The organism is Pseudoblastomonas marina (genome assembly GCF_034374265.1).
In the GTDB taxonomy this organism is placed as follows: Bacteria; Pseudomonadota; Alphaproteobacteria; order Sphingomonadales; family Sphingomonadaceae; genus Alteriqipengyuania_A; species Alteriqipengyuania_A marina.
The window spans coordinates 2,338,310-2,557,379 of sequence record NZ_CP139718.1 but is presented as its reverse complement, the minus strand read 5'-3'; the positions used below and the strand labels follow the sequence as shown (position 1 = coordinate 2,557,379).

Annotated in this window: 233 protein-coding genes, 1 tRNA gene and 1 pseudogene (2 of these 235 cut by a window edge); 120 read left to right on the top strand and 115 right to left on the bottom strand. The window is 65.9% G+C overall.

The window, feature by feature from the left end; all coding sequences use genetic code 11:
* On the bottom strand, positions 1-269 hold the 5' portion of the coding sequence (locus tag T8S45_RS12785; RefSeq protein ID WP_322294001.1) for a M28 family metallopeptidase. 1,450 nt of this gene lie to the left of the window's left edge; the window shows 269 of its 1,719 coding nt (coding positions 1-269); its start codon is at positions 267-269; the stop codon falls past the left edge of the window.
* Between the two features lie 87 nt (positions 270-356).
* Between T8S45_RS12785 and T8S45_RS12780 the strand changes: the two genes are divergently transcribed.
* The 4 genes from T8S45_RS12780 to T8S45_RS12765 all read left to right on the top strand — a co-directional run bounded on the left by T8S45_RS12780 (position 357) and on the right by T8S45_RS12765 (position 6,241).
* Positions 357-3,074 (top strand): bifunctional [glutamine synthetase] adenylyltransferase/[glutamine synthetase]-adenylyl-L-tyrosine phosphorylase, encoded by a 2,718-nt coding sequence (locus T8S45_RS12780; RefSeq protein WP_322294000.1) that lies wholly within the window; start codon positions 357-359, stop codon positions 3,072-3,074.
* Positions 3,071-3,538, top strand: a complete 468-nt coding sequence (locus T8S45_RS12775; protein WP_322293999.1) for a peroxiredoxin — start codon at positions 3,071-3,073, stop codon at positions 3,536-3,538. Before T8S45_RS12780 ends, T8S45_RS12775 begins: the two co-directional genes overlap by 4 nt.
* Positions 3,539-3,913: 375 nt before the next feature.
* Positions 3,914-4,573 carry a M23 family metallopeptidase gene (locus tag T8S45_RS12770; protein WP_229658016.1) on the top strand — a complete coding sequence of 220 codons (660 nt, stop codon included), beginning with the start codon at positions 3,914-3,916 and terminating at the stop codon, positions 4,571-4,573.
* Positions 4,574-4,708: 135 nt separating this feature from the next.
* Positions 4,709-6,241: an acyl-CoA synthetase gene (locus T8S45_RS12765; RefSeq protein ID WP_322293998.1), complete on the top strand. Its 1,533-nt coding sequence runs from the start codon at positions 4,709-4,711 to the stop codon at positions 6,239-6,241.
* Here T8S45_RS12765 and T8S45_RS12760 read toward each other — a convergent pair whose 3' ends face one another.
* The 3 genes from T8S45_RS12760 to T8S45_RS12750 all read right to left on the bottom strand — a co-directional run bounded on the left by T8S45_RS12760 (position 6,242) and on the right by T8S45_RS12750 (position 8,377).
* The gene (locus T8S45_RS12760) at positions 6,242-6,874 is read right to left on the bottom strand and encodes an NrsF family protein (RefSeq protein ID WP_322293997.1); all 633 of its coding nucleotides are present in this window, start codon (positions 6,872-6,874) and stop codon (positions 6,242-6,244) included. It abuts the gene before it with no gap.
* A gap of 6 nt (positions 6,875-6,880) precedes the next feature.
* Positions 6,881-7,405, bottom strand: coding sequence for a sigma-70 family RNA polymerase sigma factor (locus tag T8S45_RS12755; protein WP_322293996.1), 525 nt, complete (start codon positions 7,403-7,405; stop codon positions 6,881-6,883).
* An 87-nt stretch (positions 7,406-7,492) separates the two neighbouring features.
* Positions 7,493-8,377, bottom strand: a complete 885-nt coding sequence (locus T8S45_RS12750) for a UTP--glucose-1-phosphate uridylyltransferase (protein WP_322293995.1) — start codon at positions 8,375-8,377, stop codon at positions 7,493-7,495.
* A 110-nt stretch (positions 8,378-8,487) separates the two neighbouring features.
* Between T8S45_RS12750 and murA the strand changes: the two genes are divergently transcribed.
* Both murA and T8S45_RS12740 read left to right on the top strand, forming a co-directional pair.
* Positions 8,488-9,768, top strand: a complete 1,281-nt coding sequence (gene murA / locus T8S45_RS12745) for a UDP-N-acetylglucosamine 1-carboxyvinyltransferase (protein WP_322293994.1) — start codon at positions 8,488-8,490, stop codon at positions 9,766-9,768.
* A 58-nt stretch (positions 9,769-9,826) separates the two neighbouring features.
* Positions 9,827-10,063: a hypothetical protein gene (locus tag T8S45_RS12740; protein ID WP_308419690.1), complete on the top strand. Its 237-nt coding sequence runs from the start codon at positions 9,827-9,829 to the stop codon at positions 10,061-10,063.
* A 17-nt stretch (positions 10,064-10,080) separates the two neighbouring features.
* Here T8S45_RS12740 and T8S45_RS12735 read toward each other — a convergent pair whose 3' ends face one another.
* Entirely contained in the window at positions 10,081-10,344 is a 264-nt protein-coding gene (locus tag T8S45_RS12735) for a ribbon-helix-helix domain-containing protein (RefSeq protein WP_188640825.1), read from the bottom strand.
* Between the two features lie 110 nt (positions 10,345-10,454).
* Between T8S45_RS12735 and T8S45_RS12730 the strand changes: the two genes are divergently transcribed.
* Positions 10,455-11,354, top strand: a complete 900-nt coding sequence (locus T8S45_RS12730; protein ID WP_322293993.1) for a cation diffusion facilitator family transporter — start codon at positions 10,455-10,457, stop codon at positions 11,352-11,354.
* A 72-nt stretch (positions 11,355-11,426) separates the two neighbouring features.
* Positions 11,427-12,815, top strand: coding sequence for a M24 family metallopeptidase (locus T8S45_RS12725; RefSeq protein ID WP_322293992.1), 1,389 nt, complete (start codon positions 11,427-11,429; stop codon positions 12,813-12,815).
* Between the two features lie 37 nt (positions 12,816-12,852).
* Here the strand turns inward: T8S45_RS12725 and phbB are convergent, their stop codons facing one another.
* Positions 12,853-13,575, bottom strand: a complete 723-nt coding sequence (gene phbB, locus T8S45_RS12720; protein WP_322293991.1) for an acetoacetyl-CoA reductase — start codon at positions 13,573-13,575, stop codon at positions 12,853-12,855.
* 152 nt (positions 13,576-13,727) lie between these two features.
* A complete protein-coding gene (locus T8S45_RS12715) occupies positions 13,728-14,486 on the bottom strand; it encodes a hypothetical protein (RefSeq protein WP_188640821.1) in 759 nt (252 codons plus the stop codon).
* 230 nt (positions 14,487-14,716) lie between these two features.
* Here T8S45_RS12715 and T8S45_RS12710 point away from each other — a divergent pair, with 230 nt between their 5' ends.
* From T8S45_RS12710 to holA, 4 genes are read left to right on the top strand one after another with little or no spacing between them, the layout of a single operon-like run.
* Positions 14,717-15,166 carry a DUF3576 domain-containing protein gene (locus T8S45_RS12710; protein WP_188640820.1) on the top strand — a complete coding sequence of 150 codons (450 nt, stop codon included), beginning with the start codon at positions 14,717-14,719 and terminating at the stop codon, positions 15,164-15,166.
* Between the two features lie 26 nt (positions 15,167-15,192).
* Positions 15,193-17,721: a leucine--tRNA ligase gene (gene leuS, locus T8S45_RS12705; protein ID WP_322293990.1), complete on the top strand. Its 2,529-nt coding sequence runs from the start codon at positions 15,193-15,195 to the stop codon at positions 17,719-17,721.
* A complete protein-coding gene (gene lptE, locus T8S45_RS12700) occupies positions 17,721-18,206 on the top strand; it encodes an LPS assembly lipoprotein LptE (protein WP_322293989.1) in 486 nt (161 codons plus the stop codon). Before leuS ends, lptE begins: the two co-directional genes overlap by 1 nt.
* Positions 18,203-19,234, top strand: coding sequence for a DNA polymerase III subunit delta (gene holA, locus T8S45_RS12695; RefSeq protein ID WP_322293988.1), 1,032 nt, complete (start codon positions 18,203-18,205; stop codon positions 19,232-19,234). The genes lptE and holA overlap by 4 nt, the downstream gene beginning before the upstream one ends.
* A gap of 55 nt (positions 19,235-19,289) precedes the next feature.
* On the opposite strand, the gene T8S45_RS12690 is transcribed toward holA, so the two are convergent.
* Genes T8S45_RS12690 through T8S45_RS12680 form a run of 3 tightly spaced genes read right to left on the bottom strand, consistent with a single transcriptional unit; the run spans position 19,290 to position 21,148 of the window.
* The gene (locus T8S45_RS12690; protein WP_322293987.1) at positions 19,290-19,850 is read right to left on the bottom strand and encodes an LptA/OstA family protein; all 561 of its coding nucleotides are present in this window, start codon (positions 19,848-19,850) and stop codon (positions 19,290-19,292) included.
* Positions 19,847-20,512 (bottom strand): LPS export ABC transporter periplasmic protein LptC, encoded by a 666-nt coding sequence (locus tag T8S45_RS12685; protein ID WP_322293986.1) that lies wholly within the window; start codon positions 20,510-20,512, stop codon positions 19,847-19,849. The genes T8S45_RS12690 and T8S45_RS12685 overlap by 4 nt, the downstream gene beginning before the upstream one ends.
* 15 nt (positions 20,513-20,527) lie before the next feature.
* Positions 20,528-21,148: a ribonuclease D gene (locus tag T8S45_RS12680; protein ID WP_188640814.1), complete on the bottom strand. Its 621-nt coding sequence runs from the start codon at positions 21,146-21,148 to the stop codon at positions 20,528-20,530.
* Positions 21,149-21,237: 89 nt separating this feature from the next.
* Between T8S45_RS12680 and T8S45_RS12675 the strand changes: the two genes are divergently transcribed.
* Positions 21,238-21,927, top strand: coding sequence for a uracil-DNA glycosylase (locus T8S45_RS12675; RefSeq protein WP_188640813.1), 690 nt, complete (start codon positions 21,238-21,240; stop codon positions 21,925-21,927).
* A gap of 65 nt (positions 21,928-21,992) precedes the next feature.
* Here T8S45_RS12675 and T8S45_RS12670 read toward each other — a convergent pair whose 3' ends face one another.
* Complete coding sequence (locus tag T8S45_RS12670; protein ID WP_322293985.1) at positions 21,993-23,105, bottom strand: hypothetical protein; 1,113 nt, start codon at positions 23,103-23,105, stop codon at positions 21,993-21,995.
* A 68-nt stretch (positions 23,106-23,173) separates the two neighbouring features.
* Positions 23,174-24,382 (bottom strand): TIGR04063 family PEP-CTERM/XrtA system glycosyltransferase, encoded by a 1,209-nt coding sequence (locus T8S45_RS12665; RefSeq protein ID WP_188640811.1) that lies wholly within the window; start codon positions 24,380-24,382, stop codon positions 23,174-23,176.
* A 100-nt stretch (positions 24,383-24,482) separates the two neighbouring features.
* Here T8S45_RS12665 and T8S45_RS12660 point away from each other — a divergent pair, with 100 nt between their 5' ends.
* From T8S45_RS12660 to T8S45_RS12640, 5 genes are all read left to right on the top strand, one after another.
* Positions 24,483-24,614, top strand: coding sequence for a hypothetical protein (locus T8S45_RS12660; protein WP_268235606.1), 132 nt, complete (start codon positions 24,483-24,485; stop codon positions 24,612-24,614).
* Positions 24,607-26,004, top strand: coding sequence for a putative O-glycosylation ligase, exosortase A system-associated (locus T8S45_RS12655; RefSeq protein WP_322293984.1), 1,398 nt, complete (start codon positions 24,607-24,609; stop codon positions 26,002-26,004). Before T8S45_RS12660 ends, T8S45_RS12655 begins: the two co-directional genes overlap by 8 nt.
* Before the next feature lie 69 nt (positions 26,005-26,073).
* Entirely contained in the window at positions 26,074-26,523 is a 450-nt protein-coding gene (locus tag T8S45_RS12650; RefSeq protein WP_322293983.1) for a MaoC family dehydratase, read from the top strand.
* A gap of 69 nt (positions 26,524-26,592) precedes the next feature.
* A complete protein-coding gene (locus T8S45_RS12645; protein WP_322293982.1) occupies positions 26,593-27,771 on the top strand; it encodes an acetyl-CoA C-acyltransferase in 1,179 nt (392 codons plus the stop codon).
* A gap of 7 nt (positions 27,772-27,778) precedes the next feature.
* Positions 27,779-28,204, top strand: coding sequence for a hypothetical protein (locus tag T8S45_RS12640; protein ID WP_322293981.1), 426 nt, complete (start codon positions 27,779-27,781; stop codon positions 28,202-28,204).
* A 9-nt stretch (positions 28,205-28,213) separates the two neighbouring features.
* Here the strand turns inward: T8S45_RS12640 and T8S45_RS12635 are convergent, their stop codons facing one another.
* The gene (locus T8S45_RS12635; RefSeq protein ID WP_322293980.1) at positions 28,214-29,437 is read right to left on the bottom strand and encodes a polyhydroxyalkanoate depolymerase; all 1,224 of its coding nucleotides are present in this window, start codon (positions 29,435-29,437) and stop codon (positions 28,214-28,216) included.
* A gap of 164 nt (positions 29,438-29,601) precedes the next feature.
* On the opposite strand from T8S45_RS12635, the gene T8S45_RS12630 reads away from it, so the two are divergent.
* The 6 genes from T8S45_RS12630 (at position 29,602) to T8S45_RS12605 (ending at position 35,697) form a co-directional block, all read left to right on the top strand.
* The gene (locus T8S45_RS12630; RefSeq protein ID WP_322293979.1) at positions 29,602-31,407 is read left to right on the top strand and encodes an ABC transporter transmembrane domain-containing protein; all 1,806 of its coding nucleotides are present in this window, start codon (positions 29,602-29,604) and stop codon (positions 31,405-31,407) included.
* Between the two features lie 75 nt (positions 31,408-31,482).
* Positions 31,483-33,660 carry a M13 family metallopeptidase gene (locus tag T8S45_RS12625; RefSeq protein ID WP_322293978.1) on the top strand — a complete coding sequence of 726 codons (2,178 nt, stop codon included), beginning with the start codon at positions 31,483-31,485 and terminating at the stop codon, positions 33,658-33,660.
* Positions 33,661-33,759: 99 nt separating this feature from the next.
* Positions 33,760-34,572 carry an undecaprenyl-diphosphate phosphatase gene (locus tag T8S45_RS12620; RefSeq protein WP_322293977.1) on the top strand — a complete coding sequence of 271 codons (813 nt, stop codon included), beginning with the start codon at positions 33,760-33,762 and terminating at the stop codon, positions 34,570-34,572.
* A gap of 84 nt (positions 34,573-34,656) precedes the next feature.
* A complete protein-coding gene (locus T8S45_RS12615; RefSeq protein ID WP_322293976.1) occupies positions 34,657-34,914 on the top strand; it encodes a GlsB/YeaQ/YmgE family stress response membrane protein in 258 nt (85 codons plus the stop codon).
* A gap of 76 nt (positions 34,915-34,990) precedes the next feature.
* The gene (locus tag T8S45_RS12610) at positions 34,991-35,239 is read left to right on the top strand and encodes a hypothetical protein (protein ID WP_188640801.1); all 249 of its coding nucleotides are present in this window, start codon (positions 34,991-34,993) and stop codon (positions 35,237-35,239) included.
* Between the two features lie 197 nt (positions 35,240-35,436).
* The gene (locus T8S45_RS12605; RefSeq protein ID WP_188640800.1) at positions 35,437-35,697 is read left to right on the top strand and encodes a hypothetical protein; all 261 of its coding nucleotides are present in this window, start codon (positions 35,437-35,439) and stop codon (positions 35,695-35,697) included.
* A gap of 80 nt (positions 35,698-35,777) precedes the next feature.
* On the opposite strand, the gene phhA is transcribed toward T8S45_RS12605, so the two are convergent.
* On the bottom strand, positions 35,778-36,716 hold the full coding sequence (gene phhA / locus T8S45_RS12600; protein ID WP_188640799.1) for a phenylalanine 4-monooxygenase: 939 nt from the start codon (positions 36,714-36,716) through the stop codon (positions 35,778-35,780).
* Positions 36,717-36,794: 78 nt separating this feature from the next.
* On the opposite strand from phhA, the gene ppk2 reads away from it, so the two are divergent.
* From ppk2 to T8S45_RS12570, 6 genes are all read left to right on the top strand, one after another.
* Positions 36,795-37,586, top strand: a complete 792-nt coding sequence (gene ppk2, locus T8S45_RS12595; RefSeq protein ID WP_322293975.1) for a polyphosphate kinase 2 — start codon at positions 36,795-36,797, stop codon at positions 37,584-37,586.
* Between the two features lie 120 nt (positions 37,587-37,706).
* A complete protein-coding gene (rpmG, locus tag T8S45_RS12590) occupies positions 37,707-37,874 on the top strand; it encodes a 50S ribosomal protein L33 (protein ID WP_160617284.1) in 168 nt (55 codons plus the stop codon).
* A gap of 95 nt (positions 37,875-37,969) precedes the next feature.
* Entirely contained in the window at positions 37,970-38,581 is a 612-nt protein-coding gene (locus tag T8S45_RS12585; protein ID WP_188640797.1) for a LolA family protein, read from the top strand.
* Positions 38,582-38,870: 289 nt separating this feature from the next.
* The gene (gene xth, locus T8S45_RS12580) at positions 38,871-39,668 is read left to right on the top strand and encodes an exodeoxyribonuclease III (RefSeq protein WP_322293974.1); all 798 of its coding nucleotides are present in this window, start codon (positions 38,871-38,873) and stop codon (positions 39,666-39,668) included.
* Positions 39,669-39,754: 86 nt separating this feature from the next.
* Entirely contained in the window at positions 39,755-40,744 is a 990-nt protein-coding gene (gene ribA / locus T8S45_RS12575; RefSeq protein WP_322293973.1) for a GTP cyclohydrolase II, read from the top strand.
* Positions 40,741-41,262 carry a GNAT family N-acetyltransferase gene (locus T8S45_RS12570; RefSeq protein WP_322293972.1) on the top strand — a complete coding sequence of 174 codons (522 nt, stop codon included), beginning with the start codon at positions 40,741-40,743 and terminating at the stop codon, positions 41,260-41,262. The genes ribA and T8S45_RS12570 overlap by 4 nt, the downstream gene beginning before the upstream one ends.
* Here T8S45_RS12570 and T8S45_RS12565 read toward each other — a convergent pair whose 3' ends face one another.
* The 9 genes from T8S45_RS12565 to T8S45_RS12525 all read right to left on the bottom strand — a co-directional run bounded on the left by T8S45_RS12565 (position 41,263) and on the right by T8S45_RS12525 (position 51,474).
* Positions 41,263-42,201 (bottom strand): right-handed parallel beta-helix repeat-containing protein, encoded by a 939-nt coding sequence (locus T8S45_RS12565; RefSeq protein WP_322293971.1) that lies wholly within the window; start codon positions 42,199-42,201, stop codon positions 41,263-41,265.
* 58 nt (positions 42,202-42,259) lie between these two features.
* Positions 42,260-42,472, bottom strand: a complete 213-nt coding sequence (locus tag T8S45_RS12560) for a type II toxin-antitoxin system antitoxin (protein ID WP_322293970.1) — start codon at positions 42,470-42,472, stop codon at positions 42,260-42,262.
* Between the two features lie 3 nt (positions 42,473-42,475).
* Positions 42,476-43,387: an SPFH domain-containing protein gene (locus T8S45_RS12555; RefSeq protein ID WP_322293969.1), complete on the bottom strand. Its 912-nt coding sequence runs from the start codon at positions 43,385-43,387 to the stop codon at positions 42,476-42,478.
* 52 nt (positions 43,388-43,439) lie between these two features.
* Positions 43,440-45,218, bottom strand: a complete 1,779-nt coding sequence (recQ, locus tag T8S45_RS12550) for a DNA helicase RecQ (RefSeq protein ID WP_322293968.1) — start codon at positions 45,216-45,218, stop codon at positions 43,440-43,442.
* A 154-nt stretch (positions 45,219-45,372) separates the two neighbouring features.
* On the bottom strand, positions 45,373-45,885 hold the full coding sequence (locus tag T8S45_RS12545) for a GNAT family N-acetyltransferase (protein ID WP_322293967.1): 513 nt from the start codon (positions 45,883-45,885) through the stop codon (positions 45,373-45,375).
* A 4-nt stretch (positions 45,886-45,889) separates the two neighbouring features.
* Positions 45,890-48,517 carry a methionine synthase gene (metH, locus tag T8S45_RS12540; RefSeq protein WP_322293966.1) on the bottom strand — a complete coding sequence of 876 codons (2,628 nt, stop codon included), beginning with the start codon at positions 48,515-48,517 and terminating at the stop codon, positions 45,890-45,892.
* Complete coding sequence (locus T8S45_RS12535) at positions 48,517-49,557, bottom strand: homocysteine S-methyltransferase family protein (RefSeq protein WP_322293965.1); 1,041 nt, start codon at positions 49,555-49,557, stop codon at positions 48,517-48,519. Before T8S45_RS12535 ends, metH begins: the two co-directional genes overlap by 1 nt.
* Positions 49,550-50,479, bottom strand: a complete 930-nt coding sequence (gene metF / locus T8S45_RS12530; RefSeq protein WP_322293964.1) for a methylenetetrahydrofolate reductase [NAD(P)H] — start codon at positions 50,477-50,479, stop codon at positions 49,550-49,552. Before metF ends, T8S45_RS12535 begins: the two co-directional genes overlap by 8 nt.
* Positions 50,476-51,474, bottom strand: a complete 999-nt coding sequence (locus T8S45_RS12525; protein ID WP_322293963.1) for an ArsR/SmtB family transcription factor — start codon at positions 51,472-51,474, stop codon at positions 50,476-50,478. The genes metF and T8S45_RS12525 overlap by 4 nt, the downstream gene beginning before the upstream one ends.
* A gap of 105 nt (positions 51,475-51,579) precedes the next feature.
* Between T8S45_RS12525 and T8S45_RS12520 the strand changes: the two genes are divergently transcribed.
* The 7 genes from T8S45_RS12520 to T8S45_RS12490 all read left to right on the top strand — a co-directional run bounded on the left by T8S45_RS12520 (position 51,580) and on the right by T8S45_RS12490 (position 57,772).
* A complete protein-coding gene (locus T8S45_RS12520; protein WP_188640787.1) occupies positions 51,580-51,906 on the top strand; it encodes a hypothetical protein in 327 nt (108 codons plus the stop codon).
* Positions 51,890-52,171 (top strand): hypothetical protein, encoded by a 282-nt coding sequence (locus tag T8S45_RS12515; RefSeq protein ID WP_322293962.1) that lies wholly within the window; start codon positions 51,890-51,892, stop codon positions 52,169-52,171. Before T8S45_RS12520 ends, T8S45_RS12515 begins: the two co-directional genes overlap by 17 nt.
* 99 nt (positions 52,172-52,270) lie before the next feature.
* Positions 52,271-53,185, top strand: coding sequence for an SDR family NAD(P)-dependent oxidoreductase (locus tag T8S45_RS12510; RefSeq protein ID WP_322293961.1), 915 nt, complete (start codon positions 52,271-52,273; stop codon positions 53,183-53,185).
* Positions 53,186-53,196: 11 nt separating this feature from the next.
* Complete coding sequence (locus T8S45_RS12505) at positions 53,197-54,378, top strand: acyl-CoA dehydrogenase family protein (RefSeq protein ID WP_322293960.1); 1,182 nt, start codon at positions 53,197-53,199, stop codon at positions 54,376-54,378.
* A gap of 93 nt (positions 54,379-54,471) precedes the next feature.
* On the top strand, positions 54,472-55,704 hold the full coding sequence (locus tag T8S45_RS12500; RefSeq protein WP_322293959.1) for a CoA transferase: 1,233 nt from the start codon (positions 54,472-54,474) through the stop codon (positions 55,702-55,704).
* The gene (locus T8S45_RS12495) at positions 55,701-56,924 is read left to right on the top strand and encodes an acetyl-CoA C-acetyltransferase (RefSeq protein ID WP_322293958.1); all 1,224 of its coding nucleotides are present in this window, start codon (positions 55,701-55,703) and stop codon (positions 56,922-56,924) included. The genes T8S45_RS12500 and T8S45_RS12495 overlap by 4 nt, the downstream gene beginning before the upstream one ends.
* A complete protein-coding gene (locus T8S45_RS12490; protein ID WP_322293957.1) occupies positions 56,921-57,772 on the top strand; it encodes an HTD2 family dehydratase in 852 nt (283 codons plus the stop codon). The genes T8S45_RS12495 and T8S45_RS12490 overlap by 4 nt, the downstream gene beginning before the upstream one ends.
* Here the strand turns inward: T8S45_RS12490 and arfB are convergent.
* From arfB to pabB, 3 genes are read right to left on the bottom strand one after another with little or no spacing between them, the layout of a single operon-like run.
* Entirely contained in the window at positions 57,769-58,206 is a 438-nt protein-coding gene (gene arfB, locus T8S45_RS12485; protein ID WP_229658008.1) for an alternative ribosome rescue aminoacyl-tRNA hydrolase ArfB, read from the bottom strand. The two genes, T8S45_RS12490 and arfB, sit on opposite strands and share 4 nt — an antisense overlap.
* Complete coding sequence (locus tag T8S45_RS12480; protein ID WP_322293956.1) at positions 58,193-58,837, bottom strand: RluA family pseudouridine synthase; 645 nt, start codon at positions 58,835-58,837, stop codon at positions 58,193-58,195. Before T8S45_RS12480 ends, arfB begins: the two co-directional genes overlap by 14 nt.
* Complete coding sequence (gene pabB, locus T8S45_RS12475) at positions 58,834-60,645, bottom strand: aminodeoxychorismate synthase component I (RefSeq protein ID WP_322293955.1); 1,812 nt, start codon at positions 60,643-60,645, stop codon at positions 58,834-58,836. Before pabB ends, T8S45_RS12480 begins: the two co-directional genes overlap by 4 nt.
* Before the next feature lie 86 nt (positions 60,646-60,731).
* On the opposite strand from pabB, the gene T8S45_RS12470 reads away from it, so the two are divergent.
* Positions 60,732-62,306, top strand: coding sequence for a helicase HerA-like domain-containing protein (locus T8S45_RS12470; RefSeq protein ID WP_322293954.1), 1,575 nt, complete (start codon positions 60,732-60,734; stop codon positions 62,304-62,306).
* Between the two features lie 29 nt (positions 62,307-62,335).
* Here the strand turns inward: T8S45_RS12470 and T8S45_RS12465 are convergent, their stop codons facing one another.
* From T8S45_RS12465 to T8S45_RS12445, 5 genes are all read right to left on the bottom strand, one after another.
* Positions 62,336-63,724, bottom strand: a complete 1,389-nt coding sequence (locus tag T8S45_RS12465) for a sensor histidine kinase (RefSeq protein ID WP_322293953.1) — start codon at positions 63,722-63,724, stop codon at positions 62,336-62,338.
* Positions 63,721-64,452: a response regulator gene (locus T8S45_RS12460; protein WP_188640778.1), complete on the bottom strand. Its 732-nt coding sequence runs from the start codon at positions 64,450-64,452 to the stop codon at positions 63,721-63,723. Before T8S45_RS12460 ends, T8S45_RS12465 begins: the two co-directional genes overlap by 4 nt.
* Positions 64,453-64,488: 36 nt before the next feature.
* The gene (locus T8S45_RS12455) at positions 64,489-65,142 is read right to left on the bottom strand and encodes an EF-hand domain-containing protein (protein ID WP_188640777.1); all 654 of its coding nucleotides are present in this window, start codon (positions 65,140-65,142) and stop codon (positions 64,489-64,491) included.
* 209 nt (positions 65,143-65,351) lie between these two features.
* Complete coding sequence (locus T8S45_RS12450; RefSeq protein WP_188640776.1) at positions 65,352-65,747, bottom strand: VOC family protein; 396 nt, start codon at positions 65,745-65,747, stop codon at positions 65,352-65,354.
* A 61-nt stretch (positions 65,748-65,808) separates the two neighbouring features.
* On the bottom strand, positions 65,809-67,614 hold the full coding sequence (locus tag T8S45_RS12445; protein WP_322293952.1) for an aminopeptidase P family protein: 1,806 nt from the start codon (positions 67,612-67,614) through the stop codon (positions 65,809-65,811).
* Positions 67,615-67,771: 157 nt separating this feature from the next.
* On the opposite strand from T8S45_RS12445, the gene T8S45_RS12440 reads away from it, so the two are divergent.
* The 4 genes from T8S45_RS12440 to T8S45_RS12425 all read left to right on the top strand — a co-directional run bounded on the left by T8S45_RS12440 (position 67,772) and on the right by T8S45_RS12425 (position 72,187).
* Positions 67,772-69,943, top strand: a complete 2,172-nt coding sequence (locus T8S45_RS12440) for a S9 family peptidase (RefSeq protein ID WP_322293951.1) — start codon at positions 67,772-67,774, stop codon at positions 69,941-69,943.
* A gap of 7 nt (positions 69,944-69,950) precedes the next feature.
* The gene (locus T8S45_RS12435) at positions 69,951-70,547 is read left to right on the top strand and encodes a DUF2939 domain-containing protein (protein ID WP_322293950.1); all 597 of its coding nucleotides are present in this window, start codon (positions 69,951-69,953) and stop codon (positions 70,545-70,547) included.
* 8 nt (positions 70,548-70,555) lie between these two features.
* Positions 70,556-70,957, top strand: a complete 402-nt coding sequence (locus T8S45_RS12430) for an acyl-CoA thioesterase (protein WP_322293949.1) — start codon at positions 70,556-70,558, stop codon at positions 70,955-70,957.
* A gap of 201 nt (positions 70,958-71,158) precedes the next feature.
* Positions 71,159-72,187 (top strand): sigma-54 interaction domain-containing protein, encoded by a 1,029-nt coding sequence (locus tag T8S45_RS12425; RefSeq protein WP_322293948.1) that lies wholly within the window; start codon positions 71,159-71,161, stop codon positions 72,185-72,187.
* A gap of 84 nt (positions 72,188-72,271) precedes the next feature.
* Here the strand turns inward: T8S45_RS12425 and T8S45_RS12420 are convergent, their stop codons facing one another.
* From T8S45_RS12420 to T8S45_RS12335, 18 genes are read right to left on the bottom strand one after another with little or no spacing between them, the layout of a single operon-like run.
* A complete protein-coding gene (locus T8S45_RS12420) occupies positions 72,272-72,676 on the bottom strand; it encodes a flagellar export chaperone FliS (RefSeq protein ID WP_188640770.1) in 405 nt (134 codons plus the stop codon).
* Between the two features lie 21 nt (positions 72,677-72,697).
* Positions 72,698-74,092, bottom strand: coding sequence for a flagellar filament capping protein FliD (fliD, locus tag T8S45_RS12415; RefSeq protein WP_322293947.1), 1,395 nt, complete (start codon positions 74,090-74,092; stop codon positions 72,698-72,700).
* 53 nt (positions 74,093-74,145) lie between these two features.
* Positions 74,146-75,288, bottom strand: a complete 1,143-nt coding sequence (locus T8S45_RS12410; protein ID WP_322293946.1) for an EscU/YscU/HrcU family type III secretion system export apparatus switch protein — start codon at positions 75,286-75,288, stop codon at positions 74,146-74,148.
* A gap of 3 nt (positions 75,289-75,291) precedes the next feature.
* A complete protein-coding gene (gene fliR / locus T8S45_RS12405) occupies positions 75,292-76,071 on the bottom strand; it encodes a flagellar biosynthetic protein FliR (protein WP_188640767.1) in 780 nt (259 codons plus the stop codon).
* Complete coding sequence (locus T8S45_RS12400; protein WP_188640766.1) at positions 76,068-76,340, bottom strand: flagellar biosynthetic protein FliQ; 273 nt, start codon at positions 76,338-76,340, stop codon at positions 76,068-76,070. The genes fliR and T8S45_RS12400 overlap by 4 nt, the downstream gene beginning before the upstream one ends.
* A 10-nt stretch (positions 76,341-76,350) precedes the next feature.
* Positions 76,351-77,079, bottom strand: coding sequence for a flagellar type III secretion system pore protein FliP (gene fliP, locus T8S45_RS12395; RefSeq protein ID WP_229658200.1), 729 nt, complete (start codon positions 77,077-77,079; stop codon positions 76,351-76,353).
* Positions 77,080-77,138: 59 nt separating this feature from the next.
* Positions 77,139-77,543 carry a FliO/MopB family protein gene (locus tag T8S45_RS12390; RefSeq protein ID WP_188640765.1) on the bottom strand — a complete coding sequence of 135 codons (405 nt, stop codon included), beginning with the start codon at positions 77,541-77,543 and terminating at the stop codon, positions 77,139-77,141.
* The gene (fliN, locus tag T8S45_RS12385; protein ID WP_188643015.1) at positions 77,543-77,908 is read right to left on the bottom strand and encodes a flagellar motor switch protein FliN; all 366 of its coding nucleotides are present in this window, start codon (positions 77,906-77,908) and stop codon (positions 77,543-77,545) included. Before fliN ends, T8S45_RS12390 begins: the two co-directional genes overlap by 1 nt.
* Positions 77,909-77,913: 5 nt before the next feature.
* Entirely contained in the window at positions 77,914-78,882 is a 969-nt protein-coding gene (locus T8S45_RS12380; RefSeq protein ID WP_322293945.1) for a FliM/FliN family flagellar motor switch protein, read from the bottom strand.
* Between the two features lie 4 nt (positions 78,883-78,886).
* On the bottom strand, positions 78,887-79,447 hold the full coding sequence (locus T8S45_RS12375; RefSeq protein WP_322293944.1) for a flagellar basal body-associated FliL family protein: 561 nt from the start codon (positions 79,445-79,447) through the stop codon (positions 78,887-78,889).
* A gap of 27 nt (positions 79,448-79,474) precedes the next feature.
* Entirely contained in the window at positions 79,475-81,100 is a 1,626-nt protein-coding gene (locus tag T8S45_RS12370; RefSeq protein ID WP_322293943.1) for a flagellar hook-length control protein FliK, read from the bottom strand.
* Positions 81,097-81,528 (bottom strand): hypothetical protein, encoded by a 432-nt coding sequence (locus T8S45_RS12365; protein ID WP_188640761.1) that lies wholly within the window; start codon positions 81,526-81,528, stop codon positions 81,097-81,099. Before T8S45_RS12365 ends, T8S45_RS12370 begins: the two co-directional genes overlap by 4 nt.
* The gene (locus T8S45_RS12360) at positions 81,525-82,862 is read right to left on the bottom strand and encodes a FliI/YscN family ATPase (RefSeq protein WP_322293942.1); all 1,338 of its coding nucleotides are present in this window, start codon (positions 82,860-82,862) and stop codon (positions 81,525-81,527) included. The genes T8S45_RS12365 and T8S45_RS12360 overlap by 4 nt, the downstream gene beginning before the upstream one ends.
* Entirely contained in the window at positions 82,859-83,491 is a 633-nt protein-coding gene (locus T8S45_RS12355; RefSeq protein ID WP_322293941.1) for a FliH/SctL family protein, read from the bottom strand. The genes T8S45_RS12360 and T8S45_RS12355 overlap by 4 nt, the downstream gene beginning before the upstream one ends.
* Positions 83,478-84,533, bottom strand: a complete 1,056-nt coding sequence (gene fliG / locus T8S45_RS12350; RefSeq protein ID WP_322293940.1) for a flagellar motor switch protein FliG — start codon at positions 84,531-84,533, stop codon at positions 83,478-83,480. Before fliG ends, T8S45_RS12355 begins: the two co-directional genes overlap by 14 nt.
* Positions 84,526-86,259, bottom strand: coding sequence for a flagellar basal-body MS-ring/collar protein FliF (fliF, locus tag T8S45_RS12345; RefSeq protein ID WP_322293939.1), 1,734 nt, complete (start codon positions 86,257-86,259; stop codon positions 84,526-84,528). Before fliF ends, fliG begins: the two co-directional genes overlap by 8 nt.
* Before the next feature lies 1 nt (position 86,260).
* On the bottom strand, positions 86,261-86,623 hold the full coding sequence (gene fliE / locus T8S45_RS12340) for a flagellar hook-basal body complex protein FliE (RefSeq protein ID WP_188640756.1): 363 nt from the start codon (positions 86,621-86,623) through the stop codon (positions 86,261-86,263).
* 13 nt (positions 86,624-86,636) lie between these two features.
* The gene (locus tag T8S45_RS12335) at positions 86,637-87,950 is read right to left on the bottom strand and encodes a sigma 54-interacting transcriptional regulator (protein ID WP_322293938.1); all 1,314 of its coding nucleotides are present in this window, start codon (positions 87,948-87,950) and stop codon (positions 86,637-86,639) included.
* A gap of 297 nt (positions 87,951-88,247) precedes the next feature.
* Here T8S45_RS12335 and T8S45_RS12330 point away from each other — a divergent pair, with 297 nt between their 5' ends.
* The 3 genes from T8S45_RS12330 to T8S45_RS12320 all read left to right on the top strand — a co-directional run bounded on the left by T8S45_RS12330 (position 88,248) and on the right by T8S45_RS12320 (position 91,184).
* The gene (locus tag T8S45_RS12330; protein ID WP_188640755.1) at positions 88,248-89,075 is read left to right on the top strand and encodes a flagellin N-terminal helical domain-containing protein; all 828 of its coding nucleotides are present in this window, start codon (positions 88,248-88,250) and stop codon (positions 89,073-89,075) included.
* Between the two features lie 197 nt (positions 89,076-89,272).
* A complete protein-coding gene (locus tag T8S45_RS12325) occupies positions 89,273-90,103 on the top strand; it encodes a flagellin N-terminal helical domain-containing protein (protein ID WP_322293937.1) in 831 nt (276 codons plus the stop codon).
* Between the two features lie 265 nt (positions 90,104-90,368).
* The gene (locus tag T8S45_RS12320; protein ID WP_322293936.1) at positions 90,369-91,184 is read left to right on the top strand and encodes a flagellin N-terminal helical domain-containing protein; all 816 of its coding nucleotides are present in this window, start codon (positions 90,369-90,371) and stop codon (positions 91,182-91,184) included.
* 129 nt (positions 91,185-91,313) lie between these two features.
* Here the strand turns inward: T8S45_RS12320 and T8S45_RS12315 are convergent, their stop codons facing one another.
* The 8 genes from T8S45_RS12315 to T8S45_RS12280 all read right to left on the bottom strand — a co-directional run bounded on the left by T8S45_RS12315 (position 91,314) and on the right by T8S45_RS12280 (position 97,561).
* Positions 91,314-92,039 carry a sigma-70 family RNA polymerase sigma factor gene (locus T8S45_RS12315; protein ID WP_322293935.1) on the bottom strand — a complete coding sequence of 242 codons (726 nt, stop codon included), beginning with the start codon at positions 92,037-92,039 and terminating at the stop codon, positions 91,314-91,316.
* 13 nt (positions 92,040-92,052) lie between these two features.
* Entirely contained in the window at positions 92,053-94,170 is a 2,118-nt protein-coding gene (gene flhA, locus T8S45_RS12310; protein ID WP_322293934.1) for a flagellar biosynthesis protein FlhA, read from the bottom strand.
* 8 nt (positions 94,171-94,178) lie between these two features.
* Positions 94,179-94,979 (bottom strand): transglycosylase SLT domain-containing protein, encoded by an 801-nt coding sequence (locus tag T8S45_RS12305; protein ID WP_229658199.1) that lies wholly within the window; start codon positions 94,977-94,979, stop codon positions 94,179-94,181.
* Positions 94,980-95,144: 165 nt separating this feature from the next.
* A complete protein-coding gene (locus T8S45_RS12300) occupies positions 95,145-95,438 on the bottom strand; it encodes a hypothetical protein (RefSeq protein ID WP_188643011.1) in 294 nt (97 codons plus the stop codon).
* Positions 95,439-95,440: 2 nt separating this feature from the next.
* On the bottom strand, positions 95,441-95,719 hold the full coding sequence (gene flgM / locus T8S45_RS12295) for a flagellar biosynthesis anti-sigma factor FlgM (RefSeq protein ID WP_188643010.1): 279 nt from the start codon (positions 95,717-95,719) through the stop codon (positions 95,441-95,443).
* An 82-nt stretch (positions 95,720-95,801) separates the two neighbouring features.
* Positions 95,802-96,329, bottom strand: a complete 528-nt coding sequence (locus T8S45_RS12290) for a flagella basal body P-ring formation protein FlgA (RefSeq protein ID WP_322293933.1) — start codon at positions 96,327-96,329, stop codon at positions 95,802-95,804.
* Positions 96,330-96,392: 63 nt separating this feature from the next.
* Complete coding sequence (locus tag T8S45_RS12285; RefSeq protein ID WP_322293932.1) at positions 96,393-96,857, bottom strand: hypothetical protein; 465 nt, start codon at positions 96,855-96,857, stop codon at positions 96,393-96,395.
* Entirely contained in the window at positions 96,854-97,561 is a 708-nt protein-coding gene (locus tag T8S45_RS12280; protein ID WP_188643008.1) for a MotA/TolQ/ExbB proton channel family protein, read from the bottom strand. Before T8S45_RS12280 ends, T8S45_RS12285 begins: the two co-directional genes overlap by 4 nt.
* Before the next feature lie 208 nt (positions 97,562-97,769).
* Here T8S45_RS12280 and flgB point away from each other — a divergent pair, with 208 nt between their 5' ends.
* The 13 genes from flgB to T8S45_RS12215 all read left to right on the top strand — a co-directional run bounded on the left by flgB (position 97,770) and on the right by T8S45_RS12215 (position 107,775).
* Positions 97,770-98,117, top strand: a complete 348-nt coding sequence (gene flgB / locus T8S45_RS12275) for a flagellar basal body rod protein FlgB (RefSeq protein WP_188643007.1) — start codon at positions 97,770-97,772, stop codon at positions 98,115-98,117.
* 3 nt (positions 98,118-98,120) lie between these two features.
* The gene (gene flgC / locus T8S45_RS12270; protein WP_188643006.1) at positions 98,121-98,525 is read left to right on the top strand and encodes a flagellar basal body rod protein FlgC; all 405 of its coding nucleotides are present in this window, start codon (positions 98,121-98,123) and stop codon (positions 98,523-98,525) included.
* 2 nt (positions 98,526-98,527) lie between these two features.
* Positions 98,528-99,163 carry a flagellar hook assembly protein FlgD gene (locus T8S45_RS12265; protein WP_188643005.1) on the top strand — a complete coding sequence of 212 codons (636 nt, stop codon included), beginning with the start codon at positions 98,528-98,530 and terminating at the stop codon, positions 99,161-99,163.
* A gap of 36 nt (positions 99,164-99,199) precedes the next feature.
* Positions 99,200-100,030: a flagellar hook-basal body complex protein gene (locus tag T8S45_RS12260; protein ID WP_188643004.1), complete on the top strand. Its 831-nt coding sequence runs from the start codon at positions 99,200-99,202 to the stop codon at positions 100,028-100,030.
* Between the two features lie 56 nt (positions 100,031-100,086).
* Complete coding sequence (locus T8S45_RS12255) at positions 100,087-100,830, top strand: flagellar basal-body rod protein FlgF (protein WP_322293931.1); 744 nt, start codon at positions 100,087-100,089, stop codon at positions 100,828-100,830.
* Between the two features lie 24 nt (positions 100,831-100,854).
* Positions 100,855-101,643 (top strand): flagellar basal-body rod protein FlgG, encoded by a 789-nt coding sequence (gene flgG / locus T8S45_RS12250; RefSeq protein WP_188643002.1) that lies wholly within the window; start codon positions 100,855-100,857, stop codon positions 101,641-101,643.
* 17 nt (positions 101,644-101,660) lie between these two features.
* Entirely contained in the window at positions 101,661-102,332 is a 672-nt protein-coding gene (locus T8S45_RS12245; protein ID WP_188643001.1) for a flagellar basal body L-ring protein FlgH, read from the top strand.
* Complete coding sequence (locus T8S45_RS12240; protein WP_188643000.1) at positions 102,332-103,432, top strand: flagellar basal body P-ring protein FlgI; 1,101 nt, start codon at positions 102,332-102,334, stop codon at positions 103,430-103,432. The genes T8S45_RS12245 and T8S45_RS12240 overlap by 1 nt, the downstream gene beginning before the upstream one ends.
* Positions 103,429-103,728 (top strand): rod-binding protein, encoded by a 300-nt coding sequence (locus T8S45_RS12235; protein ID WP_407654910.1) that lies wholly within the window; start codon positions 103,429-103,431, stop codon positions 103,726-103,728. The genes T8S45_RS12240 and T8S45_RS12235 overlap by 4 nt, the downstream gene beginning before the upstream one ends.
* Entirely contained in the window at positions 103,725-105,056 is a 1,332-nt protein-coding gene (locus T8S45_RS12230; RefSeq protein WP_322293930.1) for a flagellar hook-associated protein FlgK, read from the top strand. Before T8S45_RS12235 ends, T8S45_RS12230 begins: the two co-directional genes overlap by 4 nt.
* 22 nt (positions 105,057-105,078) lie before the next feature.
* On the top strand, positions 105,079-105,924 hold the full coding sequence (locus tag T8S45_RS12225; protein WP_322293929.1) for a flagellin: 846 nt from the start codon (positions 105,079-105,081) through the stop codon (positions 105,922-105,924).
* Between the two features lie 114 nt (positions 105,925-106,038).
* A complete protein-coding gene (motA, locus tag T8S45_RS12220; RefSeq protein WP_188642997.1) occupies positions 106,039-106,902 on the top strand; it encodes a flagellar motor stator protein MotA in 864 nt (287 codons plus the stop codon).
* A 3-nt stretch (positions 106,903-106,905) separates the two neighbouring features.
* Complete coding sequence (locus T8S45_RS12215) at positions 106,906-107,775, top strand: flagellar motor protein MotB (protein WP_188642996.1); 870 nt, start codon at positions 106,906-106,908, stop codon at positions 107,773-107,775.
* A gap of 7 nt (positions 107,776-107,782) precedes the next feature.
* Here T8S45_RS12215 and T8S45_RS12210 read toward each other — a convergent pair.
* Positions 107,783-107,859, bottom strand: a tRNA-Arg gene (locus T8S45_RS12210).
* 102 nt (positions 107,860-107,961) lie between these two features.
* On the opposite strand from T8S45_RS12210, the gene T8S45_RS12205 reads away from it, so the two are divergent.
* The 10 genes from T8S45_RS12205 to T8S45_RS12160 all read left to right on the top strand — a co-directional run bounded on the left by T8S45_RS12205 (position 107,962) and on the right by T8S45_RS12160 (position 117,156).
* Complete coding sequence (locus T8S45_RS12205) at positions 107,962-108,348, top strand: hypothetical protein (protein ID WP_322293928.1); 387 nt, start codon at positions 107,962-107,964, stop codon at positions 108,346-108,348.
* 81 nt (positions 108,349-108,429) lie between these two features.
* Complete coding sequence (locus T8S45_RS12200; RefSeq protein ID WP_322293927.1) at positions 108,430-108,900, top strand: MmcB family DNA repair protein; 471 nt, start codon at positions 108,430-108,432, stop codon at positions 108,898-108,900.
* 71 nt (positions 108,901-108,971) lie between these two features.
* Positions 108,972-109,652, top strand: a complete 681-nt coding sequence (locus tag T8S45_RS12195) for a sterol desaturase family protein (protein ID WP_322295235.1) — start codon at positions 108,972-108,974, stop codon at positions 109,650-109,652.
* Positions 109,619-110,068 carry a DUF2141 domain-containing protein gene (locus T8S45_RS12190; RefSeq protein ID WP_322293926.1) on the top strand — a complete coding sequence of 150 codons (450 nt, stop codon included), beginning with the start codon at positions 109,619-109,621 and terminating at the stop codon, positions 110,066-110,068. Before T8S45_RS12195 ends, T8S45_RS12190 begins: the two co-directional genes overlap by 34 nt.
* A 128-nt stretch (positions 110,069-110,196) precedes the next feature.
* Complete coding sequence (locus T8S45_RS12185; RefSeq protein ID WP_322293925.1) at positions 110,197-111,987, top strand: PAS domain-containing protein; 1,791 nt, start codon at positions 110,197-110,199, stop codon at positions 111,985-111,987.
* Between the two features lie 49 nt (positions 111,988-112,036).
* Positions 112,037-113,128, top strand: coding sequence for a phosphatase domain-containing protein (locus tag T8S45_RS12180; protein WP_322293924.1), 1,092 nt, complete (start codon positions 112,037-112,039; stop codon positions 113,126-113,128).
* Positions 113,125-114,048 carry an alpha/beta hydrolase gene (locus T8S45_RS12175; RefSeq protein WP_322293923.1) on the top strand — a complete coding sequence of 308 codons (924 nt, stop codon included), beginning with the start codon at positions 113,125-113,127 and terminating at the stop codon, positions 114,046-114,048. Before T8S45_RS12180 ends, T8S45_RS12175 begins: the two co-directional genes overlap by 4 nt.
* Before the next feature lie 44 nt (positions 114,049-114,092).
* On the top strand, positions 114,093-115,466 hold the full coding sequence (locus T8S45_RS12170) for a M48 family metalloprotease (RefSeq protein ID WP_407654908.1): 1,374 nt from the start codon (positions 114,093-114,095) through the stop codon (positions 115,464-115,466).
* A gap of 9 nt (positions 115,467-115,475) precedes the next feature.
* Positions 115,476-116,183, top strand: a complete 708-nt coding sequence (locus T8S45_RS12165; RefSeq protein ID WP_322293922.1) for a DsbA family protein — start codon at positions 115,476-115,478, stop codon at positions 116,181-116,183.
* A gap of 4 nt (positions 116,184-116,187) precedes the next feature.
* Positions 116,188-117,156 (top strand): M48 family metallopeptidase, encoded by a 969-nt coding sequence (locus T8S45_RS12160; protein ID WP_322293921.1) that lies wholly within the window; start codon positions 116,188-116,190, stop codon positions 117,154-117,156.
* Here the strand turns inward: T8S45_RS12160 and T8S45_RS12155 are convergent.
* Positions 117,131-117,754 (bottom strand): HD domain-containing protein, encoded by a 624-nt coding sequence (locus tag T8S45_RS12155; RefSeq protein ID WP_188642986.1) that lies wholly within the window; start codon positions 117,752-117,754, stop codon positions 117,131-117,133. The genes T8S45_RS12160 and T8S45_RS12155 overlap by 26 nt on opposite strands.
* A gap of 96 nt (positions 117,755-117,850) precedes the next feature.
* Between T8S45_RS12155 and T8S45_RS12150 the strand changes: the two genes are divergently transcribed.
* The 5 genes from T8S45_RS12150 (at position 117,851) to T8S45_RS12130 (ending at position 122,046) form a co-directional block, all read left to right on the top strand.
* Complete coding sequence (locus tag T8S45_RS12150) at positions 117,851-119,065, top strand: sensor histidine kinase (RefSeq protein ID WP_322293920.1); 1,215 nt, start codon at positions 117,851-117,853, stop codon at positions 119,063-119,065.
* Positions 119,062-119,856: a LytR/AlgR family response regulator transcription factor gene (locus tag T8S45_RS12145; protein ID WP_188642984.1), complete on the top strand. Its 795-nt coding sequence runs from the start codon at positions 119,062-119,064 to the stop codon at positions 119,854-119,856. The genes T8S45_RS12150 and T8S45_RS12145 overlap by 4 nt, the downstream gene beginning before the upstream one ends.
* Positions 119,857-119,937: 81 nt before the next feature.
* Positions 119,938-120,798 (top strand): carboxylating nicotinate-nucleotide diphosphorylase, encoded by an 861-nt coding sequence (gene nadC / locus T8S45_RS12140; RefSeq protein WP_322293919.1) that lies wholly within the window; start codon positions 119,938-119,940, stop codon positions 120,796-120,798.
* Positions 120,799-120,862: 64 nt separating this feature from the next.
* The gene (locus tag T8S45_RS12135) at positions 120,863-121,324 is read left to right on the top strand and encodes a hypothetical protein (RefSeq protein ID WP_322293918.1); all 462 of its coding nucleotides are present in this window, start codon (positions 120,863-120,865) and stop codon (positions 121,322-121,324) included.
* Entirely contained in the window at positions 121,321-122,046 is a 726-nt protein-coding gene (locus tag T8S45_RS12130) for a T2 family ribonuclease (RefSeq protein ID WP_322293917.1), read from the top strand. Before T8S45_RS12135 ends, T8S45_RS12130 begins: the two co-directional genes overlap by 4 nt.
* A 10-nt stretch (positions 122,047-122,056) precedes the next feature.
* Here the strand turns inward: T8S45_RS12130 and T8S45_RS12125 are convergent, their stop codons facing one another.
* Positions 122,057-122,512 carry a nucleoside deaminase gene (locus tag T8S45_RS12125; protein WP_188642980.1) on the bottom strand — a complete coding sequence of 152 codons (456 nt, stop codon included), beginning with the start codon at positions 122,510-122,512 and terminating at the stop codon, positions 122,057-122,059.
* 81 nt (positions 122,513-122,593) lie between these two features.
* A complete protein-coding gene (locus T8S45_RS12120) occupies positions 122,594-122,839 on the bottom strand; it encodes a lipoprotein (RefSeq protein WP_322293916.1) in 246 nt (81 codons plus the stop codon).
* 156 nt (positions 122,840-122,995) lie between these two features.
* Here T8S45_RS12120 and rpmB point away from each other — a divergent pair, with 156 nt between their 5' ends.
* Positions 122,996-123,283, top strand: a complete 288-nt coding sequence (gene rpmB / locus T8S45_RS12115) for a 50S ribosomal protein L28 (protein ID WP_188642978.1) — start codon at positions 122,996-122,998, stop codon at positions 123,281-123,283.
* 79 nt (positions 123,284-123,362) lie between these two features.
* On the opposite strand, the gene T8S45_RS12110 is transcribed toward rpmB, so the two are convergent.
* The gene (locus T8S45_RS12110; RefSeq protein ID WP_322293915.1) at positions 123,363-124,334 is read right to left on the bottom strand and encodes an esterase-like activity of phytase family protein; all 972 of its coding nucleotides are present in this window, start codon (positions 124,332-124,334) and stop codon (positions 123,363-123,365) included.
* Between the two features lie 85 nt (positions 124,335-124,419).
* Here T8S45_RS12110 and T8S45_RS12105 point away from each other — a divergent pair, with 85 nt between their 5' ends.
* Genes T8S45_RS12105 through T8S45_RS12095 form a run of 3 tightly spaced genes read left to right on the top strand, consistent with a single transcriptional unit; the run spans position 124,420 to position 127,729 of the window.
* On the top strand, positions 124,420-125,157 hold the full coding sequence (locus T8S45_RS12105) for a 2OG-Fe(II) oxygenase (RefSeq protein WP_322293914.1): 738 nt from the start codon (positions 124,420-124,422) through the stop codon (positions 125,155-125,157).
* Positions 125,154-126,830: a putative 2OG-Fe(II) oxygenase gene (locus T8S45_RS12100; protein WP_322293913.1), complete on the top strand. Its 1,677-nt coding sequence runs from the start codon at positions 125,154-125,156 to the stop codon at positions 126,828-126,830. The genes T8S45_RS12105 and T8S45_RS12100 overlap by 4 nt, the downstream gene beginning before the upstream one ends.
* The gene (locus T8S45_RS12095; RefSeq protein WP_322293912.1) at positions 126,827-127,729 is read left to right on the top strand and encodes a class I SAM-dependent methyltransferase; all 903 of its coding nucleotides are present in this window, start codon (positions 126,827-126,829) and stop codon (positions 127,727-127,729) included. The genes T8S45_RS12100 and T8S45_RS12095 overlap by 4 nt, the downstream gene beginning before the upstream one ends.
* A gap of 116 nt (positions 127,730-127,845) precedes the next feature.
* On the opposite strand, the gene T8S45_RS12090 is transcribed toward T8S45_RS12095, so the two are convergent.
* Positions 127,846-130,791: a TonB-dependent receptor domain-containing protein gene (locus T8S45_RS12090; RefSeq protein WP_322293911.1), complete on the bottom strand. Its 2,946-nt coding sequence runs from the start codon at positions 130,789-130,791 to the stop codon at positions 127,846-127,848.
* Positions 130,792-131,013: 222 nt separating this feature from the next.
* Between T8S45_RS12090 and T8S45_RS12085 the strand changes: the two genes are divergently transcribed.
* Positions 131,014-131,526: a hypothetical protein gene (locus tag T8S45_RS12085; protein WP_322293910.1), complete on the top strand. Its 513-nt coding sequence runs from the start codon at positions 131,014-131,016 to the stop codon at positions 131,524-131,526.
* 18 nt (positions 131,527-131,544) lie between these two features.
* Here the strand turns inward: T8S45_RS12085 and T8S45_RS12080 are convergent, their stop codons facing one another.
* Genes T8S45_RS12080 through xseA form a run of 3 tightly spaced genes read right to left on the bottom strand, consistent with a single transcriptional unit; the run spans position 131,545 to position 134,154 of the window.
* Positions 131,545-132,453 (bottom strand): M23 family metallopeptidase, encoded by a 909-nt coding sequence (locus T8S45_RS12080; protein ID WP_322293909.1) that lies wholly within the window; start codon positions 132,451-132,453, stop codon positions 131,545-131,547.
* The gene (locus T8S45_RS12075) at positions 132,450-132,656 is read right to left on the bottom strand and encodes a DUF2093 domain-containing protein (RefSeq protein WP_188642970.1); all 207 of its coding nucleotides are present in this window, start codon (positions 132,654-132,656) and stop codon (positions 132,450-132,452) included. Before T8S45_RS12075 ends, T8S45_RS12080 begins: the two co-directional genes overlap by 4 nt.
* Positions 132,657-132,681: 25 nt before the next feature.
* Positions 132,682-134,154 (bottom strand): exodeoxyribonuclease VII large subunit, encoded by a 1,473-nt coding sequence (gene xseA, locus T8S45_RS12070; protein ID WP_322293908.1) that lies wholly within the window; start codon positions 134,152-134,154, stop codon positions 132,682-132,684.
* On the opposite strand from xseA, the gene purD reads away from it, so the two are divergent.
* Positions 134,153-135,436 (top strand): phosphoribosylamine--glycine ligase, encoded by a 1,284-nt coding sequence (gene purD / locus T8S45_RS12065; RefSeq protein ID WP_322293907.1) that lies wholly within the window; start codon positions 134,153-134,155, stop codon positions 135,434-135,436. The genes xseA and purD overlap by 2 nt on opposite strands.
* A 161-nt stretch (positions 135,437-135,597) precedes the next feature.
* Here purD and T8S45_RS12060 read toward each other — a convergent pair whose 3' ends face one another.
* Positions 135,598-136,581, bottom strand: coding sequence for an adenosine kinase (locus tag T8S45_RS12060; RefSeq protein WP_322293906.1), 984 nt, complete (start codon positions 136,579-136,581; stop codon positions 135,598-135,600).
* A gap of 104 nt (positions 136,582-136,685) precedes the next feature.
* Here T8S45_RS12060 and T8S45_RS12055 point away from each other — a divergent pair, with 104 nt between their 5' ends.
* Both T8S45_RS12055 and T8S45_RS12050 read left to right on the top strand, forming a co-directional pair.
* A complete protein-coding gene (locus T8S45_RS12055) occupies positions 136,686-137,366 on the top strand; it encodes an EI24 domain-containing protein (RefSeq protein WP_322295233.1) in 681 nt (226 codons plus the stop codon).
* Complete coding sequence (locus T8S45_RS12050) at positions 137,363-137,749, top strand: hypothetical protein (RefSeq protein ID WP_322293905.1); 387 nt, start codon at positions 137,363-137,365, stop codon at positions 137,747-137,749. Before T8S45_RS12055 ends, T8S45_RS12050 begins: the two co-directional genes overlap by 4 nt.
* On the opposite strand, the gene T8S45_RS12045 is transcribed toward T8S45_RS12050, so the two are convergent.
* From T8S45_RS12045 to T8S45_RS11995, 11 genes are all read right to left on the bottom strand, one after another.
* Positions 137,746-137,976 (bottom strand): hypothetical protein, encoded by a 231-nt coding sequence (locus T8S45_RS12045; RefSeq protein WP_322293904.1) that lies wholly within the window; start codon positions 137,974-137,976, stop codon positions 137,746-137,748. The two genes, T8S45_RS12050 and T8S45_RS12045, sit on opposite strands and share 4 nt — an antisense overlap.
* 73 nt (positions 137,977-138,049) lie before the next feature.
* A complete protein-coding gene (locus tag T8S45_RS12040) occupies positions 138,050-138,406 on the bottom strand; it encodes a HesB/IscA family protein (protein ID WP_322293903.1) in 357 nt (118 codons plus the stop codon).
* Positions 138,407-138,415: 9 nt separating this feature from the next.
* On the bottom strand, positions 138,416-138,928 hold the full coding sequence (locus T8S45_RS12035) for an SUF system Fe-S cluster assembly protein (RefSeq protein ID WP_322293902.1): 513 nt from the start codon (positions 138,926-138,928) through the stop codon (positions 138,416-138,418).
* The gene (locus tag T8S45_RS12030; RefSeq protein ID WP_322293901.1) at positions 138,925-140,154 is read right to left on the bottom strand and encodes a cysteine desulfurase; all 1,230 of its coding nucleotides are present in this window, start codon (positions 140,152-140,154) and stop codon (positions 138,925-138,927) included. The genes T8S45_RS12035 and T8S45_RS12030 overlap by 4 nt, the downstream gene beginning before the upstream one ends.
* A complete protein-coding gene (locus tag T8S45_RS12025) occupies positions 140,151-140,921 on the bottom strand; it encodes a SufD family Fe-S cluster assembly protein (RefSeq protein ID WP_188642961.1) in 771 nt (256 codons plus the stop codon). The genes T8S45_RS12030 and T8S45_RS12025 overlap by 4 nt, the downstream gene beginning before the upstream one ends.
* Positions 140,918-141,667 carry a Fe-S cluster assembly ATPase SufC gene (gene sufC, locus T8S45_RS12020; RefSeq protein WP_322293900.1) on the bottom strand — a complete coding sequence of 250 codons (750 nt, stop codon included), beginning with the start codon at positions 141,665-141,667 and terminating at the stop codon, positions 140,918-140,920. The genes T8S45_RS12025 and sufC overlap by 4 nt, the downstream gene beginning before the upstream one ends.
* Positions 141,668-141,754: 87 nt before the next feature.
* Positions 141,755-142,087 (bottom strand): hypothetical protein, encoded by a 333-nt coding sequence (locus T8S45_RS12015; protein WP_322293899.1) that lies wholly within the window; start codon positions 142,085-142,087, stop codon positions 141,755-141,757.
* Positions 142,084-142,629, bottom strand: coding sequence for an endonuclease domain-containing protein (locus T8S45_RS12010; RefSeq protein WP_322293898.1), 546 nt, complete (start codon positions 142,627-142,629; stop codon positions 142,084-142,086). The genes T8S45_RS12015 and T8S45_RS12010 overlap by 4 nt, the downstream gene beginning before the upstream one ends.
* Positions 142,626-144,122 (bottom strand): Fe-S cluster assembly protein SufB, encoded by a 1,497-nt coding sequence (sufB, locus tag T8S45_RS12005; protein WP_322293897.1) that lies wholly within the window; start codon positions 144,120-144,122, stop codon positions 142,626-142,628. The genes T8S45_RS12010 and sufB overlap by 4 nt, the downstream gene beginning before the upstream one ends.
* The gene (locus tag T8S45_RS12000; RefSeq protein ID WP_188642956.1) at positions 144,119-144,529 is read right to left on the bottom strand and encodes an SUF system Fe-S cluster assembly regulator; all 411 of its coding nucleotides are present in this window, start codon (positions 144,527-144,529) and stop codon (positions 144,119-144,121) included. Before T8S45_RS12000 ends, sufB begins: the two co-directional genes overlap by 4 nt.
* A 354-nt stretch (positions 144,530-144,883) precedes the next feature.
* Positions 144,884-146,716, bottom strand: coding sequence for a DUF885 domain-containing protein (locus T8S45_RS11995; RefSeq protein WP_322293896.1), 1,833 nt, complete (start codon positions 146,714-146,716; stop codon positions 144,884-144,886).
* Positions 146,717-146,809: 93 nt separating this feature from the next.
* Between T8S45_RS11995 and T8S45_RS11990 the strand changes: the two genes are divergently transcribed.
* From T8S45_RS11990 to T8S45_RS11980, 3 genes are all read left to right on the top strand, one after another.
* Complete coding sequence (locus tag T8S45_RS11990; protein WP_188642954.1) at positions 146,810-147,838, top strand: quinone-dependent dihydroorotate dehydrogenase; 1,029 nt, start codon at positions 146,810-146,812, stop codon at positions 147,836-147,838.
* Between the two features lie 10 nt (positions 147,839-147,848).
* The gene (gene ggt / locus T8S45_RS11985) at positions 147,849-149,558 is read left to right on the top strand and encodes a gamma-glutamyltransferase (protein ID WP_322293895.1); all 1,710 of its coding nucleotides are present in this window, start codon (positions 147,849-147,851) and stop codon (positions 149,556-149,558) included.
* Between the two features lie 96 nt (positions 149,559-149,654).
* Complete coding sequence (locus tag T8S45_RS11980) at positions 149,655-151,484, top strand: AMP-dependent synthetase/ligase (RefSeq protein WP_188642952.1); 1,830 nt, start codon at positions 149,655-149,657, stop codon at positions 151,482-151,484.
* Positions 151,485-151,594: 110 nt separating this feature from the next.
* On the opposite strand, the gene T8S45_RS11975 is transcribed toward T8S45_RS11980, so the two are convergent.
* From T8S45_RS11975 to T8S45_RS11960, 4 genes are all read right to left on the bottom strand, one after another.
* Entirely contained in the window at positions 151,595-152,110 is a 516-nt protein-coding gene (locus T8S45_RS11975; protein ID WP_188642951.1) for a hypothetical protein, read from the bottom strand.
* 70 nt (positions 152,111-152,180) lie between these two features.
* On the bottom strand, positions 152,181-152,963 hold the full coding sequence (locus tag T8S45_RS11970) for a thiazole synthase (RefSeq protein ID WP_188642950.1): 783 nt from the start codon (positions 152,961-152,963) through the stop codon (positions 152,181-152,183).
* Between the two features lie 3 nt (positions 152,964-152,966).
* A complete protein-coding gene (gene thiS / locus T8S45_RS11965; RefSeq protein WP_322293894.1) occupies positions 152,967-153,176 on the bottom strand; it encodes a sulfur carrier protein ThiS in 210 nt (69 codons plus the stop codon).
* 21 nt (positions 153,177-153,197) lie between these two features.
* Positions 153,198-153,566: a MerC domain-containing protein gene (locus tag T8S45_RS11960; protein ID WP_188642948.1), complete on the bottom strand. Its 369-nt coding sequence runs from the start codon at positions 153,564-153,566 to the stop codon at positions 153,198-153,200.
* 110 nt (positions 153,567-153,676) lie between these two features.
* On the opposite strand from T8S45_RS11960, the gene T8S45_RS11955 reads away from it, so the two are divergent.
* From T8S45_RS11955 to rpsI, 5 genes and pseudogenes are all read left to right on the top strand, one after another.
* Positions 153,677-154,711: a COX15/CtaA family protein gene (locus T8S45_RS11955; protein WP_322293893.1), complete on the top strand. Its 1,035-nt coding sequence runs from the start codon at positions 153,677-153,679 to the stop codon at positions 154,709-154,711.
* Between the two features lie 3 nt (positions 154,712-154,714).
* The gene (gene cutA / locus T8S45_RS11950) at positions 154,715-155,026 is read left to right on the top strand and encodes a divalent-cation tolerance protein CutA (protein WP_322293892.1); all 312 of its coding nucleotides are present in this window, start codon (positions 154,715-154,717) and stop codon (positions 155,024-155,026) included.
* A complete protein-coding gene (locus tag T8S45_RS11945; RefSeq protein WP_322293891.1) occupies positions 155,002-155,769 on the top strand; it encodes a hypothetical protein in 768 nt (255 codons plus the stop codon). Before cutA ends, T8S45_RS11945 begins: the two co-directional genes overlap by 25 nt.
* 155 nt (positions 155,770-155,924) lie before the next feature.
* On the top strand, positions 155,925-156,404 hold the full coding sequence (rplM, locus tag T8S45_RS11940) for a 50S ribosomal protein L13 (protein WP_188642944.1): 480 nt from the start codon (positions 155,925-155,927) through the stop codon (positions 156,402-156,404).
* A 248-nt stretch (positions 156,405-156,652) separates the two neighbouring features.
* A pseudogene (rpsI, locus tag T8S45_RS11935) lies at positions 156,653-157,168 on the top strand (30S ribosomal protein S9); the annotation flags it as partial.
* Positions 157,169-157,228: 60 nt separating this feature from the next.
* On the opposite strand, the gene T8S45_RS11930 reads toward rpsI, so the two are convergent.
* The 6 genes from T8S45_RS11930 to T8S45_RS11905 form a co-directional block, all read right to left on the bottom strand.
* The gene (locus T8S45_RS11930; RefSeq protein ID WP_322293890.1) at positions 157,229-158,086 is read right to left on the bottom strand and encodes a metallophosphoesterase family protein; all 858 of its coding nucleotides are present in this window, start codon (positions 158,084-158,086) and stop codon (positions 157,229-157,231) included.
* Positions 158,079-158,921, bottom strand: a complete 843-nt coding sequence (locus T8S45_RS11925; protein WP_322293889.1) for a diacylglycerol kinase family protein — start codon at positions 158,919-158,921, stop codon at positions 158,079-158,081. The genes T8S45_RS11930 and T8S45_RS11925 overlap by 8 nt, the downstream gene beginning before the upstream one ends.
* Positions 158,922-158,973: 52 nt before the next feature.
* The gene (locus T8S45_RS11920; protein WP_188642941.1) at positions 158,974-159,252 is read right to left on the bottom strand and encodes a hypothetical protein; all 279 of its coding nucleotides are present in this window, start codon (positions 159,250-159,252) and stop codon (positions 158,974-158,976) included.
* Between the two features lie 293 nt (positions 159,253-159,545).
* Positions 159,546-160,280, bottom strand: a complete 735-nt coding sequence (locus T8S45_RS11915) for a LytR/AlgR family response regulator transcription factor (RefSeq protein WP_188642940.1) — start codon at positions 160,278-160,280, stop codon at positions 159,546-159,548.
* The gene (locus T8S45_RS11910) at positions 160,273-161,487 is read right to left on the bottom strand and encodes a sensor histidine kinase (RefSeq protein WP_188642939.1); all 1,215 of its coding nucleotides are present in this window, start codon (positions 161,485-161,487) and stop codon (positions 160,273-160,275) included. The genes T8S45_RS11915 and T8S45_RS11910 overlap by 8 nt, the downstream gene beginning before the upstream one ends.
* Before the next feature lie 77 nt (positions 161,488-161,564).
* Positions 161,565-163,103 carry a fumarate hydratase gene (locus T8S45_RS11905; RefSeq protein WP_188642938.1) on the bottom strand — a complete coding sequence of 513 codons (1,539 nt, stop codon included), beginning with the start codon at positions 163,101-163,103 and terminating at the stop codon, positions 161,565-161,567.
* A gap of 144 nt (positions 163,104-163,247) precedes the next feature.
* Between T8S45_RS11905 and T8S45_RS11900 the strand changes: the two genes are divergently transcribed.
* From T8S45_RS11900 to T8S45_RS11885, 4 genes are read left to right on the top strand one after another with little or no spacing between them, the layout of a single operon-like run.
* On the top strand, positions 163,248-163,835 hold the full coding sequence (locus T8S45_RS11900; RefSeq protein WP_229658194.1) for a protein-L-isoaspartate O-methyltransferase family protein: 588 nt from the start codon (positions 163,248-163,250) through the stop codon (positions 163,833-163,835).
* A gap of 2 nt (positions 163,836-163,837) precedes the next feature.
* Positions 163,838-165,307: a TolC family outer membrane protein gene (locus tag T8S45_RS11895; RefSeq protein ID WP_188642937.1), complete on the top strand. Its 1,470-nt coding sequence runs from the start codon at positions 163,838-163,840 to the stop codon at positions 165,305-165,307.
* Positions 165,308-165,347: 40 nt separating this feature from the next.
* Complete coding sequence (locus tag T8S45_RS11890; RefSeq protein ID WP_322293888.1) at positions 165,348-165,782, top strand: DUF2497 domain-containing protein; 435 nt, start codon at positions 165,348-165,350, stop codon at positions 165,780-165,782.
* Positions 165,783-165,789: 7 nt separating this feature from the next.
* Positions 165,790-166,182: a (2Fe-2S) ferredoxin domain-containing protein gene (locus tag T8S45_RS11885; RefSeq protein WP_188643209.1), complete on the top strand. Its 393-nt coding sequence runs from the start codon at positions 165,790-165,792 to the stop codon at positions 166,180-166,182.
* Here T8S45_RS11885 and T8S45_RS11880 read toward each other — a convergent pair.
* Positions 166,161-166,463 carry a hypothetical protein gene (locus T8S45_RS11880; RefSeq protein WP_188642935.1) on the bottom strand — a complete coding sequence of 101 codons (303 nt, stop codon included), beginning with the start codon at positions 166,461-166,463 and terminating at the stop codon, positions 166,161-166,163. The two genes, T8S45_RS11885 and T8S45_RS11880, sit on opposite strands and share 22 nt — an antisense overlap.
* 100 nt (positions 166,464-166,563) lie before the next feature.
* On the opposite strand from T8S45_RS11880, the gene T8S45_RS11875 reads away from it, so the two are divergent.
* From T8S45_RS11875 to T8S45_RS11860, 4 genes are read left to right on the top strand one after another with little or no spacing between them, the layout of a single operon-like run.
* Positions 166,564-166,995: a CBS domain-containing protein gene (locus T8S45_RS11875; protein WP_322293887.1), complete on the top strand. Its 432-nt coding sequence runs from the start codon at positions 166,564-166,566 to the stop codon at positions 166,993-166,995.
* Positions 166,996-167,048: 53 nt separating this feature from the next.
* Positions 167,049-167,372 (top strand): HesB/IscA family protein, encoded by a 324-nt coding sequence (locus T8S45_RS11870; RefSeq protein WP_322293886.1) that lies wholly within the window; start codon positions 167,049-167,051, stop codon positions 167,370-167,372.
* 58 nt (positions 167,373-167,430) lie between these two features.
* The gene (xth, locus tag T8S45_RS11865) at positions 167,431-168,204 is read left to right on the top strand and encodes an exodeoxyribonuclease III (protein ID WP_322293885.1); all 774 of its coding nucleotides are present in this window, start codon (positions 167,431-167,433) and stop codon (positions 168,202-168,204) included.
* 50 nt (positions 168,205-168,254) lie between these two features.
* Positions 168,255-168,572 carry a YkvA family protein gene (locus T8S45_RS11860; protein WP_322293884.1) on the top strand — a complete coding sequence of 106 codons (318 nt, stop codon included), beginning with the start codon at positions 168,255-168,257 and terminating at the stop codon, positions 168,570-168,572.
* Between the two features lie 63 nt (positions 168,573-168,635).
* Here T8S45_RS11860 and T8S45_RS11855 read toward each other — a convergent pair whose 3' ends face one another.
* From T8S45_RS11855 to T8S45_RS11810, 10 genes are all read right to left on the bottom strand, one after another.
* The gene (locus T8S45_RS11855; protein WP_322293883.1) at positions 168,636-169,319 is read right to left on the bottom strand and encodes a cell wall hydrolase; all 684 of its coding nucleotides are present in this window, start codon (positions 169,317-169,319) and stop codon (positions 168,636-168,638) included.
* A gap of 187 nt (positions 169,320-169,506) precedes the next feature.
* On the bottom strand, positions 169,507-169,827 hold the full coding sequence (locus T8S45_RS11850; protein WP_322293882.1) for a DUF1491 family protein: 321 nt from the start codon (positions 169,825-169,827) through the stop codon (positions 169,507-169,509).
* Between the two features lie 5 nt (positions 169,828-169,832).
* Complete coding sequence (locus T8S45_RS11845) at positions 169,833-170,312, bottom strand: PaaI family thioesterase (protein ID WP_322293881.1); 480 nt, start codon at positions 170,310-170,312, stop codon at positions 169,833-169,835.
* Entirely contained in the window at positions 170,287-170,748 is a 462-nt protein-coding gene (locus T8S45_RS11840) for a PTS sugar transporter subunit IIA (RefSeq protein WP_188642928.1), read from the bottom strand. The genes T8S45_RS11845 and T8S45_RS11840 overlap by 26 nt, the downstream gene beginning before the upstream one ends.
* A 102-nt stretch (positions 170,749-170,850) precedes the next feature.
* Positions 170,851-171,420: a ribosome hibernation-promoting factor, HPF/YfiA family gene (gene hpf, locus T8S45_RS11835; protein WP_188642927.1), complete on the bottom strand. Its 570-nt coding sequence runs from the start codon at positions 171,418-171,420 to the stop codon at positions 170,851-170,853.
* A gap of 71 nt (positions 171,421-171,491) precedes the next feature.
* Positions 171,492-172,181: a DNA polymerase III subunit epsilon gene (gene dnaQ, locus T8S45_RS11830; protein ID WP_188642926.1), complete on the bottom strand. Its 690-nt coding sequence runs from the start codon at positions 172,179-172,181 to the stop codon at positions 171,492-171,494.
* Between the two features lie 49 nt (positions 172,182-172,230).
* A complete protein-coding gene (gene coaE, locus T8S45_RS11825) occupies positions 172,231-172,824 on the bottom strand; it encodes a dephospho-CoA kinase (RefSeq protein ID WP_322293880.1) in 594 nt (197 codons plus the stop codon).
* The gene (locus tag T8S45_RS11820; RefSeq protein WP_322293879.1) at positions 172,821-173,666 is read right to left on the bottom strand and encodes a shikimate dehydrogenase family protein; all 846 of its coding nucleotides are present in this window, start codon (positions 173,664-173,666) and stop codon (positions 172,821-172,823) included. The genes coaE and T8S45_RS11820 overlap by 4 nt, the downstream gene beginning before the upstream one ends.
* Positions 173,663-174,250, bottom strand: a complete 588-nt coding sequence (locus tag T8S45_RS11815; RefSeq protein WP_322293878.1) for a Maf family protein — start codon at positions 174,248-174,250, stop codon at positions 173,663-173,665. Before T8S45_RS11815 ends, T8S45_RS11820 begins: the two co-directional genes overlap by 4 nt.
* Positions 174,251-174,276: 26 nt before the next feature.
* The gene (locus tag T8S45_RS11810; protein WP_188642922.1) at positions 174,277-175,128 is read right to left on the bottom strand and encodes a pyruvate, water dikinase regulatory protein; all 852 of its coding nucleotides are present in this window, start codon (positions 175,126-175,128) and stop codon (positions 174,277-174,279) included.
* Between the two features lie 300 nt (positions 175,129-175,428).
* Here T8S45_RS11810 and hemE point away from each other — a divergent pair, with 300 nt between their 5' ends.
* The 4 genes from hemE to T8S45_RS11790 all read left to right on the top strand — a co-directional run bounded on the left by hemE (position 175,429) and on the right by T8S45_RS11790 (position 178,809).
* Positions 175,429-176,457: a uroporphyrinogen decarboxylase gene (gene hemE, locus T8S45_RS11805; RefSeq protein ID WP_322293877.1), complete on the top strand. Its 1,029-nt coding sequence runs from the start codon at positions 175,429-175,431 to the stop codon at positions 176,455-176,457.
* Positions 176,458-176,528: 71 nt separating this feature from the next.
* Complete coding sequence (locus T8S45_RS11800; protein WP_322293876.1) at positions 176,529-176,981, top strand: CopD family protein; 453 nt, start codon at positions 176,529-176,531, stop codon at positions 176,979-176,981.
* A gap of 154 nt (positions 176,982-177,135) precedes the next feature.
* Positions 177,136-178,401 carry a transcription termination factor Rho gene (gene rho / locus T8S45_RS11795; RefSeq protein ID WP_188642919.1) on the top strand — a complete coding sequence of 422 codons (1,266 nt, stop codon included), beginning with the start codon at positions 177,136-177,138 and terminating at the stop codon, positions 178,399-178,401.
* A gap of 18 nt (positions 178,402-178,419) precedes the next feature.
* Positions 178,420-178,809, top strand: coding sequence for a BLUF domain-containing protein (locus T8S45_RS11790; protein WP_322293875.1), 390 nt, complete (start codon positions 178,420-178,422; stop codon positions 178,807-178,809).
* A gap of 48 nt (positions 178,810-178,857) precedes the next feature.
* On the opposite strand, the gene T8S45_RS11785 is transcribed toward T8S45_RS11790, so the two are convergent.
* Together T8S45_RS11785 and T8S45_RS11780 are read right to left on the bottom strand one after the other, a co-directional pair.
* Positions 178,858-180,438, bottom strand: coding sequence for an FMN-binding glutamate synthase family protein (locus T8S45_RS11785; RefSeq protein WP_407654907.1), 1,581 nt, complete (start codon positions 180,436-180,438; stop codon positions 178,858-178,860).
* A 4-nt stretch (positions 180,439-180,442) separates the two neighbouring features.
* Entirely contained in the window at positions 180,443-181,138 is a 696-nt protein-coding gene (locus tag T8S45_RS11780) for a dienelactone hydrolase family protein (RefSeq protein WP_322293874.1), read from the bottom strand.
* Between the two features lie 94 nt (positions 181,139-181,232).
* On the opposite strand from T8S45_RS11780, the gene T8S45_RS11775 reads away from it, so the two are divergent.
* The 7 genes from T8S45_RS11775 (at position 181,233) to T8S45_RS11745 (ending at position 188,366) form a co-directional block, all read left to right on the top strand.
* Positions 181,233-181,502, top strand: a complete 270-nt coding sequence (locus T8S45_RS11775; RefSeq protein WP_188642915.1) for a DUF6489 family protein — start codon at positions 181,233-181,235, stop codon at positions 181,500-181,502.
* Between the two features lie 13 nt (positions 181,503-181,515).
* Positions 181,516-182,790 carry a tRNA uridine-5-carboxymethylaminomethyl(34) synthesis GTPase MnmE gene (gene mnmE / locus T8S45_RS11770; RefSeq protein ID WP_322293873.1) on the top strand — a complete coding sequence of 425 codons (1,275 nt, stop codon included), beginning with the start codon at positions 181,516-181,518 and terminating at the stop codon, positions 182,788-182,790.
* A gap of 60 nt (positions 182,791-182,850) precedes the next feature.
* The gene (gene mnmG / locus T8S45_RS11765) at positions 182,851-184,698 is read left to right on the top strand and encodes a tRNA uridine-5-carboxymethylaminomethyl(34) synthesis enzyme MnmG (protein WP_322293872.1); all 1,848 of its coding nucleotides are present in this window, start codon (positions 182,851-182,853) and stop codon (positions 184,696-184,698) included.
* Positions 184,695-185,336, top strand: a complete 642-nt coding sequence (gene rsmG / locus T8S45_RS11760) for a 16S rRNA (guanine(527)-N(7))-methyltransferase RsmG (RefSeq protein ID WP_322293871.1) — start codon at positions 184,695-184,697, stop codon at positions 185,334-185,336. The genes mnmG and rsmG overlap by 4 nt, the downstream gene beginning before the upstream one ends.
* Positions 185,333-186,109 (top strand): ParA family protein, encoded by a 777-nt coding sequence (locus T8S45_RS11755; RefSeq protein ID WP_229658192.1) that lies wholly within the window; start codon positions 185,333-185,335, stop codon positions 186,107-186,109. Before rsmG ends, T8S45_RS11755 begins: the two co-directional genes overlap by 4 nt.
* On the top strand, positions 186,106-187,083 hold the full coding sequence (locus tag T8S45_RS11750) for a ParB/RepB/Spo0J family partition protein (RefSeq protein ID WP_188642910.1): 978 nt from the start codon (positions 186,106-186,108) through the stop codon (positions 187,081-187,083). Before T8S45_RS11755 ends, T8S45_RS11750 begins: the two co-directional genes overlap by 4 nt.
* A gap of 128 nt (positions 187,084-187,211) precedes the next feature.
* Positions 187,212-188,366: an acyl-CoA dehydrogenase family protein gene (locus T8S45_RS11745; RefSeq protein WP_188642909.1), complete on the top strand. Its 1,155-nt coding sequence runs from the start codon at positions 187,212-187,214 to the stop codon at positions 188,364-188,366.
* Positions 188,367-188,385: 19 nt separating this feature from the next.
* Here the strand turns inward: T8S45_RS11745 and T8S45_RS11740 are convergent, their stop codons facing one another.
* Complete coding sequence (locus tag T8S45_RS11740) at positions 188,386-188,880, bottom strand: free L-methionine (R)-S-oxide reductase MsrC (RefSeq protein ID WP_188642908.1); 495 nt, start codon at positions 188,878-188,880, stop codon at positions 188,386-188,388.
* Positions 188,881-188,941: 61 nt separating this feature from the next.
* Between T8S45_RS11740 and T8S45_RS11735 the strand changes: the two genes are divergently transcribed.
* Positions 188,942-190,402 (top strand): PQQ-dependent sugar dehydrogenase, encoded by a 1,461-nt coding sequence (locus T8S45_RS11735; RefSeq protein WP_322293870.1) that lies wholly within the window; start codon positions 188,942-188,944, stop codon positions 190,400-190,402.
* On the opposite strand, the gene T8S45_RS11730 is transcribed toward T8S45_RS11735, so the two are convergent.
* The gene (locus T8S45_RS11730; RefSeq protein WP_322293869.1) at positions 190,399-192,135 is read right to left on the bottom strand and encodes an acyl-CoA dehydrogenase family protein; all 1,737 of its coding nucleotides are present in this window, start codon (positions 192,133-192,135) and stop codon (positions 190,399-190,401) included. The genes T8S45_RS11735 and T8S45_RS11730 overlap by 4 nt on opposite strands.
* 62 nt (positions 192,136-192,197) lie before the next feature.
* Here T8S45_RS11730 and T8S45_RS11725 point away from each other — a divergent pair, with 62 nt between their 5' ends.
* On the top strand, positions 192,198-193,157 hold the full coding sequence (locus T8S45_RS11725) for an L-threonylcarbamoyladenylate synthase (protein WP_322293868.1): 960 nt from the start codon (positions 192,198-192,200) through the stop codon (positions 193,155-193,157).
* A 358-nt stretch (positions 193,158-193,515) separates the two neighbouring features.
* Here T8S45_RS11725 and T8S45_RS11715 read toward each other — a convergent pair whose 3' ends face one another.
* The 5 genes from T8S45_RS11715 to T8S45_RS11695 form a co-directional block, all read right to left on the bottom strand.
* Complete coding sequence (locus T8S45_RS11715; RefSeq protein WP_322293867.1) at positions 193,516-194,343, bottom strand: head GIN domain-containing protein; 828 nt, start codon at positions 194,341-194,343, stop codon at positions 193,516-193,518.
* A gap of 119 nt (positions 194,344-194,462) precedes the next feature.
* On the bottom strand, positions 194,463-194,999 hold the full coding sequence (locus T8S45_RS11710) for a CarD family transcriptional regulator (RefSeq protein ID WP_188642902.1): 537 nt from the start codon (positions 194,997-194,999) through the stop codon (positions 194,463-194,465).
* 204 nt (positions 195,000-195,203) lie between these two features.
* Complete coding sequence (fdxA, locus tag T8S45_RS11705) at positions 195,204-195,542, bottom strand: ferredoxin FdxA (protein ID WP_188642901.1); 339 nt, start codon at positions 195,540-195,542, stop codon at positions 195,204-195,206.
* A complete protein-coding gene (locus T8S45_RS11700; RefSeq protein ID WP_188642900.1) occupies positions 195,539-195,844 on the bottom strand; it encodes an RNA-binding S4 domain-containing protein in 306 nt (101 codons plus the stop codon). Before T8S45_RS11700 ends, fdxA begins: the two co-directional genes overlap by 4 nt.
* 9 nt (positions 195,845-195,853) lie before the next feature.
* The gene (locus T8S45_RS11695; protein WP_322293866.1) at positions 195,854-198,418 is read right to left on the bottom strand and encodes a helicase-related protein; all 2,565 of its coding nucleotides are present in this window, start codon (positions 198,416-198,418) and stop codon (positions 195,854-195,856) included.
* 188 nt (positions 198,419-198,606) lie between these two features.
* Here T8S45_RS11695 and T8S45_RS11690 point away from each other — a divergent pair, with 188 nt between their 5' ends.
* The 5 genes from T8S45_RS11690 to T8S45_RS11670 are packed head-to-tail and all read left to right on the top strand — an operon-like array spanning position 198,607 to position 204,612.
* A complete protein-coding gene (locus tag T8S45_RS11690) occupies positions 198,607-200,217 on the top strand; it encodes a M23 family metallopeptidase (RefSeq protein ID WP_322293865.1) in 1,611 nt (536 codons plus the stop codon).
* Between the two features lie 50 nt (positions 200,218-200,267).
* Positions 200,268-201,263: a porphobilinogen synthase gene (gene hemB / locus T8S45_RS11685; RefSeq protein ID WP_322293864.1), complete on the top strand. Its 996-nt coding sequence runs from the start codon at positions 200,268-200,270 to the stop codon at positions 201,261-201,263.
* Complete coding sequence (locus T8S45_RS11680; protein WP_322293863.1) at positions 201,256-201,834, top strand: GNAT family N-acetyltransferase; 579 nt, start codon at positions 201,256-201,258, stop codon at positions 201,832-201,834. The genes hemB and T8S45_RS11680 overlap by 8 nt, the downstream gene beginning before the upstream one ends.
* Positions 201,831-204,044: a spermidine synthase gene (locus T8S45_RS11675; protein ID WP_322293862.1), complete on the top strand. Its 2,214-nt coding sequence runs from the start codon at positions 201,831-201,833 to the stop codon at positions 204,042-204,044. The genes T8S45_RS11680 and T8S45_RS11675 overlap by 4 nt, the downstream gene beginning before the upstream one ends.
* A gap of 10 nt (positions 204,045-204,054) precedes the next feature.
* Positions 204,055-204,612, top strand: coding sequence for a gamma carbonic anhydrase family protein (locus T8S45_RS11670; RefSeq protein WP_322293861.1), 558 nt, complete (start codon positions 204,055-204,057; stop codon positions 204,610-204,612).
* Here T8S45_RS11670 and T8S45_RS11665 read toward each other — a convergent pair.
* The 5 genes from T8S45_RS11665 to T8S45_RS11645 form a co-directional block, all read right to left on the bottom strand.
* Positions 204,609-206,228 (bottom strand): cisplatin damage response ATP-dependent DNA ligase, encoded by a 1,620-nt coding sequence (locus T8S45_RS11665; RefSeq protein ID WP_322293860.1) that lies wholly within the window; start codon positions 206,226-206,228, stop codon positions 204,609-204,611. The genes T8S45_RS11670 and T8S45_RS11665 overlap by 4 nt on opposite strands.
* A 2-nt stretch (positions 206,229-206,230) precedes the next feature.
* Complete coding sequence (locus tag T8S45_RS11660) at positions 206,231-207,262, bottom strand: ligase-associated DNA damage response exonuclease (RefSeq protein ID WP_322293859.1); 1,032 nt, start codon at positions 207,260-207,262, stop codon at positions 206,231-206,233.
* A 33-nt stretch (positions 207,263-207,295) separates the two neighbouring features.
* Entirely contained in the window at positions 207,296-208,978 is a 1,683-nt protein-coding gene (locus tag T8S45_RS11655; protein WP_322293858.1) for a M1 family metallopeptidase, read from the bottom strand.
* Positions 208,979-209,050: 72 nt separating this feature from the next.
* Positions 209,051-211,423: an ATP-dependent Clp protease ATP-binding subunit ClpA gene (clpA, locus tag T8S45_RS11650; RefSeq protein WP_322293857.1), complete on the bottom strand. Its 2,373-nt coding sequence runs from the start codon at positions 211,421-211,423 to the stop codon at positions 209,051-209,053.
* 113 nt (positions 211,424-211,536) lie between these two features.
* The gene (locus tag T8S45_RS11645) at positions 211,537-211,740 is read right to left on the bottom strand and encodes a DUF1192 domain-containing protein (protein ID WP_188642889.1); all 204 of its coding nucleotides are present in this window, start codon (positions 211,738-211,740) and stop codon (positions 211,537-211,539) included.
* Positions 211,741-211,838: 98 nt separating this feature from the next.
* Here T8S45_RS11645 and T8S45_RS11640 point away from each other — a divergent pair, with 98 nt between their 5' ends.
* The 3 genes from T8S45_RS11640 (at position 211,839) to T8S45_RS11630 (ending at position 214,877) form a co-directional block, all read left to right on the top strand.
* Positions 211,839-212,849, top strand: a complete 1,011-nt coding sequence (locus tag T8S45_RS11640) for an NAD(P)H-quinone oxidoreductase (RefSeq protein WP_322293856.1) — start codon at positions 211,839-211,841, stop codon at positions 212,847-212,849.
* Positions 212,850-212,932: 83 nt separating this feature from the next.
* Positions 212,933-213,841: a UDP-2,3-diacylglucosamine diphosphatase gene (locus tag T8S45_RS11635; RefSeq protein ID WP_322293855.1), complete on the top strand. Its 909-nt coding sequence runs from the start codon at positions 212,933-212,935 to the stop codon at positions 213,839-213,841.
* Entirely contained in the window at positions 213,831-214,877 is a 1,047-nt protein-coding gene (locus tag T8S45_RS11630; protein ID WP_322293854.1) for a glycosyltransferase family 4 protein, read from the top strand. The genes T8S45_RS11635 and T8S45_RS11630 overlap by 11 nt, the downstream gene beginning before the upstream one ends.
* 16 nt (positions 214,878-214,893) lie before the next feature.
* Here T8S45_RS11630 and T8S45_RS11625 read toward each other — a convergent pair whose 3' ends face one another.
* Positions 214,894-216,027 carry a roadblock/LC7 domain-containing protein gene (locus T8S45_RS11625; RefSeq protein WP_322293853.1) on the bottom strand — a complete coding sequence of 378 codons (1,134 nt, stop codon included), beginning with the start codon at positions 216,025-216,027 and terminating at the stop codon, positions 214,894-214,896.
* Positions 216,028-216,235: 208 nt separating this feature from the next.
* On the opposite strand from T8S45_RS11625, the gene T8S45_RS11620 reads away from it, so the two are divergent.
* Together T8S45_RS11620 and T8S45_RS11615 are read left to right on the top strand one after the other, a co-directional pair.
* Positions 216,236-216,952: a DUF1013 domain-containing protein gene (locus T8S45_RS11620; protein WP_322293852.1), complete on the top strand. Its 717-nt coding sequence runs from the start codon at positions 216,236-216,238 to the stop codon at positions 216,950-216,952.
* A gap of 82 nt (positions 216,953-217,034) precedes the next feature.
* Entirely contained in the window at positions 217,035-218,702 is a 1,668-nt protein-coding gene (locus tag T8S45_RS11615; RefSeq protein WP_322293851.1) for a long-chain-fatty-acid--CoA ligase, read from the top strand.
* A 55-nt stretch (positions 218,703-218,757) separates the two neighbouring features.
* Here the strand turns inward: T8S45_RS11615 and T8S45_RS11610 are convergent, their stop codons facing one another.
* Positions 218,758-219,070, bottom strand: the 3' portion of a protein-coding gene (locus T8S45_RS11610) for a bactofilin family protein (protein ID WP_188642883.1). 95 nt of this gene lie beyond the right edge of the window; 313 of the gene's 408 nt are visible here — the last part of the coding sequence; the start codon falls outside the window, past its right edge; its stop codon occupies positions 218,758-218,760.

Below are 219,070 nucleotides of genomic sequence, written 5' to 3'. Positions count from 1 at the left end.
AGCCCGGCCGCCTCGAACTTCTCGACCAGCCAGGCGAGGGTCTTTTCCTCGCCGACCGTGCCGGGCATGCGCCCCTCGAATTCGTCCGACGACAGGGTGCGGGTCCCTTCGCGGATCGTTTCGAGCGAGATTTCGGGGACCTCGACTTCCGGGATATCGAGCCCGGCTGCGTCGGCGGTCTGGGGCGTATCGTCCGAGCCCGAGCTGCAGGCGGCGAGCGCCAGCGCGGCGCCGGCGGCCCAACTGCAAGCGATGATACGGCGGATCATGGCAGGTTCCTCTCGAATTTGTTTTCGCCCCCCGATTGCCAGAGCGCGTGCTTGCTCGCAAGCGCCAGCGCGTTACACACGCGCGCCATGGCCACTACGCCGAGCCCTGTCGAACCCGGTGAGGCGATCGAACGCGCCCGGCGACACGCGCCCTATCTCGCGCGGATGATCGACCGATTCGAACTGCTCGCCGGCCTGTTGCAGGACGGGCTGTACGAGGAGGCCCTGCTCGCGGCGCGCGCCGCCGGGGCGGGCGCTTCCGATCTCGGCACGGCCCTCAGGCGCGAGCGCAATGCGCTGGCGCTGGTGCTGGGGATCGGCGACATCGCCGGCGCTTTCCCGCTCGACCGCGTGGTCACCGAATTGTCCGACTGTGCCGACCGCACCCTCGATCGCGCGATCGGCCACGCGATCCGCCGGCGCGCGGGCGACGAGGCCGCGGTCGATGGCTTCATCGCGCTGGCACTGGGCAAGCACGGCGCGCGCGAGCTCAACTACAGTTCGGACATCGACCCGATCCTGCTCTACGATCCCGAGCGGCTCGCCCGCCGCGACCGCGACGAACCGGGCGAGGCCGCGCAGCGTTATGCGCGCGAAATCGTTTCGCTCCTGTCCGAACGCACGCCCGAGGGGTTCGCCTTCCGCGTCGACCTCCGGCTTCGCCCGGCCTCCGAGGTGAGCCCGCTCGCCGTCTCGCTGCCCGCCGCCCTGACGCATTACGAAAGTTCGGCGCTGGCGTGGGAGCGCGCCGCTTTCATCCGCGCGCGACCGGCTGCGGGCGATATTCGCGGCGGCGAGGAATTCCTCCGCGCGATCCGCCCCTTCGTCTGGAGATCGAGCCTCGACTTCGGCGCGATCATCGAGATGGGCCGGCTGTCGGCAAAGATTCGCGACAGCAATGAAGGACCCGATGCGGTCGGCCCCGGCTTCGACCTCAAGAAAGGGCGCGGCGGAATCCGCGAAATCGAGTTTTTCGTCCAGATCCACCAGCTGATCCATGGCGGGCGTGAGCCTGCGCTGCGCGTCCGCGGCACGCGCGAGGCGCTCGATTCGCTTGCCCGCGCCGGACGGATCGAAGCCGACGACGCCGACCGGCTAGGCGCGGCATACGACCGGCTGCGCGTGATCGAACACCGCCTGCAGATGGTGGGCGACCAGCAGACGCACTCGATTCCCGCTGACGCCGAGGCCATCGCCGGGATTGCCGCGCTCGACGGATCGGACGACGCGGAAACCCTGCTCGACGAATTGAGCGACCTGACTGGCGATGTCGCCCGGCGCTACGACTCATTGCTCGATACGCTTTCGGGCGAACCGGACGATCGATCGGGGACCAAGCCACTTTCGCGGCAGGTCGCCGACCTGTCATTCTCCGATCCGGCGGATGTGGCGCGTCGGGTAGAAAGCTGGACCGGAGCGAAATTCCGCGCGTTGAGGTCCGAAGCGGCACGCCAGGCCTTCGACGCGATTCGCGGTCGGCTGCTCGAGGCGCTGGCCGATGCGCCCGAGCCTGATCGCGCGCTCGCGCGGTGGGAGGCCGTACTCGCGCACCTCCCGACCGGCATCAACCTGTTCCGCCTGCTCGAGGCGCGCCCGGCGCTGCTCGAACGGCTGGCGGCGATCCTGTCGCTCGCGCCCACGCTGGCCGACCGGCTGGCGCGGCGCCCGGAGCTGTTCGACCCACTGATCGATACCGGCGCGAGTGAATTACCCGGCAGCGTGCAGGAGATCGTGGCCGATCTCGCGCGGATCGATGTCGGCGACAATTACGAAGCCCTGCTCGACCGCGTCCGTCAGCGGGTCGGCGAATGGCGCTTCGTGCTCGGCGTGCAACTGATCGAAGGCGCGCGCGACCCGCGCGAGATCGGGCGCGCCCTCGCCCGGGTCGCCGAAGCCGCGCTCGCGGTGCTCGGCAAGGCTGCCGAAGCCGAATTCGCGCACAAGCATGGTCGCTTTCCGGACAGCGAGATGCTGGTGCTCGGGCTTGGCCGGCTCGGCGGCGGCGAGCTCACCCACCTGTCCGATCTCGATATCGTCTATCTCTACGAAAGCCCGGACACAGCGGAGAGCGACGGCGAACGACCGCTCTCGGCCTCGCTCTATTTCAATCGGCTCGCGCAGCGCTTTACCGGGGCGTTGAGCGTGCCGACATCCGCGGGGGCTCTGTACGAGGTCGATACACGGCTGCGCCCGTCGGGCACGCAGGGGCCGCTGGCGGTCAGCCTCGATCGCTTCGATCGTTACCAGCGCGACGAAGCGTGGACGTGGGAACACATGGCGCTGCTGCGGGCGCGCACTGTCTACGGGTCGCAGGAAGCGCGAGCCAGACTCGACGCAATGATCCGAGATGTCCTTTGCACCGAGCGCGAGCCCGCGGCGTTGCGTCGCGACGTCCTCAACATGCGTGACGAGATGGCCCGCCACAAGCCGCCCGCCGGGTCACTCGACCTCAAGCTCGTGCGTGGGGGGCTGGTCGATGTCGAATTCGTCGTCCATTTCCTGCAGTTGCGCGATGGCACGGCGCTCGACCCGGAGTTGGGGCAGGCGATATCTCTGCTGGTCGAAAGCGACGCGCTCGATCGGAACTTCGCCGAAGCCCACGCACTGATGGCGCGCACGCTGATCGCCGCGCGGATGCTCGCCCCAGAGGCCACGCCGCCTTCGCCGGCGGCGCGGGCAGCGCTTGCCAAAGCGGCCGGGGTCGGGTCATGGGGGGCACTCGAAACCGCGCTGGGTGAAGCCCGCAGCACCGTCGCCGCGGCCTGGGCGCGCACCTTCGAACAGGATCTGGAGCTCGACCTATGACGATCACCGAAGGCGAAAAGCTACCCGACATCGCCATGGCCACCCCTGAAGGCGGCGAAGTGCGCCCGTCCGATTTCGAGGGGCGCAGTGCCGTGTTGTTCTTCTATCCCAAGGACAACACCCCCGGCTGCACCACCGAGGCGAAGGATTTCTCCGCACTGAAGGCCGACTTCGATCAGGCCGGCTGTGCGCTGCTCGGGATCAGCAAGGATTCACCGCAGAAGCACCGCAACTTCATCGCCAAACACGACCTCACCGTTCCTCTCGCCACCGACGCGCAGGAAGGCGGCCTCTCCGACAAGCTCGGCGTGTGGGCCGAGAAGAAGATGTACGGGCGTACCTTCATGGGAATGGTGCGGACCACGATCCTGCTCGCGCCCGACGGCACGGTCGCCCGCGTCTGGCCGAAGGTAAAGGTGAAGGGGCACGCCGAAGAGGTGCTCGAAGCGGTACGAAACCTGTAGCGGCGAGTCACGATTCAGGCCTCGTAGACCGGCCAAATTTTACCTTTTGGTAACTAAATTTCGGGGTTTTGCGCCGAGTTGAGACAGCCAAATGATTGAAACGCCGGGCTATTTTTTGAAAACCGCGCAAGATTCCATCGTAAAACAAGGTAAATCGTGCGTTGAAACGATTCAACGCAACAGATCACCGGTCTGACGTAAAAACGGGAACTGTCGCTTGCCATGCGCAACATCCCGGTTACCCATACAAACAGCGACGCAGGGAAAGGTTCCCACACGGCGATCGCGAAAGTTTCGGGCCCTTCGCGGGGGACAATGCGAAGCGGCTTCTTGGATCAAGCGGTGCTCCGGCGCCGGTAATGGACGGGTAATTTTATGGTACGGGTCTCGGCGATCAAACGCCTCATGGGCATCGTCTTCGCAAGCGCCATGCTGGCAGGTGCCACGCCGGCAGCTGCCGAAGAAGCGAGCGAAACCGACAGCGAGCTGAACGAGGAGAAATTCTCCGAACTGTTCGATCGCTGGCAGGCAGAAGAAGACGGCCGCAACGCGGAAGCGGGCGATTTCGGCGCGGAAATCTCGGTTCCCTCGACCATGCCGCTCGAAAACATGCGCATGACCTCGAGCTACGGCATGCGCGATCACCCGATCTTCAAGCGCCGCCGCAATCATAACGGCGTCGATCTCGCCGCGCCGACCGGTACGCCGATCCGCGCCACCGGCGACGGTGTCGTCGAGAAGGCGCAGCGCTGGGGCGGCTATGGCCTCTACGTCCAGCTCGATCACGGCGGAAAGCTCGAAACGCGCTACGCCCACATGTCGCGGATGGCGGTTTCGGCCGGCGAACGCGTCACCAAGGGCCAGATCATCGGATATGTCGGCTCGACCGGCAATTCGACCGGCCCGCACCTGCACTACGAAGTGCGCATCGCAGGCGCGCCCGTCGATCCCTCGCCCTACATGACCGGCGCGATGGACGAGGAAACCTTCGCCGCGCGTTACGGTCACCTGACCGGCCAGGGCGGCCCCGAGTAAGGCTCGGCGCGACAAAGCCGCTTCCTCGATGAAGCGACAAGAGGCGACGGCAACCCCGTCGCCTTTTTGTTGCCCCCCTCCTTTTCCTTGCGCCGTTTAATCGCGCGGTTAAGCTCTCCCAAGAGGGAGAGAGACATGCATCCATCGGTTCACGCCGAAAGCCAGCCGGACAAGCCTGCGATCGTCATGGCCGCCACCGGCGAGGTCACGACCTATGCCGAGCTCGAGGCGCAATCGAACCGCGTCGCGCAATTGCTGCGCTCGCGCGACATCGGGATCGAGGATCCGGTCGCCGTCTGCCTCGACAACGATGCGCTGTATTTCCCGCTCGCCTGGGGCATCAATCGCGCTGGCGGGCTGATGGTGGCGATCTCGAACCGGCTGACCGCGACCGAGATCTGCTACATCCTCAAGGATAGCGGCGCGAAGCTGCTGTTCTGCACCGAGGCCCAGTCCGAGCTGTTCGATGCGGTGGCGCAGGAATGCGAGGCGGTGCCGCAATTGCGCGTCCGCGGCACGGGAGAGCGTGACCTTGCCGCTGCGCTGGCCGCAATGCCGCCAGAGCGGATCGCGGACGAGCGCGCCGGGGCCGACATGCTCTATTCCTCCGGAACGACAGGACAGCCCAAGGGCGTACGCTTGCCGCTGCCCGAAGAGCCCGAACTGACCGCGCCCAATGCGCTGGTCGGCCTTGCCAGCATGGCATTCGGGATCAAGTCCGACAGCGTCTACCTGTCGCCTGCACCGCTCTATCATGCGGCACCGCTGCGCTGGTCGATGACCGTGCAGCGGATCGGCGGCACGGTGGTGGTGATGGAGAAGTTCGACCCCGAGCGCGCGCTCGCCCTGATCGAGGAACACAAGGTCACCGATGCGCAATTCGTGCCGACCCATTTCGTCCGCATGCTCAAGCTGCCGACCGAGACCCGCGCAAAATGCGATGTCTCGAGCCTCAAATGCGCGATCCATGCGGCCGCGCCCTGTCCGATCCCGGTCAAGGAAGCGATGATCGAATGGTGGGGGCCGGTCCTGTTCGAATATTACGCAGGCACCGAGGGCAACGGGTTCACTTTCATCAATTCCGCCGACTGGCTCGAGCGCAAGGGCTCGGTCGGCAAGGCGCTGATCGGCACGATCCGAATCTGCGACGAGAACGGCGACGAGGTGCCGCGCGGCACCGAAGGACAGGTCTATTTTTCCGACGGCAAGCCGTTTTCCTACCACAACGACCCCGCCAAGACTGCCGAGGCCGCCAACAAGCACGGCTGGACTTCACTCGGCGATGTCGGATGGGAAGACGAGGACGGCTTCCTTTACCTCACCGATCGCAAGAGTTTCATGATCATCTCGGGCGGCGTGAACATCTACCCGCAGGAGGTCGAGAACCTGCTGGTAAGCCATGAAAAGGTCGCCGATGCCGCGGTGATCGGAGAACCGCACGACGATCTCGGCGAGCAGGTGATCGCGGTCGTCCAGCCGGTCGACATGGCGCTCGCGGGCAACGAGCTGGCCGACGAGCTCTGCGACTTCCTCGGCGAGGCGCTCAGCCGGGTGAAGATGCCACGGAGGATCGATTTCCGCGAAGAATTGCCGCGCGAGCCGACCGGCAAGCTCTACAAGCGCTTATTGCGCGACGAATATCGCGAGGCCGCGCAGGCCTCCGGCTGATCACCAGCGCAAGAATCGCGGTACGATGAGCCTCCCGGCGATCGCCGCCATGCCCAGCGCAGAACTGTACCACAGGCCGATATAGGTGACCGTGCTGCTCGGGCAGTGGATGTTGTAGGCCAGCAGCGCGAAGGCCCCGCTCGCAAAACCCACCAGCCAGCCGGTGCGCTCGGCATCGACCACCGCTCCACCGCGCAGCCAGGCGGTGAGCGGCGCACCGAGCACCATGCCGCCCAGCAAGCCGACGGCTACGCACATCCGCGCCGACGGTGCCTCGATGATGGCGCGCGAGATGCCCCCGTCGACGATCGCGAGTACACCCATCGAGAGCGGGAAGATCGCACCGAAGCCCAGCGCCCATTTCCATCCGTCGTGGTGGTTGCCGACACCGGGCCGCGCCGCCGAGACCGCCGCGGCGAGGGTCGCCGCGCCGATCAGCGCCAAGACGCCCGATCGGAGCAGGAAGATCGCCCGCGGCTCTCCCGCCCCCAGGTCGTCGCGAAGACCGAGCGTCATCACCGTACCGATCGCCAGAATCGTGGTCAGCGCCGCCATGGTGGTGGCGGGCCGCGTCGGGCGCAGCGGATCGACTGGCTCGAGATCGTCTACGAGGATTTCGATTACGGTACGCATGCTCAATCACTCTTCGATCAGGGCGGCCATTTTCTTCACGCCGCGATGGATGTTTACCTTGACCGCGCTTTCGCTCTGGCCGGTCCGCATTGCCGCTTCACGGATCGAGAGACCCTCGATCTTGACCAGCTGGATAGCGTCGTTCTGCTTTTCGCTGAGATGCGCCATCAGTCGCTCGAGGCTGACTGCGGCGGCAACCGCCTCGTCCTCTGCCGCGACGCTGGCGGTGTCGTCGTGCAGTTCGTCGGCGGCGTGGCGGTAGTCCTTGCGCAGGCGATCGATCCAGCGATAGCGCGCGATCGCAGCGAGCCACGGCAGGAAGGCGCGCGCCGGATCGTAGCTCGCCCGCTTGCGATGGATCGACAGCAGCACGTCCTGCACCAGCCCGTCCACCGCCTCGACCGCGATCTTCTGCGCATAGTACCGCCGCAGCCAGTCGCCGCATGCCTCGAGCAAGACCGCATAGGCGCGTTTGTCGCCCGCCTGGGCCGCCACCATCAACCTGCGCAGGGTGCCGTCGTCGGCCTTCATGCGTTTCGCTCCGCCATCGCCGCCGGGTTCGGACGCCGCTTGCGCCCGGTTACAGTCCCGCCATCGCGGTGACCGTTTCCCCGTCGGTCAGTCGCGTAGCAGGCGTTGCGCCATGGCGCGCACATCGGCACCCATATCCGCACGTTCGAGCGCGAGCGCGAGCGTCGCCTCGACGAAGCCGAGCTTGCTGCCGCAATCGAACCGGCGGCCGTCGAATTCGAGCGCATGGAAGGGCTGGTTGCCGATCATCGTCGCCATCGCGTCGGTCAGCTGGATCTCGCCGCCTGCGCCCTTTTCCTGCCTTTCGAGCGTGCGCATGACCTCGGGCTGGAGGATGTAGCGGCCCGACAGGATCCTGTTCGAAGGCGCCTTTTCGACCGGCGGCTTCTCGATCAGTCCGCGGACCTCGGTCAGTGCACCGTTCCGTTCGCCCGGGTCGATCACGCCGTAACTGGACACCTCGTCGCGAGGGACTTCGAGCACGGAGATGATGTTGCCACCGACTTCGCCATAGGCATCGACCATCTGCTTCATGCAACCGGCCCCGCCGTTGCGCGCAATCAGCAATTCGTCGGGCAGGAAGATCGCGAAGGGCTCGTCGCCGACGATTGCGCGCGCGCACCAGATCGCGTGGCCCAGCCCCATCGGGACTTGCTGGCGTACGGTGATGATGTCGCCCGGCGTAGCGCGGGTGGGGCCGAGCACGGACATGTCCTTTCCGCGCGCGGCCATCGTCGATTCGAGCTCGTAGGCAACGTCGAAATGCTCGACGATCGCAGTCTTGCCGCGCCCGGTGACGAAAATCATCTGCTCGATCCCCGCCTCGCGCGCCTCGTCGACCGCATACTGGATCAGCGGTCGATCGACGATCGGGAGCAATTCCTTCGGGATCGCCTTGGTCGCAGGGAGGAAGCGGGTGCCGAGCCCGGCTACGGGGAAGACGGCTTTCCTGATCGGCTTGAGACTGCTCATGCCTGCCTCGATAGCACCGGGAATATGACGCGCAAACGACACCTGCGCCAAAGCCGGCGGTCCGACGCACAACTTGCCGCGCGCACGATTCCCGCTAAAGCCTCGTCGCCATGGACAAACTGATCGTTACCGGCGGCAAGCGCCTCGAAGGAACCATTCCCATCTCGGGCGCGAAGAACGCCGCGCTCACCCTGATCCCCTGTGCGCTGCTGACCGAGGAACCGGTCACCCTGCGCAACCTGCCGCGGCTCGCCGATATCGACGGGTTCCAGCACCTGATGACGCAATTCGGCGTGGCGCACTCGATCGCCGGGCGACGACCGGAAGATTTCGGCCGCGTCGTCACGCTCGAGGCGACGCGGATTACCAACACCGTCGCGCCCTACGACCTCGTGCGCAAGATGCGTGCCTCGATCCTGGTGCTCGGCCCGATGCTTGCGCGGATGGGCGAAGCGACCGTCTCGCTTCCGGGCGGCTGCGCGATCGGCAACCGCCCGATCGACCTCCACCTCGAGGCATTGAAGGCGATCGGGGCCGAGATCGAGCTCGCGCAGGGCTATGTGAAGGCGCATGCCCCCGATGGCGGGCTTCCCGGCGGGGACTACGATTTCCCGATCGTGTCGGTCGGCGCGACCGAAAACGTGATCATGGCCGCGGCGCTCGCCAACGGCACCAGCAAGCTCGGCAATGTCGCGCGCGAACCCGAGATCGTCGACCTGTGCAACATGCTCGTCGCGATGGGCGCCGAGATCGAGGGAATCGGCTCGTCGGACCTCGTGATCCACGGGCAGAAGACCCTGAATGGCTGCACCTATTCGGTCATGCCCGACCGGATCGAAGCCGGGTCCTACGCCTGCGCCGCTGCGATCACCGGCGGCGAGGTGTTCCTGCAGAACGCACGTGCCGACGACATGAACGCGACGAGCCATGCGCTGCGCAATGCCGGCGTGACGGTCGAATACGAAAAGAAGGGCATCCGCATCTGCGCCGACAGGCCGCTCAATGCGGTCAACCTCACCACCGCGCCCTATCCCGGCCTCGCCACAGACATGCAGGCGCAGATGATGGCGATGCTGTGTCTCGCCAAGGGCACCAGCGTGCTGACCGAGACGATCTTCGAGAACCGCTACATGCACGTGCCCGAGCTGGCCCGGATGGGCGCCAATATCGAGGTGTCGGGCCGCACCGCCGTGGTCCACGGAGTCGACAAGCTGTCGGGCGCCGACGTGATGGCGACCGATCTTCGGGCTTCGATGAGCCTGGTCATCGCTGGCCTCGCCGCCGAAGGCGAGACGCAGGTCCGCCGCCTTTATCACCTCGATCGGGGTTACGAGCGGCTAGAGGAAAAGCTCGCGCTGGTCGGCGCGCAGGTCGAGCGCGTGGGCGATTGAGCGCGCGTCGTCGCCGGACCCCGAACGCGGTTCGCGCGTTGAAGGGAAAAGGAGGCAGATGATGGGACTTTTGAAACTCGCCGCGCTCGGGACGCTGGGCTATGTCGGCTACAAATTCTACGAGAAGCAGAAACTCGATCGCAACGGCGTCGCATTCGCCGACGGCGAACCCGAAGGCCAGTTCCGCAATGCCGGGCCCGAGTCGGTCGGCGACAAGCCCCGCCGCGCTTGGAACAAGACCGACGAGGAAAGCGACGAAAGCTTCCCCGCCAGCGATCCGCCCGCGAATTACTGATCGGGCAGGACCGAGATTCAGGAGGGCGGCGCTGCGGCGTCGCCCTTTTTCATATCCAGCACCAGCCACACCCGGATCGCGCTGGCGAGGCCGGGAGGCGTCTCGCTGGCGATGCGTTGTTCGTCTATCCGCGCGACCAGCGCGTTGATCGGCACATCCGCGCGCGCAGCGGCGTCTCGCAGCATGTCCCAGAATATTGGCTCGAGGCTGATCGAAGTCTTGTGCCCGGCGATCTCGACCGAGCGCTTGAGCGGCGGGTGATAGGATGACGGATCGGCCATGCGCCGATGCCTAGACCCGCCCGGGCCCGTGCGAAAGCCCTGCCACTTGCGCAGACAAGCCGGAGATACGCGGTTATGACACGTGCAGTTCGAACCGGAAGGACAGCGCATTGGGCGGCAATCACGCAGGTCACGATCACTCGCACGTACCGAAGAACGAGAAGAAGATCGCGATCGCCGCGGGGCTGACCGGGGCTTTCATGATCGCCGAGGTCGTCGGCGGGGTGGTGTCGGGCTCGCTCGCGCTGATCGCCGATGCCGGCCACATGCTGACCGATTTCGCGTCGCTGGTGCTCGCCTGGCTCGCCTTCCGCCTCGCGCGACGCCCGGCGGACTGGCAGCGGACCTACGGTTTCGACCGGTTCTCGGTGCTCGCGGCCTTCGTCAACGGGCTCTCGTTGTTCGCGATCGCCGCGTGGATCGTCTACGAGGCGATCGAGCGCCTGCGGGCGCCCGGCGAGGTGCTCGGCAGTCTGATGCTGTGGGTCGCGGTGGGCGGGCTCGTGGTCAACATCCTCGCCTTCATCGTCCTGACCCGCGGTGAAAGCGACAACCTCAACGTTCGCGCCGCCGCGCTGCATGTCGCGGGGGACCTGCTCGGCTCGATTGCCGCAATCGTCGCCTCGCTGGTCATCATCTTCACCGGCTGGACCCCGATCGACCCGCTGCTGTCGATGCTGGTGGTGCTGATCATCCTCCGCTCGGCTTGGGCGGTGGTGAAGGAAAGCGGGCATATCCTCCTCGAAGGCGCGCCCGACCATCTCGACCGGCGCGAGCTCGCCGAACGATTGATGCGGATCGACGGGGTCGAGCATGTCGGCCACATCCACGCCTGGTCGGTCACGCAGGAACGGCCGGTAATCACGCTCGAAATCACGACCGCCGCGGACCGCGACCCCGAGGCGATCAAGCGCGAGGCGAAGGGCATCCTGCGCGACGAATACCACGTCGATCACGCCACCGTCGAAATGCATTCGGGTGCGGCGCAGGGGGCGCGTGCCGATTGCTGAGCGGGATGCATTGACGCGATCGGCGCGAGTGACGAAGCAGTGGGCGACGGCTTGAGGGAAGGGAAACGCATCATGCACGCTTGGACGACACTGGCAGGCTCGGGCCTCGCACTGGCGCTGCTGGCCTCGGTCCCGGCCTCCGGCAACACGGCGCCGCAGGATCCCGCCCCGCCCATCCTTCCGATGAGCGAGGCCGAAGAGCCGCATCCCGACATGCCCGAGATCCTGCCGCTGCGCGATCGGGCGGAGGTAATCGACCGTATCCTCGCCGAGCGGCTCGAGACGATCATGCCCGTGATCATGCGCGAACAGGGCATCGATCTGTGGCTGCTGATGGCACGCGAATATTTCGAGGAGCCGGTGGTCGAGAGCATGCTCGACGCGCAGAGCATGGCGGCGCGGCGGCGGACGATCCTGATCTTCCACGATCCCGGCGACGGCCAGCCGATCGAACGGCTGACCGTGAGCCGCTACGGACTAGCGGGCCTGTTCGAGCCGAGCTGGGATCCTGCCGAGCAGCCCGACCAGTGGCAGGCGGTGGCCGAGATCATCGCCGCGCGCGATCCGGAGAAGATCGCGATCAACTTTTCGGACTTCCGCGCTTTCGGGGACGGGATGACGCTAAGCCAGTACCGGCTGTTCACCGCCGCGCTGCCAGAGCGCCTGCAAGGCCGGATCGTATCGGGCGAAGAGCTGGCGACCCGCTGGCTCGAGACTCGCACGCCTACCGAGCTGGCGATCTACCCGGGCATCGTCCGGATCGCGCATGCGATCATCGGCGAGGCGTTCTCACGCCAGGTGATCACCCCGGGCGAGACCACCGCCGACGACGTGCGCTGGTGGATGCGCGAGCGGCTCTCCCAGCACGGCCTCGAGCCGTGGTTCCATCCCTCGGTCGGGATCCAGCGTCGCGGCGAGGAAGGCATGCTGAGCGGCGATACGGTGATCCAGCCGGGCGATCTTCTATGGACCGATTTCGGGCTGACCTATCTGCGGTTAAACACCGATACGCAGCATCTCGCCTATGTCCTCCGTCCGGGCGAATCCGAAGCGCCCGAAGGGCTGCGCCGCGGCATGGCGAGCACCAACCGGGTGCGCGAATTGCTGGTCGATTCCTTCGTCCCCGGCGCGAGCGGCAATGTGATCTTGGCGGAGGCCCGCCGCAAGGCGCTGGCCGAAGGGCTCGACCCGTCGATCTATTCGCATCCGATCGGCCTCCATGGCCACGGCGCGGGCAGTGCGATCGGCTTCTGGGACAACCAGTCCGCCGATCCGCGCGGCGCGGGCCCGGTGCGCGCCGAAACCGCCTGGTCGATCGAGCTGACCTCCTATTCGCGAGTGCCCGAATGGGACGGCCAACGGGTCGATTTCCGCACCGAGGAAGACGCCTGGTTCGACGGCGAGACCGTCCGTTTTCTCGACGGACGGCAGACCGAGATCACGCTGATCCCGTCGAACTGACCTGACCTATCGCTACCGGCTGTCCGCCCCCGCCACCTCAATACATGTGCTGACCGCCATTGATGCTCATGGTCGAGCCGGTGACGAATTCGGCGTCGTCGCTGGTCAGGAAAGCTACGCCGCGGGCGATCTCCTCGGCGTGACCGAGCCGGCCGACGGGAATCTTGGCGACGATCTTTTCGAGCACCGGTTCGGGCACCGCGGCGACCATGTCAGTGTCGATATAGCCGGGCGCGATCGCGTTGACCGTGACGCCGTATTTCGCGCCTTCCTGCGCCAGCGCCTTGGTGAAACCGTGGATGCCGGACTTGGCTGCGGCGTAGTTCACCTGGCCGTATTGCCCCGCCTGCCCGTTGATCGAGCCGATATTGACGATGCGGCCCCATTTGCGCTCGCGCATGCCGGGGAAACAGGCCTTGGCCATGTTGAAGCAGCCACCGAGATTGACCCGCATGACCTCGTTCCAGTCGTCCCAGCTCATCCGGTGGAGCGTGCCGTCACGGGTGATCCCGGCATTGTTGACCACGATATCGATCTCGCCGTGATCCTGCGCGGCCTTCACGCAGCCGGCGAGACAGGCTTCGTGATCGCCGACATCCCATTTCGCGATCGCGATCCCGGTGCGATCCGAAAACGCCTTGGCGCGCTCGTCGTTACCGCAATAGTTCGCGACGACGGTCCGCCCCTGCTCCTTGAGCGCGAGGCTGATCGCCTCGCCGATGCCTCGGGTTCCGCCGGTAACGATAGCCACGCGCGCCATAATCCAGTCCTCTCCGCTTGCGACGGGGTATTCCCGCTTGTCGCACCAGTCGTGACGCTGCGGCGCGTTCGACGCAAGGGACTTTCGGTTGCGATGGCTGGGGTTGCCGAAGGAAAGCGGTCACGGACGGCAAGCGCCCGAACACAGGCGCGTCAGAATTTCAGCCTGGTCCCGACATAGACCGCCTGGTCATCCTTGAGCCCGCCGGTGATCGGCACCAGCCGTTCGCGATCGGCCTGCGTATAGCGCACGCCCGCGGTCACCGCGACCGAGCTCGACAGCCGATAGGAACCGCCGACATCGACCATTGCCTCGCCATCGCCGGTGAAGGTCCTCGGCGCACGGCCCGCCGATTGCTGTTCGTCGATCTGGAGACGCGTCGAAAAACGCGAGGAATCTTCCTTCGCGCCGGGCGAAAGCTTGAACGCCTGCAGGTCTGCGAGCGGCTGGTCGGCCGGGCGCGCGAGGCCGACAGCCCCGTCGGCCAGCCCCTTGGTACCGCGCGGCAGGGTGAGATTGTAAGCCGTCTGCGACATGCGCATCGGCGAGGCTGTGCCCGCCGCATCGGCGGCCGAGCGGACCTGCAAGGCGCGCGCCGTCGCGGCATCGAGCCGCACCGCCACGGCATTTGCGCGGCGCGAACCGGGCTCGCCGCGACCGGGGGTGACGTTGAAGAGATCCGAACCGCGCGAAGTGCGGGTCAGCGAACGCAGCATCACGGTGCGCGCATCGGCCGGATCGAGCACGTCCTCGGACAGCGAATCGAGCCCGCTCTGGGCCGAAGCCGCGACTCTCGCGGGATCGAAGCCGGCCGAGAACCCGAGGATCGCGCTCGGAATCGACAGCAGCGCGACCGCGCCGCCAAGCACGAGCATGCTGTTCGGACCACCGAGAATCGAGCCTTGGTTCATCGAATCCTTCCATCGAACCATGCCGCTGAGCGTCGCATTAACGCCGCAGTCAGGCGCGGAACGCTTTGCTTATAGCAGACGTGCGGCGCTGCGGAAAGTTTCCCTGCGCACGGCGCAGCAGCGATTCGGCGCGCCGCAACCCTTGCCGCGACCGCGCCCGGGACTATAGAGGCAGGGAACGTTGCCCGACGATGTGCGGGATCGACGCCACGACAAGACAGGATCGATACATGAGCCACCGGGCCATCACCCTTACCGCCAAATCCGCCCTGATCGGCATGTCCTCGCTCGCGCTGGTCGCCTGCGGCGGCGGACAGGATCGCCCCGCGGCCGATCTCGCCGCGTCGAACGTCACCACGATCGGCGTCAACGCCTATCTCTGGCGTGCCGCGCTCGACACGGTCGGGTTCGCGCCGCTGCTCCAGGCGGACAGCGCCGGCGGGGTGATCGTGACCGATTGGTACGCCAATCCGAACAATTCGGCCGAGCGGGTCAAGATCACCGTCTCGATCCTCGACCAGGACCTGCGCGCCGACGCGATTCGTGTCGCCGCCAGCCGCCAGGTCGCCGCCGGCGGCCAGTGGGTCGACGCCCCGGTCCAGGCCGCGACGATCCAGAAGCTCGAAGACATCATCCTGACCAAGGCCCGCGACCTGCGCCGCAGCGCCGTCGGGGGCTGACTTCCCGCGTCTTGGGGGCGCTTTGAATGACCGAACAATTCGATCCGTCCAGCGTCGACGGACATTGGCAAACCGTGTGGGAAGAGCGCGGCACCTTCCACGCCGACAGCGATAGCGACAAGCCCAAGAGCTACATCCTCGAGATGTTCCCCTATCCCAGCGGACGCATCCATATCGGGCACGTCCGCAATTACACGATGGGCGACGTGCTGGCGCGGTACAAGAAGATGCGCGGCCACGAAGTGCTCCACCCGATGGGGTGGGACGCGTTCGGCATGCCGGCCGAGAACGCCGCGATGGAAAAGGGCGTCCATCCGGGCGGCTGGACCCGCGACAACATCGCCAACATGAAGGCGCAGTTGAAGCGCCTGGGCTTCGCGCTCGACTGGACCCGCGAATTCGCCACCTGCGACCCCGAATATTACGGCCACGAACAGGCGCTGTTCCTCGACCTCTACGAAGCCGGCCTCGTCTACCGCAAGGAAAGCGCGGTCAACTGGGACCCGGTCGACATGACCGTGCTCGCCAACGAGCAGGTGATCGACGGCAAGGGCTGGCGCTCGGGTGCGGAAGTCGAGAAGCGCAAGCTCTCGCAATGGTTCCTCAAGATCACCGATTTCGCCGACGAACTCCTCGAGGGACTCGATCGCCTCGTCAAGTGGCCCGACAAGGTCCGGCTGATGCAGGAGAACTGGATCGGCAAGTCGCAGGGCCTCGAGTTCAGCTTCGACCTGTCGAACGGGACCAAGCTGCCGGTCTATACCACGCGGCCAGACACGATCTTCGGCGCGAGCTTCGTCGCCGTCGCGCCCGATCACCCGGTCGCGCAGAGCGTGATGCTCGGCAATCCCGAGGTCGAGAAATTCGTCGCCGAGTGCAAGAAGGGCGGCACCACGGCGGCCGAGGTCGAAACGGCCGAGAAGCTCGGGTACGACACCGGGATCACCGCGAAGCACCCTTTCACCGGGGCGGACCTTCCGGTGTTCATCGCGAATTTCGTGCTGATGGATTACGGCACCGGCGCGATCATGGCGGTGCCGGGCCACGACCAGCGCGATTTCGAATTCGCGACCAAGTACGGCCTGCCGATCCCGCGCGTCGTCGCGGCGAGTGCCGACGAGGCCGACAAGCCGTTCGGTGGGGAGGCCGAGGCCGGCGAAGGCGTGCTCGTCAATTCGTCCTTCCTCGACGGGATGGAGGTCGAGGCAGCCAAGGCCGAGGTCATCGCCCGCGCAGAGAATGGCGGCTGGGGCGAAGGCAAGACCGTGTGGCGCCTGCGCGACTGGGGCGTCAGCCGCCAGCGCTATTGGGGCACGCCGATCCCCTTCATCCATTGCGAGGCCTGCGGCATCGTGCCCGTGCCCAAGGATCAGCTGCCGGTCACCCTGCCCGAGGACGTCGACTTCGAGACCCCGGGCAACCCGCTTGAGCGCCATGCCACCTGGAAGCATGTCGACTGCCCCGGTTGCGGCGGCAAGGCGCAGCGCGAGACCGACACGCTCGACACCTTCGTCGATAGCTCGTGGTATTTCCTGCGCTTCGCGAGCCAGCCCGACGATCGCCCCTTCGACCCCGAAGAAATCGCCAAGTGGCTTCCGGTCGAACAATATATCGGCGGGATCGAGCATGCGATCCTGCACCTGCTCTACGCCCGCTTCTGGACCCGTGCACTCGCCCATTGTGGCAAGATCGAGGTGAAGGAACCGTTCGCCAGCCTGTTCACGCAGGGCATGGTGACGCACGAGACCTATTCGCGCGAAGTCGACGGTCGCACCGTCTATTATGCGCCCACCGAAGTGAGCCGCGAGGCAGAGCGCGCGACGCTGAACGACGATGGCGGCGAGGTAGATATCGGCCGCGTCATCAAGATGTCGAAATCGAAGAAGAACACGGTCGATCCGGATGCGATCGTCGACCAGTACGGCGCGGACGCGGTGCGCTGGTTCATGCTGTCGGACAGCCCGCCCGAACGCGACCTGCCGTGGTCGGCCGCGGGCATCGAGGGCTGCGGTCGATTCACCCAGCGGCTGTGGCGGCTGTTCGGGCAGTATGACGCCGCGGCTGAGGGCGAGGACAAGGATCTCGCGCGCAAGGGTGCGCAGACGGTGGCCGCGGTGGCCGACGATATCGAGGCGCTCGCCTTCAACAAGGCGGTCGCGCGGATCTACGAACTGACCGGCGCGGTCGAGAAGGCCAAGCCCTCGGCCACGCGCAGCGAGACGATCCGCCATCTAGCGCTGCTGGTCGGCCCGATGATGCCGCACCTCGCCGAACAGGCCTGGACGCAGATGGGCGTTGCCAAAGACGCAGGCGGACTGATCGCCGATGCCGCATGGCCCGAAGTGGACGAAGCGCTGCTGGTCGACGACGAGGTCACCATCGCGGTTCAGGTGAAGGGCAAATTGCGCGACACGCTGACCGCGCCGAAGGGCGCGCCGAAGGACGAGCTCGAAGCCATGGCGCTCGCATCCGAAAAGGTGCAGCGCTCGATCGACGGGGCCGAAGTGCGCAAGGTGATTGTCGTGCCCGACAGATTGGTGAATATCGTCGTCTGATGCGTTTCGTCGCCGCCCTGCTCCTCGCCTTCGCGCTCGCCTCCTGCGGGATGAAGCCGCTCTACGGCACCGAAAGCGGGGCGACGAAAGCGGGACTGGCCACGATCGAAGTTGCCGAGATCCCGGGCCGCGCCGGCTGGCTCGTCCGCAATGCCCTCAACGACCGGCTGAGCGCGGCGGGCAGCGAACTGCCGCGTTATCGCCTCGACGTGCGCCTCGACGACCGTCTCGAAGGGCTCGGCCTGCTGTCCGACGAATCGATCGGCCGCGAACGTCGCACCCTGCGTGCGCGCTACCAGCTGGTCGATCTCGCGAGCGACGAAATCGTGCTCGATGCGAGCGCCGAATACGATGCCGGGATCGATGTCGTGTCGAGCGACTACGCCACCATCGCGGCCGAGGAGACCGCGCTCGAAAACCTCGCGGTCGAGGTGGCAGACCGGATCGTGACCCGCGTGGCGCTCGCGCTGCGTAACGAGGAATGAAGGTCAAGTCGGGCGAATTCGCGCGCCGCGCCCCCCAACTGGCGCGCGATTGCCGCCTGTTCTTCCTCTGCGGACCCGACGAAGGCGGGGCCAGCGCCGCCGCCGACAAGCTGATCGCCGCACTGCCCGATGCCGGGGAGCGGATCGAGTTCTCGGGCAGCGAAGTGAAATCGGATCCGGTACGGATCGCCGATGAGGCGGTCTCGAGTTCGCTGTTCGGCGGATCACGCCACCTCTACCTTCGCGTCACCGGCGACGAAGCGAAGGACGCGCTCGAACTGATGCTCGACCAGGAGGAGGGCGCCGCGCCGGTGGTGATCGTCGCGCGCTCGGCCACCGACAAGTCCCGCACCGCCAAGCTGATAGAGAAGCGGGCCGACGGGGTGGTGACGATGTTCTACCCTCCCGACCTGCGCTCGCTCGCAGGCGAAGTCCGCCAGATGGCCGATGCCGCGGGCCTTCGCCTGCCCACCGCGCTGGCCGAGCGGATCGCCGGGGCGGTGCGGCTCGATGCAAGGCTTGCGCGCAGCGAGGTCGAGAAGCTCGCGCTATATCTCGATGCTTCACCGCAATCGCCCAAGAGCGTCGATGAGGCCGATTACGATGCGGTCTGTGCGGCGAGCGAGGATGACGGATTCAACCCGCTGGTCACGGCGGTGCTTTCGGGCAAGACCGACCGGCTCGCGCACGAGCTCGAGCGCTATCGCCAGACCGGCATGAACGCGGTCGGCGTGCTGCTCGCCTTCGAGCGCCGCGTGGCGCAGCTCGCCCAACTGGCCTCGCGGCTCGGCCCGCGCCAGTCGATCCCCGCCTTCATCGAGGCCGAAAGCCAGGCGCGGCGGGTGTTCTGGAAGGACAAGGCCGAGCTGACCGACCAGCTATCACGCTGGCGCGGCCCCGCGCTCGACCGGCTGGTGGGGCGGATGATGGAACTGCACCAGCAATTGCTCGCGCGCAGCCAGGATGGTGATGTGCTGCTGGCACAGGCGCTCACCCAGATCGCCCGGCACGCCGCGCGGGGGAGGTAGGAGCTCTTCGTCCGGCTGACGCCGGTGCGGTCTGGCGTCCGCCAGACCTCGGTGCTCAATCCCCGTCGGGCACCGTGAAGCTGCCACTCACCCGTCCATTGCTGGTGGTGGTCGCTGGACCGTCGGCAGAGCCGCTCGCGCCGCCTCCGATGCTCGAGACACCGCTGCGCAGGTCGATCGTGAGCCGCCCGCCATTCAGCGTATCGCCGCCGCGGCGCAGCGCTACTCCACCCGCCATGGTGATGATCCGGCGAGAGAAATCGTACACCGCGACCCCGCCACGTGCCGATTCGTTGCCGCGCGTCACCGTCACCCCGCCGGTCGCGGTGATGCGGTTGATCTGGAGCGATCCGGCGTCGGAATAATCGATGATCGTGCGCTGCGCGCGCATCGTAAGCCCGGCTTGGGTGATCACGACGTTGCCCGACAGCACCGCGCGATTGGCGCGGTCGTCGAGCGTGAAATTGTCGGCGTCGAATTCGACCGGGGCGTTCGAATTGTGCCCCGCGATAACCTGCGCGACGAGTTGCGGCGCGGCGAACATGGCAAGTGCCACGGCCGCGAATGCGAGCAGCGCGATACGCAGCGGGGCGGGAAGATAAAGGTGTTTGGTCATGGTGTCCTCAATCGGCCAGGGACCATTCGGAATTTCGCGCGGCCCGAAAGCCGGAGCGTGCGGGCCTGCAGGTCGACCCGCATCGAGCCGGCGCTGAAGGTACCGGCGGGAATCACGCCCGAGACACCACCGGTCCCGGTCACGATCTGGTCGATCAGGTCGATCGAAATCCCGGTGGCCGACAGCGTGTAGCCGTCGCTCGCGGTAAAGCGGACCGTGCCGTCGACGTCGACGCGGCTGTCCTCGATATCGAACAGCGCGTCGGGCGCGGAAAGCTCGGCCGGGCCGTCATCGAGCAGGATCTTGGCGACCAGCCCGCGCATCTCGACCTCAGGCACAGTGGCGCTGCGTTGAGAGGCACTTTCAGCCACTAGCGAGAAGGGCCGATTCTGCGCGTCGGCCCCGCGATAGATCGCATCCTCGACCCGCAGCCGCTGGTCGGTCACGGCGACCTTGTTGCGATCGAGCAGGAAGCTGATCTCGTTGCGCGGCGCGATCGGCGACAGGATCATCACCGCGGCCACCGCTCCGGCGGCGGCGGGCAATGCCCAGCCGAGCAGCTTGACCAGCCGATCGTGGAATCCGCCCGGCTGCGCCCATTCCTGGCGCGCGGCGCGGGCGCGATCGGCGGCGCGGCTGGAAGAGGCGACCGCGCGCGCCATCAGGAGCGGGCGTTCCTAGGCATGGCTGAAGATGTCGTGATCGTCCCAGCCCATGTAATCGAGCCGCGCTCGGGTGGGCAGGAAGTCGAAACAGGCCTGCGCGATCTCGGTGCGACCTTCGCGTTCGAGCCGTTCGACCATCACGCGGTGGAGTTCGTGCAGGAAGCGCACGTCGGAGGCAGCGTATTCGCGCTGCGCCTCGTTGATCTCGGGCGCGCCCCAGTCCGAGCTTTGCTGCTGCTTCGAGATCTCGTGATCGGTGAAATCGCTAACCAGCATCTTGAGCCCGTGGCGATCGGTGTAGGTCCGCGTCAGCTTGCTCGCTATCTTGGTGCAGAACACCGGCGCGGCGGTGACGCCGAGATAATACTCGATCGCTGCGAGATCGAAGCGCGCGAAGTGATAGAGCTTCACCCGGCTCGTATCGCCGAGCACCTTCTTGAGGTTCGGCGCATCGTAGGAACTGCCCGGCTTGAAGCGGACGAGATGCTCGTCGCCGCTGCCGTCGCTGATCTGGACCACACACAGCCGGTCGCGGCGGGTGATCAGGCCCATCGTCTCGGTATCGACCGCGAGCGGGCCGGTGCCTTCGAGGACGCCTTCGGGGAGGTCTTCTTCATGAAAGTGAATAGCCATATGGGGGTGGCCCTACGCCCTGCCTTTTCCGCAGGCAAGCACGAGCGCGCGCTGGCGATGGCCGGAAACGAGGGGTATTCCCTAACAGCATGGGACAGGAACAGATCCCCGCCAGCTGGGCCCCGGTCCTCGAACCGGTGCTCGCGACCCCGCAAGCGCGACGGCTTGGCGGATGGCTCGCGGCGGAAGAGCAGGCGGGCAAGACCATCTATCCGCCGCGCGGACAGCGCCTCGCCGCACTCGACTTCACGCCTCACGACGAGGTGCGCGTGGTGATCCTCGGGCAGGACCCCTATCACGGCCCCGGCCAGGCGCACGGACTTGCCTTTTCGGTGCCGGAAGGTGTCGCGCTGCCGCCGAGCCTGCGTAACATCTACAAGGAGCTCGCCGACGATCTCGGCGTCGCGCCGCCCGCCACCGGATCGCTCGAGCACTGGGCCCGGCAGGGAGTGCTGCTGCTCAACAATTCGCTCACCGTCGAACAGGCGCAGGCGGGAAGCCATGCGGGCAAGGGCTGGGACGCGATCACCGATGCGGTGGTGGCTGCGGTTGCCCGATCGGACCGGCCGACCGCGTTCATCCTCTGGGGCGGCCATGCGCAGGGCAAGGCAGCGCGCATCGATGCGCTGCGCGAGGACGGACCGCACCTCGTGCTCAGGTCGCCCCACCCGAGCCCGCTGTCGGCCCATCGCGGGTTCTTCGGGTCGAAACCCTTCAGCCGTACCAATGCTTTTCTCGAAGCGCACGGCCGCGGGACGATCGACTGGGGCGCGCCATGACTGAAGCGGCTGGCGGACGATCCCGGCGTGGCGCGCTGTGTCAAGCGCGCCGATAGCGGAGGAGGCTAGGCCGCGCCGCCCATATTGCGCAGGTCCGACAGCGCATCGCGAATCTGGTCGGCATCGGGCGTCGCACTCTCATTGGCGGGCGCGGTGCGGGCGTGGACCCGGCGCAGGCGCTCGAGACCCGGGCTGTTGACGGCGGTGCTGGCCCCGCCCACCGCGCCGCGAGGCCGTAAGCTGGCAGGGGGGTGCGGGTTCTTCGCTATTGCCTTCGCAAGGCGTTCGGTGAGCTGCAGGTAGGAGAGCTTGCCGAGGTCTTCGTCCTCGACGGTCGGCGCCGGTACAGTCTCGGTCGACGGGTCGATAGGCTTGGGCGCGGGCTCGGAATCATTGGCGAAGCGGGTTGGCAGGCCGTGCTGCGCGAGGCGGGCGGCATCGATCGCATGGACATTGCTCGGAAGCGGCGGCGAGCCTGCGAAATCGGGCGCTACGTCCTCTTCCTCTTCGCGCTGGTGATCCTCGGTCGGGCCGTCGGTGGCGCGCAGGTCGACGAGCGGATGATCGCTCGTCGGCGCGTCCGCTTGCTCGATTTCGTCGTGTTCCGGCTCCCCGACCTCGACCGGGGCGATCCCGGCATCGGGCCCGAGTTCGTCGAACACCGAGAACGGTGCGCGCGGCGCATTGCTGTCGACGGGCCGGTCGGGCGATTCACTGCGCAAGAACGGCGCGAGTGCATCGGGATCGGGTGTCTCGATCGGTTCGGGGTCGGTCCCGACGATCGCAATCTCGGGTTCGGATTCCTCCTCCGGCTCCGAATCGGTCGCGAACGCGTCGCAAAGGCCATCGGTCACGATTGCCTCGCTATCGGCCTCCTCCGCGATCGGCGTTTCGGCGCCGTGTTCGGGCGACTTGGCCCGCACCAGCATCGCGGCGAGCGCGAGGCCGAGCAACGATCCCACGCCGCAGGCCGCGAGGGCCAGCAGGACGCGCGCGGTCGAACCGAGCGGCGGACGGGCGGCGGCGAGATATTCGGGCAGTCCGGTCGCGATCACCCAGGATTCGAGCGTCGGCTTGCCGATCACGAGGCTGCACAGCCCGAAGGTGGCACCGAACCACATCGTCACCAGCGCCGGAAACAGCGGGTGTTGCGTGATGCTCCTGGTCGATCCTGCCATTGCCTGCCCCTTCCTGTCGCATTCCCGGCGCGCCCCTGTCGCGAGTCGGAAATACCGGATGAATCCTCTTACCTTGCCTTACTGGCTAAAAGACTATGGTAAATTTTTTCGTAACGGGCGGCATTCTTCGCCCAGTCGTGGTGTGCACGCACATAAGCCTTGCCGGCCGCGCGCAGGGCGGGCCAGGTCTCGCGGTGGTCGAGCAGTCCCGAGAGGGCTTCGGCGCACGCCTCGGGCGAATCGGGCGCGAACAGCGCGCCCGTCACACCATCCTCCACCAGTTCGCGGTGCCCGCCGACCGATGAAGCGGCGACGATCTTGTCCTGCGCCATTGCCTCGAGGGGCTTCAGGGGGGTGACGAGGTCGGTCAGCCGGCTGCTCTTGCGCGGATAGGCCATGATATCGGCGAGCGCGTAGTAACGTGGCACCTCTGCGTGCGGCACGCGCCCGACGAAGCGGATCGCCTCGGCGGCGGGCGAGGCCGCCGCTTGCGCTTCGAGCGCGGCGGCGCGCGGGCCCCCACCGACCAGCAGCAGCCGCGCATCGGGATGCTTCGCCAGCAGCCAGCGCATCGCGTCGATCAGCGTATCGAGGCCTTCATAATCGTAGAAGCTACCTATGAAGGCGATCACGGGCCCATCGCCCAGTTCGAGCTTGTCGCGCAAACCCGGGTCGGGCGCGGCCGCCTCTCCGAACAGCGACAGGTCGACCCCATTGGGCACGACGTCGATCTTGTCGCGGTCATAGCCGCGCTTCGACAAGTCCCCGCGCAGCCCCTCGCAGATCGTCACCACCCGGTCGGCCGCGGCGACCACGCGGTTCTCGAGCTCGCGGGTGAGGTAGTATTTAGGGCTGCCCTCTCGCCCGGTCAGGTTCCCGACCGAGGCATCCTCCCAGAAGGCGCGGATCTCGTAGACGAAGGGCAGGCCGCGCGCGGCCGCGACGCGCTGGGTCGCGCTGCCGCACAGGGCCGGCGAATGCGCATGCAGGATATCGGGCCGCCACTCGTCGCACACCTCGCCAATCACCCGCGCGAGGGCCGAGATCTCGCGCCATTCGCGCCACAATGGCGGTCCGGCCGACGTCCCCGGCGTGCGATGGAAATAGAGACCCTCGATCGCTTCCTCGGCAGGTCCCTCGAGCGAATGGCGCCGCCCGGTCACTGCGCGCACGTCGAGCCCGAGATTCTGCTGGCCCTTCAGTATCGCGCGCGTGCGGAACGTATACCCGCTGTGCAGCGGCAGCGAATGATCCAGAATGTGGAGCACGCGGGTCATCGCACTATGCTAGGGCCCAAACCTTAAGGGCGCATCAACCAAAAGCGGTTATCGCACATCTCGCGCTGGGCTCCGAACAGGCCGGAGGAGGGACGAAACCATGGTAAACATCGCGACCCTCATCCTCACTCATGGGCTGATGGTGGTAATGGTCTGGCGACTGGTCTTCCGCGACGATCTCGATTCCGATCCGCCGACCGGAGGCGAAGACGGAGAACCCGGCGGTGCTTAGCAGCCTGTTCCTCACGGCCTTCCTGCTGATCGTCTTCGCGCTGGGGCTGAGGCGGCCATTCCTGTGGGTGCTGGTCTATCTTTACATCGATATCGTCGCCCCGCAGAAGATCGCCTGGTCGATCCTGCCCTCGATCCCGGTGTCGCTGATCGCATTCGTGCTCGCCTTCGGCGGCTGGTTGGCGTTCGACGACAAGCGGGATTCGCGCTTCGGCCTGCGCCAGTTCCTGATGGTGGTGTTGCTCGGATATTGCGGGATGACGACGATCCTCGCCGAATTCCCCGATTCGGCGTGGGACAAATGGGCGTGGGTGTGGAAGGCCCTGCTGTTCGCGACCTTCCTGCCGCTGACGATGCGCACCCGACTGCGGATCGAGGCGGTGGTGCTGTTCCTCGTCCTCTCGGTCTCCGTCATCGTCATCAATGGCGGCGTGAAAACGGTGCTCGGCGGCGGCGGTTACGGTGTGCTCCACCTCCTCGTCGACGACAATACCGGGCTCTACGAGGGCTCGATCATCTCGGCGGTCGCGGTGTCGATGATCCCCCTGGTGCTTTGGCTGGCCAAGCATGGCACGATATTCCCCAGCGACTGGCGAGTGAAGCTGTTCGCGGCCGGGCTGGTGTTTTCCTGCCTGCTGATCCCGATCGGGACCTCGGCGCGGACCGGCCTCGTCTGCATGGCGGTGCTCGGCCTGATCGTCCTTCTCCAGATGCAGCGCCGCGTGCTCTATGCCGCGATGATGGGTCTGGGCCTGCTGATCGCACTCCCGTTCCTTCCGTCGAGCTTCACCGACCGGATGGGCACGATCCAGAACTACCAGTCCGATCAATCCGCCTCGACCAGGATAATGGTGTGGAAGTGGACGGTCGACTACGTGATCGAGAATCCGATGGGCGGGGGCTTCGACGCCTATCGCGGCAACAGCTTCACCTACGACACGCGCGAGGTCGAACAGAGCGGTCCGTCCACCGTCGTCACCACCACCGAGATCACCGAGGAATCGCGCGCTTATCATTCCTCCTATTTCGAGATGCTCGGCGAACAGGGCTGGTTCGGCCTGTTCATCTGGCTGCTGCTGCAGGCGCTCGGCATCATCCACATGCAGCGCCTCCGGCGCGAGTGGCGCCGCGCGCACGAGGAAGGGGCACCCCATGGATGGATTTCTCCGCTCGCCTTCGCGCTGCAGCAGACGCAGATCGTGTTCCTGGCCGGCGCGGCCTTCGTCGGGATCGCCTACCAGCCCTTCATCCTGATCGTGATCGGGATCCAGTGCGCGCTGTGGAGCTATGCCAAGCGGATCCGTGGCGAAGCGGTGCCGGTCCGCACCGCGCTGCGTCCGAGCCAGCAGCAGGGGCTCGGCGGGGCGCCCGGAGCCTTCACCTCCGCGTAATTCGCATTGCACAACCCGCGCGGCCACGCCTATGGCCCTTGCGACAAAACCAGTTGCGAGGAGAAACCGATGGGCCCCGAAGAATTGCAGGCAAAGACCGGCGAGCAGCTCGGCACCAGCGAATGGGTCGAGATGAGCCAGGAACGTATCAACCAGTTCGCCGAAGCGACGGGCGACCACCAGTTCATCCACGTCAATGAGGAAGCGGCCAAGATGACGCCGTTCGGCGGCACCATCGCGCACGGCTTCCTGACGCTGTCGATGATCCCCTACCTCACCGCCAACAGCGACGTGCCGCGGCTCGACGGGATCAAGATGGCGGTCAATTACGGGGGCAACAAGACGCGCTTCATCAATCCGGTCCGTTCGGGCAAGCGCATCCGCGCCCATTACAAGCAGCTCGAAATGGTCGAGAAGCGCCCCGGCCAGTGGCAGCAGACCAACGAGATCACGATCGAGATCGAGGGCGAGGACAAGCCCGCTTTGATCTGCGAATGGATGACGATGTATTTCGTCTGATCCGCCGCAAGGCCTGACATAAGCTGACAAGGACCCTGGCCTTGGCCGGGGCGACGAAGGAAGAAAATCATGCGCGACGCAGTCATCGTTTCCACCGCCCGCACCGGCATGGGCAAGGCCTACAAGGGTGCCTTCAATTCGACCCCGGGCGCGACGCTCGGTGCCTATGCCCTCAAGCCCGCGATCGAACGCGCCGGGATCGATCCGGGCGAGGTCGACGACGTGCTGTGGGGTGCCGCGCTCCAGCAGGGTGCGCAGGCCGGCAATCTGGGTCGCCAGGTCGCGCTGCGCGCAGGCTGCCCGATCGGTGTTTCGGGCATGACGCTCGACCGCCAGTGCTCGAGCGGCCTGATGAGCATCGCGACCGCCGCCAAGCAGGTGGTGATGGACCGGATGAACATCGTGGCTGCCGGCGGGCAGGAATCGATCAGCCTCGTCCAGACCCCCGAAATGCGGGTCATGCCCGACCCCGAACTGATGGGCATGCACGGCGCGATCTACATGCCGATGCTGCAGACGGCCGAGACGGTCGCCAAACGCTACGGCATCAGCCGCGAGGCGCAGGACGAATACGCGCTGCAATCGCAGCAGCGCACCGCCGCGGCACAGGAAAACGGCATTTTCGACGACGAGATCGTCTCGGTCTCGACCACCCACAAGGTGAAGGACAAGGAAACCGGCGAAGTCTCGGACCAGGACGTCACCATCGCCAAGGACGAGGGCAACCGCCCCTCGACCACGCTCGAAGGCCTCGCCTCGCTCCAGCCGGTGCTCGGCCCCGACACCACGATCACCGCCGGCAATGCCAGCCAGCTGTCGGACGGCTCGGCCGCGGTGGTCGTGATGGAAGCCAAGGAAGCCGAGAAGCGCGGGCTCCAGCCGCTCGGCCGTTATGTCGGCATGGCGGTCGCGGGCACCGAGCCCGACGAGATGGGCATTGGCCCGATCTTCGCGATCCCCAAGCTGCTCGAGCGCTTCGACAAGAAGATCGACGATATCGATCTGTGGGAATTGAACGAGGCCTTCGCGGTGCAGGTGCTCTATTGCCGCGACAAGCTCGGCATCGACAACGACAAGCTCAACGTCAACGGGGGCTCGATCTCGATCGGCCACCCCTACGGCATGACCGGTGCACGCTGCGTCGGCCACGCGCTGCGCGAAGGCCAGCGCCGCGGATCGAAGTTCGTCGTCGTGACGATGTGCGTCGGTGGCGGCATGGGCGCGGCCGGCCTGTTCGAGGTCTTCTGAGGCGAGATTGAGCGAGGCCGATCGCCTCCACTGGAAATGGTTGGGCGCGCTGTTGTTGATCGTCAGCGCGCTCGACTTTTACGATCATGTCCGTCGCGACGGTGCGCCGTTCGCGGCGGCGTGGCCGCAATGGCTCGGCTTCACCATGGCCTCGACGCTGAGCCTGCTAGCGATCGCCTATGCCGCGGCCTTGGTGCTGCGGCGGCTGAAGCTGCCGACGATCGCCGCCGACACCGTGGCGTTCGGGCTGGCGGTCGCCAGCCACCTGATCGTGACCGGCCCGCTGTGGGACCGGGTTTTCTGGACCGGGCAATTGCGCTTCGATGCGGTGATGCTGCCCACCCTGATGGGCATGGCGTTCTACCTGCTCTACCGGCTCCTGTTCCACGGCGCGCAATTCGCGCTCTTGCAGCTGCGGCGGGTGGCCGGATAGCAGGCGGCCTCAGCTGCCGTGCGACACGATCCAGTCTTCCACTGCCGGAGCGATCTCGTCGCGCCAGCGCGAGCCGTTGAAGATACCGTAATGGCCGACCTTCTCGGCCATCAGGTATTTCTTCTGAGAGGCCTTCAGTCCCGGAGTCAGGTCGAGCGCGGCCTTGGTCTGGCCAAGGCCCGAGATGTCGTCGCGTTCGCCTTCGATCGCTAGGATCGCGGTGTCGGTGATCGCGCCGAGGTCGATTTTTGCGCCGCGATGGACGAATTCGCCTTTGGGCAGCGAGTGCTTCTGGAACACCTCCTCGACCGTCTGGAGGTAGAACTCGGCGGTCATGTCGCAGACCGAGCGATATTCGTCGTAGAAATCCTTGGTCCGGTCGGCGCTTTCCTGGTCGCCGACGGTGAGATGCTTGAACATCTCGTAATGGCTCATGATGTGCTGGCCGAGATTCATGCTCATGAAGCCGGCGAGCTGGAGGAAGCCCGGATAGACCCGGCGGCCCGCCCCGGCATAGCGCATGGGCACGGTGGCGATCACGGTGTTGCGGAACCATTCGATCGGGCGCTGCATTGCGAGGTCGTTGACCCCGGTCGGCGACCGACGGGTATCGATCGGGCCGCCCATCATGGTCAGCGTTTTCGGTCGGCAGGGGTGCTTTTCGGCCCCCATGATCGCGGTCGCGGCGAAAGCGGGGACCGAAGGCTGGCATACCGCCAACATGTGCGCCCCTTCGCCGATCTCCTCGAGGAATTCGTGGAGGTAGTCGATGTAATCGTCGAGATCGAAGCGGCCTTCCTCGACCGGCACTTCACGCGCATCGGCCCAGTCGGTGACGTAGACGACGCATTTCTGCATCATCCGTCTAACCGTGCCGCGCAGCAGCGTGGCGTAATGCCCGCTCATCGGCGCGACGAGCAGCAGGCGCGGCGCGTCTTCGGGCAGGCCGTCATGGCTGAAGCGCAGCAGGTCGCCGAACGGCTTGTGCAGCACTACGGCCTCGGTCGCCGGATATTCCTCGCCATCGATCGCGATCGTCTCGATATCGAAACGCGGCTTGCAATAATGGGCCGCGGCGTGCGCGAACACGTCGAGCGCGCTCGCGGTGGCCGGTACGAGCCCGGTATAGCCGTAGGGCAGGCCCGGATTGTTGAGCAGTTCGGCGGCGGCCGAGGCCCAGGCGCTCGCGCCGTTGAGCCAGGCGCGCTGCATTTCGTAAGCGGAATAAAGCAAAATTTCGTCCCTTCCACGCCCCGCAGGAATATGCGGCAGGCGGTCCCTTGCGGACCTAGGTGGCGCGTTTCGTTCCGTGTTGCAATGCAGCAGAGCACGATAGGTTGCGAAAAAGGGGGCTTCCGCCTTTTCGCAGGCGCAGCGAATGACTAGGTGAGGTCGCGATGTCCCGTTCCCCCGAAATCACGCCTAGCGAACCTCCCAAGGCGAAAAGTCTCGGCCCGCTACTGATGATCTGGCGCGCGGCGCTGAATTATCCGGGGCGGGTGGTGGTCGCCTTCCTCGCGCTGGTGACGACGGCGGCGGCGATGCTGGCGATCCCGGCCGGGTTCAAGCTGGTGATCGACGAAGGCTTCACCAATGGCGGCGATCCGGACGAGATCGCCCGCTGGTTCCGCTATCTCGGCGGGATCGTGGTGGTGCTGGCGCTCGGCACGGCGACGCGGTTCTACTTCGTTAGTTGGCTGGGCGAGCGCGTGGTCGCGGACATCCGCAAGGCGGTGCAGGACAATCTCCTGCGCCTCTCTCCCGGCTTCTTCGAGGAAAACAGCCCGCGCGAGATCTCATCGCGGATGACCGCCGATACCACGCTGATCGAACAGGTGGTCGGCACCACCGTGTCGGTCGCGCTCCGCAACGTGCTGATGGCGATCGGGGGGACGATCTATCTCTATTGGCTCGCACCCAGCCTCACGATCGGGCTGGTGATCGCGATCCCGCTGGTAGTGTTGCCTATCGTGATCTTCGCGCGGCGCGTGCGCAGCGTCTCGCGCACCAGCCAGGACCGAGTGGCCGACATCGGCTCGATGGTGTCCGAAGTGCTCGGTTCGATGAAGGTGGTACAGGCCTTCGGCCAGCAGGAGCGCGAGCAGGGCCGCTTTGCCGCCGCGGTAGAGCGCGTGTTCGATACCGCCAAGCGCCGCATCCTGCTGCGCGCGATCATGACCTCCTTGATCATCTTCTTCATCTTCGGCTCGATCACCGTGCTGATGTGGCGCGGCGCGGTGGGCGTCTCGACCGGTGCGGTTTCGGGCGGGACGATCTTTGCTTTCGTGATCACGGGCGGCTTGGTTGCCGGCGCATTCGCCGCGCTGACCGAGGTCTATGGCGACCTGCTGCGCGGCGCGGGTGCCGCCAGTCGGCTCAACGAGTTGCTCCGCGAAGAGCCGGGGATCGCCACCCCCGCGCGCCCGATCGACCTGCCGACCCCGCCGCGCGGAGCGATTGCTTTCGAAAACGTCACCTTCCGCTACCCCACCCGTCCCGAAGTAGCCGCCTTGCGCGATTTCACGCTCACCGTGTCGCCGGGCGAGACGGTCGCGCTGGTCGGCCCCTCGGGCGCGGGCAAATCGACCATCTTCCAGCTCGCCGAACGGTTCTACGATCCGCACGAGGGCACCATCAAATTGGACGGCGTGCCGCTGACCAAGGCCGATCCGCAGGAGGTGCGTGAGCGCTTCGCCTTCGTCCCGCAGGAAGGCATCCTGTTCGCCGCCAGCGCGCGCGACAATATCCGCTACGGCGCATGGGACGCCGATGACGAGGCGATCTGGGACGCCGCGCGCGCCGCGCATGCCGACGGCTTCCTGCAGGATTTGCCGCAGGGCCTCGACACCTTTCTCGGCGAAGGCGGCGCGCGGCTTTCCGGCGGTCAGCGCCAGCGCATCGCAATCGCGCGCGCGCTGCTCCGCGATGCGCCGATCCTGCTGCTCGACGAAGCCACCAGCGCACTTGATGCCGAAAGCGAACGCGCGGTTCAGCAGGCACTCGAAGCTCTGATGCAGAACCGCACCACGCTCGTCATCGCGCACCGCCTCGCCACCGTGCGCGCGGCCGACCGGATCGTGGTGATGGAGGAGGGCCGGATCGTCGAGCAGGGCACCCACGCCGAACTGTCCGACAATGGCGGGCTCTATGCGCGGCTTGCCGCCCTGCAATTCGACGAACCGCAGAACGCCATCGTCAAATAAGCGCTCGCGCTTCGACAGGGCGTGCTATCCTCCCAGCCGAGCCGCGTCCGCGGCGGGACTTCACGGGAGCACTTCATGATTAAGCATACCCTCAAGCTGAGCTGCGGCGCACTGGCGCTGGCGCTCGCCACCCCGGCACTGGCCGGCGATGTAACCACGCCCGAGGCGCTGGCGGTCGACACGCTGGTCGACGACCACAATGACGACATGGGCGCCAAGACGCCCACGATGAGCTTCGGCACCTGGGGCTTCGATCCCGCGGCGATCGACCGCTCGATCGATCCGGGCGATGATTTCTTCGGCTATGCCAACCAGAAATGGCTCGAGGCGAACCCGCTGCCCGCGCAGTACAGCCGCTTCGGCGCCTTCACCCTGCTGGGCGAGAAGTCGGTGTCCGACGTCAAGACGCTGATGGACGAGCTCTCCGCCAAGGATGCGTCCGCGCTTACCGCCGACGAGAAGCGGCTGGTCGATGCCTATAACTCCTATTTCGACACCGACGCCATCGACGCCGCCGGCCTGACGAACGCACAGACCTATCTCGACCGCATTATGGCCCCCGATACGCTCGAGGGCCTGCTGACGCTGTGGTCGACGCCGGGCTATCCCTCCCCCCTCGGCGGCGGGGTCGAGGTCGATGCGATGGAGCCCGATCGCTACTCGGTCTATATCGGGACCGGCGGGCTCGGCCTGCCCGATCGCGACTACTACCTCGACGAAAGCGAGAAGGGTGTCGGGATTCAGGAAAAGTACAAGGAGTACCTGACCTTCCTGTTCGCCGAAGCCGGTTACGAGAACCCGACGGCGACCGCAGCGGCGGTTTACGAAATGGAGGAAACCATCGCGCGAGACGTGTCCTCCGACCGCGCCGCGGCGCGGGACGTGCGGCTGATCTACAACCCGTTCACCCCGGCCGAGCTGCGCGAGCTGGCTGGCGATTTCCCGATCTCCACCATGATCGAGGCGGCCGGCTTCGGCGAGACCGATCGTTTGATCGTCACCAATCTCCGCCCGAGCCAGGAAAAGGCCGAGGCGCTGGGCCTGACCCCCGAGGTCATGGCAAAGCTTGGCAGCGGGTTCACCGGCATGCTCGGCCTGCTGCAGGGCACCCCGCTCGACACGCTCAAAGCTTGGACGATCAAGGAATTCCTGTCGAACAACGCCGCGATCCTGCCGACCCGCTTCGACCAGGCGAACTTCGCCTTCTACGGGCAGACCCTGCGCGGCACACCCGAGCAGCGCGAACGCTGGAAGCGCGCCATCGGCGAAACCGAAGGCCTCCTCGGCGAATTGCTCGGCAAGTCCTATGCCGAGCGCTATTTCCCGCCCACCAGCAAGGCCGCAATGGACGAACTGGTCGGCAATCTGCGCAAGGCCATGGCGCAGTCGATCGACGAGATCGACTGGATGGGGGAAGAGACCAAGAAGCAGGCCATGGCCAAGCTCGCCAGCTTCGACCCCAAGATCGGCTATCGCGACAATCTCGACACCTATGAAGGCCTGAACATCGAGACCGGCGATCCGATCGCCAACCGCATGGCGGCGGCGCACTGGGCCACGCGCGACAATCTCGAAAAGCTGGGCCAGCCGATCGATCGCACCGAATGGGGCATGCTGCCGCAGACCGTGAACGCCTATTACAACCCGCTGAAGAACGAAATCGTGTTCCCGGCGGGCATCCTTCAGCAGCCGTTCTTCGCCGCGAGCAACGACATCGCGGTCAATTACGGCGCGATCGGCGGTGTGATCGGCCACGAGATCGGCCACGGTTTCGACGATCAGGGCTCGCGCTTCTCCGCCACCGGAGCGCTCGAGAACTGGTGGACCGACGACGATCGCGCCGCGTTCGACAAGCTCGGCAACGCGGTGGTCGAGCAGTACAACCAGTTCTGTCCACTCGACGACGGCGAAACCTGCGTCAACGGCCAGCTCACGCTGGGCGAGAACATCGGCGACCTCGGCGGGCTGAGCCTCGCCTACCGAGCCTTCAAGATCGCCACCGAGGGCAAGGAACTGCCGGTGATCGACGGGCTGACCGGCGACCAGCGATTCTTCCTCGCCTGGGCGCAGGTGTGGCGCTCGCAGCAGCGCGAGGACAATTATCGCAATCGCCTGCGCACCGACACCCACAGCCCCGAGGAATACCGGACCAACGGTGTCGTGCGGAACATGGACGAGTGGTATGCCGCCTTCAACGTGACCCCGGAGGACGATCTCTACCTGCCCCCCGAAGAGCGCGTGCGGATCTGGTAATCCGAAGTCCCCAGACTAGGCCTCCGCGAAACCCGGTTTCGCGGAGGCTCTTTTTTCTGTACTTGACTTGCCCGGCGCTCGCGGCGAGCGCGCATGCCGATGGACAACTGGCTCACCGCAATCCTGCTCGGCATCCTCGAAGGACTGACCGAGTTCCTTCCCGTCTCCTCGACCGGGCATTTGATCCTGGCGCAGGAATTGTTCGGATACGACGCCGCGCAGTGGCGCCAGTTCAACATCGTGATCCAGCTCGGCGCGATCCTCGCGGTGGTCGTGTCCTACTGGTCACTGTTCTGGGACATGGGCACCGGCCTGCTGCGGCGCGAACGCGAGGCGGTGATGTTCACCCGCAACATCCTGCTCGGCTTCCTCCCCGCCGCGGTGATCGGGCTGCTGGCGAAGGATACGATCGACGCCATGCTCGAATCGCCGATGGTGGTCGCGGTCGCGCTGGTGGTAGGCGGGATCGCGATCCTCGTGCTCGAACGCACGATCACGCCGGGCGAAGACAAGGGCGTCGCCGCATTGCCGATGCGCACCGCGCTGATGATCGGTCTCGTCCAGTGCCTCGCAATGATTCCCGGCACGAGCCGCTCGGGCGCCACGATCCTGGGCGCACTGGCGATGGGCGTCGGACGCAAGACGGCCGCCGAATTCTCGTTTTTCCTCGCCGTTCCGACCATGCTCGGCGCGGCGACGGTCAAGATCTTCGACGACCCCGCGCTGCTCGCTGGCGAAGCCACGATCGGCTGGACCGAGATCGCGCTGGGATTCGTCGCCGCCTTCGTGGTCGCGCTGGCCGTGATCCGCGCCTTCGTCGCCTACGTCAGCCGCGCAGGATTTTCGCCCTTCGGTTGGTATCGCATCGCGATCGGCAGCCTGGCGATCCTGATTTTCATGGACGTTTTGTAAACGTCCTGCCGAATTTTTCGGAACCATGTCGGCAAAGCCCTGTTTCGGCATTGGAATGCAACAGGAACCCGTCCAAGAGAACATATGTTTGGTTTGATCGTCATCCTCCTCCTCGGTGCAACGCTGGGTTGGCTTGGTAGTGTGGTCCTCCGCCAGGAAGACCGCCGCGCGATCGGGCTCAACATAGGTCTCGGCATGGGCGGTGCCTTGTTGGCGAGCCTTTTGGTCGAAGGCACCTCGATCCTTTCGGGGGTCGGAGCTTGGGCGCTGCTCGCCGCCTTTATCGGAGCGATCGTGCTGGTCGGCGGTCATGCCGCCATCAGGCGCGAAGCTTACGATTGATCCTTTAATCGAGACCACACCTCGCCCCAGACGGATCGCGTCCGGGGCTATTCGCCAAAAACAAGGGGAAGATACCATGAAATTCACGATGAAAACCGCCATGCTCGCCACCACTGCCGCGATGGGCCTGAGCCTCGCCGCTTGCGACAGCGCCGCCGAAAACGAAGCCGAAGACGTCGTCGAGGCCGAAGAAGCTGCTGCAGACGAGCAGATCGACATGATGGAAGACACCGGCGAGATCAGCGGCGAAACCGCCGACGAGATGAAGGAAGATGTCGACCAGCAGGAAGAAGCTGCCGAGGAAGCCATCGACGAGAGCATGTAACGCCTCGATCGCAGCATCGCTGCAGAGTGAGAGGCCGGCCGGGTTCGCCCCGCGCCGGCCCTTTCATAATTGGGCGTCGCCAAGCCCCGTGCGATTGGGCAGTTCCGTCCATGCACGAAACAATTGGTTAAATATCTTACCTTGCCCGAAGCTTCCTGCTATCCGGGCGATCCCAAACAAACAAAGGGGAAGATGCCATGAAATTCACGATGAAATCCGCGATGGTTGCCTCGGTTGCCGCGATGGGCCTGAGCCTCGCCGCTTGCGACAGCGCCGCCGAAAACGAAATGGAAGCCGAAGCCGAAGCCATGGAAGACCAGGCCGACGCTGAAATCGATGCTGCCGAAGATGCCGGCATGATGACCGACGAACAGGCCGATGCGGCCGAAGACCAGGTCGAAGCCGAAGCCGACGCCATGGAAGATGCGGCCGACGACATGGACGCGACCCCCGAGTAATCGGACGCGCCATACGGCAAAGGAAAAAGCGGCGCCGGAGCGATCCGGCGCCGCTTTTTCGTGCGCGTCGGCGATCTGGGTCAGACCGGCTTGGCGCCGCTCCCGCGACCGCCGCGCAGCGTGTATTCGAGCGTCCCGCGGTTCACGACGTTGTCGATGTCGATCACGGCCGTGTTGGCATAGGTGAAACCGGGGCCGAGATTGCGATAGAGCTTCTCGAAATCGCGCTCGACCGTCTGGTGGTAGAGGTCCTCGAAGCTGTCGATCACGAAATAGGTCGGTTGCAGGTCGCTGATGACGTAATCGGTCCGCATCACCCGGTCGACGTTGAGCATGATTCGGTTCGGGCTTTCGGCCTCGACCGCATAGACCGCTTCGGTCGGGCCCGACAGGATCCCCGCACCATAGGCGCGCAGGCCGACATCTTCCTGGATCAGCCCGAATTCGACCGTGTACCAGTAGAGTGCACCGAGCGCCTTCAGGCGGTTGTATTCCATAGCCCTCCAGCCGGCGCGGCCGTATTCCTGCATGTAATCGGCGAACACCGGATCGGTGAGCATCGGCACGTGGCCGAACACGTCGTGGAAGACGTCGGGCTCCTGGATGTAGTCGAAGGTCTCGCGGGTGCGGATGAAGTTGCCCGCCGGGAAGCGGCGATTGGCGAGGTGCCAGAAGAACACGTGATCGGGGATCAGCATCGGCACGGGCACCACGCTCCAGCCGGTCATTGCGCCGAGTTCCTCTGACAACTGCCCGAAATCGGGCACCCCGCCGCGACCGAGATCGAGCTTCTCGGTGCCTTCGAGGAACGCGGTCGCAGCGCGCCCGGGCAGGATCTCCATCTGGCGCTTGAACAGGTCGTCCCAGATCGCATCGTCTTCCGAATCGTATTCGGTCTGCTTGGGCTCGAGCCAGTCCTCGCCGACGTGTTCGGGCCGCTTCAACGGCGCGGTGAAGACGTCCGCCGGCATATCCGGCAGCGTCGTAAAGTCGGTTTCCTCTTTCGCGAGTGTGGCCATATCCAGTTCTTCCTCTACCGTTGCGACTCTGCCGCGGGGGTGGTCGCTCATTGCCTATCTAGGGATTGGGAGCCGAAAATGAAACGCAAGGTCTACGATGCCGCGATGGCGCCGATGCGCGAGGAACTGGTGGCGATGGCGCGCTGGGTGCAGGCCAAGGGCGCGCGGGTGGTGGTGGTTTTCGAGGGTCGCGACACCGCGGGCAAGGGGGGCGCGATCCGTGCGGTATCGGAGACGCTCAACCCGCGAGCCTGCCGAACCGTCGCGCTGTCGAAGCCGTCGGAGCGCGAATCGGGCCAGTGGTATTTCCAGCGCTATGTCGAGCACCTGCCAACGGCGGGCGAGATCGTGCTGCTCGACCGCAGTTGGTACAATCGCGCGGGCGTAGAGCGCGTCATGGGTTTTGCCGACGAGGCCGAGGTGGCAGCCTTCCTCGATCAGGTCCCGGCGTTCGAGAAGATGCTCGTCGATGATGGCATCATGCTGTTCAAATACTGGCTCGCGACCGATCAGGACAAGCAGGAGGAGCGCTTGCGCGAGCGGCTCGACGATCCACTCAAGCGCTGGAAGCTTTCGCCGATCGATCTCGCCGCGCGCGACCTCTACGACGCATACACCGCAGCGCGCGAAGCGATGCTTGAGGCAAGCCACACGCCGCATGCCCCGTGGACGTTGGTCGATTTCAACGACCAGAAGCTCGGGCGGCTCACACTGGTGCGCGACCTGCTCGATCGGCTGCCCGATACCCGAATCGATCCAGCGCCGCTCGATTTCCCGCCGCTCGACTCACCGCCGGCCCGCGAGACCTATGGTATCCTGGCACCGCTCGCCCCCTATCGGGTCGAATCCAGCGGGCGCGATCGTGCTTGACTTTTCGCGCCCGGAGGCTAATTGTCGCGCCCGTAACGGGCGGTACGGCGACGTGCCGCTCGCATTGTTTGAGCGGGCCCGCCAGCCGGTCCGACCCATCTCACCGTAGGAACCAAGGCCATGGCCAAGCCCGCAACCGTCAAGATCCGGCTCGTTTCGACCGCCGATACCGGCTTCTTCTACGTCACGAAGAAGAACCCGCGCAATCACACGGAAAAGTTCACTTTCCGCAAGTACGACCCGATTGCGAAGAAGCACGTCGAGTTCAAGGAAGCCAAGATCAAGTGATCTTGCTGAACTGCCGGGAACACGGCAGTTCACTATCGGTTCAAGGCGCATCACCTAACAAGAGTGCCATGATGAACCGTACTTTCCGCAAACCTATGTTTGCCCTCGCTCTCGGCGCGGCGGCCCTGCCGCTCGCCGCGACCGTTCCCATGCCCGCCGCCAGTGCCCAGGCACAGGCCGGCGATATCGACCAGGTCGTGAAGGCATTGCGCGGTATCGGCACGATGACCGCGAATTTCACCCAGACCGATCGCAACGGTCAGTCCTTTTCGGGCAAGCTGACACTGAAGCGCCCGGGCAAGATCCGCTTCCAGTACGAAAAGGGCGTGCCGCTGCTCGTCGTCTCCGACGGCAAGGCGCTGACCTTCGTCGATTACGAGGTCGCGCAGGTCCAGCGCTACCCGATCGGCAATTCGCCGCTGGGTGCGCTGCTCGATCCGAATCGCGACGTGAAGCGCTACGGCAAGCTGCTGCCGACCGGCGATCCCAATGTCGTGAGTGTCGAGGTGCGCGATCCGAAGAAGCCCGAGTTCGGGGTCATCACGCTGATCTTCCGCCGCGATTCGGGCGCACCGGGCGGGCTCGAACTGGCCGGCTGGGTCGCGCTCGATGCGCAGAACACCCGCACCACCGTGCGACTCTCCGGTCATCGCTACGGAATGAGCGTGTCGAACAACACGTTCCGCTATCGCGATCCGCGCAAATAATCGTCTCGTCGCTGAGACGAAACGGAATGGCCGGCAACCGTTCATTCCCTGCGACGAATACGTGCAGTTACGTTCGAATTGTTCAGTTGGCAGCAACGTCCGTAAGGTAGATTGAACGCAGATCGGCTCGATGGGAGACGGGTTTCCCCCCTGTTGCCCTGTCACCCTCAAGTCGGGCCGGTTTTGCGTGACCAACGCAACATGGAACCCTCGTCCCAATGCCCCCGGGACGGGGGTTTTTTGTGTCTGGTGGTTGTGAGCGGTCAGCGCCGCACCTATCACCCCATGCATGCTTTCGATCGCCACCTGGAACATCAATTCCGTCCGCCTGCGTATGCCCATCGTCGAGCGCTTCCTGAAGGAGCAGGCGCCCGACGTGCTGTGCCTGCAGGAGATCAAGTGCCAGGAGCACCAGTTCCCCTACGAGGCGTTCCAGGCACTCGGTTACGAGCACTTCGCCATCCACGGGCAGAAGGGTTATCACGGCGTCGCGACGGTCGGGAAAGTGCCGTTCCGCGATTTCTCGAAGCATGACTGGCAGGACAATGGCGAAGCGCGCCACATCGGCATCGAGCTGACTGATCCCGTGCATCAGGGCATGGTGGTCGAGAACGTCTACGTGCCCGCCGGCGGCGACGTCCCCGATCGCGAGCAGAACGTGAAATTCGGCCAGAAGCTCGATTTCTTCGAGCGTATGACCCGCTGGGCCGACAAGGTCGACCGGCCGACGCTGATCGTCGGGGATTTCAACATCGCCCCGCTCGAAAGCGACGTGTGGAGCCACAAGCAGCTGCTCAAGGTCGTCAGCCACACCCCGATCGAGGTCGAGACGCTGCAGCGCTTCATGGATGCGCATGGGTGGAACGATATAGGGCGCCAGCACATCCCCGATCCCGAACGCTATTATTCGTGGTGGAGCTATCGTTCGAAGGACTGGAAGGCGAACGATCGCGGACGGCGGCTCGACCATATGTGGGCCTCGCCCGAACTGGCACGGCAGGCGACCGGCCATTCGGTGCACGAATATGCACGTGACTGGGAGAAACCCTCCGACCACGTGCCGCTGATCACGGAATTCGAGCTCTGAGCGAGGAGCCGACGCCTGGGCCTTCTCCGGCCCGTCGGGCCGCGCAGGCGGTCGATGCGCTGCGCCATGGCTGGCCGATACGCTTTGTGGGCGGCCCGACACTGCTTCCTGCCGAAACCGCCATTGCGAGCGAGGCGCGCGCCGGACGATTGCTGATCTCCTCGGCGCGCGCGGTGACGCTCAAGCTCGCCAACCAGCGCGAGGCGGCGACACCCGATGCGCCGGTGCTGCTCCACGGGGCCGAGCCCTTCACGCTGGCCGATGCCCGTGCGGCCGCCGATCCGGCGCTCGATCTCGCCCATCCGCTCAAGGGTCCGTTCCGCGCCGATCGGCTAGATTGGCAGGCCGAGGCGCAGGCAGCCCTCGAACTGGCGCGCATCGCCGGGATCCTGCCCGCCTTCATGGTCGATCCGGACAATCCAGGCGAGGCGCAGTCGATCGAAACGGGCGATTTGGCAACCCTGCAATCGGGCCACGGCCTGAGGATCGTCACCCGCGCCCGCCTGCCAGTCGCCGCCGCCCTCGATGCCGAGATCGTGGCCTTCCGCAGCACCGACGACCTGCGCGAGCATGTCGCGCTCGTCATCGGAGAACGACGGGCGGACCGACCGCCGCTCGTCCGGCTGCATTCCGAATGTCTGACCGGCGACGTACTCGGCTCACTCAAATGCGATTGCGGGCCGCAATTGGACGGCGCGCTCGCGCAGATGGCCCATGAAGCCGATAGCGGCGGCTGGGGCGTGCTGCTCTACCTGCGCCAGGAAGGGCGCGGCATCGGGCTCGTCAACAAGCTGCGTGCCTATCGCCTGCAGGACCAGGGCCACGACACGGTCGATGCCAACCAGCGACTCGGCCTGCCCGACGAGGCACGCGATTTTCACACCGCCGCGCGCATGCTCGCACTGCTCGATATCGCTGACTTGCGGCTGCTGACCAACAATCCGCGCAAGGTCGCCGCACTCGAGGCGCAGGGCTTGTCCGTGAGCGAGCGCGTACCGCATGCCCCGGGCGCCAACCCGCAGAATGCGCGCTATCTTGCCACCAAGCGCGACCGATCGGGACACTTGCTGCCATGACCGCCATCACCATCCGCCCCGAACGGGGCTCGGACCAATCGGCAATCCATGCGCTGACCGAGGCCGCCTTCCTCGGCATGCCTTTCGCCGATGGCAACGAGGCCGATCTCGTCGACAATTTGCGCGCCGATGGCGACCTGACGCTGTCGCTGGTGGCCGAAGACGGCGAACGGATCGTCGGCCATGTCGCGATCTCTCCGGTGACGATCGAGGGTGGTGCACGAAGGGAGTATGGCGACTGGTACGGTCTCGGACCGGTTTCGGTGCTGCCCGAGTGCCAGCGCGAGGGGATCGGCAGCCAGCTGATCAAGCGCGCGATCGCAGACCTGCGACTGCGCGGCGGGAACGGCGTGGTGCTGCTCGGCGATCCGGATTTCTACGGGCGGTTCGGGTTCGAGCACGATCCCGCGCTGACCTATCCCGGTCCGCCGGCGGAGTATTTCCAGCGCATGGTCCTCGACGGATCGCCGCCTAAGGGCCGCGTCCGTTACGCCAGGGCGTTCGGCGCGCCGGGTTGATCAGCGCTGGTCGAAGCGCACGATTCCGCGCGCGAGGTCGTTGTTGCGGATGGTGAAGCGCTCGCCGGTCCAGCTGGCAACGAAATGGGTGTTGCGCGCGAGGCCGGGCACGAAGCGCGCGGTGTTGTTCTCGATCACGAGACCCTCGCTCGCATTCGAACCGCCCTCGGCCGCGACTGCGATGAAGGCCGACCAGTTTTCCTTGTTCGACCCCTGCACGAACCAGTTGTTCGCGATGCGACCCACGGCTCCGGCGGGCAAATCGACCATGTAGTTGGTGGCTTGTCCCCTGGCATCGTCGAACGAGCTGTCGCGCAGGTCGATCCGCGCGGCGCGCGATTTGACGTAGTGCCCGCCGCGCCCCTCCTCGAACCTGGAGCGCGTGACGGTCAGGCTGCCATAATCGCCGATATAGATCGAATGCGCGCAACCGGCCGAATTCTCGCAGGTGCCGAGCCGGGAGAAGGTCGACTTGTCGATCACGATATCGCCGTTCGCGTCGTTGGCGGTGAGGATGCCCTGCTGGCTGTCGCGGAACCAGCTCTGCGAGACGAACAGGTCTCCCGTCTCGAGCCGGATCCCCGCACCGTTGCCGTCGCCGACGCGAATGTTCGAGAAGACGAGACCCTCGATGCGCGAGGACTGTCCGCGCAGCACCAGCGCCGCCTTGCCTTCGCAGGCGATGCCGGAAAAGCGCGCTTCGCCCGGCTGCGCGGCGCGGAAGGTGACCGAGCCGCGCTGCTGCACCGCGCAGTTGCGGTGAACGCCCGGCGCGATCAGGATCGTGCCCGTCGGCAGCGCTTCGGCCTCGTAGACCGCGGCCTGGAGGTTGGAATGCGAATTGCCCGTCTCGGCCACGGTGAACGGGCCGGAGGATTGCGCAGCGGCAGCCGCCGAAGACAGCAGGACGGCGGCGGTCAGGATGGTCGCGTGCTTCATGCCTCCGGAGTAACCCGTCCTGCCCGACCTGCGAAGGCCCTTGCCGACCACCGTCCCATTACGAACCCTTGGGCGGGCGGCCGCGCTGAGGCGGCTCGGGCTTGGGCACGTCGATCCCGCGTTTCGCCAGCGCTTCCCTCAGCAGCATTTCGATCTGGGCGTTGACCGAGCGCAATTCGGCCGCTGCGGCCCGCTCCAGCGCCGCGTGGAGCGCCGGATCGAGCCGGAGGGCGAAAGCCTTCTTGGCTTGCTTGGTCGGCTTGCGGGCCATGGTTTACTGGTAGAGCGTGCCCGCATTGACGACCGGGTGCGCTTCCTTCTCGCCGCACAGCACGACCATCAGGTTGGACACCATCGCGGCGCGGCGTTCATCGTCCATCTCGACGATCCCGTCCTGCGACAGCTTCTTGAGCGCGTCCTCGACCATGCCCACCGCGCCCAACACGATCTTGGCGCGTGCGGCGATGATCGCGTCGGCCTGCTGGCGCTTGAGCATCGCGCTGGCGATTTCCGAGGCATAGGCGAGGTGGGTCAGGCCCGCTTCGTCGACCACGATCCCGGCGACCTTGAGCCGGTCGTTGAGCTCCTCGAGCAATTCCTGGTTCACGACGTCGCCGCCCGAACGCAGCGTCACTTCCTCGCCTTCGAAATCGTCATAGGGATGGCGCGAACCGACCGTGCGCAGCCCGGCCTCGATCTGGATGTTCACGAACTCCTTGTAATCGTCGACGTCGAAGCTCGCCTGCGCAGTATCGGCGACCCGCCACACCACGTTGCAGGCGATCTCGATCGGGTTGCCGCGCAGATCGTTGATCTTGACCCGGTCCGAATGGATGTTGTTGGCGCGCGCGGAGATCTTCTTGCGCATCATCCACGGCCACACCCAGCGCAGGCCCTCGGTCCGCTCGGTCCCGCGATATTCGCCGAACAGCGTGATCACCGCCGCCTGGTTGGGCTGGATCATGAAGAAGCCGACGAGGATGAAGATCGGGCCGATCAGAAGCCCCACCAGCGAGGCGACGAAGGTGATCTTCTCCGCCTTGCTCATCCCGTCTTCGGGGAGGTTCTGGAAGAAGCCCCACAGCGCCAGCCCCGTCACCACCACGAAGAGCAGCAACATCACGTAACCGTTGTAACTCGTCGCGTCGCGCTCGACGCTCTTGTTCATTGCCCGAATCATGTTCATGCCCCTTTCGATATAATTATGATATCATATTTATATCAAATGAGGCGCTCCGTCAATATTGGCGGATCACCGCGAGGAACGCATCGCCAAAGGCCTCGAGTTTCTTCGCCCCGACCCCGCTGACCTCGCCCATCTCGGCGCGGCTGGCGGGGCGGCGCGCGGCGAATTCGCGCAAGGTGGCATCGTGGAAGATGACGTAGGGCGGAACCTTGCCCTCCTCAGCCAGTTCGCGGCGGAGTTCGCGCAGCGCGTCGAACAGCGGATCGCCGACCGGGTTGGGGGAGCTGTCACGCCCGGAGCGTCCTTGCCGCCGGCGCTGCTTCTTGGGGGGCAGAACGAGATCGAGTTCGCGCTCGCCCTTGAGATAGGCGCGCGCCTCTCCGCCGAGCATCATTCCGCCATGTTCGGTCGGGAGCAGTGCCCCGCGCACCATCAGCGCGCGCCGCACCGGCTTCAGCAGCAGCGCTTCCTCGCCCTCGACGATCCCGAACACCGAAAGGCTGTCATGGCCGTTCTTTTCCGCCCGGTCGGAGGACTGCCCGGTCAGGATACCCTCGACATAGCCCGCGCCGAACATCTGCCGTGTGCGCGCGACGGCGGAGAGGTATTTCTGGGCGACGACGGTGGCGTCGATCGACTTGGGCGGATCGCAGCAATTGTCGCAATTGCCGCAGGTTTCGGGCGGGTCTTCGCCGAAATGCCTGAGCAGCACCGCGCGGCGGCAGCCCGCGGTCTCGACCAGCGCGCCGAGCGCATCGAGCCGTGCGCGTTCGCCCGCCTGGCGTCCGGCATCGACCTCGGCCACCCGCATCCGCGCGCGGGCGAAATCGTCGGCACCCCAGAACAGTTGCGCCTGCGCCGGGTCGCCATCGCGTCCCGCGCGCCCGGTTTCCTGGTAATAGGCCTCGATCGACTTGGGCAGGCCGGCATGCGCGACGAAGCGCACGTCGGGCTTGTCGATCCCCATCCCGAAGGCGACCGTCGCGACCATCACCATGTTCTCGCTTGCCACGAACGCCGCCTGGTTCGCGGCGCGGACATCGGGCGGCAGCCCGGCATGGTAGCAACGCACCTCGCGCCCGGTGGTCGAGAGCTTTTCCGCCAGCCGCTCTGTCGCGGCGCGGGTGGGGGCGTAGATGATCCCTGGCCCCGGCTCGCTGTCGAGCAGCGCCTGCAATTGCCGCCCGACCGAATCGCGCGGGTGGATCGCGTAACGGATATTGGGCCGGTCGAACCCGGCGACCACCATCCCCTCCTCGGGAATCCCGAGCTGGGTCAGGATATCGGTGCGGGTATGCGCATCGGCGGTCGCGGTGAGCGCGAGCCGCGGCACGTCGGGAAAGGCGTCCATCATCGGACGCAGCAGGCGATAGTCCGGACGGAAGTCGTGCCCCCATTCGGACACGCAATGCGCCTCGTCGATCGCGAACAGCGCGATGCGGGCGCTCGTGAGCAGCTCGCGGAAGCCCTGCTGGCTGGCGCGTTCGGGCGCGACGTAGAGCAGGTCGAGCGCGCCGCTGCGGAACGCGTCGAGCGTCTCGCGCCAGTCGGCGTCGGCGCTGGTGAGTGTCGCTGCGCGGATCCCACTGGCCCGCGCCGCGCGCAGCTGGTCGTGCATCAGAGCGATCAGCGGCGATACGACCACGCAGGTGCCCTCGAGTTCGATCGCCGGGAGCTGGTAGCACAGCGACTTGCCGGCGCCGGTGGGCATCACGGCAAGCGTCGAGCGCCGATCGAGCACGCGCTCGACGACCTCTTCCTGCCGCCCCCGGAAGTCGGCGAAGCCGAACATCGATTTGAGCGTCGCGCGCGCCGCGTCGAGCGGAGCCATGGACCGGGTGTTACACTGTCCTGGGGACGAATCTTCCGGGGGTGATGGCGACGCAGACATGCGGCGCGTCATGACAGAGGCGAGAGGGTTAGGAAACCGAGGCGCAGCTTCGCCCCAACACCTTCGTCATCGCGAGCGTGGCAGCCGCGCGGCTTTAAGATCTGGCCGTATGCGGCGGATCGAGCCGGAGATAGACGCTGTCGGTCCATTCCTCGCCGATCTTCCAGGTTCGTCTTTTGCGCCCCGTTTCCTCGAAACCGAGGCGCTTCAGCAAGCCAAGTGAGGCTTCGTTGCGCGGATCGACATCGGCCTCGACATGCGCCAGCCCGTTAACCGCGAAGCCGCGCGCAAGAACGGCCTGCAAGGCCTCGAATGCGAACCCTCGCCGCCAGGCATCCGGATGGAGGATGAAGCCGATTTCCGGGAAGCGATAAAACCCTGCCTTGCCGATCACGCGGCCATCATGCTCGATCACGAAATCCTCGCCCTCGCCGGGGGGGATGTCGACCATCGACCGGAGCCAGTCCCTGCTTTGGGTGCGGTCGCGATGCGGCGGGGTGGACCAATAGGCGGTCGCGCGAGGATCGGAGAGAATCGCGTGGAACGCATCGAGATCATCCATCCGCGCGGGTCGCAGGACGAGCCTTTCGGTCCTCACTTCGCTCACCGCCCTAGTCCAAATTGGGCCGCAGCCAGCGTTCGGCCTGTTCGAGACTTACCCCCCGCCGCGCGGCGTAATCCTCGAGCTGGTCGCGGCCGATCCGGGCGACGCCGAAATACTGCGCTTCGGGATGGCCGAAATAGAACCCGCTGACCGCCGAAGTCGGCAACATGGCGAAGCTCTCGGTCAAAGTGATACCGACGTTCTTCTCGGCATCGAGCAGGCCGAACAGGATCGGTTTGAGCGAATGGTCGGGGCAGGCGGGATAGCCCGGCGCGGGGCGGATGCCGCGATACTGCTCCTTGATCAGCGCTTCGTTGGTGAGCTGCTCGCCCTCGGCATAGCCCCAAAGGTCGGTGCGGACATGCCGGTGCAACCGCTCGGCGAAGGCTTCGGCCAGCCGGTCGGCGAGCGACTTTAGCAGGATGTCCGAATAGTCGTCCTTGTCCTCGCGGAAGCGCTTGGAATGCGGCTCGATCCCGTGGATGCCGACCGCGAAGCCGCCGATCCAGTCGCCCGCCGGATCGATGAAATCGGCGAGGCACATGTTCGCCCGGTCGCGCGACTTGCGCACCTGCTGGCGGAGGAAGGGGAGCACGGTGTGCGTGTCGCCGTCCTCGTCGTGCAGCGTGACGTCGTCGTCGTCGCGCGCGCAGGGCCAGAACCCTGCCACGCCCTTCGCCACCAGCCATTTCTCGGCCACGATCGTGTCGAGCATGGCATCGGCATCGCGCTTCAAATCGCGCGCGGTCTCGCCGACCACCTCGTCTTCGAGGATCGAGGGATAGGTGCCGTGCAATTCCCAGGCGCGGAAGAACGGGGTCCAGTCGATATAGTCGCGCAGGTCGGCGAGGTCCCAATCCTCGAACACGTGGCGGCCCGGCTGCAGCGGCGGCGCGGGCTTGTCGCTGTAGAACGGATCGTAGTGGTTGGCGCGCGCCTCCTCGAGGCTCAGCAGCACGCTGGGGGACTTGCCCGCGCGCGCATCGCGCACCTTGCGATATTCGCCCGCCGTGTCTGCGACGAAGCCGGCCTTCTGCGTATCCGACAGCAGCTTGCTCGCGACACCTACAGCACGGCTCGCATCGAGCACGTGGACCACCGGACCGTCATAGGCCGGATCGATCTTCAGCGCGGTGTGGACCTTGCTGGTGGTCGCCCCGCCGATCAGCAGCGGGATATCCATGCCGGCGACCTTCATCTCCTCGGCCACGGTCACCATCTCGTCGAGCGAGGGAGTGATCAGGCCCGACAGGCCGATCATGTCCGCCTTTTCCTCGCGCGCGGTCTCGAGAATCTTGGGCCACGGCACCATCACGCCGAGGTCGATCACGTCGTAGCCGTTGCACTGGAGCACGACGCCGACGATGTTCTTGCCGATATCGTGGACGTCGCCCTTCACGGTCGCCATCACGATCTTGCCCTTGGCCTTCTGCTCGGCCGCCGGGAGCTTGTCCTTCTCGGCCTCGATGAAGGGGATCAGATGGGCGACCGCCTTCTTCATCACGCGGGCGGATTTGACCACCTGGGGGAGGAACATCTTGCCGCTGCCGAACAGGTCGCCGACGACGTTCATCCCGTCCATCAGCGGCCCCTCGATCACCTCGATCGGGCGCCCGCCCGCGGCCGCGACCAGCTCGCGCGCTTCCTCGGTATCGTCGACCACATGCGCGTCGATGCCCTTGACCAGCGCGTGTTCGAGCCGCTTCTTGACGTCCCAGCCGCGCCATTCCTCGGCCGCCTTTTCCTCCGCCGCCGACTTGCCCTTGTAGCTCTCGGCGAGTTCGATCAGTCGCTCCGTGGCATCCGGGCGGCGCGCCAGGATCACGTCCTCGCAGGCCTCGCGCAAGGTCGGGTCGATCTGGTCGTAGACGTCGAGCTGCCCGGCATTCACGATCGCCATGTCGAGCCCCGCGGGGATCGCGTGGTAGAGGAACACCGAGTGCATCGCGCGGCGCACGGTCTCGTTGCCGCGGAAGCTGAAGCTGAGGTTCGACAACCCGCCGCTGGTCTTGGCGTGCGGGCAGGCCGCCTTGATCTCCTTCACCGCCTCCAGGAAATCGAGCCCGTAGCGATCGTGCTCCTCGATCCCCGTCGCGACCGCGAAGATATTGGGATCGAAGATGATGTCCTCGGGCGGGAAACCGATCCCGGTGAGCAGGTCGTAGGCGCGCGTGCAGATCTCGACCTTGCGGTCCTTCGTGTCGGCCTGGCCCGTCTCGTCGAACGCCATGACGACCGCGGCGGCACCGTAATCCATACAGGTGCGCGCATGGGCGAGGAATTCCTCCTCGCCTTCCTTCATGCTGATCGAATTGACGATCGGCTTGCCCGAGACGCATTTGAGGCCGGCCTCGATCACCGCGAATTTGGAACTGTCGATCATCACCGGCACGCGCGCGATATCGGGCTCGGCGGCGATCAGCTTGAGGAAGGTTGTCATCGCCTGCTCGGCATCGAGCAGGCCCTCGTCCATGTTGACGTCGATCACCTGCGCGCCGTTCTCGACCTGCTGGCGCGCGACCTCGACCGCGGCCGTGTAGTCGTCGGACATGATCAGCTTCTTGAAGCGCGCCGATCCGGTGACGTTGGTGCGCTCGCCGATATTGACGAAATTGGCAGTGCTTGTGTCGGTCATCAGGCTGCGAGAGTGAAGGGTTCGAGGCCAGCAAGGCGCATCTTGGTGTCTTTCTGCGGGATTTCGCGCGGATCGTGGCCCGCGACGGCCTCGGCCATCGCAGCGATGTGTTCGGGGGTCGAGCCGCAGCACCCGCCGAGGATGTTGACCCGCTTGTGATCGGCCCACGGCTTGATCAGAGACGCGGTGGTTCCGGGTAGCTCGTCATACTCGCCGAGTTCGTTCGGCAGCCCGGCATTGGGATAGGCGAGCAGCAGCGTGTCGGCGATCTTGGAGAGCAACTGGACGTGCGGCCGCAACTGGTCGGCGCCGAAGCTGCAATTGAGACCGATCGCGACCGGATCGGCATGGCGCACCGCGTTCCAGAACGCTTCGACCGTGTGCCCCGAGAGGTTGCGGCCCGACAGATCGGTCAGCGTCATCGAGATCATCAGCGGGATATCGCGATCCATCTCGGCAGCCAGTTCGCGCACCGCCATGATCGCCGCCTTGCAGTTGAGCGTATCGAAAACGGTTTCGACGAGGATGAAATCGACCCCGCCCTCGACCAGCGCGGTCGCCTGTTCGCGATAGACCTCCTTGATCTGGTCGAAGGTCACCTCGCGGAAGCCCGGGTCCTCGACTTGCGGAGAAAGCGACAGCGTCTTGTTGGTCGGGCCCATCGCGCCCGCTACGAAGCGTGGCACGCCGTCGTCGCGCGCATCGACCGCCTCGCGCATGATCTTCGCCGCCGCGACATTGATATCGTGGACGAGGTCTTGCGCACCGTAATCGGCCTGGCTGATGCGATTGGCGTTGAAGGTGTTGGTCGCGAGCAAGTGCGCGCCGGCATCGATATAGCTGTCGCAGATCTCGCGGATCAGCTGCGGCCGGGTGAGGTTGACGAGATCGTTGTTACCCTTCTGGTCGAGGTCCAGCTCGTAATCGCCGCGATAGCCTTCCTCGTCCAGCTTGGCGCGCTGGATAGCGGTGCCATAGGGCCCGTCCTTGATCAGGATCCGCTCGCGCGCGGCGGCGCGGATTTCGGCGCGCTTATCCATCGACCTGTTCCTTCGGGCGCATACCGAGCATGTGGCAGATCGCGTAGCTCAGCTCGGCACGGTTGAGCGTGTAGAAGTGGAATTGCCGCACCCCGCCCGCATAGAGGCGGCGGCACAGTTCGGCGGCGATCGTGGCGGAGACCAGCTGGCGCGCATCGGGACGATCGTCGAGCCCTTCGAACAGGCCCTCCATCCAGTCGGGTATCGCGGTGCCGCACAGATCGCTCATCCGCTGGACCGCGGCGAAGCTCATCACCGGCATGACTCCGGGCACGATCTCGCCCTCGATCCCCGCCGCGGCGGCGCGATCGCGGAAGGCGAAGAAGCATTGCGGGTCGAAGAAGAACTGGGTGATCGCGCGGGTCGCCCCGGCATCGAACTTGGCCTTGAGGTTGTCGAGGTCGGCCTGGCTGTCGGGGCTGTCGGGATGCACCTCGGGATAGGCCGCGACCGAGATCTCGAAATCGGCGACCTGTTTCAGCCCGCCGATCAGCTCGATCGCATTGGCATAGCCGCCCGGATGCGGCGTGTAGATCCCGCTGCCGTCCGACGGATCGCCGCGCAGCGCGACGATGTGGCGGATGCCGCTTTCCCAGTAGTGGCGCGCGACCGCATCGACTTCCTCGCGGGTCGCGTCGACGCAGGTGAGGTGCGCGGCGGCGGGAATCCCGGTCTGGTTCTGGATCCGGACCACCTCGTCATGCGTGCGCTCGCGGGTCGATCCGCCCGCGCCATAGGTGACCGAGATGAAGCGCGGCCCGAGCGGGGCGAGCGTATCGACGCTGGCGCGCAGGGTCTCGGCCATCTTCTCGGTCTTGGGCGGGAAAAATTCGAACGACACGTCGAGGTCGCCGGGCAGACCGGAAAAGAGCGGGCTGTCGAGCGCGGTGCGTGCTTCGTCCATCTGCTCGAGCGAGATCATCGGGTTAGCTCCTGCGCCTTGCGCGCGGTTCGGGTGGGGGTGCGACGGCCCGTGCGTTTGGCGGTCCAGATCTTGACGGTCAGCGGCTTGCCGGGAAGCGCGTGCGCCTGTTCGGGGGCGAAGCCGGCGTCGGCCAGCAGACCGAGCATCTGTTCATCGGAAAACCCGAGGCGGGCGTGCTGGTGCTGCTGGCGCAGTTCCTCGCGCTCGTGCGCGGCGAAATCGACGATCGCGATCGTCGCGCCCTCGCGCGCAACCCGCGCCGCCTCCGCCAGCGCGCCCTGCGGCTCCTGCGCATAGTGCAGAACCTGGTGGAACAGCACGGTGTCGACCGAGGCGTCGTCGAGCGGGAGCGCGGCGAAATCGCCCTGCACGATATCGAGCCGGTCGGCCGCGAGGTGCTGGAGCCGTGCGCGCGCGAGCCGCAGCATTTCGGGGCTCTTGTCGAGCGCGACCACGCTGTCCGCGCGCGGGGCGAAAAGCTCGGCCATCCGCCCGGTACCGGTGCCGATATCGAGCAGCGCCCCGAGACCGTCGTCGCCGAGCGCCTTGCCGAGCGCCTGCTCGACCGGGGCGTCGGGCGCGTGCAGCACCCGCAACCGGTCCCATTCCTCGGCATGGGCGGCGAAATATTCGGCTGCGCGGTCCTCGCGCGCAGCGCGAATCGCGGCGAGGTTGCGGCGATCCTCGGCGCAGCGCGCGGCGAAGGCATCGTCGCTGTCCTCGGCGGCGCTCAGCAATCGCGCGATGGCGGCGGCGAGACCGGGACCTTCCGCGCTCCCGATCAATTGCCGCAGGAACACCCAGCTGCCCTCCTTGCGCCGCTCGGCAAGGCCCGCATCGCACAGGATCCTGGCATGGCGCGAGACGCGCGGCTGGCTTTGTCCGAGCACCTGCGCGAGCTCGCCGATCGCCAGCTCCATCGCCGCCAGCAGCCGCATGATCCGCAGCCGGGTCGGGTCCGCAAGCGCGCGCAAGGTGGGTTCGATCCGCATCGTCGGACCACATATAAAGAAAGCTTTATATCATACAAGCGGGTTTGCCGGGACCCGACCGACGCCTATATGCGTTGGCGCAACCTCAAGGCTTGGGAGAATTCCATGAAGAAGATCATCGCCATTTCCGCCGCTCCGTTCGTCCTCGCGCTCGCTGCCTGCGGCAGCGATTCCTCCGATGCGGGCGAGGAAATCGCCGGCGACGACGTAGAGGAAGTGGCCGAGGATGCGCTCGCCGACGTGCCCGAAGATGCGGAGCCGGTCGAAGTCGGCACCGCCGACGCCGCGCCCGCCGGCGAAGCACCCGAGACGCGCCGCCGCACGCTCGAGGAATCGGGCGATCGCGCCGCCAGCACCGCCGCCGAGATCGATGCCGCGATCGAGGCCGAGCTCGGCCAGGCCGAAGACGCGCGCGATGCGGAAGCCGAATAAGACGTTGGAGTCCAACAAGGCATGGGCGGCGCTGCTCGTCGCGGCGCCGCTGGCCCTCGCGGGCTGCGACAAGCCCGACAATGCGCCCGGACCCGGCGGAGTCTCGATGGGCGAGGCGCGCGCGCTCGATCGCGCCGCCGAGGTGATCGAGGACCGCGCGGTCGAAGTGCCCGAGCCTGACGCAACAGCCCCGGACAATACCGAAGGCACGCCGCTCGAAGTCGAATCGACCGCACCGCCGATCGCCGATGAGACGGCAGACTAGGCCGGTCCGGCCGCTGATCCGAACCGCCGATTGACGCCGCGGCGCGGCTGCGGCATTCCCGCCTTCGAATTAATCGAACGATTAAACGAAGGAGCGGCAATGGGAATTCTCGAAGGCAAGGTCGTCGCGGTTACCGGCGCTGGGCGCGGAATCGGGCGCGAGATCGCGCTGCTCTGCGCCAAGGAAGGCGCGAGCGTCGTCGTCAACGATCCGGGCGTCGGCGGCGAAGGCGAAGGCGGCGATTCCGGTCCTGCCGAAACCACTGCGGGCGATATCCGCGAGGCGGGCGGCAAGGCTCAGGCCAACCTCGCCAGCGTCGCCGATCCCGCCGGAGCGGCGTCGATCGTCGAGGACGCGGTCCAGGCCTTCGGGCGGATCGACGCGGTGGTGAACAATGCCGGCATCCTGCGCGACCGCATCTGGCACAAGATGAGCCACGAGGACTGGCAGGCGGTCATCGACGTCCACCTGCACGGCTGCTTCAACACCTCGAAGGCCGCGACCCCCTATTTCAAGGAGCAGGGTTCGGGCGCGCTGGTCCACTTCACCTCCACCAGCGGGTTGATCGGCAATATCGGCCAGGCGAACTATTCCGCCGCAAAGCTTGGCATCGTCGGCCTGTCGCAATCGATCGCGCTGGATGCCTCGCGCTATGGCGTGCGCTCGAACTGCATCGCGCCGTTTGCGTGGAGCCGGATGACCGCGAGCATCCCGACCAGTGGCGAAGGTGCCGAAGAACGGGTCAAGCGGCTGCAATCGATGGGCGCGGAGAAGATCGCCCCGCTCGCCGCCTATCTCTGCTCCGACGCGGCACAGGCAGTCACCAACCAGATCTTCGCCGTGCGCCGCAACGAGATCGTGCTGTTTTCCAAGCCGCGCCCGGTGCGCAGCTTTGCCAAGGACGGCGGCTGGACCCCGCAGGAGATCGCCGACATCGCGATGCCCGCCTTCGAGCCCGATTTCGCACGCGGCGACGAAGTCTCCGCCCACGTCTTCCCCTACGACCCGATCTGAGGAGTACCTGCATGGCCGCCAGCAATCCCGGCATGGACGAAGACGTCTTCGGGCAGTTCCTCGACCAGCTCGACCGTTATGTCCGCGAGCGCCTGCTCCCCGCCGAGCCGGACGTCATCGCGAACGACAAGGTCCCCGACGACATCCTCGAGGAAATGAAGGAGATGGGACTGTTCGGGCTGACCGTGCCCGAGGAGCATGGTGGCGCGGGGCTCAACACCAGCCAGTATGCGCAAGTGGTCTACACCATGGCCTATGCCGCGCCCGCCTTCCGTTCGATCTTCTCGATCAACGTGGGCATGTTCAATTCCGCGCTCAAGAACGGCGGGACACCAGAGCAGCAGGCCGAATGGTGGCCGCGCATCGCGGGCGGCGAAATCGCCTGTTTCGGCCTGACCGAGCCGGGCAGCGGATCGGACAGCGCGGCGATGCAGACGACGGCGAAACCCGATCCGGACGGAAACGGCTGGATCCTCAACGGGACGAAGCGCTACATCACCAACGCCCCGCATGCCGATGTCGCGCTGATCATGGCGCGTACCGAGAAGGAGGCGCTGCCCAAGAACGCGCATGTCAGCGCCTTCCTCGTGCCGATGGACACGCCGGGCGTGTCGACCGGCAGCCCCGACAGGAAGATGGGGCAGGCGGGTGCGCATATCGCAGACGTGATGCTCGACGACGTCCACGTCCCGGGCGACGCGCTGCTCGGCGGCGAGACCGGCAAGGGCTTCCGCTTCGCGATGATGAGCCTCGACAATGGCCGCATCTCGGTCGGCGCGGCCTCCGCCGGCTATGCTCGCCGCGCGCTCGATTCCGCACTCAAATACGCGACCGAGCGCAAGGCCTTCGGCGAGCCGATCGCGAACTTCCAGCTGATCCAGCAGATGCTCGCCGAAAGCGAGACCGAGATCTACGCCGCCGAATGCATGATGCGCGACGTGACGGCGCGGGTCGACCGCGGTGAGAACACGATCCGGCAGGCCGCAGCGTTCAAGGTGTTCGCCTCCGAGATGTGCGGTCGGGTGATGGACCGCGTGGTCCAGATCTACGGCGGTGCGGGCTATCTCGCCGAATACGACGCCGAACGCTTCTTCCGCGATGCGCGAATCTACCGCATCTACGAAGGGACGACGCAGATCCTGCAATTGCAGATCGCCAAGCACATGCTGCGTGATTTCCAGGCCAACGTATGATGCAGGACGATCGTCATTCCCGCGCAGGCGGGAATCTTGAGCGGCCAACGCCGCGCGGGAGGCCCTGGATCCCCGCCTGCGCGGGGATGGCGAATGTATAGGCTGCTGGACGGCCTTTCCATCATCGAGGCCTCGAGCTTCGTCGCCTCGCCCACGGCGGGGCTCTATTGCGCACAGATGGGAGCCGAGGTCATCCGCGTCGACCAGGTCGGCGGCGGGCTCGACTACGATCGCTACATGCGCACGACCGAAGGCCGCTCGCTCAGCTGGGAGAATTTGAACCGCGCCAAGAAGAGCGTCGCGCTCGACCTGCACTCGGGCGAGGGGCGCGAATTGCTGGTCGAACTGGCAGCCAAGACCGGCCAGCTGATTACCAACTTTCCCGAGAAGAGCTTCCTCTCGCACGCGGCGCTCGAAGCCCGGCGCAAGGACATGATCACAGCGCGGATCATGGGCTGGCACGACGGGCGGCAGGCGATGGATTTCACCGTCAACGCCGCGTCGGGCTATCCGCTGATGACCGGACCCGAGGAGTGGGACACCGAGACCGCGCCGCCGGTCAACCAGCTACTCCCGGCGTGGGATTTCATCACCGGCGCCTACACCGCCTTCGCGCTGCTCGCGGCGCTGCGTCACCGCGACGCGACCGGCAAAGGTGGCGAGGTGCGCGTGCCCTTGGGCGACGTCGCGATCGGCACCGTCGCCAATTCGGGCGCGATGGCGGAAATGCTTTATCGCGGGGGCAATCGCGAGCGGCTCGGCAATGCGATCTGGGGCGCGTTCGGACGCGATTTCACGAGCCGCGACGGCACCCGCTTCATGGTAGCCGCGCTGACCGACAAGCAGTGGCGCGCACTCGTCTCCGCCTTCGATATCTCCGGCGATATCGCCGCGATCGAGACGAAGCACGGCGTCAGCTTCGCAGCCGGCGACCACGAGCGTTACGTTCACCGCCACGAATTGTTCGCCCTGCTGCAGGACAGGATCGGGCGCCATGACTGGCCCGAGTGGGAGCGCAGGCTCAGCGCAGCCGGTGCGACTTTCGAACGCTATCGCACCATGCACGAGGCGGCGAGCGACCCGCAGCTCGTCACCGACAATCCCTTCTTCGGCCCGCCGACCGACAATCCGAGCGGCTTTTCCTATCCCTCGCCCGGGGCCTTCGCCAACCTGCCCGCGCAGGACCGCGGCGCGCCCGAGCCCGCGCCCTATCTCGGTGAGGACACCGAACAGGTGCTCGCCGACGTGCTCGGACTGCCGGGCGGTGCTATCGCAAAATTGATCGATGCCGGCACGGTCGGCACCAGTGACAAGGACAGAATATGAGACGCGTCGCCATCTGCTCGCCCCTTCGCACGCCCGTAGGCAAGTTCCTCGGCACCCTCGCCCCGCTCACCGCGGGCGACCTGGGCGCGGCGATCCTCAAGGCGCTGGTCGAGCGCAGCGGGGTCGATCCGGAGCGCGTCGACGATGTCGTATTCAGCCAAGGCTATGGCAGCGCGGAGGCACCCGCGATCGGCCGCTGGGCGTGGCTCGCCGCCGGCCTGCCGATCGAGGTCCCCGGCTACCAGCTCGACCGCCGCTGCGGCTCGGGCCTGCAGGCGGTCGTCAACGCGGCCATGATGGTGCAGACCGGCGCCGCCGACTGCGTGGTCGCGGGCGGATGCGAGAGCATGTCCAATGTCGAGCACTACACCACCGACATCCGCCAGGGCGTGAAGGCGGGCAACGTCACGCTGCACGACCGGCTGACGCGCGGCCGCCTGATGAGCCAGCCGCAGGAGCGGTTCGGCGTGATCTCCGGAATGATCGAGACCGCCGAGAATCTCGCGAAGGATTACAATATCTCGCGCGAGGCATCGGATGAATTCGCGGTGCGCTCGCACCGGCGCGCTGCCGCCGCGTGGGACGAAGGCAAGTTCGACGATTACATCGTCCCGCTCGAAGTCCCGCAGCGCCGCAAGGACCCGATCCGCTTTGGGAAGGACGAGGGTATCCGCCCCGATGCGAGCATGGAAAGCATGGGCGGATTGCGCGCGATCGAGGGACGTACGAACCCCGACGCCATCGTCACCGCGGGCAATGCCAGCCAGCAGAACGACGCCGCCGCCGCCTGCCTCGTCGTCGCCGAGGACATGGTCGAGGAACTCGGCCTCACCCCGCTATTGTGGTTCGATAGCTGGGCCGCAGCCGGCTGCGACCCCTCGCGCATGGGGATCGGCCCGGTCCCCGCGGTCGAAAAACTGTTCGCGCGCTCGGGCCGGAGCTGGGACGATCTCGACCTCGTCGAATTGAACGAGGCTTTCGCGCCGCAGGTGCTCGCCGTGCTGAAAGGCTGGGGCTGGAGCGAGGATGACAGTCGCCGGGACATGCTCAACGTCAACGGCTCGGGCATCTCGCTCGGGCATCCGATCGGCGCGACCGGGCTGCGCATCCTCGCCGACATGGCGTACGAAATGCAGCGCCGCGACGCGCGCTTCGGGCTCGAGACGATGTGCATCGGCGGCGGTCAGGGCATCGCCGCGATCTTCGAGCGCGCGGCTTGAGCGACTGGTCGGCCTGGATCGGCCGCGAGGAGCGGCGGACCGACACGCTCGACCCGGCGCTCGCCGCGCGCTGGCTCGCGACTTTCGACCGTGCCGCCCCCGCCGACGGCACGCTGCCGCAAGGCATCCACTGGTGCCTCTGCACGCCCGACGCGCCGACCGCGATGCTCGGCGCCGACGGTCATCCGCAGCGCGACGAGAGCGAGGACAGCTTCTTCCCCCCGATCCCGCTGCCGCGCCGCATGTGGGCCTCGAGCGAGGTCGAATTCCTCGCGCCGCTCGCCCCCGGTGACGCGATCGAGCGGGTCAGCAGCATTGACAGTATCGCCGAGAAGGAAGGGCGCAGCGGCAAGCTCGCTTTCGTCACCGTCGCGCATGAAACGGCAGCCAACGGCGTCGCAGCGGTGCGCGAGAAGCAGCACCTGGTCTATCGCGAGGCCGCCGCGCCCGATGCGCCGCTGGTCCCCCCCGAGGGCGACGGTGACGGCTTCGACGGCAGCGTATGGGACGTGGTGCGCGAGCTCACGCCGAAGCCGCCGCTGCTGTTCCGCTATTCGGCGCTGACCTTCAACACGCACCGCATTCACTACGACGCGCCCTATGCGCGCGGTGTCGAGCGTTATCGCGGCCTCGTGGTCCACGGGCCGCTGATGGCAACGCTGCTGCTCGACCTCGCGGCGCAGGAGCTCGGACCGAACGCGGTCACCCGCTTCGCTTTCCGCGCGGTCTCGCCCGCAATCGCGGGGGACAAGCTGCTGCTGGCGATGAAACGCGAGGGCGAAGACCTCACGCTCGGCGTCTTCGCCGCCGATGGTCGCCAAGTGGTGAAGGCCGAAGCAGCGCTCTAATAGTCGCCCGGTTTCACTGCGCCGCGCTTGGCCTTGATCGCGCCGCGCTGCTTCTTCTTGTCGAGCCGTTTGGCTTTGCCCACTCGGTTGAGGCGCGATTTCTTGCGCTTCTTGGGCTCGTGAAACGCCTCGCGCAGCAGCTCTTCCAGCCGCTCGCGCGCGTCGGCGCGGTTACGCTCCTGCGTACGGTGCGACCGCGCCGTGATCAGGATCTCACCCGCATCGGTCCACTTGCTACCGGCCAGCTTCTGGAGTCGCTTGAACACCGGCACCGGGAGGCGCAGCGCATAGGCGTTGACGCGCAATTGCACCGCGGTGGCTACCTTGTTGACGTTTTGCCCGCCGGGCCCCGAACCGGCGACGAAGCTTTCTTCGGCACTGGCGTGGGCGCGGCTTATCGCCTCTTCACGGCCTGCAACATCATGGGGCGACAAAGCCCAGCTCCGCAAAGCGCGCGGGAAACGGCGCGCTGGCCTCGATCGGGGTCTTGCCCTCGCGGTGGAGCACGAGCCCGGCGGCGTGCAGCATGGTCTGCTGCCCCTTGCCGTAGACCGGGTCGCCGAGCAGCGGCGCCCCGAGCCCTTCGACCGCGTGCACGCGTAGCTGGTGGGTGCGCCCGGTCTCGGGGCGGAATTCGACCAGCGTGTTGCCGCCGACCACCTGCAGCGCTCGCCAGTGGCTGATCGAGGGCTTGCCCTTCTTCGCCGCGATCATCCGCCAGCCGCCCTGCTTCGAGCTGATCTTCGCCAGCGCGAGCTCGATCGTCCCCTCGCCCTCGATCTCGCCCGCGACCACGCCGAGATAAAGCTTCTCGACCTGCCGCTCCTCGAACGCGCGAGCGAAGCGCTTCAATGCCTTGGGATTGCGCGCGAGCAGCAGGCAGCCGCTGGTATCGGTATCGAGCCGGTGAACCGGCACCGGGGCGCGCTGGAAGCCTAGCTTGAGGGCGTCGAGATGCTCCTCGAGGCTTGACCCGCCGCGACGAGGGCGATCGACCGACAGGCCCGCGGGCTTGTCGATGACGAGCGCTTCGCCGTCCTCGTAAAGGATGTCGGGCGCGCTCATCGGTCGATCAATTCGGCAGCGACGAGCCCGCGCACCGCATTGCCGAGCAGGAAACCGCCCGCCAGGTCATCGAGCGTCAGCGGTGCCTCGACCGCGCGGCCCTGCTCGATCAGCGAGCGCCGCAGCACGCCGGGCAGCAACCCGTCGGCGAGCGGCGGGGTAATCAGCATATCGTCTCGTTCGACGAACACCGACCAGATCGTGCCTTCGGTCACCTGCCCGTCGTCGCGCAGGAAGATCGCGTCGTCCGCGCCCGCCTCCTGCGCGATCTCGCGCGCCTGTTCGTAGAAGCCGCGATCGGTCGACTTGTGGCGCAGGCGCCAGTCGCCGGGATCGACCGGCAAGCGCAGCACCGCGCAGCGCAGCGGGCGCTCTGCCGGGTCGGGGAGCGCCCGCATCTCGAGCGAGAAGCGGCCCGATCGCGCGACCAGCAGCCGCATCCTCGCCGGCGCCTCGGCGGCGAAGCTCAGGGCCTGGATCGCGTTGCGCACTTCGTGGCGGTCGAAGGCGAAACCGAAGGTCCGCGCGCTTTCGCCGACCCGTTCAAGGTGGAAATCGAGCAGTGGAACGCCTTCTTCGGGAGAAAAGCGCATCGTTTCGATGAGGTCGAAGCTGGCCGCTGCGCTGCTACGCACGAATTCTCCCTTCACCAGGCACTCGCGCCATTCGGCGAGGCCCTCGGAATCGGCGACCACCGCCGATCCCACACCCATGATCGCGTGCCCGCGCCCATTCAGTCCGGGTGCGACGCGCAGGGTCCGGATTGCCACATTGAAGGCCGCTTCGCCAGCCGCATTCTCGCCGCGAACGCCACTTTGCGGCGGGTCGATCCGACCGATCGCGCCGCAATAGGGGCCGCGCGCATCGCGTTCGACCTCGGCGATCAGCTCCATCGCGCGCAGCTTCGGCGCACCCGTGATCGACCCGCAGGGAAACAGCGCGCGCAGCATGTCGGCGATCCCGGCTTCGGGTCGCAGGTCGGCGCGAACCTCGCTCACCATCTGGTGCACGCTGGGATAGCTTTCGACCGCGAACAGTCGATCGGTCCGCACGCTGCCCGGCCGCGAGACGCGCGACAGATCGTTGCGCAACAGGTCGACGATCATCAGGTTCTCGGCGCGATCCTTGACCGATCCGGCCAGTTCCCTGCGCAGTGCCGCATCTTCGTCTGCGTCGCGTCCGCGCGGGCGGGTGCCCTTCATCGGCTTGACCCGCACCCGCTCGCCATCCTGCGCGAAAAACAGTTCGGGCGAGAAGCTGAGCAGCCAGTCACTGCCGTCGAACACCACCCCGCCATAGCCCGCCGCGGCACGCCCGCGGATCGCGGCATAGAGCGCGCGCGGATCGCCGTGCATGCGCGCGACGAGCGGGAAGGTGAGGTTCGCCTGGTAGATATCACCCGCCCGGATCGCCTCCTGCAACCGGGCGAAGGCGGCGAGGTAGCGCCCTTGCGACACGCCCGGTTCGAACGGACCGATCCGCGCCCTGTCGTCGGGCCAGCCGGGCGGGAGCGTGCCGGGTGCGAAACTCTCGTAACCGTCGAACGCGCCGAACCAGACCAGCGGGCCGGCTCCGGTGCGGGGTTCAAGCAGCGGCGCGAGCCGGTCTTCGAGCGCATAGCCAGCCTCGTAGGCGATATAGCCAGCGAGGTGCCGGCCCTGCGCGCGGAGCGCCTCGATCCGCGCCAGCGCCGGTGCGACCTCCTCGCGATTGCGCGCCACCACCAGCTCGATAGGGTCGCGATAGAGCCGCGTCGGGGCCGCGCCTTGCTCGCGCGCGTCGTCCAGCAGGATGAAGGGGCTCTGCATCGCGGCTGCCCTAGCGGGCATTTGGGGCTTTGCAAAAGCGATCCGGTGCCGCCAGACAGGAGCGAACGCGATTACGGGAGCGGCAGGTGGGCGATATCTTTCTAGGCAAGGCGGCAGACGGCACGCCGCAATATCTCCGGCTCGACCAGGCGAATCGCCATGGATTGGTCGCGGGTGCGACCGGGACGGGCAAGACGGTGACGCTGCAGACGATGGCCGAACAGTTCGCGCGCCAAGGCGTCCCGGTCTTCGCCGCCGACGTGAAGGGCGACCTTGCCGGGATCGCGATGCCCGGCAGCGCCGCGTTCAAGCATGCCGACAAGATCGAAGGCCGGATCGCCGAACTGGGGGTCGAGGATTTCGCCTATGAAGGCAATCCGGCGGTGCTGTGGGACCTCTATGGCGAACAGGGCCACCCGATCCGCACCACCGTGTCCGAGATGGGCCCGCTGCTGCTCTCTCGACTGCTCGACCTCAACGACACCCAGGAAGGCGTGCTGTCGCTCGCATTCCAGTGGGCCGACGACAACGCCCTGCTGCTAATCGATTTCGACGACTTGCGCAGCGTGCTCGTCGCGGTGGGGGAGAATGCCAAGGCGTTGAAGCTCGAATACGGCAACGTCTCGAGCCAGAGCATCGGTGCGATCCAGCGGCAATTGCTGGCGTTCGAGCGACAGGGCGCGGACAGGTTTTTCGGCGAACCGGCCTTCGAGATCGCCGATTTCATGTGCGTCGATGGCGACGGGCGCGGGCTGGTAAACATCCTCGCCGCCGACAAATTGATGCGCAGTCCCAAGCTCTACGCCACCTTCCTGCTGTGGCTGCTCGCCGAACTGTTCGAGGCACTGCCCGAGGTCGGCGATCCCGCAAAGCCGAAGCTGGTGTTCTTCTTCGACGAGGCCCATTTGCTGTTCGACGACGCACCCAAGGCGCTGCTCGACAAGGTTGAGCAGGTCGTGCGGCTGGTCCGCTCGAAGGGGGTGGGGGTGTATTTCGTGACCCAGAACCCGATCGACATTCCGGAAGAGGTCGCAGGCCAGCTCGGCAACAGGGTCCAGCATGCGCTGCGTGCCTTCACCAAGCGCGACCAGCGCGCGATCAGAACTGCGGCGGAGACCTTCCGGATCAATCCCGAGCTCGACGTCGAACAGGCGATCACCGATTTGAAGACGGGCGAAGCGCTGGTCTCGACGCTCGACGAACACGGTGCGCCCAGCGTGGTCCAGCGGACCAGGATCGTACCCCCGCGCTCGCGGCTCGGCCCGCTGCTCGTCGCCGAGCGGAGCCAGTTGCAGGTCGACAGTCCCTATGCCGGGAAATACGATTCGGCGGTCGACCGCGAGAGCGCCGCCGAAGTGCTGGCGCAGAAGGCAATCGACGCGGCCGAGACCGCCGAGGAGGTCGCCGAGAAGGGACGCGAGGAAGTCGGCAAGCGCGAACGCAAGTCGACCAGCATCTGGGAAAAGGCGCTCAGTCGTGGGACCAAAACCGCCGCGAGCTCGGCCGCCGGGAAGATGGGCCGCACGATCCTCGGCAAGCGCTCGCGCGCCAATCCGGTCGTGTCGGGCGTGACTTCCGCCGCCGGGTCGATCGCGACCGATCTCGCTGGCCCGCTGGCCGGTCGGTTCGTGCGCAATCTGATCGGCGGGTTGATGCGCTGAACGCCACGACGTTCGCACGGTGAACCGGGCTACAAGGGAAGCCGCAGCACGGCGTCGAGGCCGCCGCCATCGCGATTGGCGAGGCTCAGCGTGCCGCCATGCTGTTCGGCGATCGCGCGCGACAGGGTCAGGCCGAGGCCCGAACCGCCGGTCGCGCGATTGCGCGATTTCTCGCCCCGCCGGAACGGCTCCATCATCGCCGCAATCCGTTCGGCGGGGATGCCCGGGCCGTCATCGCTCACGATCAACACCGCGTTATCGCCTTCGCGGCGCAGCGAAACACGCGCCGCTCCACCATAGCGCAGTGCATTGTCGACCAGGTTGCGCAGCGCGCGGCGGACCCAGGTGGCCCGGAACCGGCCGACCGCCTTGTCTGCATCGACCAAAGTGACGGGACGACCGCGATCCTCGTATTCCTCCACCACGCCGGTCGCGAGCGGGGCAAGATCGAGCATTTCCGGCTCGTCCTGCGGGCGGCCGATCCGGGCGAGCGAAAGGATGTCGTCGAGCATGCGATCAAGTTCGGCTATGCCAGCCGCCATCTTCGTCCGCCGGGTCTCGTCTTCGACCCCCTCGATCCGCACCCGCAGGGCGGCGAGCGGGGTCTTGAGGTCATGACCGATCGCGCCCAGCATGACGTCCTTTTCGTCGAGCAGGGCTACAATCCGGGCTTCGAGAGCATTGTGAGCCTCGATCAGCTCGCGCACGTCGTCCGGTCCCGAGGGGGCGAGCAGCTCGGCCTCGCGCGGCGCCGCAGCGAAGCTTCGCGTGCGCGCGGTGAGCGCGGCGAGCGGGCGGGTGATCCGGCGCAGCACCAGCCACAGCACGCCGAACAGGACCAGCGTGAGCACCAAAGTCTGAAACACGATCCCGCCGATTGCGCGGCGGCCGGTGCGCGGCCCTTCGGCCACCCGGGCAATGCGCCAGTCGCCGGCGGCGTCGTTGCGGACCGCGGCGAGCACCAGCGTATCGGGGATGTCCTCGCCCTGCCGCCGTGCGCGGGCCGCGAAGAATCGCAGCGCGCGCGGATCGTCGTCGATCGCTCGTCGCACGACCGCGATCTGCGCCGGGGCGTAGCCCTGCAGGCGAAGAATGTCGCGCAAACGCGCTTCGATCGCCGGTAGGCGGACGTCGGCAGCACGCACCGGATCGCTCTCGCTTCGTTCGAGCCGCAATCCGCGCCCGCGCATTCCGGGGCCGCGCCGCGGCTCGCGCAATTCTGGGGGAAGCTCAAGCTCGCTGCCGCGCCGCTCGGGCGCGAGCAGGCGGAAGGCGAGCGCATTGGCCGACGCGTTCTGCTGCCGTTCGATCATGCCGCGATAGAGCAGCACGGCATTGAACGCCTGTGCCGCGAACAGCGCGAGCGCGATCGAAAGCAGCACCTGCCCGAGCAGGCTCGAGGGCAGCAACCGTCTCACGCTTCGCACTCGACCCGGCGCACCTCGGCTGCGAGCCGGTAGCCACCGCCGCGGATGGTCTGGATCAGCTGCTCGTCGCCGTTGCGCGCCATCTTCCGGCGCAGACGCGAAACCTGGTTGTCGACCGCGCGATCGAACATGTGCTGTTCGCGACCTTGCACGAAATCGAGCAGGCGATCGCGGTCGAGCACCTGTCCGGGGTGGTCGAGCAGCGCCTTGAGGAGGCGGAAATCGGCCCCGGTAATGTCGACCAGCACGCCTTCGGGATCGATCAGCCGCTGGCGGGTGGGATCGAGGGTCCAGCCGTCGAAATGGTAGGCGCAGGTTTCGTCGGTGTCGTCACCCGGCGCGCGGGTGGCGCGGCGCAGGACCGAGCGGATCCGCGCGACCAGTTCGCGCGGTTCGAACGGCTTGGTGACGTAGTCGTCCGCGCCGATTTCGAGCCCGACGATCCGGTCGGTCGCCTCGCCGCGCGCGGTCAGCAGGATCGTGGGCAGGTCGCGCGCCTCGATCAGGTGCCGGCAAAGCGACAGTCCGTCCTCCCCCGGCATCATGATATCGACCAGTGCGAGTGCGAACCCCTGCTCGTCCAGCCGCGCGCGGGCCTGTGCAGCGCTCTCCGCCTCGGTCACGACGAACCCCTGGCCGGTCAGATACTCGGCCAGGGGTTCGCGCAGGGTCGGCTCGTCGTCGACCAGCAGGATGGCAGGCGCGGATAGGTCGGTCATTGCGGTTCCGCGCCGGTCTTCACCATCGGATCGAGGTCAGCGACGCTGGCGCCGTTCGCCACGCGCGGCGCGCATCTTTTCTTGCGCGGCCTTGCGTTCGGCCGCGGTGACCTGTCCGTCGCCGTCGGCGTCGAGCATCGCGAAATGCTTGGCGTGGGCGGCCTGGAACTCGGCCCGGGTAATGCGCTTGTCGCCATCGGCATCGGCCTGGCGCATCATCATCCGGACATGGCCGGCCATCCCGCCGCCGCGACCGCCACGGCGCATCTTGCCGCCGCCACGCTTGCCGCGCATCTCGCCGGCCTTCTCGCGCGCGGACGCCATCTCTTCCTGCGAGACACCGCCGCTATTGTCGGTGTCGAGGCGGGCGAAGCGTTGCTCGCGACGTTCGGCGCGACGCTTCTGCATTTCGGCCCGGCGGGCATCGCGCGCGGCCTGCATTTCGGCCTGCGTCACCTCGCCATCGCCATTGGCGTCGGCCTTGGCGAAGCGTTCGGCCTGGCGCGCCTCGCGATCGGCCTGGTCGAGCACGCCGTCATTGTTGACGTCGAGCCGCTGCCACATCTTGGTGCCCATCGCCTCGTGTTCGGCCTTGGTAATCACGCCGTCGGCACCGGGCCGGCCCTGCGCGTTCGCCGCGCCGGCCAGCGCCAGCGTGGCGGCTCCGAGTACGAAAATGGTCTTTTTCATGGTGGTCATCCTCTGCATGTCTTCGTGAAGGGGGCAGCGGGCCGGACCGGGAGGGGAGAGAGGGATGTCCGACCCACTGACTGTTCCCTTCCTACAGGCATCGTGTCGCAGCATTATGCCCGAGACGCAGGGATTTGTCGCGAATTGTCGCAAGCCGGGCAAACCGTCCATCGCGCCGCCAGTCCGGCGGAGAGCGATGCCTGCCGCCCTTAATCGACCTTTTCCATCAGGAAGGCATTGAGCTTATTGCCGTCCGGGTCGCGGAAATAGGCGGCGTAGAAGAGGTTGCCGTGTTCGTCGGGTTCGCCGCGCGGGCCCGGCTCGCCTTCGTCGCTTCCACCGTTGGCGAGCGCGATTTCGTGCAACTTGGCCACTTGTTCGCGGTCCTTCGCCTCGAGCGCGACCATCGTGCCGTTGCCGACGCTCGCCTCCTTGCCGTCGAACGGCTTGGTCGCGGCAATGCCCGCGCCGCCGTCCCACGCGCCCCAGGCGATGAAGGTCTCGAAATCCATCATCCGACCGTAGCCGAGCTCGGCGGCGATCGCGTCGTAGAATTTTGCGGCGCGGTCCAGGTCATTGGTGCCGAGCGTAACGTAACCGATCATGTGCAAGTCCTTCGCAAAACGACTCGCGACCCACAGGAACATTACGCGAACATCGACTGTCCTACAAGGGCTGGCACTGCCTTTCGAGCCAGGCGAGATCCTCGCCCTCGAGTTGCGGCGCGAGAATTTCGCGGACCTTGGCGTGATAGTCGTTCCACCAGCCGATCTCGCGCTCGCTCAGCAGCGATTTGTCGACCAGCGTGCGGTCGAGCGGGACGTGGGTAAGGGTCTCGAAGGTCAGGTACTTGCCCTCGCTGCCCTCGACCTGCGCGTCGACCACCAGCACGAGGTTCTCGATCCGGATGCCGTATTCGCCCGGCTTGTAATAGCCCGGCTCGTTGGAAAGGATCATGCCTTCGCGCAAGGGAGTCTCGGTGCCGGGGAAGGCCCCGCCGGGCTTGGAGATGCGCTGCGGGCCTTCGTGCACCGAGAGATAGCTGCCGACGCCATGGCCGGTGCCGTGGCCGTAATCGACCCCCGCCTGCCACAGGTGCATGCGTGCCAGCGCATCGAGCGCGCCGCCGCTGGTCTTGTCGGGGAAGATCGCAAGGTCGAGCTCGATATGACCCTTGAGGACGCGCGTGTTGCGATCCTTCATTTCCGCCGTGGGTTCGCCTGGGCCGACCCAGACGGTGCGGGTGATGTCGGTCGTCCCGTCGAGATATTGGCCGCCCGAATCGCACAGATAGATGCTCGAAGGCGGGATCGGGATATTGCTGTCCTCGTCGACCTTGTAGTGCGGCAGCGCGGCATGGCCGGCGGCGGCGCTGATCGTGTCGAAGCTCGAATCCTTCATCTCGGGACTGAGCCCGCGGAATTCGCGCAACTTGGCCGCCGCGGTGAGTTCGTCCACCTCGCCGGAGGGGGCGTTTTCCTCGATCCAGCGGAGATATTTGACCAGCGCCGCACCGTCGCGCGCCTGCGCGTCGCGGTGGCCCTGCTGTTCGGCCGGGGTCTTGATCGCCTTGGGCAGCACCGCCGGATCGTCGTCGCGAACGACCTTGGCCCCGCCCGCCTCGAGCGCGTGGAAGATACCGGCGACGGCATGGTTGGGATCGACCGCCACGGTCTTGCCCTTGAGGTTCGCCAGCGCGGGCTCGAACTGGTCGCGATCGCGGATATGCACAGCGTTGCCGAGGTGTTTGGTCAGTTCGGGCGTCACCTTGTCGGGCGCAATGAACAGCTCGGCCGTGCCGTCGGCATGTGCGACCACATAGGACAGCGCGACCGGCGTGTTGGTGATGTCCTTGCCGCGCATGTTGAGCAGCCAGGCGACCGAATCGAGCGCGGTGACGACGGTGGCGTCGTAGCCTTCGGACTTGAGCCAGTCGGCGACTTCGGAGCGCTTGTCGGCGCTCGAACGACCGGCGAACTTGTCGTCATGCGGCACGGCGGGCGCGAGCGAGGGCTGCGGGCGATCGGCCCACACCGCGTCGATCGGGTTGCCGTCGACCGCGACCAGTTCGATCCCCTTCTTGGCGAACAGCTTTTCCGCCTGCTCGGCCCATTCCACCCCGTGCAGCCAGGCGTCGTAGCCGATCTTCGCGCCCTCCCCGGCGTTCTCGGCGATCCATTTGGCGGGCGAGGTCTCGGGCACGTCCTCATAATCGAACAGGTTTCCGTCGACCTGCTCGCGCACCTGCACGGTGTAGCGGCCATCGGTGAACATCGCGGCGCGGTCCTGCAGCACCACCGCGCTGCCCGCGCTCCCTCCGAACCCCGTCAGCCAGGTCAGGCGCTGGGCGTAGTCGCCGACATATTCGGACATGTGTTCGTCCGAGATCGGCACCACGAACCCGTCCAGCCCTCTTCGCTTCAATTCCTCGCGCAGGGCGGAGAGACGGGCTTCGTGGGTTTGCATCAGCATGGGAGGGACTCGCTTTCGTGAATTCGTTCGCGCGCAATATAGGGCATCGGACCGGCGCTCGCCACCGAAGTCGCTGGACGCGTATCCCTCCCCCGATTAGCAATGCCCCGCACAAGCGGCGCGCAAGCAGAGCTCATGCCGCATGAGGGACCCGCCGATGAACCGACTTGCCGCCTTCGCCGCCGCGCTCGCCATGCTGGCCCCCGCGCCGCTGCTGGCCCAATCCGATACCCCCGAATCCGAGGACGAGACTTTGACCGAGACCCCCAGCGCGCCGCCGATCGCGGACAAGCGCGACTACGAATATTCGCGCCACGGGATCACCATCGCCGATCCCTATCACTGGCTGAAGGACCAATCCTACCCGACGATCGATGACGAGGATGTGCTCGAATACCTCAAGGCCGAGAACGCGTGGTTCGAGGCGAACATGAAGCCGCACCAGGCGCTCGTCGACGAGTTGTTCGAGGAAATGAAGGGTCGCATCAAGGAGGACGATTCCTCGGTTCCGCAGAAGGACGGCGATTTCCTCTACTGGACCGAGTTCGAGCAGGGTGCGGAATACCGCAAATGGTATCGCAAGCCGGTGAGTGGCGGCGAGGCGCAGCTGATCCTCGACGAGAACGAGCTCGCCGAGGGCAAGGAATATTTCCGCCTCGGCGCGTTCAGCGTCAGCCAGAACGGGCGCTATCTCGCCTATTCCTACGATGACAACGGCTCCGAACGTTTCGACGCGCGGATCAAGGATCTCGAGACCGGCGAGCTGCTGCCCGACGTGATCGCCGAAACGCTTTCGAGCCTCGTCTGGGTCGCGGGCGACAAGGGCCTCGTCTATGGCCGCGCCAACGCCAACTGGCGGACCGACAATGCCCGGCTCCACTGGCTCGGCCAGAGCGCCGAGCAGGATATCGAGCTCTACAAGGAAGAAGACGACGGCTTCCGCGTCGGCGCGGGACTTTCGGCGCAGGACGACTGGCTGGTGATCGCCACCGGCGACAACGAGACCAGCGAGGTGCGCCTCGTGCGGGCCGAAGATCCGACCGGCGAGCAGATCCTCGTCAAGCCGCGCAGCAAGGGCGTCGAATACGACGTCGACGTGCGGGACGGAAAGCTGTTCATCCATACCAATGACGAGCACGTGAACTTCCGCCTCGCCACCGCCTCTCTCGATGCGCCCGGCGCGTGGACCACGCTGATCGCAGGGTCGGACGAATTCTACCTGACCGACGTGTCGCTGTTCAGGGATTTCTACGTCACCGAAGGTCGTCTCGCGGGCCTCGACCAGGTCCAGATTCGCGATTACGCCGACGCATCCCGCATCCGCCCGATCGCCTTCCCCGAAGCGAGCTACGATGCGGGCCTCTCCAACAATCCCGAATACGCGGTCGACAAGCTGCGGCTGGCCTATGAGAGCATGGTCACGCCCGACAGCGTCTATGATTACCACCTCGCCGACGGATCGCTCGAGCTGCTCAAGCAGCAGGAAATCCCGAGCGGCTACGACAAGGACCTCTACCGCACCGAGCGGGTCGAGATCACCGCGCGCGACGGGACTAGGATCCCGGTCAGCATCGTGATGCGCAAGGACCGCCCGGAGGGCCCCGGTCCGCTGCACCTCTACGCCTATGGTGCCTACGGCTATGCCGTGCCGCCGGGCTTCTCGACCACGCGCCTCAGCCTCGTCGATCGCGGCTTCGCCTATGCCATCGCGCATATCCGCGGCGGTGACGACCTGGGCCGCAACTGGTACCTCCAGGGCAAGCTCAACGAGCGCACCAACACGTTCAACGATTTCGTCGACGCCGCGAAGGGGCTGGCCGAGCTGGGCTATACCGCGCCGGGCCAGATCACCGCCTCGGGCGGCTCGGCCGGCGGCGAGCTGATGGGCGTGGTCGTCAACACCGATCCCGATTTGTGGGGGGCGGTGGTGGCGCACGTGCCGTTCGTCGACGTGCTCAGCACGATGCTCGACGAGAGCCTCCCGCTGACCCCGGGCGAATGGCCCGAATGGGGCAACCCGATCGAGAGCAAGCAGGCCTTCGCCTACATCCTCTCCTACAGCCCTTACGACCAGGTGGTGGCGCAGGACTATCCGCCGATGCTCGTCACCGCGGGCCTAAACGATCCGCGCGTGACCTATTGGGAGCCCGCCAAGTGGGTCGCCAAGCTGCGCGACGTGAAGACCGACGACAATACATTGCTGCTCAAGACCAATATGGGCGCCGGCCACGGGGGCAAATCCGGACGGTTTCAGTCGATCTACGAGGTGGCGGAAGAATTTGCCTTCATCCTGTGGCAGATGGGCATGACCGAAGCAGCTGCGGAGTAATCGCACCATGAAGAAACTCGTCGCCCTCGTCATCGCCTTTGCCGTGCTGGTGGGCGGCTGGTGGTACGCCTCGCCGCTGATGGCGCTCGACGGGCTGCGCGATGCGGCCCAATCGGGCGACCAGGCCGAGCTCGAGCAGCGGGTCGACTTCCCCGCCCTGCGCAGCTCGGTGAAGGAGCAGCTGCGCGGCGCGTTGACCGCCGCGATGGAAAGCGAAGGTGACGACAATCCGCTAGGGGCGGCGGGTGCCGCGCTCGGCCTCGGACTGGTCGACGGGATCGTCGATACGCTCGTAACCCCCGAATGGGTCGCGACAACGGTGACCGAAGGTCAGCGGCGCCAGGCGCAGGCCGAGGCGGTGCAAGAGCGGCTTCCGGCACAGGACACCGGCACCGCTCCGCCACGGAAGGCCGAAGACCCTGCTCCGGCCACGCAGCGCGAAATCGAATGGGAGATCGAGCGCGAGGGCCTCGACAGCTTCCGCGTGACCACGCAAAACGCTGCGGGCGAAACGGGCCCGACGCTGCTGTTCGCACGCGACGGGCTGGGTTGGGACCTGGTCGGGATCGAGATGCCCGCCGCCGAGCTCATCCCCGGGCGCTGACCGGCGCGATGGGCAACCGCCACACGCTCCACTTCACCGCTGGTCCCGAGCACATCGACGAGCTCGGCCACGTCAACAATGCGGTCTGGGTGCGCTGGATCCAGGACATCGCCACGGCCCACTGGAATGCGGTGGCGCGGCCCGAGGATCGCGAATCATACGTCTGGATGGTGACCCGGCACGAGATCGATTACCGCGGCAATGTCGCGGAGGGCGAAACCGTGACCGCCGAAACCTTCATTCCCTCCCCGCCGCGAGGCGCGCGGTTCGATCGCCGGGTCGATTTCCGCAACGCCGATGGCAAGGTCGTGGTCAGCGCCAACACCACCTGGGCGATGATCGACAAGGCCACCGGCAGGCCGCTGCGGATCCGGCCCGAAACGGCGGCTCCGTTCAGACCTTATGGTTAATTATTTTATGTCGACCGCATCCCGCTATCGGCGGCTGCGTACCCCGATGTTTACCGGAAATTCGCTATATATGTAGCGTTTCCCCGAAAATCGGGCCTTAAGCGGATTCTGCCTAATTACGTATTTGCACTTATGTGGGAGATAACCACGGAAAGGAAATCGTGCGTTACCAACGTCTCGTAACGAGGGGCAAAAACAAAAATGATTTCCGAAATGTTGGTCGGTCGCAGCGAAGCGATCGCATCGGTCCGCACCATGATCCGCTTTGCCGTCAAGGCGACCACAACCGTGCTGGTCACCGGACCTTCTGGCTCCGGCAAGGAAGTGGTCGCCCGTTCGATCCACCAGGAATCCGATCGTGCCGACGGACCTTTCCTCGCGATCAACAGCGGCGCGATTCCCTCAGAACTCATCGAATCCGAACTGTTCGGACATGAAGGCGGCAGCTTCACCGGCGCGACCTCGCGTCATCTCGGGATCTTCGAACAGGCCGATGGCGGCACGCTGTTCCTCGACGAAGTCGGCGAGATGCCGCTCTCGCTCCAGGTCAAGCTGCTGCGCGTGCTCGAAGAAGGCACCATCCGCCGCGTCGGCGGGCGCGAGGACATCAAGGTCGACGTCCGCATCGTCGCCGCGACCAATCGCGACCTCAAGCTCGAGATCGGGGCCGGCCGCTTCCGCGAAGACCTGTTCTATCGTCTGTGCGTCCTCCCGATCCGCATGCCCTCGCTCGGCGAACGGCGCGAGGACGTCGCGCTGCTGATCGAGCATTTCCTCAAGCAGAACGACAAGGTCGAAGCACCGAGCTTCTCCGCGGACGCGCTCGATCGGCTCGCCGCCTATGGCTGGCCGGGCAATGTGCGCGAGCTGCGCAACCTCGTCGAGCGCGCCACGATCTTCTTCTCGGGCCAGCAGATCGTCGCCAAGGAAGTCGACCTGCTGCTCGACATCGCCAGCCAGACCGCCAATGTCGCTCCGAATGCAGTGACTACGGCCGAGGGCGGCACGGTGGAGGCGACCCAGCCGGTCGCATCCGCACCGATCTTCGAAAACGGGTTTTCGCTCCAGCGCCACATGCAGGAAGAAGAACGCCGCCTGATCGTCGACGCGCTCGTCGAATGCGGCGGCGTGATCGCCAAGGCGGCGCGGATGGTCGACGTCCAGCGCACCACCTTCGTCGAGAAGATGCGTCGCCACGGGATCAATCGCGACGACCAGCTCGCCGCCTGATCGCGGTTCCACCCGACACCCACGAAAAAGCCCGCCCGGTTCGTACCAGGCGGGCTTTTTCGTGCCGCTTGTCGGGACGCCCCGTCAGGCCGCCTGCGACACCTTGCCGATCTCGGCCCAGGCTTCGGCGATCTCGGCGATCATCTCGCGCGCCGACACCAGCTTGTCGCCCGCTTCGCTGCCGCTCGCCGAATCGATCCGGTTCGAGGCCTCGCGATAGACAATCGCGAGCGCGGTCGCGATTTCGCCCCCATTGTCGAAATCGAGGCTTTCCTCGAGTGCGTTGAGGATATCCGAGGCGCGCGCGCGCGATTGAAGCATCGCGGCCATGTCGCCGCGATCGAGCGAGCGCTTGGCGCGGTCGAGCCGCAGCAGCAGCTGTTCGAACAGGATCGAGACGAGTTCGTGCGGGCTCGCTGCCGCGACGCGGCTGGTCGCATCGAGGTTGCCGTAATTGGCGGCTGCCGAACGGTTGGCGGAATAATACATAATCGTGTCCTGTCCGATCCCTTAGTCTTCGCCGGTGCTGTTCCAGATCGAGATCTGCTGCTTGAGGTAGGCCTGGGTCTGCTTCAGCACCGCCAGCTGACGATCCATGTTGGCGTAGGTCTGCTGGAGGTTGGCCTGGTATTTCTCGATGTCTTCGTCGAGCTCGACGCGCATCTCGGCGAGCTTGGTGTTGATTTCATCGAACCGCTTCTTGGCGAGAGCGAGCGGGCCGTTGCTGTCCTGCAGCGTGTCGCGGATCTTGTCGAGCGTGCCGGCAATGCCCGGATTGTTCGCATCGGGTTCGAGCGGGTCGAGCATGCTCGCGACCGCATCCGGATCGAGCGCGATCGCGCGGTCGTAGGCGGCGCTGTCGAGCTCGAGCGTGCCGTCGCGCGCGGTACGCACGCCGATATCGGCGAGCGTCCGGAATGGCCCAGTGCTCGACAGGGTCTCCGAGCTCATCCGGGCGAGCTTGCTGACCATGTCGCGGATCGCGCGATTGCCGGCGAGCGGGCCGCCCTGGACCCCGTCGAGCCCGGGTGCGGTGGCGGTGTTGAGGCCCTTTTTGAGGCTGTTGAAGGCATCGATGAACTCGGTCACGAGTTCGCGCGTCGTGGTCGGCGGCTCGCTCGCCGAGATCGTGATCGTCTCGCCCGGCTTCGCCTTGAGCAGGCTCAGCTTCACGCCTTCGATCGCGGTGTTGATCTCGTTCGACGAGTTCACCAGTTGGACCCCGTCGACCACGACGATGCTGTCGAGGGCCTGCGACAATTGGGTCATCCCGCCGTCGACGGTCGGCGGATAGGCGAAGTCGTTGAGCGCGTTCGGCGCGGCCGGGGGCGTGAGCGTGAAGGCCTGGTCGGCGCCGTCCTGACCGGCGATGACGAGACGGGTTCCGAGATTGTCGGTCACAATCGAAGCCGTCACGCCGGCATCGGCCGTGTTGATCGCGTCGCGGAGCCCGGTGAGGCTATCGTTCGTCCCGTCGATGACGATGTCGAAGCTACCGGTGCTGGTCGCGAGCGTCAGCGTGCCCTGGCCGACCGGCTGCGCGGCGTCGGTGTAATTGCGGCTGATCAGCTTCTGCTCGGAGGCGAGCTGCTTGACCTCCATCGTGACCGGCAGGCCCTTGGGGGTCTGCCCCTCGATGAAGCTGGCGATCGCGACCCCGCCGTCGCTCGACACGAGGTCGCCCGAAAAGCGGCGCCCGTCGAGGATACCCTGCAAGGCGTCGGCGAAGGTGTTGAGCGAGGACGAAGCCGAGGCGAGCGCCGAGATACGCGCGCTGTTGAGCTGCTGCTTCTGGTTGATCGCGGTTTCGCGCGGTTCGCGCGTGATCTGCACCAGGTCCGCCACGATCTGACCGGAATTGATCCCGGTATTGCCGCTGATCAGGTTGGAAATACTAGCAAACATATGCGCGCGCGCCTTTCTCCTTGAGCGGAGTAACGGTGGTCTGGACGGTCACTTTAGCTTTTTCTCGTGCCATCGGAATCGAACCTCAGATCGTTGGGGACCTCGATGCCCGGCTTGTCCGACTTGGACGCCATTTTCGCATCGAGGCGGTAGATGAAGGCGAGTAGCGCGGCGACGGCCATGTAGAGCCGCTCGTCGACGATCTGGTTCGCCTTCGAGGTGAAGTAGATCGCGCGCGTGAGCTCGGGATATTGCAGGATCGGCACCTTGGCCTCCTCCGCCAGCGAGCGCATCGCCTGCGCCACCGCATCGCGTCCGCGCGCCAGCACCACCGGGGCCGCGTCGCGCGCCTGGTCGTAGCGCAGCGCGACCGCGAAATGGGTCGGGTTGACCAGCAGGACGGTGGCTTCCTCGACTGCCTTGCGCGCGCCGCCGCTCATCATCTCGTGCTGGCGCTGGCGCACGGCCTGTTTGAGTTCGGGCGAGCCTTCGGTTTCCTTGTGCTCGTCCTTCACCTCCTGCTTCGTCATCTTCAGCTTCTTGGTGCGCTGGAAGATCTGCGCCGGAACGTCGATCATCGCGATCAGCACGAGGCAGCCCGACATTGCGAGCATGGTGTAGATGAACAGCTCCCCAAAGCTGGATACCGAGCTGTTCACGTTGCCCGCGCCCAGCTGCACCATCTCGGGCATGGCGGCGAAGATGATGTAGGCGCCGACTGCGCCCATCACTGAAACCTTGGCCAGCGCCTTGGTCAGCTCGATCAAGGCGTGCATGCCGAACATACGTTTCAGGCCTGCCAGCGGGCTAAGCTTCGAGCCCTTGGGCTTGAGCGCGCTCGCACGCCAGCCGAGCGAGCCGAGCGAAGCGGGGGTGGCGATCGCCGCGAGCATCAGCAGCGCGGCCAGGCCGCCGAACGGGAGCGCCAGCGGGGCGAGCAGCCGCAGCGTGCGCCCGCCCATGTCGAATTCCTCGATATCGGCCGGCGCGATCGACAGCCCCGAGGCGACGACCGATTCGGTCGAGCCGATCAGCCCGCCGCCGAACAGCGCGAACATGAGCGTGCCGCCCATCATCACCAGCGCAGTGCCCAGTTCCTTCGACTGCAGGACGTCGCCTTTCTTGGCGCTGTCCCGCAGGCGTTTTTGTGTCGGATCTTCGGTCTTCTCGCCGCCACCGGGTGGTTGGTCCGCCATCGCCTAGCCTCCCGCCATCGTGCGCGACTGCATCAGGCCGTCGCCCATCGCCTGCATGATGGTTTCGGCCATGATCGGCGTCGCGATGGCGAGCAGGACGAGGCCGGCGAGCAGCGCGACCGGCAGGCCGACCGCGAACAGGTTCATCGCCGGGGCCGAGCGCGCGAGCATCGCCATCACCACCTGGATCAGGATCAGCGCCGAGCCGACCGGGAGTGCGATCAGCAGCCCCATGCCGAACAGCGATCCGCCGAACTGGACGAGGCTCTCGATCGAGGCGAAACTCATGAAGGCGTTGCCGGGCGGCAGCGTCGAATAGCTGTCGACGATGATCGCGATCAGCATCAGGTGCCCGTCCATCGCGAGCAGCAGCAGCGTCGCCGCGATCGAGAGGAACTGGCCAAGCACCGGGGTGCTGGTGCCCGATTGCGGATCGTTCAACGAAGCGAAGCCGAGACCCATCGCGTTGCTCAGCGTCTCGCCCGCGATGAAGGCGGCGGAGAACCCGATCTGCAGTGCGAAGCCCATCGCCGCACCGACGAGCACCTCGCCGAGCACGAACAATAGACCCGAAAAACTGACCATGGTTTCAGGCGGCATCGTGACCCCGCCGAGGCCGGTCGCCGCGACCGCGATCATCAGCGCGAGGATGATACGCAGCGGCAACGGCACCTGCGACGCGCCGAAGATCGGCGCAACCATAAGGGCCGCGCCCGGGCGGATCATCGCCATGGCATATTGCCACAGCTGATCTTCCGCGCCTGCGAGACCCGGTGCGATCATGCCAGCAATTCCGGGATCCGGTTGTACATCTCGATCGTGAAATCGGAGATCAGGTAGAGGATCGACCCGCCGAACAGCGCCAGCATGATCGCGACCACAATCAGCTTGGGCACGAAGCTCAGCGTCGCCTCGTTGATCGAGGTCGCGGCCTGCACCATGCCGAGCAGGATGCCGACAGCGAGCGCCGGGATGAGGAGCGGCGCGGCCGCCATCGCGGTGACCCACAGCGTCTGCTGGGCGATGCCGATGAAGAAATCCGTCTGTTCCATGTCCCGCCCCCTACGTCACGAACGATCCGGCGAGAGACCCCATGGTCAGGGCCCAGCCATCGACCAGCACGAACAGCAAGAGCTTGAACGGCATCGAGATAATGGTGGGAGACAGCATCATCATACCCAGCGCCATCAGCGTCGAGGCGACGACGAGGTCGATGATGAGAAACGGCAGGAAGATCATGAAGCCGATCTGGAAGGCGGTCTTCAGCTCGCTGGTGACGAAGGCGGGGAGCAGCACCGAGAACGGGATGTCCTGCGGGGTGGCGACCGGCGGTTCGTCGCCAAGATCCATGAACAGCTTGAGGTCGTTCTGGCGGGTCTGCTTGACCATGAAGGCGTGGAACACGTCGCCCGACACTTCGATCGCCTGTTCGAGCGCGATCTCGTCATTGCCGTAGGGTTCGATCGCGTTGGCGTTGATCTGCTCGATCGAGGGCGCCATCACGAAGATCGAGAGGAACAGTGAAAGCCCGATCAGCACCTGGTTGGGCGGGGTCTGCTGGAGACCGAGCGCCTGGCGCAGGATCGAAAGGACGATGATAATCCGGGTGAAGCTGGTCATCATCAGGACCAGCGACGGCAGGATGGTCAGCAGCCCCATCAGGATGAGGATCTGCAGCGACAGCGTCAGCGGCGCGCCATCGCCCGAAACATCATCGAGCGCGCGGGTCAGTGCTTCGGAGGCACCCGGAGTCTGCGCGGCGAGCTCGGTCGGGGCGAACACCACGAGCATCGCGACGAGCAGCATTCCGATCCGGCGCCTGCCGGCGGATTTCAGGTCGAGAAGGCCGATCACTGGTCGCGCGTCCGCATTTGACGCAGCGTTTCGGGAGCGTTGAGCGCGCGGTCGAGCGCGGCGCGGAAGCCCTTGGCCTTGGCCGGCAGGTCGACGGTGGGATCCCCGCCGCCATCGCGGTCGAGTTCGTCGACGAGGTCGGCGTCGTCGGGGCGGTCCTGCGTCGAGAGACATTCGATCCGACCACGCACGGCCGAAACGAGAAGACGCTGCTCCCCGAAATCGATCACGGCGAGCTTGCCGGACGATCCGAGAGACAGCGTCTCCACGAGGCGCAGGTTCCGCTGGCGCGTCGCGCCTGCGAAGCCCGGCTGGTATTTACGATATACCCATAGCGATCCGACGATCATGGCCGCCATCAGCGGCAGCATGATCACCAGCTTCAGGATATAGTAGGTCACTAAGCACGCCTTTCGACTTTCGTTCCGGCGACCTGGTTGGAGATGACTTCCGCCACGCGGATGCCGAACCGGCCGTCGATGGTTACGACCTCTCCCCTTGCAACGAGCGTGCCATTTACGTTGATGTCGAGAAGATCGGTTGCCTGGCGCCCCAGCTCGACCACTGAACCCTCTTCCAGGTCCATGATTTCGCTGAGTTTCAGCGACACCGCGCCGACTTCGACCGAGAGCCTGACCGGGATATCGGCGAGGAAGCGGTAATGGTTTGCCGTTTCGTCGGCAAAGCCGGTACCGGGCTGGCAAGAAATTGCCGCATTGGTTTCGGCGGCCTTTGCCGCATCGGCGAGGCCGGCGGCCTGGGTCATGTCGGTCACGAGATTTTTCCCTGTTCGAAGTGGTCGATGCGGAATGCGGCCATACCGTTCTGTTCGCCGATATTGCCGCGCGCGAATGGGCGATCGCCGATAAGCAACTGGAGGTTGCGGACGTTCGGGATCGAGATGATGTCGCCTTCCTTGAGGTTGGCGAGCTGATTCATGGTCATGCTCGGGCGCGCCATCACGGAACGCACCGGCAGGTAGGTCTCGGCGATCGCCAGGCCCATCGCCTGGCGCCAGGCCGGATCGGCGGACGAGGTTTCCTCGGGCTTCGCCGTGGTGCAGAATTCACGTCCCGACTGGATCATCTCGACCGGGTAGACGCATTCGATCGTGAACTTGACGCCGCCCGGATAGGCGAGCGTGAACGGCTGGAGAAGAAGCGGTGCATCGCCCTTTGCGATCCTCGCCTCTTCCTCGTCGTCGGTAAAGCCGGCCGCGACGCAACGGAACGGGCCGATCTGCGACCAGGCCGCGCCGATCTCGGGTGCGGTGTTCTGGGCGATCCGGTGCATCAGGCGCAAATCGCTCGAAGAGAAATTCGTCTTGGTCGACTTGCCGCGCGAGATCGAGCCGCCGAAGAAGGCATCGACCAGCGCCGCGATCAGGTCCTGCGGCAGGAGCATCGCCATCCGCCCCTTCATCGGGGGTAGCTGGTAGAAGGCGAACCCGGTCGGGCCCTTGCGCTTCGCGGCCCATGCGTCGTGCTCGACGACCTGCGGCTCCTGGGCTTCGACCGTCAGGCGCTCTTCCGCGAGCGGCTGGAAGCTCTGCCGCAGCGACTGGCACAGCAGCTTGCCCATCCGCCGGGCGATCGGCAGCACGTCCGCCTCGCCGGTCGCGCGCCGCGGGAAGCTGTGGGCAAACTGCCCCATTTCGACCGCCTTGTCGGCAGCCGGCTTCTTCGCAACGCCCTTGGCGGGCTTGGCCGTCTTGGCCGGTTTGGCAGTCTTCGTCGCCATCGGCTTACTGCAGCACCAGCTTGGTGAAATAGATCGAGTCTATCCCGCCGAAGCCGGTTTTCTCGACCAGAACCTGGTTGATGCTGTTACGCAGGCGCTGGGCAAGTTCCTTCTTGCCGGCACCGGTTTCGAGTTCCTGTCCGTTGCTTTCAGCCAGTTCCATCACGATCGAATCGCGGATCGCGAAATCATGCTCGGTCAAAGCGGCGACGACACGTTCGTCATAGAAGGTCGACACCGCAATCTCGGCCTGGGCAAAACCACTGCCGCCGCGCAGGTTGCTGGTGAAGCTGCCTTCGATCGGGTGGTAGGTAACCTGGTACTTGGCCTTGTCCTTCAAATTGCCGGTCCCATCGCCCGGAGGGGCATCGATCTGCGAACCGTCCTTGAGGACGAGCTTGGGATGATCGGGTTTTTCCTCTGCAGCATCGCCGCCGAAGGCGCCCGCGTAATAGAAGCCTCCGGCGCCGCCGGCACCGCCGATCAGGACGAGCCCGAGCGTGGCGATCAGCACCTTCTTCATCTTGCCGCCCTTTTTCTTGGGCGTGGTTTCTGCATCCGACATGGTCAAACTCCGGTCAATCGGGTGTTATCAAGCGTAAAGGACATTGCCGGCTTCTCCGCCGCCCGATGCCGAAAGCAGTTCGGCGGCGTCGGGAGCGGTCGAGGCCGTGTCATGATTGGTGGCCGGGCCGGGGCGGCGCCCATCGGTATCGGCCTGCGAATTCGTATGTGCGTTAGTCTGGGCGTTGCCCTGCGCGTCGGCACCGCTGTCACGCAGCGCGACGTCGATCCCGGCCAACCTCGCGCCGGCCTGGCGAAGTTCCTGCTCGATCCGGCCCTGGGCCTGCGCAACTGCCTGCCGCACGGCTTCGCTTTCAACCGTGATCTGGAGGCGATCGGACAAGCCCGACGAATCCATCTCGATCTCGATCGGTCCGAGGTGATCGGGGGTGACCTGCAGGCGGAGCATGCCATCCTTCAGCGTCGCGTTGCCCATCGCCGCACCGACCATGGCACCGAGCCGATCGGAGAAGCGCTGGTCGAGCGGAAGCGTCTGGTCGTTATCGGACCGCGTGCCGGTCTCGAGCGAAGCCGGGTCGGCATTCGTGCCGGCGGCGTGCTGCGCGACCAAAGGCGTGGCATGGCCGGCCCGGACATCGACGACCGAAGTCGCAACCTGCCGCTGGAACGGAGTGTCCTCGACCGTCCCGGGCTCCATCCCGGTGAGGTCGAATTCGCGGCCTGCATCGGGCGCATCGATCCGCGCCGTGCTGCGCAACGTGGCACTGCCGCCGCGAATGCGCGAGGTCGCGAAATCATCGTTATGCCGCGTCGCTCTGCCGACCCGCGGGTCGGAGACCGAGGCTGCGACAAGCGGCTGATCGGGAACGGGCGCGGTAGCTGCTGCAGGTTTGTCGCCATACGACGCTGCCTCCGCCGCCGCGTTGGCGACGGCAGTCGACGCGGCGCGGAAGCGCGCCAAATCCGGAGCGGGCTGGCGGGCATGGGCGCCGGGGCCCTGCACCTGGTCGAGGCGCGGATCGATATCGGCTGCCGCCGTCTCGGGCTGGCGCCCCGAAGCGGTGCGATCGACGTCAGCCGCGACGGTCTGGACTGGTGCGCGCTCGGTCCCGGCTGTGCGCACGCGGCGAAGCAGCGCGGCCACGTCGCCGTCGGGATCGGCGAGAACTTCTTCGGGCGCGACGGCATTCGCCGCAAGCTGGCCTGCGGGTCGCTCGTCGCCGGTTTCGCCCGTCACCATGCCGGTCGCGGACGCGGACGCGGTAGTGATCGACGCAAGCGAAGCGGCCCGCGTGGGAATCTCTCCGGTGCCGATCACAACGAAATTGGTCGAAGGCGCGGTGTCGACGATCGGGGCGAGCAGCGCCAGCGTCGGCGCGAGTTCATCGGTGTCGACAAATTCTTCGGTCGCGCGATCGACGGATTCGCCCTCGGGCGCGGCGAAAGAGATGCGCTCCGGCAGCGCGTTCAGCTCGAGGGTCTCGAGCCCCGGGAATGCGGGCGCGGTTCCAGCGACCATACCGGCCATGCCGGCCATGCCGTCGAGCGTCGCGAGTTTCGCGGTCGAACTGGCCAGCTGGAGCCGGAAGTGAAGCGTTTCTCCGAACATGGGATGTCCCGAAGCAGGAACCGTGCCAGTTCCGGCGCGCGGCATGGATTCGCCGCCCGACAAACCGAGTTTCGCGATATTCATGCGTTATTCCCCTCCAATTGCCGCCGCCGGTGCTGCGGCTGGCTGGCGATCTTGCGGTCGAGATGCTGGTCGAGCTCGCGCGCGGCGCGGTCTGTCAGGCGGTCGGCAATCTCGCGATCCTGGTAGGCGGCAATCCTTTGCCGCTCTGCCTGGGCAGTGCGTTGCCGGGCATGGTCGATCGCGCCGACCATGCTCTCGCTCGCCGACCGTAGCCGCTGCGCGAGTTCCATCTGGGCGTGCAGTGTCCGTCCGGTGCTGCACTGGGTGCCTGCGGCATGCATCGTGATCGCGAGCTCCTGCAATTTGCGTCGTTTTTCTTCGAGGCTGTCTTCGGCATGACGAGCCGACGAGATCTCGCCGGTCGCGATCGACAGCTGGGTATTCCGCATCGCGAGGATACGGCGTTTGTCGTTGAGCGCCTTTCTCATGCCGCACCGCCGAACGCTTGCTCGAGCTGGGCGGCGCTGTCGCCAAGGGAAACGGCGGTGCTGATGCCCTGGCGGATGAAGGCGAGCTGTTCGGCGCGGCGCTGGACGGCCTCGTCGATGTTCGGATCGCTGCCTTCGCGGTACGCGCCCATCAGCAGCAGGTCGCGATTGTCCTCGTAGGCCGACCACAAGCGGCGGAAATTGGCCTGGGCGGCGCGCTGGCCGTCATCGACGATGTCGGTCGCGACGCGGCTCAGCGACTTGCCGATGTCGATCGCGGGATAGACCCCCTGCTCGGCCAACTGGCGCGAGAGGATGATGTGGCCGTCGACGATCGCGCGGGCGGTATCGACCACCGGATCCTCCATGTCGCCGCCATCGGCGAGCACGGTGTAGAGCGCGGTGATCGAGCCACCGCTGTTGCGGTCGTTGCCGGCACGCTCGACCAGCCGCGGAATCAGCGCGAGCGCGGAAGGCGGGTAGCCTTTCATGGTCGGCGGCTCGCCGAGGGCGAGGCCGATCTCGCGCTGCGCGTGGGCGATCCGGGTGAGGCTGTCGACGATCAGCAGGACGCGCTTGCCTTGTGCGCGGAAATATTCGGCGATCGCGGTCGCGCGGGAGGCGGCGCGCAGGCGCAACACCGGAGAATGGTCGGCGGGCACGGCGACCGTCACGGTCCGGCTGCGCATCGGTCCGTTGAGCCGCGTGTCGACGAAATCGCTGACCTCGCGACCGCGTTCGCCGATCAGGCCGACCACCGCGACATCCACATCGGCATTGGCGATGATCTGGCCGATCAGCACCGACTTGCCGACGCCCGAGCCCGCCGCGATCGCGACGCGCTGGCCGTAGCCGGCAGTAAGCAGGGCGTTGATCGCGCGCACGCCGAGATCGATCGGCTGGGTCACGCGTCCGCGATTGAGGACATTGGTGCGCTTGCCCGCGAGCGGCCAGCGATCGCCGGTCACCACCGGCCCGCCGCCGTCGAGCGGTTCGCCCATCGGGCCGATCACGCGACCGAGCAGGCCGTCGCCGACATCGGCGAGGCTCGACTGCATGTCGGGTTCGACCCGGGCGCCGTTCTTCAGCGCGCCATCGCTTTCGAGCGGGATCATCATCGCGCGCGAGCCGCGGAAACCCGCGATCTCGGCCTTGATCTTGCGGCCGTCGGCCGTGCGGATCGAGCCGCCAAAACCGAGCGGGTAATCGAAGCCGGTGACTTCCATCATGCCGGCATCGTGGGCGACGAGCTTGCCGATCCTGCGCGGGCCGGCATCGACCGCGCCGACCCGGTCGATCAGCGATTCGACCGCGCGCTGCTGGGCGGCGATCATCGCGCGGCCTGCAGCGTTTCGATCATCGCGTCGAGCTCGTCGAGCATCGACTTGGTGCCCTGCTCGATCCAGCCGTCGTCATGCGCGAGCGACAGCGTGCCGCGCGTCAGCGTGGCATCGTCGCGCAGCACGACCCCGACCTGCGCGTCGCCGAGCAGCGCGCGATCTTCGGGGTGGATATGGAGCGAGGCGTTGGTGCATTCCTTGGCCGCGATGGCAGCGAGCGCGCGGCAAGTGTCCTCGAGCTTCTGCGCATCGGGGGCGGAGAACCCGGCGGTTTCCTCGATCAACCGGCGCACCGTGCGCAGCAGAGTCTCGGCCACCGCGTCGCCGGGTTGCGCCTTGAGCGTGGCGGCCGCGCGTTCGAGCTTGTCGGACGCGGCCAGCAGGTCGGCATTGGCCTCGGTCATCGCCGCCTGTCCGTCGGCGAAGCCCTTCTGGTAGATCTCCTGCAACTCTTCTTCGCGGCTCTTGCCGTTCGCCTGCGGCTGCTCGGATTTCGCCGCTGCCGCCTGGCTGGCCGGGTCGAGCGTGCGGAACGGCTCGGATGCGGACTCCCACACCGGCCTAAACGCGCTCTGCGCGGCCTGGCCGGGGGTCTCGTGGCGCTGGAACTCAGAGATATTCATCGCTCGATCCGCCGATCACGATTTCGCCGTTGTCGGCCAGCTTGCGAGCATGCGCGACGACCTGCCTCTGCGCTTCGATCACATCGGCCATCGGAATCGGCCCGCGTTCCTCGATCTCGTCCTCGAGCGTCTGCGCGGCGCGGCTCGACATGCAACTGAGGATGCGTTCGCGCAGCTGGTCGTCCGCACCCTTGAGCGCCGGGACGAGCGAGTCGTTGTCGACACCGCGCATCACCGTGCCCAGGTCCTTGACCTCGAGCGTGACAAGATCGGCGAAGGTGAACATCTGGTCTTCGATCGCGCCGGCAATGCCCTTGTCGCGCTTGGCGAGCGACTTGATCACGCGCTTGCTCTGCTTCTTGCCGATCAGGTTCATGATCGCGGCGATTTCCGAGGCGCTGTTGCCGCCGGTCTCGACCGGGGCGCTCGCCTGCGGGGCGTGGAAGGCGTTGAGCAGCTGTTCGATCGTCCCGATCGCGTCGGTGCTGACCTTGCCCAGTGTGGCGAGACGGTAGACGATATCGTCCTGCTCGCTCTCCGGCAGGAGCTTGAGCACCTCGGCGGCCGAATCCGAAGACAGGAAGGACAGCACCAGCGCGGCGATCTGGGGATGCTCGTCCTCGATCATCGCTACGATGTCCTTGGAGGCCATCCACTTGAGCGGTTCGAGGTTGGGCGCAGCCTTCTTTTTCGGTGCGGTACGGCTGACGATCGCCTCAGCGCGCTGTTCGCCCAGCGCGGCGGTGAGCATCGATTCGATCTGCAGGTCAGCCTTGTAGCCGACCGTGGTGCGGTGGCGCGCGCGATCGACGAAGCGGTCCAGCACGACGTTGATCTCTGGTGCACCGATATCGGCCACCGAATACATGACCTTGCTCAGTTGCTGAACCTCGTCGGGCTCGAGCCGCGAGAGGATCTGCGCCGCCTCATCTTCAGAGAACAGCAGGAGCAGGATCGCCGCCGCCTGTTCGTCGCCGATATTGGGCCTGGCGGGGGCCGCGTTGACGCCGTTATCGGCGGACTTTTCCATCACGTCAGCCATTGACCGGCTCCTTCGTGTTCTTGGCCGATTTCAGCAGGTCGCGGACGACCAGCGTGGCGTGTTCGGGGTTCTGCTTGACGAAGTTCTGGATCAGCAACGCGCGCTCCTGATAGCTGTGAGCGGAGGTGATCATGTCGAGCGTGACCGGCAGGTGGTCTTCGACCGGTTCCTGCGCGGCGGCGGGCAGCTGGCGGTTGGGCTGGCCGCCCGTCGCGATCGCCTCGGCCTTCATTTCCTTGCGTTTCTTCAGCAGCGGGCGGCCGATGAAGAAGATGATCGCCAGCGCCACGAGCAGCGCCGAGACGTTGCGGGCCAGCAGCGAGACCCAGCTCGCTTCGTACCAGCTCTCTTCGACCGCGGTGGTCGGCTGGAACGCGCGCGAGGTCACCGCCACCTGGTCGCCGCGTGCTTCGTTGTAGCCGACCGCGCCTTTGATCAGGTTCTCGATCTGGGCGAGTTCGGCCGCGCTGCGCGGCTTGCCGTCGGCACTGGCGGCAACGGCCACCGCGACCGAGAGGCGCGAGATATCGCCGCTGGCCTCGCGCACGACCGAGACCTGGCGGCCCAGTTCGAAACTACGCGCGACCTGCTCTTCGCGGATTTGCGGAGCGGCTTCGCCCTGCGCGGGATCGCCCATCTGGTCTTCCAGCGTGGTGTCGGCGGGGGCCTGGTTGGCAAGCGCCCCCGGGATACCCCCGGCGGCACCCTGGCCGTCGGTTTCGGCCGACCAGCTGCGCTGTTCGCTGCGCACGCGGGTCTCGTCCTGCGGGAAGGATTCGCTGGTCGCCTGGCGCTGCGAGAAGTCGAGCTCGGCCGAAACCTCGGCAGCAAAATTGCCGGCACCGAGCATCGGCGTCAGCAGCGCGGCGAGCGAGCGCCGGTAACGGTTCTCGATCTGCTCGCGGACGGCGAGTTGCTGCCCGGCTTCGCCGAGCGCACCGCCATTCGATTCCTGCGACAGGAGGTTGCCGTTCTGGTCGACCACCGAGACTCGGTCCGAAGCGAGGCCGGAGACCGAGCTGGCGACGAGGTGGGTGATTGCCTGGACCTGTTCGCTGCTGAGCGTTCGGCCCGAGGCGAGGTTGAGCACCACCGACGCGGCGGGTTCGTTCCGTTCGCGGATGAACACGCTGGGCGGATCGACGGCGAGGTGGACGCGCGCGGTATTGACCGCGTCCATTGCCTCGATCGAGCGGGCGAGATCGGCTTCGCGGGCACCGCGCAGCTTCTCGGTCTCGACCGCGCGGCTGGCGCCCATCGGCAGGCTGGAGATCATGCTGTCCCCGTCGGGCGCGCTGCGCGGGAGACCCTGCGAGGCGAGCGCCATCCTGGCGGCGTGGTAATCGTCTTCACCAACCGTTAGGGCACCGGTGGCGCTGTCGAGCTGATAGGCGATGTTCGAAGTCTGCAGCGCGGCGGCGACCGCCGCCTTGTCGTCGTCGGGCAGGCCGCGGAACAGGTCACGCTGCGGCGGTTCCTGGAGCGCCAGCCAGGCGAAGCCGGCCAGCGCGACGACGCCGATCAGGCTGACCATCGGCAGCGAGCGCGCGACGGCTGGCTGGGCGAGGAAATCCTTCGCCCGCTGGAACAGGTTCGCGGCCGCATCGGAGGCGGCATTGGCACCCCCGCTGGTGCCGATCGGCTTGAGCCGCTGCGGGGTGCGGGCCGCGAGGGCGGTCGAACCGCCATCGGAAGTGCCGGGCTGGGAAATGGTAAGGTCGCTCATATTACACCGGCATGTTCATGATGTTCTCGTAGGCCGAGAGCAGTTTGTTGCGGACTTGCAGCGTGGCTTCGAAACCGACCGAGGCCTTCTGCTTGGCAAGCATCACGGCAGCGATGTCGCTGGTCTCGCCGGCTTCGTAAGCAGCGGCGGCTTCGGAAGCGGCGGTCTGGGCCTGGTTCACCTGGCCGATCGCCTCGCGCATGGTGGTGGCGAAAGGCGCCTTGTCGTCGCCCCCGCCGATCGTCGGCGAGGAAGGGATCGCGCCGGGACCGCCGGCAGGCTTGTCGGCGACGTTCTGCAGCGTCTTGTTCTGCTGCAGGATCGCGTTGCGGGCGGCGAGCAGGTTGCTGGTGATCGATTCCATGGATCAGTCTCCCTCAGGCGGCTTCGGCGAGTTCGCGCATATCGGCGAGGCGATAGCGGAGCGTGCGTTCGGAGATGCCGAGCATCTCGGCGGCGCGGCGACGGTTGCCACCGGTTTCCTCGAGCGCGCATTCGATCGCCTCGAATTCGGCGGCGCGCGCGCTGCTCTGCAGGTCCCGGCCACGCACGATGCGGCGCGTTCCCGCCGCCGGGATCGGGTCCGGGCGCGGGCCGGTCGCAGCGGGCCTGGCGGTTTTCGGCGCAGGCGTTGCAGCCCGGGCCGAGAGACCGAGGTCCTCGACCCCGATCATGTTGCCGTCGCGCAGCACGATCGCGCGCTGGATCATGTTGCACAATTCGCGGACATTGCCGGGGAAGTCGTGGTCCATCAGGCGGGTCAGCGCCTTGGCCTCGATCCAGGCGAAATCGCTCTGGCCTTCCTGCAGGCCGATCAGCACCGCGGCGGCGATCGCGCGGACGTCCTGGCGGCGCGCGGACAGGCGCTCGATCTCGATTGCCATCACGTTGAGGCGCCAATAGAGGTCTTCGCGGAAGCGCCCCTCGGCCACTTCGCTGCGGAAATCGCGGTTGGCGGCGGCGACGATGCGCACGTCGACCTTGACCGGCATGGTTTCGCCCACCGGAAGGATTTCGCCTTCCTGCAGCGCGCGGAGCAGCTTGCTCTGCAGTTCGAGCGGGAGCTCGGTGATCTCGTCGAGGAACAGCGTGCCGCCGTCGGCGGCGCGGAACAGGCCCTCGCTCTCGTTGGAGGCGCCGGTGAAGGCACCCTTGCGGTGGCCGAACAGCATCGCCTCGACCATCGTCGCGGGCAGCGCCGCGCAATTGACCGCGACGAACGGCTTGTCGGCACGGACGCTCTGCGTGTGGACGAAGCGCGCCATGCCTTCCTTGCCGACACCGGTATCGCCCTGGATCAGGACCGAGGCATTGCTCCCGGCGACCCGCGCGGCGAAGCGCATCAGGTCGGCGCTCTTCGGTTCGCCGACGGCAGGACCGGCACCGCGCGCGGTTTCGGCGATCAGCGCGTGACCCAGAACCATGTCGTCCTGGCCGAACGCGATGCGGACCGGCTGGCCGTTGGTCGCGGGGCGATATTCGGGCGCACCGTCGCGGAAGTCGATCACGATGTCGCGATGCGAGGCGTCCGCCATTTCGGCGTCGGTGAGGATGCGGACCGGCCGCGTGCGCGGCGAGGCCTCCGAAGTGCCCACCGGCGCGGTCTCGATCAGGACCCCGTTGAGATGGGCCTCGAGCGAAGGCAGCATTGCCTTGGCGCCGGTGCTGATTTCGGTCTTGGCATTCTTCATTCGAATTCCCCTGTCGGCTCCAATTCGTGGAAGCGAGCAGGGGGAATTATGCATGCACCGTGCCAAACCGGTCGAACGGCAAAAATCAGCCGCTTTTTGCCACCCCTATAAAGATAAGCCTTGCCGGTTCCGTCAACGGACCGTCGAGCGAGCGTCAATATTCTGACGCTTTCAAAAAATTCGATTTTTCTTGGCGGCGGGATTTAATCGATCCGGCAAGCGACCGTTACCCATTCCGAACCGGGCAGCAGTCCGGATCACCTTCGAGACTACGAATACTGGAATAGGGGAAATCACATGACTGTTATCGGAACCAATATCTCCGCGATGCGCGCTTCGTCCGCTTCGACCAGCGCCGAAATGGGCCTGTCCCAGGCGATCGAACGCCTGTCGACCGGCAAGCGCATCAACTCGGCCAGCGACGATGCCGCCGGCCTCGCCATCGCCACCCGCATGACTTCGGAAGTGCGCGGCCTGAGCATGGCCAGCCGCAACGCCAATGATGGCATCAGCCTGGCCCAGACCGCCGAAGGCGGGATGAACGAAATCACCAACATGCTGCAGCGGATGCGCGAACTGGCCGTTCAGGCCGCGAACGGCACGCTCAGCGATGGCGACCGCGACAACCTGCAAGTCGAGTTCACCGCGATGGTCTCGCAGATCGACGACGTCGCCAACCGCACCAACTTCAACGGTGTCAACGTGCTCAACGCCGCCGGTACGCTCAACATCCAGACGGGGTCGTCGGCTGGTGAAGTGGTGACGATCTCGACCTACGACGTCACCGCCGCCACGCTCGGCGTCAACGCCCTCGTCATCGGCGACAGCGCCACGCCGGGCAATGTCGATACCGATGCCGCGCTGACCGCGATCGATACCGCGCTGACCACGGTCACGACCGCGCAGGCCAATCTCGGTGCCTCGCAGAACCGCCTCGAAGCGACCGTTTCGAGCCTCACCAACCGGATTACGAACCTGTCGGAAAGCCGCAGCCGCATCCAGGACGCCGACTTCTCGGCCGAATCGATGAACCTCGCGAAATTCCAGGTCCTGAGCCAGGCATCGACCGCGATGCTCGCCCAGGCCAACCAGAGCCAGCAGGGTGTGCTCAAGCTCATCAGCTGATCCGATCCCCCGGTCGGCGCCTGGCGCCGACCATCTCGAAGGGCGCCCACCGGAATACCGGTGGGCGCTTTTCCTGCGTCCGCAAGAAATATTTAATGAAATCAGATATTTCGTTTAAGTCGTCAGCGCTGGTGCCGTTAGTCTTATCGTAGCCGCTGGAAGTTCCATGCTGCCTCTAGACCGAAGAAGGAAACGACATGACTGTTATCGGAACCAACATTTCCGCGATGCGGGCCTCGACGGCCTCCTCGCGGGCAGAAATGGGCCTGTCCCAGGCGATCGAACGCCTGTCGACCGGCAAGCGCATCAACTCGGCCAGCGACGATGCCGCCGGCCTCGCCATCGCCACCCGCATGACCTCCGAGGTCAAGGGCCTGAACATGGCGATGCGCAATGCCAATGATGGCATCAGCCTCGCCCAGACCGCCGAAGGCGGGATGAACGAAATCACCAACATGCTGCAGCGCATGCGCGAGCTGTCGGTGCAGTCGGCCAACGGCACGCTCTCGGCCGGCGACCGCACGAACCTGCAGGCGGAAGTCACCGCGCTGATCGGCCAGATCGGCGACGTGTCGGGCCGCACCGAGTTCAACGGCGTCAAGCTGCTCGACGGCACCAATGCCTCGATCGCGATCCAGACCGGCTCGAAGGCCGGTGAGCAGGTCACCGTTGCGCTTTCGAACGTCACGGCCGGCGCGCTGACCGACGGCACGACCGCCGTGTCCGCGATCGACATCAGCACGGTCGCCGGTGCGAACCTCGCATTGTCGTCGCTCGACGCCGCGCTCAACACGGTCACCACCGCGCAGGCGAACCTCGGTGCCTCGCAGAACCGTCTCGAAGCGACGGTCTCGAGCCTGACCGACCGCGTCACCAACCTGTCAGAAAGCCGCAGCCGCATCCAAGACGCCGACTTCTCGTCGGAATCGACGCAGCTCGCGAAGTTCCAGGTCCTGAGCCAGGCGTCGACCGCGATGCTCGCCCAGGCCAACCAGAGCCAGCAGGGTGTGCTGAGCCTGATCCGCTAACGCGCGGAAGAATTCCGCCGGCTTCCCCGCCGGCTGTCTCGAAGGACGCCCGTCGGTTAATCCCGGCGGGCGTTTTCGTGTGGGCAATGACGATTTTTCATATGAATGTCAGAAGCTTGTGCCGCATCACGAGCGGTTTGGATGTATGGTTAATTCCGGGTGAGCGGCGCGCGCGATTTTTTTTAAGGTCCAGTTCTCGCTGCCGTTATCGAATTCGGAAGCCACCCTCTTGGACGGGCGACCACAAACCGAAGAAGGAAACGACATGACTGTTATCGGAACCAACGTATCCGCGATGCGGGCCTCGACGGCCTCCTCGCGTGCCGAAGTGGGCCTGTCCCAGGCGATCGAACGCCTGTCGACCGGCAAGCGCATCAACTCGGCCAGCGACGACGCCGCCGGCCTCGCCATCGCCACCCGCATGACCTCCGAGGTCAAGGGCCTGAACATGGCGATGCGCAATGCCAATGACGGCATCAGCCTCGCCCAGACCGCCGAAGGCGGGATGAACGAAATCACCAACATGCTGCAGCGCATGCGCGAGCTGTCGGTGCAGTCGGCCAACGGCACGCTCTCGGCCGGCGACCGCACGAACCTGCAGGCGGAAGTCACCGCGCTGATCGGCCAGATCGGCGACGTGTCGGGCCGCACCGAGTTCAACGGCGTCAAGCTGCTCGACGGCACCAATGCCTCGATCGCGATCCAGACCGGCTCGAAGGCCGGTGAACAGGTCACCGTTGCGCTGACCGACGTCGATGCCACCGCGCTCGGCGTGGCCGCGCTCGACATCAGCACCGAAGCCGGTGCCGCTGCCGCGCTCACCGCGCTCGACACGGCGCTGACCACGGTCACCACCGCGCAGGCGAACCTCGGTGCCTCGCAGAACCGTCTCGAAGCGACGGTCTCGAGCCTGACCGACCGCGTCACCAACCTGTCGGAAAGCCGCAGCCGCATCCAGGACGCCGACTTCTCGGCCGAATCGACGCAGCTCGCGAAGTTCCAGGTCCTGAGCCAAGCGTCGACCGCGATGCTCGCGCAGGCCAACCAGAGCCAGCAGGGCGTCCTCAGCCTGATCCGCTAATCGCGGAGATAGCCGAAACGCATGGCGGCCCTTCGGGGCATTCCCGATCCTTCGTGGTCGGGGATGTCCTGGGGGCCGCTTTCCGTTGTCGCCCGCGCGCACGGGCATGACGGAATCTAATTCAAGGGTTCAGGCGTAGCCGGACAGGCGCTTTCGCAACCGGTCGAGCGCCGACTTCTTGATCTGGCAGATCCGCGCCGCGGTCACATCGAGCACTGCGCCGATTTCCTCGAGGTTGAGTTCTTCGATGAAGAACAGCTGCAGCACCATCTGCTCGCGCTCGGGCAAGCCAACGATCCCATCGCGCACCAGCGCCTCGAGCTGCGAGCGTTCGATCGCGACCTCGGCATCTTCTTCCTCCGAAGCGAACCAGATGCTGTGCTCGGAATAGACCTCGTCCATCGAATCCATCTGCACGTCGGCCGCCTGGTCGACACGGGCGAGGAATTCCTCTGGAGCCAGGCCCAGTTCCCCGGCCAGCTCGCTTTCCGAGGCTTCACGCCCCAATCGCGTGCGCAGCTTGTCCTGCGCGAGACGCAGGTCGCGGCGGAAATCGAGCGCCGAGCGACACAGATTGCTCTGTGAGCGCAGGTAATCCATCATCGCCCCGCGAATGCGCGTGCCGGCATAGGTCGAGAACTGGTAGCCCTGCTCCTCGTAGCGACGCGCGGCCTCGATCAGCGCGATCATGCCGATCTGGATCAGGTCCTCGACCTCGATCGTGGAAGGGGCGCGACCGGCGACATGCCAGGCGATCTTGCGCACCAGCGGGACGTTTTCCTCGATCAGCTTGTTCGGATCGAGGCGCGCGGGTTCGCGGCCGTAAGTCAGCGTTTCAGCGGTTTGGAAATTCATCGTCTGACTCTCCTTACAGCTCGGTGAAGCTGTGATCGGCGGGCCGCGGGCCCGGGTTCTGCGCCTCGGCCCTGCCGCCGACGGTGGCGATCACTTCGACCGGCTTGTCGTCGGGCAGTTCGCGGAACGAGAGCACCGGCGTATCGGGGAAGCGCGGGCGCAACAGGTCCGACAGCGCCTTGCGCGCGGGCGGCGAGGTGACGAGCGCAAAATTCTGCTGGCGCAGCATCAACCGGTCGGCCGATTCCTCGATCGCCGACAGGATCCGCTGGCCGAGGCCCGGTTCGATCGGGAAGCTGGCATCGCCGGCGACCTTGATCGACTGGCCCAGCAGGGTCTCGAGTTCCGGGTCGAGCGTAACCACGGGCAGCGGCATGCTGACCGGGACCAGCGCCTGGATGATGATCGAGCCGATCCGCTGTCGCACGCGTTCGACCAGCAGCGGGATCTCGGTCGTGCCGTCGCCGGTCGCTTCGACCATCGCCGAGCACAGGCGGCGGAAATCCTTGAGCGGCACGCCTTCGCGCAGCAGCGCCTGGCAGATCGCCGACACCGCGAACAGCGACAGCGGCTGGGGGGTGAGCCCTTCGACCAGCTCGGGCGCACGCTCCTTGAGCGCGTCGAGCAACATCTTGGCCTCGTCCATCCCGAACAGCTGCGAGGCGTTGAGGCGGATCATGTGGTTGAGGTGCGTCGCCATCACGGTCGAGGCATCGACCACGGTGTAACCGAGCACGATCGCTTCGGAGCGCTTGTCGGCCGAAATCCAGCGCGCATCCATGCCGAAGGTCGGATCCTTGCACACGCGGCCCTCGATCTCCTCGTCGATATCGCCGCTGTCGATCGCCAGCATGTCTTCGGGCCAGATCGTGCCTTCGGCGATCACGGTGCCACCGATGGTGAGGCGATAATCATTCGGATCGAGCGTCAGGTCGTCCTTGATCCGCACCAGCGGGATCACGAAGCCGAGTTCCTTCGAGAGCTGCTTGCGGATGCCGGTGACCCGCTTCATCAGCGGCGCGTCCCTGCGCTCGTCGACCAGCGAGGTGAGCGCGTAGCCGACTTCGATCCCAAGCAGCGCCTCGTCGGAGACGTCGGTCCAGCGGATCACGTTGGGATTGGGCGCCGGTTCGGCGTCGGCCTCTTCCTCGACCGGCTGCGGGCGCGAGAACTTCCACGCGAAATAGCTGGCGACCGCGGCGGCGGGCAGGATCACCATCGACGGCATGCCTGGCAGGATGCCGAGGATGCCGAGAATCGTGGCGACCGGGACCCAGGCCTTGGCCGAACCGAACTGCGAGGAGATCTGCCCCGGAAGGTCAAAGGGCGAGGACACGCGGGTGACGATCGCCGCGGCGGCGATCGAGAGCAGCAGCGCCGGGACCTGCGCCACCAGCGCATCGCCGATCGCGAGCATGGTGTAGGTCGAGGCGGCATCGCCCATGGCCATGTCGTGGCTGACCACGCCAAGGATGATCCCGCCGATGATGTTGATCACGAGGATCAGGACGCCGGCGATGGCATCGCCCTTCACGAACTTGCTGGCACCGTCCATTGATCCGTAGAAATCGGCTTCGGTGGCGACGTCGACGCGGCGCTGCTTGGCTTCTTCGGGCGTGATCAGGCCGGCACCGAGATCGGCGTCGATCGCCATCTGCTTGCCGGGCAGCGCGTCGAGGGTGAATCGCGCGCTGACTTCGGACACGCGGCCGGCACCCTTGGTGATCACGACCAGGTTGATGATCATCAGGATCGCGAAGACGAACAGGCCGACGACATAGTCGCCGCCGATCAGCATCGTGCCAAAGGCCTCGATTACGTCGCCCGCCGCGTCGCCGCCTTCATGCCCGTTGACCAGCACGACGCGGGTCGAGGCGACGTTGAGGCCGAGACGCAGCAGGGTGGCGAACAGCAGCACGGTCGGGAAGCTCGAGAAGTCGAGTGGCTTTGACGCATTGAGCGCGACCATCAGCACCGCGAGCGAGATCATGATGTTGGTGATGAAGCCGACGTCGAGAATGAACGCGGGCACCGGGAGCACCAGGAACACGACAAGCAGCAGCGTGGCGGCGGGGAGGAGCCCGGCGCGGATATCGAAGAGAGACGACAGCGAGGAGGATTTGGTGGTCATGAAAGGTCTCAGGCTCCCATCGACGCGAGCAGCATGTAGGCCATCCGCGCATTGTCGTTATTGTTGAGGTCGATGTCGCTCGGCTTGGCGCGCTGGCTGGCGAGACGAAGGTAGTCGGCCGGCTGCACGAACGGCAGGTCGTTGCCGCCCGGCCGATCCTTGCCGCCTGCCGCCGGCACCTTGGCATCGGCGCCGAGCTTGGCGGCGAAGCGGTCGCGGATTTCGTCGAGACTGCGCGCGCGCCCGTTCGAGGCATAGAAGACGTTGCGGTTGGCGCGCGCGGCACTGCCGAACAGCGGCGCGGCGGCGGCATCGGGATTGGCGGAATGGGCAGAGAGGAACTTGTGCGCGCCGCCGGCCCCGAGGAAATGGGCGAGGTAGAGATCGACCGGTGCCATCTCGCGACCGAGCCGGCGTTCGAGATAGTCGCGATTGTCGGCGGCGAATTCGCCCGCCATCACCGCTGCGGCCTCGGGGTTCTTGCGCAGGTCGAGGATCTTCTGCCGCATCGCCGCATCGGGCACGTGAAAGCCCCCGCTGCCGTCGCGCCGGATCGCGCCTGCAGCCCAGTCGAGCCCGTGCTTGCTGCCGTGCTCGTAGACGGTCGCAAGCCAGCTCTGGCTGATGAACTGGTAAAGCCCGGTGGCCGAGCTGGTGGGCGCCTTGGCGTTGGGATTCATCCCGCTTTCGATGCGGGCCTGGCCCATCAGATAATCGAAATCGACGCCGGTCCGGCGGGCGGACTGCGCGATGGCGCGAGTGATGCGGTCAGTCCCTCCCCGAACGGAGGTGTCGATGGTCGATGGCACGTGATGGCTCCTTTGTTCGAAGGACCATCAGCAAGAGCCGTGCCAATTTCTGCAGGATTTGCGCGTGGAAAAGAAAAACCGCCCCGGTTTCAGGACCGGGGCGGCAGTTGGGGACCTGGTTATGAAGAGGTTGGGTGAGGCAGGTCGTTAGAATGAAGGCCTTCGTCAGGCGGCGCGCGGCCCGTAGAGGAGCGGACCCTCGTCCACGCCGAGCATCTGCAGCCGCTCGCGCGTTTGGTCGGTCAACACGCGCAGCCGGTGCGCGGCGGCGTGCGACAGGCGTTCGACATGCTCGAGCGCCTCGCGGGTTTCGGCATCCGCATAGAGCGCGGAAATGTCCTCGATCTCATCGATCAGGCCCGAAAGGTCTCCCGACGCTTCGAGGATGGCATGCGCATCGCACGCATCCAGTGCGGCGATCAGGCGTTCCTGGGCTTGCTGGATCTTTGCAACCTGCACGGTCAGGCGTCGCCGAAGATATCGAGCGCGATCATCTTCTGGGCGAGCTTGCCCGGATCGACGAGATAGCGTCCTTCCGAGATCGCGGAGCGCAGTTCGTCGATCCGCGACTGGTCGACCGGCGCGCCGAGCTTGGCAATCGCGGCCGCGTCGGATTCACGCACCGAGGATTCATCGCGCACGGGACGCGCTTCGGAAGCGGCCGACACCGATTTCGCGCCGGCGCTGCGCAGGCCGGTGGCTGATACGGGGCCGTAACCGGACGGTCGATCGAGTTTCATGGTGTACCTCTTCTAGTTCTCGACACCGGTAACGGCGGCGCATTCGGGTTCTTAAGAAAAAAATTTTCGCGGGTTCGTCTTTTTACCGATCCGATGGCACGGTGACTTCGCCCACGCCCGTGACACGGGCAAGGATCGGCTTGGAGCGACGGTCTGCGCGGACCGAGATCATGTCGCCCACGCGTCCCGAACGATCGGCGATCATCGTGCGCGAGAGCGAATATCCATTGCCTTCGACGGTCAGGCGCACGGCTTGGCCTCGCGTCACCGCATCGCGCTGCTCGCGCTCGGACGCGGCGGTTACGGATGAGCCCTGCGTTCCCGATTCGAGCAGCAGCGGCACGCGGATCGACCAGCCGACCGACTGGCAGCGGACCACGGCGGCGCCGAGGACCGGACCCGATACGGTCGGGAATTCGGGACAGGCCTTGAGCTTCAGGCGACGGTCGACCGGTGCACGCGCACCGCCGGGTTCGCCGATCTCGGCCCCCATGCTCGCGGCGACGGCGACGTCGAGCGCGTCGAGATCCTGGAAATCGGACGCCAGGGCGGGCACGCTCGCCATGGCGAGGATGGCGATCGCCGACAAGGCGGCTGGCTTGCGGATCATGGGACGCACCTTTTCGTTGCTGCGGTTCAATTCTCCCGTGGCTCTAGCAAGGCGCGTGCCAGATCAGTCGCGCGGCGCGCCCGCCGCGATCGTGATGGTGACGAGACCCGCTTCGCTTCCGTCTCGCGGCAGTTGCGGATCGATCCGTTCGTCGTTCACGCCCGCCTGCTTGAGTGCGTAGAGGATCGACGCGGTCCGCGCGGCCGCGATCTCCCACTCGTCGAGGCGCCCGGCTCCGTCCGACGCATCGGGCGCGACGCTGACGCGGACGACACCAAGGCGCGCGTCCTCGACCAGACGCGCGAGCCAGGCACGCCCTTCCGGCGCCAGCCGCGCCTCGCCCGGCTCGAAGACCTGTGCGATCGGACGGCGGAGGACATACTCGGAGCCCGGTTCGGCGACGGGTTCGAGAGCCGGCCCGGCGGCGGACTCCTCGTCGCGCCGCTCGAGATCACCGACCAGCGCGAGCGAGCCCAGCAGGATCAGCGTGAGGTCGACGAAGCCGACGAGCGAGCGCGTGTTCTTCACGACGCCTGCGCGACGCCCGCGAGCGCGCCTTTCTTCAGATCGAGTACGCGGCCGTGATCGGTACCGTCCGGATATTCGCGCCGGGCGAGCGCCAGCATGCGGCTGGCGGTCTGTTCCTGCCATTCGGCCTCGATCGCGGAGACCAGTTCGAGCCGGCGCGCGAGCGGGCCTGCGACCAGGTGCGCGAGGACGAGGCCGTAGAGGCTTGTGAGCAGGCACAGCGCCATCGCGAGCCCTATCCCCTGCGAGCTCTGCATGACCGCGAACATCTGCACCAGGCCGACCACGGTGCCCAGCATGCCGAGAGCGGGTGCCGCATCGGCGATGTCGTTCCACACGCGCACCGTGCGCTGGCGCTGCGCGATATGGCGGTCGAGGAGGTTGCTGATCGCGCGGGAGAAGCCGGCATAGCTGGTTTCGTCGGACATCAACCGGCTGGCTTCGTGGGTGAAGGGACAGGTCTGCGGCCCGCGGTCTGCGCAAGCGACGCCGCGGCGATCGACGATATCCTCGACGATCAGGCGGGCGAGCCGGCTGCGCTCGCCATCGCGCGAAACGGTGAGCAGACGCCGAAGGCCGCCGATTGCCTCGCGGATCGCACCGAAGCCGTTCTGTATCCACGCGATCGCGAGGCTGCCGAGCCCGACGATTGCCAGTGCGGCGGGATCGATCAGCAGGGTCCAGTCCATCGGTGCTTCGATCACGCGGCCTATCTCCTCGCCAGAACGGCAAAAGCTTGCCGGGCGGCAAGATCTTGCCGCTCGGGGCGAAGGCTTGTCGCAACCCGCAGAAACGCTTGGTTTCGAGCGCAGGAAGCCATTTGGCACGGGGTTTGCTTAATCCCCGGGGCAATCCATTCGTCCAACGCCCTTCACGGCAAAAGGCGAGCAGACTTAAGCAGGAATTCGAGTGATGGCAGACAAGATTTTCGGCATTCACGGGGATGCATTGCGGCTTCGCTCGCAGCGCCTCTCCATGCTCGCCTCCAACATCGCGAACAGCGCGACACCCGGCTACAAGGCGAAGGACCTCGATTTCGAGCGCGCCATGCAGGAAGTGCGCGGCGGCAGCGATGCCGACCGCGCGGCCAAGGGCAATGCCGGCTATCGCATCCCGCTCAACCCCTCGCTCGATGGCAACACAGTCGAGCTTTCCACCGAACAGACGCTCTTCGCCGAAAACGCGGTGGGCTATTCGACCACGCTGTCCTTCCTCGAAGGCCGTGTGGCGACGCTGACCCGCGCCTTGAAAGGGGAATGATCCATGCCCGGTAATCTGAACATCTTCGACATTTCGGGGCGCGCGATGTCCGCGCAGCTGACCCGGATGAACACCACCGCGTCGAACCTCGCCAATGCGCGCACGACCTACAGCAGCGCAGAGGAAGCCTATCGCGCGCTCAAGCCGGTCTTCCGCTCGGTCGAGGGCGGCGACGGCATCGCCACCGTCGATGTCGAACAGGTCGTCAAATCGAACATCGAACCGCGCATGCGGCACGATCCGAACAACCCGCTCGCCGACGCAGACGGCAATGTGTGGGATGCGGGCGTCGACGAGGCGGCCGAGCTGATCGACATGATCGAGACCGCCCGCCAGTACCAGAACAACGTCCAGGTGCTGCAGACGGCGAAATCGCTCATCCTCGACACCGTGAAGATGGGACGCTGATCATGATTTCCAGCACGCTCCCCGCGGGTCTCACCGTCGCCCAGCCCAAGAACGCCAAGGGCGGCGAGGACATGGGCCAGGCCCAGTTCCTCCAGCTGATGACCGCCCAGCTCAAGTTCCAGGATCCGTTCGATCCGGTCGACAATACGGCCATGGTCGCGCAGATGGCGCAATTCAGCCAGGTCGCCGGCATCGCCGAGATGAACGCCTCGCTGAAAGGCATTTCCGAGGCCTTCAGTGCCTCGCGCCTGTCCGAAGCGAGCAATTACATCGGCAAGTCGGTGCTCGCCGAGAGCAAGACCGCGGCGATGGATCGCGGCGGTGTCTACCGCGGCGAAGTCACGCTTGCCGGGCCGAGCGACAACCTCACCATCGAACTGGTCGACCAGAAGGGCAACGTCGTGCGCAGCGCCACGGGCCCGGCCCAGGCGGGCCCCGTTCCGTTCGGTTTCGCCAGCGTCGACGAGAACGGCCAGCCGGTCGATCTCGGGCCGCTGCGCGTCCGCGTATCGGGCGGCGTCGCCAGCTCGACCGCCGCCTGGCTGCCGGTCTCGGCGGTCAACAGTTCCAGCGCGGGCACGACGCTTACCACCCCCGCCGGACCGATCGACATCAACACCATTCGCGGCGTCAGCTGACCGCCGGGACCCAAGTCTCAACAGGAGAACCAAGCAATGTCCTTTCTCACTTCCCTTTCGGGCCTGAAGGCCGCGCAGACCGACCTCTCAGTGGTCTCGAACAACATCGCCAACGGCAACTCGACCGGCTTCAAGAAGAGCCGCGCATCTTTCGGTGACCTGTTCGCGGCCTCGCCGACCCAGGCGACCAAGAAGATCGCCGGCCAGGGCGTCCAGCTGCAGGGCATCACCCAGCAGTTCACCCAGGGCACCTTGCAGAGCACCGATCGCACGCTCGACCTCGCGGTCGCCGGCGAAGGTTTCTTCACCGTCAAGAGCCCCGATGCGACGGCATCGATCACCTACACCCGCAACGGCGCGTTCAGCGTCAACAACGACCGCGAAGTGGTCGACAGCACCGGCAACATCGTCCAACTCCTGCCGGTCGATGCCAACGGCGTGATCACCTCGACCGATCCGGCCGACATGACCAACCTGGTCTTGCCCTCCAACGATCCGAGCGATCCCGCCGCCGTGCTCGCCAATATCAACGTCGACACCAACGGCACGATCGTCGCGACCTATTCGAACGGCAACCAGCAGGCTCTGGGCAGCCTTGCCATGGCGAGCTTCGTGGCGGTCGAGGGCCTGCGCCCGGTCGGCGACGCGCACTGGCAGGCCACCGGCCAGTCGGGCCTCGCCCAGCTCGTCCAGGCCGGCTCCGGCCCGATGGGTTCGGTCCGTTCGGGTTCGCTCGAAACCGCCAATATCGACATCACCGAAGAGCTGGTGTCGCTGATCGCGGCGCAGCGCAACTTCCAGGCCAACGCGCAGGCGATCGAGACCGCCAACAACATGACGCAGACGATCGTCAACCTGCAGGTCTGATGATCGCCTCCGCGAGCTGACGACCCCGTTTCACCGACTCATCGAGGGACATTCCCATGGACCGCATGATCCATCTCAACCTTCGCGCCATGCAGGGCGTGCTGAACCGCCAAACGGCGATCGCGCACAACATGGCCAATGCCGACACCACCGGCTTCAAGGCGGAGATCGTCACCGCACAGGCGAAATACCTGGAAGGCGAAGGCCTCCAGAGCCGTGCGACGGTGAACGAATACGTGCTGACCGCGGATCTCAACCCCGGTGCAGTCAAGGAAACGGGGCGTCCGCTCGACATCGCGATCGGGGGTCAGGGCATGCTTGCCGTGCAGGCCCCCAATGGAGACGAGGGTTACACCCGTCGCGGCGACCTGATGATGACCGAAAGCGGTCTCGTCACCACCGGCGACGGGCACCCCGTGCTCGGCGAAGGCGGGCCGCTGACACTGCCCCCGGCCGACAGCGTGCGCATTGCCGAGGATGGCGGTGTGTGGATCGTCCCGGCCGGCGGCAACCCCAACCAGCCGCAGCAGGTCGACCGGCTGCGCATCGTCAGCACCGCCGGCAGCGAGGTGGTGAAGGGCGAGGATACCCTCTTCCGGGTTAAGAATGGCGGCGTGCTGCCGTCAAATCCCGATGCAAGGCTTCGCAGTGGAGCCCTGGAGGGATCGAACGTGAACATGACCGAAGCGCTGGTCGACATGATCGAAACAAGCCGCGCTTACGAAACCCAGGTCAAGCTTCTGACGACCGCGAAGGAAATGGACGATGGCGGTGCCAGCGTCATGCAGCTTCCGCGCTGATCCCAGATATCCAGGAGATAGAACATGAGCAATTCCGCCTTGCAGGTCGCCCGCACCGGGCTCGACGCACAGAACACCAAGATGCGCGTGATCGCCAACAACCTGGCGAACGTGAACACCACCGGCTTCAAGCGCGACCGAGCGCAGTTCGAAACGCTGGCCTACCAGCAGGTCGTCCAGCAGGGTGCGCAGGCCGACCAGCAGAACCGCTTCGCCACCGGGCTTTCGCTCGGTACCGGCGTGGCGATCTCGGGCACCGCGCGGATCGAGACGCAGGGCTCGGTGCAGACCACCGGCAATGCGCTCGACCTCGCGATCGAAGGCGCGGGCTATTTCCAGGTCTCGCAGCCGGACGGCTCGATGGCCTACACCCGTTCGGGCAATTTCAACCTGACCGCGGACGGCACGATGGTGACCTCCGACGGCCTCCCGCTCGAACCGCAGATCCAGGTGCCCGAGGGCGCCACCGCGATCACCATCGGTGCCGACGGAACGGTTTCGGCCACGCTCGCCGGCCAGGCCGAACCGAGCGAACTCGGCCGCATCGAACTCGCCAATTTCGTCAACGGGGCCGGTCTCCAGTCGATTGGCAACAACCTGCTGAAGGAAACCGCCGCCAGCGGGGCCCCGATCGTGGGTGCCGGCGGCGAGGAAGGCCGCGGCCTGATGCGCCAGGGCGCGCTCGAGGGATCGAACGTCAACATCGTCGAAGAGCTCGTTGACATGATCGAAACCCAACGCGCCTACGAGGTGAATTCCAAGATGATCCAGGCGACCGACGAAATGCTCCAGTTCGCCAACCAGCAGCTCTGATCGGGGAGGGATAAAGCATGAAGAACATCATCATCGCCTTCGCCGCCGCACCGCTGCTCGCAGCCTGCATGGGCTCGAACGCCGCAGCGCCCGATCCGCGCTTTGCCGCGACCCTGCCCCCGCCGGCCCCGCCGCAGCAGGTCGTGCCGACCAACGACGGCTCGATCTTCCAGGCTTCGCAGGGCTATGCCCCGCTCACTTCGGGCGCGCGCGCCGCGCGCGTCGGCGACCTGCTCACCATCGCGCTGATCGAACGGACCCAGGCGGTCAAGTCGAACAGCGCCGATCTCGATCGCTCGGGCAATTTCGGCATCACCCCGCCGACCACCGGCCCGCTCGCTGTGTTCAAGCCGAGCGACGTCTCGATCGGCGGCGGCACCGATTTCTCGGGCGGCGCCAGCGCACAGCAGAGCAATTCGCTGCGCGGCGAGATCGCGGTCACCGTGGCCGAAGTCTATCCCAACGGTACCATGCTGGTACGCGGCGAGAAGCTGATCATGCTCAACCGCGGCGACGAATACATTCGCTTCAGCGGCCTCGTTCGCTCGACCGACATCAGTCCGGACAATGTGGTCGCCTCCTCGCGCGTCGCCGACGCGCGGATCAACTACGGTGGCGCTGGCGAAATCGCCGAGGGCAGCAAGCAAGGCTGGCTCCAGCGCTTCTTCAACAAGGTGAGTCCTTTCTGATGAAACGGATCATCTCCCTGTTCGCCTGCTTCGCCATCCTGATCGGTGCGACGAGCCCGGTGCGCGCCGAGCGCATCAAGGATCTCGGCACCTTCCAGGGCCTGCGCAGCAACCAGTTGACCGGCTACGGGATCGTGGTCGGCCTGCCCGGCACCGGCGACGACAGCCTCGAATACGCGACCGTCGCGATGAAGGGCGTCGCCAACCGGTTCGGGCTGACCCTGCCTCCGGGCGTCAACCCGGCGACCAAGAACGCCGCCGCGGTGCTCGTCACCGCCGAGCTTCCCGCGATGGCCAAGCCCGGCCAGCGCATCGACGTGACCGTCTCGGCCATCGGCAAGGCGAAGTCGCTGCGCGGCGGGACGTTGGTGATGATGCCGCTGATGGGTGCGGACGGCCAGATCTACGCGATGGCGCAGGGCAACCTCGCTGTCGGCGGGCTGGGCGTCGAGGGACGCGACGGATCGACCACCACGGTCAATATCCCGTCGGTCGGCCGGATCGCCGGCGGGGCGACCGTCGAACGGCTGGTCGCGACCGGGTTCGAACAGAGCCCCTACCTCACCTTCAACCTCGCCCAGGCCGACATCACCACCGCCCTGCGCGTGGCGGACCAGATCAACGAGCTTTCGGGCCAGGACCTCGCGGTCGCGACCGACGCGGTCTCGATCCGCATCCAGGCTCCGGCCGACCCGACCCAGCGCGTGCTGCTGATGGGCGCGATCGAGAACATGGACGTCAATCCGGGCGAAGCCCCGGCGCGCGTGATCGTCAACGCCCGTACCGGGACGGTGGTGATCAACGGCGCGGTCAAGATCAGCCCCGCGGCGGTGAGCCACGGATCGCTGACCGTTCGGGTCACCGAGAGCCCCGAGATCGTCCAGCCCGCGCCGTTCAGCCGTGGCCAGACCGCGGTCGAACAGCGCAGCGATATCGCGATCGAGCAGGAACCGGCTTCGGCCTTCATCACTCAGGGCGCATCGCTGTCGGAGATCGTCGAATCGATCAACGCGATCGGGGCCAGCCCGAGCGACCTCGCGGCGATCCTCGATGCGCTCAAGCAGGCCGGTGCGCTCAAGGCGGAGTTGATCATCCAGTGATCGATCCCACCGCCTTTCCGGCCAACCTGGCCACCGGTACGACCGCCACGACCGATTCCGCTACCGCGGCGCGCAAGGAAGAACTGCGCGCCGCGGCGGAGGCATTCGAGGCGGTGTTCCTGCGGCAGATGATCGGCTCGATGCGCAGCGCGTCGCTCGCCGAGGACATCTTTGGCAACCAAGGCACCGAGCAGTTCCGCGACATGCAGGACGCGCGGATGGCGGATGCCATGGCCGACAGCACCGAATTCGGCATCGCCGAGCTTCTACTGAAACAGTTCGAGGGCAGGATATGAGCGGATTGCTGACCATCGGGCGTTCCGCCCTGCGCGGCTACAGCACGGCGATGGAGACGGTGTCGCAGAACATCGCCAACGTCGAGAACGGCGACTATGTACGCCGCGACGTGCTGATGGGCGATGCCACCATCACCGGCTCGCTCAACCCGCTCTATTCGGTCCAGAGCGGCCTGAGTGGCACGCGCATCAACAAGATCGCACGTTCGGGCGACGAATTCATGGAAGCGTCGGTGCGCCTCAGCGGCGCGGCATTGGTGCGCTCCGAAACGCTGACCGGGTGGCTCGGCTCGATCGAGACCGGGCTCGACAATGCCGGCGAGGATGTCGGCCAGCGCCTCACCGATTTTTATTCCCGCGCCGAGGAACTGGCCGCGGTGCCATTCGACAACGCGCTGCGCACGACCTTCATCAACGAGATCAACGCGACTGCGGAAACCTTCCGCCGCACCTCAGCCAACCTCAATCTCGCGATCGACCAGATTTCCGCGCGCGCCGGTTCCGAACTGATCGGTCTCAACCAGACCCTGGCCGACCTTTCGCGGACCAATTTCGACCTGCGCCGCACCCAGCCGGGCACCCAGGCGCATGCCGGCCTGCTCGACACGCGCGATGCGGCGCTGGCCGTCATCAGCGAGCGGCTCGATGCCGAGATCACCCTTGGCGAAAACGGGGTGGCGACGGTCCGTTATGCCGGCGAGACGATCTCCGCGATCGGCGTCGTCGGCCAACTGAGCCTCGTCGAGAACGCCGACGGCAGCCTGCTGGTGCAGGTCAACGGCCAGGGCGGCAAGGTCCCGAGCGACGGCATGCTGGCGGGGATGAGCCGCGCGCGCAACGTCGCCGCCTCCGACCTCGCCCAGCTCGACCAGCTGGCCGAGGATTTCGCCACGCAGGTCAATGACTGGCACGCCAACGGGCGCACCGATGCGGGAGTCCCCGGCAAGGCGCTGCTTACCACCGGCGCAGGTGCAGCAGGGCTGTCCGCGATCCCCGCCATGGCGGCGGAACTCGCGGTCGCCTCGGCCGACGGCAAGCCCAACGGCAACCTCCTCGGGCTCGCCGACCTGCGCGCTTCGGGCAATATCGAGCGCAACTGGAACCAGATCATCTCGGTCCATTCGAATCTCGTGATCGCCGCGCGCAACGAGCAATCGGCCGCGCAGGCGCTCGATCGCAACGCCCGCAGCGCGCGCGACGCGGTTTCGCGGGTCGACCTCGACCGCGAGACCGCCGACCTCATCCGGTTGCAGCAGGCCTACGAAGCCGCGAGCCGGGTGATCCAGGTCGCGCGCGAGACAACCCAGTCGATCCTCAACATCTTCTAGGCCGAGAAAGGCTGAACCCACCATGCTCTCGATCAACCGCAACCGCCCGCCCGACGCCGTCCAGAACCAACTCGACCTGATGAAGTCGATCGGCGACCAGCAGAAGGCGATTTCGACCGGCAAGCGGCTGATCAAGCCGTCGGACGACCCGCAGGGCTGGCTCGAAGTCTCGGTCATCGCCCGCCAGCAGGGCAACGAGGAGGCCTGGGTCGCCAATATCGGGCGCGCCGAAACCCGCGCCGTGCAGGCCGAATCGAGCATGAGCGAGATCACCTCGGGATTGATCCGGGCGAAGGAACTTGTGCTCCAGTCGAACAACGATTCGATCAACGCGGTCAACCGCGAGGGAATCGCGATCGAACTCGAGGGCATCCTCGCCAATATCCGCGACATCATGACGCAGGACGATCCCTTCGGCGGCAAGTTGTTTGCCGAGATCGCGATCGAGGTGCCGATCGGCGGCACCCGCCACGTGATCGCCTCGCCGACGGCGCAGCAATTGTTCGGCAAGGCTCCCGGCTCTGCGCCCGGGGCCTCCATGATCGAGGACCTGTTGCTCGAGACGATCGATGCCGTCCGCAACGGTACCCAGGCCGATCGCAATTCGCGCCTGACCCCGCTCGACGGTGCGATCGACTACATGACCGCGATGCTGACCCAGCAGGGCGTCGCCCGCGGCCGGCTCGAAAGCGCGCGCAACCAGTTCATCGAAAGCCGGGTGGTGCTCGCCGAGCGGCGCCAGGAGATCGAGGACACCAATGTCAGCGAGGCGATCACGAAGCTCCAGGCGCTCGATATCTCGCTCGAAGCCGCGCAGGCGGTCTACGCCAAGATCACCCAGCGTTCGCTGCTCGACTACCTGCGCTGAGCGACGGCGCGAATTGCCTTAAACGGTGCAGCATCGCGCCGTTAACCCATTACCCGAAATGCCCGCCTTGGATCGACCGATGGCGGGGAAGCTGCAACGAAGGAATCCACACTCATGATGCCCGCAATCGGCTTCGTCATCCTGATCGCCATGGTGTTCGGTGGCTTCATCATTTCGGGGGGCGACATGGGTGCCGTCCTCAAGGCCCTCCCGCTCGAGATGATGATCATCGGCGGTGCCGGCGTGGCGGCCCTGACGATCGGCAACAATGGCAGCCAGCTCAAGGCTGTGGGCGGTGGGTTCGCGAAAGCGTTCAAGGGCCCCAAGTACAAGCGCCAGGACTATCTCGACTGCATCTTCCTGTGCGGCAAGCTGATGAAGCTGCTCAAGACCGAAGGTCCGGTCGCGCTCGAACCGCATGTCGAAGAACCCGAAAACAGCGCGATCTTCGCCGAATTTCCGCGCCTCCTGGCCGACAAGACGCTCGTCTCGCTGATCTGCGACAGCCTGCGGCTGGTGGTGGTGAGCTCGGGCGACCTCGATCCCTATTCGGTCGAGGAGGTCGTCGACCAGCATCTCAAGACCCATCACAAGGAAGCGATGGGCCCGGCCAACAACCTGCAGTGGCTGGCCGATGCGCTGCCCGCGCTCGGCATCGTCGCCGCGGTGCTCGGCGTGGTCAAGACGATGGGTTCGATCGACCAGCCGCCCGCAGTCCTCGGCGGGATGATCGGTTCGGCGCTGGTCGGGACCTTCCTGGGCGTGCTGCTCGCCTACGGGCTGGTCGGCCCGATGGCCAACCGCGTGAAGGCGATCATCGAAGAGGATTGCATGATCTACGAGGTTGCCAAGCAGATCATCGTCGCGACGCTGCACGGGCATCCGCAGCCGCTGGTGATCGAAGCCGCCCGCTCGAGCCTGGGCCATGCCAACCAGCCGAGCTTCGCCGACGTCTTCGACGGCATGCGGGCGCGCTGAACCATGGCCAGCCGCGCAGCCGGTACGGGCTCCAACCAGCGCCCGATCATCATCAAGAAGATCGTCGGCGGCGATCACGGCGCGCATCACGGCGGCGCTTGGAAGGTCGCCTATGCCGACTTCGTGACCGCGATGATGGCGTTCTTCCTGCTGATGTGGTTGCTCGGCGCGACCGATGAGGCCCAGCGCAAGGGCCTTGCGGATTATTTCTCGCCGACGCTGGTCGAGACAAAGCAGGGCAGCGCCGGTTCGGACGGCGTGTTCGGCGGCGATGCCATCGTGGCGCAGGACAGCTATCCGCATGCGCAGGGCCAGACGGGCACGAAGACGATGACGATCCCGAAGGACGCCACCGGCAGCAGGGACGGACGCGACGCCGACCTTAGCGCCGAGGACAAGCGCCAATTCGAGGCGATCGAACGCGAGATCCGCCAGCGCATCAAGAACGAGGCGCAGCTGAGGGGTCTCGAGGAAAACCTTCGGTTCACCCAGACCGAGGAAGGCCTGCGGATCGAGGTGATCGACGCCGCCGATTTCGCGATGTTCGAGCTGTCCGACACCCGGCTCGTCCCGCGCGCGAGAAAATTGCTCATCGAGGTCGCGCAGACGATCACGGACATGCCCAACAAGATCGCCGTGCGCGGTCACACCGACAGCCTGCCCTATGCGGCCGGCAAGCGGATGAACAACTGGCTGCTATCCGCCTCGCGCGCCGAAGCGACCCGCGAAGCGCTGCTCGCCGGCGGCGTGGCGGAGGGCCGTTTCGACAAGATCGAGGGAGTCGCCGACAAGCAGCCCTTCAACGCCGACGATTCGCGCGATCCGCGCAACCGCCGGATGTCGATCACGCTCAAGTCGCTGCGGGCCGAGTAGGAAAAGCTGGCGCACCCGACAGGATTCGAACCTGTGGCCTCTGCCTTCGGAGGGCAGCGCTCTATCCAGCTGAGCTACGGGTGCTGACAGCGGGCGATTAGCAAGCTCACGGCGCGCATGCCAGCGCTTTTGCTGGGGCGACGCGATTAGCGATTTCGCAACCATCCGCGTCCTAATGTCGCAGGCGTGATGCAGCACCAGACAGACTCTTTCGACGGGGCCCTGGCCTTCGACCTCCTCCGCCGGAACGCCGATGACGCAGGCCCGTCACTGGCAACACGCTGGCAGTCGCTCGACGATGCCGGGCGCGTGATCGCCGCGCTCGCCGGCGAGGCCGAGCCGCCGCCCGAACCCAACTTCGCTGCCCGCATCGAGGCGATCGCCGACGATCGGCACCGTCTGGCGGTGCAAGGGGTCGAAGATCTCTCCGCGATGATCGAGCCTGGCCTCGCGGCGCTGCTCTACGTCTGCGAGAACGGCGGCGACGCGCGCGCGCCCGCGCTTGCGCTGTGGCGCGAATTCACCGCCTCGCGCGTCGCGCTGCTGGCATTGGCAGCCGACCGCGGCGACTGATCCCGCGCGCGGCAGGTCGGCCCACGGCTTGCCAAGTTCACCTTTCGTTCCTATGCGGTAGCCATGCCGCCTGCTGCCTCCATGCCCGAACTAGCCAACGCGCGCGAGGTTGCTCGCGGAATCCAGCGCCTGTTCGCACGCAACGATATCTGGTGCGTGCCCGAAATGCCGTTGCGCGGTGGCCGGCGCGCGGACCTGATGGGGATCGACGCCAAGGGCAAGGTCATCATCGTCGAAATCAAGGTCGCACGCGCCGACCTCGCCGGTGACGGCAAGTGGCCCGACTATCTCGACCATTGCGACCGTTTCTTCTGGGGCGTCCCACCGCATCTCGACCGCGCCATGCTCGAACAGGATTCGCACCGCCCCGATTGCTGCGGCGTGATCGTCGCCGACGGGTATGATGCGGAAATCCTGCGCCCCGCACCGCTACGCGCGCTTGCCGCGGCGCGGCGCAAGGTCGAGGTCGAGGCGCTCGCCCGCGCGGCAATGCGGCGTTTCACCTGGGCGGGCGACGAAGCCACCCAGGGCTGGGGCCGGATCGACGGCTAGCTTCACCTGCGGCGACGCGGCATAAGGGGCGCGTGGACGCGACCTGGCCCATCATCCTTTCGGCGCTCGCGATGAGCGGGATCGTCGCCGCGCGTTATGCGGCAACGAGCGGCGGGTTCGCCTGGCTGACCGAACGCGTGCGCCCCGGCCATTATGCTGCACTCCGCCCTCAGATCGGGCGCGAAATCCGCTGGTCGCTGTGGTCCGCGCTGATCTACGGCGTCCCCGCAGGGGTGATCGCCTGGGGCTGGCAGGAGCATGGCTGGACGCGCATCTACACCGATTGGAGCGCGCTACCGCTGTGGTACCTGCCGGTCTCGGTGCTCGCCTACCTTATCGCACACGATACCTGGTTCTACTGGACCCACCGACTGATGCATCGGCCGCGCTGGTTCCGGATCGCGCATGCCGTGCATCACGACAGCCGCCCGCCGACCGCGTGGGCGGCGATGAGCTTCCACCCGATCGAAGCGTTGACCGGTGCGGTCGTGATCCCCGCGCTGGTGTTCCTGATCCCGATCCATGTCGCCATGCTAGGCTGCGTGCTCGCGATCATGACGGTGATGGGGGTGACCAATCACATGGGGTGGGAGATGTTTCCGCAGCGCTTCGTTCATTCCAAGTTCGGCGATTGGGTGATAACCGCTAGCCACCATCAGCGACATCACGAGCGATATCGATGCAATTACGGACTCTATTTCCGCTTCTGGGACCGCCTGTGCGGCACGGATCGCGGGCTGGGCGCGTTCTAACCGCGGCCAGCGCGGCAGCGCTGCTCGGTGGCGCCGCGCCGCCCGATTGCCGGCTCGACGTCGAAGTCCATTCGCTGCGCTCGTCGGAGGGGCTCGTCCACCTGTGCATGACCAGCAAGCCGGATCATTTCCCCGAATGCGAAGACGATGCTTCCGCCTACACCGCGACGGTGCCGGCCGCCGCGACGGTCAAACTGCGCTTCACCAATCTGAAGCCGGGTCGCTACGCGATCGCGCTGCTGCATGACGAGAACGGCAACGGTAAGGTCGACAAGACTTTGATGCTCCCACGCGAAGGCTTCGGCTTCTCGCGCGATGCCAAGATCCGGATGGGACCGCCGAGCTTCGAAAGCGCGGCGTTCGAGCTCGATTCGGCGCACGAGAAGCAGCGCATCACGATGCGCTACCTGCTCTGACGTCATTGCACCGCGGGCTCCCGGCGGCGTCAGAAAGTCGCACCGTATTTAACGCTTAATTTACCACGGAAAGGCACAAACCCACGGAACCATGGGCACGAATGGGCGTGCGGCACCGGGGGTACGTGATGGATAGTCTTCGCGGCAATTTCTACGATGCGGATCTCGATCCGTACGCGAGCGATTCCGACGACGATCACGATCAGTTCGACGAGGTGCCGCCGGCTCCCGTCGGCCAGGACGAGCGCCGGATGCAGGTCCGGGCGTATAATTTCTGGGCCAGCCTGCTCGAAAACCGCAATTATCCGTCGATCGAGGATCTCGACCCGACCGCCCTGCCCGATTTCGGTCCGCACTCGGTGCTGCTCGATTTTTCGACCGGCATCGACAACCCGGCGATCCCCTTCCTGGGGGATCTGCTGGCCGAGGAATGCGATGGGACCGCATCCGAAATCGCCTGTCTCGAAGACGTCCCCAGCCGCTCCTTGCTGAGCCGGATCACCGATCACTACATGCAGATCATCGCCAACCAGGCGCCGATCGGGTTCGAGGCGGAATTCGTCAACCAGGCCGGGAACACCGTACTCTATCGCGGAATCCTGCTGCCCTTCTCGAGCGACGACGAGACAATCGATTTCATCTACGGCGTGATCAACTGGAAGGAACTCGCCGACCAGGACACCACCGACGCCCTGATGCTCGAGGTCGACCAGTCGCTCGAACTATCGCTGGCCGAGGCGATCGAGGACGAGGACGAAGAGGTCGAAATCGACCGTTTCCCGCCAGCTCCCGATTTCGACGATACGCAGGTCGATGGGTGGGCCGACGGCCCTGCCTCCGAAGGCGCGGAAACCGGGCCGGGCACTGGCGATTCGGTCGCCGACCTCCCCGGCGAAGACGCCCCGCTCCCGGGCTCGGAAGATCACGCCCGCGACCTGCCCGAACCGAGCTTCGGTCTGAAGCGCACGGTCGACATGATCGTGCCGCCGGTGGTCGATGCAAGTGAACCGCTCGATCTCGACGGCTATGCCGAGGACGACGACGAGCCGATCGATCCGGCGTCCTATGCCCCCGATTACGGCGACACCGAGGAAAACGAGACCGGCAACGATTCGGTCTACGCCTCACTTGCCGGCGCGCATGTCGAGGCGCTCGCGGAGGACGACGACGAGGAGGATTGGGCCGAGCCCGAAGGCGAAGCCGCGGTCCCCACTCCCTACGAACCCGAGAGCGAGCCCGTCACCGACGCGGCCACCCTGCCGACCGTGGCCGAAGCGGACGTCGCCGATGGACTGACCGAGCTCGCGCCCGAAGACATGGGGCTGGCCGACTGGCTCGCCTCCGCGCGTGAGCTCGCGCAGGCGGCCAAGGGTTCGGAGGAGCGCACCCGCTTCGCGCTCTATCACGCGATCGGGCGAGCCTACGATTTCTCGATCGCGGCGCAGGAATCGCCGGAGGATTTCGAACAGCTGATCGAAGAAGCCGGTCTTACGGTGCAGGATCGCGCGCCGATGACCCCGATCGTGAAGCTCGTCTTCGGAGCGGATTACGACAAGACCCGAGTCACCGAATACGCCGCCGCACTGAGCCATGCGCATCGGTTGGGCGTCGAGCGCGGCGAACTCGCCCAGGTCCTGTCCGATGCCAGGGGCGGGTTGAAGGCCATCGTCCGAGAAGAGCGCAAGCTCCGGAAGGCCGAACAGGGCAAGGCGGTCGAAGTGACCGATGGCGTGCGCGAAGAGATCGCGGACAAGCTCCGTGCGCTCGATCCGCAGGGTTTCGAGGATGTCGCCCGTGATGGCGCCGAATTCGCGCTGCTGATGGTGCGCCGCCAGGCCGATGGAACGATCGTGCTGCTCGGCGAGGTGCCCGAAGATATCGGGTTGGTCGAAAAGGCCGCGCGCAAGCTGCTCGACTGATTCCCCGGGATTTTTTGCGCCCGTCGTTCGAGCCCGCTAACGCGGCTCCATGTCGCTGATTCCCCCGCGCGATATTCGCGTCCAGCCCTATTTCGGATTTCGCAATGCGCAACGGCTGATCGTCGACGCCCGCGTCCTGCGCGGGTCTCCACCCAAATTCGACCTCTCGGGCGGCTGGCGCACCTTTCGCACCATGCTGCGACTCTACAACTCGCACGAAGTCGCGGAGCATCCGGTCACCCTCGAAGTCGAAGCGCCCGACGGATCGCGGCAGTCCCACGAATTGGTCAGCGGCAAGGAAGGCTACTGCCATTTCGAGATCGACCTCGCTCCTGCACGGCCCCTGCCCGAATCCAGCGCATGGGAAGCGGTGACGTTTCGCTGGTCCGATGCGCGCGGCGACCATTGCGTGGCCGGTCACGTGCTCGCGCCGGGCGCGGACGATGCAGCAGGGGTGATTTCCGACATCGACGATACGATCGTCGAGACCGGCGTCACCGGCGGCGTGCGCTCGGTGCTCAGGAACTGGCGGCGCCTGTTCGCCACCATGCCTTCGGCGCGCGAGCCGGTCTCTGGTGCCGAACTGTTCTACGAGGCGCTCGGCGGAGGGGTCGATGAGAAGGGCGACGAAGCCGGCGACGCCATGCCCGCCAGTCGCCGTCCGTTCTTCTACGTCTCGTCCTCGCCTTGGAACCTTTATCCCTATCTCGTCGCATATATGCGTTCGCGCGGGATGCCGATCGGCCCGCTCCGGCTGCGCGACTGGGGGTTCGATCGCAGGACCTTCGGCAAGTCCTCGCACGGGTCGCACAAGACCGATGCGATCGACGCCATCCTGTCGCTTTATCCCGAGCGACGCTTCGCGCTCGTCGGCGACGATTCGCAGGGTGACCTGACCGCCTATGCAAAGGTCCTCGAACGGCATCCGGCGCAAGTTTCCGGGATATTCATCCGCAAGGTCGGCGAGCCCTTCACCCCCGAGGAAGAGGCGGCGAAACAGGCGGTCGAGGCGACCGGCGTGCCGCTCTATATCGGCCAGAGCTGGGACGAGGGGCATGAATTCCTGGCGGAAGCCGGTCTCGGCGGTAGCGAAGACGCCAGAACCGTGGTCGAAGCGACCGAACAGGAAGGCGGCAAATGAGCGGGAGGCGGAAGCGTATGGGATGGTGGATCGGCGGCATTTCGCTTGTGCTGCTTCTGGGGCTGGCCCTCGTCGTCTGGAACATGGCGAGCGGCCATGGCGGGCCGCGGCTGGTCGACTGGATCGACCGCGCGAGCGCCGGGTCGCGCGAGGTTGCGCAGCTCGCAAACGTCCAGCTGGGCGACGATCCCGCGGTGACCGCTGCGGTCTACGCGCAGCCGCTCGGCAAAGGCGATGCTCCGCGACCGGTGATCGTATTCACCCATGGTGGCGGATGGAACTGGGGCGATCCGGACGATTACGGTTTCATCGCGCGCAGCCTGGCGAGCGAGGGCTATGTCGTCGTACTGACCGGTTACCGCCTGTTCCCGCAGGCGCGCTTTCCCGCCATGCTCGAGGATCTCGCGACGGCGGTGGCGTGGACCGATGCCAACATCGCCCGCTTCGGCGGCGACCCGGGACGGATAGTGCTGATGGGTCATTCGGCGGGCGCTTACAATTCGCTGATGCTCGGGCTCGACCGCCAATGGGTGGCCGACGAAGGGCTCGATGCCGATCGGTTAGCGGGCGTGGTCAGCCTGGCGGGACCGGCCGATTTCTACCCGTTCGACAAGGAAAGCTCGATCAACAGCTTCGGCCAGGCACCCGATCCGCAGGCGACTCAGCCGGTCAATTTCGCGCGCGCCGATGCCCCGCCGCTGCTGCTCGTACATGGCGGCGCGGACACGGTGGTCCGGATCCGCAATTCCGAAGCGCTCGCACGCGCGGTGGCGGGCCTCGGGGGCCGGGTCGACACCGCCTTTTATCCGGAAATGGGTCACAATGACGTGCTCCTGAAGCTCGCCAGCCCGTGGTGGCGCGACAATCGCGTGCGTACCCGCGTGCTGGCGTTCCTCGCAGACGTCGCGCCGATCGACTGAATTCTTCAGTCCCCGTTCAACTGCAAATGCGCTAGGCTGGCACGATGCGATCCCTGAACCGCCTGCTTGCCCTCGTCATGGCGCTTGCCGCGCTAACGGTCTTCACCGCGCGCCCGGCATTGGCCCAGTCTATCCTGCGCGATGCCGAGAGCGAGGCGGTATTGCAGGATATGTCGGCTCCGCTGATCGAGGCCGCCGGGCTGGAGCCGGAGAATGTCGAGATCGTTCTCGTCAACGATCCTTCAGTCAACGCCTTCGTCGCGGGCGGACAGATCGTCTATATCCATAGCGGCCTGATCAACGCGGCGGAGAACGCCAACGAAGTGCAGGGCGTGATCGCACACGAGCTCGGTCATATTACCGGCGGCCATATCCTGCGCTTCGGCGACGGGATTCGCGAGGCGTCGGGCATTTCGCTGCTGTCGCTGCTGATCGGCGTCGGCGCTGCGCTCGCCGGTGCGGGCGAGGCCGCGATGGGTGCGATCATGGCCGGGCAGCGGGCCGCGATGGGCAAATTCCTAGCCTTTAGCCGGGCGCAGGAAAGCTCGGCGGATGCCGCGGGTGCGCAATACCTCTCGGATGCGGGCGTTTCGGGCAAGGGCAGCCTCGAATTCTTCAAGCGGCTGCAGCAGATGGAATTCCGCCGCGGGTTTCGCCCGAGCGCGCGCGGCGACGACGAATATTACCGCACCCACCCGATGGCGGGCGATCGCGTGGCGACCCTGCGCGAGACCTACGTGATCGACCCCGCCTGGGAAAAGCAAACCGATCCCGAGCTGGAGGCGCGCTTCCAGCGGATGCAGGCCAAGCTCTACGGCTATCTCGCCGAGCCGAAGCAGGTGCTTACCCGGTATCCGACCAGCATGACCGGTGACGCCGCGCGAATCGCGCGCGCCTATGCCTTCCACAAGGATGCGCAGGTCGATCGTGCCGGCGAGGAAATCGAGGCGCTGCTCGAACGTTACCCGGACGATCCCTACCTGCTCGAGGTCAAGGGTCAGGTACTGCTCGAATCGGGGCGCCCCGAAGAAGCCCTGCCGCCGCTGCGCCGTGCGACCGAGATTACGCGCGCCCAGCCGCTGATCGCGACGATGTTCGGCCACGCGCTTATCGCGACCGAGGACGAGGACAATTACGAGGAAGCCGAGCGGGTCTTGCGCGCCGCGGTCCAGCGCGATCGCTACAATCCGTTCGCCTGGTACCAGCTCGGCGTGGTCTATGCCGCTCGCGGCGACATGGCCCGCGCGCGCCTCGCCAGCGCCGAACAGCAAGTGCTGAGCCGACAGATGCAGCGCGCGCTGCAAAGCGCCGAGGCGGCCGAGAACGCACTTCCGGTGGGTTCGCCCGACTGGTTGCGCGCGCAGGATATCTCGATGCAGGCGCGCGCCGCGCTGGAGCGTGAGCGCGAAGGGCGATAGGGGCGTTTCATGAGTGAAGGAATTTCGGCAGGCCGCTTCACGCTGGCCGTAGCGGCAGCACTGGCGATCGGCACCGGCGCGGGATTTCTGATCGATCGCGCGATCCCCGACGACAGCCACCGCGACTACCTCCTCGAAAACCCCGATATCCTGCCCGAAATGGTGCAGGCGTTGCAGACGCAGGAGGCGCGCGCCCAGCTCGCCGACATCCGTACCGACCTCGAAACCCCGTTTCCCGGTGCCGTGCTCGGCAATCCGAGCGGGACCGTGACGCTGGTCGAGTTCACCGACTATTCCTGCACCTATTGCCGCGCGAGCCTCGCCAATGTGCAGGCGCTGATCGAAGCCAATCCCGACCTGCGGGTCGTGATCCGCGAATGGCCGATCCTGTCCGACGCCAGCGTCGCTGCCGCGCGCATGGGGCTCGCCGCCGCGCGGCAAGGCAAATACGGCGAATTCCACCGTGCAATGTATGAGGTCGACGCCCCTGCGGAAGAGGCGATCGAGATCGCGGCCGGGCGCGCGGGGCTCGACATGGCGCAGGCCAGGAAGGACATTGCCGACCCGGCCTTGGACGCCGAGCTCCAAAAGAGCAGCGCGCTGGCTCGCCGGATGGGTTTCGACGGCACGCCCGCATGGGTCGTGGGCGATACCGTGCTGGCGGGCGCGGTCGGCAAGGATACGCTCGCAGAAGCGATCGAATCCGCGCGCGAATAGACCGATGCGCGCGTTGCGATGCACTCTCCTTCTGCTCGTCCTGACCGCTGCTCCGGCGATCGCGCAGCAGACCGAGCCGACGCCGCTCGAGCGTCAGGTCTGGGCCGACCGCCGTCTGCTCGATGTCGGCTGGAAACTGGCGAGGGCGTCAGCGGACCTCTGTCCCGATGCACGCCCCGCCATCGGGCTGATGCTACGCGACGTGCGCGGGTGGGCGGCCCCCGACGCGGTGCGCGAGGCCTTCGGGCAGAAGCGCGATTTCGCGGTGCAGGCGGTGGCCAGCAACAGTCCCGCAATGCGCGCCGGCATCGCTGCCGGCGACGAGATCGTAAGTCTCGAGGGGCGCGATCCCAACACGCTTCCGGCCGAGGATAACCGCGACTGGAAGCGGCTTTATGACGTCAACGAGACAATCGAGGCGAGGCTGCGCAGTTCTGGCGCTGTCGCTATCGCGCGCAGCGGCGAAGACGAACGGCGGATCGCAGGCGAGCCCGCCTGTTATGCCCGTTTCGAAGTCATCCAGGATTCGGACAGGGCGGCGAGCACCGGCCTGCGCGTGCGAATCGGCGACCGATGGCTTGCGGGCGATATCGCCGACGACGGCCTCGCTTTCCTCGTCGCGCACGAACTGGCGCACAACATCCTCAAGCACCGCCTGCGCCGCGAATTGCCGCGGCGCAAGCGCCCCTCGTCGCGTGATGTCGAACGCGAGGCCGACCGGCTCGCCCCGTGGCTGATGGCGCGTGCGGGCTACGATCCGGCGGGCGCGGTCGCCTTCCTCGAGAAGCACGGCCCGGGGCAGGACGGGTTCCTCTATCTCGGGAGGTCGCACGACGGGTGGAAATCCCGCCGAGACGCGATCGCGCGCGAAATCGAGGCGATCACCGCGGCAGGGGCGCTCGACTGGACGCCCTATTTCGAGGCGGAACTCGCGGCCGCGCGCGACGTCATGCCGCCGCCGGTTTCTCGCTGACGGCCGCCGCGATCGGAGAATTGACCGGCGTCGCCATCACCCGGCGCACCATCGGTTCGAAGAATTCGAGGCTTTCCGAATCGTAGTCCGGATCGAAGGCCGATTGGTCGTACTTCTCGCAGAATTCCGCACAGGCGTCGAAATACGGACTGTCGCGGAACTGCTCGCGCGCATCGCGATCCATGCCGAGATGGTGGAAATAGTAATACCCCTGGAAGGCGCCATGATGCTGGCAGATCCAGTGCAGTTCCTCGCTCACGAAAGGCTTGATGATCGCCGCCGCGATATCGGGATGGTTGTAGGCCCCGAGCGTGTCGCCGATATCGTGCAGCAGCGCCATCACGACATAGGGCTCGTCGCGCCCGTCGCGATGCGCACGGGTGGCGCATTGCAGCGAATGTTCGAGCCGGCAGACCGGGAAGCCGCCATGGTCGCCTTCGAGCAGTTTGAGATGTTCGAGCACGCGATCGGGCGTTCCCCGGGCGTGTTCGCCGAATTCGCGCGCGATCAACTGCCAATCCTCGCGCGTGCCTTCGGTCATCGCCGCAAAATTCGCGCGTTCCGTCGCGCCGTGAACTGCCTTGCTATCCACATCCATCGCTTCGCTCCCTAATCGATCGCAGCATACGCGATGGCGAACAGGGCTGCAAAATTTTCCCGCGAGCGCGATTTCCGGGCTAAAGGCAATGGCCTGATGGCCGTGCTTCCCGTCCAACCCACGCCGTTCTTCGCGAACAAGAACCAGGCTTTCTGGCGGCTCCAGCTGGCCGGGTGGGGCGGCGTGCTGGCGCTGCGCATCATGTCGGCGCTGGCGAACGACCAGCCGTGGTCGTTCTTCGTCGTCCTGCTCGTCTTCACCGTGACCGGGTTTTCGATCAGCTTGATCCTCTCGGTGGTGTACCGCCAGCTGATCACCCGTCCGCCGTTGGTGACCTGGGGCGTCAGCCTGATCGTTCTGCTGTTCGCGGTCGGCATCCACGCGATCGTCGATACCTGGATCGTCGGGCTCTACCGACCCGACACCGAATCGGGCTTCGTCCAGCGGCTGGTCGGCGTTTACGGATACGACCTTGTGCTGCTGGGCGCCTGGTCGGCGCTATATTACGCGATCAATTTCTTTCTCCAGGTCGAGGAGCAGCAGGACCGCCTGCTCGCGCTCGAAGGACAGGCGACCAGCGCCCAGCTCGCCATGCTGCGCTACCAGCTCAACCCGCACTTCCTGTTCAACACGCTCAATTCGATCAGCACGCTCGTCCTGCTCAAGCAGACGACGCAGGCCAATGCGATGCTTTCGCGCCTGTCGTCCTTCCTGCGCTACACGCTGATCCACGAACCCGGCGGGCGCGTGACGGTCGAGCAGGAAATCGACACGCTGAAATTGTACCTCGATATCGAGCGGATGCGGTTCGAGGATCGCTTGCGCACCAGTTTCATGATCGACGACGAGGCCTGCGATGCGCTGATGCCCTCGCTCCTGCTCCAGCCACTGGTCGAGAACTCGATCAAATACGCCGTCAGCCCGCAGGAAAGCGGCGCCGAGATCCGCGTCGACGTCCGCCTGATCGGGCCGACGCTGCGAATCATGGTGTCGGACACCGGCCCCGGGCTGAAGGACAGCGCGACCGACAAGCGCATGTCGGGCAAGACTTTCGATGGCGGCGAAGCGGTGTCGACCGGGGTCGGGCTCGACAATATTCGCAATCGTCTCGCACAGGCGTATGAAGGGGAACACCGCTTCGAGATCCGCGAACCGGCCGAGGGCGGCTTCGGTGTCATCATCGAGATACCGGCCGAATTCGCAACCGAAACCGCCGCGCAACCGCGCGTGGCGACCGAAAAACAGGGATCACCGGAGGGAACCGAACTGGTCCCGCCCCGCTTTGCTCAAGGGAGTAGCCAGAGCACATGACCATCCGCACCATCATCGTCGACGACGAAAAGCTCGCGATCCAGGGCTTGCAGGTCCGTCTCGAGCCGTTCGACGACGTCGAGATCATCGACACCTGCGCCAATGGGCGCGAGGCGATCCGCAAGATCAAGACCGAGAAGCCCGATCTCGTCTTCCTCGACATCCAGATGCCGGGTTTCGACGGATTTTCCGTGGTCAACGGCGTGATGGACATCGATCCGCCGCTGTTCGTCTTCGTCACCGCCTATGAAGAGCACGCGATCCGCGCCTTCGAGGCCAACGCCGTCAGCTATTTGATGAAACCGGTCGAGGAGGACAAGCTTGCCGACACGATCGAACGCGTGCGCAACCGCCTGTCCGAGCGCAAGTCGGCCGAGGAGGCGGAAAAGCTCAAGAACGTGCTCGCCGAAGTCGCACCCGACCGGGTCGACGACCTCGAAGGCACGGGCGAGAGCAGCGAGCGCTACGAAAAGCTGCTCAACGTCAAGGATCGCGGCCAGATCTTCCGAGTCGATGTCGACACGATCGAGCATATCGAGGCGGCGGGCGACTACATGTGCATCCGCACGGCCGACAATTCGCTGATCCTGCGCGAGACGATGAAGGATCTCGAACGCCGGCTCGATCCGCGCACCTTCCAGCGAGTCCACCGCTCGACCATCGTCAATTTGAACCTGGTCCGGCAGGTCAAGCCGCACACCAACGGCGAATGCTTCCTGGTGCTGGATTCGGGAGCCGAGGTGAAGGTCAGCCGCAGCTATCGCGACGTGGTCGCGCGGTTCGTCCACTAACCATACAACCGCTCGCCCTGAGCCTGTCGAAGGGCGTCGGCACTGGCGTGCTTGGGCAAGCGCAGCACGAACGGAGAAGTGATGAGTTTCTCGCTGACCGGCTTCGATCTCGAAAAATTCGTCTCCGAGACCCTTGCCGAGGACCTTGGCGAGGGTCTCGAAGGTGGCGGACGCGATGTGACGTCCGAAAGCGTCATTCCCGCCGGGGCTCGGTTCTCGGGCGTGATGGATTCGCGCGATCCGATCACCGTGGCGGGCCTGCCGGTGGCCGAAGCGTTCTTCCGGCGGCTCGATCCCCACATGGCGATCGAGCGGCTGGTCGAAGATGGCGATCGCGTCGAACCGGGAACCGACCTGATGCGGCTCGAAGGTAATGCCCGCGCCATGCTCACCGCCGAACGCGCGGCGCTCAACACCGTGCAGCACCTCTCGGGCATCGCCACGCTGGTGCGGCAATATGTCGATGCGATGGGTGACACCAATGCCGTGCTGCTCGACACCCGCAAGACGATCCCCGGGCTGCGGTTCCTCGAAAAATACGCAGTGCGGATGGGTGGCGGGCAGAACCACCGCATGGGGCTGTGGGACGCGGCGATGATCAAGGACAACCACGTGCTCGTCGCCGGCAGCGTGGGCGAGGCCGTGCGCCGCGCAGTCGATGCCGGGGTGAAGGAAATCATCTGCGAGGTAGACCGGCTCGACCAGATCGAGCCCGCCCTCGAGGCCGGTGCCACCCGCCTGCTGCTGGACAACATGGACCCCGACACGCTGCGCGAAGCCGTGGACATCGTCGCCGGACGCGTCCCCACCGAAGCCTCGGGCGGGATCAATCTCGATACGATCGCCGCCAAGGCCGCCACCGGGGTCGATTACGTGTCGGTCGGACGTTTGACGCAGAGCGCGCCCGCCGCCGACATCGGGCTCGATTTCACCCCGATCTGAGGGCGATTGCACGCGCACCGCAAAGCGCTAATGTAGCCAGCGCAATCCAAGGGGGAGGACGCCCATGCGGCCCGACAGCATCAAGAAATTCGACCTGTTCTATCTCGGAGCGGTCACGATCGAGCTCATCGCAAATTTCCTCGACCGCGCTTCGATCGCTGCGGTCGTCGCCAACCGGTTCGCGGGCGGGCAGGGCTCGCGCGGGCTAGTCGAAGGCTCGTCCGATACGGTCGCGATCATCCTCATCGCGCTGCTGGCGGCGCTGCAATTGCTGCTGTGGTATCTCGTCTCGCGCCGCCGGATCGGCCTTGTGCGCTACCTCGTGGTCGGGGTCGTCACGATCAATCTGCTGGGCCTCCCGACGATCTTCGCCGCATTGCCGGCCATCGCTCCGCTGGTTGCGCTGTTTGTCCTCGCGCTTCAGCTGATCGCGGTGTTCTACCTGTTCAAGGCCGAATCGACGATCTGGCTCAAGGGCAAGCGGGTGGTTGACGAGGACGACGACGGACACCTCGACGGCGAATGACCGGCGCGGGCCCCGTCAGGGCCGGTCTCGCACTAGGTGCCGCAGCACTCCTCGCCTCCGGCCCGCCCGCCCTCGCGCAAGCCTATCAGTGCCGCGTCCCCGAACGGGTCTCGGTGCCGCGCATCGCGCCCGACGGAGAGCGGCGCGAACTGCGCGTCACGGGCTATACCTTCGCGCTGAGCTGGTCGCCCGAGCATTGCCGCGACGCGGGCAGCCGCGCGGGACGCCTGCGCCAATGCAACCGCCGCAATGGCTGGTTCGGGCTGATCGTCCACGGTCTGTGGCCCGAGGGCCCGGGCGGTCGCTGGCCGCAATGGTGCCGTACGCGCTATCGCCCGTCGGGCGAAATGCTGGCGCGCCGTCTCTGCATGAGCCCGAGCGCGGCGTTGCTCGCCCGCCAATGGGCCAAGCACGGCAGCTGCATGGTCCGTCGACCCTCGACCTATTACCGCGTCCAGCAGATCCTGTGGGATTCCTACGACAAGCCCGATCTCGACCGGCTCTCGCGCAAGGACGGGCTCACCGCGGGCGACCTGCGCGATGCGTGGATCGCGGCCAACCCGCATTTCCCGCGCGGCTCCATCGGGATCGACCGGAACGAGCGCGGTTGGCTCGAGGAAATCAGGCTCTGTTACGATAACGATTGGATGCCGACCGACTGCGGTAGGCGCCGCTACGGCCCCGCCGATGCCGCCCCGCTGTCGATCTGGCGCGGCTTGTGACCCCTCGCCGCTAGCGTCGCGCGCGAAAGAAATCGCGCAACAGGGCCGCGGCAGGACCTTCGCCGATGCCCGAATAGACTTCGGGCCGGTGCATGATGGTCGGCTGCTCGAACAGGCGTGGCCCGTGCTCGATCGCCCCGCCCTTCTCGTCAGAGGCCCCGTAATAGAGCTTGGCGATGCGCGCATGGGCGATCGCGCCGGCGCACATTGCGCAGGGTTCGAGCGTGACCCAAAGCTCGCAGTCCTCGAGCCGCTCTCGCCCGAGCGCTTTGGCCGCGCGGCGCAGCGCAAGCATTTCGGCATGGGCGGTGGGATCGTGCAGGCACCGCGGGCTGTTGTGGGCGCGCGCGATCACGTCGCCGTCGCACACCACCACCGCGCCGACCGGGACTTCGCCCTGATGCGCAGCGGCCTGCGCCTCCTCGAGCGCCAATGCCATCGGGTCGGGCAGCGGCCATTGCGTCATCGTTTCTGTCGCGCTTCCGGCCGCGGGTGGGCGACGCGGGCCGGGCGATTACAGCCCGTCGCGCGCCTCGCCTCGTAAGATCTATTCCTCGTCGCCGATAACCGGCTCGCCTTCGGCATCTTCGGTGTCGACATCGACGGTGGGAACGTCGACCGTGACCTCCTCGGTGCCGACTTCCACGTCGGGCGCTTCGACATCGTATTCGGGCATGTTGCCGCCTTCGACCTCGACTTCGGGCAGTTCGCCTTCTTCGGTCTGGTCGACATCGCAGCCGGCGAGGCCGAATGCGAGGGTCGTGGCAGCGACGAGCGCAATCGATTTCTTCATGGTATGGATCCTCCGATCGTGAAGAAGGTCAGTGGTAAGCCCGCGGTCCAATCGTGGCAACGGGGGCTTTCAAGTTGACCAATTCGCACATGCCCGCTATGCGCGCGCCTTCGTCGCCATGGTGCGGCCAAACCGATTCCATATACGAGAAGTGTCATGTCCCGCATTTGCGAGCTGACCGGCAAAGGACGCCAGGTCGGCAACAACGTGAGCCACGCCAACAACCGCACGAAGCGAGTCTTTCTGCCCAATCTGCAGAACGTCACGCTGATGTCGGAAAGCCTCGACAAGAGCTTCAAGTTCCGCGTTTCGACGCAGGGCCTGCGCTCGGTCGAACATAATGGCGGGCTCGACAACTGGCTGCTCAAGACTTCCGACGAGAAGCTGAGCGACAATGCGCGCAAGGTGAAGCGCGAAATCGCCAAGGCGAAGGCCGCGGCCTAACCTTTCCCTCCGGTAGATCCGGTTGCAGAAGCCGCCTCCCGCGAGGGAGCGCGGCTTCTTCGCGTGCGCCGAACCTGATTCAGTCGGACAATCTGCCGGGATCGAGGGTGAGGTGCGCGAGCCAGCTCGCCTGGAAGTGCGAATCGTTGTCGTCGGACACCAGCCAGATATCCCAGCGATGGCCCGCTCCGCGCACCGCAATCCCCTCGTAATTGTCGCGCGGCAGGATCGCCGACAGGTCGATCGGTGCCGAGAGGCGCGCCGTTCCGTCGGCGAGGTCGTCCGGATCGAGCCATGCCAGCCGGCTGTGGAACTCGAACGGCCAGGCAAAACCCAGTCGGCGCAGCAGGACAAGGATTCGCCCGTCGGGTGCGGTCGCTGCATCGACCGGGTGGTAACCGTCCGCGCCCGTGATCGCGATCGTACGCGATTCGGAATTCTCGGTGGGATCGCCCTCGAACAACGCGCCGACCAGTGGATCGGTCTCGCCGACCACGACCTTGCCTTCGCGGAGGGCGAGGAACCGGCCGTCGGCGAGCCGCGCCAGCGATTCGGGACCGCTATTGGCCGGCCAGCCCGCGATCGCCTGCGGGGTGGCCATGCGCTCGATCTTGCGCCCGGGGCCGAGCCGCACGATCGCGTTGCGGTTCTCCAGCGCGAGCCACGTGCGGTCGCCGAACGATGTCGCCGCTTCGATATCCCGGCCCGACTTTCGCGCAGTGTCTTCCCCAATCCGGCGGAGCGGGATCCGCATCGTCGCATCGCCTTTGCGCGGCATTGGCAGTTCGAGCGCCGTCCCGTAATCGCTGAACAGGAGCAGCCCTCGGTCATCGCGCATGGCGAGCGCGGAGAAACCTCCGAAGGAGAATTGCGGCGAGCGCATCTGCCAGACGCCCTCGACCGCGACCCCGCGCTGCGCCTCGCGCTCGAAATGGGGAAATGCGATCAGCTCGACAACGGGTTCGATGTCCTCGGGCGGCGGCTCGGTGCGCGACCAGACGGTGACCCACCCCAGCAGCAGAAGCAGGAGAGCCAAGGTTTTCCGCACCATCGCGCCTGCGCCTTCCTTCCCGCCTTGCCGCCCGCCTCGGCGATGGACTAGGACCTCGGGCGAATACCCGCAACGGACTTCCCGCATGGCCAAGGCACTTTTCGAACTCAATCCCGGCATCGATCGCGGGGCCGCGGCAGAGCGCTTCGCGCGGGACACGAGGGTTCAGATCCGCGACGTGTTGACCGACGAAACCGCGCGCGAGATCCGCTCGATCCTCGCCCAGGCGACGCCGTGGGGAATGGGCTGGCAGGCGGGGATCGACGGCGAACCACAGGGTGCCCGGCGCGAGCAGTTGCAGGACAATACCGCGCAGCCGATCCTCCGCGAGATCGCCGAAAGCACCCACAGGGCCGCGATGCAGGGCGACTACGCCTTTCGCTACGGCCGCTACCCGATGGTCGACGCATACAGGGAAAAATGGGCCGAGGGCGGTCCGCACGACCTGCTGGTCGAATATCTCAACACGCCCGAAACGCTCGAGCTCGTGCGCGAGGTCACCGGGATCCCCGAACTGGTCAAGGCCGATGCGCAAGCCACGCTGTTCGCCCCGGGGCATTTCCTCGGCCGCCATATCGACAGCCATGTCGAAGACGGCTGGCAGGTAGCCTACGTCCTCAATTTCGCGCCCGGCGACTGGCACCCCGACTGGGGCGGATACCTCAATTTCCTCGACGAGGACGGCGATATCGTCGCCGGCTATCGCCCGCGGTTCAACACGCTCAACATGTTCAAAGTGCCGCAACCGCACCTGGTGAGCTTCGTCCCGCCCTTCGCCCCGGCCGGGCGCTTCGCTATCACCGGGTGGTTCCGAGACAAATGAGCCAGGCCGCGCAACTGCACCAGCAGGCGCTGGCGGCCGAGAAGGCGGGCGACGGTGCCCGGGCGCAGGCGCTGTATGCCCGTGCGATCGATGCAGATCCGGAGGATGCCGGCCTCGTCAATTCGGTGGGGGTCGCGCATTTGCGGATGGCAGAACCCGCGCGCGCTGCGGAGCTGTTTGCGAAGGCCCGGGAGCTCGATCCTGCCGCACTCGACTACGCGATCAACCTTGCCATCGCCTTGGGCCGGGTGGGGCGGCATCGCGAGGCGGCGATGATGTTGGCCGGGGCGGAGGACATCGGTCGCGACGAGCCCCGCTACTGGTCGGCGCGCGGCAACGCCGAGCGGCAGTGCTATGAATTCGCCGCAGCGCAGGCGAGCTACGACGAGGTCCTGCAACGCGATCCGGGGCATGTCCGCGCGCTCCACGGGCGAGCGCGTGTCGCACTCGAGCGCGGGCAGGTCGATACGCTCGAACGGATCGAGCGGGCAATCTCGGCTGCACCCGGGGATGCCGGTTTGTGGCAGGCGAAGGCGCTGGCGCTCGATGTCGCCGGGCGAAATGACGAGGCCGTCGCGCTTATGCGCCAGGTCATCGCCCAGGCACCGCACTGGATCGAGGGGCTTGAGACGCTCGCCCAATTGCGCCTGGCCGGAGGCGACACGGACTTTGCGAGCCATTTCGCCGATGCGACGAAGCAAGCCGATCCTCCCGACGCGATCTACCTCGCCTGGGCGAAGACACTGGGCGGGCTCGATTTCTTCGCCGAAGCGGTAGAGATCGCTGCTCGGGCCCGGAATGCCGCACATCAGACGGAGGTCTTCGCGCTGCTCGAAGCGGTCTATGCGGGCATGGCGGGGGACGCCGAACGAGCCGAGCGCATCTTCGCGCAATTTCGCCGCGATACGCGCGACTGGGTGGAGCACGGTGCGCGGCACGATATCCGGATGGGCCGGATCGAACAGGCTGAAGCGGCGCTCGGCGGACTGATCGAAGCGGGCGGCCCTGCGGTCAATCTGTGGGCGCTGCGCGACGTCTGCTGGCGCCTGGTCGATGACCCGCGCCACGAATGGCTGCACGGACGCGAAGAGCTGGTGCGACCGGTGGCTCTGGCCGACCAAGGCGTGTTGGACGAGGCGACCGACTTCCTGCGCGAGCTTCATCGCGGCTCCGCCCTGCCACTCGGCCAGTCGGTGCGTGGCGGCACCCAGACCCGCGGCCGGCTGTTCCAGCGAGAAGAGCCGGTGCTTGCACGGCTGCGCGCGGCGATCGTCGCCACGCTCGAGGCCTATCGCGAGGAATTGCCGGAGCGCGATGACGCGCACCCTGTGCTGCGTTATCGCGACGAGCCCTGGCGGATCACGCATTCCTGGTCGGTGCGCCTGCCGGGCGCTGGCTTCCACACCAGCCATATCCATCCGCTCGGGGTGCTGTCCTCGGCGCTCTACCTCGTCGTTCCGCCGACGGTCGATGACGAGGATTGTCCGGGCCATCTCGAGATCGGACGGCCGCCGCCTGACCTGCGCACGGAACTCGAGCCCTTGCGGGTGATCAAGCCCGAGCGCGGCAAGCTCGCACTGTTCCCGAGTACCTTGTACCACGGGACCCGGAATTTTGCCGAAGGGGAGAGAATGACGGTGGCTTTCGATGTGAGCGCGGGGGATGTCGGTTGAACCGCGAGCAGGAAGCCAAGGCATGGAGCGCCTTCTGGGCGGGTGAGCGCCGCAAGGGCGGGGGCTGCCTGCCCGATGCGTGGCAGGGCATCGACCGGGTCCAGGCCGAAGCCTGGCGCCGCTTTGCCGATGGCCTTCCGGACAAGGCACGGATCCTTGATCTGGGCACCGGCGATGCGCGCGTGCTCGCGACGCTCAAGGCGGTGTCGCCGCGTTTCAGGTTGCAGGGCGTCGACCTTGCGCCCGAGCTGCCCGATCCACCTCAGGGCATCCGGACCCGTGGCGGGGTCGCGATGGAAGACCTGCCCTTTGACGACGACAGTTTCGATGCGGTCACCGCCCAGTTCGCGTTCGAATATGGCGATCCGGCGCGGGTCGCGGCCGAGATCGCGCGTGTGCTCGCACCGGGTGGCAAGGTCGGCCTGATCACCCATCGCGGCGACGGGCCGATCCTTGCGCACAATATCGCCCGGCGCGATGCGATCCGCTGGGCGATCGACGAGCAGGAGCTGGTCGAGAAGGGCAAGAAGAGCCTCGCATTGCGAGCGTTGGGACAGGTCGGCGTGCCGCCCGCCCTCACCGCAGCACCGGGCGAAGGCGCGCGCAAGTTCGGGCCACGATCGGCGGCGTGGGAAATCGCCGAAGCGGTCCGCCAGACGCTCGCCATGGGCGCGCGCGACCACCCCGCCAATGTCAGCGCCACGCTCGACCGGATCGCGGCGCAGGCGCGCAACGAGGTCGGGCGGATCGACTCGCTCGAGGCTGCCTGTCATGCGGCCGACGATGCCGCGCTGATGGAACGGGCCTTTGCGGAGGCCGGGCTGGTGCAACGCGACGTCGAGGAACTGACCGAACCCGGGCGCCCGCCCTTCGGACATTTCCGCATCCTCACGCGCTGATCGCGGTCCCTCGCACTAGCCGCCAGCGGCGGAATTCATGGCAGACAAAAGAAATGGGCGGCGAGCCAAAGCTCGCCGCCCCTTCGTTTGACCGTTCTTCGGTCGGTCGATGCAGATCAGAACTGCATGCGAGCCGAGATGAAGAAGTCCCGGCCGAGCACGTCGTAGGTGCTCGGATAGGTGTTGGCCTGTTCCTGGTTGTCGCCGAGCAGCAGGCTGTTCGGACGATTGTCGACAATGATGCCATTGAACGTCGGGGTCCCCGGCAGCTTGTCGAACAGGTTGTTGACGCCGGCCGAAAGCGTGAAGCTCTCGGTGATGTCGAACGCGAACGACAGGTCGAAGTAGTCGACGGCTTCGATGGTTTCGATACCGTTGAACGCGGCGTAGTCGATCGACGGATCATCGTCGGTGACTTCGCCGATGTGACGCCAGCGGAGGCTGATCGTCGCCGGACCGTCGATGTACGACATACGCGAGGTCCACTTCCATTCCGGAGTCGGCTCGCCGCACTGCGACGTACCGAACTTGCCCGCACACTCGTTCACTTCATCCGGAAGCGCATCGACCGGGGTGAAGTTCGACTTGATCGTGTACGTACCGAGGAAGAAGAAGTTCAGGCGAGCATCTTCTTCGGCGCTGAAGATCGAGAACGGAACCGGGGTGCCGTAATCGACCTGGAAGTCGACACCTTCCACTTCGAACAGCGAGGCGTTGGCCAGGCTGACGAGCGGCGGATCGGCGACCGTGATCGAACCGTTCGGGGCACGCTTGCCGACGAACGGCTGGCAGAACGGGCTGTTGATGTCCTGGATCACACGATAGCAGAGGTTGATCGTGTTGGCGAAGCCGCCGCCGAGCGTGGCGATCGCGTCTTCGATCTTGATGTTGTACCAGTCCACCGTGACGTTCAGGCCCGGGGCGAAGCTCGGGCTCAAGACGACACCGGCCGTCCAGCTGTCCGAGACTTCTTCCGAGAGATCGGGGTTACCACCGCCGAGCGCCGGGATCTGGGTGTTCAGCTGGATGCCGGGGTCACCGACGCTGCCAGCAGGGACACCGGTCGCCTGGCACAGGGCCACGGCCGTCGCATCACCAAGGATCGCCGGATCGGCACAGGGATCCTGCGCGCCCGGGAAGTTGATGAACTGACCACCGAACAGCTCGCCGATATTCGGCGCACGAACCGCACGCTGATACTGGCCGCGGAACGTCACGTCGTCGATCGGCGAGAACGTCACGCCGCCGGCATAGGCCCACACGCCACCGACATTTTCGAGGCTGTAGTCCGAGTAACGAGCAGCGCCCGTCACGTCGAGTTTGGTGCCATTGCCGTTGTCGAAGATCGGCAGGTTGAGCTCGCCGAAGAATTCGGTGACGTCGTAGCTACCTTCGGTCGGGTTACCGGCATTGAAGCCGATCACGTCGCCCGAGGACAAAGCCGTATCCGGAATGAACTGCGCGCCAACGCGGCGATATTCGGTACCCAGAGCGATGCCGAGATCGTCGGCACCCCAGCCGAGATTACCGATCGTACCAGAGATCACGCCCGAAACGACCTGCAGGGTCGAGATGTCGCCGTTCTGCGCACGGATCGAGATCTGGTCGACCATGTCGGGCGTCAGCGTGCCCGGGCCGAAGATGTTGATCGGCGAGGCAGTGCCGTCGAGGCCGGCCTGGAAGGCCGAACGCGAGATGTTGCCTTCCTGGATGTTGGCGTTCCGCGTACGCGCGTACTGGTAGTACAGGTCGTAGCTGAACGTATCCGTGAGCGGGCCGTTGACGCCGGTGACGATCCGGAACGCGTTGCGCTCGTCGAGCGAGTTACGCGCACCGGTTTCGACCGTACGACGCTGCAGGAACAGCGACAGCTGGCCGTTGTTCGGAGCCGAGGCACCGGTACCGGTTTCGGTTGCATCCAGCTGCTGCAGCTGCGCGAAGTCGGCTGCCGAAAGGAACGGCTGAATCGTCGCAAGATTTACGTTGAACGTGCCGGTGACGGGAGTCGCGGCGAGTTCCTGCTGCACGCGGTTGTTGGCGTAGCTCATTTCCGAATAGACGGTGTGGCCGTTGCCGATGTCGTATTCCGCGTGACCACCGATGAGGTACCGCTCCTGCGGGATCATCAGGTAGTTGACCGGCGCGTAGTTGTAGGTGTCGCCGGTACGGGTGCGGAATTCGCCGGGCGTGTCGTCGAACACGACGGCACGGTTGGCCGCGAATTCGGTGCCGGCGCGGTTGCCGTTGCCGAAATAGCGGATCACGCCGTTCGGGAGCGTCGACGAACCGAACTGCTGCAGCGGCTCGCCGAAGCTTTCGGCACCGAGAGCGAAGTTCGAGAACGCGCGGTCGCCCTGGAAGACGCCTTCACGGTTGTAGTATTCGCCGTAGATCGTGGCACGGCCACGACCATCGTCGAATTCGGCGCCCAGCGCGGTGAACACGTTGTAGCGCGAGCCGTCGCCGCGTTCGGTGATCGAGTACTGGCCACCAGCTTCGATGCCGTCGACATAGCGCAGCTTGAAGTTGGTAACGCCCGCGATCGCGTCCGAACCGTAAACGGCCGAGGCACCGCCGGTCACGACGTCCACACTGCCGACGAGGAAGGTCGGGATCGTGTTGATGTCGGTGATCTGGCCCGGATCGTAGAACATGTAACGACGGCCGTTGACCAGCACGAGGTTACGGTTCTGGCCGAGGCCGCGGAGGTTGAGGTCCGCGGTGCCGTTGCCGGGGTTGTTCGAGAAAGCGGTCGTGCCCGGAATGACCTGCGGCAGGGTGTTGATGACCTGCTCGGCGTTCACGGTGCCCGAGAGCTTGAATTCCTCGTCCTGCACGACCGCGATCGGCGCGGCGGTGTCGAGGTCGTTGCGCACGATGCGCGAACCGGTGATCGTCACGCGAGTGGTGGCACCTTCTTCGGCCCCTTCGCTCGTCTGGATCGCGGTTTCCTGATCGGTGGCGTCGTCGGTCGTCTGCTGCGCGAGCGCGGGAGTGGCAAGAGCCATCGCCGCAATCGCACCGCCCGAAAGGAGCGCCGCCTTGTTAAATCGATTCGACATTATTGTCCCCTTGAAGAAGCAGGCCCGGAGGCGTGCTCTATGGTCCATAGCTTTAGCCCGGGGCAAAAGACCCGGAACTGGCGCAAGCCTAACGAAAGTGGGGGGAGGCGCGCAATCGGCAGCGGCGGCGCTGGCTGCATTGCTCATAGATTGTGACTAATTTGCTACAGTGGCTTTCCGGTTGTTGCGGATATATCCTGACCCGAGACACGGAGGGATGTGATGAGGGTTTCCGGAGTACTTTACATTGCGCTGGGCGCCGCGATTGCCGGTTTTCCCGCCGCGGCTCAGGAAGATAGCCGGGATCCGCTGGCCGAGCTGCGCAAATGTAGCGGGATTGCCGAAAACGATGCGCGGCTGGCCTGTTACGACCGACAGGCGCGGCTTTTGCTGAGCGCGGAGGAAAGCGGCGAGATCGAAATCGTCGACCGCGAGAAAGCGGAGAAGGCGCGCAAGGACCTGTTCGGCTTTTCCGGTGTCAAGGTCCCGTTCTTCGACGATGGAGAGGGGGTCGAGGAGATTGAATCGACCATCACCCGGGTTGCCCGGGTCGGCCGCGACGGGTGGTTGATCACGATCGAGGACGGCAATGCCGTGTGGCGGATCACCGATCCCCCGATGCGTTTCAATGCGCCGCGTGTGGGCGACAAGGTGACGATCAAGCGCGGCGCGCTGACCAGCTATTTCATCGAGGTCCGGACGCAGCTGGGGGTCAAGGCCAAGCGCGTCGAATAGTTCGGAAGCTAGCCCGCACTACATCGGCCCGGTGAACAGGATCGGGTCGAGCCGCGCGTCGCGCCACTTGATCGACCAGTGCAGGTGCGGCCCGGTCGCCCTCCCGCTCGCCCCGATGCGACCGATCGGCTGTCCGCGCTTCACCGTCTCGCCTTCGCGCACGAGGATCGCCGAATTGTGCAGGAACGCGCTGTTGAGCCCGTTGCCGTGGTCGATGATCAGCAGGTAGCCCTCGAGGCTGAACGGTTCGGGCGTCGCGAGCACCACGACCCCGTCGGCGGGAGCGACATAGGTCGTCCCCTCGCCGCCGGCGATGTCGATCCCCGAATGATAGCTGCCCGGCTCGCCCTGGTAGATCCGCTGCGATCCGAACATGCCCGAAATCCGCCCGGTCGCCGGCCACAAGAACTCCTGCTTCCAGCCGGTCGCCCCGGTGTCCTCGGCGCGCGCGGCGACGATCCGCTTCCATTCGGGCTCGCGGATACGCCAAAAGGCATCGGTCATCCCGCCCGGGCGTCGCGCGACATTCACGCGCTCGATGTCCCAGTCGCGCGCAGTGATCGCGATGTGCCGTTCGATCCGCTTGTTCGCGAAAATCGCCACGAGCGTGTGATCGAGGTCGGCATCGCGGTCGAACGCGGCGAAGAAGCTGCCGTCATCGGCGACGCGCAGCGGCTCGCCGTCGAGCGTGACGCTGCGGACCCCGCGCGAGGCGGTCCCGCGAATGAAGCCGCCCTGCGTCAGCTGCCCCGTCACCCGCAGGCTCGGGGCCGGGTCGGTCGCCGCCGGGGTCGGCGCGGGCTTGCCCACCACCGGCGCCGAGGTGACGGTCGGCTGCGGCGGCGCTTCGGTCACGACATCGCGGTCGGCGGCGCATCCGGCAAGTAGCGACGCGCCGACGATCGAGGTGGCGAACTTGCCGATCATTCGTCGATGCCGGCGAGCCGCTGTGCCGCCACGGTCGCATTGGCGTAAGGCTCCTGCCGGTCGACACTCCAGTACCGCAATTCCTCGAGCGGGATCTGCACTGCGGTCACTGCACAGACGACATGGTCGCCGCTGCGTAGCACGCGAAATCCGTTGGGGCCGTAATGGAGCGTCGCCGCGCGACCTTTGGAACTCATCAACATGCCGCGACCCTTAACACAGCGCAGATTAACCGAACAAATCTTCTTGTCCCGCCGCCGACGGTTTCGCACGCTTCGGCCTGTGCGCGACCGGCGGCGACCGTCCCTGGGGCACCGCATCGACGATCCCGTCGGCGAATTTGAGGTGCAGCAAGTCGGCCTTGCGCGCGCCGGCAGCGCTGGTGAGCGTCGCGCCGTCGCCCGCCATCACGCGGACATAACCACGCGCCAGCGGCTTGTCGGGATGGAGCTGCTCGGCAAGCCGGGCGAGCGCGGCCAGGCTTTCGCGCCGCCGCGCCAGCGGGCCGAGCACCAGTTGCGGAGCCAGCCGTTGCGCAGCCAGCGCGTGCCGAGCCTGGCGCAGGTGCCCCTCGAGCACGGCCGGCGAGAGACGCAGGCCCGCCAGCCGCTCACGCCCGGTTCGCGCCCGGTCGACCAGCCCGCGGCGCAGCCTTTCGGCCAATTCGTCGAGCCGCTGGGCATAAGGCTGGAGCAGCGATTCGCCGTCGGGCAGTCGCTCGGTGCGCGCCGCGAGCCGTTCTTTCCCGAGATCGATCGTACGCCCCGTCGCGGCGCGCTGGCGCTGGCCGAGCTCCGAGATCCAGCCAGCCAGCTCGGCCCGCACCGGCACCGCCATTTCGGCCGCCGCCGTCGGGGTGGGCGCGCGCTTGTCGGCGGCGAAGTCGGCGAGCGTGGTGTCGGTCTCGTGCCCGACCGCGCTGATCACGGGGATCGGGCTCTCGGCGATCGCGCGCGCGACCACTTCCTCGTTGAAGCCCCACAAATCCTCGATCGACCCGCCACCGCGCGCGACGATCAGCACGTCGGGTCGCGCCAGCGCGCCGCCGGGTTCGATCGCCCCGAACCCGCGCACCGCCGCCGCGACCTGTTCGGCCGAACCCTTGCCCTGGACGATCACCGGCCAGACCATCACGTGGCTCGGGAAGCGATCGGCGAGGCGGTGGAGGATGTCGCGGATCACCGAGCCGGTGGGCGAGGTGACCACGCCGATCGTGCACGGCAATAGTGGCAGGCGCCGCTTGCGCTCGGCATCGAACAGCCCCTCGGCACCGAGCCTCTGCTTGGTCTTCTCGAGCAGCGCGAGCAGCGCGCCCTCGCCCGCGACCTCCATCCGCTCGATCACGATCTGGTAGTTCGAGCGCCCTGGATAGGTCGTCAGCTTGCCGCTCGCGACCACTTCGAGTCCGTCCTCGGGCTGGAAGGCGAGCCGGTCGACGCTGCCGCGCCACATCACCGCATCGATCCGCGCCTTGTCGTCCTTGAGGCTGGCGTAGAGATGCCCCGACGCCGCCCGCTTTACCCCCGACAGCTCGCCGCGAATGCGGACGAACCCGAACCGGTCCTCGACCGTGCGCTTCAGCTGGGCGGAAATCTCGCTGACCGAAAACGGCTCGGCGTTGTCGCCCGCGCGAGCGCTCGCTACGAGGCCGGGAGCGTTACTGTTGTCTTCAGTGTCATCGAAAGGCGGATTTGCGGGCATGAATATCCTTCTACTCGGATCGGGCGGGCGCGAGCATGCGCTGGCGTGGAAGCTGATGCAATCGCCGCGTTGCGACAATCTCCAGGCCGCTCCCGGCAATCCGGGGATGGAGGACGACGGCGCACAATCGGTCGCACTCGACGTCGGCGACCATGCTGCCGTGATCGCACATTGCCGCGATAACGACATCGCGCTCGTGGTGATCGGGCCCGAGGCCCCGCTGGTCGACGGACTTGCCGACAGCCTGCGCGAAGCGGGCATCCCCGTATTCGGCCCCTCGGCCGAAGCCGCCCAGCTCGAAGGCAGCAAGGCCTTCACCAAGCGGCTGTGCGGCGAGGCGGATATTCCCACCGCCGGCTACGCCCACACCACCTCGCTCGACGAGGCGCGCACCGCGCTCGACCGCTTCGAACCGCCCTACGTACTCAAGGCCGATGGCCTCGCGGCGGGCAAGGGCGTGGTGATCGCCGCCAACCGCGCCGAGGCCGACAGCGCGCTCGCCGACATGTTCGGCGGGAGGTTCGGCGAGGCCGGCGCCGAAGTCGTGATCGAGGAATTCCTGACCGGCGAGGAAGCGAGCTTCTTTGCGCTGGCCGACGGCGAAACCGTCCGCGCCTTCGGCACCGCGCAGGACCACAAGCGCGTCGGCGATGGCGATACCGGCCCCAATACCGGGGGAATGGGCGCCTACAGTCCCGCCTCGATCCTGACCCTCGATCTCCAGCGCGAGGTGATGGAGCGGATCGTCGAACCGACGGTCGCCACGATGAAAGCGCGCGGCACACCGTTTTCGGGCGTGCTCTATGCAGGCCTCATGCTGACCAGCGAGGGTCCCAAGCTGATCGAATACAACGTCCGCTTCGGCGATCCCGAGTGCCAGGTGCTGATGGCGCGGCTCGACGAGGACCTCGTCGAGCTGATGCTCGCCTGCGCCAACGGCACGCTCTCGGAGGTGGACGAAATCGCGATGAAGAAATCCGCCGCACTGACCGTGGTGATGGCGGCGCCGGGATATCCCGGCACGCCCGAAAAGGGCGGCACGATCTGCAAGGTCGGCGCGGCCGAGCAGACGGGCGCGAAAATCTTTCACGCGGGCACGAAGCGCAACGAGGACGGACAGCTGGTCGCGAATGGTGGCCGGGTGCTAAACGTCACCGCGCTCGCCGACAGCGTCACCACCGCGCGCAACCTCGCCTACGAGGCGATCATGAGCCTCGATTTCGATACCGGCTTCTGCCGCACCGATATCGGCTGGCGCGAACTCGAGCGGGAGCGGGGGTGAGTTATTTGTTTGATCCCTCAAACGCCGGCCGCCGGCCATCCGGCCCGCTTTGCTTCGCGGCATAAGCCGCGGAGACAGCCGGCCCGGACCTGCCCCGTAGCGTAGCGAAGGGAATAGCAGGGAGGACGCGCGCCCGGATGGGTGCGCGAGAAACGAAGACTCTACCCCACCAGGTCCTGCAAGTCCGCCTCGGGCCGCGCGCCGTAGTGCGAGATGATTTCGGCGGCGCAGATCGCGCCCATTTCCAGGCAGCGCTCGAGGCTCTCGCCGCGCACGTGGCCGGTGAGGAACCCGGCGGCGAAGAGGTCGCCTGCCCCGGTGGTGTCGACCACCTCTTCGACCGGGGCCGCGGGCACTTCGGCGCGGGTGCCGTGGGCGATGGCGACCGCGCCCTTTTCGCTGCGGGTCGCAACGAGGATCGGCAGCTTGCCGTCGAGCGCCTTGAGGCCCGCTTCGAAATCGTCCTCGCCGGTCAGCGTGGCGAGCTCGCTCTCGTTGACGAACATGATGTCGACCAGGCCGTCTTCGATCAGCGCGCGGAAATCGTCACCATGGCGATCGATCACGAAGCTTTCCGACGCGGTGAAGGCGACCTTGCGGCCTGCCGCCCGCGCGACCTCGATCGCGCGACGCATGGCGCGGCGCGGTTCTTCGGGATCCCACAGATAGCCTTCGAGATAGAGCACGCCCGCACTCGCGATCAGGTCCTCGTCGAGCGCTTCCTTTGGCAGGTAAGTGCTCGCGCCGAGGAAGGTGTTCATCGTGCGCTCGCCATCGGGGGTGACGAAGATCAGGCAACGCCCGGTGGCCGGGTCGCCCTCGCGCGCGGGCGTGTCGTAATCGATGCCGACGGCGCGGATATCGTGGCTGAAGACATCGCCGAGCTGGTCCTTCGCGACCTGGCCGATGAACGCGCATTGTGCGCCGAGCGCGGCCATGCCGGCCAGCGTGTTCGCCGCCGAGCCGCCCGAGATTTCGCGTGCCGGTCCCATCGCGTCGTAGAGCATGGCGGCCCCCTCGTCGTCGACCAGCGTCATCCCGCCCTTGTTCAATTGGAGTTCGTCGATCAGCTCGTCGGAGCACGGGGCCATCACGTCGACGATGGCATTGCCGATCGCGATCACGTCGTAGCGGGGTTCGGTCATGAAAAATCCTGTAGGGCGTAAATGGTGTGGGGGCGCGCCTAACGGTTCGTCCGCGCCCTGCCAAGCGTTGACAGCGGGCAGGTAGCGCCCGATTCGTGCTGGCGATGTTGCGTGCACTCGCCCTTGCCGTCCGCCAGCTCGCCGACCGGCGGGTCCTCGCCCTGTTGCTCAAGAGCGTGGGGCTGGCGCTGGTCGCCTTCATCGTGCTCGGCACCGCGGGCTGGATCGCGCTCGACTGGGGCTTGGGCGCGGCAGGCCTGCAGGACGGGGCCTTCGCCGGGGCGCAGGGCGTGCGCGGGGCGCTGTCGGTGCTCGGCGTGGTGATCGGCGCATGGCTGCTGTGGCGGATCGTCGCGATGGCGGCACTGCAGTTCTTTGCCGACGACGTGGTCAAGGCGGTCGAAGCGAAATTCTATCCCGACCGCGCCGCGCAGGCCCGGGATCTCGGTTTCGCGCGCGAGACGCGGCGCGGGCTCGAGGGGGCGGGCCGCGCGCTGCTGTTCAACCTCGTCGCGCTGCCCTTCGCGCTCGTCCTGCTGGTGACGGGAGTCGGCGCGGCAGCGGTATTCTGGCTGGTCAACGCCCTGCTGCTGGGGCGCGAGCTGATGGAGATGGTCGCCGCGCGGCACGAGGTCGAACTTGGGCCCAAGCCGCTCGGTGGCGGCGAGCGCTTCGTCATGGGCGGGATCGTCGCGGCACTGTTTGCGGTGCCGGGCGTAAACTTCCTGGCTCCCTTCCTGGGGGCCGCGATGGCGACCCATCTCGTACACGGGAAGGCACGATGAGATTCCACGCCGCCCTGCTCCTTGCGCTGGCCCTCGCCGGGTGTGCCGGCGGCTCGGCTCCGCCGAGGATCCCGCCGCAACCGGTCACCCGCAGCGCGACTCCGCCGACTCCCTCGGCCCCGCCCCGGATGACAGGGCGCGGGCTGGAAGGGGTGGTCGACGCCACCGCCGCGCAACTTGTGGCCCGCTTCGGCCAGCCGCGCATCGACCTTTCCGAAGGCGATGCGCGCAAGCTGCAATTCGCCGGGCAGGCCTGCCTGCTCGATGTCTATCTCTACACGCTGGAAGGGGGCGGCGAACGGCGCGCGACCTGGGTCGATGCGCGCAATACCGCGGGTGAATCGGTCGATCCCGCCGGCTGCATCGCGGCGCTCGGTCGTTAGTCGTCGAAATCGAGCGGCGCTTCAGCCCCGCCTTGTTGGGGAGGCGGTCCCTTGGGCGGCACGGCGGGCACCGCAAGACCAGCTTCGGGCGGCTTGCGGCGAAGTTGCCTGAGGATCTTCTGCAGATGAACCTGCTCGGCTTTCAACCCGATGCGGTCCTGTTGTCCGGGAAAGCTCATCAGCCGCATCTTGATCTTTTCGAGCTCAAGCTCGATCAGTTCGATCACACCGTGCGTCGCGCGGACATCGCGCGGATTGCCGCCAAGCTTGTGAGGGCGAAAGGGCGTGGGCATGCGCGCCCTATACCATGAAACTTTCGCCGCACCCACACGCGCCCTTGGCGTTGGGATTCTCGAACACGAAACCGGCGGTGAAATCGTCCTCGACCCAGTCCATCGTGCTGCCGACGAGGTAGAGCACGCTCGCCCCGTCGATGTAGAAGGTGCCGCCCGGGGTCTCGATCTTCTCGTCGAAGCCCTGCTCCTCGGTCACGTAGTCGACCGAGTAGGCGAGGCCCGAACAGCCGCGGCGCGGGGTCGAGAGCTTGACCCCGATCGCGTCTTCGGGCGCCTTCGCCATCAGCTCGGCGACGCGCTGTTCGGCGGCAAGCGTCAGGATGACGGCGGCAGGGCGGGTACGGGTTTTCGTGTCGGTCATGACAGCACCTTATAGCATACCGAGTTCGAGGCGCGCCTCGTCGGTCATCTTGTCGGGGCCCCAGGGCGGATCCCAGACGAGATCGACCTCGGCATGACGCACGCCCGGGACCGAGCCCGCGCGCAGTTCGACTTCGCCCGGCATCGTCTCCGCGACCGGGCAATTCGGCGTGGTGAGCGTCATGATCACCTTTACGTCCGACTCGTCCGAAACTTCGACACCGTAGATCAGGCCGAGATCGTAGATGTTGACCGGGATTTCGGGGTCGTAGATTTCCTTGAGCGCGTCCACGACCTTCTGCTGCAACTCTCCGCCATCGCCTGTGGTCGGCGCGGCTTCGGGCTGCTTGTCGAGGAAGCCGGCGAGGTAATCGCGCTTGCGCTCGAACTTCTCACCCGCGCTCTCCGAGGGCGCGTCGTCGTCGACCGCATCCGAAACGCGTGCACGCGGCGGTTTGGGCGGCATCATGTCCGCCTGGTCGAGCGGCGAGGGCGCCGCGACGTAATCCTTGTTGTCGCTCATCCGAAAATCCTGAGTGTTCTCTCGATCCCGCGCATCAGCGCGTCGATATCGCTTTCGTCGTTGTAGAGGCCGAAACTGGCGCGCGCGGTGGCGCTGACGCCGAGATGTTCCATCAGCGGCTGCGCGCAATGATGGCCGGCACGGATCGCGACGTCTTCCTCGTCCAATATGGTGCCCAGATCGTGCGGGTGAACCCCGTCGAGCGCGAAACTTACGATCCCGGCGCTTTTTTCGGGGCCGAACAGCGTCACCTTGTTGGTGTCGCGCAGCGCCGCGCGCGCCTTGGTTGCAAGGTTGCTTTCATGCTCGAACAGGCGTTCCATGCCGCCGGAGCCACAGACGCTGTCGACATAATCGATCGCCGCGTGGAGCGCGATCGCCTCGGTGATCATCGGCGTACCCGCCTCGAACCGCTGCGGCGGCGGGGCATAGGTGGTCTTTTCGAACGAGACCTTGTCGATCATCGCGCCGCCACCGTGCCACGGCGGCATCGCGTCGAGCAGTTCTTCGCGCGCCCAGAGCACGCCGATCCCGGTCGGACCGTAGAGCTTGTGGCCCGAAAAGACGTAGAAATCGCAGTCGAGCTCATCCATTGCCAGCCGCATGCGGGGCGCGGCCTGGCAGCCGTCGAGCAGCAGCTTCGCGCCGACCGCATGCGCAGCCTTCGCCGCGCGTTTCGCGCCGAGCACTGAACCGAGCACGTTCGAGACATGGGCGAGCGCGACGAGCTTGTGGCGCTCGGTCAAATTGGCTTCGAGCCAATCGAGATCGATCAACCCGTCCTCGGTCAGCGGGCAGACGTCGATTTGCGCGCCCACGCGCTCGGCGAGCATCTGCCACGGGACGATGTTCGAATGGTGCTCGAGCGTGGATAGCATGATCCGGTCGCCCGCGCCGATATTGGCCGCACCCCACGTCTGCGCGACGAGGTTGATCCCCTCGGTCGCGCCGCGCACGAACACGATCTCGTTCTCGCTTTTCGCACCGATGAAGTCCGCCACCCGCTTGCGCGCGGCTTCGTAGCCCAGCGTCATCTGCGCCGAGCGATTATAGACCCCGCGATGGACGGTGGCGTAATCGCTTCCCAGCGCCCGGCTCATCGCGTCGATCACTGCCAGCGGCTTCTGCGCCGAGGCGGCGGTGTCGAGATAGTGCCACGGCTTGCCGCCCGCGGTGACGAGGCCTGGAAAATCCGCCTTGCGGTCGAGGACTGGGGCGGTGCTCACAAGTGCCGGTCCAGCTTGTCGAGCGCGGCCTGCATCAGCGCCTCGCGTTGCTCCTCGTCGTCGAGCGCGACGAAGGCGTCGCCGATAAAGGCCTGCACCAGCAGCCTCCGCGAAAGATCGGGCGAGAGCCCGCGCGAAGCCATGTAGAAGCGTGCGCTTTCGTCGAGCTGGCCGATCGCGGCTCCGTGGGCGCATTTGACGTCGTCGGCGAAGATCTCGAGTTGCGGCACCGAGTTCACGCTCGCGCCCTTTTCAAGCAGCAGGCCCTTGAAGCTTTGCGCGGCGTCGGTCTTCTGCGCATTGCGCACGACGTCGATCCGGCCGAGGAAATTGCCCGTGCCCTTGCCCCAGTGGACCGAACGCACGGTCTGGTTGCTGGTCGCCTCGGGTTCCTCATGCGCCATCCGGGTGACGAATTCGCGCGTCGTCTCGCGCCCGCCGACGGTCACGCCGCCGAGCTCGAAATGGCTCCCTCGCGCCAGCGTCACGACCACTTCGACGCGGCCAAGCCGCCCGGCCGCAATCAGTCCGAACAGTTCGCAGCGCGCGCCTTCGCCGAGCCGCACGCGAAGGCGATGCAGCACGGTCTCGTCGGGACCGGTGTTCTCGTCAGTGATCGCTATGACGTCGCGGAAGCTCTCGCCCGCGGGCACCTCGATGTCGCGCCAGTCGTCGAAGGTGGACAGGTCCATCCCTTCGAGCGCGGCGACATCGGAATAGCGCCAGGCCTCGTCGCGAGTGGTGGGGAGAATCAGGGCTTCGGTCATGCCGTCTCCATGACCCGATCGTAGCCCTCTTCCTCGAGCTGCATGGCGAGTTCGGGCCCGCCGGTGCGCACGATGCGCCCGTCGCTTAGAATCGAGACCTTGTCGGGCTTCACCACTTCGAGCAGGCGCTGATAGTGGGTGATCAGCAGCACGCCCTTGTCGGGCTGGCGCATGATCGCGTTGATCCCATCGCCCACCACGCGCAGCGCATCGATGTCGAGCCCGCTATCGGTCTCGTCGAGAACGGCGAATTGCGGGTCGAGAATACCCATCTGGACCATCTCGGCGCGCTTCTTCTCGCCGCCCGAAAAGCCGACGTTCACGTGCCGCTTGAGCATGTCCATGTCGAGCTTGAGCAGCCCCGCCTTCTCCTTGGCGAGCTTGAGGAACTCCCCGCCGGTCAGCTTCTCCTCGCCGCGCTCCTCGCGCTGGGCGTTCAAGGCCTCGCGCAGGAACTGGACGTTGGAGACGCCGGGAATCTCGACCGGGTACTGGAAGCCGAGGAACAGGCCGGCGGCGGCGCGCTCGTGCGGTTCGAGATCGAGCAGGTCCTTACCGCCGAACGTCACCGAACCGTCGGTCACTTCGTAGCCCGGGCGGCCGCCCAGCACATAGGCGAGCGTCGACTTGCCCGCGCCGTTGGGGCCCATGATCGCATGGACCTCGCCCGGCTGCACTTCGAGCGTCAGCCCCTTGAGGATGGCCTTGCCGTCAATTTCGGCGTGGAGGTTTTCAATCTTGAGCATCGGAATCTTTCTTGTGCGCCATCGCGATCGCGACGGTGGTCGCGATGATGGCGAGGAGTGGGAGGACGATGGCGATGGTCTTCGGTGTCATCCGCGCAGCCCGGTAAAATTGGCGATCGCGACGGCGATCTCGTCGTTGAGATTGCGGATCGCCTGGCGTTCCGCGCGTTCGGCCTGCCTGCCGACCAGGCCCTTGCGCGCCCTGGTCACGCGTTCGGTGCGCACGCGCTTGATTTCGACCCCGCACAGCGCGCGTACCGCGACGATGGCGGCAAGCAGCTCGGTGTGCGGGTGGTTGATCGAACCGGCCGAGAGGCAAGCCCGCAACCGCTCTTCTGCGCGCGTATTGTCGGTCGCCGATGCGGGCATAGTGACGCTCGCCGCCAGAGCCGCGGAGAGCAAGAGCATAAGACGCTTCATTGCTCGCCCCCGCTCTCGTCGGTGGCTTGGGTTGGACTTTCGGGCGCCGGGCGGTCGCGCTTGCCTTGCGCCCGGTGCGCGGCGCGGGCTTCGCGCTTGTCGGCGATGCGCATGCGCATGCCGGCGGTGATGCGCGGGAGCACGTCGTCGATCCGTTCGAGGATGTCCTCGGCCTTGATCCGCATCACGCGGATGCCGACCGCCTCGAGGCTCTTGTCGCGACGCTTGGCGAGCGTCTCGTTCTCGCCTTCCTCGTCGATATCGATCGCCATGCCGAGCTTGTGGCAGGCGAAATCGACGATCGCCGAGCCGACCACCGCGTGGCGCTTGAACGTATACGGCCCCATGTCCGCCTCGGCGAAGCGCTTGGCCAGCGCCTTGTGCGCATCGGAGGAAAAGCGCCGCATCTCGCGCGCCCGCTCGTGCAGCGCATCGAGCCGCTTCTCCGAAATCTCCCACCCGCGCCCCTTCTTCTTGATCGCGGGGGTGTCGTCGGACTGCTCGGAGGGATCGCGGAGCTGGAGGGTTTTGCGGTCGGTCATCCTACGCTCCCTTCGAGCGAGATCGCGAGCAGCTTCTGCGCCTCGACCGCGAATTCCATCGGCAGTTCCTTCAGCACCTCCTTCGCGAAGCCGTTGACGATCAGCGCCATCGCCTGCTCCTCGTCGAGCCCGCGCTGCATGGCGTAGAACAGTTGGTCGTCGCTGATCTTGCTGGTGGTGGCCTCGTGCTCGATCTGGGCGCTGGGATTCTTGACCTCGATATAGGGCACGGTGTGCGCGCCGCAGCGGTCGCCGATCAGCAGGCTGTCGCATTCGGTGCGGTTGCGCACGTTCTCGGCATTGGCCGCCACCGCCACGCGCCCGCGATAGGTGTTCTGCGATTGGCCCGCGCTGATGCCCTTGGAGATGATCGTGCTGCGCGTGCCGCTGGCATTGTGGATCATCTTGGTGCCGGTATCGGCCTGCTGGTGGTTGTTGGTCACCGCGACGGAATAGAATTCGCCCACGCTGTCCACGCCGTTGAGCACGCAGGAAGGGTATTTCCACGTCACCGCGCTGCCGGTTTCCACCTGGGTCCAGCTGATCTTGCTGCGCGCGCCCTGGCACAGGCCGCGCTTGGTGACGAAATTGTAGATCCCGCCGACACCCTCGGCATTGCCGGGATACCAGTTCTGCACGGTCGAATATTTGATCTCGGCATCGTCCATCGCGACCAGCTCGACCACCGCGGCGTGGAGCTGGTTCTCGTCGCGCATCGGCGCGGTGCAGCCTTCGAGGTAGCTAACGTAGCTCCCCTTCTCGGCGATGATCAGCGTCCGTTCGAACTGGCCGGTGTTCTCCGCATTGATGCGGAAATACGTGCTGAGCTCCATCGGGCAGCGTACGCCCTCGGGAACGTAGACGAAGGTGCCGTCGGAAAAGACCGCGCAATTCAAGGTGGCGAAGTAGTTGTCGCGTTGCGGCACGACCTTGCCGAGCCACTTCTTCACCAGCTCGGGATATTCGCGGATCGCCTCGCTGATCGACATGAAGATCACGCCGGCCTTGGTCAGCTCCTCGCGGAAAGTCGTGGCGACGCTGACGCTGTCGAATACCGCATCGACCGCGACCTTGCGCGCGCCCTTCACCCCGGCAAGCACTTCCTGTTCGGCAAGCGGGATGCCGAGCTTGTCGTAGACCGACTTGATGTCCGGATCGAGCTCGTCGAGCGATTCGAGCTCGGGCTTCTTCTTCGGTTCGGCGTAGTAATAGGCGTCCTGGTAATCGATCTTAGGATAGCCGAGCTTGGCCCAGTTGGGCTCTTCCATCTCCTGCCACAGGCGGAACGCCTTGAGCCGCCATTCGAGCATCCATTCGGGCTCTTTCTTCTTGGCGGAGATGTACTTCACCGTGTCCTCGGTGAGGCCCTTGGGCGCGAATTCGGTATCGATGTCCGAATGCCAGCCGAATTCGTATTCGGCGGCCTTCGCGGCGGCTTCCTTCGCTTCCCGGTCTTGCTCGGGGCGGTCCTGGACTTGGGTTTCTTCGGTCATGCAATTTCTCTCTGCTGCGCGAGTTGCGTCAGCGGAATATCGGCCAGCGCGCCGCGCAGGGCCTCGTTGATCAGCGGCCAGTGGGGGCGGACGGAGCAAGTGTGGTCGACCGCGCAGTCCTCGCCTTCGACGCAGGCCGTGAGCGCGATCGGGCCTTCGACCGCCTCGACGATATCGGCCATCGTGATCGCCGCCGCCGGGCGCGCGAGCTGCAATCCGCCGCCCGCGCCACGCGTCGAGCGCAGCAATCCCGCGGACGAAAGCTTGCTCACGAGCTTCTGCACCGTGGGGACCGGAAGCCCGGTTTCCGCCGCCAGCTCGCCCGCAGACGTTCGCCCCCCGCCGCAATGGCGGGCCGCGGCGCTCATCGTGACGATGGCGTAATCTGCAAGGTTGCTGAGGCGCATGCAGCCCAAATCGGAGCGAAACCGTCCGATTTCAACCAAAACCCGCCTGTTGCGAGTCGTTAGCGTTTAGTCCTCCGCTAGTCCTCCGCCCGCGCATCCGCGCGTGCGTCCTCGCAGCCATTCCCTTCGCTTCGCTGCGGGGCTGCTGCGGGCGGGCGGTCGCCCTTGCCTTGCGCTAGCCGCGCTGCGGACGACCGTCTCGATCGTATCCGCTTGGAGTCAGGCCAGCGATATCCGTCCTGAATTTGCGCGCGGTAGCGCGCACGCGTGCGACTGCACGCCGCGGCTTATGCCGCGAAGCCAAGCGGGCCGGATGGCCCGCGCCCGGCGTCTGAGGGGCTTAAAACAAACGAATCACTTCTCCGCCGCAATCCACGCGTCGACATTCTCCTCGAGGATGCTCAGCGGCACCGGGCCGTTGGTCAGCACGACGTCGTGGAATCCGCGAATGTCGAAGTCGGCGCCCAGTTCGGTGCGGGCACGTTCGCGCAGTTCCATGATCTTGAGCTTGCCGATCATGTAGGCGGTCGCCTGGCCCGGCATGACGATATAACGCTCGATCGCCTTGCGAATGTCGCCGTCGGGATTGGGGGTGTTGTCCTTGAGGTACTGGATCGCCCGTTCGCGGCTCCAGCGCTTCGAGTGGATGCCGGTATCCACCACCAGTCGACAGGCTCTCCACAGTTCCATCCCCAGCCGGCCGAAGTCCGAATAGGGGTCGTTGTAGAAGCCCATGTCCTTGCCCAGTTCCTCCGAATAGAGGCCCCAGCCTTCCGAATAGGCGGTCACGCCGCCGAACTGGCGGAAGGCGGGCAGGCCCTCGAGCTCGGTCTGGATTGCGAGTTGGAGGTGATGCCCGGGGATCGCCTCGTGATAGGCGAGCGCCTCGAGCTCGTTCTTGCTCATGTCCTTCAGATTGTAGAGGTTCACGTAATAGGTTCCGGGGCGCGAACCGTCGGGCGCCGGGCGTTGGTAGAACGCCTTGCCCGCGCTCTTCTCGCGAAACGCCTCGACCGGCTTGATGACAAACGGGGCTTCGGGAAGCGTGCCGAAATATTCGGGCAGCTTGGTCGTCAGGCGATCGACCGCGGCGCGCGCATCGGCCAGGTATTGCTCGCGCGTGTCGTAGAAGAAGCGGTCGTCGGTACGGGTGTATTCGAAGAAGTCCTGGAGGCTGCCCTCGAACCCGACCTGGTCCATGATGTCGCGCATCTCGCCGTGGATGCGGGCCACTTCGCGCAGGCCGATATTGTGGATCTGGTCGGCGGTGAGGTTGGTGGTGGTGTAGCTGGCAAGCAGCGCATCGTAATAGGCTGCGCCGTCATCGAACCGCCAGATACCGTCATCGGTGCCCGCGATCGCCTGCTGGCGCTCCATTTCGGCGAGGACGCGCTCATAGGCGGGGCGCGCTTCGCTGTGCCAAGCCGCAAGCGCCTGAGCCTTCAGTTCGGCCTTGTCTGCTGCGGAGATTTCGAGCGCGTCGACCTTGCCCGCGAAATCCTCGAGAATCGCGTTGTCGTCGCCCGCCCCGAGCAGGTTTTCGATATCGCTGATGACGTAGGCGTAGACGAATTTGGGCGGCATGACGCCATTGGCCGCGCGCTCGCGCGATTCAGCCGTCAGCGTGTCGAGTGCGTCGCCCATTTCCGCGATGCGGCTGACATAGGCCTCGGCATGGTCGCGGTTCGCGACCCGGTGGATATTGATCAGGAAGGCCGGACCCTGCGACTGCGCGCCGAACATCTGGTTGAATATGTAGCCGTTGTCGCGAAACGGGAACAGCGAGGCCGAGCGCGCCGCCTGGGCGAGGAACAGGCGATAGCTGAGCGCATCCTGCCCTTCGAGATCGGTAAGGTCGAACTCGCGCGCCAGCCGCGCGGCGTAATCCTGCTGCAGGCGTTCGGCCCGGATCTCGGCGGCATCGGACACATCGTCCCACTTGCCGTAATCCTCGTCGATGATGCCGCGATAGGATTTCGAGATCGGCGACATTTCGAGCTGCGCTTCGTCATAGGCCTCGAAGAACGCGGCGAGTTCCTCGCTCTGCTCGTCCTCGTCGCCGTCGATCGCATCGACCACGGCGTCGGCGATGGTATCCGCAGTGCGATCGATATCGTCGGCCGGGATCGTGGTGCAGGCGCCCAATGCGAAGGGCGCGGTGGCGGCGAGAAGGATCTTCTTGGTCATGGTTCTCTCCCTTGGGTTGCGGTCTCCATGCGGCTGTGCGCAGCGCTTGGCAACCGCATCGACAGGAAGCCGAGGGCGGACTAGGCCTTCTGCGTGATCTACAAACTGCTCCGCCCCGGCATCTTCACGCTCGACGCCGAGCGCGCGCACCGGCTGACGATCGAGACCCTCAAGCTTTCGCCGCTGCGCGGCCCGCAGGCAGCCGGAAACCTGGCCGTGGATGTTGCCGGGCTGCACTTTCCCAATCCGCTCGGCATGGCGGCCGGGTTCGACAAGGATGGAGAGGTGCCCGACGCCGTCCTCGGCCTCGGCTTCGGCTTCACCGAGATCGGCTCGCTGACCCCGCGCCCGCAGGCGGGCAATCCCAAGCCGCGCCTGTTCCGGCTCGAGAAGGACCGTGCGGTTATCAACCGCATGGGGTTCAACAATGGCGGGCTGCCGGCGGCGCTGCCACGGCTCGAGAAGCGCCACGGCAGGCCCGGCATCGTCGGCATCAATATCGGCGCGAACAAGGATTCGGACGACCGCATCGCCGATTACGCGGTGATGGCGCGCGCGGTCGCGCCCTATGCCTCCTATCTCGCGATCAACGTCTCCAGCCCCAACACGCCCGGCCTGCGCGCATTGCAGGACCCGCAGGCATTGGGTGCGCTGATCGACGGGGTGAAAGAGGCTGCCGGTGAAAACGCGCCGCCGGTGTTCCTCAAGGTCGCGCCCGACCTGCTACCAGCCGATATCGACGATATCGCGCGGCTGGCAATTGCCAAGCGGCTGGGCGCGCTGATCGTTTCGAACACCACCGTCGAACGCCCGAACCTCACATCGCGCGCGGCGGGAGAGGCCGGGGGTCTGTCGGGCGCTCCTCTGCGCGATCTCGCCCAGCAGCGAGTTCGCGATTTCCGCAAGGCGACCGGCGGCGCAGTGCCGCTCGTCGGGGTGGGCGGCATCGGTAGTGCCGAGGACGCCTGGGCGCGCATCCGCGCCGGGGCGAGCCTCGTCCAGCTTTACAGTGCGATGGTCTATGAAGGACCGGGGCTCGCAGCGCGGATCGTCGCCGGGCTCGAACGCCTCATGAAACGCGACGGCTTCTCTTCGATTGCCGAGGCGGTCGGAACCGAATAGCACCGCGCGCATGTTAAAGCGCCTCTTCGTCAGCATCGCCCCGCTCGCGCTCGTTTCCTGCGCGACGCTCCCCACCGAAACTGCGCCTCCCACCGATGTAGGCACCGTCGCCTCGGCCGATCCGCGCGCCGCCGAAGCGGGGATGGAAATGCTGCGACAGGGTGGCAGCGCGACCGATGCGGCGATCGCGACCATGCTCGCGCTCACCGTGGTCGAACCGCAGAGCTCGGGGATCGGTGGCGGCGGCTTCATGCTGCGCGGCCTGCCCGACGGTTCGGTCGAGAGTTTCGACGGGCGCGAGACCGCGCCCGCCGCGGCGGGCGCCGACTGGTTCCTCGACACCGAGGGCAAGGCCAAGAGCTATCGCGACGTCGTGCTGACCGGCCTCAGCGTGGGCGTGCCGGGAAATGTCGCACTCGCCAAGCTGGCGCACGACAAATACGGCAAGCTGCCGTGGGCGGCGCTGTTCGCGCCCGCAATCCGGCTGGCAGACGAGGGGTTCCTGATGAACCCGCGGCTCAACGGCTCGCTCGAGGGCAATATCGACCGTGCCGGGGCCGACCCGCTGATGCGCGCGACCTTTTACACCGAGGCGGGCGACCCCAGGCCGGTCGGTACGCGCATCCTCCGCCCCGAACTCGCCGCCAGCCTGCGCGCGATCGCCGCGCAGGGCCCCGAGGCGATGTATGGCGCGGAACCCGCGGCGGAACTGGCCGCGACCGTGGCCGCAGCTACCCCTCTCGCCGCCGGGATGACCCCCAGCGACGTTTCCTCCTACCGGGCCCGCGAGCGTGCGCCCGTCTGCGGGATCTATCGCAGCTATCGCATTTGCGGGATGGGCCCGCCGTCCTCGGGCGGGATCGCGGTGCTTGCCATGCTCGGTCAGCTCGAACGGTTCGACCTCGCCGCGCTCGGGCCGCGCAATCCGCAATTCTGGCACCTGTTCCTCGAATCCCAGAAGCTCGCCTATGCCGATCGCGAACTGTACACCGGCGACAGCGATTTCGTGTCGGTGCCGGTCGAAGGGCTGGTCGCACCCGATTATCTCGCGCGCCGATCGGCGCTGATCGATCCGGAACGCGCGCAGAGCTACGAGGCGGGCGTGCCCGAGGGCGCTCCCCAAGCACGCGCGGACGGCGACGAGCCGATCGAGAATGGCACCACCCATTTCGTCGTCACCGACAGCGCCGGCACCATGATCAGCTACACCTCGACGATCGAGGGCGGCTTCGGATCGGGCCTCCAGTTCGGCGGCTACTATCTCAACAACGAGTTGACCGATTTCAGCTTCTCGCCCGCCAAGGACGGCGTGCCCGTCGCCAACCGGGTCGAGGGCGGCAAGCGCCCGCGCAGCTCGATGGCACCGACGCTGGTGTGGGATCCCGCGGGACGCCCGTTCCTGATGATCGGCGCGGCGGGCGGATCGACCATCCCCGTCCAGGTCGCGCGCAGCATCATCGGCGTGATCGATTTCGGGATGTCGCTGGACGATGCACTCGCCCTGCCGCTGGCAATGGATTTCGGCCGGACGGTGGTAGTCGAGCAGGGCAGCTGGCTCGAGGCGCAGATCGGCGCGCTCGAGGCGCTCGGCCATCAGAACGTCCGCCCCGCCTCGCCGCCCTTCCGCGCGGTCGGTGCGATCCGCACGCCCGACGGCTGGCGCGGGCGCCATGATCCGCGGCTCGACGGGATTCTCGATCCGTCCCAAAAGGGGGCCTGACTTGCCGCTGTTCGAACGAGCGACTATCCCCACCCTCCTTGGCTAAGCGCCCGACGGGCGACGCAAAAAACACAAACAGCGAGGAGTTCCTCCCCGGTGCAGCTGTCCGATTTCGACGAGGCGCAGAACCTCGTAGAGCTATTCCTGAAACGCGCCGATGCGCGCGGCGAAACGCCGTTCCTGTGGGCCAAGCACGAGGGCGAATGGCAACCGATCAGCTGGGCCGAGGCGGCGCGGCAAGTCTGCCTGCTGGCCGAAGGCCTGCGCAAACTCGGCCTCAAGGAAGGCGATCGCGTCATCCTCGTTTCGGAAAACCGCCCGAAATGGTGCATCGCGGACCTCGCGATCATGGCCGCGGGCTGCATCACCGTGCCCGCCTACGTCACCAATACCGAGCGCGACCACACGCATATCATCGAGGATTCGGACGCCCGCGCGGTCATCGTTTCGAACGAGAAGCTCGGCAAGGCGCTGTTGCCCGCCGTGCTCAACACTGACCGGGTCGGTCACGTCATCACGATCGACACTTTCCGCATGCCGCAATTGGGAATCGAGACCGATTGCCACGCGTGGGACGACGTCGCGAGCGGCGACGTCGCGGCCGCGCGCGAAGCCGTCGACGCGCGGATCGCGGGCATCAAGCGCGGCGATACCGCCTGCATCATCTACACCTCGGGCACCGGCGGCGCACCGCGCGGCGTGCTCCAGCATCACGGCATGATCCTGATGAACGTGGCCGGCGCAGCGGAAATCCTCGCGCACGATTTCGGCTGGGAGGACGAAGTGTTCCTCTCTTTCCTGCCGCTGAGCCACGCCTACGAACACACCGGCGGCCAGTTCCTCCCGATCGGGATGGGTGCGCAGATCTACTACGCCGAGGGGCTCGAGAAACTCGCCTCGAATATAGAAGAGGTGCGTCCCACCATCATGGTCGTCGTTCCGCGCCTGTTCGAAGTGCTGCGCACGCGGATCATGAAGCAGATCGAGAAGCAGGGGCGCCTCCCCAATCTGCTGATGGACCGCGCGCTGTCGATCGGCGAGAAAAAGGCGCAAGGGCGTGAGAGCCTCCTCGACAAGCCGATGGACCTGATCCTCGAGAAGACGCTCCGGCCCAAGATCCGCCAGCGCTTCGGCGGACGGATGAAAGCGATGGTTTCGGGCGGGGCGCCGCTCAATCCCGAAATCGGCGTGTTCTTCGATGCGATGGGCCTGACCATGCTGCAGGGCTACGGCCAGACCGAGGCCGGCCCGGTGATCAGCTGCAATCGCCCCAGCGTCGGGTTGAAGATGGACACGGTCGGTCCGCCGATGAAGGGCGTTGAGTGCCGGATCGCCGAGGACGGCGAGATCCTCGTGCGCGGCGAGCTCGTGATGCAGGGTTATTGGCGCAACGAAGCCGAAACCGCGCGCACGCTCAAGGTCGACCCCGCCGATCCCGAGGGCGGGCCGTGGCTCCATACGGGCGATATCGGTCACCTCGACGAGCGCGGCCGGATCAAGATCACCGATCGCAAGAAGGACATGATCGTCAACGACAAGGGCGACAACGTGGCACCCCAGCGGATCGAGGGCATGCTGACGTTGCAGCCCGAAATCGCGCAGGCAATGGTGTTCGGGGACCGCAAGCCGCACCTCGTCGCGCTGATCGTGCCCGACGCGGAGTGGATGGCGGACTGGTGCAAGGCGCAGGGCAAGAAGTTCGACTGCTCCGAACTGCCGAACCTGCCCGAATTCCAGCGCGCGATCCGCACCGCGATCGACCGCGTGAACAAGGATCTCTCGGTGGTCGAAAAGGTCCGCAAATACGCCTTCGCCGACGAGCCCTTCTCGATCGAAAACGAGGAGATGACCCCCAGTCTCAAGATCCGCCGGCACAAGCTGAAAGAGCGCTACGGCGACCGGCTGGCCGGGCTCTATCGAAGCTGACGACGATCAAGCACGCGGCAGCGTGCACAAGCGGGACTGCGCGGCGGACGGTTGAACCGAAGCCAAGCGGGCGGGAGAGCCCGCGGCCGGCGCTTGAAGACCAAAGAAGGTTACGCGACCTCTTTTTCTACCCATTCGGGATAGAAGCACGGCGCCTGGGTCGACCAGCCGGGCGCGGTCGCCGCGGCTTCGCTCAGCGACTGGAGCAGGTCCTTGCGGCGTTCGGGCTCGATCTGCGGCAGCGCACTCGCGGCGCAGAAGGCGGCGGGCAGCCACGGGCGCACTTCGGCACCGAGCAGGCGTTCGTAGAGAAAGCGATAGGCCGAGAAGCTCTCGATCGCGCCCTGCGACAAATCGAACAGCGTCAGCTGCATCAGCACGCCCATGAACGAATCGAGTCCGACCAGCGCCAGCGTATCGGGATGCGCGGCGCGCAGTTCGTCGAGACGATCATAGGCAGCGATATGGCCGCGAAGTGCGTCCTCGGCATCCTGCCGTCCGCCCCACTCGACCATCACGTCGCACCGGCCGAGCCCGATATCGAGCGCGCGCTCGATATAGCGCTGTTCGGCGGGCGAGAAGCTGGCGAATTCGCGCAGCTCGGCGATGGTCAGTGCGGCTTCCATAGTGGCTCCTCGACGGACGATTCGCGCGCCCGTTTAGAGCTATTTATCCCCGCTATGGTTAGCGAAGGGTTTATATGAGTCCGGCCAGCGGCGAACTCGGATCGGCATACTTCCGCGTGGCCATGCGGCCCGCCAGGTAGGCATCGCGGCCTGCTTCGACCGCCAGTTTCATCGCGCGCGCCATCCGGATCGGGTCCTTGGCCTCGGCGATCGCGGTGTTCATGAGCACGCCGTCACAGCCCAGTTCCATCGCCACCGCAGCATCGCTTGCCGTACCGACGCCCGCGTCGACCAACACCGGCACCTTGGCACCTTCGACGATCAGGCGGATCGTTACCCGGTTCTGGATCCCGAGTCCCGATCCGATCGGCGCGCCGAGCGGCATGATCGCGACTGCGCCCGCTTCTTCCAGTTGCTGCGCAGCGATCGGATCGTCGGCGCAGTAAACCATCGGCTTGAAGCCCTCGTTGGCGAGCACTTCGGTCGCCTTCAGCGTTTCGCGCATGTCGGGATAGAGCGTCCGCGCCTCGCCCAGCACTTCGAGCTTGACCAGGTCCCAGCCGCCCGCTTCGCGCGCCAGCCGCAGCGTCCGGATTGCATCGTCGGCGGTGAAGCAGCCGGCGGTGTTGGGGAGGTAGGTGACTTCCTTGGGATCGATGTAGTCGGTCAGCATCGGCGCGGAGGGATCGGACACGTTCACCCGGCGCACGGCGACGGTGACGATCTCCGCCCCGCTCGCTGCCAGCGCGGCGGCGTTCTGCTCGAAATCCTTGTACTTGCCGGTCCCCACGATGAGGCGCGAGTTGAAGGTGCGCCCGGCGACGCTCCAGCTGTCGGTAGTCTTGTCGGTCACGTACTATCCTCCGCCCACGAAGTGGACGATTTCGATCTGGTCGCCTTCGGCGAGCGGTGTGTCGGCATGGGCCGAGCGCGGCGCGATGACGCGATTGCGTTCGACCGCGACCCGCTTGGGATCGAGTTCGAGCGCGCGCAGCAGGTCGAGCACGCTGCCCGGGGCAACGCGTTTCGATTCGCCATTGACGGTGATGTTCAATTGGTCGGCCATATGGACGCGCGATGTGGGGGATCAACGCGCGCGGCGCAAGTTGCTCCAGTGCGCAAAGGCGAGCAGGACGACGCCGACGATCGTGAGGCCCGCCTCGACCGGGCCGTGATCGGCCATCAGCGCGAGCGCCATCAGGCAAAGGCCGAACGCCGCCGGTAGCAAGACCCCGAAGCGTCGATGCCGGGCGACCCCGATCCCCAGGCCGACGATGCCGAGGGCCACGGCGAGCGCGAGGCCGGCCTCGTGGAACACCGGCGACAAGAGCAGACCGCCGAACGCCCCGGCCAACACCAGCGCAAGCACGCAATGCGTGGCGCACAGCGCGGACAGCGCGATGCCCGCGCGATCGAGGCGCTTGCGGATGGGAGAACGGGTCGGAAGGGTGGCCATGACTGGTCCGCTAGATATGTTACATTGTATCATAACGCAAGGGAGGGAATCGGTTCCCGCTCCGCTTCCGCCTCTTGCCTTGTCGGGCGTGCCGCTCCAATCACTTCGACATGACTGCGCTCAATCCGCCGACCGCTCGCCCCAATGCCCTTGCCACCTGGTTGGTCTGCGTCGCCGCAATGGTGCTCGTGATGGTCACGATTGGCGGGATCACGCGCCTGACCGAATCCGGCCTGTCGATCGTCGAATGGGAACCGGTTGCGGGTACGCTGCCGCCGCTGACGCAGGACGCGTGGGAAGCCGAGTTCGAGGCCTACAAGCAGATCCCCGAATATATCGAGGTCAACGGCCCGGCAGGGATGGATCTGGCCGCGTTCAAGAAGATCTATTTCTGGGAGTGGTTCCATCGTTTGTGGGGGCGGTTGATCGGGTTGGCTTTCGCGCTGCCGCTGGCGTGGTTCTGGGCGCGCAAGGCGATCCCGCAGGGATACAAGCCGCGGCTGATCGCGCTCCTGGCGCTGGGTGCATTGCAGGGTGCCGCGGGCTGGTGGATGGTCACCTCGGGGCTCTCCGAGCGGACCGATGTCAGCCATTTCCGCCTCGCAACGCATCTGATGATCGCGCTGTTTACTCTCGGAGGGCTGGTCTGGACCGCGCTCGACCTCAAGCAGCTCGCACGCGACCCTGCCGCCGAAAATGCGCGCGTAACCGGGTTCGCAGCCGTGGTGCTCGTCGCGCTTGCCGTGCAGATCCTGCTCGGCGCCTGGGTCGCGGGGCTCGACGCCGGCTATGTCGCGCGCGACTGGCCGCTGATGAACGATGCGTTCTGGCCCGCGGGGATCGACTGGTCGAGCGGCTGGTGGTTCGCCTTCACCCATGACCCGTTCCTGCTTCACTTCCTCCACCGCTGGTGGGCGTGGGCCGTGGTCGTGTTGCTGGTGGTAATGGCACGGCGGGTGAAGCGAATGGGTATGCGGCCGGCATCGATCGCGATCCACTCGAGCTTCGGCACGCAAATCCTGCTCGGAATTGCCACCGTGATGACGGGCATGGCCTTCGCGCTCGCAGTGCTGCACCAATTGGTCGGCGCGTTGGTGGTGGCATCGACCGCCTGGGGCGCGCATGTGCTCGGACGGAAGGACTGACCCGTGGCGGCCGCGATGATCTGGTGCCCCTTCGCCGATGAGGAGAGTGCGGCGAGTGCCGCCGGTATCTTGCTCGACGAGGAACTCGTCGCCTGCGCCAATATCCTTCCGCCGATGCGCTCGCTCTATCGCTGGGATGGCAAGCGCGGCGAGGGCCGCGAAACGGGCGTGCTGTTCAAGACCGACGGCAACCGGCGCGATGCCGCGATGGCACGGCTTGCCGAGGTGCATCCCTATGACGAACCGGCGATCATGTCGTGGGCCTGCGACGCGGCGCCGGGGACGGCCCAGTGGCTGGCAAGGGCCGGGGCGTGAAGGCGGCGGCGATACTCGCGCTGCTGGGTGCTATGGTCTTCGCAATGCCCGCGACCGCATTCGCGCAGGAACAGGGCGAGGCGGCGGGCGACAGCTTCGTCGAGGCGCTCGACGGACAAACCTTCCTCCTGTCGCGCACGGTTGCGCATGCCATGGCCGACGGGACCGAGATCTCGGTCACGCGGACCTATCGGGTGCGTCCGACGCCGGTCCCCGATGGCTGGCTCGTCGAGGGCGAATCGATCGCGGTGGAGGTCGACGCCCCGCCACAGCTAGCGGCGCTGGCCGAGATGGAACGTCGGCGGGACGACAGCGGGACGTTCCCGATGCGACTTGATCGCGACGGCATGCTCGCACCCCTTCCCGCTGCCCGTCCGACGGACAGCGAAACCGCACGCCAGGCAGGCGACCTGATTGCCGCGCGGATCGGCGAATCGGACGCCAGCGACGACCAGAAGCGCGCAGCCACTGCAATGGCGCGCGCACTCGTCGCGGCCGGTCAGGGAAAGCGCATCGCCTGGCCGGTCGACCTGTTTCGTCCGATCGCGGCGGAGCGGATCGAATCACTCGAGATCGAGGGCGGGACCGTGACCATCGCGCTGACGGCGCAGGCCGACCTCCAATCCGGCCTGATGCAACGCTTCGAGCGGCGCGTGACCACCCGAATATCGGGCAGCGAACGGGTGGTGCGCGAACACTGGGAACTGCGCCGCGATCAGGCCGAAAGCAGCACCGGCGAGTAGTGCGGTATTATTTTACCTCTCTGCTAAGCCGCAGTTTCGCTTGACTTGGGCGGCGTTTTGCCCAAATGGGCCGCTTCCCGCCGCATTGCAGCACGACCGGCTTCGCCCGTCCGCGCAGCCACGCTGCGGCGACACGGAATTTGCAAGGAAAAGTCATGAAGACGCTCAGCAAGACCACCCGGTCGATCAAGCCGGCCGAGGTCGAAAAGAAATGGCACCTGATCGACGCCGAGAACCTCGTCGTCGGACGGGTCGCGGCGATCATCGCCAACATCCTGCGCGGCAAGCACAAGCCGAGCTACACCCCGCATGTCGATTGCGGCGACCACGTCATCGTCATCAACGCCGACAAGGTCCGCTTCACCGGCAAGAAGATGAACGACAAGGTCTATTACAAGCACACCGGCTATGTCGGCGGCATCAAGGAAACGACCCCGGCCAAGATCCTCGAAGGCCGTTTCCCCGAGCGCGTGCTGGAAAAGGCCGTCGAGCGCATGATCCCGCGCGGTCCGCTGGGCCGTCAGCAGATGAAGGCGCTGCATCTCTACAACGGCACCGAACACCCGCATGACGGGCAGAACCCCGAGACGATCGACGTCGCGTCGATGAACCGCAAGAACAAGGCTCTCGTGTGATGGCTGACGAAAAGAACACCGAAGACAAGGTCGAGAAGACCGAAGTCGAGAAGAAGCCGGCCGCCAAGAAGGCTCCTGCCAAGAAGGCTGCCGATAAGAAAGCTCCGGCCAAGAAGACCGACGACGCCAAGGCCGAAGAGACCAAGGCTACGGAAGCCAAGACCGACGACGCCAAGGCCGACGAGCCGAAGGCCGAGGAAAAGGCCCCTGAAGAAAAGGTCGAAGAAAAGGCCGAAGAAAAGAAGGCCGACAAGGTCACCGATCTCGCCGACCTCAAGCAGGTCGCCGGCGATCGCGGTGAAGGCGACGCTACCGCTGCCGCCGCTGGTGCCGCCTCGGTTTCCGACGCGCCGCTGCGCGAGCAGGAAGTCGACGCCCAGGGCCGTGCCTATGCGACCGGTCGCCGCAAAGATGCCGTCGCGCGCGTCTGGCTCAAGCCGGGCACCGGCAAGGTCACCGTCAACGGCAAGGATCAGGAAGCCTATTTCGCGCGTCCGACCCTGCGCCTGATCATCAACCAGCCGTTCCAGATCACCGATCGTGCCGGTCAGTACGACATCGTCGCCACCGTCAAGGGCGGCGGTCTGTCGGGCCAGGCCGGTGCGGTGAAGCACGGCATTTCGCAGGCGCTGACCAAGTACGAGCCCGCGCTGCGCAGCACGGTAAAGGCCGCCGGCTTCCTCACCCGCGACAGCCGCGTGGTCGAGCGCAAGAAGTATGGTCGCGCCAAGGCCCGCCGCAGCTTCCAGTTCTCGAAGCGCTAAGTTTCGGAGCTACGAAAGACGAAGGGCGGCTCCGCGAGGAGCCGCCCTTTTTCGTTGCCGTCAGTGGACCGGCGGATCGGTCCGCGGGACATTGCCGACCGGCGCAACCGGATCCCCCGGCTCGCGCGGCGGACGCGCGTCTTCGGGCACATCCTCGATCAGCATGTCCTTGGTAGGTACGTCCTGCAGGTTGCGCACGCGGACGCGCAGTTCCTCGCCGTCCCAGGTGAGCTCGTTGAAGCTGGGTGGGGAGGAGCGCAGGCGCTGCGACAGCGTACCCGCACCGATCATGCGGACCTTGCCGTTGGGTGTGTCCTCAAGAATGTCGAAGGCGTCGTGGACATGCCCGCTCAGCACCGCGAGCACGTTGCGTCTGGCGAGTTCGGCGAGCGCCTTGTTGCCGCCATGGGTCAGCGCGGTGCCCGTGGTCCCCGCTTCGCGCAGCGGATGGTGGCAGGCGACCAGTACCCGGGTTCCCTCTGGCAAAGCATCGATCGCGGCGAGGCATTTTTCGAGCGCAGTGTCGGAGATCCAGCCCTTCGACCAGTTGAGCCGCGGCTGCATCCGCGCTGCCGTCTTCAGCGAGACGATCGCGAGGCCCGGCAGATCGATCTCGCGCTCGACCAAGCGGCGCATTCCCTTGAACCGTGCATAGGGATCGAACAGCCGTTCGATGGGGTTGAAGTAAGGCATGTCGTGATTCCCGACCTCGACCGTCACCGGGGCGTCGAGTGACAGGATCCAGTCCTTTGCCGCAGCGAATTCGGAATGCCGCGCGCGCATCGTCAGATCGCCCGTGATCGCGACCGCGGCAGGCTTGCGCGCTGCGATTTCGGCCGCGACCCAATCGAGTGCGCGGTTGTGTTCGAGCCCGAAATGGATGTCGGACAGGTGGAACAGCAGGGTCTCTTCAGCCATCGGCCATGGTCGCTAGCAGATCGACTTCGCACCGCGCCACCGCCAATTCCTCGCGCGGCCCGGCGGGGGCAGGTTCTCCGTCGAGCAGGAGCCCCATCGGCGCACCGTCGTCCGACTGGAGATGGACGCGCTCGAGCGGTCCGTATGTGTCGTGCGGGCCGTTGCGGAAATCGCGGGCGACAAGCGCGCCGAGCTGGACGATGAACTCGCCCGCATCGTCGGCGTGATAGGCATGGACATCGAGACCTTGTTCCGCGGGGAAAGCCTCGATCATCGGGTATCCCTCCTCGCGACCAATGGCGGGATCGACCAGCGCGATTCGCGCGCCGCCGGTGGTCTCGCCAAACGCCGCGACCGTGCCTGCGGCAATCCCGCCCATATCGATATCGCGCATCGCCTCGCGCACTTCGTTCCAGCTGGTGCCAGGCCCCGCCATCACGCCCGCCAACGCGTCGCCCTGGCCGGTGCGGATGATATTGGGGCGGATGCGGCGCGCCGCGCCGGTGCCGACCCGCTCCATGATCGTGCGCCAGTCGGTATCGCCGTGGAGCCGCTTGGACAGCAGGTTCATCGTGCCGCCGGGAAGGATCAGCACCGCACCGTTCCAGCCGTAGAGCCCCGTGACGGTGGCGTTCACCGTGCCGTCGCCGGCGTAGATCGCGAGCAGCTCATTCTCGTCGAGATCGTCGGGCCCGGGACAATCGTCGTCGGGAATGCGGATTTCCCGCGTCGCGCCGCAACCGAGCTCGGTCGCGTGCTCGAGGATCGCGTCGATGGCTTCGCGGTCGTAGCTTCCGCTGCGGCAATTGACGACGAGGGTGAAGGTCCGGTCCATGCACCTCAAACGCCGGAATGCGTTGCGGTTTCCCGGCCATGTGATCTGGCGGTCAGACCTTGCCCTTGAGGATCAGCCAGGCGGCGACAAAATTGAAAATGCTGTAGAAAAGATAGCCGATGACCCATCCGAGCGAGCCTTCCGCGGCAAGCAGCATTGCTCCGAGCAGGATGAGAAATTCGAGTCCGAGACTGAAGCGCCCTCCGAGCGCATTGTACCACGGCATCTGCGCCAGCGCGGGATGTCCGCTGGCGATCACCGCCTTGTGCGCGGCGAAGTTACCCACCCCGAGCGCGAACACGATCATCACTGGCAACGAGAATACCGGCATGACCCCAATGTAGCACATTCAATCGGCGGGGTGATGAACGCCTTTGGCCGGGCGAATCAGGCGCTTCGTCGACTGCGCGCGTCGCTGGTCGAACCGCGCTCCACCGCGCTGTCCCACCCGACTACATCACCATTTGACGGAATTCCCCCCAGACCCTCCGTCAGGCGCAGGACCGCTCCCCGTAACGAGCCTGCGCCTTGCGGCCCGGCTTCATTCAGTCCCGAAGCCGGGCCGCACCCGTTTCGAGGGCTCGATTTCGAACGGTGATACTGTAGGACGGCCGGGACCGCGGCTCAGCGGCCCGCCATCGCCTTGACCTTGGACAGGTAGGTGCGCCCGATACGCACATCCTCGCCGCCCTCGAGCTCGACCATCCACACGCCCAGCCCGTCGTGCCGCAATCCCTTGATCGCGGCCTTGGACAGGATCACCGACCGGTGGACGCGGATGAATCGCGCCGGGTCGAGCCGCTCCTCGAGGCCGGTTACGGTCTGCAGAAGCAGGTAGCTGCGGTCACCGACATGGAGCCGCACATAGTCGCGCTCGGCGTCGATCCGGCTGACATCGTCGACCGGAACGCGGAGCAGTTCCGAGCGGTGCGGGACCCACAATTCCTCGAGCCACTTGCTCTCGCTCTCGCTCTCCTCGCCGCGACGGGCGACGGCGCGATCGACCGCGCGTTCGAGCCGGTCGGCGGCGACGGGCTTGAGCACGTAATCGACAGCGTCGAGATCGAATGCCTCGACCGCGAAATGTTCGTGCGCGGTGACGAAGATCACTGCGGGGCGCTGCTCGAATTCCTCGATCGCGCGGGCGAGCGCGAGCCCGTCCATTCCCGGCATGGTCATGTCGAGAAGCAGGAGGTCGGGCTTCAGCGCTTCGATCAGCGAAAGACCCGCCTCGCCGTCATTGGCGGTGCCGACGACCTCGACCTGCGGCAGTTTCGCGCAAATCACTTGCAGGCGATCGATCGCCAGTGGTTCGTCGTCGACGAGCAGCGTGCGCAGGGTGTGGGACGTGTCAGCCATTTCGGCCTCCCGGAATGCGGATAATACTGGTCCAGCCGCGTTCACCATCGGGACCGGCGGTGAGCGAGGCGTCCTTTCCGAAGCGTGCCTGCAAGCGGTCGCGGACATTGGCGAGGCCGATGCCGAAGCCATTGCTTCCCGGCAACCCGGCTTCGCTGGCGCCGGTATCGGCGACCTTGAGGAGGAGGTCGTCGCCGTCACGATAGGCGGAAATTCGGATCGTCACCGGCGAAGTACTCGGTGCAACGCCGTATTTAACCGCGTTTTCGACCAGCGGCTGCAGGATCATGCCCGGCACGCGCTCTTCCTCGAGTTCCTGCGGCAAGTCGAACTCGGTCCGCAGCCTCTTCGGAAAACGGACCGATTCGATTTCGAGATAATGGCGCTGGAGGTCGATTTCGTCGGCGAGCTCGACATCGCCGGTCGGCTCCTCCGACAGCGAGTGGCGGTAGAAGTTCGAGATCGTCTGGATCATCTTCTCGGCCCGCTCGCCGCGCCCGGTCATGACCAGCGCGGACAGCGAATTGAGCGTGTTGAAGAGGAAATGCGGATTGACCTGATAACGCAGCGAACGGAGCTCGGCGGTACGTGCCGCCTCGCGAAACTCGCCCGCCTGGCGTTCGGCCGTCCGGGCCCGGACCCCGGCCAGCAGCGCGAAATAGATCGCCAGCCATGCGAGCAGCACGAAATAGGGGCCGAGCGAGGCCGCGACCAATTGTTGCCAGCGGGCATTGCCTTTGGGCGCTTCGACGATGGTGATCGTCCGCCCGGCGACCTCGACGTCGCCCTCCTCCTCGCTCGGCAGGTCGAGCAGGAGATTTCCCGCCTCGTCGAGCCGCAGCTGGACGCCCTGGGCTTCGCCGATTTTCTCGACCGCGCGTCCCTGGACCGGCGCGAACATCCGCTCGTTGGCATAGGCGATGCCGAGCGAAGCGGGGAGCGCGACGAGCAGGCCGATCACGACCTGGACGGTCGCCACCGATCGCCGAAGCGACCAGATCAGCAGCAGGAGCAACCCGGTAAAGCCGACCCCGACAAGGCAGACGATCGCGCGCCGCCAGACCAACTCGAGCTGAAGTTCAGATCCGAAGATCGTGCCGCGCAGCGTGGTGAGGAGGAAATAGCACAGCCAGATGCCGAGCATGGAAAGCAGGGCATGCTTCCACGGCAGCCGCGGCGGGGCCGGAGTTCGAACACTGTCCATCATCGAGTTTCTAGCGCCATTCCCTCGCATCCGCGCCCGGCTTGGTCGAACCGTGGCGGCGGTTTATCGACCAATCCCGCCTATTTTGTCGGCAGGAGCCCTTCCTCGGCGATTCTGCGGCTCCATTCTTCGGGCGCCTGCTTGTGGACATTGGTACCTTCGCTGTCGACGGCCACGGTGACCGGCATATCCTTCACCGTGAACTCGTAGATCGCCTCCATCCCGAGATCCTCGAATGCGACGACCTTCGATTCGCGGATCGCGCGGCTGACGAGGTAGGCCGCGCCGCCGACCGCCATCAGATAGGCGACCTTGAAGCGGCTGATGACCTCGACCGCGTCGTGCCCGCGTTCGGCCTTGCCGATCATCGCCAGCAGGCCGAGATCGAGCATCATTTCGGTGAACTTGTCCATCCGCGTGGCGGTGGTCGGCCCGGCAGGTCCGACGACCTCGCCCATCACCGGATCGACCGGTCCGACATAATAGATCGCGCGGCCCTTGAACTCGACCGGCAGCTCCTCGCCCTTGTCGAGCATGTCCTGGATGCGCTTGTGCGCGGCATCGCGACCGGTGAGCATCGCTCCGTTCAGGAGCAGGCGGTCGCCCGCCTTCCAGCTCGCGACCTCCTCGGGCGTGAGATTGTCGAGATCGACCCGCTTGGCCGCGCTGTCGGGTGCCCACTGGACCTTGGGCCAACGATCGAGATCGGGCGGATCGATAAAGCTTGGCCCAGACCCGTCGAGCGTGAAATGCGCGTGCCGGGTCGCCGCGCAATTGGGGATCATCCCGACCGGCTTGCCCGCCGCATGGCACGGCCAGTCGAGGATCTTGACGTCGAGGATCGTCGAGAGGCCGCCGAGCCCCTGCGCCCCGACGCCGGTCGCGTTGACCGCGTCGAAAATCTCGATCCGCAGCCGCTCGATATCGGTTTCGGGCCCCCGCGCCTTCAGCTGCGCCATGTCGATCGGGTCCATCAGGCTCTGCTTGGCGAGCTTGAGACACTGTTCGGCCGTACCGCCAATGCCGATGCCTAGCATGCCCGGCGGGCACCAGCCTGCGCCCATCGAGGGGATTTGCTCGAGCACCCAATCGACGATGTTGTCGCTGGGGTTCATCATCTTGAACTTGGACTTGTTCTCGCTGCCACCGCCCTTGGCCGCAACGTCGATCTCGACCTTGTCGCCCGGTACCATTTCGACCGACAGCACGCAGGGCGTGTTGTCCTTGGTGTTGCGGCGGGTGAAAGCCGGGTCGGCCAGGATCGAGGCGCGCAGCTTGTTTTCGGGGTGGTTGTAGGCGCGGCGGACGCCCTCATCGACGACTTCCTGCAGGCTCAGGGCGGATTCGAGCCGGCAGTTCTGGCCCCATTTGACGAACACGTTGACGATGCCGGTGTCCTGGCAGATCGGCCGGTGACCTTCGGCGCACATCCGGCTGTTGGTAAGGATCTGCGCGATCGCATCCTTCGCTGCCGGGCCCTGTTCCGCCTTGTAGGCCTCGCCCAGCGCCTCGATGTAATCCATCGGGTGGTAGTAAGAGATATATTGCAGCGCATCGGCGACGCTGTCGATCAGGTCCTGCTCGCGAATGATTACTGCTTCCGGCGTCATCTCGGCCATTCGTCGAAATCCCTTTGCTGCTGGCGGATGCGCCATAGGCGCACGCCCTATTGTCCGTCAAAGCGCTTTCCCGACGGCGGTGGACACCGTAAAGCGGGTTTACACGAACTGTTTTATGTGTCTAATACACCCCGCAGAGGATTTATGACCGAGACCGCTCCCGATTTCCCCAAGGCCCGCCGGGCGATGATCGACAGCCAGCTGCGCACCAGCGGCGTCAACGATCCGCGCACGCTGGCGGCGATGCTCCAGGTCGCGCGCGAGGACATGGTGCCCGAAAGCCGCGCTGCGCAGGCTTATGCCGATCGCGCCGTGCCACTGGGCAATGGCCGTGCGCTGCCCGCACCGTTGTTCCATGGTCGCATGCTGCAGGAAGCCGATATCCGCGACGGCGAGCGCGTGCTCGTGGTCGATAGCGGACCCGGCTACCTCGCCGCCTTGGCCGAGGCGATGGGCGGCGAGGTTACCACGATCTCGCCCGAAGACGCCGCCAAGCGCGGCAAGGGCGAGTTCGACGTCGTGCTGGTCGACGGCGCGGTCGAGGATTTTCCCAAGCCGTTGGTCAAGCGCGTCGCCGAAGGCGGGCGGATCTTCACCGGCACCGTCACCCGCGGCGTGACGCGGATTGCCGCAGGCCGTGTCTATGGCGGTGAAGTCTCGCTGCTTCCGCTCGCCGAGATGGGCGTGCCGGTAATGCCCGAATTCGCCGCGCATGAGGAATGGAGTTTCTAAGGATGGTTCGAGGGGGTCTCGCCAAGCTGTTCCTGTTGTCGGCGGCGCCGGTCGTCGTCGCGGCGGCCACGCCGGTGCAGGCCGATACGCTGCGCGAAGCCCTCGCCCAGGCCTATCTCAACAATCCGACGCTGCTCGCCGCCCGGGCGGACCAGCGCGCGGTCGACGAGAACGTCGCGATCGAACGCGCCGACGGCCGTCCGTCGGTCAATGCGACGGCCGATTACCTCGAATTCCTCAAGCCGAGCTCGAATAGCCTCACCACCCCCTCGCGCGCGGTCGGCGCCGATATCCAGCTCGGCGTCCCGCTTTATACCGGCGGCGCAACCCGGAACGCGATCCGCGCGGCGGAGACCCGGGTCGAGGCCGGCCAAGCTGACCTTCGCGGCACCGAAAGCGATCTCTTCACCCAGGTCGTCGCCGCCTATATGGACGTCATCCAGAACGAGGCGATCACCGCGCTCTCGCTCAACAATGTCGACGTGCTGTCGGTGAATCTCGAGGCCACCAGCGACCGGTTCGAAATCGGTGACCTCACCCGCACCGACGTCGCGCAATCGCAATCGCGGCTCGCGCTCGCCCGCGGCGATCTGCGCAGTGCCCAGTCGAACCTGATCGGCGCGCGCGAGCGCTATATCCAGCTCGTCGGCGAGGCGCCGACCGATCTGCAGCCGCCGCCTCCGCTCCCCAACTTGCCCGAGGACGTCAACGAGGCCGTCGACGTCGCATTGCAGTCCAATCCCGACGTGATTGCCGCCCGCGAGCGCGCGCGCGCCGCCGGGATCGACATCGATGTCGCCGGCGCCGGCCGCCTGCCGCGGCTCGAGGCCTTCGTGAACGGCGGGTACGACAACTATCTCGGCACGCTCGGCGGGGGCGTGGTCGTCCCCGGCGCGGTGTTCGAGCAGGAACAGACCAGCGCCACCGCCGGCCTGCGTGCCACCGTCCCGCTCTACAATGGCGGGCGTGTCGCCGCATTCGAACGCCAGGCCCAGGCCCGCGCCGCCGCCACCCTCGAGCGCGAAATCGCGGTCGAACGCAGCGTCGTGCAGCAGGTTCGCGCGGCCTTCGCGAGCTGGCGCGCCGCGACGTCGATCGTCGAGGAAACGCAGGTGGCGGTCGAAGCCGCCGAGCTCGGGCTCGAGGGCGTGCGCGCCGAAAACAGCGTCGGCAACCGCACCGTGCTCGACATCCTCAATGCGCAGCAGGAATTGCTCAATGCGCGCGTCCAGCTCGTCACTGCGCGGCGCAACGCCTACGTTGCCGGCTTCTCGCTGCTCGCCGCAATGGGCCGCGCCGAGGCGCGCGACCTGAACCTCGATGTCGGCGGTCCGCTCTACGATCCGGACCTCAATTTCGAGCGTGCCGCGGACAGCTGGTGGGACTGGGATCGCGCCGCAGACCCCGAGGTGCAGAGCACGAGCACCGTTGACACGACCGCACAAACGGGTGAAATCTCCCCCGATATGTGAATCGGATGGGTCGTTTCGGCCCGCAACGGGGGTCCGAACAATGCGCCAGGAAAACGAACCGTCGGTCGAGGACATCCTCGCATCGATCAAGAAGGTGATCGCCAGCGACCAGCGCGTAGGTGCGTCGCGGCGCCGCGCTCCCGAGCCCGCCATCCCGGACGAAGCCGAGGAAGTGCTCGATCTCGGTGAAGCGGGCGAGTTCATCGAAGACGATTTGGGCGAAACCGAGGTCGACGACACGCTGGTCAACGAGGCCGCGGTCGAATCGATGCGCGAATCGCTCGCGGCGCTCACCATGATGAGCGAGCCGCGCGCCAAGCCGCAGATCGTCCGGCAGGGCGAAACTTCGGTCGAGGCCCTCGTACGCGAGATGCTTCGCCCGATGCTGGCGCAATGGCTCGACGACAACCTTCCCGGCATGGTCGAACGGCTCGTGGCCGAAGAAATCCGCCGGATCGTCGGCAAGAAGGGCTGAGCCCGCCATTCCCAGGCGTTCCGAGTCCGACAAGGCGCGCAATGCCTATGCCAAGGCTGGCGGCGACGGAATCCGGCGCCACATCTTCCTGTGCGCGGTGAGCGAGAAGCAGAAATGCTGCGATCGCGCGACCGGGAAAGCCGCGTGGTCCTATCTCAAGAAGCGGATGAAGCAGCTCGGGCTGACCGGAAACGGCGGAACGATGCGGACCAAGGCCGATTGCCTGACGATCTGCGCCGACGGCCCGATCGCAGTCGTGTGGCCCGACGGCACCTGGTACCGCCGCTGCACCGAGAAGGTCCTCGAGGACATCATCCAGGAGCACCTGATCGGCGGCCGGCCGGTCGAGCGCCACCGCCTCCGCGAACCGGGCGCTGATCAGTCCTCTTCGTCGTCGTGAGGGTTTTCGAGACGGTCCTCCACCGCCTCGTCATGCCCCGTGCCCGCCGACAGGAAAACCAGCCCCATAAGCGCTCCGGTGAGCAGCATGACTCCGGCGATCGCGATCGCCGTCGCAATGTAGAAATGCAGCGATTCGGCGCTGCCGGTCTTCCACAATGCGGCCAGCGCAAGGGCGACGATCGCGGCGGTCAAAAGCCCCAGCCGCTTCATCATCAGGCGGTATCGCGCCCAGGCATAGGCGGCGGTTTCGGTATCTTCGAGCGGAGAGCGGCGAGTCATGGCGCGCGTTGTGCGGATTCACCCGCCGCCGCGCAAGGGAAGACGATTCGCCAATCGCCGCACGCCATGGCATTATGGTCGCCTTCCTAGGGAGAGAAATATGCAGATAAGCCACCTGCTCGCGGACCGTTCGGTCGACGATGTGATCAGCTGCACCGCGGCAGACAGCGTCCGGGATGCGGTCAAAAAGCTTGCGGGAAAGCGCATTGGCGCCATGCCGGTGCTCGGACCCGATGGGGTGAAGGGCGTATTCTCGGAACGCGACGTGATCTACCGTCTTGCCGAAGAAGGCGCGCTGTGCCTCGATCGCCCCGTTGCCGAAGTCATGAGCTCGCCGGCGATCACGGTCACCCCCGAAACGACGGTCGACGAAGCGCAGGCGCTGATGACCCGCCGCCGGGTGCGCCACCTGCCGGTTATCGCAAACGGCGAATTGTGCGGATTCATCTCGATCGGCGACCTGGTGAAATCGAAAATCGGCGAGGTCCAGAGCGAGGCCGAGGCGATGCGCACCTACATACAGTCCGCCTGAGAATTTCCACCGCGGATTGCAAGCCGCGCGTTCCGCCCCATATCGAAGCGACCATGCAAGTACCCACCCTTACACCCAGCGCCGCCGCGCGCGTCGGCCAGATCGCGACCAGGCAGGGCCGCGCGCCGATCCTGCGCCTGTCGGTCGAAGGCGGCGGGTGCTCGGGCTTCCAGTACAAGTTCGAACTCGGCGAGCCCGAGGGTGACGACGTCACCTCCGAACGCGACGGCGTGAAGCTGGTGATCGACCCGGTCAGTCTCGAGCTTGTCGCGGGCAGCACGGTCGATTTCGTCGAATCGCTGGGCGGTGCCGCCTTCCGCGTCGAGAATCCTCAAGCGGCCGCTGGGTGCGGCTGCGGATCCAGCTTCGGAATTTAGCGGTTTTCAGGCGCAGGCCTCGCTTGCCAAGCGCGTCGACACGCCACACAACGCGCGCATGAAAATCGCGACCTTCAACATCAACGGAATCCGCGCGCGGCTCCCACGCCTCATCGAATGGCTCGAGGAGACACAACCCGATGTGGTCTGCCTGCAGGAGCTGAAGGCGGCCGACGACGTCTTCCCCGAAAAGGATTTCCAGGACATCGGCTACGAAGCGATCTGGCTCGGCCAGAAGGGCTTCAACGGGGTCGCGATCCTGGGCAAGGGCCAGAAGCCGGTCGAGGTGACACGCGGGCTCCATGGCGACCCCGAGGACGATCAGTCGCGTTACATCGAGGCCGATTACAAGGGCGTGCGGATCGCCGGGCTCTACCTGCCCAACGGCAACCCGCATCCGGGCCCGAAGTTCGAATACAAGCTCAAATGGATGGAGCGGCTGCGCCACCGCATGGCCGAGATCTGGGCCGAGGAAGTGCCCGCGGTCGTTTGCGGCGACTTCAACGTCATTCCGCATGACGACGACGTGTTCGACCCGGCGCGCATGGCGAAGGACGCGCTGATGCAACCCGAATCGCGCGATGCGTACCAGCGACTGCTTTCCGACGGGTGGACCGATGCGCTGCGCCGGATGAACCCGCGCGGACACGTGTGGACCTATTGGGACTATCAGGCGGGCGCCTGGCAACGCGATCACGGTTTCCGGATCGACCACCTGCTGCTTTCGCCCGAGACTGCCGATCGGCTCGAGGCGGCAGGCGTCGACAAGGAGTATCGCGGACGCGAAAAGGCGAGCGATCACACCCCCGTCTGGGTCCGGCTCGTCGCCTGATGCTCGCGCGACTGCGCGAGTGGGCGAGGGCCCTCAAGCGCGAAACCCTAATGCTGTGGCTCGCCGCGCGCGATCCGCGGACGCCGATCATGGCGAAATTGGTGGCGGGGTTTGCCGCCGCCTACGCCTTCAGCCCGATCGACCTGATTCCCGACTTCATTCCGGTCCTCGGCCTGCTCGACGATCTGGTGATCCTGCCGCTGGCGATCGGCTTCGCGATCAAGCACATCCCGCCGGCGCTGGCCGCCGAACTCCGCGAAGAGGCCGCCGCCCGGACCGAACGGCCGGTCAGCAGCGCCGCCGCCCTGGTGGTCGCGACCATCTGGGCCGGGATCCTGGTGTTCCTGTGGTGGCGATTCACGGCCTAGGAACGAAAAGGGGCGCCGCCCTCTTCAGGCGACGCCCCCCTGTTGAATCGGTCTAACGCCCGATCAGCGATAGAAGACGTGATTGCCGACCTGCGCCATGCGCGTCAGGCGCCAGCGCGGATTGACGTAGCGGGCATGGAAGAACAGCGCGCCGTCGACTTCGCTCTTCCAGCTGCCTTCATGCGCGATCTGGGCGACCGCAACGGCTTTCTTCCACGCGTTCGAGCCGTAGCGGATCGAAGGCATGCGACCGCCTCGCACGAAGCTGAATTGCGAACGCTGGTACACCACGCCGCAATAGGAATTGGGGAAGCGACCCGATTTCGAACGGCCGACGATCACCCGGCCCACGGCCAGCTGTCCGGCCAGCGGCTCGCCGCGCGATTCGAAATAGATCGCGCCTGCCAGGCACTGCATCTCGCGCGACAGCTCGGTCAGGTGCGGCTGCTGCGATACGAGTTCGCCAAGCGAAGAGGCGTCCGCGATCTCGGGCTGCTCTTCTTCGTAATCGGCGGGAATTTCCTGGACCACTTCGCCCGACACCACGGTGACGGGAGCGATCGCTTCGGAAGGAGTCGGTTCCTCTACCTGCACCGCCGCCTGCGCGATCGGGGCATCGTTATCCTGGGCAAAGGCGCTGGAACCGTTGGCGCCGAACAGGAGCGTTATGGTCGAAACCGCGGTTGCAATCGTCGCGGTCCGTTTAAGCTTGCGGGTCATCCCGTCCAAACCAAGAGCGGTGGACATCCGGGTCAGGTTGCACAAACAGGCTGCGCGAGGGAGCGCAATAAACATGCCTGGTTGCGGCGGACCTGTCGGGTGGCCCCCGTCTGCGTGCTAGCCCGCCTGGCCGGATTGCCATGCGATGCCGCCTGCGCGTTTTGGGTAAGCGCCCTATTTACGCCATATTGCTCGAAGTCAAGTAATCGGTTCCCTAATTGTCGATAAACCGTTTACCATTTGCGATATCCAACTCCACGATCCAGAGGTCCGGGTCCTGATTCCGGCGGCGCTGGATATATTCTCCGTTATTGCCTTGTTTTTTAACGATTTCTTCCCATTTTCGCGTGCCGTCGAGCTGCGGCATGCGCTCGTGAAGACCGATTATTTCGCCATTTTCGCTGCACACGACCAGAATTGTTCCCGCGTCGCGTTCACCACGATTAAGTATTGTCGCAAATCCCCCGGCAGCTTCGACCATGCGGCGCAAGCCCGCCACTTCGAGATGCGCCGGAATTCGAGCGTCGTCTTCCACGATTATTATTTCCCGTAACCGTCGAGGCTCGAAAGTGCGATGTGCGAGCGCATGAAGGTGCCCGTCCCGCGGCCGACTTCCTCGCCTTCGGCATCGACGATACGCGATTCGGCGACCAGCACCCGGCGCCGTCCGCTGACCCATCGCCCTTCGGCCCGCGCCCGGCCGGCGCGGATCGGTTTGGTGAAGTGGAGGTTGAACGCGGTGGTCAGCAGGAAACGGTCCGATACCAGCGTGTTCGCGGCGTAGAAGGCCGCATCGTCGAGCATCTTGAAATAGAGTGTGCCATGGGCTGCGCCGGCGGCATGGAAATGCCGCTCCTCGACCGTGAAGTGGATCGTCGAACGACCCTCCCCGTCGATTTCGAGGCGCGAATCGAACAGGTCGTTGACCGGCGCGGTGGCGTAGAGCGCCTCGAGCCCGCGCCAATGCGTCGCGCCGGGCGAGGCCTCGGGCGAATCAGGCGGCGTTGCGATCTTGGCCATTGGCTACGAGGCCGTACATCGCCTCGGCATCGGGTGCCTCGGCAAGCTGTTCGCGGAAATGCTCGTCGCGCATCATCCGCGAGAGCGCCGCCAAAGCGTGAAGGTGGGTCGCCCCCGCATTGGCGGGCGAGAGCAGCGCGCAGGCAAGGTTGACAGGCATGCCGTCCGCCGCGTCGTAATCGATCGGGTGCTCGAACCGCACCAGGGCGGCGATCGGTCGGCTGATCCCTTCCATCCGCGCATGCGGGAGCGCGACGCCATTGCCGAACCCGGTGCTGCCGAGCTCTTCGCGCTCAAGCAGGCACGCTTCGACCTCTTTCGCATCGAGACCGTAGGTCTCGGCGCAGATTTCCGACAGGAAGCGCAATGCAGCCGATTTGTCTGCCACCCGCGTCACGCGCACGGCATCGGGTTCCAGGGTGAAATGGGGATCCATCGAGATGTTCGTCTATCTGCCAGATACGATTGGTGAGGCGGCAATTGCCGCGCGCCGCCAGATACGACGCCAGGCCGTAACGTCAGGTAAATATGCGGCCAATCACGACGGTTCGACCCATCCGATCGTCCCGTCGCGGCGGCGGTAAACCATATTATGGTTACCGGTACCAGCATTTTTGAACAGCAGCGCGTTGGTATCGCGCAGGTCGAGCATCATTACCGCGTCCGAAACGCTCGCTTCGGGCACGTCGACCCTAGTTTCGGCAACGATCGGCGGCGAATCGCCCAGTTCCTCGTCTTCTGCATCTTCCTCGATCGCCTCGAACACGCGGTAGGACGCCTCTTCCTGCGCAACCGCATGGGCGGACTGTTCGTGGCGATCCTTGAGCCGGCGCTTGTAGCGCCGCAGCTGTTTCTCGATCTTCTCGGCCGCCTGCTCGAACGCCTGATGGGCATCGTGCGCCTCGGCGGAAGCCTTGACCGTGAGCCCCTGCATCACGTGCATCACGATATCGGCAGAAAATGCCCCGGCGGGGGCCTTGCCGAAAGTTGCATGCGCCGAAATCGCGCGGGAGAAGAACTTTTCGGATATCGCGCCCATCCGGTCCTCGACATGGGTCTTGAGGGCTTCGCCGGTATCGACCTGGTGGCCCGAAACGCGAATATCCATGAGGTGCTCTCCTGTTCTAGTCTTTGCACGACCGCGCCCGACTGCCTTGGGCGATGCGCGATCGCGGTGGGTCAGCCGCTCCAGAGCGGCGATTCGATCAATTCCAGAAACGCCCTGTGCGCCGCGAGTTCCGCGTCGCTCGCCGAATGCGGTCGCGGTTCGCGACGAGGGCCGCGCGGCGCGGGTCGAACCGATTGCTCGGGTCGATCGACCTCGACCGCCACTTCGGCCGCGAGTTCGAGCCCTATCTGGCGCCCGCCGGTGAGTTCGACATAGACCTGCGCCAAGAGCTCGGCATCGAGCAGCGCCCCGTGTTTCACGCGGTGGCTGCGATCGACCCCGTAGCGGGTGCACAGCGCGTCTAGCGAGAGCTTGGCTCCCGGATGCTTCTTCTTCGCCAACGCGACCGTATCGACCATGCGTGTGCGCTCGAGCGGGTCGTAACCGCACAGCACCAGCTCGGAATCGACGAAGCCGAAATCGAATCCGGCGTTGTGTGCCACCAACGGCGCATCGCCGAGGAAGGAAAGCAATTCGGCGGCCTTGTCGCGAAACAGCGGCTTGTCGGAGAGGAAGGTCGCCGACAGCCCGTGCACCCGTTCGGCTTCGGGCGGCATGTCGCGTTCGGGATTGAAATAGCAGTGATAGGTCGCGCCGGTCGCGACCTTGTTGATCATTTCGACACAACCGATTTCGACCATCCGGTCGCCGGTTTTCGGGTCTAGTCCGGTCGTTTCGGTATCGAAGACGATTTCACGCATGTGGTTCCTATATCGTAGCAAGAATCGCGGCTGACAAGGAGGCGAGGTGCTATTTCGCGCGCAGCGCGCGCACGACCTGCGCCACCGCGGCGCGGGTTTCCTCGAGCGCCACACCCGTATCGATCACATGATCGGCGCGCGCGCGCTTTTCGGCATCGGGCACCTGGAGCGACAGGATGCGCTCGAATTTTTCAGACGTCATGCCCGGGCGGGCGAGTACCCGCTCGCGCTGGGTCTCGAACGGGGCGCTGACCACCACGATCGCATCGACACCCGCATGGCCACCCTTCTCGAACAGGAGCGGGATATCGAACAGCACCAGCGGCGCATCTTCGTGCGCCTGCAGGAATTCCGCACGCGCCTGCGCCACCGCCGGGTGTACGATCGCCTCGAGCCGCGCCAGTTGCGCGGGATCGCCGAAAACCGCTTCGCCGAGTTTCTCGCGATCGACGCCCGCAGGGCCGGTGGTGCCGGGAAACGCATCTTCGATCGCAGGCAGCAGGGCACCTTGCGGACCCTGCATCCGGCGAACCTCGGCGTCGGCATCGAAGACCGGCACGCCTTCCTCGGCAAACATGGCCGCGACGGTGCTCTTGCCCATCCCGATCGAACCGGTGAGGCCGACGATGCGTGGTTCGCTCATACGAGCAGTTCGCGCAATGCGTCGTCCGCGCTGCGGTCGGGCGCTTCGCCGAACAGTTTCTCGAACGACAGCGCCGCCTGGCCGAGCAACATGGCGCGGCCGTCGATCGCCTCGAAACCGGCGCGGCGGGCCGCGCGCAGGAAGGGCGTGTCGATCGGGTGGGTGACAATGTCGTAGAACACGCTTCCGGGAGGCGCATGGCTGGTGTCGAAGGGCAGGTCGGGAAAGCCCTCCATCCCCAACGGCGTGGTGTTGATCACAAGGTCGCAGCAGCCTTCGCGCTCGTCGAAGGGAAAATCGGTGATCTGCGCGAATTGGCCGAGCGCCGCGGCATGATGTTCGCCCGGCAGGTCGAGCGCCTCGATCATGCGCAGCGATTTCCCCGGATCGCGGCCTGCGACCACGAGGGTGAATCCTTCATGCGCCAGCGCCAGCGCGATCGCCCGCGCGGCGCCGCCCGTGCCGAGCAGGCGCGCCATCCGGAACAAGTGCGACTGCTCCAACCGGTCTCGCAGCGGTTCGAGAAAGCCCGGCCCATCGACATTGTAGCCGACCAGCTCATCGCCCTCGCGCACCACCAGGTTCACCGCACCGACCGCCTCGGCGAGCGGATCGAGCCGGTCGCAATGCGCCGCGACCGAAAGCTTGTGCGGCATCGTGACGTTGCAGCCGCGCCACTCGGGATCGGCGCGGCGGAGCGCGAAATAGCTCGCCAGTTCGTCGCTCGCCACGTGATGCGCGCGATATTCACCCTCCGTGTTCGAGCGGGCCAGCCAGTGGGCGTGGATGGCAGGCGATTTCGACTGGGTGATCGGATCCCCGATCACTTCGGCATATATCATGTCGCGAGCACTCCCTGTCGCCGCAATGCGCCCAGAACGCCGATCAGCGGCATGCCGAGAATGGTGAAATAGTCGCCTTGCACGCTGTCAAACAGCAGCGGGCCGAGCGCCTCTATCCTGAACACGCCGACCGAGAAGCCGACCTCGGGCCATTCGGCATCGAGGTATGCGGCAATGAATTCGTTCGAAAGCTTGCGCACCGCCAGCTCGGCCTTGTCGGTTACCCGTTCGACGATCTTGCCGTCGCGCGCCAGCACCGCAGCGCTCCACAATTCGATCGTTTGGCCCGAGAAGAAGGCAAGATGCTCGGCAGCTTCGTCGCGGTCGGCGGGTTTGTCGAAGCGTCGGCCGGCAACCGTGACCACCGAATCTCCGCCCAGAACCAATGCTTCCGGTTGCCGGTCGCACACTTCTAGCGCCTTCGCTTCGGCAAGGGTCAGTGCAATGGCGTGCGGCTCGGCGTCTCCGAGCCCGGCTTCGAGTGCGCGTTCGTCGACCTGCGCCGGGACGACCGCGTGCGCGACACCGCACTGGTCGAGCATGGCACGCCGCGTGGCGCTGCCCGAAGCAAGGATCAATGACATGGCGCCTCCCTCCCGATCGACCCGGTTCATGCCGGGCCCGGCGCGATCAATTCGCCCTGCCGGCTATCGTCGCGGCGCTGCTGGAGGATGCGGATCACCGCCGCGGCGGTCTCCTCGATCGAACGGCGGGTGACATCGATCACCGGCCAGCCATTGTCGGCAAACAGGCGGCGGGCATATTTTAGCTCCTCGCTAACGCGCTCCTCGTCGATATAGGAGGTTCGCTCGCGCTCGTTCAGGGTGAGCAGGCGGTTGCGGCGGATTTCGATCAGGCGTTTGGGGGCGGTGGTCAATCCGACGACCAGCGGGTTCTTGAGCCGGAACAGGCTGTCGGGCGGCGGACTTTCCATCACCAGCGGGATATTGGCGGTTTTGTAACCGCGATTGGCGAGGTAGATCGAAGTCGGTGTCTTCGAACTGCGCGACACGCCCGCGAGCACGATATCGGCCTCTTCCCATTCCTCGCTGAGCAGACCGTCATCATGCGCGATCGTATAATGGATCGCGTCGACGCGATCGAAATAGGCCTCGTCCATCGTGTGCTGGCGACCGGGGCGCGCCTTGGCCTGCCGACCCAGCGTATCGCCGAGCGACGAGAGGACGGGATCGAGCGGTGAGACAGCTTTCAATCCCAGCAGACGGCAGCGCTCTTCGAGCGCCGTGCGGATGTCTGGGCTGGCGAGGGTGAACAGTACGATGCCGGGCTTGTCGGCGACATCGGCCATGATCCGCTCGAGTCCCTGCCGCGAGCGCACCAGCGGCCAGAGATGGGATTCGATCGCCGCGCCCTCGAATTGCGCCAGCGCCGCCTTGGCGAGCATGTCGAGCGTCTCGCCGGTCGAATCGGAGATCAGGTGGAGGTGAAGCGGTTCGGCCATGTGGACAGATGCGAGGATAAACCACGGGAGAGCACCGGTGACAATTCCGGCACGCCGAATTGCACCCGGATCGAGTCATTCGGCCCGGCTATTTTTGGACAGCCTGCAACGTCATGCACAGCCTGTGAAGAACGGGGAGGAGATTCCGATTGACGCGGCGCGCAGCGGAGTCGGAGACGTCAACAATCGCTGGAAGCGCGGGGAAGATTCAGGCACGGCGCGGCCGTCCCCGCTATCCACAGGACAACAGACTCCAACATCCCCTTTCATATTTCATTATTATTTGGTCTTTCTCTCTCGATGACGAATGCTTTGATCCGAACGCTGCGCGGCGAAAACGTGGTCCCGCGCCCCTTGTGGCTCATGCGACAGGCCGGTCGCTACCTGCCCGAATACCGCGCCTTGCGTGCCGAAAAGGGCGGGTTTCTCGACCTCGTCTACGATCACGAAGCGGCGGCCGAGGTGACGCTCCAGCCGCTCCGCCGGTTTGGGTTCGACGGCGCGATCCTGTTCTCGGACATCCTGATCGTGCCGCATGCGCTTGGCCAGAAGCTCGAATTCCTCGCCGGCGAAGGACCGCACCTCTCACCCCGGTTGGCCGAGGCGGAGCTCGCTTCGCTGGTTGAGGACAATACGCATTACGAGGCGGTTTGGCGCACGGTCGCATTGCTTTCGCAGAAACTGCCCGAGGAATCCGCGCTGATCGGGTTCGCCGGCTCTCCGTGGACGGTCGGGACCTACATGGTGAACGGCGAGGGTTCGAAGGAACAGGCCGCGGCGCGCCAGCTGGCCTATCGCGACCCAGCCCGATTCCAGGTGATCATCGACCGGATCGTCGAAAGCACGGTCCATTATCTCGACGGTCAGGTGAAGGCGGGCGCGCGGGCGCTGCAACTGTTCGATTCGTGGAGCGGCAGTCTCGCACCCGACGAGTTCGAGCGCTGGGTGATCGCGCCGACCGTGGCGATCGTCGAGGCGATCCGCGCGCTGCATCCGGATATCCCGATCATCGGCTTTCCCAAGGGTGCCGGTGCGAAACTGCCTGCCTATGCGCGCGAGACCTGTGTGAATGCGGTCGGGCTCGACGAGACCGTCGATCCGCACTGGGCGCACCGCGAACTACCCGAGGGGATGCCGGTGCAGGGCAATTTCGATCCGCAATTGCTGCTCGAGGGCGGCGATCGGGTCGAACAACGTGCGCGGGCGATCCTCGATGCGCTGGCAGGGCGGCCGCACGTTTTCAACCTAGGGCACGGGATCGACCGGCACACCCCGATCGAGCATGTCGAACGCCTCGTCGCGGCGGTCCGCGAATGGAGGCCCGGATGATGGCCGGGCTGACCGACCGTATCCGAAATTTGCCCTATCAAGCGGTAACCCAACCCGTCTATTGAGCGCGCATGCAGGAATTCCTTGCGATGATCTATCTGTGGCTGAAAGCCGGGCACATCGCCTTCGTGATCTTCTGGATCGCGGGGCTGTTCATGCTGCCGCGTTTCTTCGTCTACCACCAGGAAGCCCCGGCGGATTCAGCCGAGAATGCAAAATGGATCGAGCGCGAGCGGCGCCTGCTCAAGATCATCCTCGCGCCGTCGATCGTTGCGGTGTGGGTCTTCGGACTCGCGCTCGCCTGGGTCACCGGTGCCTTCGTGCAGGGCTGGTTCCATCTCAAGCTGCTGTTGGTACTCGCGCTGTCGGGCTATCACGGCTGGCTCGCCGCCTATGCCAAGAAGCTGGCGCGCGGTGAGCGGACGCTGAGCGAAAAGACGCTGCGACTGCTCAACGAAGTGCCGGGGATCGCGACGATCCTGATCGTCGTTACGGTGATCGTCCTGCGCAGCGTTCTCGTCTGACGCGCAATTCGATTGACGGGAAACCCGCCCCGTCATACATCCGACACACCGACCGGGTAGGCCGCAAGCGAACAGCTTGCCGCCGGGTCCGCTTTCCCAAAGCCCTCAGACCATCCCGGCCATCCCAACAGAATCCCACGAAAAGACACACGAAATGCATCTCAAAGACCTCAAAGCAAAAGCACCCGCCGAACTGGTATCGATGGCCGAGGAACTCGGGGTCGAGGCCGCCGGAACGATGCGGCGCCAGGACCTGATGTTCTGCATCCTGCGCGAACTCGCCGAGGACGAGGATTACGAAGACAAGATCATGGGGATCGGCACGATCGAGGTGCTGCAGGACGGTTTCGGCTTCCTGCGCAGCCCCGAGGCCAATTACCTCGCCGGGCCCGATGACATCTACGTTTCGCCCAACCAGGTCCGCAAGATGGGCCTGCGTACCGGCGACACGGTCGAGGGTGAGATCCGCGCGCCGCGCGAAGGCGAGCGCTATTTCGCGCTGACCAAGCTCACCAGCGTCAATTACGAGGATCCCGACCAGGTCCGCACGCGCACCAATTTCGACAACCTCACGCCGCTCTATCCCGAAGAAAAGCTCAATCTGGATACGCTCGATCCGACAGTGAAGGACAAGAGCGCGCGGGTGATCGATATCATCTCGCCGCAGGGCAAGGGCCAGCGCGCGCTGATCGTCGCGCCGCCGCGCACCGGTAAGACGGTGCTGCTGCAGAACATCGCCAAGGCGATCACCGACAACCATCCCGAGGTCTTCCTGCTGGTGCTGCTCGTCGACGAGCGGCCCGAGGAAGTCACCGACATGCAGCGCAGCGTCAAAGGCGAAGTCATCTCCTCGACCTTCGACGAGCCGGCCAACCGCCACGTCCAGGTCGCCGAAATGGTGATCGAGAAGGCCAAGCGACTGGTCGAACACAAGAAGGACGTCGTGATCCTGCTCGACTCGATCACCCGCCTCGGCCGCGCCTACAACACGGTCGTGCCGAGTTCGGGCAAGGTATTGACCGGTGGTGTCGACGCCAACGCGCTCCAGCGCCCCAAGCGCTTCTTCGGCGCCGCGCGCAACATCGAGGAAGGCGGCTCGCTCTCGATCATCGCCACCGCGCTGATCGACACCGGCAGCCGCATGGACGAGGTCATCTTCGAAGAGTTCAAGGGCACCGGTAACTCGGAAATCGTGCTCGATCGCAAGGTCGCCGACAAGCGCATCTTCCCGGCGCTCGACGTCGGCAAGTCCGGCACCCGCAAGGAAGAGCTGCTGGTCGAGAAGGACAAGCTTTCGAAGATGTGGGTCCTGCGCCGGATTCTCATGCAGATGGGCACGGTCGACGCGATGGAATTTCTCCTCGACAAGATGAAGGATTCCAAGACCAACGAGGACTTCTTCGAGACGATGAACCAGTAGGATCATCTGCGCGCGGCCATGGAACGACTGATCTACACCAGCGAAGCGAACGGAAGACTGAGCGGGGACGAGGTTTTCGAGATCGTCGAAACCTCGGCCCGCAACAATGCGAAGCGGGATATTTCAGGTTTCCTGATCTTCAAGGATGGCCGGTTCCTTCAGCTGATCGAAGGTGAAACGGATTCGCTCGAGGTGCTGATGCAGACCCTCGAACGCGACCCGCGCCATCATTCGATCCGAACGGTAAAGCGCACCGCCGCCAATCAGCGCGAGTTCGATGGCTGGCGGATGCGGCGCTTCAACGTCAGCGATGCCGAACGCCACCTGCGCGAGATCGCCGACAAGATCGAGCAGCCCGACGCCCGCGCCACGATCATGCCGCTGGTCGAAGAATTCCTCGCCAGTTGATGCGGTGGTGCCGGCGGCGCCATCGCGAGGCCGCATAACCTCGCTCGCCTAACCCCCACAGCTGAAACTATCGGCGCTTGCGGCGTTCCAGGCGGCGGCGAGGGGGGTGCTGTCGGCCCCGTCGAGCAGCTGGCCTTCCTCGGCAAAGAAGTAAATCCGGTCGATCGGTAGAGATTTCGCGCCGTTCAACCGCTCGCGCATGTCGCGCGGGCGCATGTTCCACGGGCTTTCGAGCCCCATTGCGACCGTAATTTCTCGCAGCGAGTGGAGTGTCTGGCGCTGGAAGCGCGCGATCCGCGGGGCCTTGTCCTCGACCACCAGCCCGCGTTGCCGCCAGGGCGTCTGGGTGGCGACGCCGGTGGGGCAATTGCCGGTGTGGCACTGCATCGACTGGACGCAGCCGGCCGCGAACATGAAGGGTCGCGCGGCGTTGCAGTAATCGGCGCCGATCGCGAAGCTCTTGGCCATTTGCGCGCCCGAATGGATCTTGCCGGCAGTAGCGATCTTCACGCGCGACTTGAGCCCGGTGCCAATCAGCATGTTGCGCACCCAGATCGTGCCTTCGCGCAGCGGCATGCCGACGCTGTTCGACAATTCGAGCGGCGCTGCGCCGGTCCCTCCCTCGGCTCCGTCGACGGTGATGAAATCGGGGGTGATCCCAGTTTCGAGCATGGCCTTGCCAATCGCCATGACTTCGTGGGGCTTGCCGACGCACAGCTTGAACCCGACCGGCTTCCCGCCCGTCATCTCGCGCAATTCGGCGATCCATTCGAGCATCTCGATCGGGGTCGAGAAGGTCGAGTGGGCGGCCGGGGAGACCACCGTCTTGCCGATTTCCACGCCGCGCGCCTCGGCGATCTCCGCGGTCACCTTTTCACCGGGAAGCACGCCGCCATGGCCGGGCTTGGCCCCTTGGCTCAGCTTGACCTCGATCATCTTCACCTGCTCGCCCGATGCATTCTCGCGGAATCGATCCGGATCGAACCCGCCATCATGCGCCCGACAGCCGAAATAGCCGCTGCCGATCTCCCAGATCAGGTCGCCACCGTGCTTGCGGTGATATTTCGAGATGCTGCCTTCGCCGGTATTGTGCGCGAAGCTGCCGATCTTCGCGCCGAGGTTGAGCGCCTCGATCGCGCGACCCGACAGCGAACCGAAGCTCATAGCCGAAACGTTGAGCAGCGCCGCATCGTAGGGCTGGGAGCAATCCGGCCCGCCGATCCGGGTGCGCCAGAATTCGGGGGCATCGGTTCTCGGGACGATCGAATGGCTCAGCCATTCATACTCTTCCGAATATACATCGAGCTCGGTTCCGAAGGGGTGCGAGTCGAGATCTCCCTTCGCCCGCGCGTAGACGAGCGCACGTTCCTGGTGGCTGAAGGGGCGCCCCTCGAGGTCGTCCTCGACGATATAGGCCTGTGCGAAGGGGCGCAGGTCTTCCATCACCCAGCGGGTCCGCGCCACCAGCGGGTAATTGCGCCGCAGCGTGTGCTCGGACTGGAAGAAATCGACCCAGGCGAGCACCACCAGCGGCAACAGGAAGACGAGCGAAGGCCACCACAACCATCCCAGCGCGGCCGCGGCTGCGGTCAGCCCCGGCGGGATGATGTAGCGCCAAGGAACCGTCACGCGGTTAGCCCAAATGCTCGGCGAAGAATTCCTTGGTGCGTCGATCGGCCAGATCGGCACATTCGTCGTGACGCCGCTTGCCGAATTGCGTGGCGAAGCCGTGATCCATGCCCTCGTAATCGTGGAGCGTGACCTTGGGATGGTCGTCGAGGCCGTCATGCATGGCTTTTTGCGTGTCCTTGTCGACGAAGCCGTCCTCTGTCGGAATATGCAGCATCAGCGGGCGCGCGATCGCGTGCTTCTCGCGCAGCAGATTGTCGACGCCGACCGCGTAATAGCCGACCGTCGCATCGCTGTCGGTGCGCGCCGCGGTCATGAAGGCGAGCCGTCCGCCGAGGCAGTAGCCGACCGCGCCGACTTTCCCGCAACCCTGGTTGCGCGCCCATTTGATCGTCGCCTCGATGTCGCGGACGCCCTGGTCCTGGTCGAACTTGCCCATCAGGTCGAGCGCCTTCTGGAATTCGGGTTCGATATCGGGATCGAGCTCGATCCCCGGCTCGAGCGGCCAGAACAGGTCGGGCGCGACCGCGAGATAGCCATCCTCGGCGAGCAGGTCGCATTTGCGCCGGATCCCCGCATTGACGCCGAAGATCTCCTGGATGACGATGATCGCGGCCTTCGCCTCGCCGTCGGGGCGCGCGACATAGGCGCCGAACTCCTCGTCGCCGCCAAGCTGCTTGATGCGGACTGTCTCGCTCATGTCGATCTCCCTCCTGTGCGCCGTTCGTCGGCCTCTTCATTGCAAAATGCGCGCCGCGCGCCACATTGTTCCCGACCATAGAGGGAAACACGGCATGAAAGTGAATATCGAAATCGACTGCACGCCCGAAGAGGCGCGGACTTTCATGGGCCTGCCCGACGTTTCGCCCGCCAACGACGTCTATGTCGACGCCGTGACCAAGGCGATGAAGGGGGTCGGCAATGTCGAGCAATTGCAGGAATACGCGACCAAGCTCGCGCCGATGGGCCAGATGGGGCTGAAGATGTTCCAGCAATTCGTGGAGGCCGGGGCCGCGGGTGCCGCCGGGGCGAAGCCGGCCAAACCGTCCAAGAAAGACGACTGATCCAGCCTGCGTGATGGACGACACGATCTACGCGCTGTCGAGCGGGTCGCCGCCGGCGGCCATCGCGATCGTGCGAGTCAGCGGGCCGCAAGCCGGTGCGGTGATCAAAACACTCGCCGGACGCATGCCCGAACCTCGCCGTGCCAGCGTGGCCACGCTGCGCGACGGGGAGGGGGCGCTACTCGACCAGGCGCTGGTACTTTGGTTCCCGGGCCCGAACAGCGCGACCGGCGATGACTGCCTCGAACTGCATTGTCATGGCGGGCGCGCGGTCGTGCGCGCGGTCGAGGCGGCGATCGGCGCGATGCCGGGATGCCGCGCCGCCGAACCGGGGGAATTCACCCGCCGCGCCTTCGCCAATGGCCGGATCGATCTCGCCGAAGCCGAGGCGCTGGGTGACCTGTTGGCGGCCGAGACCGAATTGCAGCGTCGGGTTGCAGTGCGCGCGGCCGATGGCGCCGCCTCGGCCAAGGTCGAACGATGGCGCGACGACGTGCTGTTGCTCGCTGCCGAAGTGGAGGCCGCGCTCGATTTCAGCGACGAAGATGACGTGGCCTCCTTGTCGCGCAAATTTTTTGAAAGCGTTTCAGGTCTGGCGGGCGAGATCGGCGTGTGGCTCGATCGTCCGTCGAGCGAGCGCTTGCGCGAAGGGATCAGGGTTGCCCTGGCGGGGCCGCCGAACGCGGGTAAATCTAGCTTATTCAATAAGTTAGTGGATGAAGAGGCGGCCATTGCAACACCGATCGAAGGGACCACGCGCGACTTGCTCGAACGGCCGATCGCGTGGGATGGCGTGCCCTTCGTCATGGTCGATACCGCCGGGTTGCGAGATTCGACCGACGACACGATCGAGGCGATCGGGATCGAGCGGGCGCGCAAGGCGCTCGACCAGGCGGACATCGTGTTGTGGCTCGGCGAGGCCGGCGCAGGACCGGCGGGAGTGATCGATATCGCGACCAAGGCGGACCTCGTACAGGCTTCGGCGGATGACGGGCGCGTGCGCGTATCGGCGGTCACGGGCGAGGGGGTCGACGACTTGCGGCGAAAGCTGGTCGAAATGGCGGCCGACCTGCTTCCGAAGCCCAACGAGACCGCGCTCAACGAGCGTCAGCGCAGCGCGCTCGAACCGGCAAGGAATGCGTTGCGTGCGATCGATGATGGGCTCGACATGCTGATCGTTGCCGAGAACCTTCGTGTGGCGCGGGTTGCGTTCGACCGTTTCACCGGGCGCGCTTCCAGTGAAGACGTGCTCGATCGGCTGTTCTCCCGCTTCTGCATCGGCAAGTGATGTTCCACGTGGAACAACGCCTTTGATTTAAGCGGGGCGGGCGACTATCTCGCGCGAGCCATGAACACCCAGTTCGACATCATCGTGATCGGCGGCGGCCATGCCGGCTGCGAGGCTTCTGCCGTCGCGGCCCGGATGGGCCTGCGTGTCGCGCTGGTCAATTTCGAGCGCGAGAGCATCGGTGCGATGAGTTGCAACCCGGCGATCGGCGGGCTCGGCAAGGGCCACCTGGTGCGCGAGGTTGATGCCTTCGACGGGTTGATGGGGCGCGCGGCCGATGCCGGCGCAGTCCATTACCGCATGCTCAACCGATCGAAGGGGAGCGCGGTGCAAGGTCCGCGCGTTCAGGCCGACCGCTTGCTCTTCCGCACGGCGATCCAGCGGATGATGCACGAACAGGGTGACCTCACGATCGTCGAGGGAGAAGCGGCCGCGCTGCGCTTCGACGGTCATCGGGTATCGGGCGTCGAACTGGCGGACGGAACCGGCCTCGAAGGCAGGGCGGTGATCCTTTGCACCGGCACCTTCCTCGGCGGCAAGCTCTATCGCGGCGAGGAGGTGCACGAAGGCGGTCGCATCGGTGAAGCGGCGGCGAACCGGCTTGCCGACCAGTTGAAGGACATCGAGATCCCGTTGTCACGCATGAAAACGGGTACCCCGCCGCGGCTCGATGGGCGGACGATCGATTGGAGCCGCTTGGTCGAACAGCCGTCCGACAACGAGTTCTGGACGATGTCGCCGCTGACCGAAGCGCGCGCAAACCCGCAGATCTTCTGTGCGATCACCCGCACCAACGAGCGGTCGCATGACATTATCCGGGCCAATTTAGATCGATCGCCGATCTTCTCGGGTTCGCTCGGCGCGCAGGGCCCGCGTTATTGCCCGTCAATCGAGGACAAGATCCACCGCTTCGCCGATCGCGACGGGCACCAGGTCTTCCTCGAACCGGAGGGGCTGTCTACCAACCTGGTCTATCCCAACGGCATCAGCACCTCGCTGCCGACCGATGTCCAGTTCGACATGCTGCGCTCGATGGAGGGGTTAGAGCGCGTGGTAATGGAAGTGCCCGGCTATGCGGTGGAGTACGTCCATATCGACCCGCGGGCTCTGCGCCCGACGCTCGAGCTCAAGGACGTTCCGGGGCTATATTGCGCCGGGCAGATCAATGGCACGACCGGATACGAGGAGGCGGCGGCCCAGGGATTGATCGCGGGAATGAACGCCGCAAACGGCGTGCGCGATCGCGCACCCGTCGGGCTCGATCGCGCGAATTCCTACATGGCGGTAATGGTCGACGATCTGACGTTGCACGGGGTGAGCGAACCCTATCGCATGCTCACTTCACGCGCCGAGTACCGGTTGCGACTGCGTGCCAACAACGCCTCCGCGCGCCTGACGCCCCTCGCGATCCAGAATGGGTGCGTATCTGACGAGCGCCGAAATTGGTTCGAGGCTCGCGAGGAACGGCGCGCTGCGTTTGAAGAATCGCTGGACCAGGTGCTCGCCTCGAAAGAGATCGCCGAAGCCGGCCTCCCGGTGCGTGCCGACACTGGCAAGCTCACCGCGCGCGAATGGCTGCGCTTCAACGGCGTCGGGATCGCCGATCTGCGCGATCTGGGCAGCTTTCCGGAAATCGAGCCTGCGCTTGAGGACGAGATCGTCGAGGACGCGGTTTATGCGCCCTATCTCGCGCGCCAGGAAGCCGAATTGCGCGACTTGCGTGCTTCGGAAGGGCTCTCGCTCGACGACGATTTTCCTTTTGCCTCGGTGCCGGGTCTTTCACGTGAAATGGTCGAAAGGCTAACCGATGCCCGCCCCCCAACACTTGCTGCCGCAGCAAGGGTCCCCGGGGTCACCCCGGCGGCACTGGCGGCGCTGTTGGTGCATGCGAAGCGTCGCGCGGCATGATCGTCGACGAAACACAGGCAAGAGAGTGGATCGGGACACATGACGGGTTCGATCCCGATACGATCGGACGCCTTGAGTGCTTCGAGGTCATCTTGCGTCATGAGTGCGAGAAGCAGAACCTCGTGTCGGCCAGGACCCTCGACGAAGTCTGGGTCCGCCATTTTGTCGATAGCCTACAGCTCCTCCGAGATGTTCCACGTGAAACATCGACTTGGCTCGACCTCGGTACTGGCGCCGGCTTTCCGGGTGTAGCGCTCGCGATCGCACGGCCCGATATTGCGGTGACCTGCGTCGAATCACGTGCACTCCGGACCGACTATCTGGCGCGCGTCGTCGGCGAACTTGACCTCGAAAATTGCAAAATCGTCCACAGCCGTTTGCAAGACGTGAAGACCGCAGAATACGGCGCAATTTCCGCCCGCGCCTTCGCTCCGCTGCCCAAGCTGCTCGATCTGTCCACGCGCTTTTCCACACGGGATACCGAGTGGCGGTTGCCCAAGGGGCGGTCGGCGGCGCAGGAACTGGAAGAACTTCGCGGATGGGATCACATGTTCCACGTGGAACAGTCGCTCACAGACGCAGACGCGGGTATCATCTGCGGCCGCCTGTTCGGTCGCAAGAAGGGGAAACGGTCTTGATCACGATAGCTGTGGCGAACCAGAAGGGCGGTGTCGGCAAGACCACGACCGCAATCAACATGGCGACGGCGATGGCCGCGATCGGGTGGAAATCCCTGCTGATCGACCTTGACCCGCAGGGCAACGCCTCGACCGGACTTGGAATTCCGAGCCAGCGGCGCGACATGTCGACCTACGACCTCCTGATCGAGGGCGCCTCGGTCGAGGATTGCGTGGTCAAGAGCTCGATCCCTGGGCTCGATGTGCTACCCGCGACGCAGGATCTCTCGGGGGCCGAAATCCAGCTCGCCGAAATGTCGAACCGCAATACCCGGCTGCGTGAGGCGATTTCCGAAGCGCCGCGTCACGAGATCGTGTTCATCGACTGTCCGCCATCGCTCGGGCTGTTGACGCTCAATGCGTTGACTGCCGCCGATACGCTCTTGGTGCCGCTGCAATGCGAATTCTTCGCGCTCGAGGGCCTCAGCCAGCTCCTGCAGACGGTCGAGCAGGTGCAGGGCCACCTCAACCCCGATCTTGGTATCATCGGGATCGCGCTGACGATGTTCGATCGCCGTAATCGCCTGACCGACCAGGTCTCCGACGACGTGCGCGAATGCTTGGGCCCTCTCGTCTTCGACACGGTCGTCCCTCGCAATGTCCGTCTGTCCGAGGCGCCAAGCCACGGTCTGCCGGCACTCGTCTACGACCAGAACTGTCCGGGCAGCCGCGCCTATATGTCGCTGGCGCGCGAGCTGATCGGTCGCCTGCCCGAGAAGAGGAAAGCCGCATGAGCGATTCGAAAGCCAAGGCCGCCCCGAAGAAGCGCCAGGCACTGGGGCGCGGGCTCGGCGCGCTGATCGGCGAGACCAAGCGCGAGCAGGCGGTCAAGCCTGCCGCTGCGAACGAGGGTGCGGGTGAGGAAGCACCGGTCGTTTCGTCGGGCACCTCGGTGCCTGAAGGCGAGGGGCTGGCAAGCCTCCCGATCTCCCAGATCGCGCCGCATCCGGACCAGCCGCGCAAGCATTTCGACGACGAAGCCCTCGGCGAGCTCGCAGCCTCGATCGGCGCGCGCGGGGTGATCCAGCCGGTGATCGTGACCCGCGAGGGACCGCGCAAGTATCGCCTGGTCGCGGGCGAACGCCGTTGGCGTGCGGCTCAAAAGGCCCAACTTCATGAAATTCCTGCGTTAATTCGGGATTTGAGCGAACGCGAAGTGACCGCGTTGGCGCTGATCGAAAACCTGCAGCGCGAAGACCTCAACCCGGTCGACGAGGCGCGCGCTTACCAGCGTCTCGCCGATGACGAGGACATGACGCAGGCCGAGATCGCGCAGCTGGTCGACAAGTCGCGCAGCCATGTCGCCAATTTCCAGCGCCTGCTCGCTCTTCCCGAAAAGGTGCTCGATGCACTGGCCGAGGAAAAGCTCAGCATGGGCCACGCCCGAGCGCTGATCGGTTTCGACGGGGCCGAGGCGCTCGCCAAGAAGGCGATCGCGAAAGGTATGTCGGTACGCGATGTCGAAAAGGCCGTCCGCCGTGAGCGTGAGGGCGACGGTGCCGAGCAGAAAGCGCCCAAAGAATACAAGGGCGCAGCGGGCCCCGATTCGGATATCCGCACTGTCGAGAAACACCTGGAGGAATTCCTCGGCATGAAGGTCAAGATCTCGGCCGATCGCGACCCCAAGAGCGGCACCCTCTCGATCCGCTATTCGACGCTAGATCAGCTCGATACGCTCTGCCAACGCCTGACCGGCGGCGAAATCTAGCGCCGCCGTCGCGGCGAAGAGTTGCGCTGCGCAACTTCCCGCACGGCGATTTAATCGAGCGATTAAATTATCGCTTGGAAGGGTCGGGTGGTCGCGGCATAACGCTCCGCAAACAAGTGGAGAGAGCCATGTCGATCGACCAGATTCCCCGCACCGCCTACAATGAAGACCACGAGGCGTTCCGCGAGACCGTCCGCCGCTTCATGAAAGAGGAAATCGCGCCCAATCGCGCGCAATGGGCAAAGGATAAGATCGTCCCGCGAGAAATCTGGCCCAAGGCGGGCGAACTCGGCATGCTGTGCCCGACCGTTCCGGAAGAATATGGCGGACTGGGGCTCGATTTCGGCTACAACGCGATCGTCGACGAGGAAGGCTCCTACACCGGTGGCGCGGCCACCGGTTTCTCGCTCCAGTCGGACATCGTCTGCAACTACCTGATCGCCTACGGCTCCGAAGAGCAGAAGAAGAAGTGGCTCCCGCGGATGGTTTCGGGCGAAACCATCACCGCGATCGCGATGACCGAGCCCGGCGTCGGCTCCGACCTGCAGGCCATCACCACCACCGCGAAGAAGGACGGCAATCACTACGTCGTCAACGGCTCGAAAACCTACATCACCAATGGCCAGAACGCCGACCTCGTGCTCGTCTGCGCCAAGACCGACCCTGATGCCGAGCCCGGCTGGAAGGGTGTCAGCATCATCCTTGTCGAGGCTGATCGCGAAGGCTTCGAGCGCGGGCGCAATCTCGACAAGATCGGGATGGACGAGGCCGACACCTCGGAACTGTTCTTCAACGACGTGCGCGTTCCGATCACCAATTGCCTGGGCGAGGAAGGCAAGGGCTTCATCTACCTGATGAGCGAACTGCCGCAGGAACGCCTGTCGATCGCGATCAGCGCGCAGGCGGCCTCGCAGCGGGTGTTCGACGACACGGTCGAGTTCGTCCGCGAGCGCAAAGCGTTCGGCAAGCCGGTGCTAAATTTCCAGAACACCCGTTTCACGCTGGCCGACATCAAGACCAAGCTACAGGTCGGCTGGGCACATCTCGACTGGGCGCTGGCGCGCCACCTGAAGAAGGAACTGACACCCGAAGAGGGCGCTGCGGCCAAGCTGTGGCACACCGAGCTGCAATGGGAGATCGTCGACAAGTGCCTGCAGCTACACGGTGGCGCCGGCTACATGAACGAATATCCGATCGCCCGGGCATGGCGCAGCGCGCGCGTGACGCGGATCTTCGGAGGGACCAACGAGATCATGAAGGAGTTGATCGGACGGGGCCTCTGAGCGCCCTGGCGCAAATGATTTAGATCGCGTCCGCCAGTATCGCGGCGAGACGCTCGATTCCCGCGCGGTCTTCGTCGTCGAAGCGCGCCGGGCTCGGGCTGTCGAGATCGATCACGGCGATGACTTCGCCACCCCGGACAACCGGCACGACCAGCTCTGACTTGGTCTCGCCGTCGCAAGCGATGTGTCCGGGAAAGGCGTGGACGTCGGCAACAAGTTGCGTCGCGCGACTTTCGGCCGCTGCGCCGCAGACCCCCTGGCCGACCGGAATCCGGATACAGGCCGGCTTGCCGACGAACGGGCCGAGCACGAGCTCGCGCCGACCATCGCCTCCGACCATGCGGTAGAAACCGGTCCAGTTCACATCCGGCAGGAACTGCCACAGCAGCGCCGCGACATTGGCCATGTTGGCGACCGGGTCGGGCTCGCCCGCCACCAGCGCTTTCGCGGCCGACAGCAGGTCGTCGTAGAGCACCGCCTTGGGCGCATCGGGATCGGTCTGGAAATCGTACATGGGGCGGGAGGTAGGTGCGGTTTTCGTTGCCGCCAAGGGGCGGGCTGATTATCCCTGTCCCATGCTCAAGAAAATCGGCATCGGCCTGCTCGTCATCCTACTGATCCTCGTCGCCTTCGGCGCGTATCTCTATCGCGGCAATCCCGCCGATCTTTCGACCGAGGCGACAGAAGGCACCGACCCAACCATCGCCGAACCCGAAGCCGAGCGCTTTCCCACCGTCGCCATTGCCGAACCGGTGGGCTGGCCCGACGATGCGACGCCCGAAGCGGCCGAGGGGCTGACGGTCCAGCGCTTCGCGGTCGGCCTCGACCATCCGCGCACGATGATCGTGCTCCCCAATGGCGACGTGCTGGTCGCCGAGACCAGTTCGCCGCCGCGCGAGATGGGCGGGATCGAGGGTTTCATCGCCAAGCTGCTGTTCAGTCGTGCGGGCGCGGCGGTGCCGAGCGCGAACCGCATCAGCCTGTTGCGCGATGCCGATGGCGACGGGGTGGCCGAAGCGAAGTCTACCTTGCTCACCGAAGGGCTCGAATCACCTTCCGGCATGGCGTGGCGCGACGGCGTGCTGTTCGTCGCCAACCATGACGAACTGCTCGCCTTCCCGATGCCTGAAGGCGCGACCGAAATCACCGAGGAGCCGACCAAGCTGATGGACCTGCCCGCCGCGGGCAATCACTGGATGCGCAACGTGCTGCTCTCGCCCGACGGGTCGAAGGTCTATGTCGCGGTCGGCTCGGCCTCGAACATCGGCGAGAACGGGATGGAGGTCGAAGAGGGCCGCGCGACGATCTGGGAGTACAATCTGGAGACCAACCGCCAGCGCATGTGGGCCGGTGGCCTGCGCAACCCTAACGGGATGGATTGGAACCCGGCCTCGGGCGAAATGTGGACCGTGGTCAACGAGCGCGACATGCTCGGCGGCGATCTCGTGCCCGATTATCTCACCAACGTCCCGGTGGGCGCGCAGTATGGTTGGCCGTGGCTCTATTGGGGCGACAATGTCGATTCCCGCGTCGACGCGCCGCGGCCGCGTTTTCTCGCCGAGTACACCCGCAAGCCCGAATACGCGCTCGGCGCGCACACCGCCCCGCTGGGAATGGTTTTCGCGCGCGGCGGGGAGCGGCTGGGCTCCCGCTATGCCAACGGCGCTTTCGTCGCGCGCCACGGCTCGTGGAACCGCAAGCCGCCCGCCGGGTACGACGTGGTCTTCGTGCCGTTCGACGAGCGCGGCAACCCTCTGGGCAAGCCGCTCGAAATCCTCACCGGGTTCCTGACGGGGGACGGGAAAACCTATGGCCGTCCGACCTGGGTTGCGATTGACGCCAATGGCGGCCTGCTGGTGACCGACGACACGGCAGGTATCGTCTGGCGGGTAATTTCGCCGTCGGCCGAGCCGTCGCCGACGGTCGAGCCGCTCAAGCGCGCGACCACGCCCACGCGCAGCCTGCGCGGCAGCTCGGCCACGTTCCAGTCCGATGGAATCCGGCAGGATGCGGTGCGCGCCGCGCCGAAGAACTAGGCGAGCAGCGTCTCGGTGGGGATGGCATAGAGCCCTTTCGCCCCGGCCTGCGCCGATGCCTTGAGCCCGCGCGCCTCGGGAACGATCCGGTCGAGGAAGAAACGCACGGTCGCCCGTTTGCGCGCGGCGAAAGCGGTGTCGTCCCCCTCCAGTGCCTCGCGCTGGCGCAGCAATTGCCACCCGGCCACCGCGATCGCACCCATCTCGGTGAAGGGCACGCTCCCTGCGAGGCGATCATCGAGGCTCGCTTCGCTCGCCATCCAGCGCCCGGTCGCTTCGCAGGCCTCGGCCAGATCGGCGAGGTTCGATCCGTCACCAGCTTCGCTCGCGATCTGCTGCATCAGAGCGAACAGCACCTCGCCATTCGCCATGCCGAGCTTGCGGGTGACGAGATCGGCGGCCTGGATCCCGTTGGTGCCCTCGTAGATCGGGGCGATCCGCGCATCGCGATAATGTTGTGCCGCGCCGGTTTCCTCGACGAATCCCATCCCGCCGTGGACCTGCACGCCGATACTGGCGATCTCGACCCCGGCATCGGTTCCCCAGGCCTTGAGCATCGGCACGCAGAGGTCGGCGCGCGCCTGCGCATCTGCGTCGCCCAGCGTGCCGCGATCGACTTGCCCGGCGGTGTAATAAAGCAGTGCGCGCACGCCCTCGGTCAACGCGCGCATACGCAGCAACATGCGCCGCACGTCGGGATGCTCGACGATCGCCACCGGCTTCTTGTCCGGCGCGCCCGCACGCGCCGACTGGATCCGTTCGGCAGCGTAAGCGGTCGCCTGCTGCAGCGCGCGCTCACCGATCTGGACGCCCTGGTTGCCGACATTGATGCGCGCATTGTTCATCATCGTGAACATCGCCGCGAGCCCGCGATTCTCCGCGCCGACCAGCTCGCCGACGCATTCATCGTTGTCGCCATAGCTCATCACGCAGGTGGGCGAGGCGTGGATGCCGAGCTTATGCTCGAGACTGACCGCGCGCAGGTCGTTTCTCGCGCCCAGCGATCCATCGCCCTTCACATGGTATTTGGGGACGACGAACATCGAGATGCCGCGGCTGCCTTCGGGCGCGTCGGGTGTCCGCGCCAGGACGAGATGGACGATGTTCTCGGCCAGTTCGTGATCGCCCCAGGTGATGTAGATCTTCTGGCCCCTGATGCGCCACTTGCCGGCGTGTTCGCCTTCAGTGATCGGGTGCGCGGTGGTGCGCAGCGCGCCGAGATCCGAGCCGGCCTGGGGTTCGGTCAGGTTCATGGTGCCCGACCATGCGCCGGCCACCAGCTTGGGCAGGTAACGGTCCTTCTGTTCCTGCGAGCCGTGCGCGTCGAGCGCCTCGATCGCCCCGACCGATAGCATCGGCAGCAGGTTGAACGCCATGTTCGCGGTGCCGAGATTCTCGAGCACGTTGCACGAGAGCGTGAAGGGCAGTCCCTGGCCGCCGTAATCGACCGGCCCGTCGATCGCGTTCCAGCCCTGCTCGACATAGTGCTCGTACGCTTCCTCGAAGCCTTCGGGCAGGCGGACGACGCCATTCTCGAGCTTCGCGCCCTCGAGGTCGCCGGGCCGGTTGAGCGGCGCCCATTCGCCGGCCGCGAACTGGCCTATCCCCTCGGCGATCGCCTCCACCATGTCGGGAGTCGCCGCCTCGAAACGTTTCCTTTGCGCCAGCTCCTCGATCCCGGCGCACACGCGCATCGCGAAAACCTGTTCCTGGGTGGGCGGGGTATAATTCATGCCTGTATCCTTTTGGCGGGATTCCGCTGGCGTTTCTTACGGGTCAGATATAGCCGCGAGCCATGGCCAGCAAGGACGCTACGGAAACGGTGAGGGCGGACGCGGCGGGAATCGCGCGCGCGGCCGAAATCCTTCGCGAAGGCGGGCTGGTCGCGGTACCCACCGAGACCGTCTACGGCCTGGCGGCGCGAGCCGACAGCGCCGAGGCGGTGGCGCGGATCTACGAGGCGAAGGGGCGGCCGAGCTTCAACCCTCTGATCGTGCATGTCTCCGGGCGCCGCGAAGCCGAGCGACTGGCGACACTGCCGGCCGCGACCGACGTGGTGATGGAGCAGTGCTGGCCCGGTCCGCTGACCCTCGTTTGCCCGCTCCGGGCCGATGCGAACCTGGCCCCGGCGGTGACCGCGGGCCTGCCGACCGTGGCGCTGCGCTGTCCTTCGCATCCGGTCATGCAGGCGCTGCTGGCCGCATGCGACTTCCCGCTTGCCGCGCCCTCGGCCAATCGCAGCGGCTTCGTCAGCCCGACCAGCGCGGCGCATGTGCTCGCGACGCTCGACGGACGGATCGATGCGGTCCTCGACGATGGGAAGAAGTGCGAGGCGGGAATCGAATCGACCATCCTCGCGATCCGCGACAGCGGGGCCTGGGACGAATTGCGCCCTGGCCCGGTCGACCTCGAGGGGTTGTACCGATTTCTGTGGCCGCGCCCCGAACCGCGCATCGGCCAGGGCGATAGTGGGATCGAGGCGCCCGGTCAGCTATCGAGTCATTACGCCCCGGGAAAGCCCGTCAGGTTGAATGCCGAGCAGGCCGAAGCGGGTGAATTCCTGATTGGATTCGGGCCGGTCGAAGGCGACGTGACCTTGTCGAAGGACGGCGACCTCACCGAAGCCGCATCGCGGCTGTATGCGTGCCTGCATGTCGCTGCGCACTCGAACCGTTCGGGTATTGCGGTTGCGCCCGTGCCCGAGACGGGAATCGGGCGTGCCATCAACGACCGGCTGCGGCGCGCGGCAGCCTAGTCGGGCTCGACGGGAATCGTCGGTCGGAGTGCCTCCATCTCGTTCCATGTCGCGCGGGCCTTGGCGCATTTCTTGGCATCGCCCTCATCGCATTTGCGCAATTGCTTGGCATAGTCCCGCTCGAGCTTGCCGAGCCGCTCCTGCGCTTGCGCAGCTCGCGGCCGCGCTTCTCCTCCTTTTCCGCCTGGCTCTCGGTCAGGAGGTCGACCGTCCCCGCCGCGACCTTGACCGGCGCGGTAACGACATCGGCGACGATACAGCCGGATAGCAAAAAGGCCGCAGAGGCGGCCGCGATCGATGGGCGAATCATGGGAAACCCTCCGCGCATCGGCATAGCGCGGAGGGTCTTGATCACAGCTTAATCGTCCGTTTTGGGAGCCTCGGGCGCCTCCGGGGCAGCAGGGCCTTCCGGTGCTTCGGCTGCCTCCGCCGCTCGCGGGGCGGCGGGACCGTCACCCGGTTCGCACTTGAGCGTGCCCGAACCGACCGACTTGATCGTGCATTTGGCCGATCCGCGCACGGTCACGTCGCCCGATCCGACGACTTTTGCCTCGACCGTACCGTCCGACGCGAAGGTCGCGCTACCCGATCCGGCGATATCGACCTCGGCGGTTTCGGCCTTGAGCCCGGCCATGTCGCCCCTGCCCGATCCGGCGATCTTCAGCCGGAGGTCCTGCACGTTGCCGGAGGCGGCATAGTCGCCCGACCCTGCGATCTTCACCTCGAGCTTCTTGCTATCGACGTTGCGCGTATCGGCGCGGCCGCTGCCCATGATCGCGACTTCTGCTTCGCGCGCGAGCTTGCCGGTTGTGACCGAGCCCGAGCCCATGATCGCGATCTTGGTCGGCGCAGGCATGGTAATCGCGATATCGACTGCGGTGCTGTTGCGCGAGCCGTTCTCGCGATGGACGCCCAGCGTACCGTCCTTGAGCACGAAACGAAGTTTCTCGATCTCGTCGGCATTGCCGCTGGGTTCGATCACCAGGCTATCGCCCTCGGTCAAGGTGACGCGATCGGGGCCCATCAGCAGGAATTCGGTCGGAGCCTCTCCGCTGGTGTCGAGTTCGGAGAGGGGCACGCCCTCTTCGTCGTTGATCCGGATCTCGCCGTTGCAGCCGGCCATCGCGCCCATCACCGCCATCGCGGCGATCGGGCCCATCATCTTCGCAAATTTCCCGAAACGCATAGGTCCTGCTCCTTCTCGCTGTGTGTTGGAGATGTAATACACAGCGACGGCAGATACAAGAAGGGCCGCATCGATCGCTCGACGCGGCCCTCGATTGGTTCGACGAACGACGAGTGCGCTTACGCGTCTTCCTCGTCATTGTTGTAATATTGCGGAGCGTGTTCGCGCAGGACGTCGAGGATCTTTTCGAGCGCCGTCGCCTCGTCGGTCTTTTCCATCGCGGCGAGTTCGCGCGCGAGGCGGCTCGAGGCGGCTTCGAAGATCTGCCGTTCGGAATAGCTCTGCTCGGGCTGGTCGTCCGGGCGGAACAGATCGCGCGTGACTTCGGCGATCAGCACGATCTCGCCCGAATTGATCTTGGCTTCGTATTCCTGGGCGCGGCGCGACCACATGGTGCGCTTGACCTTGGGCTTGCCCTTGAGCGTTTCCATCGCTTCCTTGAGCGTCTTGTCGCTCGAAAGCTTGCGCATGCCGATCGCCTCGACCTTGTTGGTCGGGACGCGGAGCGTCATCCGCTCCTTTTCGAACCGCAGGACGTAGAGTTCGAGCTGCATTCCGGCGATTTCTTCGCTCTGGAGCTCGATCACACGGCCGACGCCGTGCTTGGGATAAACGACGTAATCGCCGACATCGAAGGCGAGTGCCTCGCTGGCCATTCGGATTCCTTTCACTGGTGGGTGCGATCGCAAGGGGGGCGATTAGGCTGCATCGCGATGCAGCGAGCCACCGCCCCGGATCGGCGCCCTAAGTAAGCGAAACCGCCAGACGACCGGCAGGGCCGCGGGCGGTATGCGAGGCATTATAACGGATTCGCAACGAAATTGCGAGTCTTATGCGCGCCTTCGATCAATCGGCGCGTTTCAATCGCCTTCGCCGGGCTCGGGCGAGAAATATTTCTCGAACTTGCCCTCTTCGTCCTTGTGCTCGTCGGCATCGGCCGGAGCTTCGCGCGACTGGGTGATGTTCGGCCATTCGGCCGAGTACTTGGTGTTGATCTCGAGCATCTTCTCGAGCCCTTCCTCGGTATCGGGAAGGATCGCCTCGGCCGGGCATTCGGGCTCGCACACGCCGCAATCGATACATTCGCTGGGATTGATCACCAGCATGTTTTCGCCCTCGTAGAAACAGTCGACCGGGCACACCTCGACGCAATCCATGTATTTGCACTTGATGCAGTTCTCGGTGACGACATAGGTCATTGGGGCGTGTCTCCTCGGCCTCTTTGGTCGCTCGCTATGGCGGAATGCCCTTGCGCGTCAAGCTCGCGATAGCACGCACGTGCTTCGCCCGGTGGACCGCGCCGTTTGGGCAGGCAGGTAACCTCGACGATTCGCACCCCGTCAGGTGCCGGAAGCGTGATCACGTCGCCGAGCGCGACCTGGCGATGGGCGCGCAGCACGCGCTCTCCGTTGAGGCGCAGGATACCACTTGCAACGAGCGCTTGCGCCGCGCTGCGCGTCTTCGAGAGGCGCAGCGCGTGCAGCAGCTTGTCGATCCGCATGGGCGATAGTCAGGGCAGCAGCTTGCCCAGCTCGGCGAAGGGATTGCCGGGGACGGGACCGCGCGGTCTGCCCGACGGTTTTCCGGGCCGCGAGCCACCGCGCTTCCCGCCCCGCTTTCCCTGCGTACCATGGGCGGATGGCCCGCCGCGGCGCGGCTGCCAGCGCCAGCGCGGCTGCGCTGGCGGACCGAACGCCCCGTCTTCGAGCGGTATCACGTCCTTGGCCTTGAACCCGCCGGCGCGCATCAACTGGACGATCGTGTCGGAGGTCATCCCGGTGCTGATCGCGAGCGAGGGATCGAGGATGAACTGCTTGTCCTTCGCCTCGACCCGGGTCTTGTGCGCCTCGCGCAGGATCTTTTCCGCGCTGTCGAGCCGCAGCGCCTGCTTGCCGAACACGCGATAGCCGAGCGGAACGGGCTTGCTCGCCTCGCGCACCGGCTGCATCTCGTCGGCCAGCGGGGGCAGGCGGCGACCGGAAACGATGGCGAGTTCGCGCCACACCGCCAGCGCCTTGCGCTTGAGCATGGCGGGGTGGAAGAGATCGAGCGCACCGACCGTCACCCCGAGCCGCGAAAGCATCTTACGCTGCTCGGGATCGAGCGCATCGAGCCCGGAGCGCTCGCGCGGTAACATCCCGCCGCGTTCGGACAGCGCGACCAGCAAGGCGCGTAACTCGGACCCGGCATCGAAATTTTTCGCCGCCGAGGCCAGTTTTTCGAGCGGAGCGAGCGGCTCGATCCGCGCCGCGAGCCAATTCTCCAGCGCGCCCATCACCGCTGCCTTGGGTTCGTCGGGCACCAGCACGAGGTTGCGGTGCGGTAGGATGCGGGGCTTGAGCAAATCCTGCTGGATCTCGACCTGCGCGAGCGGGCGGTCGTCGACCACCAGCATTCCGTCGGCCAGCGCGACGGTATCGGGCGTTTCGGCGATCCGCGCGGCGAGCGCGCGGGCCTTGTCGCCCAGCAGGCGCGGCAGGTGTTTCTCCGCCGCGGCGTGCAGCATGCGGCTGTCCTCGGCGCTGGCCTCGGCATCGGCGCGGAACGTGAAGCCCTCGAGCCGGCCGAGCCGCTCCTGGTCCACCAGCACCACGTCGTCCGCAACGGTCACCGGCAGGCTGCTGCCGTCTTCGCCCATTTTCTTCATCAGCAGGCTCGTCCTTCGATTGACGAAACGTTCGGTCAGCCGCTCGTGTAGCGCATCCGACAGCCGGTCTTCCACCTCTCTGGCACGTGCGGACAGCGCATCGCGCTGTTCGACCCAGTCGGGGCGCTCGGCGATATAGGTCCAGCTGCGGATCGCGGCTATGCGCTGTTGCAGGGTGTCGATATCGCCATCGACGCGGTTCAATTCGTCGATCGCTTGCGCGGCGCGGCCCGCGGCGATCTTCCCGCCGCGCAATTCCTGCCATAGCCGCGCGACGAAGCGGGCATGATTGTCGACCCCGTAATTGCGGAAATCGGGCAGCGAGCATGCATGCCAGAAGCGCTCGACCTGGCGCGTCCCGCCGACCTGCCCGGCGATTGCAGGATCTTCGGCGAGCTTCTTGAGCACGGCGAGATCGATTGCCTCGGGCGGCTTCATCAGACCCGGTTCGTTCGGCGGAGCCTCGAGATCGTCGATCAGCGTTGCGAGATCGTCGTAGCCAGGATCGGGCTCGCGCCAAAACAGGCCGGTCAGCGGCGGGAAGCGATGCTCCTCGATCGCGGCGATCTCCGCCGGGTCGAATTCGAGTTCGCGCTTGCCGGTGCCGGCGATCGTCCCGAAAGTGCCATCGCGCTGGTGGCGGCCTGCGCGCCCGGCGATTTGCGACATTTCGGCGGTGGTCAGGCGCCGGCGGCGCACGCCGTCAAACTTGGTCAAGCCGGCAAAGGCGACATGATCGAGGTCGAGGTTCAACCCCATTCCGATCGCATCGGTCGCGACGAGGTAATCGACCTCGCCCGACTGGAAGAGATCGACCTGCGCGTTGCGGGTTCGGGGGCTGAGCGCGCCTGTTACTACCGCCGCGCCGCCGCGCAGCCGGCGTAGCATTTCAGCGGCGGCGTAGACCTCCTCGGCCGAGAACGCGACGACCGCCGAGCGCTTGGGCAGGCGCGAGACCTTCTTCGCCGGTGCGTGCGCGAGCGTCGAAAAGCGCGGGCGCCGCGTGATTTCGGTGCCGGGCAGGAGGCTCCGCACCATCGGCACGAGCGTTTCCGCGCCCAGGATCATGGTCTCCTCGCGCCCGCGCGTGCCGAGCAAATGCTTGGTGAAGACGTGCCCGCGTTCGCGATCGGCGCCCAGCTGTGCTTCGTCGAGCGCGAAGAAAGACCAATCGGCCTGCGTCGGCAGCGCTTCGGCGGTGCAGAGGAAATAGCGCGCCTTCTTGGGCACGATCCTCTCTTCGCCGGTGATCAGCGCGACTTCGCCGGGCGGCTTCAACCTGCACACCCGGTCGTAGACCTCGCGCGCGAGCAGGCGCAGCGGGAAGCCGATCGCCCCGCTCGAATGCGCGCACATGCGTTCGATCGCGAGATGCGTCTTGCCGGTATTCGTGGGTCCGAGGACCGCGTGGACTGGGGAAGCGACCATGTCGCGCCCTGCCTAGAGCCCCGCCGAGGGGTCCTGCAAGCGCGCGCAACCCTCGCTTCGTCGCATGCAAGATTCAATTAGGCGAAGATTAACTTTGTTTCGGGTAGTTTTCGTAGCAGACATCCGCCCTGACGGGCCGCGTCGATCACCGGCGAAAATCCGACGCGACAGACCATGGGGGTCCGCACATGTTCAAACCCGTGCCCGAGCACGAAGCAACGGGAACCGCGCGCGGCGGTGCGCCCACGCTCGGGATCGCCATGGCCATCGACGAGAGCGCAGACGCCAAGCGAGAATTTTCTCTCCCCGGTCCGCGTGCCTTGGCAGAACGGTACGAAGCCTGGCGCGTCGCGACCGGCGAGAAACTCGCCCGGTTCGATCTCGCCCCGGATCTCGGAAGCAATATCGGAAGTCGCAAGTGGCTGCGCGGGGCGGCGAGCCTCATCGGGCTCGCTGTCCTGGCATTTTCGCTCGGCCCCGACATCGACCCGATCAGCGCCGCCGCTCCTGCCGCGATCGACGACGTCGCGCGCGACGAATATCGCTCGATGATGATCATGCCGCTGGCCGAGGGCGGCGAAAGCGGGCGCGTGACCGGCGCGAGCCTCTCGGTCACCGCGCTCCCCAACACACCCGAACGCCCGACCATCGAACGCAGCCTCACCATGCCGCGCGGTGCCGGGCTTGCGGGGCTGCTGCGTCGCGCCGGGCTGCAGGACGGCGAGGCGAACCGCGCCGAGGACCTCGTCGCCGGGATCATGCCGCTGTCCGATATCGCCGCGGGCACGCAACTCGATCTCACGCTGGGCCGTCGCGCCAAGCCGGGTGCGCCGCGCCCGCTCGAGAACCTGACATTTCGCGCGCGCTTCGACCTGATCCTGGAATTGCAGCGAGGCGAGGATGGCGCGCTCGCGCTGGTGCAGCGACCGATCGCGGTCGACAAGACCCCCTTGCGCATCCGCGGCACGGTCGGCGAAGGCTTGTATCGTGCCGCCCGCGCCGCCGGTGCGCCGACCCGCGCGATCCGCGATTACCTTCGCCTGATGGGCGGCCGGGTCAGCCTCAACAGCGAGGTCGGCGCCGAGGATACGTTCGACATGGTGTTCGAATATTCGCGTGCCGCCACCGGCGAAACCCAACTTGGACGCCTCCTTTATGCCGGGCTCGAACGAACGAACGGCAAGGATATCGCACTGGTTCGTTACGGATCGCAGGACAAGTTCTTCGATTCGGACGGCAAAGGCGAAATCACTGGCGGATTGTCTCGCCCCACCAGTGGGCGCCAGACTTCGGGCTACGGCATGCGCCGTCACCCGATCCTCGGCTATCGCCGGATGCATGGCGGGCTCGATTTCGGCGGCGGTTACGGCGCGCCGATCTACGCCGTGACCGACGGGCGCGTGCGCTTTTCCGGGCGCAATGGCGGCTATGGCAACCAGGTGCGGCTGTCGCACCCGAACGGCCTATCCTCCAGCTATTCGCACATGAGCCGCGCCACGGTGCGCAGCGGCCAGCAGGTCAAGCGCGGGCAGGTGATCGGCTATATCGGTTCGACCGGGCTCTCGACCGGCCCGCACCTCCATTACGAGCTCTTCCAGGGTGGTCGCCGGGTCGATCCGCGCTCGGTGAAATATGTCCAGCAGGAGACGCTGGGCGGGCGGCAGCTTGACGACATGCGGCGCGAGATGGCGAGCCTGAAGCAGGTCGAGCCCGGTGCCGCGCTCGAGGATTTCGCTGCGGCCAATCCGGTGCAGGACGCGCCGCAGCGCGAAATCGACCGGATCGGCGCGGCCGAATAATCGCCGCGTGAAGGGCTGACACGGCGCACGCTTTGCGGCAGGACCCGGGGATGGACGGACATTATCCCGCAATCCGGCTTCGCCGCACCCGCGCCAGCGCCTGGAGCCGCGCGATGGTGCGCGAAACCGCGCTTACCCCCGCCGACCTGATCTGGCCGCTCTTCGTCACCGATGGCGAGGGCGTCGAGGAACCGATCGGCACGCTTCCGGGCGTGTCGCGCTGGTCGGTCGACAATATCGTCGTCCGTGCCAGGGAAGCGATCGACCTCGGCATTCCGTGCCTCGCGCTATTTCCCAACACGCCGGGCGACATGCGCGACGCGACCGGCAGCCATGCGCTCGATTCCGACAATCTGATGTGCCGCGCGATCGCTGCGATCAAGCAGGCCTGCGGCGACGAGATCGGCGTTCTCACCGACGTCGCGCTCGATCCCTACACCGATCACGGACAGGACGGGCTGGTCGACGACGGCGGATATGTCCTCAACGACGAAACGGTCGAAGTGTTGGTCGGACAGGCGCTCAACCAAGCGGCGGCGGGGGCCGACATCATTGCCCCGTCGGACATGATGGACGGGCGGATCGGTGCGATTCGCAACGCGCTCGAGGGCGAGGGCCACGCCAACGTCCAGATCATGAGCTACGCGGCGAAATACGCCTCGGCCTTCTACGGCCCGTTCCGCGACGCGGTCGGCTCGCGCGGGTTGCTCAAGGGCGACAAGAAGACCTACCAGATGGATCCGGCCAATGGCGACGAGGCGCTGCGCGAAGTCGCGCTTGACCTCGCCGAAGGCGCGGACAGCGTGATGGTAAAGCCGGGCCTGCCCTATCTCGACGTGGTGCGCGCGGTGAAGGAAAGCTTCGGTGTGCCGACCTTCGCCTACCAGGTGAGCGGCGAATACGCGATGATCGAGGCGGCTGCCGCCGTCGGTGCGGGCGATCGCGATGCGCTGGTGCTCGAGACGCTCATGGCGTTCAAACGCGCCGGAGCGAACGGCGTCCTGACCTATCACGCGGCGCATGCGGCGCGGCTGCTGCATGGCTGAGTTCCGGGTCGAGACCGAGCGGCTCGTCCTGCGCGACTGGCGCGACGAGGACTGGGACGCTTTCTTCGAGCACACCAATACCCCGGCCGTGATGCAATGGCTCGGCGGCGTGTTCGACGACGAGTCGCGCGAGGCCCAGCGCGCGCGGGTGGAGAATTGCCGCGCGAGGAACGGATTTTGCTTCTGGCTGGTCGAGCGCAAGAGCGATGGTGGTCATCTCGCGGGCGAAATGCTCGGTTTTTGCGGGCTCAAGCGCGCGGACGCTCCAGGCAGCAGCGTCACCGGCGAGATCGAGATCGGCTGGCGCTTTCGCGAGGAATCGTGGGGGCGGGGTTACGCCAAGGAGGCCGCGATTGCGGCGCTCGATGCGGCCTTCAGCCGGTTCGATGCCGAGCGTGTCGTGTCGCTGACCGTAGAGGGCAACGCGCCGAGCTGGGGCCTGATGAAGCGTCTCGGCATGACGCGCCGCCCCGAACTCGACTATGCCGATGACCGGTTCGAACCGCCGTGGCGCGACATGATCCTCTACGACATCGCCCGCGATGAATGGCGCGAGGATCGCCCGCGATGAGTGCCGGGCGAACTACACGGCGCCTGCCGTTTCTGATCACCATCCTGGCCGGCAGCTTCCTGCTGTTCATGGTGCAGCCGATGGTCGCACGCCTCGCGCTGCCCGATCTAGGCGGCGCGCCCAATGTCTGGAACAGCGCGATGCTGGTCTACCAGGCGCTGCTGCTCGGCGGATACGCCTATGCGCACGTCATCGGGCGGCTGGCCTTCCGGACGCAGGTGATCGGGCACCTCGTGCTGCTCGGGCTTGCCGCCATGACGCTGCCGATTGCGCTCGCCAATATCGGCGAACAGGCCCAGGACATGGCGACCTTCTGGGTCCCGCTGCTGTTCTTGATGAGTATCGGCCCACTGTTTTTCGCGGTGTCGGCGCAGGCGCCGCTGATCCAGCGCTGGTTCGGTGCAGTGCCCGATGCGGACGATCCCTATCCGCTCTACGCAGCGTCCAATTTCGGCAGCTTCGCGGGACTGTTCGCCTATCCGCTGTTGCTCGAACCGTATTGGGCGGTCGAAACCCAGACCCTCGTCTGGGCGCTCGGCTACGGCGCGCTGATTGCACTGACGGCATGGACCGGCTGGTCGATGCTGCGCGCGCGTGGCGCCTCGGGAGAGCGTGCGGTCGCATCGGCGGCGGTTGCCAAGCCGACCAGCGAGAACCCGTCGACCCGCGCTATCCTCCTGTGGCTGGCGCTCGCCGCGGTGCCCTCGGGCCTGATGCTGTCGACGACCGCGCACCTCACCACCGATATCGTTGCGATGCCGCTGATCTGGGCGATCCCATTGGGGCTCTACCTGCTCAGCTTCACGATCGCCTTCGCCGACAATCGTCGCCTCGCCTTCATGTTCTGCCTGATTGCACCGTCGATCGTCATGCTGGTCGGCGGGTTATCGTTGACCGGAGCCAGCAATCTCCCGCTGATGGCGGGGCTCGCCTCGGTCGTGATGTTGTTCGTGGTCGCTGTAGCGCTCCATGCGCGGCTGTTCGAACTGCGCCCGGCGCCCGACCGGCTTACCTTCTTCTATCTCGTCATGTCCGCCGGGGGCGCGCTGGGCGGGGTGTTCGCCGCACTGGTCGCGCCGACGCTGTTCGACTGGGTGTGGGAGCATCCGATACTCGTCCTCGCCGCGGCGGCGCTGCTGCCGCCGCTCGCCTGGTTTGACTGGCCGCGCGGCCGCGGCTTCGACGCCCGGCAGAAGAGGAGGGTCGGGCTGTTCATACTCCTGATCGCGGCGATCGCCGGGGCGGTGCTGTTCCGGCTCGACCCCAATCAGGACCAGCTGCTGCGCGCGTTGCTCTACAGCCTGATCGCGCTGTGCGGGGTGCTGCTTGCCTTCGATCGCCGCTTCTTCACCGCCACGCTCGCGATCGTGATGCTGTCGATGGGTGGGGTTCCGTCGATCGAGACGAGCCTGTCGGGCGCGCGCGACCGTTCCTATTTCGGGGTCTATACAGTGCGCAGCGACGGGGTGCAGCGCACGCTGGCCCACGGCACCACCCTCCACGGCGCGCAAATGGCAACGCCCGCCAGGCGCAAGGAGCCCACGACCTATTACGGCGAGACCTCGGGCATCGGTCTCGCGCTGCGCGCGGCTGCGCCCGATGCGCGGGTCGGCGTGGTCGGGCTCGGGGTAGGAACGCTCGCCTGTTACCGACGCCCGGGCCAGCGCTGGACCTTCTTCGAGATCGACCCGCTGGTCGTCGATTATTCGCGCGAGGGCATCTTCACCTATGTCCGCGAATGTGCGCCCGCGGCGGACATGGTGGTCGGCGATGCGCGCGTCCGCCTCGCGGAAGGAGCTGCCGACCGCTACGACCTGCTCGCGGTCGATGCATTCTCGTCCGACTCGATCCCGCTCCACCTGCTCACCACCGAAGCAATGGCGACCTATCGACGCAGCCTCGCCCCGGGCGGGGTGCTGCTGGTCCATATTTCGAACCGCTATATCGACCTCGAACCCTCGCTTGCCGCGCTCGCCGATGCGAGCGGGATGGCTGCGATGATCCGGCGCGACAATCCCGAGGGAGGCTGGCCGCTGACCTCGTCGTGGTGGGTTGCGCTGGCCGAGGACCAGGCGACTCTCGAGACCTTGTCCCGCTCGACCGAGCAGCCGTGGTACCGGCTGCGCAATGACGGGCGCGAGGCATGGACCGATTCGCATGCCTCGATCCTGCCCTATATCGAATGGGGCGAAGTCTTTTCCGCCAAATAGGAGGTACGCCATGGACGGCGTTTCGATCATTCCCATCCACGGCAAGACCCCGCGTATCCACGACAGCGCCTTCATCGCGCCCGGTTGCCGGATCATCGGCGATATCGAGATCGGGGCAGACAGCTCGATCTGGTACAATTGCGTGCTGCGCGCCGATGTCAGCCGGATCGTGATCGGCGAGCGGACCAACGTGCAGGACGGCAGCGTGCTCCATTGCGACCCGCCCAAGCCCGGCGACCCCGACGGTTCGCCGCTGATCATCGGCGATGACGTGCTGATCGGCCACATGGCGATGGTGCATGGCTGTACGATCGAGGATCGCGGCTTCGTCGGCCTAGGCGCGATCGCGATGAACAAGGCGGTGATTGGTTCGGACGCGATGCTCGCGGCGGGCGCGATGCTGCTGGAAAACAAGGTGATGGGCGCGCGCGAGCTGTGGGCCGGCCGCCCGGCGAAGAAACTGCGCGACCTGCCCGATGCCGCCATCGCCGGCATGCGCGCGGGCGTGGTGCACTATGCCGAGAATGCGCGGCACCATAAGGCCGCCATCTCGGATCTCGACGACTAGTCCCTGATCAACGCCCTGAGCGCCTCGATCCGGTCGGCCTCGTGCGCCGGCTTGTCCCAGCGGATGCGGTGGATGCGGGGAAAGCGCATCGCGAGGCCCGATTTGTGGCGCTTGCTTTCGTGCACGCTGTCGAAGGCGACTTCGAACACCAGTGACTTGTCGGTTTCGCGCACGGGGCCGAAACGGTTGACCGTGTTGCTGCGGACGTGCCGGTCGAGCTTCTTCAGCTCCTCGTCGGTGAAGCCCGAATAGGCCTTGCCGACCGGGAGCAGGTCCGCGCCCTCGTCGGGATCGCCGTCCCAGCAGCCGAACGTGTAGTCGGAAAAGAACGAGCTGCGCCGGCCGCTGCCGCGCTGGGCATACATCAGCACGCAATCGACCAGCAGCGGGTCGCGCTTCCACTTGTACCAAAGCCCGGTCCTGCGCCCCGCGACATAGGGCGCGTCACGGCGCTTGAGCATCAGCCCCTCGATCGCATCGTCGCGGCTGCGTTCGCGGATCTCGGCGAGGTGCTCGAAATCGCGTGCCTCGACCAGCGCCGACAGGTCGAAATGCGAATCGGGCAGGTGGGACATCAGACCCTCGAGCCGCTTGCGCCGCTTCTCCCACACCAACTCTCGTAGATCCTCGCCTTCGAGGATCAGCACGTCGTAGAGCCGCACGAACGCCGGGGCCTCGCGCAGCATCTTCTTGCTCACGGTCTTACGACCGAGCCGCTGCTGGAGCGCGTTGAAACTGGCCGCGCCACCCTCTTCTCCTCCCTGCGTCGCGCCGCGTACGAGCAATTCGCCGTCAAGCACTGCATTGATCGGGAGCGCGTCGAGCAATTCGGGGAAGGTGGCGGAGATATCGTCGCCCGAGCGCGAATAGAGCTTGGTCTGCTCCTCGCCCTCGTGGCCGGCGCGGACCAGCTGGACCCGGATCCCATCCCACTTCCATTCGGCCGCGTAATCCTCGAGCGAAACCTCCGTTTCCTCGAGCGGATGGGCCAGCATGAACGGGCGGAAGGTGGGCAGGTTCTCGATATCGGGGGGGTCTTCGCCCTCCGCCGCCCAGGCGAACAGTTCGGAGAAGGGCGGCTCGAGCCCGTGCCAGTATTCCTCGACATCGTCGATCGAGACCTCGAACGCCTGCGCGAAGGCGGTCTTGGCGAGGCGCGAGGAGACGCCGACGCGCATCCCGCCGGTTGCCAGCTTGAGCAGGGCGTAACGCCCGTTCACGTCGAGCGCGTCGAGCAGCTTCGGCAGTTCGGTCGCTACCGTGCCGCGGGTCATGGCAGAAAGCCGCTCGACCACATCGCTAACCGAGAGCGACGTCGTGACGTCGGAGGGCGCGTCGACCTGACCGGTTTCCCACAACAGGCTCGCCGTCTCGGCGGTGTCGCCGACGAAATCGCGGCTCAGCGTCCACAGCACCGGATCGATTCGCTCCTTGAGCAGGTTGCGGATGGTCGAGCTCTTTACCGCAGGGAAGTCGAGCTCGTTGGTCAGCGACGCCAGCGCCCAGCCGCGGTCTGGATCGGGCGTGGCGCGCAGATATTCGGCGATCAGCCGCAATTTCTCGTTGCGGCTGCGCGTGTAGATCAGCGCATCGATCAGGGCGGCGAACTCATCCATCCCTAATCATCCTCGTCCTCGTAGCCGACCAGCGCCAGAGCCCGTGCGCGGCGCTGGTGGAGCTGGCACCAACGCAGCAGCGCATCCTCGCGGCCATGGGTGATCCAGGTCTCCTGCGCGTCGACCTCCTCGATCGTGCGGGTCAGCTCGCCCCAATCGGCATGGTCCGAAATCACCAGCGGCAGCTCGACATTGCGCTGGCGGGCGCGCTGGCGCACGCGCATCCAGCCCGATGCCATCGCGGTGATCGGATCGGGCAGGCGACGGCTCCAGCGGTCGTTGAGCGCCGAGGGCGGGCATACCACCACGTGGCCGCGCATATCGTTCTTCTGGTGTTCGGAGACGAGCCGCAGCTCGCCCAGTTCGACGCCGTGTTCCTCGTAGAGCCGGCACATCTTCTCCATCGCGCCGTGGAGGTAGATCGGCTGCGTATGCCCCGCCGCGCGCAATTCGGCGATCACCCGCTGCGCCTTGCCCAGCGCATACGCGCCGACCAGCACGCAGGAATCGGGATGCGCCTCGAGCCGTCCGAGCAGCTTTCCCATCTCCTCCTCGATCGGAGGGTGGGTGAAGAGCGGCAGGCCGAAGGTCGCCTCGGTAATGAAGACGTCGCAGGGGGTGACTTCGAAGGGCGGACATGTCGGATCGGCGCGGCGCTTGTAATCGCCGGTGCAGACGATCCGCTCGCCCGCATGTTCGAGCAGGATCTGTGCGCTTCCGAGCACGTGGCCGGCGGGAATGTAAGTCGCATCGACGCCGCCGGGTAGGCGGATCGTCTCGCCATATTCGACCGGGGTCGCCCGAGTGGGCAACTCGCCCTTCTCGTCCTCGACGCCGGTGCGATAGCGCAGCGCCATGATCGCCAGCGTCTCGGGAGTGGCGATCGTCTCGCCATGGCCGCCGCGGGCATGATCGGCGTGGCCGTGGGTCACGAGTGCGCGCCCGACCGGGCGACCGGGATCGATCCACGCGTCGGCGGGCACCACGTGGATGCCCCAGGGTTCGGGCCGGATCCAGGAAAAGGGTGCGCTCACAGCCAGATAAGCGGTGCGGCGCGCGAAGGGTTCCTAACGCGGTGCCGGCGATGGCGCAGGCGGCGGCAATGCACGCAGGATCCTGCTTTCCGGATCGAGCGTATAAGGTGCGTCCTCGCTGCCCAGGTCGATGCGCGCGCGGTTGTCCGTGAAACGCGCGACCCGCACCTCGCCCCCCGCCGCGACCTCGATCGGCATCGGGAAGGCCAGGCCGCCCGGCACGGTCCATTCGAGATCGAGAAATTGGCCGTTTCGCGTCGCCGAGAGCCGAGGCAGCGCGGGCTGGCGCAGGTAGGCCTCGAAGAACCAGCCGAGCTCGCACCCGCTCTCTTGCTCGAGGATGGTGAGGAATTCGTCGGTGTCGCGGAGCAGCGGGGCGATTCCGCCGGGCTGCGGATCGGGCGTAGCGTAGACGAGTCGCGTCAGGCTGGCGAAAAACGCCTCGTCACCGATCAGCCCGCGTAACGTATGAAGGACCCAGCTGCCCTTGAAATAGATGTCGGTGCCCCAGCCGCCGCCGCCGAGATAGGCACCGTCGTCGATCGCATCGCGCGGCGCGACCGCAACACGGCTGGCAATCCGAGCGTGGTATTCGACGAGCTTGGAGCGATACGCGTCCTCTCCGGCGATATCCCGCAGGTAGAGCGCCTCCATATAACTCGCCATCGCCTCGTTGAGCCACATGTCGGCAGGCGCGCGGTTGGTCATCTGGTTGGCGAACCATTCGTGCGCGAATTCGTGGAACAGGAGCCAGTCGTATGGCTCGTCCGTGACCCTGAATTCATTGCCGTAGGCGTTGATCGTCTGGTGCTCCATGCCGAGATGCGGCGTCTGCGCGATGCCGGCCTTCTCGTCGGCGAAGGGGTAGGGGCCGATCCGGCGCTCGAACCAGTCGAGATATTTCGCCAGCTCGTCGAGCAGCCGCGCGGCGGGCGCGCCGTCGCCGGGGAGGTGATAGAAGACGAGCGGTACGTCCTGGCCCGAGGGAGCACGGTGCGTGCGTTCGATCAGTTTGTAGGGCGCGATGTTGAGCGCGATCGCGTAGGTATTGGGCTGGCGCGCGGACCAGCGATAGCCGCGCCAATCGCCCGCGACGACGGTGTCGACCAGGCTGCCGTTTCCCGCCGCGTAGAGGTTTGATGCTTCGGGCACCCAGATCGTGCTCTCGACGCGGCCGATCTCCTTCGCAGCGTTGTCGATGCAGGGGAACAGCAGGTCGCAACCTTCGCCCTGGATTGCGGTCGCGATCCACGGCTCGCCGCCCGGCGTCTGGGTCCACACGAAGCCGCCGTCCCACGGCGCGTTGGGTGCAATGCGCGGCTGGCCTTCGTATTCGATCGTGACGTCAAGCCGTCCATTGGCGCCCCGGCTGACCTCGATCGGGATCGAGAGCAATCCATCGGCATGCCGATAGCCCTCGGCGGGCAGCTCGATCTTGCCGAGCGCGACGCGGGTGACGCGAAAGAGTCCGTCGAGCTCGAGCTCGACCACGTCCGCCTCCCCTTCGATCGCGAGGCTATAGGCGGCCTTGCCGCGGATGCTTTGGGTAGCGGGATCGACCCAGATATCTAGCCACAGATGCTGCGGGTCGATCGCCTGCTGGTCCTCGGTCAGCGGAAGACCCGAGACCAGACTGCGCCGCTCGCCGAAATCCTGCGCCGAAAGCGGGCTGGCAAGCAGCGCGCCCAATGCGGCGAAACACAGCGCGAACCTCATGCAACCCTCCCTGTAGAAACGGGCGGGTGCATTGCTGCACCCACCCGCTTCTCATTCAATCGCCAATCCCTGTCAGCCTTCGTCGCCAGACGCGTCCTCGGCTTTTTCCGCGCCGCCCGATTTGGGCTTCTTCGCGGCCGGCTTTGCCTTTTTCTTCTTCGGCGCAGGCTTGGGTGCGGCAGAGGTGATGGCGAAATGCAGCTTGTCGTCCTTCACCCCGACATCGACCTCGCCGCCATTGGCAAGCTTGCCGAACAACAGCTCCTCGGCGAGCGGCTGCTTGACCTTCTCCTGGATCAGGCGTGCCATCGGGCGCGCGCCGTAGAGCTTGTCGTAGCCGCGCTTGCCGAGCCATGCCTTGGCATCGTCGTCGAGCTGGATGTGGACGTTCTGGTCGGCCAGCTGCAGTTCGAGCTGGATGACGAACTTGTCGACCACGCGCGCGACGGTGTCCTTGCCGAGATAGGTGAACGGCACGATCGCATCGAGGCGGTTGCGGAATTCGGGGGTGAACATCTTCTTCACCGCCTCCTCGCTCGCATCTTCCTTCGACACGTCGCCGAAGCCGATCCCCTGGCTCGCCATGTCGGCCGCGCCGGCATTGGTGGTCATGATCAGCACCACGTTACGGAAATCGACTGTCTTGCCGTGATGGTCGGTCAGTCGGCCGTTATCCATCACCTGCAGCAGGATGTTGAACAGGTCCGGATGGGCCTTCTCGATCTCGTCGAGCAGCAGGACGCAATGCGGGTTCTGGTCGATCGCATCGGTCAGCAACCCGCCCTGGTCGTAACCGACATAGCCCGGCGGCGCGCCGATCAGGCGCGAAACGCTGTGGCGCTCCATGTATTCGGACATGTCGAAGCGCTTCAGTTCGATCCCCATGATCGAGGCGAGCTGGCGCGCGACCTCGGTCTTGCCGACCCCGGTCGGGCCGGAAAACAGGAACGAGCCGATCGGCTTGTCCGGGTCGCGCAATCCGGCGCGCGACAGCTTCATCGCGACCGACAGTTTCTCGACCGCACGGTCCTGCCCGAATACGACGTGCTTCAAGTCGCGCTCGAGGTTTTCGAGCGCCTTCTTGTCGTCGGCCGATACCGATTTCGGGGGGATCCGCGCCATCGTCGCCACGACCGACTCGATTTCCTTGGCGGTGATCTTCTTCTTGCGACGGCTAGGCGGGACCAGCATCTGCATCGCGCCAACCTCGTCGACCACGTCGATCGCCTTGTCGGGCAGCTTGCGGTCGTTGATGTAGCGCGCCGAGAGCTCGACCGCGGTCTTGAGCGCATCGGGCGTGTACTTGACCTTGTGGTGCTCCTCGAACGCGCTCTTGAGCCCCTTGAGGATCTTGATCGTGTCCTCGATCGTCGGCTCGTTGACGTCGATCTTCTGGAACCGGCGCAGCAGCGCGCGGTCCTTCTCGAAGTGGTTGCGGAATTCCTTGTAGGTCGTCGAACCGATGCAGCGGATCGCGCCGCTCGACAGTGCCGGCTTGAGCAGGTTCGAGGCATCCATCGCCCCGCCGCTGGTCGCACCCGCGCCGATCACCGTGTGAATTTCGTCGATGAACAGGATCGCTTCGGGCATGCCCTCGAGCTCGGTCACGACCTGCTTGAGTCGCTCCTCGAAATCGCCGCGATAACGTGTACCCGCGAGCAGCGCGCCCATGTCGAGCGAATAGATCACCGCGTCCTGCAGGACCTCGGGCACGTCGCCTTCGACGATCTTGCGCGCCAGGCCCTCGGCGATGGCGGTCTTGCCGACGCCCGGATCGCCGACATAGAGCGGGTTGTTCTTCGACCGGCGGCAGAGAATCTGGACGGTGCGATCGACCTCCGGCCCGCGCCCGATCAGCGGGTCGATCTTCCCGTCTTCGGCGCGCTGGTTGAGATTGACCGTGAACTGGTCGAGGGCGCTTTCCTTCTTGTCCTTGCCGGCCTTGTCCTCGACCTGCGCGGCATCGCCCTCGGCGCCCTGCGGCGGCGCGATATCGGCACGCTTGCCGTTCTTGCCGATGCCGTGGCTGATGAAGCTGACCGCGTCGAGCCTGCTCATGTCCTGCTGCTGGAGGAAATAGACCGCGTAGGAATCGCGTTCGGAGAACAGCGCGACGAGAACGTTGGCGCCAGTCACCGTATCCTTGCCCGAGGATTGCACGTGGAGGATCGCGCGCTGGATGACGCGCTGGAAGCCCGCCGTCGGCTGCGGATCGACGGCATCGTCGACCTTCAGCGATTGGTATTCCTCGTCGATATATTGCGTCACCGCCGCGCCGAGCTCGTCGAGATCGACCCCGCAGGCACCCATTACCTGCGCCGCGTCCTCATCCTGCACCAGCGCAAGGAGGAGGTGTTCGAGTGTCGCATACTCGTGGTTGCGCTCGCCGGCATGCGACAGCGCATTGTGCAGTGTTTTCTCGAGGCTTTGGGCAAAACTCGGCATTGGTCACCTGGATTGCGGGCGAATGATCCGTCTGGATGGGGCCCGATGGGATTGTCTCTCTAGCAGGTCTTTATTGACCGCAAGTTGAATGAATTGAAATAAGGCTGCGCGCTTCACGTGGCGGGCTTGCCGAAAAGTGCGTCCGCCGCGGCGCGGTGGGCGGTGGATTTGTCGCGATGCGCCCTGACCCGTTCGATTTCGGCTTCGAGCAGGGCGATGCGCGCCTGAAGCTCGGCCACCGAATAGGGGTCGAGGCTCTCCTTCGAAAGGGCCTCTGCCGCGTCTCCGCGCGGGCGGGGGCGATCGTCTTCGTCCATCGAACTGGAATGTCGTGACTGCCCGCCTTGCTGTCAATCCCGCGAGGAGGTAGCCCCTGCATCGAACGGCCAGCCATGGATTTCATGCCACAGGACGGATGATGAGCGATTTGCCCCATAAGATGCGCGCGATAACCTTCGACACGCCCGGCGATCCCGACGTCATGACGGCGGCCGAGATCGAGGTCCCCGAAGCACGCCCCGGCGAAGTGCTGGTCAAGGTCAGCCATGCCGGGGTCAACCGGCCCGACGTGGTGCAGCGTCGCGGGCTCTATCCTCCGCCTCCCGGCGCCTCGCCGATCCTCGGGCTCGAGGTGTCGGGATCGATCGCCGTGCTGGGCGAGGGAGTGACGCGGTGGCTTCCGGGGCAGAAGATCTGCGCGCTGGTCCCCGGCGGCGGCTATGCCGAATATGTCCGCGTCGATGCGCGCCATTGCTTACCGGTCCCCGAAGGGGTGACGATGGAGCAGGCGGCAGCGCTGCCAGAGACGATGTTCACCGTGTGGCACAACGTCTTCCAGCGCGGGATGGCGCGCGAGGGCGAGACGATCCTCGTCCATGGCGGGACCAGCGGGATCGGCACCACCGCGATCCAGCTTTGCAAGGCGTTCGGGATGACCGTCATCGTGACTTGCGGCAGCGATGCGAAGTGCGAGGCGGCGCGCAATATCGGAGCGAATCACGCGGTAAACTACAAGGGCACCGATTTTGTCGAGGCGGTGAAGGAAATCACCGGCGGGCAGGGTGTCGAGCTCGTGCTCGACATGGTCGCTGGGGACTATGTCGCGCGCAACATGCAGTGCCTCGCGCCCGATGGTCGACACGTAACGATCGCGATCCAGGGCGGCGCCAAGGCCGAGATCAACATGGCCGCGCTGATGATGAACCGCTTCACGCTGACAGGATCGACGCTGCGTCCGCGCTCGGACGATTTCAAGGCGCTGCTGGCGCAGGATATCGCCGAGAATGCCTGGCCGATGGTCGGTGACGGCACGTTCCGTCCGATCATGGACGAAATCTTCCCGCTCGAAGAGGCCTCGGCCGCGCATGCCCGGATGGAAGCGGGCGACCATATCGGCAAGATCGTGCTCGCCGTGGCCAAGGGCTAGGCCGTCGCCGAACCGTCACAAAATCGTGAATCAGCTGTAACACAGGCTCACTAGGGCAGTGCAAACCGCTGACGGGGCTTGCCATGCTCAAACGCTTCGGACGGTCGAACGACACCGCCGACACGATTGCCGACATTGCCAATTTCGCCGGTCGCGCCGGGCCCGGACCCGCGACGCCCGAGCCGAGGGGCAATGAGCGCCGGCAATTCCGCACGATTTGGATCTCGGACGTTCATCTCGGCACCAAGGGCTGCAATGCCGAGCTGCTGATCGACTTCCTCGACCATACCGACAGCGAGACGATCTACCTGGTTGGGGACATCATCGACGGGTGGCGACTGAAGAAGAAATTCTATTGGCCGACCGAACACAACGACATCGTCTGGCGGATCATGAAGCGCGCCAGGCGCGGCACCCGCGTGGTCTACATCCCCGGTAATCACGACGAGATGTTCCGCCAGTTCACCGGGCTGAATTTCGGCGGGGTCGAGATTCGCCGCGCGGCATTCCACGATACCGCCGACGGGCGCCGCCTGATGGTGCTGCACGGCGACGAATTCGACACGGTGATGCTCGCCCATCGCTGGCTCGCCTTCGTTGGCGACGCGGCCTACCACCTGATGATGAAGCTCAATGGCTGGGTGGCGAGGGCGCGCCAGCTGTTCGGCCTGCCCTATTGGTCGATCTCCAAGGCCGCCAAGCACAAGGTCAAGAACGCGGTCGAATTCATCGGTCGGTTCGAGGAAGTGGTCGCGCGGGCTGCCGCGCAGCGCGGGGTCGACGGGGTGGTCTGCGGCCATATCCACACCGCCGAGCACCGGGTGTTCGCCTTCAACCGGCAGGACATCGAATACTGGAACGACGGCGACTGGGTCGAAGGGTGCAATGCACTGGTCGAACATGCCGACGGACGGATGGAAATCCTCGACTGGCCGGCAGAGATCGCCAAGCGCGAAGTGGCGACGGACAAGGAGCTGGCCGATGCGGCCTGAGACCGGCCCGGCGCGGATCGCCCTCGTTACCGATGCGTGGGAGCCGCAGATGAACGGCGTGGTGCGGACGCTGACCACGACGGTCGCGATCCTGCGCGGCTGGGGGCACGAGGTGCTGGTGATCTCGCCCGACGGCTATCGCTCGTTTCCGTGCCCGACCTACTCCGAAATCCGGCTCGCAATGGCCTCGCGGTTCGGCGTCGGTCGCCGGCTCGAGGCGTTCGCGCCCGATGCAGTCCACATCGCGACCGAAGGCCCGCTAGGCCTTGCCGCGCGCCGCCATTGCCTTGCTCGCGGGCAGGCCTTCACGACCGCCTATCACACCCAGTTTCCCGACTATCTCGCCCGCCGCACGCACCTGCCGGCGGCAACCTTCTGGCCGTATATTCGGCGCTTCCACCGTCCTTCGGCGGGGATCATGGTGGCGACCGAGAGCATCGGGCGGACGCTGCGCGACCAAGGCCTGTCGCAATTGCGATCGTGGAGCCGGGGGGTGGACCTCGCCCAGTTCTCGCCCGACATCCCGGCCCCTGGATTGTTCGCCGAACTGCCACGCCCGATCCAGCTCTATGTCGGCCGGGTCTCGGCCGAAAAAAACATTGCGGCGTTCCTCGAGAGCCGACACCCTGGCGCGAAGGTGGTCGTCGGCGATGGCCCGGCGCTCGACGGCCTGCGCGCCCGCTACCGCCAGGCCCATTTCGTCGGGCGTAAGTCGGGCCGCGAGTTGGCCGCTTATTATGTCGGGGCAGATGTGTTCGTGTTTCCCAGCCGCACCGACACGTTCGGGCTTGTCATGATCGAGGCGCTCGCCTGCGGCACGCCGGTGGCGGGTTACCCGGTTACAGGCCCGGTCGATATCCTCACCCCCGCAGCGGGCGCGATGGACGATGACCTGAACACCGCGATCGCCGCAGCGCTGGCGTGCGATCAGGCCGATTGCGTGGCGCTCGGTCGCTCATACAGCTGGGAATCAAGCGCCCGGCAGTTCCTCGGTGCACTGGTGGACGGCCCACAACAGGCCTGCACGGCCGCCTGAATCGGAACGGCGGCTGCTAGAGCTTCAGCGTACGTTCGACGCGGCGGAGCTCGTGCCGCGCCATGCCGAGCGTGGCATGGTCGCTGTCGACGACGAGGCAGAGGAACAAGCCGTCGCTCGCCGATAGAGGGCGCAGCAGGTGATATTGCGCGGGAAGGGTGATCATGATGTCCTCGACCCGAGGATCGAGTCCGAGCGCTCGCAATGCCTTGTACTTGGCGCGCAGCACCTCCGTATTCCCGGCCACCGCGATATCGAGGTCGATTTCGTCCGCCCCCCCCGCGCTGGCGAGCGGCATGCCGCTGTCGAGCTCGACCAGCGCCGCCGCAATCGCGCCGTCGATCGCGAGCAATTGGTCGAGCGCAGACGCTATGACGGCACTTTGCGAAGAGGGGGTGGCGGGCGGCGGGGCGCTGTCGGGCTCCGCGTCGGGCAGCGGATCGAGGGCCTGGCGCTTGCGCGTTTTCGCCCGGGCCGGGTTCTTCGGCTCCACCGCACGTTCGGGCGGAGGATCGATCACCTCGTCGGCGACCGGCTCGTCGGGAGCGCGCCGCATCTTCGCGATGACCGAGCGCCAGCCCTCCTTCGGCATGGCGCCCTGGTCGGGCGAATCCTCCGGCTCTTCGAGCGCCTTTATAACGGGAGCCCCGGAATCCGCGTCTGGAAGGTCCGTCTCGTCCTCGACCATCGAATAATCGACCACGCCGAGCACTGCGTCGATCCGTTCGCCATCGCTCGCACAGGGAAGCGCGATGGCGCGATAACCGATCGCCGATCCGTCCTCGTTGACGAATTCAGCCTCGAAGCCGACCGCAGTGCGGTTCGCCACCGCCTCGAGGTAATGCTCGGTGATCCGCGAAAGGACCGAGCGCGCCGGCACTTCGTCGATGTTCTGCGGGAGCAAGCCGTCGAGCCCAAGCCAGAGCTGGGTGCCGATATGCGAGATGGACGGTGTCGAGTCGTCGCGCTTGAGCTTGATCAGGACCGAATGGTCGACGAAGTTGCAATCCTCGTGGCTGAGCAATTCCTGCTGCGACGGCACGTGGCCGTCCTCGTGGCAGCGCATCCACAGCTCGTAAGCCTTGAGATCGAGGCGCTCGCCCGGCGATGCGGCGGGGTCGTTCCCGAAATCATGGCTGGGGGCGTTCACGGAATTCCTCGGTCTCACGGTTCCAGCCAGCCGTAATCGGGCATGGCTAAGAAAGGGTGAAAATGGCCCCTTCGGTGGCGCGAACGGCAAAACCCTTGCCCGACCGACGCGATAGGCCTATCTCGGGTGCCAAGCGGCCGCTCCGGTAAGGGGCGGCCCGTTTTATTTAGACTCTCGCAAACTGCGCCCCGCGCGCCGGAGAAACCAAGTGTCCGCTCCCACCCCCCTGATGCCCCACGCGACTGCCAGCTGGCTGGTTGACAACACCTCGCTGTCCTTCGAGCAGATCGCCGATTTCTGCGGCCTCCACATCCTCGAAGTCCAGGCGATGGCGGATGACCTTGCGAGCAGCAAGTATACCGGGCGTGACCCGGTTCGCGCGGGCGAACTGACCAACGAGGAAATCGAGAAGGGCGCCGCCGACCCCGAATACCGTCTCCAGATGCAGAAGCAGCCCGTCGCCGTCGCGCGCACCAAGGGCCCGCGCTATACGCCGGTGTCGAAGCGCCAGGACAAGCCCGACGGCATTGCCTGGTTGCTGCGCAACCACCCGGAGATCTCCGACGCGCAGATCGGCAAGCTGATCGGCACCACGCGCAACACGATCGGCGCGATTCGCGAGCGGACCCACTGGAACATTCAGAACATCCAGCCGAAGGACCCGGTGACGCTGGGCCTGTGTTCGCAGCGCGAACTCGATGCGGTGGTCGCCAAGGCCGCCAAGAAGGCCGGCCTCGAAGACGCCTCGGGCGACGATGAAAAGCTGGGCGGCGATCGCGAGAAGCTGATCGCCGAGCTGAAGCAGGAACGCGAGGAGGCCGCCAAGGCCGCGGTCGAAGCCGCGCAGGAAGCCGAGGCCGAAGCCTGGTTGCAGGCGCGCAAGGACGCCGAGAGCACGGGCGAGGGCACCGAAGCCTCCGACTGAGCACTCGGGCGACCGCTTGCGCCGGGAATATCGTAAGCCGGAACTGCTTGCCGCGCTGGGCCAGACGCGCCATGCTGCTGACATGGCTGTCAATTACGCGCGCAACTATTCGCATCCCTGCCCGTGGGATCTCGACCTGCCGTCGCTCTCGATGCCCGACCTGCTGCAGCAGGCGGTGGCGCAAGCGGGCGAGGACCCGTTCATCGATTTTCTGGGGCGCCGCTACACCTATTCCGAAATCTTCGCGCAGGCGCGGCGTTTCGCGGCCGGGCTGCAAGCGCGTGGTATCGGCAAGGGCGAACGCATCGGCCTGTTCCTCCCCAACGTCCCGACCTATCCGGCCGCCTATTACGGCGCGATGATGGCCGGCGCCGTGGTGGTCAATTTCTCGCCGCTCTACACGGTCGAGGAACTGAGCCAGCAAGTCGCCGATTCGGGCACCCGCCTGCTGGTCACGGTCGATCTCGAAGCGCTGCTGCCGACGGCGCTCGAAGTGCTCGATGCGAGCGCGCTCGAAGGGCTGGTCGTCGGTCGGTTCGCAAGCCAGCTGTCGAAGCTCAAGGGGATCGCGCTCCGCCTGTTCAAGCGCGACATGCTCCATGCGGTGCCCGATCGCGGCGATGTGACCGATTGGGACGCCTTCGGCTCCGACCACCCCCTCGAACCGGTGGTGATCGATCCCGAGCAGGATCTCGCGCTGCTGCAATATACCGGCGGCACCACCGGCACGCCCAAGGGCGCGATGCTGACCCACCAGAACCTCACCGCGAATGCGCGCCAGATCAACGCGATCGATCCGCGCGCGCACGAACGCGACATGATCATGGGCGTGCTTCCCCTGTTCCATGTCTTCGCCAATGCCTGCGTACTCAACCGCACGGTGGTCAATCGCGGCTGTATCGCGATGCTTCCGCGCTTCGATGCCAAGGACACGCTGGCGACGATCCAACGGACCAAGGCGACCGCGATGCCGGGCGTGCCGACGATGTACCAGGCGCTGCTCGACCACAAGGATTTCGCCGCCACCGATTTCACCTCGCTGCGCGCCTGCATCGCGGGCGGCGCACCGCTGAGTGCGGCGCTCAAGACGAAGTTCGAGGCCGGCAGCGGCGCTCGGCTGCTCGAGGGTTACGGCCTCACCGAAAGCTCGGGCGTCGTCTCGACCAATTCCTACGAAGGCGAGGAGCGCGTCGGCACGATCGGCCAGCCGATCCCGCGCACCGAGGTGAGGCTGGTCGACAAGGAGGATGCCACCCGCCCCGCACCCGAGGGCGAACCGGGCGAACTGGTGGTGCGCGGCCCGCAGATCATGCGCGGCTACTGGAACCGTCCCGATGCGGCGAAGCGGGCCTTCACCGAGGATGGCTGGCTGCGCACGGGCGACGTCGCGGAAATCGACGGCGACGGCTTCATCAGGATCGTCGATCGGGCGAAGGACATGATCGCCGTGGGCGGGTTCAAGGTCTTCCCGAGCCAGGTCGAGGACGTGTTGCTCGCCCATGAGGGGGTGAAGGAAGCGCTCGTGATCGGGGTGCCCGACGATTACCTCGGTGAACGGGTCGAGGCCTATGTCGTGCTCGATCCCGACGAAGAGACGCTCGATGCCGAAGCGCTGCGCGATTGGGCCAACGAGCATCTCGGCAAGCACGAGCGCATCGCCGACCTCACGATCCGCGACGATCTGCCCAAGACGATGATTGGCAAGCTCGACCGCAAGGCGCTCAGGGCCGAAGTGCTCGGAACCGATTGATCTGGACGCGACTGGCGGCGCCGACTGCGCCTCGTGCCGGTCTTGCTGGGGCTTCTTACTGGGCGGCGACCTTGAGCTGCGGCTCGCCCGCCTGCGGCATGGTGCGTTCCGCCTCGGACGGCTTGGACGCGCCCTTCGGTGCGAAGCGGCCGTCGACCTGCGCGCCCTGTTCGATGGTCAGCGTCTCGTAGTGGACGTCGCCCTCGATCTGCGCGCTTTTCAGGATCACGAGCTCGCGCGCTTCGATCGAGCCTTCGAGCTTGCCGGCGAGGCGGGCGGTTTCGGCCTTCACCGCGCCGTGGATCGCGCCGGTCTCGCCCTGGACCAGGCTGGTGCAGACGACGTCGCCCTCGACCTTGCCGTCGAGG

What these genes read in the sequence shown, in the direction of transcription:
- T8S45_RS12780 (WP_322294000.1), top strand. Translation starts at nt 357, where the DNA reads ATGGCCACTACGCCGAGCCCTGTCGAACCCGGTGAGGCGATCGAACGC.
- T8S45_RS12775 (WP_322293999.1), top strand. Translation starts at nt 3,071, where the DNA reads ATGACGATCACCGAAGGCGAAAAGCTACCCGACATCGCCATGGCCACC.
- T8S45_RS12770 (WP_229658016.1), top strand. Translation starts at nt 3,914, where the DNA reads ATGGTACGGGTCTCGGCGATCAAACGCCTCATGGGCATCGTCTTCGCA.
- T8S45_RS12765 (WP_322293998.1), top strand. Translation starts at nt 4,709, where the DNA reads ATGCATCCATCGGTTCACGCCGAAAGCCAGCCGGACAAGCCTGCGATC.
- T8S45_RS12760 (WP_322293997.1), bottom strand. Translation starts at nt 6,874, where the DNA reads ATGCGTACCGTAATCGAAATCCTCGTAGACGATCTCGAGCCAGTCGAT.
- T8S45_RS12755 (WP_322293996.1), bottom strand. Translation starts at nt 7,405, where the DNA reads ATGAAGGCCGACGACGGCACCCTGCGCAGGTTGATGGTGGCGGCCCAG.
- T8S45_RS12750 (WP_322293995.1), bottom strand. Translation starts at nt 8,377, where the DNA reads ATGAGCAGTCTCAAGCCGATCAGGAAAGCCGTCTTCCCCGTAGCCGGG.
- murA (WP_322293994.1), top strand. Translation starts at nt 8,488, where the DNA reads ATGGACAAACTGATCGTTACCGGCGGCAAGCGCCTCGAAGGAACCATT.
- T8S45_RS12740 (WP_308419690.1), top strand. Translation starts at nt 9,827, where the DNA reads ATGATGGGACTTTTGAAACTCGCCGCGCTCGGGACGCTGGGCTATGTC.
- T8S45_RS12735 (WP_188640825.1), bottom strand. Translation starts at nt 10,344, where the DNA reads ATGGCCGATCCGTCATCCTATCACCCGCCGCTCAAGCGCTCGGTCGAG.
- T8S45_RS12725 (WP_322293992.1), top strand. Translation starts at nt 11,427, where the DNA reads ATGCACGCTTGGACGACACTGGCAGGCTCGGGCCTCGCACTGGCGCTG.
- phbB (WP_322293991.1), bottom strand. Translation starts at nt 13,575, where the DNA reads ATGGCGCGCGTGGCTATCGTTACCGGCGGAACCCGAGGCATCGGCGAG.
- T8S45_RS12715 (WP_188640821.1), bottom strand. Translation starts at nt 14,486, where the DNA reads ATGAACCAAGGCTCGATTCTCGGTGGTCCGAACAGCATGCTCGTGCTT.
- T8S45_RS12710 (WP_188640820.1), top strand. Translation starts at nt 14,717, where the DNA reads ATGAGCCACCGGGCCATCACCCTTACCGCCAAATCCGCCCTGATCGGC.
- leuS (WP_322293990.1), top strand. Translation starts at nt 15,193, where the DNA reads ATGACCGAACAATTCGATCCGTCCAGCGTCGACGGACATTGGCAAACC.
- lptE (WP_322293989.1), top strand. Translation starts at nt 17,721, where the DNA reads ATGCGTTTCGTCGCCGCCCTGCTCCTCGCCTTCGCGCTCGCCTCCTGC.
- holA (WP_322293988.1), top strand. Translation starts at nt 18,203, where the DNA reads ATGAAGGTCAAGTCGGGCGAATTCGCGCGCCGCGCCCCCCAACTGGCG.
- T8S45_RS12690 (WP_322293987.1), bottom strand. Translation starts at nt 19,850, where the DNA reads ATGACCAAACACCTTTATCTTCCCGCCCCGCTGCGTATCGCGCTGCTC.
- T8S45_RS12685 (WP_322293986.1), bottom strand. Translation starts at nt 20,512, where the DNA reads ATGGCGCGCGCGGTCGCCTCTTCCAGCCGCGCCGCCGATCGCGCCCGC.
- T8S45_RS12680 (WP_188640814.1), bottom strand. Translation starts at nt 21,148, where the DNA reads ATGGCTATTCACTTTCATGAAGAAGACCTCCCCGAAGGCGTCCTCGAA.
- T8S45_RS12675 (WP_188640813.1), top strand. Translation starts at nt 21,238, where the DNA reads ATGGGACAGGAACAGATCCCCGCCAGCTGGGCCCCGGTCCTCGAACCG.
- T8S45_RS12670 (WP_322293985.1), bottom strand. Translation starts at nt 23,105, where the DNA reads ATGGCAGGATCGACCAGGAGCATCACGCAACACCCGCTGTTTCCGGCG.
- T8S45_RS12665 (WP_188640811.1), bottom strand. Translation starts at nt 24,382, where the DNA reads ATGACCCGCGTGCTCCACATTCTGGATCATTCGCTGCCGCTGCACAGC.
- T8S45_RS12660 (WP_268235606.1), top strand. Translation starts at nt 24,483, where the DNA reads ATGGTAAACATCGCGACCCTCATCCTCACTCATGGGCTGATGGTGGTA.
- T8S45_RS12650 (WP_322293983.1), top strand. Translation starts at nt 26,074, where the DNA reads ATGGGCCCCGAAGAATTGCAGGCAAAGACCGGCGAGCAGCTCGGCACC.
- T8S45_RS12645 (WP_322293982.1), top strand. Translation starts at nt 26,593, where the DNA reads ATGCGCGACGCAGTCATCGTTTCCACCGCCCGCACCGGCATGGGCAAG.
- T8S45_RS12630 (WP_322293979.1), top strand. Translation starts at nt 29,602, where the DNA reads ATGTCCCGTTCCCCCGAAATCACGCCTAGCGAACCTCCCAAGGCGAAA.
- T8S45_RS12625 (WP_322293978.1), top strand. Translation starts at nt 31,483, where the DNA reads ATGATTAAGCATACCCTCAAGCTGAGCTGCGGCGCACTGGCGCTGGCG.
- T8S45_RS12620 (WP_322293977.1), top strand. Translation starts at nt 33,760, where the DNA reads ATGGACAACTGGCTCACCGCAATCCTGCTCGGCATCCTCGAAGGACTG.
- T8S45_RS12615 (WP_322293976.1), top strand. Translation starts at nt 34,657, where the DNA reads ATGTTTGGTTTGATCGTCATCCTCCTCCTCGGTGCAACGCTGGGTTGG.
- T8S45_RS12610 (WP_188640801.1), top strand. Translation starts at nt 34,991, where the DNA reads ATGAAATTCACGATGAAAACCGCCATGCTCGCCACCACTGCCGCGATG.
- T8S45_RS12605 (WP_188640800.1), top strand. Translation starts at nt 35,437, where the DNA reads ATGAAATTCACGATGAAATCCGCGATGGTTGCCTCGGTTGCCGCGATG.
- phhA (WP_188640799.1), bottom strand. Translation starts at nt 36,716, where the DNA reads ATGGCCACACTCGCGAAAGAGGAAACCGACTTTACGACGCTGCCGGAT.
- ppk2 (WP_322293975.1), top strand. Translation starts at nt 36,795, where the DNA reads ATGAAACGCAAGGTCTACGATGCCGCGATGGCGCCGATGCGCGAGGAA.
- rpmG (WP_160617284.1), top strand. Translation starts at nt 37,707, where the DNA reads ATGGCCAAGCCCGCAACCGTCAAGATCCGGCTCGTTTCGACCGCCGAT.
- T8S45_RS12585 (WP_188640797.1), top strand. Translation starts at nt 37,970, where the DNA reads ATGTTTGCCCTCGCTCTCGGCGCGGCGGCCCTGCCGCTCGCCGCGACC.
- xth (WP_322293974.1), top strand. Translation starts at nt 38,871, where the DNA reads ATGCTTTCGATCGCCACCTGGAACATCAATTCCGTCCGCCTGCGTATG.
- T8S45_RS12570 (WP_322293972.1), top strand. Translation starts at nt 40,741, where the DNA reads ATGACCGCCATCACCATCCGCCCCGAACGGGGCTCGGACCAATCGGCA.
- T8S45_RS12565 (WP_322293971.1), bottom strand. Translation starts at nt 42,201, where the DNA reads ATGAAGCACGCGACCATCCTGACCGCCGCCGTCCTGCTGTCTTCGGCG.
- T8S45_RS12560 (WP_322293970.1), bottom strand. Translation starts at nt 42,472, where the DNA reads ATGGCCCGCAAGCCGACCAAGCAAGCCAAGAAGGCTTTCGCCCTCCGG.
- T8S45_RS12555 (WP_322293969.1), bottom strand. Translation starts at nt 43,387, where the DNA reads ATGAACATGATTCGGGCAATGAACAAGAGCGTCGAGCGCGACGCGACG.
- recQ (WP_322293968.1), bottom strand. Translation starts at nt 45,218, where the DNA reads ATGGCTCCGCTCGACGCGGCGCGCGCGACGCTCAAATCGATGTTCGGC.
- metH (WP_322293966.1), bottom strand. Translation starts at nt 48,517, where the DNA reads ATGACCGACACAAGCACTGCCAATTTCGTCAATATCGGCGAGCGCACC.
- T8S45_RS12535 (WP_322293965.1), bottom strand. Translation starts at nt 49,557, where the DNA reads ATGGATAAGCGCGCCGAAATCCGCGCCGCCGCGCGCGAGCGGATCCTG.
- metF (WP_322293964.1), bottom strand. Translation starts at nt 50,479, where the DNA reads ATGATCTCGCTCGAGCAGATGGACGAAGCACGCACCGCGCTCGACAGC.
- T8S45_RS12525 (WP_322293963.1), bottom strand. Translation starts at nt 51,474, where the DNA reads ATGCGGATCGAACCCACCTTGCGCGCGCTTGCGGACCCGACCCGGCTG.
- T8S45_RS12520 (WP_188640787.1), top strand. Translation starts at nt 51,580, where the DNA reads ATGAAGAAGATCATCGCCATTTCCGCCGCTCCGTTCGTCCTCGCGCTC.
- T8S45_RS12515 (WP_322293962.1), top strand. Translation starts at nt 51,890, where the DNA reads ATGCGGAAGCCGAATAAGACGTTGGAGTCCAACAAGGCATGGGCGGCG.
- T8S45_RS12510 (WP_322293961.1), top strand. Translation starts at nt 52,271, where the DNA reads ATGGGAATTCTCGAAGGCAAGGTCGTCGCGGTTACCGGCGCTGGGCGC.
- T8S45_RS12505 (WP_322293960.1), top strand. Translation starts at nt 53,197, where the DNA reads ATGGCCGCCAGCAATCCCGGCATGGACGAAGACGTCTTCGGGCAGTTC.
- T8S45_RS12500 (WP_322293959.1), top strand. Translation starts at nt 54,472, where the DNA reads ATGTATAGGCTGCTGGACGGCCTTTCCATCATCGAGGCCTCGAGCTTC.
- T8S45_RS12495 (WP_322293958.1), top strand. Translation starts at nt 55,701, where the DNA reads ATGAGACGCGTCGCCATCTGCTCGCCCCTTCGCACGCCCGTAGGCAAG.
- T8S45_RS12480 (WP_322293956.1), bottom strand. Translation starts at nt 58,837, where the DNA reads ATGAGCGCGCCCGACATCCTTTACGAGGACGGCGAAGCGCTCGTCATC.
- pabB (WP_322293955.1), bottom strand. Translation starts at nt 60,645, where the DNA reads ATGCAGAGCCCCTTCATCCTGCTGGACGACGCGCGCGAGCAAGGCGCG.
- T8S45_RS12460 (WP_188640778.1), bottom strand. Translation starts at nt 64,452, where the DNA reads ATGACCGACCTATCCGCGCCTGCCATCCTGCTGGTCGACGACGAGCCG.
- T8S45_RS12455 (WP_188640777.1), bottom strand. Translation starts at nt 65,142, where the DNA reads ATGAAAAAGACCATTTTCGTACTCGGAGCCGCCACGCTGGCGCTGGCC.
- T8S45_RS12450 (WP_188640776.1), bottom strand. Translation starts at nt 65,747, where the DNA reads ATGATCGGTTACGTTACGCTCGGCACCAATGACCTGGACCGCGCCGCA.
- T8S45_RS12445 (WP_322293952.1), bottom strand. Translation starts at nt 67,614, where the DNA reads ATGCTGATGCAAACCCACGAAGCCCGTCTCTCCGCCCTGCGCGAGGAA.
- T8S45_RS12440 (WP_322293951.1), top strand. Translation starts at nt 67,772, where the DNA reads ATGAACCGACTTGCCGCCTTCGCCGCCGCGCTCGCCATGCTGGCCCCC.
- T8S45_RS12435 (WP_322293950.1), top strand. Translation starts at nt 69,951, where the DNA reads ATGAAGAAACTCGTCGCCCTCGTCATCGCCTTTGCCGTGCTGGTGGGC.
- T8S45_RS12430 (WP_322293949.1), top strand. Translation starts at nt 70,556, where the DNA reads ATGGGCAACCGCCACACGCTCCACTTCACCGCTGGTCCCGAGCACATC.
- T8S45_RS12425 (WP_322293948.1), top strand. Translation starts at nt 71,159, where the DNA reads ATGATTTCCGAAATGTTGGTCGGTCGCAGCGAAGCGATCGCATCGGTC.
- T8S45_RS12420 (WP_188640770.1), bottom strand. Translation starts at nt 72,676, where the DNA reads ATGTATTATTCCGCCAACCGTTCGGCAGCCGCCAATTACGGCAACCTC.
- fliD (WP_322293947.1), bottom strand. Translation starts at nt 74,092, where the DNA reads ATGTTTGCTAGTATTTCCAACCTGATCAGCGGCAATACCGGGATCAAT.
- T8S45_RS12410 (WP_322293946.1), bottom strand. Translation starts at nt 75,288, where the DNA reads ATGGCGGACCAACCACCCGGTGGCGGCGAGAAGACCGAAGATCCGACA.
- fliR (WP_188640767.1), bottom strand. Translation starts at nt 76,071, where the DNA reads ATGATCGCACCGGGTCTCGCAGGCGCGGAAGATCAGCTGTGGCAATAT.
- T8S45_RS12400 (WP_188640766.1), bottom strand. Translation starts at nt 76,340, where the DNA reads ATGGAACAGACGGATTTCTTCATCGGCATCGCCCAGCAGACGCTGTGG.
- fliP (WP_229658200.1), bottom strand. Translation starts at nt 77,079, where the DNA reads ATGCTCGTGGTGTTCGCCCCGACCGAGCTCGCCGCGCAGACTCCGGGT.
- fliN (WP_188643015.1), bottom strand. Translation starts at nt 77,908, where the DNA reads ATGACCCAGGCCGCCGGCCTCGCCGATGCGGCAAAGGCCGCCGAAACC.
- T8S45_RS12380 (WP_322293945.1), bottom strand. Translation starts at nt 78,882, where the DNA reads ATGGCGACGAAGACTGCCAAACCGGCCAAGACGGCCAAGCCCGCCAAG.
- T8S45_RS12375 (WP_322293944.1), bottom strand. Translation starts at nt 79,447, where the DNA reads ATGTCGGATGCAGAAACCACGCCCAAGAAAAAGGGCGGCAAGATGAAG.
- T8S45_RS12370 (WP_322293943.1), bottom strand. Translation starts at nt 81,100, where the DNA reads ATGAATATCGCGAAACTCGGTTTGTCGGGCGGCGAATCCATGCCGCGC.
- T8S45_RS12365 (WP_188640761.1), bottom strand. Translation starts at nt 81,528, where the DNA reads ATGAGAAAGGCGCTCAACGACAAACGCCGTATCCTCGCGATGCGGAAT.
- T8S45_RS12360 (WP_322293942.1), bottom strand. Translation starts at nt 82,862, where the DNA reads ATGATCGCCGCCCAGCAGCGCGCGGTCGAATCGCTGATCGACCGGGTC.
- T8S45_RS12355 (WP_322293941.1), bottom strand. Translation starts at nt 83,491, where the DNA reads ATGAATATCTCTGAGTTCCAGCGCCACGAGACCCCCGGCCAGGCCGCG.
- fliG (WP_322293940.1), bottom strand. Translation starts at nt 84,533, where the DNA reads ATGGCTGACGTGATGGAAAAGTCCGCCGATAACGGCGTCAACGCGGCC.
- fliF (WP_322293939.1), bottom strand. Translation starts at nt 86,259, where the DNA reads ATGAGCGACCTTACCATTTCCCAGCCCGGCACTTCCGATGGCGGTTCG.
- fliE (WP_188640756.1), bottom strand. Translation starts at nt 86,623, where the DNA reads ATGGAATCGATCACCAGCAACCTGCTCGCCGCCCGCAACGCGATCCTG.
- T8S45_RS12335 (WP_322293938.1), bottom strand. Translation starts at nt 87,950, where the DNA reads ATGAAGAATGCCAAGACCGAAATCAGCACCGGCGCCAAGGCAATGCTG.
- T8S45_RS12330 (WP_188640755.1), top strand. Translation starts at nt 88,248, where the DNA reads ATGACTGTTATCGGAACCAATATCTCCGCGATGCGCGCTTCGTCCGCT.
- T8S45_RS12325 (WP_322293937.1), top strand. Translation starts at nt 89,273, where the DNA reads ATGACTGTTATCGGAACCAACATTTCCGCGATGCGGGCCTCGACGGCC.
- T8S45_RS12320 (WP_322293936.1), top strand. Translation starts at nt 90,369, where the DNA reads ATGACTGTTATCGGAACCAACGTATCCGCGATGCGGGCCTCGACGGCC.
- T8S45_RS12315 (WP_322293935.1), bottom strand. Translation starts at nt 92,039, where the DNA reads ATGAATTTCCAAACCGCTGAAACGCTGACTTACGGCCGCGAACCCGCG.
- flhA (WP_322293934.1), bottom strand. Translation starts at nt 94,170, where the DNA reads ATGACCACCAAATCCTCCTCGCTGTCGTCTCTCTTCGATATCCGCGCC.
- flgM (WP_188643010.1), bottom strand. Translation starts at nt 95,719, where the DNA reads ATGAAACTCGATCGACCGTCCGGTTACGGCCCCGTATCAGCCACCGGC.
- T8S45_RS12290 (WP_322293933.1), bottom strand. Translation starts at nt 96,329, where the DNA reads ATGATCCGCAAGCCAGCCGCCTTGTCGGCGATCGCCATCCTCGCCATG.
- flgB (WP_188643007.1), top strand. Translation starts at nt 97,770, where the DNA reads ATGGCAGACAAGATTTTCGGCATTCACGGGGATGCATTGCGGCTTCGC.
- flgC (WP_188643006.1), top strand. Translation starts at nt 98,121, where the DNA reads ATGCCCGGTAATCTGAACATCTTCGACATTTCGGGGCGCGCGATGTCC.
- T8S45_RS12265 (WP_188643005.1), top strand. Translation starts at nt 98,528, where the DNA reads ATGATTTCCAGCACGCTCCCCGCGGGTCTCACCGTCGCCCAGCCCAAG.
- T8S45_RS12260 (WP_188643004.1), top strand. Translation starts at nt 99,200, where the DNA reads ATGTCCTTTCTCACTTCCCTTTCGGGCCTGAAGGCCGCGCAGACCGAC.
- T8S45_RS12255 (WP_322293931.1), top strand. Translation starts at nt 100,087, where the DNA reads ATGGACCGCATGATCCATCTCAACCTTCGCGCCATGCAGGGCGTGCTG.
- flgG (WP_188643002.1), top strand. Translation starts at nt 100,855, where the DNA reads ATGAGCAATTCCGCCTTGCAGGTCGCCCGCACCGGGCTCGACGCACAG.
- T8S45_RS12245 (WP_188643001.1), top strand. Translation starts at nt 101,661, where the DNA reads ATGAAGAACATCATCATCGCCTTCGCCGCCGCACCGCTGCTCGCAGCC.
- T8S45_RS12240 (WP_188643000.1), top strand. Translation starts at nt 102,332, where the DNA reads ATGAAACGGATCATCTCCCTGTTCGCCTGCTTCGCCATCCTGATCGGT.
- T8S45_RS12230 (WP_322293930.1), top strand. Translation starts at nt 103,725, where the DNA reads ATGAGCGGATTGCTGACCATCGGGCGTTCCGCCCTGCGCGGCTACAGC.
- T8S45_RS12225 (WP_322293929.1), top strand. Translation starts at nt 105,079, where the DNA reads ATGCTCTCGATCAACCGCAACCGCCCGCCCGACGCCGTCCAGAACCAA.
- motA (WP_188642997.1), top strand. Translation starts at nt 106,039, where the DNA reads ATGATGCCCGCAATCGGCTTCGTCATCCTGATCGCCATGGTGTTCGGT.
- T8S45_RS12215 (WP_188642996.1), top strand. Translation starts at nt 106,906, where the DNA reads ATGGCCAGCCGCGCAGCCGGTACGGGCTCCAACCAGCGCCCGATCATC.
- T8S45_RS12200 (WP_322293927.1), top strand. Translation starts at nt 108,430, where the DNA reads ATGCCCGAACTAGCCAACGCGCGCGAGGTTGCTCGCGGAATCCAGCGC.
- T8S45_RS12195 (WP_322295235.1), top strand. Translation starts at nt 108,972, where the DNA reads ATGAGCGGGATCGTCGCCGCGCGTTATGCGGCAACGAGCGGCGGGTTC.
- T8S45_RS12185 (WP_322293925.1), top strand. Translation starts at nt 110,197, where the DNA reads ATGGATAGTCTTCGCGGCAATTTCTACGATGCGGATCTCGATCCGTAC.
- T8S45_RS12180 (WP_322293924.1), top strand. Translation starts at nt 112,037, where the DNA reads ATGTCGCTGATTCCCCCGCGCGATATTCGCGTCCAGCCCTATTTCGGA.
- T8S45_RS12175 (WP_322293923.1), top strand. Translation starts at nt 113,125, where the DNA reads ATGAGCGGGAGGCGGAAGCGTATGGGATGGTGGATCGGCGGCATTTCG.
- T8S45_RS12170 (WP_407654908.1), top strand. Translation starts at nt 114,093, where the DNA reads ATGCGATCCCTGAACCGCCTGCTTGCCCTCGTCATGGCGCTTGCCGCG.
- T8S45_RS12165 (WP_322293922.1), top strand. Translation starts at nt 115,476, where the DNA reads ATGAGTGAAGGAATTTCGGCAGGCCGCTTCACGCTGGCCGTAGCGGCA.
- T8S45_RS12160 (WP_322293921.1), top strand. Translation starts at nt 116,188, where the DNA reads ATGCGCGCGTTGCGATGCACTCTCCTTCTGCTCGTCCTGACCGCTGCT.
- T8S45_RS12155 (WP_188642986.1), bottom strand. Translation starts at nt 117,754, where the DNA reads ATGGATGTGGATAGCAAGGCAGTTCACGGCGCGACGGAACGCGCGAAT.
- T8S45_RS12150 (WP_322293920.1), top strand. Translation starts at nt 117,851, where the DNA reads ATGGCCGTGCTTCCCGTCCAACCCACGCCGTTCTTCGCGAACAAGAAC.
- T8S45_RS12145 (WP_188642984.1), top strand. Translation starts at nt 119,062, where the DNA reads ATGACCATCCGCACCATCATCGTCGACGACGAAAAGCTCGCGATCCAG.
- nadC (WP_322293919.1), top strand. Translation starts at nt 119,938, where the DNA reads ATGAGTTTCTCGCTGACCGGCTTCGATCTCGAAAAATTCGTCTCCGAG.
- T8S45_RS12135 (WP_322293918.1), top strand. Translation starts at nt 120,863, where the DNA reads ATGCGGCCCGACAGCATCAAGAAATTCGACCTGTTCTATCTCGGAGCG.
- T8S45_RS12130 (WP_322293917.1), top strand. Translation starts at nt 121,321, where the DNA reads ATGACCGGCGCGGGCCCCGTCAGGGCCGGTCTCGCACTAGGTGCCGCA.
- T8S45_RS12125 (WP_188642980.1), bottom strand. Translation starts at nt 122,512, where the DNA reads ATGACGCAATGGCCGCTGCCCGACCCGATGGCATTGGCGCTCGAGGAG.
- T8S45_RS12120 (WP_322293916.1), bottom strand. Translation starts at nt 122,839, where the DNA reads ATGAAGAAATCGATTGCGCTCGTCGCTGCCACGACCCTCGCATTCGGC.
- rpmB (WP_188642978.1), top strand. Translation starts at nt 122,996, where the DNA reads ATGTCCCGCATTTGCGAGCTGACCGGCAAAGGACGCCAGGTCGGCAAC.
- T8S45_RS12110 (WP_322293915.1), bottom strand. Translation starts at nt 124,334, where the DNA reads ATGGTGCGGAAAACCTTGGCTCTCCTGCTTCTGCTGCTGGGGTGGGTC.
- T8S45_RS12105 (WP_322293914.1), top strand. Translation starts at nt 124,420, where the DNA reads ATGGCCAAGGCACTTTTCGAACTCAATCCCGGCATCGATCGCGGGGCC.
- T8S45_RS12100 (WP_322293913.1), top strand. Translation starts at nt 125,154, where the DNA reads ATGAGCCAGGCCGCGCAACTGCACCAGCAGGCGCTGGCGGCCGAGAAG.
- T8S45_RS12090 (WP_322293911.1), bottom strand. Translation starts at nt 130,791, where the DNA reads ATGTCGAATCGATTTAACAAGGCGGCGCTCCTTTCGGGCGGTGCGATT.
- T8S45_RS12085 (WP_322293910.1), top strand. Translation starts at nt 131,014, where the DNA reads ATGAGGGTTTCCGGAGTACTTTACATTGCGCTGGGCGCCGCGATTGCC.
- T8S45_RS12080 (WP_322293909.1), bottom strand. Translation starts at nt 132,453, where the DNA reads ATGATCGGCAAGTTCGCCACCTCGATCGTCGGCGCGTCGCTACTTGCC.
- T8S45_RS12075 (WP_188642970.1), bottom strand. Translation starts at nt 132,656, where the DNA reads ATGTTGATGAGTTCCAAAGGTCGCGCGGCGACGCTCCATTACGGCCCC.
- purD (WP_322293907.1), top strand. Translation starts at nt 134,153, where the DNA reads ATGAATATCCTTCTACTCGGATCGGGCGGGCGCGAGCATGCGCTGGCG.
- xseA (WP_322293908.1), bottom strand. Translation starts at nt 134,154, where the DNA reads ATGCCCGCAAATCCGCCTTTCGATGACACTGAAGACAACAGTAACGCT.
- T8S45_RS12060 (WP_322293906.1), bottom strand. Translation starts at nt 136,581, where the DNA reads ATGACCGAACCCCGCTACGACGTGATCGCGATCGGCAATGCCATCGTC.
- T8S45_RS12055 (WP_322295233.1), top strand. Translation starts at nt 136,686, where the DNA reads ATGTTGCGTGCACTCGCCCTTGCCGTCCGCCAGCTCGCCGACCGGCGG.
- T8S45_RS12050 (WP_322293905.1), top strand. Translation starts at nt 137,363, where the DNA reads ATGAGATTCCACGCCGCCCTGCTCCTTGCGCTGGCCCTCGCCGGGTGT.
- T8S45_RS12040 (WP_322293903.1), bottom strand. Translation starts at nt 138,406, where the DNA reads ATGACCGACACGAAAACCCGTACCCGCCCTGCCGCCGTCATCCTGACG.
- T8S45_RS12035 (WP_322293902.1), bottom strand. Translation starts at nt 138,928, where the DNA reads ATGAGCGACAACAAGGATTACGTCGCGGCGCCCTCGCCGCTCGACCAG.
- T8S45_RS12025 (WP_188642961.1), bottom strand. Translation starts at nt 140,921, where the DNA reads ATGACCGAAGCCCTGATTCTCCCCACCACTCGCGACGAGGCCTGGCGC.
- sufC (WP_322293900.1), bottom strand. Translation starts at nt 141,667, where the DNA reads ATGCTCAAGATTGAAAACCTCCACGCCGAAATTGACGGCAAGGCCATC.
- T8S45_RS12015 (WP_322293899.1), bottom strand. Translation starts at nt 142,087, where the DNA reads ATGAAGCGTCTTATGCTCTTGCTCTCCGCGGCTCTGGCGGCGAGCGTC.
- T8S45_RS12010 (WP_322293898.1), bottom strand. Translation starts at nt 142,629, where the DNA reads ATGACCGACCGCAAAACCCTCCAGCTCCGCGATCCCTCCGAGCAGTCC.
- sufB (WP_322293897.1), bottom strand. Translation starts at nt 144,122, where the DNA reads ATGACCGAAGAAACCCAAGTCCAGGACCGCCCCGAGCAAGACCGGGAA.
- T8S45_RS12000 (WP_188642956.1), bottom strand. Translation starts at nt 144,529, where the DNA reads ATGCGCCTCAGCAACCTTGCAGATTACGCCATCGTCACGATGAGCGCC.
- T8S45_RS11995 (WP_322293896.1), bottom strand. Translation starts at nt 146,716, where the DNA reads ATGACCAAGAAGATCCTTCTCGCCGCCACCGCGCCCTTCGCATTGGGC.
- ggt (WP_322293895.1), top strand. Translation starts at nt 147,849, where the DNA reads ATGTTAAAGCGCCTCTTCGTCAGCATCGCCCCGCTCGCGCTCGTTTCC.
- T8S45_RS11975 (WP_188642951.1), bottom strand. Translation starts at nt 152,110, where the DNA reads ATGGAAGCCGCACTGACCATCGCCGAGCTGCGCGAATTCGCCAGCTTC.
- thiS (WP_322293894.1), bottom strand. Translation starts at nt 153,176, where the DNA reads ATGGCCGACCAATTGAACATCACCGTCAATGGCGAATCGAAACGCGTT.
- T8S45_RS11960 (WP_188642948.1), bottom strand. Translation starts at nt 153,566, where the DNA reads ATGGCCACCCTTCCGACCCGTTCTCCCATCCGCAAGCGCCTCGATCGC.
- T8S45_RS11955 (WP_322293893.1), top strand. Translation starts at nt 153,677, where the DNA reads ATGACTGCGCTCAATCCGCCGACCGCTCGCCCCAATGCCCTTGCCACC.
- rplM (WP_188642944.1), top strand. Translation starts at nt 155,925, where the DNA reads ATGAAGACGCTCAGCAAGACCACCCGGTCGATCAAGCCGGCCGAGGTC.
- T8S45_RS11930 (WP_322293890.1), bottom strand. Translation starts at nt 158,086, where the DNA reads ATGGCTGAAGAGACCCTGCTGTTCCACCTGTCCGACATCCATTTCGGG.
- T8S45_RS11925 (WP_322293889.1), bottom strand. Translation starts at nt 158,921, where the DNA reads ATGGACCGGACCTTCACCCTCGTCGTCAATTGCCGCAGCGGAAGCTAC.
- T8S45_RS11920 (WP_188642941.1), bottom strand. Translation starts at nt 159,252, where the DNA reads ATGCCGGTATTCTCGTTGCCAGTGATGATCGTGTTCGCGCTCGGGGTG.
- T8S45_RS11915 (WP_188642940.1), bottom strand. Translation starts at nt 160,280, where the DNA reads ATGGCTGACACGTCCCACACCCTGCGCACGCTGCTCGTCGACGACGAA.
- T8S45_RS11910 (WP_188642939.1), bottom strand. Translation starts at nt 161,487, where the DNA reads ATGATGGACAGTGTTCGAACTCCGGCCCCGCCGCGGCTGCCGTGGAAG.
- T8S45_RS11905 (WP_188642938.1), bottom strand. Translation starts at nt 163,103, where the DNA reads ATGGCCGAGATGACGCCGGAAGCAGTAATCATTCGCGAGCAGGACCTG.
- T8S45_RS11900 (WP_229658194.1), top strand. Translation starts at nt 163,248, where the DNA reads ATGACCGAGACCGCTCCCGATTTCCCCAAGGCCCGCCGGGCGATGATC.
- T8S45_RS11895 (WP_188642937.1), top strand. Translation starts at nt 163,838, where the DNA reads ATGGTTCGAGGGGGTCTCGCCAAGCTGTTCCTGTTGTCGGCGGCGCCG.
- T8S45_RS11890 (WP_322293888.1), top strand. Translation starts at nt 165,348, where the DNA reads ATGCGCCAGGAAAACGAACCGTCGGTCGAGGACATCCTCGCATCGATC.
- T8S45_RS11880 (WP_188642935.1), bottom strand. Translation starts at nt 166,463, where the DNA reads ATGACTCGCCGCTCTCCGCTCGAAGATACCGAAACCGCCGCCTATGCC.
- T8S45_RS11875 (WP_322293887.1), top strand. Translation starts at nt 166,564, where the DNA reads ATGCAGATAAGCCACCTGCTCGCGGACCGTTCGGTCGACGATGTGATC.
- T8S45_RS11870 (WP_322293886.1), top strand. Translation starts at nt 167,049, where the DNA reads ATGCAAGTACCCACCCTTACACCCAGCGCCGCCGCGCGCGTCGGCCAG.
- xth (WP_322293885.1), top strand. Translation starts at nt 167,431, where the DNA reads ATGAAAATCGCGACCTTCAACATCAACGGAATCCGCGCGCGGCTCCCA.
- T8S45_RS11860 (WP_322293884.1), top strand. Translation starts at nt 168,255, where the DNA reads ATGCTGTGGCTCGCCGCGCGCGATCCGCGGACGCCGATCATGGCGAAA.
- T8S45_RS11855 (WP_322293883.1), bottom strand. Translation starts at nt 169,319, where the DNA reads ATGTCCACCGCTCTTGGTTTGGACGGGATGACCCGCAAGCTTAAACGG.
- T8S45_RS11845 (WP_322293881.1), bottom strand. Translation starts at nt 170,312, where the DNA reads ATGGCCAAGATCGCAACGCCGCCTGATTCGCCCGAGGCCTCGCCCGGC.
- T8S45_RS11840 (WP_188642928.1), bottom strand. Translation starts at nt 170,748, where the DNA reads ATGGATCCCCATTTCACCCTGGAACCCGATGCCGTGCGCGTGACGCGG.
- hpf (WP_188642927.1), bottom strand. Translation starts at nt 171,420, where the DNA reads ATGGATATTCGCGTTTCGGGCCACCAGGTCGATACCGGCGAAGCCCTC.
- dnaQ (WP_188642926.1), bottom strand. Translation starts at nt 172,181, where the DNA reads ATGCGTGAAATCGTCTTCGATACCGAAACGACCGGACTAGACCCGAAA.
- coaE (WP_322293880.1), bottom strand. Translation starts at nt 172,824, where the DNA reads ATGAGCGAACCACGCATCGTCGGCCTCACCGGTTCGATCGGGATGGGC.
- T8S45_RS11820 (WP_322293879.1), bottom strand. Translation starts at nt 173,666, where the DNA reads ATGATATATGCCGAAGTGATCGGGGATCCGATCACCCAGTCGAAATCG.
- T8S45_RS11815 (WP_322293878.1), bottom strand. Translation starts at nt 174,250, where the DNA reads ATGTCATTGATCCTTGCTTCGGGCAGCGCCACGCGGCGTGCCATGCTC.
- T8S45_RS11810 (WP_188642922.1), bottom strand. Translation starts at nt 175,128, where the DNA reads ATGGCCGAACCGCTTCACCTCCACCTGATCTCCGATTCGACCGGCGAG.
- hemE (WP_322293877.1), top strand. Translation starts at nt 175,429, where the DNA reads ATGACGAATGCTTTGATCCGAACGCTGCGCGGCGAAAACGTGGTCCCG.
- T8S45_RS11800 (WP_322293876.1), top strand. Translation starts at nt 176,529, where the DNA reads ATGCAGGAATTCCTTGCGATGATCTATCTGTGGCTGAAAGCCGGGCAC.
- rho (WP_188642919.1), top strand. Translation starts at nt 177,136, where the DNA reads ATGCATCTCAAAGACCTCAAAGCAAAAGCACCCGCCGAACTGGTATCG.
- T8S45_RS11790 (WP_322293875.1), top strand. Translation starts at nt 178,420, where the DNA reads ATGGAACGACTGATCTACACCAGCGAAGCGAACGGAAGACTGAGCGGG.
- T8S45_RS11780 (WP_322293874.1), bottom strand. Translation starts at nt 181,138, where the DNA reads ATGAGCGAGACAGTCCGCATCAAGCAGCTTGGCGGCGACGAGGAGTTC.
- T8S45_RS11775 (WP_188642915.1), top strand. Translation starts at nt 181,233, where the DNA reads ATGAAAGTGAATATCGAAATCGACTGCACGCCCGAAGAGGCGCGGACT.
- mnmE (WP_322293873.1), top strand. Translation starts at nt 181,516, where the DNA reads ATGGACGACACGATCTACGCGCTGTCGAGCGGGTCGCCGCCGGCGGCC.
- mnmG (WP_322293872.1), top strand. Translation starts at nt 182,851, where the DNA reads ATGAACACCCAGTTCGACATCATCGTGATCGGCGGCGGCCATGCCGGC.
- rsmG (WP_322293871.1), top strand. Translation starts at nt 184,695, where the DNA reads ATGATCGTCGACGAAACACAGGCAAGAGAGTGGATCGGGACACATGAC.
- T8S45_RS11750 (WP_188642910.1), top strand. Translation starts at nt 186,106, where the DNA reads ATGAGCGATTCGAAAGCCAAGGCCGCCCCGAAGAAGCGCCAGGCACTG.
- T8S45_RS11745 (WP_188642909.1), top strand. Translation starts at nt 187,212, where the DNA reads ATGTCGATCGACCAGATTCCCCGCACCGCCTACAATGAAGACCACGAG.
- T8S45_RS11740 (WP_188642908.1), bottom strand. Translation starts at nt 188,880, where the DNA reads ATGTACGATTTCCAGACCGATCCCGATGCGCCCAAGGCGGTGCTCTAC.
- T8S45_RS11735 (WP_322293870.1), top strand. Translation starts at nt 188,942, where the DNA reads ATGCTCAAGAAAATCGGCATCGGCCTGCTCGTCATCCTACTGATCCTC.
- T8S45_RS11730 (WP_322293869.1), bottom strand. Translation starts at nt 192,135, where the DNA reads ATGAATTATACCCCGCCCACCCAGGAACAGGTTTTCGCGATGCGCGTG.
- T8S45_RS11725 (WP_322293868.1), top strand. Translation starts at nt 192,198, where the DNA reads ATGGCCAGCAAGGACGCTACGGAAACGGTGAGGGCGGACGCGGCGGGA.
- T8S45_RS11715 (WP_322293867.1), bottom strand. Translation starts at nt 194,343, where the DNA reads ATGCGTTTCGGGAAATTTGCGAAGATGATGGGCCCGATCGCCGCGATG.
- T8S45_RS11710 (WP_188642902.1), bottom strand. Translation starts at nt 194,999, where the DNA reads ATGGCCAGCGAGGCACTCGCCTTCGATGTCGGCGATTACGTCGTTTAT.
- fdxA (WP_188642901.1), bottom strand. Translation starts at nt 195,542, where the DNA reads ATGACCTATGTCGTCACCGAGAACTGCATCAAGTGCAAATACATGGAT.
- T8S45_RS11700 (WP_188642900.1), bottom strand. Translation starts at nt 195,844, where the DNA reads ATGCGGATCGACAAGCTGCTGCACGCGCTGCGCCTCTCGAAGACGCGC.
- T8S45_RS11695 (WP_322293866.1), bottom strand. Translation starts at nt 198,418, where the DNA reads ATGGTCGCTTCCCCAGTCCACGCGGTCCTCGGACCCACGAATACCGGC.
- T8S45_RS11690 (WP_322293865.1), top strand. Translation starts at nt 198,607, where the DNA reads ATGTTCAAACCCGTGCCCGAGCACGAAGCAACGGGAACCGCGCGCGGC.
- hemB (WP_322293864.1), top strand. Translation starts at nt 200,268, where the DNA reads ATGGACGGACATTATCCCGCAATCCGGCTTCGCCGCACCCGCGCCAGC.
- T8S45_RS11680 (WP_322293863.1), top strand. Translation starts at nt 201,256, where the DNA reads ATGGCTGAGTTCCGGGTCGAGACCGAGCGGCTCGTCCTGCGCGACTGG.
- T8S45_RS11675 (WP_322293862.1), top strand. Translation starts at nt 201,831, where the DNA reads ATGAGTGCCGGGCGAACTACACGGCGCCTGCCGTTTCTGATCACCATC.
- T8S45_RS11670 (WP_322293861.1), top strand. Translation starts at nt 204,055, where the DNA reads ATGGACGGCGTTTCGATCATTCCCATCCACGGCAAGACCCCGCGTATC.
- T8S45_RS11665 (WP_322293860.1), bottom strand. Translation starts at nt 206,228, where the DNA reads ATGGATGAGTTCGCCGCCCTGATCGATGCGCTGATCTACACGCGCAGC.
- T8S45_RS11655 (WP_322293858.1), bottom strand. Translation starts at nt 208,978, where the DNA reads ATGAGGTTCGCGCTGTGTTTCGCCGCATTGGGCGCGCTGCTTGCCAGC.
- clpA (WP_322293857.1), bottom strand. Translation starts at nt 211,423, where the DNA reads ATGCCGAGTTTTGCCCAAAGCCTCGAGAAAACACTGCACAATGCGCTG.
- T8S45_RS11645 (WP_188642889.1), bottom strand. Translation starts at nt 211,740, where the DNA reads ATGGACGAAGACGATCGCCCCCGCCCGCGCGGAGACGCGGCAGAGGCC.
- T8S45_RS11640 (WP_322293856.1), top strand. Translation starts at nt 211,839, where the DNA reads ATGATGAGCGATTTGCCCCATAAGATGCGCGCGATAACCTTCGACACG.
- T8S45_RS11635 (WP_322293855.1), top strand. Translation starts at nt 212,933, where the DNA reads ATGCTCAAACGCTTCGGACGGTCGAACGACACCGCCGACACGATTGCC.
- T8S45_RS11630 (WP_322293854.1), top strand. Translation starts at nt 213,831, where the DNA reads ATGCGGCCTGAGACCGGCCCGGCGCGGATCGCCCTCGTTACCGATGCG.
- T8S45_RS11615 (WP_322293851.1), top strand. Translation starts at nt 217,035, where the DNA reads ATGGCTGTCAATTACGCGCGCAACTATTCGCATCCCTGCCCGTGGGAT.